This window comes from Alkalibacillus almallahensis (assembly GCF_011761495.1).
In the GTDB taxonomy this organism is placed as follows: Bacteria; Bacillota; Bacilli; order Bacillales; family Alkalibacillaceae; genus Alkalibacillus; species Alkalibacillus almallahensis.
This window is the reverse complement of the sequence record NZ_JAASRU010000003.1, coordinates 57,672-220,545: the sequence shown is the minus strand read 5'-3', so window position 1 is coordinate 220,545 and position 162,874 is coordinate 57,672. Positions and strand designations below refer to the sequence as shown.

Genomic DNA, 162,874 nt, shown 5'->3' with positions numbered 1-162,874 from the left:
ATTGCATCATAAATATAAGGATATACAAGGCCAAATGGCATAAGTAAGGAGTGCTCTTAAGAGAGCACCCCAACATTTGACTTAGAACCTTTTTTCAAATTTTAATTGGTCAAGTACAGAAAATAAGACCAATGTTTCACGTGAAACATTGGTGATTGATTTGAAGTGTGGTGATACATATGGAATTGCTTGGTCCTATTGTGAATGGGTTTGGCATCGTGGTTGGTACATTAATAGGTTTGTTTTTTAGTCGTATTCCAGAGCGTTTTAAAGAGACAGTCATGAGTGGGATTGGTCTAACCGTTATATTAATTGGCCTATCAATGAGCATGACATCAGATCGGATTGTAGTGATCTTGCTCAGCCTCTTAACGGGCGCTATTATTGGTGAATTATTTGATATTGATGAGAAATTGAATCGTTTAGGTGGCTTTATTGAGGCAAAATTTAAAAGTAACACTCAATCAGAATCTAAAATCGCAGAAGGGTTTGTGACAGCATCCCTAATATTTGTTATTGGAGCCTTAGCTGTGGTGGGCGCGCTTGATAGTGGTTTAAGAGGGGACCATGAGGTGTTATACACCAAGTCTTTTCTTGATGGTTTTGTGGCACTTGTATTAACGACCACTTTAGGTATAGGTGTCATCTTTGCAGCTATTCCAGTATTGCTCTATGAGGGTGGTATAGCTTTATTCGCAACGCAAATCGACCGCTTTGTCTCAGAATCATTTCTTGATTTATTTATTGAAGATATGACATCAACAGGAGGGCTGTTGATTGTGGCAATTGGTTTGAATTTAATTAAAGTAACTAATATCCGTGTAGCTAATTTATTACCTAGTCTTATTACAGTTGGTTTTATTTTGTATGCCTATACGCAAATTGAATTACTATTTTAATAGAAAACCCGTCTTAATCATGAATTTGATTGGACGGGTTTTGTTTGTGAATCTCTAATATGTCTTAGACGATAATTTAGTAAAGATAACGCTTGAGCTGTTGTTTTTGCTAATGCCATAACAATAGATAAACGGGTACTTTGAAGTACTTGTAATGGCATAATGCCGCCCACATTTACGATGCCTTTTATAGATAAATCGCCTACTGCAGGAATTGCTTGTTCAGTTGCCGCTCCAGGCAACATGGAACCATGCTCGACGATGATCGAGTTTTGAGACTCAATGGAGCCTAAAGCAGCATCTATGGCAATAATAAAGGGCTTTTCGAACGTTGCATGAATTGTATTTAATGTTTCTTCTAGATTCTTAGCATGAACAGGGTGATCAAGTGTGCCATAGATATTAAATTGATCGTGTTGCCGTTGGTGAATAAAGCTACCAGTTAAGGGTCCAAAACTATCCCCGGTTGATCGATCCGTCCCAATGCATAAAATAATAATCTCACAATTAGGGTGAGGAATCGCTTTTTGAATTTGATTCGTTAATTTCCAAGTAATATGTGGATCTTGGTAGTGCATAGAAAATAGATAATCGTCTTTTGAGTCTCGCATAGGCGTCACTCCTTCAGCATATGTATAAATAGTATATGGATAAGCTGTTGTTTTTATACGTAATATGAGGCGGAGGACGTGTATGGTTAAAGGTATTCAGTGGATTGGTTTAATTGTTGCAACTATGATTGGGGCAGGTTATGCATCGGGACGAGAGATTTGGGAATTTTTTGGGCATGAAAGTAGTTTAGCTATTGTGTTATTTGCAATTTTGTTTACTTTGAGTTGTCACGCCATACTTACTTTGAGTTATGAGCTTAATAGTGAAGATTATATGCCGCTATTAAAACGGTTGGTGGGTGAACGATGGGCAAAGTTTTATGACTGGAGCGTTTTATTATACTTATTTACAACGATATTTATTATGATATCAGGAAGTGGCGCGACAGTTGCGGTATTTGATTGGCCAACGATTGTTGGTGTGATCTGTATGGTGGTCGGCTTGCTAGTCATTATACCTAGAGGAATGGATGGCATTCTATCAATCAATCGTCTGTTACTACCTGTAATGATTGTTGCTTTAGGTGTAGTACTTATGCTATTTATTTGGCGAGAGGATGTTCCATTACTATATCATGACGTAACTGATCAGGGTAATTGGATGGCTTCTATTCCATTTACATCATTGAATGTGATACCATTAATTGCAGTGTTAGGGGCAATAGGAAAAAAGATTACAAGCTATTTAGAAATATATATTGCAAGTATCGGAAGTGGCCTAATTTTAGGTGTGTTATCTTATTTATACAATATTAGTTTAATTCAAGTGGCTGACCAATTATATTTTTACGACATACCATTATTTGCAATTCTCTATGGTTATCGAATTGAAATATTTTTTGGGATGACAGGGTTATTAGTATTTGCAATTTACACCACGGCACTCACTAGTTTATTTGGATTAATCGCTCGAATTCAATCACAGATTAATTATAGCAAAGGCAAATTAGGCGTCTTAATAATTGGACTGGCTTTACCTTTTACTTTTGTCGGGTTTTCGAATTTAATTAGTTATCTATACCCCCTTTACGGTGTTATAAACCTTTATGTCCTAGCAACATTGTTATTATTTCCTATTATTAAACGGGCGAAGCAGCACAAAATTTGATAAACTATAAATGTAAGGATGAACGGGAGGTAGGATGATGAATCAACCAGAGTATGAGTTACATGATTATGTAGAAATGAAAAAAGAGCATCCATGTGGCTCTAATGAATGGCAAATCATTCGCATGGGCATGGATATCCGCATTAAATGCCAAGGGTGCGGCCATAGTGTCATGGTCCCTCGGAAAAAATTCAATAAGAATGTAAAAAAAGTGATAAAAAATGAAGAAAAATCATAAATGTTTCACGTGAAACAATCGATCAATTATTGTGAAAATACAATTAACCTTTATTTTTAGAAAAACAAAGGTGCTAATGCCTTTGTTTTTTTGATTTTCGTAGCGGTTGTTTTTTTCTATATAAATCACTATAATTGGTATGACTAATCTTGAAATTGGGACCGGAAAATTGAAGGAGTGCAATAAAACATGTCATTAACAGCAGGGATTGTTGGTTTACCGAACGTTGGAAAATCAACATTATTTAATGCAATTACACAAGCTGGAGCAGTATCAGCGAATTATCCGTTTGCGACGATTGACCCAAACGTTGGAATCGTAGAAGTGCCAGATCAACGTTTGTTTAATTTATCAGAACTCGTACAACCTCAAAAAACAATTCCAACCGCTTTTGAATTTACAGACATCGCCGGCATTGTTGAAGGTGCAAGTAAAGGTGAGGGGCTTGGAAACCAGTTTTTATCGCATATTCGCCAAGTAGATGCGATTACTCACGTTGTACGTTGTTTTGCGGATGATGACATCACACACGTTTCAGGTCGTGTTGATCCAATCAGTGACATAGAGACGATTAATTTGGAACTGATCTTAGCAGACTTAGAAACCGTGATGAAACGTTATCCAAAAGTCGAAAAGCTTATGAAACAAAAGGATAAAGATGCACAATATGAATTTGAAGTGCTTGAAAAGTTAAAGGATGCGTTTGAGGCAGAGCAACCAGCTCGTGCGATCGAATTCACTAAAGAGCAAATGAAGTATGTAAAATCCCTTCATTTATTAACGATTAAACCTATTCTATATGTAGCCAATGTTGGTGAAGATGAATTACTAGAAGCTGATGAGAATGAAAAGGTACAACAGGTGAAAGAGTACGCGGCTAATGAAGGTGCTGGTGTAATCGTGGTTTGTGCCAAAGTTGAATCAGAAATCGCTGAATTAGAAGGCGAAGAAAAAGCTGAATTCCTAGATGAACTAGGGATCGAAGAAGCAGGGTTAGATCAATTAATTAAAGCGTCTTACGATATGTTAGGCCTAGCAACGTTCTTCACGGCGGGTGAGCAGGAAGTTCGTGCTTGGACGTTCAAGAATGGTATGACAGCACCACAAGCAGCTGGTGTGATTCACTCTGACTTTGAGCGTGGTTTTATCCGTGCGGAAACCGTTTCGTACGATGATTTGATGGAAGCTGGTTCGATGGCTAAGGCTAAAGAACAAGGCAATGTGCGCTTGGAAGGGAAAGAATACATTGTGAAAGACGGCGATGTGATTCATTTCCGATTTAACGTATAAGGACTTAATCAATGGTTGTCATTGTATTAGGTTTTTGTTATAATCTTATGATGTGAGTAATTGACAAGAAAAATTACTCCTTGCCCTATTTTTAAGGGCCGCTAAGTCCAAGAGGAGGTGAAGACGGATGAATAAATACGAAATCATGTACATCATCCGCCCAGACATGGAGGAAGAAGCTCGCCAAGCTGTTGTCGAGCGTTTCAACAAAGTCCTAACTGATAATGGTGCGGAGATCGAAAATGTAGATGAAATGGGTATGCGTCGTTTAGCTTATGAAATTAAAGACTATCGTGATGGTTATTACGTGGTTGTTCATTTCACAGGCGACTCGACAGCTATCGAAGAATTCGATCGTCAAGCGAAGTTCACTGATGACATTATTCGTCACATGGCAGTTCGCGACGAACAATAAGGAGTGTTTGATGTGTTAAATCGTACAGTATTAGTAGGTAGGTTAACGAAGGACCCTGAACTACGTTATACAGCGAATGGAGTTGCTGTTGCTAATTTCACATTAGCTGTAAACCGCCCTTTCTCTAACCAACAAGGTGAACGAGAAGCGGATTTTATTAATTGTGTTATTTGGCGCAAACAAGCGGAAAACCTAGCTAGCTACATGGGTAAAGGTAGTATGGTTGGGGTTGATGGACGTATTCAAACGCGCAGCTTTGACAATCAAGAAGGTAAACGAATCTTCATGACAGAAGTTGTAGCAGAAAGTGTTCAATTCCTTGAGTCAAAAAACAGCAACCAGGGTAAACAAGGTGGACAACCTGGAAACACATCAAACCAAGCGCAACAATCAAATCAAGGCGGCGGATATCAACCGCAGCAACAACAATCACAATCTAAAGAGCAGAATCCATTTGAAGATAGTGGTGAACCAGTCGATTTATCAGACGATGACTTACCATTTTAAAATTATGATTTAAAGGAGGTAGTCTCAAATGGCAGCACGTCGTGGACGCAAACGTCGTAAGGTTTGTTATTTCAAAGCTAACGGCATTACACACATTGATTATAAAGATGTTGATCTTCTAAAACGTTTCATTTCAGAGCGAGGTAAAATTTTACCTCGCCGTGTAACTGGAACGTCTGCCAAGTATCAACGTAAATTAACAGTCGCTATTAAGCGCGCTAGACAAATGGCATTATTGCCATACGTTAACGAATAATTCACCAAATGGTGTTGTAAATCATCGCATTTACAACACCATTTTATTTATTCTTCAACTACATAATTAGAACGTCATATTATGTCTGTTCATTAAGGGCTATTTCATATATGATAGATATAACTTTATCATAGTGGTTTGTTTTTACATTTTGAATCAATCATTGGTAAAATAGCTATATGCGACTAACAAATTGTAATGAACAAAATAATTGAGGTGCCAGCTATGACTGACAAACAAATCATTCAACATGCCGCCACATATGGTTTAACCTTCTTAGCGTTATTAATGGTCACATTTTTTGTGCCCATGATTAGTATTCTAACCATACTCTTATTACCGATTCCGATGATTATTTTTGCATCGAAGTACGGCTTTAAACCAGCTTTAATTCTGTGGCTGTTAGTATTGGCTATAGGTATGTTGCTAACATGGTTTACGATACCGTTCGCCCTGATTATGGGCCTAGGTGGTTTAATGATTGGTGTTGCTATTTATCAAGACCAACATCCGTACGAAGTGTTAGCCAAGGGAACGATCACTTTTGTGGTGACATTGGCTGTTGTCTATGCATCAACCCAGATGATCTTTAATATGGATTGGGTAGGACAGTTTGAAGCAGCCATGGAAGAATCAATAGATACAACAGTTTCAACTGTCGAAGACACTGGATTCGATGTCTCATCTGAAGATTTAGAGGTCGTTAGAGAAGGATACCAAGAACTCATTTATTTGTTACCAACGATGATGGTATTAATTGGCCTTTTCTTGGCTTTCGTTTCACAGTGGTTAAGTCATAAATGGATGAATCGTAAAGAAAAAGGGAAATACAAGTTTCCACCATTCAGGAATTTTTCATTGCCAACAAGTATTATATGGGTTTTCTTGTTAGGTATTATTATGTCATGGATTTATACCGACCCAGCTGATACGATGTACTTAGCAGCCACTAATCTTTACGCCTTACCAGGATTATTATTAGTATTGCAAGGATTATCATTTATCTTTTACTATACACATTATAAAAATTGGAATAAATCAATTCCGATTATTGCTGTGATTGTATTTGTACTGTTTCCGTATTTGCTCGTGTTTCCGCTACGAATGATTGGGATCATTGACTTAGGATTGCACTTACGGAAAAGACTTGAAGGGAACAAATAAGTGATGAACTTCATCTTAGGAGATGACGTGTTATGAATGATGTCAAAAAGTTAATCACAAATAGAACCATTTGGCTATTACACGCGTTAACGGTGGTCCTACTCGGTATTGTATTTTATTATCACTGGCTCGTGGGAACAGTTTTAACGGTTATTTTTGCCTTAATTATCGTTTCAGGATTAAGAACGGAAGACCGTTTGAAACGTAAAATTGAGCAATATATTTCAACCCTATCCTACCGAGTGAAAAAGGTTGGTGAAGAGGCATTATTGGAGATGCCTTTTGGAATCGTTTTATATAATGATGAGTACCAAATTGAGTGGGCCAATCCGTACATGAATGATTTTATGGAAGCGGACGATACTTTAATCGGAGAGAGCTTATCAGATTTATCTGATGACCTGATCAAAGCGATTAAAGATGAAGATGATGAACTACGTATAGAAATTGATGGCAAGATTTATCGTGCTGTCATTAAAAGAGAAGAAAAACTCGTTTATTTCTTCGATCGAACGATGTACGCTGAATTAGAAACACGTTATCAAAATGAAGAAACGGTTATATCGATTATTTATTTAGACAACTACGAAGAATTAACGCAAGCAATGGATGATACGTCGAAAAGCCGAATGAATTCACGAGTAACATCCATTTTAAATCGTTGGTCAAAAGAATATGGATTTTACTTGAAGCGAACGTCACAGGAACGTTTTCTTGCTGTGATGAATCGTGAAATTTTAGAGAAACTAGAATCAAGTAAGTTCGAGATATTAGATGATGTTCGTGAATTGATTTCTGACCAAAATGTTCCGTTAACCTTAAGTATTGGTATAGGAAGAGGGACAGCAGAATTACGTGAATTGGGTGACATGGCACAGTCAAGCTTAGACCTGGCCTTAGGTCGTGGCGGTGACCAAGTTGCGATTAAAGATGAGCACGGCAAAGTGAAATTCTTTGGTGGTAAAACTAACCCAATGGAGAAACGTACACGCGTCCGTGCTCGAGTTATTTCTCACGCTTTACGGGAATTGGTTAATGAAAGTGAGCAAGTATTAATTATGGGTCATAAAATGCCAGATATGGACTCGATCGGTTCATCGGTCGGTATTTTAAAACTGGCTCAACAAAATAATAAAGAAGGCTATGTTGTCTTTGATCGAGATGGCATGAATACAGGTGTTCAAAAGTTAATCGATGAAATAGATGAAGATGATTCATTAGCCGAACAATTCGTCTCACCAGATGAAGCGTTAGATATGGTAACGAAGAATACGCTTATTGTCGTTGTCGATACGCATAAACCGTCGATGGTGATGGAAGAAAAATTATTAAATCGAACAGAACATGTTGTGGTTATTGATCACCATAGACGTGCTGAAGAGTTCATTAATGATCCAACGCTCGTTTATATGGAACCTTATGCCTCATCAACTGCAGAGCTCGTAACTGAGTTGTTACAATATCAAGATGGACGGGTGAAGTTAAGTACACTTGAATCATCCGCTCTATTAGCTGGTATTATTGTCGATACGAAGTCGTTCACTTTACGTACAGGATCGAGAACGTTTGATGCAGCGTCATATTTAAGGTCGAAAGGGGCAGATACCGTTTTCGTCCAAAAACTGCTTAAAGAAGATCTAGACGTTTATGTGAAAAGAAGTGAACTGATTAAGAATGCGACGGTCTTTAAAGAAGGTGTTGCGATTGCTAAAGGTAATGAAGGCGAGAGTTATGGGCCAATTATTATTGCACAAGCAGCTGATACATTACTGACGATGGATGGGGTGCAAGCATCCTTTGTCATTTCCGAACGAAGTGACAATCAAATTGGTGTCAGTGCCCGTTCATTAGGGGATATTAACGTTCAGGTCTTAATGGAGAAAATGAACGGTGGTGGCCACTTAACGAATGCGGCAACCCAATTAGAAGACACGACAATCGAACAGGTTGAAGAACAATTACGAGATATCATCGATGACTATATGCAAGGAGGGAATTCGTCATGAAGGTAATTTTCACAAGTGACGTTAAAGGTAAAGGCAAAAAAGGTGAAGTAAAAGACGTAAACGAAGGTTATGCACGTAACTATTTATTGAAACACAATCTAGCAGTTGAAGCGACTAAAGGAAACCTTAAACAGCTAGAAGGCCAGAAGAAGAAACAAGAAGAAAAAGAACAAGAAGAACTAGATGAGGCTAAACATCTAAAAGATACACTTGCAGACTTAACCGTTGAATTATCCGCGAAATCTGGCGATAGCGGACGTTTATTTGGGTCTGTAACGAGTAAACACATTGCTGATGAATTAAAGCAAAACTATAATATCAAAATTGATAAACGTAAGATTGAACTGGATGAACCTATTCGCACATTAGGTTACACAAATGTTCCAGTCAAATTACATCCAGATGTAACAGGAACATTAAGGGTGCACGTCGCAGAGAAGTAAGGGAAGCACTCCGGTGAAGAGGAGGAACGAATGTGGCTGAAGATATGACAAACGATCGCACCCCGCCTCATAATATAGAAGCAGAACAAGCTGTTTTAGGGGCAATATTTCTAGAACCAAATGCTGTTGTGACTGCGAGTGAAATTATCTTACCTGAAGATTTTTATCGGGTGAGTCACAAGCGCGTGTTTGAAATGATGGTTCAGTTAATGGACAGGGGCGAGCCGATTGATTTAGTAACCGTGACAACCGAATTATCAAATGCCGATATGTTGAATGATATAGGCGGTGTCTCATACTTAACAGACATTGCCAACTCAGTTCCAACAGCAGCTAATATTGAATATTACGCTCAGATCGTAAAGGAAAAATCAACTTTACGACACATTATTTCATCTGCTACAGGAATAGTGACGAAGACTTTTGAAGAAAATGAAGCCGTCACTGAATTGCTTGATTATGCAGAACGATCAATTTTAGATATTTCGCAAGCTCAATCTTCAGGTAAATTCCGTAATATTAAAGATGTTTTAGTCAATGTTTATGATAATATTGAACAATTACATTACAATGATGAAGACGTGACAGGTGTTGCGACAGGCTTTAATGATTTAGATAATATCACATCTGGCTTTCAGAAAAATGACCTCGTGATTATCGCTGCCAGACCATCTGTAGGTAAGACGGCCTTTGCGTTGAATATTGCTCAGAACGTGGCAATCAATTCTCAAGAAAATGTCGCCTTATTTAGTTTGGAGATGGGTGGTGAACAACTTGTTAGCCGTATGTTATGTGCAGAAGGTAATATCGATGCCCAACGTCTCCGTACAGGTAAGCTTGAAGATGAAGACTGGGGTAAATTAACGATGGCCATGGGTAGTTTATCAAACGCTGGTATTTATATTGATGATACGCCAGGTATTAAGATTAATGAAATACGTTCAAAATGCCGCCGTCTTAAACAAGATCAAGGCCTAGGGATGATCATGATTGACTACTTACAGTTAATTCAAGGCTCACCCGGAGGTAGTGAGAGTCGTCAACAAGAAGTATCCGAAATCTCACGTTCACTTAAAGCGTTAGCCCTAGAGCTAGGCGTTCCTGTAATCGCATTGTCTCAGCTATCGCGTGGGGTTGAACAACGTCAAGATAAACGACCGATCATGTCTGACTTACGTGAATCAGGAAGTATTGAGCAGGACGCTGATATCGTCGGGTTCTTATACCGTGATGATTATTATGAAGAAGAAAGCGAAAAAGAGAATATTATTGAGATTATCATTGCTAAGCAACGTAATGGTCCTGTCGGCACAGTTGAACTTGCCTTTGTGAAAGAGTACAATAAGTTCGTTGACTTAGACAGGCGTTACAGTGACGCAGATATTCCACCAGCATAACCTACACGATTAAGATGTGTAGGTTTTTTTGGCTCCAATATATTTGTTGGGGTAGACACAATTCAGCTTGAGGTCTGATGGCGGCCGTTGGCGTCAGGCGATCCGCTTACGGTGGATGCTTGCCGCGGGCACGGCTCGAGCCTCCTCGGCCGAAAAGCATGGCCTGCGGGGTCTCGAGACGCGTGCTGTTCCCGCAGGCGTCACCACCTACGCTCCTCACCTGACGCCAACTTAGTGGTTTGATGAGACAAAAAAAGCACGCAAACTCCTTTTTGTTATCCTTGCTATATATCATCAAAATAAAGCAAAGGAACTACGTGCATTTGCAACATAAATATAAGGGTATAAAAGCCAAATGGCATAAATAAGAAGTACTCTTAAGAAAGTACCCCAACATTTGATTCGGAACTTAAATGCGTACATTACTAAAGTTCACAAAAGTTTTATTCGGATTTTGTTTCAATAGGTGTCTAGTTTATGATAATATAGCCGTGGATGAAAAAGATATCGGAATGTTTAGGAGGAATCAGCATGACGACAGCAGTGGTTGTAGGAACGCAATGGGGAGACGAAGGAAAGGGTAAAATTACAGATTTCTTAGCGAAACAAGCGGATATCGTCGCACGTTATCAAGGTGGCGATAACGCTGGGCATACGATTCAATTTAACGGAGATACGTACAAACTACACTTGATTCCATCAGGTGTGTTTAACCCCGATAAACTTTGTTTGTTGGGCAACGGGATGGTGATTAATCCAGAATCCTTGAATAAGGAAATGAACTACTTAAAGGAATTTGGGATTTCTTTAGATCATTTACGAATTAGTAACCGTGCTCACGTGATTATGCCGTATCATATTGAGCTAGATCGTTTGCAAGAAGCGGCTAAAGGAAAAGAATCTCAAATTGGTACGACTCAAAAAGGGATCGGTCCAGCCTATAGTGATAAGATTAATCGATCAGGGATTCGAATCGCAGATCTTATTGAACCTGATCAGCTTTATGAACGAGTTATGCGTGAAGTTGAAGAAAAGAACCATCTATTAACTAAACTGTATGATGCAGAACCACTGGATGCAGATGAGATTTTCCAAACTTACCGAGCTTATGGCGAACAATTGGCACCATTAGTAGAAGATACATCATTTATATTAGATGAAGCTTTAAATGAAGGACAAGATGTCTTGTTTGAAGGAGCACAGGGTGTCATGTTGGATATCGACAATGGTACTTATCCTTACGTGACCTCATCGAATACATCAGCTTCAGGTGTTGCAACAGGGAGTGGAATCGGTCCTAATAAGATTGATCGGATTATTGGTGTCTCTAAGGCGTACACTTCACGTGTAGGAGACGGTCCATTTCCAACAGAATTAGATGATGCGATCGGTGAACAAATCCGAGAAGTAGGCCGCGAATATGGTACGACAACAGGTCGTCCTCGCCGTGTGGGTTGGTTTGATGCGGTTGTCTTAAACCACGCTCGTCGGACAAGTGGTGTGACTGATTTATCGTTGAATTCATTAGACGTATTATCAGGACTAGATCAAGTGAAAATTTGTGTCGGTTATAATGTGAATGGTGAAACAATCAGGAGCTATCCAGCAACTCACCAAACGTTAACGTCATGTACGCCAGTTTATGAAACGTTGGAAGGCTGGCAGGAAGATTTATCGAATGTTCGTTCATTTGAAGATTTACCTGAAGCGGCACAACATTATATTGAGCGCATCGAAGCTTTAACTCAGACGCGTGTGGCGATCTTTTCAGTTGGACCAGACCGAGACCAGACGATTGTCCGTCACGCTCTTTTCCAATAACTTATTAAATAATCTCCCGATTTTGTTAAATAAGTTGTCGAAGTTATCTCATAAATAGAGCTATTAATTTAATAAATAATGAGCTCACATAAAGAACCCGCCTCCTCAACTGATATGAGGAGGCGGGAATTTTTATTAATTTTATAAAATAGCTTGTCAAAGAGAAAATGGCTGTGATAAGATTTAATCTGTCGGCAAAAGGTCCGGTAGTTCAGTTGGTTAGAATGCCTGCCTGTCACGCAGGAGGTCGCGGGTTCGAGTCCCGTCCGGACCGCCATTCTAATTATGTTTCACGTGAAAACAAGATCATCACCTAAGTCTGTGAGTAAAAAAACACTATTTAATAGAAAACATAGTGTTTGAAATAACAATATTTTATTATTATACGGCTCGGTAGCTCAGTCGGTAGAGCAACGGACTGAAAATCCGTGTGTCGGCGGTTCGATTCCGTCCCGAGCCACCATTTTTAACACAGTTCATTGACTGTGTCTTTTTATATCAAAAAACTGACAAAAAAATCCACTAATCAACAATTTAACTACCATTACATTGGTTGGAGTTCAAATTTATTCCAAGTTCTATACAATTTCATTACAAGTGTGTTAAAACGGTTTATTCTGGTAAAGAATTTATGGTACATTGTACACTGTCAGTTTAAATCTATCTAAATATAATAGAGTAAACATATAAATAACATAGGAACTTATTGGGGGAAAAGAAATTGGTTAACTTGAGGACGTTAATGTCTCATAGTAAGACACAAATCAGCAATCTCCTCAGTCAATCTTGGCTAAAGAAAACAATTGTAACATCTGTTTTAGGTACAGGATTGATCTTCGGAACGGTGCATGCTGATAGTGAAAACGTTAATCTATCAAATGTATACCACGTCTACATGGATGATAAACATATAGGAACGGTAGGAAATAAAGAAAATGTTCAAGATTTTATAGATGAACAAGAACAATCAGCTGAAAAATCTCATTCTGATGAAAATATTGACTTGGTGCCTTCTCAAGAGATTAAATTCGTTGAAGAATTTGTCTTCTCAGAGCCAGATGGTACAGATCAAGTAAAATCGACATTAGAAGAAGATTTATCATTTGCTGCATCAGCTATTGAATTAACAGTTGGTGATCAGGTGCTTGGTTATGTCAACAATTTAGATGAAGCCAATCAAGCTGTTAATCAAGTTATTGATGACGATTTACCAGATGATGTTGATCAAGATTTTGAACTATTAAAAGACAAATTCGATAAACAAGATAAATCAGCAAAAATCAGTCAATTACTACCAGAATCATCATTAGACACTGATTTATCTGATAACCCAGATAAAGAAAATCAAGAATTATACTTCCAACAATCAATTGAATTAGATGAAGGTTCTACGAAATTAGACGTCGGATTTACCGAAGATGTTTCATTTAAAGAAACAAAAGTAGAATCTCAACAATTACTTGAAGTTGAACAACTAGCTAAATTAATTGAACGAGGCGTTGAAACAGAGCAGTCTTATAAAGTTCAAGATGGTGAAACAATCTCAACTGTTGCTAGTAAACATGACTTAAGCACTGACGAATTAGTCAGCTTAAACTCAGATTTAGAAGAAGATAGTGTTATTCAAGTAGGGCAAAGCCTTGACGTAAAAGGAACGACTTCTCTAGTTGATGTTAGCTATTCGAAAGAAGTGACAGAAGAAGAAACGATTGAATATGAAGAAGTAACCGAAGAAACGGATTCGCTTTATGAAGGCGAATCAGAAGTAGAGCAAGAGGGATCTGATGGTAAGAAAGAAATCACATATCAGGTTAAAGTAGAGAATGGCAAGGAAGTCTCTAAAGAAAAAGTAGATGAAGAAGTCGTAGAAGAAGCTCAGGATAAAATTATTAAAGAAGGAACTAAAGTGATTCCTTCTCGTGGAACAGGGAACTTCGCTTGGCCTGCTGTAGGTGGTCATTTAACAAGTACTTATGGTCCACGCTGGGGTTCTCACCATAATGGAATCGATATTGCTGGTGTCAGTAACCGTACAATTAAAGCTGCTGATAACGGAACGGTTGTTGAAGCTGGTTATCATTCAGGTGGTCACGGTAATCGAGTTATTATCGACCATAATAACGGTTATCGTACATTGTATGCCCACTTATCATCAGTTGATGTTAATGTTGGTCAAACTGTTCAAAAAGGTCAATCTATTGGCCAAATGGGTACAACAGGACGTTCAACAGGGGTACATCTCCACTTAGAACTCAAGAAGAATGGTAGTTCCATTAATCCAGGACCTTATTTCAAATAAGTTTTGAACCTCTAGCTAAAAAATTAGCTAGAGGTTCTTTAAATAGGTCAAAAAAGTGTAACTAAAGTAAAATTAGGGAAATAGTAAGACAATTACACTAAATTAAGATAAAATAAGAAATAAATACGTTTAAGGATGGTGTCAGATGATGCGACATTTAGTTTTAGTTGTCGATGATGAAGAACCCATTGCAGATATATTAAAATTTAACTTAGAAAAAGAAGGTTATGATGTAATCTGTGCTTATGATGGAGATGAAGCAGTCAATTTAACGAAACAAGAAGAACCTGATTTAATCTTATTAGATATTATGTTACCTGAGAAAGATGGTATGGAAGTATGTCGGGAAATTCGTCAAGATTATCAAATTCCGATTATTATGCTGACAGCCAAAGACTCAGAAATCGATAAAGTGTTAGGCTTAGAATTAGGCGCTGACGATTACGTCACAAAACCGTTCAGTAATCGGGAACTCATTGCCCGTGTGAAAGCGAATTTAAGACGTCGTGGGACAGAAGGGCAAGAATTACCTCAAGGGTCGATTCCTAATATTAAGATCGGCGGCCTTGATATTAACCGAGAAAATTATTCCGTTACACGCTACGGTGAGCCAGTAGACTTAACTCACCGAGAGTTTGAACTCTTATTATACTTAGCTAAACATATAGGACAAGTGATGACACGTGAACATTTACTTGAAACCGTATGGGGTTACGACTATTACGGCGATGTCCGGACAGTGGATGTGACCGTTCGTCGATTACGTGAAAAAATAGAAGACAACCCGAGTAACCCAACATGGATTGTGACGCGACGAGGTGTGGGCTACTACCTACGAAATCCTGAGCAGGAGTAGATTGAATGAATAGGCTTAAAAGCTTCTTCAAATCGATTCAATTAAAATTTATTATTATTTATATTCTATTATTACTAATTGCTATTCAAGTGATTGGTGCCTATTTTGCTCGCCAACTTGAAACGCAATTATTAGATAATTTTACTGAATCGATTAACGACCGTGTAGAATTACTGAATTATAACTTAGAACAAGCTTTATCCGCTGAACGTGATGAGGATGAACCGTCACTTGAACAAGACGTTCAGTCGATTATTTATGACTTTGATTCAGAAGACATAACCAAAATCCAAGTCATTGATAGTAATAGTCGGGTATTAGGGACCACGAGCCAGTTTGGTCAAGAGAATGTTGGTAACCGTACGACTGAGCCCAGGATTCAACGAGCTCTCTCACCAGGAGGTAATCGAGAAGAAACCATTGTCTATAACTCTCAAATTGGGCACCGAACGCTTGTGATTTCCACGCCAATTGAAGCGGATGGCGAGATTGTCGGAGCTTTATCGCTTGAAGCTTCGATTGAAAGTGTTTATTCACAGCTCGATGATATTAACAGTATTTTTGCAAATGGTACGATGCTCGCGATTACAGTTTCTGCTTTATTAGGTGTATTAGTCGCCAGGACGATCACTCGACCCATTATGGAAATGCGGAAACAGGCGAAAGTAATGGCAACGGGTGACTATTCCAATCAAGTTGAAGTTCATGGTGAAGATGAAATTGGTCAATTAGCAGTTAGTTTTAATGAATTAAATGAGCAATTACACTTAGCACAGGCAACAACAGAAGAAGAACGGCGTAAGTTAAGTTCAGTCTTATCGAATATGACAGATGGAGTGATTGCAACAGATGATTATGGCGACATCATTCTAATGAATGAGCCCGCATCGAAATTGATCGGCAAAGAGTACATTGAAGTACAAGGACAACCCCTTCTTGATGTGCTCGGATTATATGATCATGTGGATCACTTAGATGAAATTAAGGAACTTAGTAGCACAATTATTGACTTTTCAGATGGAAATCAAGAATTATTACTTAAAGCGAATTTCTCAGTCTTCCAAGATGATGAGGAAGAAATGAATGGCTTCTTAACTGTATTAAGTGATGTCACGGAAGAAGAGAAGGTTGAACGTGAACGACGCGAATTTGTCGCGAATGTATCGCATGAGTTACGCACACCGCTAACGACGATGCGGAGTTATTTAGAAGCGTTAACTGATGGGAACACATGGCAAGATGAGCAGATTGCACCGAAGTTCTTGAATGTTGTTCAGAATGAGTCTGAACGAATGATTCGACTCGTGAATGACTTATTACAACTTTCAAAAATGGATAATAAGGATTACAGATTAGAGAAGAAGCGAACAGAATATATTGCGTTTATTGATCAAATTGTCGATCGATTTGAGATTAATTTAAGGCCAGGCCTTTCTATTGAACGCGGTCTGCCGAATAAACGTTATTATGTTTGGATGGACTCTGATAAAATTACACAAGTCCTCGATAATATCATTTCGAATGCGATGAAATATTCTCCTGAGGGCGGCCAAATTCAAGTCAAAGTTGAAGTCCAAAAGCACCATATTGTGACTAAAGTGACCGATGAAGGTGTCGGGATTCCTGATGAGAAGATTGATAAAATCTTTGATCGCTTCTATCGTGTTGATAAAGCTCGGACCCGTCAGTTAGGCGGAACTGGACTTGGTTTGGCTATAGCAAAAGAAATAATCGAAGCACACGATGGAACTATTCGTGCTGAAAGTCGTGAGAATCAAGGGACTACAATCTCATTCCGTCTACCGTTGATGCGTAAGAAGCGAGGGTGATGAAATATGGATTTAGAAAAGTTAAAATCAGCTGTTTTAGTCATCCTCGTTGCGACAAGTCTAGGGCTAACCTTTGCTTTATGGACATATCAACCTCAATACGAAGAAATGGATGAGATTACGTATTTAGAAGAGAATGAATTAGACGGTGAGCAGCAGACAATCAGTGAAGTTATGACGCCTGATCAAATTATTTTTAATAACAACAATACTTTCTCAAGATTAAAGAGTAAAACAGAGGAACAGCAGTTATTTCAGGATATGTCAGATTGGACATTTTCGAAATTAGATCAGTACCCATCGGAAGAAAATGGTGATGTTTGGACACCTAATGTTGAATTGGTGATGCCAGTCAGTGTTCCATATGAAGCGATTAATCAATTATTCGATGTTGATGATAGCACGAATCAACAGACTGGTTCATTTAATCGTGTTTTCTTTCAATTAACGCGAGGCTCAGAAGAACAAATTCGTGTGAGTTTCACCTCCGATCGTCATGATCAAGTGTTAAATGGATTGATCGAATCTGTAAGTGCTTATGATCATTTACAAGGCTATATCTATGATGACAATACAGCCTCAATGGAGAAAGTGGAACTTCACGAAGACCAGCCGAGGGACTATATTTATTTAACACGCGAAGACACAATAGCAACAGAGCATACGGTTTTGTTAAACGAATTAGACGAACAGCCGCTTAGAAATGTGTTATTTAGTAATCCGACATTGATTAGCCAACAAACTACAGGCGGAGATTATGAAAAAATATTAACAGACGGATCACGCTTATTAAGATTTAATAGCGCATTTAGTTCGGGTCATTATATTGAATATTTAAAACCAGCCACTGAAGAATTGAGCGATTTGAACTCAATGGAATTATTGACTAGAAGTATGAATCATACAAATGACTACTATGGGTGGACGAATAATTTTAACGCGAGTGAATTAAGCGAACAGAGCCAAACGATTCAATATCGCATGCATCAGAATGGGTATCCTGTTTTTGATGATAATCAATATGTGACGTTGCAGCAGATATGGGCTAATCAAGAGCTAGAGTCACTGTCACGCCCGTTGTTTAAACTCACGACACCGTTTCAGGATCGGGATAACGTGGAGCTTACGTCAGGCATATCGATCTATAACTACTTAGAAAGGAGCTCACAAGAGATATCTCTATCATTAGTCAGCGATATTAAGATGGGCTATGACTTGAGTGAAGAAGAAGGCTCGAGTAATGTGTTATTTTTAGAACCGAAGTGGTTTATTAAATATGCAGGGGATTGGCGTCCGTTTGGCTATTTTGAAGAACAAATCACCCTGCAGGAGGATGGATAAGCATGCAGTGGGGACAAATTAAATCATTGTTTATAATCAGCTTTCTCATCCTTAATGTGTTCTTAGGGCAACAATTATTTGAAAAAATCAGTGACACGGATCTGGAACGGTCATCGCAAGCGAGTTTTGAGGAACGTTTAGAAGCGCAAGAAATTGAGGTAGGAGAATTACCAGAATCAGGTAAAGAAGAGGTCTATATCTCATCGAATCGCTACGAATTCACAGAAGAAGACTTTAATAATATAGAAAACTCATTTAATAATCAAGAAATGGTGATTATGAATGATGATACGATCGTGAGTCAATTCAATGAACCTCTAGAACTTGATGGAGGGGATAATGATATTTTAGATCATGTGTATCGTGGTGAGGATTATGAGTTCTGGAAATCCTATAATAATCGATTAATCTTGTATTTCCAAAAACAGAACGATCGTCCCGTATTTTTCAATTATTCAGGTGTCTTAGCTGTACTCTTAAATGAAAATGGTGAAGTGACAAGCTACGCTCAAACCTTGTTAGGTGAACCGGAAGAAGAAAGCGAACCTCAAACGGTTCTTGATCCGATGAGCGTCATTAAAATATTGTATTCTGATGTATTAGAACGCCAAGATGAGATTACGGACATGAGTTTGGGGTATCATACGTTAGTGCCACTCGAAGAAGGGGAACAAATCTTTACCCCGACATGGAAAATCACGATTAATGATGAAGAAACACACTTTGTGAATGCAATTGAAGGACAAGTCATTCCTAGTGAGGAAGAGGAGTTTGTCGATTCCATCACCTATTTTGTAGACTATCAAGTAGAGGAACTGATTCGGAGTGAAACAGAATGAGCTTAGAATTTAGTGTTTTAGCATCAGGTAGTTCCGGGAATGCATTCTATATCGGAACAGAACAAACGAAATGGCTCGTTGATGCTGGGTTAAGTGGTAAGAAGATTGAAACATTGCTCGATGAAGTCGAGGTGAACCCAAATGACTTAGATGGTGTCTTAGTTACGCATGAACATAGTGACCATATAAAAGGGTTAGGCATCATGGCTAGGCGTTATAACTTGCCGATCTATGCTAATGAGAAGACATGGAGCGCCATGAATTCATCGATTGGCAAAGTCAGCCAAGAGCAGAAGTTCGAATTTGATATGGAAACCGTTCGAACCTTTGCGGATTTAGATGTCGAAAGTTTCGGTGTGTCTCATGATGCAGCAGATCCGATGTTTTATGTCTTTCACCATGAAGGAAAGAAAGTCGCTTTATTAACTGATACGGGTTATGTGTCAGAACGGATGAAGAAGACTGTAGAAAATGCTGATGCGATCCTGTTTGAAACGAACCATGATGTGGGTATGTTACAAATGGGTCGGTATCCGTGGAATGTGAAGCGGCGAATTCTCAGTGACTTAGGTCATGTCTCGAATGATGATGCCGCATGGGCGATGATGGATGTCATCGGCGATCAGACAAAGCAAATATTTTTAGGTCATTTAAGCCAAGATAACAATATGGTTGATTTGGCGCAGATGAGTGTTTCACAAACCTTAACCCAATACGACTATCCCATTGGAGACGGCTTGGACCTTGTCCCGACAAGTCCAATTAAGCCGACACCCTTGATTCGTTTATAACGTTGATAATTGATATTCACAACGTTGTAATAGATTAAAATCCCATAGCGAGGTGGTAAGATGAGTTATGATGATCAAAATGAGCATAACCAAACACCTAAGTCTAAGTCGAATAAATCCTGGCTTATAGGTGTAGTGGGTGCAGTTATTGGATCAATTATCATGTTTATTTTACTAACGTCATTCACAGATATGAATATGACGTTAGATGAGTCGAATGATACGAATAACACTGAGGAAACGGAGAACGCAAACTCAGAAGATTCACAAGGACAAAGTGGCAACAGTAATTCCGAAAATGTTAATGTCGATATTTCCACACAAACAACAGAAGTGGTCGATAGTGTATCGAATGCCATAGTTGGTGTTGTGAATATACAAGAACAGAATATTTTTGGTAGACAACAACAAGAATCTGGCCAAGGGTCTACAGGCTCAGGTGTTGTTTATAAAGAACAAGACGGCTCAGCTTATGTCGTGACCAATCATCATGTGATTGAAGGCGCTAGTTCAGTAGAGGTCGTCTTTCAAGATGAGACACAAGTAGAAGCCGAAGTTGTTGGAAGTGACATGTACACGGACTTAGCTGTTCTACGCATTGATAACGAACATGTCAGTGAAGTCATTGAGTTAGGTCAATCAGACTCCTTAGATGTGGGTGAACCTGTTGTTGCGATTGGTAACCCATTAGGTCTACAATTTGCAGGGTCTGTGACTAAAGGGGTTGTCAGCGGTAAAGACCGTTTAATTCCAGTTGACTTAAATGAAGATGGCACTAAAGATTGGCAAATGGAAGTCCTACAGACAGACGCAGCCATTAACCCTGGTAACTCAGGTGGTGCGCTCGTCAATATGAAAGGTCAACTTGTCGGGATTAACTCCATGAAAATCTCTTCTGCTCAGTTAGAAGGACTTGGTTTTGCGATCCCAATTGGTTCCGCGAAACCAATCATGGATGAGCTAGAAGCAGATGGAGCTGTCACGAGACCATACGTTGGTATTTCACCAATGTCATTAGCAGATGTGCCGAAATATCATTGGCAAAATACCTTAAACCTACCTGAAGATGTGCAAAAAGGTGTTGTGGTTGCATCTGTTGAGAATATGTCACCAGCAGCACAAGGTGGCTTAGAACAATATGATGTGATCGTTGAGATTGATGGACAATCAATCGAAAATGTCCTTCAGTTACGACAATATCTGTATAACGAAGCAGAAGCAGGACAAGACATTAACGTCACGTACTATCGTAACGGCGAACAACAAGAAACAACGATCTCACTCACATCACAAGAATTTTAAATGATGAATGAAGAACTTACTCACACTGTGGGTAAGTTCTTTTTAATATTCGGATATAGCCAGTTGTACACACTATTCACCGATTTATACACATCATGTGGGTGGAAAATAGTTTAATTCTCTATATATGGAGGAAGATAAGAATATCTCACTAAATATAGCACGAACATATGTTAATATGTGTGTAACTCTGTGGATAAATCCACTTATAGACAACATTACACAAGCTATAAAGAGTTTATGAACAAGTTATCAACAACACCTGTTAACAGTCTGAATAACTCCAAATCCGATAACATCAACGTTGCAAGAGATACACGACTTATGACATAGTGAAAGAGACATAGATTGAAAAACGAACATTTGTAATTGAAAGCGATGAAACAAACGTAAATATTAAAATGAAGTAAAGATGATTCAAAAGAATGCGCTCATGGAGGGATTTCATGCAGATTACCATCATATCCGTCGGCAAGTTAAAAGAGAAGTATCTAATCCAAGGCATCGACGAATACTTAAAACGACTAAGCAAATATGCCAAAGTTAAAATTGAAGAAGTACCAGACGAACAAGCACCTGATCAATTAAGTGAAGCGGAAGAAAAACAAGTCAAACAGAAGGAAGGAGAGAAGATATTCACAAAGTTATCCACAGATCAATACGTCATCACCTTAGATCTCGACGGCAAACAACTCACATCTGAACAATTCGCCCAAAAACTCGACGACCTAGCTACATACGGCAAAAGTAAAGTCGCCTTTGTGATTGGTGGCTCACTTGGGTTAAGTGACGACATTAAACAACGTAGTGACTTAGCGATTTCATTTAGTAAGATGACGTATCCTCATCAGTTGATGCGATTAATCTTGGTGGAGCAGGTTTATCGCGCGTTTAGGATTATGCGGGGGGAACCGTATCACAAATAGATGGAGATAGTATTAAATTTTTAAAAACATAGAAATCATTTTTAAAGAACAGAGTGTGATATGTGAAAAAGGTGATAATTATAACAATGATTTTCCTTCATATAAGCGCTTGTGATACTGGTCAATCTGTGCAAAATATAGCTAATAATTCAGATCAATCCATAGAAAAAAGTGTTTAAACTTATTTAGAAGTTAGTAAGGTTACAACCTAAAACATTTAAAAATTTCCAAGTCTTCATGTTTTAGTGTAATGTATAAGTGGGAAATTAAGTATATAACTTCATGATAAGGAGGAGTTTAGTTGAATTCGTTAGAGAAAGCACTTAAACATAAAGTAGGTCTTGGAACCGCGCCATTAGGGAATATGTTCAGAGATGTTCCAGAAGAGGAAGCGCAAAAAACCATACAAACCGCCTGGAATCAAGGAATTCGCTATTTTGATACTGCACCTTTTTATGGAGCAGGTTTAGCGGAAATGCGTTTAGGCGAGGCGTTATCAGCGTATAATCGTGATGATTATTTCATAGGGACGAAAGTTGGACGTTATATTACCGATGAAAAAGAAAATGCAGAAGGCTTATTTGAGGATGGTCGTCAAAATAAAGTCATAACGGATTATACAGAGGAAGCCACCATGAAATCTATTGAACAAAGTTTAGAACGGTTAAAAACCGATCACTTGGATATGGTCTTCGTTCATGATGTTTCCCCTGATTTTCATGGGGATGACTGGATCACAAAATTTGATGAGGCTAGAAATGGCGCCTTTCGTGTCTTAAGTCGCCTTCGTGAAGAAGGGGTAATCAAATCATGGGGACTTGGTGTTAATACAACTGAACCTATTGAACTAGCCATGGACTTAGAAGAAGCTCAACCTGATGTCTGCTTATCTGCCACACAATACACGCTTTTACAGCATGAGCATGCCTTAGAGCGCATGCTGCCAAAAGCTGAGGAAAAGGGTGTAGATATCATTGTAGGAAGTCCATTTAATTCGGGTGCGTTACTTGGAGGCGATCATTTTGATTATGCTAAAGCTGATCCTAATAGACTCCATCAAGTAAAGCAGTTAAAAGAAATTGCAGAAGATCATAATGTAAGCTTGAAAGCAGCAGGCTTACAATTTTCAACTGCTCATCCAGCAGTAAAAGCTGTTATTCCAGGTTCAACGCGTCCAGAGCACACTGCAGAAGATATAGAGATGATGAATCAAGACATCCCACAATCATTTTGGAATGAATTAGTGGACAAAGGGTTTATTTCTCAGCGAGCACCATTGCCTACTAAATAACGATGTTTTTCGAGAATAGTTAAGCACTTACCAAAAATCGGGTGCATTGATGAAGTATCAATGCACCCGATGTAAGTTAAAAAAAGGAGTTCTTTGAGATAACAGAGTTGAAGTGCAGAACTAGTGAATATTCCCTATTCGTCAACAGGATTTGTTTGAATCAAATAGCTTTGTTTATGTACCAAAAACAGATTTCTCTTTCGCTACTGTCTTGGTTATATTATTGGTCATTTATATCTTTAACACCCTGCATTGCCATCATGAGCAAGCCGAGTGTAATATAGAAGAATATTTCTGTTGCAAAAGATGCGTAACTTTCTGAACTTTGTTATACTATTATTATCCAAGTGAATAATGACGTTCAACTACTAGGGGTGCCTGTTAAGCGGGCTGAGAGGAAAGCTTTACTTTCCGACTCTTGGGACCTGATCTGGGTGATGCCAGCGTGGGGAAGTAGTCAACATACAATTGACAAACCGGGTCCCATTTATTAAGGGATCCGGTTTTTTGTTTTCATTTTCCCATTATTCATGAGAAGAGGAGGGGAATAGATGATGACCATGGTTGATTTGTTAGCTTTGAGAAGACTTAGAATATAGTTGCTTGTTTGGTAGGGGTGAATCTTACTTTCTAAAGCATGCTATAAACTGCATTATTACCATTTCACTTGGATGTTAAAGATGGTGGTAATTGAAGTGACCAACCGTTGTCATAAATGTATAAAACGTTGCTAGGGGCGCGAATATCATCGCTGAGATAAGGCAAAGCCTTAGTCCCTTTGAACCTGATTCGGGTCATGCCGACGAAGGGAAGCACTCAAAATTTCGAGTGGCTTCCTGTATACAAAATAAGGAGGCTATTTTTATGACGTTTACAGAAGAATTGAGAAGAGAAAACGATGATATATTTCAGGCGATTTTTGATCATCCGTTTGTTCGTGGACTTGGAGAAGGCGAGTTACCAGACGAAGCAGTTGCTCATTATGTGAAGGCGGACTATGAATATTTGAACACGTTCATGCAGCTATATGGAACGGCGGTATCTCAATCGAAAAAACGCGAGGATATTGCCTTTTTCCAGGCACAAATCGCTTTTGTACTTGGAGATGAGATCCATCCACACCGTAACTTGTGTAACTATATTGGTGTGCCATACGAAGAGCTTCAAGGCTTCCCGCTACCGCCTACGGCTGACCATTACCGTACGCATATGAAAAGTGTCGCGACGGAAGGGCTTCTCGGTAAAACAATCGCAGCCATGCTACCATGTCCGTGGACGTATCAGGAAATCGGCCAGGAACTGAAGAAAGAATTCTCTCCGGAGCCTGATCATCCTTTTTATGAATGGATTGAATTTTATGCTGATGATTCGATTACTTATACGACTGACTATTTGTTGAAGCGTCTAAATGAAGAAGCTGAAGCAGCCTCTTCTGAGGATCGCAAGCTTATGAAAGATGCTTTTAGAAAGAGTTGTCAGCTGGAATATGCTTTCTGGGAGATGTCTTATACGCTCGAAGGTTGGCCGGTTGCAGAAGGGGTGCTGAAATGAAGCCGTTTACAGCCCTTACAATTGCTGGTTCTGATTCTGGGGGAGGAGCTGGTATACAGGCAGATCTCAAAACATTTGAAGAATGGAAAGTGTATGGCATGTCTGTGCTCACCTCGCTAACAGCCCAGAATACGACAGGCGTTCAAGGTGTTCATCATGTTCCAGCGTCTTTTATTGAAACACAACTTACGGCCATAGAAGAAGACTTGCCTGTCGATGTCATCAAAACTGGAATGATAGCGACGAGAGAGACGGCGCAGGTGGTAGGGACATGGATCGCACGTCAGAATATCCCTTACGTGTGTGATCCGGTTATGGTGTCTACCAGTGGTCACCCGCTCATGGAAGAGGAGACGAGAGCAGCTTTATCTGAGTACCTGTTTCCTTATGCAACGGTCATCACACCGAATATACCTGAAGCGGAAACATTACTGGAGATGGAAATAAGTACAGAACGTGACATGGAAGAAGCAGCCCGGCGTTTGGTAGAAGAATTTGGAGCAGGTGGAGCACTTGTTAAAGGAGGTCATCTAGACGGGGAAGCGGTGGACGTATTATATGACGGAGAAGAAGTTAGAATGTATCGAGAGGATAAAGTTCTGACAGAGAATACGCATGGTACTGGTTGTACGTATGCTTCGGCGATTGCGGCCAATCTGGCGATGAAACGAACACTTTCGGGTGCTGTCGAACAGGCAAAGCCCTTCATCACTGAAGCTATCCGTTATTCTTTTGATATTGGATCCGGGAATGGTCCTACCAATCATTGGGCTCACAGAAAGGAGAGAGAACAATGAATCTTGAACAATTGAGGGAAGAACGCCCGCTCGTTCATCACATCACGAATGAGGTGGTCATGAACTTTACTGCGAATGGTCTGCTCGCATTCGGTGGCAGTCCTGTTATGTCTAAGGAAAAAGAAGAGATTGAAGAAATGGCCGGTATCGCGAATGCCATCGTACTGAATATTGGTACCGTCAGGAAAGAGGATTTAGAAACTATGATTAAAGCAGGAAAAACTGCAAATAAAGCAGGGGTTCTTGTGCTTCTAGATCCTGTTGGTGCGGGTGCAACTACTTTCAGGAAACAGGCGGTTCAAAGGATTATGAATGAAGTCGATATCTCTGTCGTGAAGGGGAATGCTGGAGAGATAGGTGCGCTTGCCGATATTCCTTTGAAGGTAAAAGGCGTGGATTCCGAAGAAGGTGGGGATGTAGAAGTCATTGCTTTAGAAGCGGCGAAGACTTTACAGACGATGGTTGTAGTGACTGGAGAGACAGATGTCATTAGTGATGGAAAAGACTTCTTCACGTCTTCGCACGGAACACCACTCCTCGGTTACATTACAGGCGCAGGGTGTCTGCTCGGATCTCTGATAGCCGCCTGCATTTCTATTGAGGAAGAGAAAATAGAAGCAGTACAGTTCGCTATTAATTTCTACAATAAAGCTGCCGAACGTGCTGAGAAGAAAGCGGGAGGCCCTGGGACATTTATTCCTCACCTGCTGGATGAATTGGGGGATACCGATGACTGACTATCTGCACACATATTTCATCATGGGGAGTCAGGATTGCAGGAAGGACCCGGAAATGGTGTTGCAACAGGCGATCCATGGTGGCATTACAGCCTTTCAATTCCGAGAAAAGGGTAAAAATGCGCTGAGTGGGCAGGCAAAGATAAAGCTTGGTCACCGTTTGCGAAGGATTTGTAAAGACTACGGCATCCCTTTCTTTGTAAATGATGATATTGAAATTGTTCGTGAATTGGAAGCAGACGGCGTTCATATTGGTCAGGACGACAGTGATATTAGGGAAATTCGGGAAATGTTTCCTGAGCTCCTAATAGGGCTATCCATTTCTACAACTGAAGAGCTTCATGTCAGTCGTTGGGATTTGGCTGACTACCTTGGTGTCGGTCCTGTGTTCAAAACTTCTTCAAAGGATGATGCGAAAGAAGTAATTGGCATCGAAGGTCTTCGTTTTATCCAAGAACAGGTGCCATTGCCTGTCGTCGCAATAGGGGGTATTGATGAATCGAATGCTCAGCATGTGAGACAGACAGGTGCAGGGGTAAGTGTGATTTCAGCTATTTCAAGGAGTGAACAGCCGAATGAAGCCGTTAAACGTTTGAAGAAATAGAGATGATATAGAGGATGTTCACTGGTGAAATTTTAACATGGCATTCAATTTGATTTTGATGCGGTTGATTTACTGAATTCATCCAAAACCAACGATATTGATATTAATAGAGAAAATTTCTTAGGCTCCATGTTATTTTCCCCTATTTGTAATATCGAAAGAGGAGACGAAATGGTACTTGTAGAAGAGGAAAGTAGTACGTTTATGAAATGATTGACCGTGAAGTTGTTGAGCCAATTCGAACTAACGTATGTGAAAACGTTAAAGGGAAATAATGCTAATCCTGGTCAGTTAAAATAGACTGGTGCAAGCTCGGTTTAATACCGGACTTGCACCAGTCAACTCACTAAAATACTACTGGGTTAATTTTTGAAGCTTAGTACAGTAAACATGTACTTCATCGTCATTACATTTTCAAAATTGGTTTAATGGTGTTTCCATTTGAGGAATCGGCAAATGCCTGGTTAATCTCCTCAGCAACCAAGTTCCCTTATGACAATGCCGTTGCTGAAACAACCTTCAAGGTAATCAGAATAGAGTTTGTAAAAGGTACCTATTTTATTGAACGATAAGACACTTGACCTTGAATTTTTTGATTGTGTGCACCGGTTCAATTATATCCTACCCATTAATCACTTAATTACTTATCACCTGTCGCGTTCAAGTTGAAAGACTCTAACGTTTTTGTCTAGTTTAGTGTTAATACACTAAACTATGTTAATATATGAGAAAAGTTATTCAATCTACTTTCTGCTTGGTTAGTTTTTCTCTAAAAGCAGGTGCTCAACTTCATAATGGACTTTTAGGAGGCTAGATCGTGAATCCCGAACGTGTAGAGGAATTGACCCAGAATATAAAAGAGATAAAGCATAACTTAGATGAAAAAACAGCAACTAAACTCGAATTGGACAAGTACATACGAAGCATTCAAAGGTTAGATTCATATTCTTCCGAATGTGAAGAATGCCAGAAGTATTCAGTAGAGTTAGAGAATCATTTTGAATATATGTTATCTAACGTTCATCAACTCACCAAAGAAGATTATAAAATTCATAATAAACAAACAAGGCAAGTGACTTCGCATTTACAACATACACATCAACTAACATCTGAAAACTTTTATATGATGGCATTTATATCTATTGGAAACGGTTTGGGTTTGCCATTGGGTTTGCTCCTTTTTGATAATCTTGTACTCGGAATGCTCATGGGGATGTGCATTGGTATAGCGATAGGAGCAGGGTTGGATGGAAATGCCAAGAAGAAAGGAAAACTAATTTAAATTATAGAAGGGCATTGACGTCAATACTTGCAATTAAATAAGATATTCGAAAGACCTTAACGATTTGTCTAGTATTTTGTCGATGACAGTATGTTGTCTCACTTAATTTGACAAATGAATTATTCAAATATGCTTTTACTATGGCATATTAAATACGACATTATATTTGGACACAACAATATCCCCAAAAGTTAGATTTTCGGTCTAACTTTTGGGGGGACAGTTCATGTGACAATGAACTCATCTTTCATAACTAGCGGTTCTTTATAAACAATTAGGTGCCACTGGATAAAACAGATTAAAAGAATTTAAAGTCTACTTCTGTATTTTCTTGTTCTTCATAGCCTTGCATATATTGAATTCTTCGTTGTGCTGATGCTTTGCTCACTTGTTCATCTGCATGATAGGAAGATCTTACAAGTGGTCCTGATTCACAATGGGTAAAACCTTTTTCCAATGCAATTTTCTTTAATTCCTCAAACTCATCCGGATGATAATAACGTTCGACATTTAAGTGTTTTTTGGTTGGCTGTAGATACTGTCCAATGGTTAGGATATTGACATCATGTGCCAATAAGTCATCCATTGCCTCAATAACTTCTTCCTTCGTTTCACCTAAGCCGACCATGATGCTGGATTTTGTTGGTGTCGTTGGAGCGATTTCTTTAACACGTTTTAAAAGTTGCAGTGATCTATCATAAGTAGCTTTTGCTCTAACACGTTTAGTCAAGCGGCGAACCGTTTCAATATTGTGGTTAAAAATATCCGGTTGACTGTCCATTAATGTATGGAGGCTCTCATAATCTCCCTTCATATCTGAAGGAAGTATTTCAATTGTACAAGCTGGATTTTGTTCGCGGATGGCACGAACAGTTTCAGCAAACACGGCTGCACCGCCATCGTTCAAGTCATCTCGTGCGACGGCTGTTACGACCACATGTTTTAACTCCATGACCTCAACGGAATCTGCAACTCGTTTTGGTTCTCCCCAGTCCAATTCATTCGGGAGACCTGTTTTGACAGCACAAAAGCCGCACCCGCGTGTACATGTATCCCCTAAGATAATAAAGGTAGCAGTTTTTCTTTCACTCCAGCATTCATAAATGTTCGGGCACTTTGCTTCTTCACAAACTGTGTTTAATCGGTTATCACGCATAAGATTTTTGAGCTTTTGATACGACTTATTAGTGTTGATCCTCGTTTTTAGCCACTCCGGTTTACGTATGTGCTCAGCTTGTTTGGCCACTTGTGACACGCTCCTTTGATAAATGAAAATTCCAGGCTTCTGATTTGTATTTTGTATTCGCCAGGTGAAAGACTTCTTCCCAATCCCTTTCTGAAAGTTCCAGCGGCCTGAACGTTATGTTTAAACCTGTTGAAAAGCCTTTTTTAAAAGCTGCAGTCATCGTCTCATATGTATGATGTTGATCCGTTAGTTGATTAATTGTGACTGCCTTATTCTGAAATGCTTTATGCTTTCGAGCCCTGCTTTCTTCAGTTTGAAAACGAAACAAATCAAATAACATATCTGTATTCATCGTTATTGGAATCGATCCATGTTGCATCAGCACACCGTTTTTCCGTGTCTGTGCATTTCCGGAGAGTTTTTTTCCATCAGCAACCATTTCATAATAAGTAGGCTCTTCAAAACAAATCGCTGATTGCCCTCTTGCAACCTGTTCATCCGGAATCGCATAGTCTGCCTCAATACCCAAGTTCTTGTATCCCTCTAAAACACCTTTTGATAAAATATAGTAAGCATCTTTCACTGATTGTGGAATACCTGGGTCCTGTTCTGAGATAACAAGACTATAAGTTAGCTCATGGTCATGCAGTACAGCGCTTCCGCCTGTCAGCCTGCGGACAAATTGGCAGCTGTGTTTGTTGACAGCACTAAAGTCAATCGTTTTTTCCGCCTTTTGAAAATGACCAATCGATAAACTAGGCTTTTCCCATCCATAAAACCGCAGTGTTGGTTGGATTCTACCTTCATGAAGCCAGTTAATCAAGCATTCATCAAGGGCCATATTAACGGCTGCATCATGATATCCCGTATCTAAAAATAACCATTCTCTTTCCATGGTATCACCTCCATTATAGTGTCCAATATAACCCTTATCTTTATAATAAGAAGATGGCTAACGAGAACGAATTACTTGGATTCTGAATTTCTCTTATACGCATCATAACATATAAAAATTTTCATTAAAGTAAATTATATACAATATATCTAAACTCTAATCGACCATTAATAGTGGCTTTTATATTGGCTCTGTTAAAGTTTAGTGTTGTTTTTCAAATGGTGTAGCACTGAGTTGTTGAATTGTGAGGAGCGAAGGTGGCGACTCCTGCAGGAACAGCACGAGTCTCGAGACCCCGCAGGCCAAGCTTTTCGGCCGAGGAGGCTCGAGCCGTGCCTGCGGAAAGCGTCCACCGGCAGCGGATCACAATATCAACAACGGACTTTAACAGAGCCTTTATATTAGAAAATGCCTGTTTGAATAGCGGAGCCATACTGAATGCCCCTAGCCCATTCACAGACAATTTAATAGCACTTCATTGAAATTATTTGAATTAAATAGCTTAGTCTTTCCGATTTCAGCTAATAAAATCCACGGATAATAACCCCTCTTTGAAAATAAAAAAACCACTCTGAAAATGGAGTGGTTTTGATACATGAAGACACTATGTATATTCCATCTCCACTTTCCTACGCTAGCATAATCCAGATCAGGTTATAAGGGATTAAGAAATAATTCTTATCTCAGCCTATTGGCACCCCTAGTGGGATATTTTTATTCTTTTATTTAAATCATATCTTAATTTTTTCATTTGTCAAACAAATACAAAAGTAAGTGTGTAGAATTGCTAGTACTTAATTGAACATTTTTATTATGGTCATATAGAGTTAAAAGTGCGTTTTATGTACATTCAGATTTTGCACTTATGACACATGTTGTCTTATTATGGTGATTATCCCTTTTGTGTTAATTAAAGACTGAACAGAACAAGAACGAATGCTATCTGGTTAAAATTATAGTAAAATAGGAATGAAATTTAGTTTTTAAACTAGGTACTTTTTCTTTCGATTATGTTCTCTTTAAGACATATGAAGAGTACTTGAGATTAAGACTTTTATATAATAAAGAATGAAGAAGGTATACACATGAAAAATAGTTGGAAAGTTTTTTCGAATGATATGACGAACATAATACGTAATTGGGTGGCGGCCATTTTGATTGGAGGTCTCATCATATTACCATCATTATATGCATGGTTTAATATCGAGGCTTCTTGGGATCCTTATGGGCAAACCGACGACATTCCAGTAGCTGTTGTCAATGAAGATGATGGGGGTCAGGTTAGAGACGAAAAAATTAACGTAGGTGCCAATCTTGTTAATGAACTAAAGAGTAACGATTCAATGAATTGGCAGTTTACAGACCGTGAAAAGGCAATGGAAAACCTGAAAAATGGTGATTATTTTGCGGTAATTGTTATTCCGGAAGATTTCTCTGATAAACTATCAACGGTTATTACAGACAATCCAGAAAAAAGCAACATGGATTATTATGTAAACGAAAAGATTAATGCCATATCCCCGAAGATAACAGATAAGGGTGCCAGTGCAATTGTGGAAGAAGTCAGTAGCAATTTTATCTCTACAGTAAATGGTGTTATTTTTGATAGATTTGACGAGCTAGGGGTAGAATTAGATCAAAACTTGCCAGATATTAAAAAGTTTGAAGACTATGTTTTTGAGATGGAAAAACAGCTTCCAGAAATTTATGATACGACTACAAAGGGGTTGCAAGATACGAAAGATGTGCAATCTATTATTAATAAAGCACAAGACATGATTCCAGAAGCTGAGCGGACAATGGATAATGGCCTTACGACAGTTAATGAAACAGAGGAATTATTATCGGATGCTGAAAATCGTTTGAATGAGTTAGCACCAAAAATTGGAGAAGACATGAAGAAAGCAAAAGGAACTGCTGAAGATATAAATGAGCTTCTGAAGGATGCTCAGAATGTGGATATCGATTTCAGTCAAGGTAAAGAATTGCAAGGAAGTATTGATCAATCATTAGACAATGCCATTACTCGTATCGATGATATAGAAGCGAATTTGAAACAGTTGAAGGAAATAAATGAAAACCAACAGAATAGTAACAACGAAACAGAGAATGCAAATGGGAATGGGGATGATTCATCTCAACAGGGGGACAATAATCAAAACAACAATAGCAATCAGAATCAGGTGATCGACGAAGCAATTAAAAGTTTGCAAACAATTCGAGAGGCTCTTCAAGAGGCACAGCAGAACGGGCAAAACATTACAGATTTTATTGACGATAAAGAAAAGCAAGTAAATTCTGTTATAACTGATTTAGAAGAATTGTCTGGAAATGCAGAAAACAGAATTGGGGAGTTTTTAACAGACTATAAAGAAAATATTGAACCAGTTGTCAAAGAGAAAATTAACAACGTACAACAAACACTATCTAATGCTAAGGAAATTTTATCCGAAGTTAACTCAACGATTCCAGAGGTGGAGAGAATCCTGTCAAACACAGAGAATCATATTAGTGAAGGGCAAGATAAGTTGAATACAATACTTGATGAGTATCCATATGTGAATACTAAAGTCAACAGTCTCGCTGACAGGATCCGTGAAATTCAGGGTGAAACAGATATCAATGAAATTATTGAGTTGTTACAGAATGATCCAGAGGCAGAAAGAAGTTTTTTTGAAGAACCAGTTCAACTAAGTAAGAATGAATTTTTTCCTATCCCGAATTATGGTTCAGCGATGACACCATTTTACACGGTTCTAGCTATATGGGTTGGTGGTCTTCTTCTAATATCGTTGTTGTCTGCAGATGTTCATGACAGAGTAGGTCTGACTGACAAGGCTCGTTATGTTGGTAAGTTGCTTACGTTCTTGACGATTGGACTACTGCAGACATTAATTGTTACGTTAGGTGATCACTTTATTTTGGGTGCATATATGGCACATCCGATTTGGTTTGTTATATTTGGCCTGTTGATTAGTATAGTATTTACCATAATTACTTTTACGTTGGTTTCACTTTTGGGTGATGTAGGAAAAGCAATGGTCATTGTCTTGCTTGTTTTGCAAATTGCGGGTGCAGGTGGTACATACCCAGTCGTATTACTACCTGAATTTTTCCAAGTAATTAACCCATTCCTTCCGTTCACATATGCCATTGATTTAATGCGTGAAGCCGTCGGGGGAATCATATGGAAAACAGCCATACACAATATAATCATTTTAAGTTCATTTGGCGTTGGTTTCTTTTTATTCGGTATCCTATCTAAAAGAGTGGTTAATAAACAGACTGATAAATTGATGAAAAAGTCTAGAGACGCAGGTTTATTCCATTAATAATTATAATAGTATATATGAGATCTCTGAATTATGGTGATTTGATAGTAGGCATGGGCCCATGCCTACTATCATTTTTAATACTCAAAGGAACGGACGATCATTTTTGTGTAACATTAAGCTATAACTCTCTTGTTTGAGAAGGAAAGGTCCACTAAGGTAACATAAAACGTGTGGTTGATGCAGTATGGGATTGCGGATCTCTATTAAGGTTATATAGCTCGTAAGAACTTCGGTTTCAGAGTACCGAGATGCTTTTCAGATTAACAACATTTCAGATGCTGTCAAAAAGATTAGTTACACTAGTTTTAACCAAATTTGTTACTTAGTTCGTCTCGTTTTTACGTTTTTCTTTCGTTAGCGGATGACGTGTGGGAAGATGAAACGTTTAAGCTCGATGCGTGATGGTCAATCAGTTTATAACGTCGTTTAATACGCCATGTTTAATGAATTTAATGGGCTATTTCCCTGAGACAGGGTCTATTCCGTGGCTCACGGTTGCTACGGTTTTGGTTGTCGTGTATTTAATCTTGTTATCGGATTGAGACATTTTTAGTGATTAACATGTTTGGTATCAGTGGTTTGACGAAAGGTCTGAAACTTTTATTTGAACGACAGCGTCTGGAAACGCTTGAGCAATTTGATAGAACGGGCTTTAGTTTCCCGAGTGATCATTCGACCGGGGTGATTACGTTTTATGGCTTCATGATTTATTTAACGGTGAACCTTATCATAAATAGTGGTGAACCGATGAGTTTCTCATTCTCAATATGGAAGTATTCAAATGCTAATCCAAATAGAAGGAGACTGTTCATGTGGTTCAAACAGTCTCCTTTTAGTATCATGATTGGATTTTTGCTCAAGTTACCTCATGCTGATTGCGTTATGAGTCGTTTTTGAAAAGTTTAAGACATCTATACTTGTATGCGTCATATGGCTTTCAAGACGACTCTTCCTCTGGTGGAATGAGGCTAATGATACGATCGCCTTCTTCTGCTGTTACTTCAGAATCGGGAGTGAAAAATTCTAGTTCTCCTGACTTCCTATGCACGAATAAACGGATTTCTCTTTCGCTTCTGTCTTCGTTATATTGTTGGTCATTATATTCCTTTGTGATCGGCGTTTTTTTAAATTCAAATCCATTTTCAATTGCTTCGGAAAGGGTTGTTAAGGAATATTCCTCATCAGATAAAACTCGCCCGCCTATTGTGGGTTTTAGATCTTTAACTGTTTCACCTTCTTCGACGCTTAATCGAAATACATTATGACGGCCATATTCAGGGATATATGTTGAACAGACCAGTGCATTGTAAGAATCGGAATCTGTCCCTGCAATGAGGTAATCAAATGGGGTCAGATCTATAGAGTGTTCAGTTTCTTCCGATAAGATCTCGCCATGATGATAAGGTAAGTCAGCTTCTTTTACTTTTTCTAATTTCTCAGAAGAAGATTCTACGATTTTAAAAGGAATTTTTAACTTTTGTAAAAACTGCCCAAATGATAACGAGAAAGGGTTACTGCCAACTAGCAACACGCCAGGTTGGTCATCTATAGAGAGGTCTAATTTCTTTGCTAGTGGCTCTAACGTAAAGCCATGGGCACATACCGTGAAAAAGACGAGTGCAAATGTTACAGGGGTGACAATGGTTGCATCTGTGTATCCTTCTTCTAATAAGATAGAAGCAAAATAACTTGATACGGTTAAAGCCACGATCCCTCGTGGTGCAATCCAACCCACTAATGCTTTTTCACTGAGAGATAAATCCGTTCGAATCGTGGAAAGCAATATAGATATTGGACGAACAAGAAATAACATTAACACGACAAATGCCAAGATTTCTGGCTGTAAGATATCTAATACCGTGTCCATCGTTAAAGATGCTGTTAACATCACAAAGATGGTTGATAATAGCAGAATCGAAATATTTTCCTTAAAATGGCGCATATCTTCAATCGACCGAACGCCAATGTTGGCTAAGGTCATTCCCATGACGGTGACGGCTAGAAGTCCAGACTCATGCTTAATTTCATCCGCAAGCGTAAAACAACTTATCACAATCGTAAACACAATGGGGGATTTAAGAAATTCAGGGATATAACCTTTTTTAAACATCCAACCAACGCCACGACCACACGCCCAGCCGAGAAGTCCAGCTAATAGAAACCCAACAAAAAAATCGAGTAATCTTGATGAATCCGCTGCGCCATTCGTTAACACGATGATGACTTCAAATGCTAAAACAGCTAGTAAGGCTCCTAAAGGGTCTACGATAATGCCTTCCCATTTCAATATTTTGGCTGGTCTTGGTTTTAACTTTGATTGACGTAATAACGGTAGAATAACGGTGGGCCCAGTAACGATAAATAAGGCGCCAATCACGAATGAGACAGCCCAACTTAACCCTGCGACATAATGGGCAGCTAGTGAACCTAAAATCCAACTTAATAAAGCGCCAATGGTGATCAAGCGAATAACAGGCCGACCTAGACCCTTTACTTCTTTTATATTTAAACTTAAACTACCCTCAAATAAAATGATGGCAACTGCAATAGAAATTAACGGTTTATATAAATCGCCAAATGTACCTTCAGGTTGGATGAGGTCAAAAATGGGTCCTGCCAATAAACCAACAACGGACATGACGACAATGGCGGGCATCTGAAAACGCCAAGAAATCCACTGTGACCCCATTCCTAATAAGATAATCATTATGATTTCAGCTAAAACAGATAGTGTCATATGGTATTGCTCCTCCTGCCGTATCTTGCCTAATCCTGTTTTAGATTTCCTGTATCGACTTCGTACTCTTTTTCACGACCAAGTTTGGTTGCTGTTTATGTAATGGCATCTTTATTTAGATCAATAATGGCAACCAAATCATTCTCATTAACGATCGCCTTCTTGGTGATTTACATATAGCTTTTGATAAGGGAAAAAATCTATACTTTGGAAAGTAAAATCTCTTGGAGAAATATAAAGTTGGCTACCACTTTAACGAATAGCGGGTGAATAAAATTTTATTGAGCAAAAGAGTAAATTGATTGAAGGATTTATAGCATTTATAAATAACTATAAAACAGGTGGGATGTTGAAATGAAATGGGAGAGTAATGATTCAAACGAAGAGTGGTTGTTGTTAGGCATGTTTTCGAACCCTCTTCACATTAATCAATTAGGTAAAGATTTGGCCATTTATTCGAGTGAATTGTTAATAAAATTTCACAACTATAATTCGCATCAACTGTATTATTGGAGGATCGTTGGTGCTGAAAATGATGATGGGGAGGATTTTCTTGAACTCTTTGAGCAGGAAGCCCCTTATCCGTTTAAATATGAACTAACAGAAGGACTTAACGGGGATCAAGATCATATTATAGTGTGCTCTAGTTTTACAACTGAACATGATTTAATTACAAGTATTCAAGGATATGGATTTGATAAAGATGGTAAGAAAGCTTTATCTACTATTGTGCTGAGGTTAGAACCTTCGTATGTCATAATTCACGCAGGGCCAGTTCTAAAAATCCAAGTGACTGATCAGGAGCCTGAAATGTTGGATGAAGAATTACATTTTTCTTCACTTAATTGAAAAATTGTTCCAGCAGGGTAATTTTTCAAAGATAAACAAGAACATCTTCAACTGTTTTCCTCAATTCTAGTGGCATATGAAGAGTGATTAGACTTGATAAGAATGCGGGTTTTTGGAAAGCGTTTGTGTCAATTTCTGCAGAAGTATCAAATCTTCATACCTATTTCAGGAGGTATTAGTTCTTTTCCCAAGCATAGTGTTTAGGCTCAGAATAATATAGTTTATGTTTTACTATATGAATGAGTTTAGGGAGGAGGCGCTATGTTGAACCAGCTTAACCTGTGTGATGTTTTAACCGCAAATTGTATTCTTACAGATCAAGAAGGAACGCCTTTAGATCCTTTATCACCAGGTTCGGTCAGTTGCAAAGAAATACCTCAGCAAAATGGCAGACAAGATGTCACTAAGACGTTACCAAGTGGTGAGGTCATAATCTTACAACAAGTGTCCGTTCAAATTAGTGGATTTTTTATCATTGAAATTACTGGACCTGGAACGACCTGTCGCAGCCAAGTTCTTCCGTTTTGTTTTAATGAAACTTATTTGTTGTGTGCGCCAGAGGGTACAGAGCTTGAATGTCATCTCACTCAATTTGATTGTCGTGCGCAACTAAACTGTCAAGATGGACTAGTAACCTCAGTAAATCTATTCTTAACGACTTGCCAAGATATACAAATGGTTACTGACACCGTCATTAATATTCCTGCAGAATGGTGTACACCGCGCCAAGAGCTTAACTTGAATCGTTGCTCGATGAAACTTCCAAATCAATGTCCAGAGATATTTCCTTCTACTACAATCTCTGAAGAATCCCAAGGCAATGTTAATGCTAATAAATCAACAAATGATACGTCCGTTTCTTCAAATCATATCTTACAAAATGAATTAGCTTGTTTATCGACAAGCAAGGTTTATGATTGGATTGTCAGCCCGAATACGTATCAACTGAATTTCAATGTAGACGATTTAGTGCTTGATTGTGATAACCCGCCTTGTGATGCGCATCTTTTTGTCCATGCGGCCTATGTATGTGAAGGTGATCTTCAAGGTCAAGTGCTTTGTGGTGACATACCTGTTGACGGCGCAGAAGTATCATTAAGTGCAGCCCCAGACATTGTGACATTCTCTCCTGAAACGACTTTGACAGATGCTAATGGCAATTTTGATACGAATCTCACTATTCCACCTGGAACCCCACCAACTTCCGTTACCATTACAGCTAATACGTTCGTTAGTGGTTTACCAATTACCACCTCACTAGATACGATTGTAGAGTGCCAGGGTCCTTGCCTTATTGAACTATTTACGACAGATGTCATTGAATGCGACGGATTTGTTGAAGGAAGAGTGATGTGTGGTGGCACACCAATTGAAGGCGCTACTATTCAGGTCACGTCAGATTCATCAGATGTCACTTTTGCTCATGACCAAATTATAACGGGTACTGATGGGAACTTCTTTGTAGGTGTGACGGTTGAACCTGGGACGTCATTACAGACCATTACAATTGATGCTTCAACCATAGTCGAAGGTCAGAACGTTTCGAGTTCTATTGATACCCAAATCGTTTGTCCTGATGACCTTTGTGTCTTAACACTAGACGTTCCAGCTAATATTAATTGTGAAGCGGTCATTACTGGTTCAATTGACTGTGATGGACCTATTAGTGGGGCTGACGTTACGTTAAGTAGTTTCCCAGATATTCTCACATTCAGTCCAAACCCTACACTGTCTCTGAACGGAAATTTCTCAACGACAGTGACGGTACAAGAGAATACGCCTTTGACATCAGTGTTGATTACGGCAACTACTATGGTGAACGGTGAAACTGTCTCGACACATGTCGGAACGGATGTAGAATGTCCTGCTCAAGAAGAATGTCCTTGTAAGTTCCGTATCGGTATTCAAGGTAATAGAGCCCCAGCAACTGTTAATATTACTCAACAAGGTGTCCCTTCAACCTTAGAAGGAACGATTAATGTGACGGCCGTTGAATGTTTTACGGCAGCACCTATGTGTAATCCTGCCGTTGATAACTTTAATATAACATTTAGATCTGGAGGCACCACGATTAATTTTGTTCAAGGAAGAAGGGTTCACATTGATTGCACAGCCAATACTGCTAGAGTACATGGAACCGCCATGGCTAGTGGAAATTTATTCGATGATATATTTGATGTAGAGATTATATTGACGCTGTTACCAGGTAACATGGGGACATGGCAAATTAATGCTCGTGATCTATTAGGGAATTCATTTAGCACGACGTTTACAGCACGTTTGAGTCCGATAACGTTTATTGGGGATTGTAACCAACGACCTTAGTGGCATTTCAGGACAAAAAAGAAATAATGATAAATCTTTGACGGCTTCACGTGACAGAGCAAGTCATAATAACATCACAACTAGCAACAATAATACACGCAATTGTTAATCTATAACGACTCAATCACTTTATCTCCTCTTCAGGAACGATGGCTTGAAGAGGCGTTTTTTTGTCTGATGTCCATCTTTTTCAGTCAATGTCATGCTTCCTCTTTCTTTGACAGTATGAAAAAATATACAATGATTAAAATGAATTTTTGAACGTTGCGATATCTTGGAAGCGTATTCGTCTAATGATATAGAACGTAAAATGGGGGACAGCTCATGCAAAAAACGACACTGATCTCAGTTTGGTATGAACTCTATAGTGATGAGCTCTATAGTTTCTTACTTTATAGAGTTGGAGAAGCGGATGTGGAGGATTTGTTGCAGGAAGTGTTTATTCGGGCTTATAAAGGTTTGGATTTCTTTAATGGCGACGCTAATCCGAAAACCTGGTTGTACAGTATTGCTCGGAACATTTCCATCGATGAAATCCGAAAAAGACAAAGACAGAAATGGAAAAGCATCATTCCATTCGAAACGAATCATGAACCCAAAACAGAGAGAACGCCAGAACATGAGCTTGAATTAGACGAAGAAAAACAAGTCGTTTATCAAGCGATCCAATCGCTTAAGCCTGCCTTTAGGGATGTGCTTATATTAAGAGGAATAAAAGAGTTAAGTGTTATAGAAACGACGGATGTTCTAAATTGGACAGAAAATAAAGTAAGGTCTACATATCACCGAGCCAAACAAAGCTTAGCACAAGAGATCGGAGGTGATCCGCGTGAACAATAAGAATCTTGATGAACTTTTAAAGTCCATGCCAAGTAAACAAATAGAACCTGGAAAGAGAGACGACATCCATCAAGCTATTATGGAAGATGCAGAAAAGCATGAGCGACAAAGTTGGTGGCAGCAAAACCGCCAATCTATTGTAGCAATCGGCGGTTCATTTGTGGTCATCTTTTTAGCTTTCATTATTTTCTTTTTTCCAAATATGGACGCCTTCTTTACAGGGGATGAAAAATCTGTTGAGATTCCTGAACTTGAAAAATTTGATCGAGCCTTTTATTTACCGACTTATGCCCCATTCGACATACATGATGTGGAGTACGATCATCTTTATTTAGGATCTCGAGAAATCCAAGATAGTGAAATTGTCTATACACAAGAGGATAATCCTGACTACTTGGTACCCGAAGTTGTCTATTATTCGCATACAGATCCAGTGAGGAAAATGGATGTTAGTTTTTCACATAAGTCTGAACACGTCTCATACGAAGAAATTGAAGATTATGATGAACGGGTGACGCTCGATAATGGGATTGAAGCTAAATATTATGAGACCCCAAGTGACCGACCAGGACAAATAATCGCTTGGGAGAGCGATGGTTTAATGATTCAACTCTCGATCCGATCGATAGAAGATCCTGTTCAACGTGATGAGATGATCAAAATTGCCAATTCATTTGAAAGGTATGAAGTAGGATCTGCAGATAAACATCCTTTTCTCCAAAACCAGATCAAACAATTTGAAGGTTTATCGTCATTAAGTGGAGAGAAAACAAAACAGATCCGAGAACTTTTAGAAAATGCGGTTTGGGACGGAACGAGTGATGTCGACATGCAATATCCACCGAACTACGTTTTAGACGACTATAGAATTTGGATTCATCCTCAACAAGATAGGATCGATGTAATTAACACGGACAATGGCGATTACGCGGAGTTAGATAAGGAAGAATCAGAAGAATTATATGAGTTGATAACAGGTGAAGCATTAGGTTCAAATTAATGAACAAATGGACTTAGTTGGCTTTAAGTCGATCATTCGGCACAATCGAATCTACAAAACAAATCCCGTACGACGTAAATGCTCGCGCGGGATTTGTTTTGTGTAGTAAGTACATTTTAATGTGAACCAAGATTTTTTCATGATCCGATTTTTGTTTTTGGCGTGTATGATTTTGCTGTTTGACTTTGTGTGATTCTTGCATGGGTTTACCAGATCATTGCTCTTAATCCAGATTCTTTTTAGGCTGTTGTTTATGCTTCCTGTCTTTGACCTCAGTAAATATGTTATCTTGCGTATTTGGTTGAGTTGCTGAGTTTCCATTCTGAGGATGAGGTTGATTTGATTCAATTAGCGATTTGAGCATCTGAATATCCTGTTTAGTAGCATATTGGTTATCAGTTTTTAGCATATATCCTAGCTGACCGTTCGGTTCTATAGTAGCCCATTGTATATCACTTATATGTTGGATATTTTGTTGTCTCATTCGCATTTCAAGCATATCAACTGATAGCCGTAGTTTTTTTAAATTGCTTTCATTAATTTGGCCGTTTTCGACTACTGTAAGTGATTTTCCATAAATAAACGTCTCAAGGACATCCGATTTCAAAACGACATACTCAACTAAGAGAAGTGTACCTACCATGAGAATTGTACTCACCATGGTAATCCAAATACTTCTGTCGCCAACAGGTTGAATAATCAATGAACCAATAGCGATCATCATGACAGTCTGGGCAACCGTAAGCTGTGATATGGATTTTCTTCCTGCTAACCGCAAAATCATTATTCCCCCTACGACGACGAGGACAGCCTTCCATATGAAATTGAAATCCAAAATCATCCCCCTCTTTTCAAAAGTTGCTTAATATATCTTGGGTTCATGCTTCCTGATTAAAATAAAAAATCAGATGTCCAATTTCTATTATTTATTGTGGTTGATATCCTTTACTTTATTCTCTACTGGTCAAAGGATAAGTACATGCAGAACGTCTTCATGACATAATCAAATTCAAAGAAACAATCCCGTATGACCATTAACGTCTTACGGGATTGCTTCATGGAGAATGAGCATGTTTATGTGAATTGGACTTTTTTCTTTAAAGTCTACATATCATGGTCTGTTTTTTGTTTTTGCCGTGTATGATTTTTCTGTTTTACCTTGTGTGAGCCTTGCATGGGTTTACCATACGGCTGTTTCGGACTCTTTGGTAAGTCTGGTTTTTCCTGCTGTTTTGGTCCTTTGGGTTTTCCACTCATTGATGATCTCCTCCTTGGTGATTTACATATAGTTTTTGACAAGGGTAAGGAATCTATACAGTGAACGGAATCACTAGCGAATGAAAATGATCAATAATGCAAAGGTTATATCATATCAATTACAATGAGCGAGTCGCATTTAATGGTTAAATAGAGATGTTAATGATGTGAAACGTTCAATGAATTAAATTTCGGTGGTACACATGATGATTCGACACATCGTTTATCTAAAGATGGTCAACCACTTTCAACATTCTTTGGCCAATCGTCATTTGGTACATATGCCGTTGCTCACGAGCGTAATGTTGTCAAAGTCGATCAAGATGTGGATCTAGCGTTATTAGGGCCTTTGGGATGTGGGATTCAAACAGGAGCAGGTAATGTTCTGAATTGCATTAAGCCAGAGTTCGGTTCGGCTATTACGATTTATGGAGCAGGAGCAGTTGGTTTAAGTGCAATCATGGCGGCTAAATTAGTTGGTTGTAAAAAGATTATTGCTGTTGATGTGCACGATTCACGACTGGAGCTAGCAAAAGAGCTTGGTGCAACACATACCTTAAATGGTTCAAAAGTTGATGTCTTAGAAGAGATTAAAGAATTAACTAACGGCGGCACGACTTATGCAGTGGAAACGACAGGTGTTCCGGAAGTTGTTCGCCAGAGTTTACAAGCATTACGTCCCCTAGGTGTATCGGCGATCGTGGGTGTGACGCCAGAAATGGATATCGACGTGCATAATGACTTAATGGCTGAAGGAAAAACAATGGTCGGGGTCATTGAAGGTGATTCAGTACCCAATGTCTTCATTCCAGATTTAGTTGAATACTACAAAGCAGGACAATTCCCGTTCGATAAACTGGTTAAATTCTATGACTTTGAAAACATTAACCAAGCCTTTGAAAACTCTAAAAATGGTGAGACAATTAAACCTATACTAAAAATCAACCGATAAAATAGAGGTGGACTTTACACCTTTCAAGCAGTTCATAGCTGTTTGGAAGGTGTATTTTTTTATGCGAGTGGGGAAGTGAGTTGTTATACAAATCAGAAAATTATCAAGTATTACAGTGAAAAAGATTGTTGAAATATGTTGTTAATACTTCGAGATAGAATTGGCTTATTGGAAAAATCTCGTCATAAACACTTAACGCGCCTGTAACCACAAAGCCTGTCACAACGTGTTATGATGTGGCTTGTAAGACATTAAAGGAGGGAAACACCCATGAAAAAACTAGTAGCTTCAATTGCTACAGGTGTTATTATTGCGGGCGCTACAGCAACTACAGCATCTGCAGCAGGTTATGAAGTAGAATCAGGCGATACGCTTTGGGGCATCGCAAAAGAAAATAGCACAACAGTAGAAAATATAGTTGATATAAACGATTTAGATACAACGACAATCTATCCTAGTCAAACGCTAGAGCTTGATAATTCCAATGCTGTTGAATCATATACAGTTGAGAGTGGCGATACATTATTCGCCATCGGTCAAGAACATGGTGTATCGGTAAATGAACTTAAGCAATGGAACGAGCTTAATTCAGATCTCATTATCGTTGGACAAGAACTTAATCTAGATGGTGCTAATGTACAACAAAGTACAAATGAATCAACGTCTGCATCAGCTGACAGTTCATCCAATGAATCTAGTCAATCTCAGGAAACAGCTGAACAAGACACATCAGATGACGTTCAACACACATCTAGCAACAATAATGAATCGTCAGAAGAACAGTCTTCTTCACAGAATGACCCAGAAGGACGAACAATCTCAGTATCAGCAACAGCCTATACAGCTGATTGCGCAGGATGCACAGGTGTGACAGCAACTGGCGTCGACCTAAATGCTAATCCAAACAAGAAAGTAATCGCTGTTGATCCAGACGTGATTCCATTAGGTACAAAAGTTCACGTTGAAGGCTATGGTACTGCTATTGCTGCAGATACTGGTGGCGCTATTAACGGCAACAAGATTGACGTACACGTACCAAACAAAAGTGAAGCATACGAGTGGGGCGTCCGCACAGTCGATGTAACAATCATTGAGTAATCACTCGATCTAACAATCGAAGAGAATAGTTAAGAGTTTTTAAGAAGCGCAGTACTTGCCAGGTAGAGTGGTAAAGGTACTGCGCTTTTTTTAATGGATAATAGTTAATTAAAAAAATATATTAATAAACCAAAGCTTTGAAAAAACAGACTATAGGTTGGTTATTAATTAAGCTTATTTCAGAAATTAATCAATAAAATAGAATTAAATTGTGCATTTTTCGTGCGGTTCATAACTGTTTGAAAGGGCTTGATTTTAAGTATTGATGTCTCTTTCATCGAAATTAGAACTGCTCTAAATTTCGATACATTAAGATTTTTCGATATCGATAAAATACAACGCATGGGGGTTCAATGTTTCTTATAATAGGGCCATTCTATTACCATTTCAATAGCATTTTATGTTGCTCAAATATTGAGCCTAAACTATCTTGTACTATTCTGTGTGTGTAAATATAACCAATTATGCATGATAGTATGTATGTTAATTTCGGATTAGTGCGTTTTATCGGACTATAACCTCGTGTTAAAATTTATTAAGTTAACATAATTGAACACTTGAAAGTTTATTACATATCTACATAATTTATTAATGAGAAAAACTAAGTTTGTTATGCTAAACTTTTATTATCTATCGTTTCTTTTGTAAATATACTTATTTAAATTTCGCTTCTTATTCAAGTGTACTTAAGAGATGGTTAGATTAAAGCAATTTAAATAATGTATTTACTCACAAGTAGTTATTTACAACAAGGAAGGTGCAATTGAATGCGATTTATTGGAAATAAAGAATCAATAGTTACTGAAATTTATGAGATCTTGGAAAATGAAGGCCTGATAGATAAAGGATATACTTTTTTTGATGCTTTTTCAGGTACGGGTTCAGTGTCAGATTATCTCAAAGATGCCTTTAACCTTAAAGCTAATGATCTACTTTCTTGGTGTTCCACTTACACTAGAGGAAGGATAATGGAGAATAAAGTGAATTTCAAAAACCTGGGATTTGATCCGTTTGAATTTTTAAATAGCAACGAAAATATTGTGGAAGGTTTTTTCTATAAAAATTATTCACCAGCAGCATCTGAAAGAATGTATTTTAATGAAAAAAATGCTGGCAGAATAGACTATTTTAGAATAACTATTGAAGATTGGTACAATGAAAAACTAATAGATTATAATGAGTATTGTTATTTATTAGCTTGTTTAATTGAATCTATTTCTACAGTAGCTAATACAGCTGGGGTTTATGGTGCGTTTCTGAAGAAGTGGGATCCTAGGGCTGTAAAAGATATTGAGTTTATTAAGATTGATTCGTTTAATAAAGATGTAAAGATGGAGTATGAATTTTTTAATTCAAAAGTAGAGGATATTATTGAAGACGTTGAATGTGACGTATTATATCTTGACCCTCCTTATACTCAAAACCAATACGGAACCCAATATCATTTATTAGAAACTTTGGTATTATACGATAACCCAACAATAAGTCCTGTTACTGGGTCAAGAAAAACAGCCCCAATGAGGTCAGATTGGTCAAAGAACTACAAGTCGCATATATTATTAGATAAAATATTAGCTAAAACTAAGGCTAAGTATATACTTCTTAGCTATAATAATGATGGATTTTTATCAAAACAATTTATTGAGGCCAGTTTAAAGAGGTATGGAAAAAAAGAGACTTATCAATGTAAAGAAATATCTTATAAAAAGTATAGTAACTGGAAAACAAAAAAGAAAAATGAACACTTTGAATATCTATACTTTATTGAAAAGAAAGATTTATCAGATGTTACTTATGAGTCACCGTTAAATTATACTGGTAGTAAATATAGATTAATAGATGAAATTAAAAAATTAATTCCAGATGAATCTGATAAATTTTTTGATTTATTTGGAGGTGGTTTTAACGTAGGTGTAAATATGAAACATGATAAAGTCATATACAATGATACTAATTGGATAATAAAAGATTTAGTTGAATCTTTTAAAAAGTATGATACTTATGATTATTTAATGTATATAAAAAGAATAGAAAAGAAATTCGGTCTAGAAATAGCCAACTCTGAAAGTTATATAAAAGCTAGAAATTATTATAATGAACTCCCGTTTAAAAAACGCGATCCTCGTCTTTTATTTACAATCATTCTATATGGTTTTCAACAACAAATAAGGTTTAATAGTAAATATGAATTTAATAATCCGGTAGGTATGAGGTGGTTTAATGATAAAGTACTCGAAAAAATGGTGAGCTTCTCTAGAGTTTTAAAAGATAGCCATTACGAGTTTTATTATAAGGATTATAAAGAATTAGAAAGTGAAATTGATAAATATTCATTTGTCTATATGGACCCTCCATACCTTTTTACAACTGGTGCTTATAATGATGGAAAAAGAGGTTTTAATGGATGGGATGTACAACAAGAACAAGAACTTATGAATTTCGCAGATAGAATCAACAGTAAAGGGACAAAATTCATGATTTCTTACGTTCTTGAACATAAAGGTGAAATTAATGATTATATGAAATCTTGGATAGAAAAGAATAATTATAAAATTATAGAATTAAAACCTATACCAGGCCGGAAAAGAAAAGAGGTTGTTATATTAAATTATGAGCTATTCTCAAAAGCCCCACTTCGTAGTGAAAAACAATTCCCAGAAAGGGGGCTACAAGTATGAAGATATTCTTACCGAAAATGTTCTACAAGATGTGTGTCAAAAAATAACAGGTGTATTTGATTATACCTTAGAGTTTGATAATGAGGGGTATAATAAAGGAAGGTTAGCAACTCTGCACTATAATGGTGCTAAACATTTTATTTCTTTTTCAGAGACTGGACAGATTAGTGGACGTAACTATTTTTTTCAAAGTATTACAACAGCCTTAGTATCTTTTTTCAAAGAAAGTAGTATGAATAAAGAGATTCACTTTTACTTTCTGGATCTAACAGGTAATGTAGAAACGAAGTACTACACTTTTTTGTACCGGGTTATGGCTACAGCTGGAGTTAGATTTTTAAACCCAGAGAAAATTTTAAATACAAAGATCAATAATTTCAATTCTATTGACGACTTAATAGCCGTAAAAGAACAAGTTAGGAATACTAACAGATCTAATAATTCTACTTACTTGATACAAGAACAAGAAGGAACTACAGAGATTTATGCAAAAACATATGGAGCAAACAAAAAAGAATCTGTACTAATAACCATGGCTGCATCAATTTTATCAGAGTATGTATATTTATTCGAAGTGAGTGAACAAGGTTTAAGATCTTTACCTAGACCTGATACTGAAGCTTTGAAAAAATTGCAGAATATAAAAATTATCACTACCGATATCACTATGGAAAGAAGAGAGTTTGAACAAAATAATAGTTTGAGGTCCCCTAAATTTATTTACAATTTACTTGATAGACTAGGACCCAAAAAATGCGCCTTGTGCGATTGTGAGATTCCACAACTAATTGAAGGAGCTCACATATGGCCAGTTGCAGATATCAAAAACACCTCTTTAACTTTTGATGAGAAATTAGAGTGTGCTACAGATGGGAATAATGGTATTTGGTTATGTGAGAATCATCACTCAATGTACGATCAGGGTATTCTTGCGATTTGCAAGGATGGGTCTGTTATGTATGACAATGACTTAAAAGATAGTGACAAGGGTTTTATATCCAAGGTCACGGAGGCTAGATCACTATCAAATTCAATTTCCAATTCGTACGTACTGGAATACTTAGAAAAAAGGTACCAAAATCAACACTTTTTAAATAAAACTTATGTTGAGTTGTAAATAAGGTTGTAGATTAAATTATTCAATGAAAACAAAAAGTTGTTTTTCATATATAACTTAATCTATATGTATTAAATGTTCTAAAAAATACCGATAATAGAAGCGTTTTATTATAATGTTAGTTCTTAAAGCTAGTGTATAATGAAACGCTTTTTATTATTTCAGTACTGCGAAAATGATAATAAGTGTTTGAAAGTGTAAATTTAGGTATTAATAACTACTATTCATTGTTTTTGAAGTCATTAATTTCATATAGCAGGTAACATGTTATAGATAAGTAGCTAGTTTTTATTAAAGAAACGTAAAGAATAAAAAGTAATAGGTGTTAATCTATCCAATAGTTTTCTTAATGAGTTAATCTATTGAGGCATAGTAAAAAACTTATTTTTCTATTTTTTGATATAATAAGCAATTTTGGTTTTACTGTAAACTAGAATTAGGCAATTTCCGTAAATATGATTAAACAGTTAAGCAGTACACTTTGAAAGACGGTGGTTTTAGAAAGAAAACCGTCATGGGTAATTTACGAGATCCCTGTATTTACCAGTTTGAAATTCTTGAATATTTTTCCACTGTATTCCTTGTCCTTATTAACAGCTCTAGTAATATCCATTTCAATTTCATACTTCAATTACAATTAAATGATATGTTGTTTTAAGGTTATCACTTCTAATTCATTCCCAAACTTATATGATATTAGCTTATACAAGGTCATCTAATATAGTGATAAAAATGTTTTGTTCATCTAGAAAATTAGGCTAAGTTTAAAGTAAACTACTGTTTTTGAGTGAAAAAGAACAAAATAAGTGTCTGTTTGAATAAAAACTTAATTTGTCATTTTAATTAATATAATTATAATTAAAATTGTGATTGATGCTGTGTATTCAAACTGAAAGGAGAAATGGACTTAAATAAATATGGTGTTAATTCGTTTGGATAAACAGAAGAGTAATAATAACATTTCATACACAACATTTTAATCCAGTAAAAAATTAAATTGCTGTTAAGATGATGTATTCAAATGCTTTAAACATTCACAAAATTATAGTTTTAACTAACAAAGGAGTTGTTACACATGGTTAAGGAAAATGTTTATCATGGAACAGATTGTTCCTGGTGCCTTGAAAAAATTGGTGGGAATGAAAAAGTGGCTTTATTGGAAAAAGAAATAATCGTGCATGAAACGTGTTATAACACTTTATATAAATATCTAGCAATAGACAGTTTATATCGAAAACTTAAAATGTAGTGTTAAGTATTCTATTTATGTATATCCCCCCTTGTAAAAGCCATATTCCATTTGTCAGTGCTTCAAAATAGTTATAATCCTTTTTTGAAAAGCGACATTCGACCAAAGGTTTAGTAGATATTAGAAAGGAACCAGGTTGATCTGTCGAAATGAATTAAAAAAGAGGCTAGTTATATCCGATAGGGGGGGAAACATTTTAATAACAAAACAGATTAAATCCATGTCATCAGCTACAAGGGTTTTACAAAAAATCTAATTTAATCTATGAATATGGTATTAGGATGTAATATCATTAAATTTTTGTAAAAGTTTGAGTAATATTTGATTATTCTGTATGATTGTTTTAAAGATATTCTTTCTCTAGGAGGACTATTTGATGGAAAAAACATTTTATTACTACAATTGCTTTATTACACATAATGATGATATTACCAATATTCATTTAAGTGAGATGTTAGATGACATAATTGTTAGGGACCCAGCACAGCGGTTGAAGAATGTTAAGCAAGGATACATATGTCTTATGAACATGAAGGATCCTAACACTAACAACAATGATTCCAATGATAGAAAATTAGTCTTTGGAAAATTCCGTGATAATAAACCTTTTTTGAGTACAGTTGGAACTGATCGTATAGATGAAATAGATGATGATGTTGTAGAAATCACATCTGTCTTTTATAGGAGGAATAGCAGGCTATTAATTGTGGAGTATAACCATCATGGTGCTAGACCAAATGCACTTCAAAATTACCTATCTTCATTCCTTCCTAATAATGAAGATGATAATTGGGCAGTTTATTTAGAGCCCATAGAATCTAACCTGGGCTTCCAAGATATACAAAATTCAAATGATATCAAGAGAGTTGACTTTAGAATTGACTTAACGAGTAGAACAAGAAATCTTTATTTAGAAGATTCTAATGAGAGTGTTATAGGTGATGTATTAAGTAACACTATAGAAACCCATAATAGTTTTGGAGCTAACGTTGCTTATGTAGGTTTTGGCAACGGAAGAAAGAAAAAAGATGTAATTGACCCAGTACAACTTGTGAATTTATTAAGAGGTCTCGATCTAGATGGAGATATCTTCGAGTCTGTTAAGGTGAAGTATACAAGTCCAATGACTGGAAGTGTAGAAGAAGTGGATGTGAAGGATGTAGGAGTTCTTAAAATAATAAGAGATGTTGAAGGTTCAGGATGGGAGAACATTACAGACTTCTTAGAAATAGAATTTTATCAGGAAGGAAGAGTTGGCGAGAATACTTATAACGAATATACTTATGAACCAGATGAGTTACCTGAACTAATTATTAACCATATAGATCAACATCCAAATTGATTTTAAGAAGGTGGCATCATAATGAGAAAAATTAAAATCACTAAAGATAAGGTTTTTTATTGGTTTGAAAATAGATCTATTATCTATCTTATTTCATTACTTTTTGCCTTCTTTTTTATAAATCATTATTTATATGTTTTTGATATTAAGCTTCATAGCGAAAAAGCTGAAATGTTTTTACAAAATGATGTTAGATCGGCTGTTGAAAATATGGAAAGTTCATTACTAACTATTGCAGCTATCTTCATTGGTATATATGTGACTGTGTTCACTTTATTAGGGAGTATAAAAGTGGATTCTGTATTTGCCTTTTTAAATGAGAAAACTTTTAAAAGGTTGATAATTTTTATTAGGAATGCCTTTATTGCTTCGTTTGTTTACTTACTTTTAATAATGGGACTAGAAGTTGTTTACTCAGATGATGAAATAATCCCGTTAAGGTATATTCTCTTGAATATGTTAATTGTTATTTATATGTTTTTAACTGCCTTGCGTCTTGGTATTATTCTATATATATCATTTGATAAAGATTTGGACGATTTACATAGCAATATACGGAAACATAGACAGAAGCGCAGAGAAGTAAAAGAACTTCAACTTAGAGTTGAAAAGTTTTTGGATGATTTTGAGAGAGAAAAGCAACAAGAAAAAAATAATCATATAAGCGAAGTGATTAGAAATAGAGAAGAAGAAAAACAACAAAAAAAAGATGATGAAAAATCTTTTGAGTAATAAAACACCTACACCACTTATAACAGACAAAAAATTTATTTCCAATCATTATACGATGTTATAAAGGGTTCTAGTTGTATTTTTCTCTTGCAAAATACAGGAACTACTTAGTATTAAACCATCCCTTATATAATAAGGAAAGTCACACTTTTTTGACATTAAACTTTTTAAACTTATTTAATTATACCATCAAAGTCTATTCCTCTGTAATTTGATTTTATACCATTAATAAAGTTTTGTATTATTTCTAACTGTTAAACGATGAGTCAATAGAATTCTACCTTCCTATCGTATAATGATAGCTAAACGATGGAATAAAATTTATTTTATTTAATTTAAATGGAAGTGAAAAGATATATTTTATGAGAGGCTTATAATATGTCATTTAATTTAGTCTTAATCAGACACGGGAATCAGAAGCAGACATACCACCAGTTAGACATGAAGGACAAGCAGATTACCCTTTAACGAACAGAGGACGTGAACAGATCAAAAAGCTTAGTGAATTCACTACAGGCAATTATTCTTTTGATCGTATTTATTCGAGTACATTGAAACGTGCGAAAGAATCAGCAGAAATCATTAATCATGATATGAATAGTGAATTAGTTGTCCTAGATGAGTTAATGGAAATGAGCAATGGAGTTCTAGCAGCTATGACTAAGGAAGAAGCGAAAATTAAGTATCCATTACCAAGGGATAGGAGAGCACACGAGTCTGTAGAAGAAGGAGAAAGCCTTATCGATTTTAAATATCGTATAGAGAACATACTCTCAAAAATAAAAGCTGAAGCTGAAAGAGAAGAGTTGGCGCAAATTTGCATCGTTGGGCATGGTGGAACCATTTCAATTATGATCCAATTGCTTTTACAGACACCTTCATTTAAACATGGGTTTATGAATAGTGATGCGGGAATTTCAGACCTTACTGTTCATAGTGACAGGGTAATAGTTAATTTCCTGAATCGTTAATTATAATCACTTGATATAATTATTAATCTATGAGGGAACGTACGTTCTTGTTTTGTGTGATATTATGCTATAATAGTCATAACAAAACTGTTCGAAAAGGAGAGGTTGGCTGATGGAATATGAATCAGATATTCTTATATACCAAACAGAAGATGGTCATACGAAGATCGATGTTAGATTAGAAGATGAAACGGTTTGGATGACACAGAAGGGGATTGCGGAGCTTTATCAAAAAGGTGTTAATACAATTAATGAGCATATTAAAAATATTTATGCTGATGGTGAATTGTCTGAATCAGCAACTATTCGGGAAAACCGAATAGTTCGATAGCGAGTGGAGCAACAAACGAATGATGATTTTGAGGCGTTTCTTGAAAGCCGAAATTTGAAGAAGTAGTCTGCTTAGTTATGGGTTGGACAACGAAGAAATGTAACGTTTTTTGTAATAATTTCTACAGGGCATATATTTTGTAAGTACTTTGTTCTCCAGAACACTGTATCTAATTATTTAAATTCATATGTTTGGGATTGGCTAGCTGAATCGGTTGGATAAATTGCACAAGGGACAGTTTGGGCCCTATTATAAAAAGAAATAGGTGGTACATATATCATGAATAAAAAATCTATCTTAACCTTTTTTCTAGTTTTTGCTGTTTTACAAGTAACAGAAGGGTTAAACTTAGGAAGTAATTGGCTCGTTACTACATTAGTTCAATTTGTAATTTGCTTTGTAATTTTTATTGTTTTTTCACTAATGTGGACAAGAATTACAAAGAAAAAATCTTAAGAAAATAAATAAAAAAGAAGATCGTTATCATTAATTAATGATAGCGATCTTCTTTGTATTCTAATTGGACAGGACTATTTTGAAGAACTATTAGAACGTATTGTGCTTTAGAATCACGTGTTTCATAACGATTTCTGCAGGGCATATATTTTGTAAGTATGTTCGTTCTAAGGAGGCCTCTAGATGCGCATCACTTCAATTGATTTTCAAGCCCTATCGCGAAAGTCTTTAGCTTTGATGTTAACTGGATTTGTCGCATTGTTCGTCTCGTTTTACATCTTTCTTTCACTGGCAGATGATGTATGGGAGGATGAGTCGTTTAAGCTCGATGCGATGGTTAATCAGTTTATTGTGTCGTTTAATACGCCTTGGTTAACAGATATGATGGGTTACATTACGGAAACGGGATCTGTTCCGTGGCTTACAGTTGCGACGATTTTGGTTGTTGCGTATTTAGTGCTGTTAACTGACAAAAGTTACTGGGTGGCGACTTTTTTAGTGATTAATATGTTAGGAATTAGCGGTTTGACGAAAGGATTGAAGTTATTATTTGAACGTCAGCGCCCGGAAACGCTTGAACAGTTTGATGGGACGGGTTTTAGTTTCCCTAGTGGCCATTCGACGGGAGCGATTACGTTTTATGGCTTTATGATCTATTTAATTGTCATTAGCAAGCTAAGCAAAGGGTGGAAGTGGGTAATTAATGGATTTCTTACGACATGGATCCTGTTAGTCGCCTTGAGTCGTGTGTTTGTTGGTGTGCATTATGTGACAGATATTATTGCTGGTTTAGCCATTGGGTTAGCGTGGTTACTCATATGTGTCACTGGTTTGGTGTTGTTGCGACGCCGCTAAATAAAAATTTCAGAAAAACATTATTTTTTCGTTTAATACCTTTTTAATCGTGGGTATAGGTTAGGCAGCTGGATGACGTATGCATAACCAAGTTATGAGGTGAATATGATAATTGCGATGATTCAGCACGATTTGCGATTAGGAGGGTAGCGATGCGATTTGCGGGTGTCGGGTTAGTAATGCTAGCTGCTATATGTTGGGGTATAACCGGCGGAATTGCCGATATATTAATGTCTAAAGGGTGGAGCCCATTAGTCATTTCGTTTTACCGAGGGGCAATCGGGGTTGTCTTTTTTGTTATATGGTTAATGTTTTATTTTAGGCGAAAATGGTTTATCTCACGCCGATTTTTTATCTGGTCGTTTTTAGCTGGTATTGGTGTGGCAGGTAATTTCACATTTTATTTCCTCAGTATTCAATCCTCAAGTATCGCAGTTGGTGCGACGCTCATGTATACCGCACCTATTTTCGTTCTATTAATTTCCTTTGTCTTAAAATTAGAACGTTCCACATGGTTTAAATGGGGTTGTATTGCCTCAGTTCTAGTCGGGATCGCTCTTCTCACAGGTGCCTACAATCCTAGTGCGATTTCCGTAAGTCTTATCGGTGTGTTAGCAGGGCTTGCCTCAGGTATTTCCTATGCTGTGTTTATTTTCGGTTTCAAAAATGCTGCCTCACTTGGAAAATCACCGATGACTCTAACGTTTGCTTTCCTCTCATTTTGTTTCGTTTTATTCTTTTTTATAGACCTTGAAGAAGCGGCAAATGTCGCCACTTCGAGTGATATTGGTTGGTTTCTGTTGTTAGGTGTTCTTGGCGCTGGTGTCTCATTTATCATCTATTTAGTCGGACTTCGTATGACAGCTCCCACAACAGCTTCGATGGTCGCAATGCTTGAACCTGTGACGGCTTCATTATTTGGTGTTCTTCTCCTGGGGGATCATTTAGGACTTATTCAACTTCTGGGTATGATGCTGATTTTAGTGACAGTGATGTTATTAAGTGTGAAGCAGTCAGATTAATAGTTAGGGTAAGCCTTTTTTAAAATAATAATGGATAAGTAGAACTTTTGATCCATTTATAACATCTTATACCTATGGATAGAGAGAAAAATCAAGCTTTTTAAATACTGAAGGCCTCAACATTTATCTCTATTCGAATAATATTTATTGATTATCAATAAATGAAGTGATAATCTTTTATATAGTATTTATTAAATGAGGTGTTTAGTATGAAAAAGCATTCTACATTAATTTTAAAACTGACTGTTACTCTGATCAGTTTGCCAGTATTGATTGTGTCAATACTAGGAGGTTACTGGTTAATGCAAAATCCAGTCAATCCAGATTTCGCACATATCCTTTATCCCATTTTGATTGGGGTTTTTGTTTCGGTCATACCATTTATTTTCGCCTTGATTCAGGCTATGAAATTATTAAATTATATTGACCATCATCAAGCATTTTCTGATAAGACGGTTTCAGCTCTTAATAAAATAAAATTATGTGCCATTGTAATTAGCGGAATTTATATATTAATATTACCTTTTGTTTATTGGTTAGCGGAAATAGATGATGCTCCAGGATTGATTTTAATTGGAATGGCTTTTGCCTTTGCAGCATTTGTTGTTGCAGTGTTTGCTGCGTTACTTCAAAAGCTACTAACGCAAGCCATTATGATTAAAACTGAAAATGATTTAACAGTCTGAGGTGAGTGATATGACAATCAGAATAAATATTGATGTTATGCTAGCTAAGAGGAAAATGAGCGTGACTGAGTTGTCTGAACAAGTCGGGATTACCATGGCTAACTTGTCCATCTTAAAAAATGGTAAAGCCAAGGCGATTAGATTTTCTACTTTAGAAAATATATGTAAAGCATTAAACTGTCAGCCAGGAGACATTATTGAGTACTTACCTGATGGCGATTCAGGTAACAGCACTCAAATTAACTAATTGTGTTACAGATCAATAGGTATAACGTAATGTAAAACGTTAATCATCGATTCAAACGGGTATAATAAGTATATGTAAGAATGAAATCTATCGTGATTATTACCACTACCGGCAACAGCTGAATTGTTAAAGTTATTATAAAGAAGATTCCAAACATGAACAACATGCGAATCTGGGGCAATATGAGCGGTAGTTTTTGGTTTTGCCAGCGATTTACAGCCTGTTAGCATTCCTCATTGCTACATTAACTTACATCGTTGACAACATGTTTATTCCTAGAGCTTCGTATGACAGCTCCTACAACAGCTTTTATAGTTGCGATGCTAGAGCCTGTCACAGCTTCACTATTCGGTGTTCTGCTTTTGGGCAATCATTTAGGCCTCGTTCAACTGCATGGGATGGTGCTAATCTTATCGACGGTGATGCTACTGAGTGTGAAGCAGTTAGATAAATGTGTTTAGTTCATTCATGCAAGCCCTGGAATTTTCTGCAGGGCTTTTAATAGCCCTATGACGATAATAGTTTATAGAAACCCGTTGCTTTTCCTTCAAAACCTAGATTCGTATAAAATTGGTGAGCATCAGCTCGTTCCCCGCGATTGCCACTATTTAATACGAGTCTACCTGCACCTTGTTGTTTTGCCCATTTTTCAGCTTCTTGGATTAACTCTTGGCCAATACCTTGTTTTCGGTAATGGGAATCCACGACTAACGCGACTATCCGTACATAATCGTCATTCTTTTCGTAATGATAACCTAAGATCATACCAATCATCCCCACAACCATGCCATGACGTTCAGCTACTTGCGTGTTATACATTGGGTTAGAATTGATTTTATTTAATCGATGTGCCATGTCTTGCTCGTTTGTAGGGTAACCTAATTCACCCATTAACTTAGTTATTGCAGATAAATCTGTCTGTTGAGCAGGTCTAATCATTTTCGTGCCTCCTTATTAGCTTAACTAACTGATTAAATAAAAATTGTAAGATGAAGTGTTGATACTATAATACTTAAAAATTTATCAAAATGAAACAAGAATTATCTTATCAGAATACCTTGTACTTTAGGCTTTTGACTTCCTGTTATCAATCATAGATGATAAGACTCATGAACTGCTTCATGAGTCTTATAAAAATGAAACATATTAGTTTGAATAAGGGGAAGATTAAGCGATGTCGTTTATTCATCGTTATCCATTTATGTCATTTTTTCTAATTGCCTTTGGTTGGAGTTGGTTGAGTAATTATGTTGGTTATTAACCATATGGCTTGTCTCAGTACACAGCGATTCAGTTTATTTTGTACCTTGTGACAGTTGTTGGTTTATCTTTGATCTTTACTTGGGTATATAATGGTAGTGGTGGTGTTATCTTATTGCCGATTTTGGCTCATGCAACTGCAAACCTTTCATCGTTTACAACGACCTCATGAAATGTGTCAGAAGCAGTGACATCAATCGCAAACATCTTACATCCAATGTCATTTGTGGTAGTTGGGTTGATCCTACTTGTGATTCAAAATCAATTTCGACCACGTAGATTGACTTAAAAAATGGCGATCTTTTTCAAATATACATCATTCATTCATCATAGCTTGAAATATTGCAGATCAATATCATAGAGGTCCGCCAATCAAAAGGAGATTTTAAACATGAACACAATGCGAATATGGGTCAATATGCGCGATAGCTTTTGGTTTTTACCAGCCATATATAGCCTGCTAGCGCTTATAGTCGTGACCTTTACCAACTCAATCGATAGTCTATACATTCCAACTATTAAAGACCAAATTTCATCGACCCTATTGGTTGGCAGTAGTACAGCTTCCAGTCTTTATAGCTCACTCATTACGGCAATCTTAACGATGACGACCATTAGTTTCTCTACGATTATGGTAGTGTTAACGACTTACTCAACTCAGTTCTCACCACGAACTTTACAAGACTTTATGAAGAGTCGTGTAACTCAACATGTATTAGGTGTATTTTCATTTGGATTTATTTATACGCTGATTAATCTTTTAATGCTAAGATCTGATGGACCTAAAGGAATGGTCGTACCATTTTCAACCGTATTAATTGCTATTATTTCACTTGGATTCTTTCTATTATTTATTCACCATGCATCACGTTATTTACAGGTGAACAATCTGATCGGTCAGATTCGCGAGGATGCATCTACACTAATTCATAATACATTTCGTGAGAAAAGTTACACTGAAGCAACCGAGTGGGACGAGGATGAAGTGAATGGGTGGAAACAGTATACCAGTCATATTGTGAGAGCGAATCAATCTGGTTATCTTCAAGGAATCGAAATAGAAGGGTTGCTCCAATTTGCTAAGCAACATGAATTATTACTCTCTTCAGTTTATCAAGTGGGTGATTATGTACAAAAAGGGGCACCAGCCTTTTATTACTGGAAGAAAAACGGAGAAGAAGCAGACGAGTCTGTAAAAGATTGCAATCGTTACACTCTAATTGGTAATGAACGCACAGACGTCCAAGATATTGAATTTTCGGTACAAAAACTTGTAGAAATAGCTGTGAAGGCGACTTCTCCAAGTATTAATGACCCTCATACAGCCGTTAACTGTATTAATCGAATAGGCTCATTTTTATCAGAGTTGGCTTCTGTCCATCAGCCGATTCGTTATTATGGAGATCAGGATGGGCATTTGCGTTTCATGATGGAACCGAAGAAATTCGAGGACTATCTATATAAGAGTTTCTACCAAATTCGTTTATACGGCAAGAAAGACTTAACGGTTATGGATGAAATGCTTCAAGCGCTTTATCGAATTGCGATTACGAACGAAGATCATATCAAGCGAGACACATGGACGTTTGCGAAATACGTTATGGAATCGACTGATATTGAGGAAATGCATGAACTTGATTATGAACGATTTTATCAAACATGTTGGAAAATAGCAGAAGTATGTGACGAAGAGCTTCCGGAGAATATGGATAAGTAAACTAAAAATAGAGAGATGGCCAGCGCCATCTCTCTATTTTTTTGCTAATTAACGTTTTACCATGCCATAAAATACATAACTAAAATCATTCGAGTAATCGTGATAAAGTTTGATTTCTTGGCGGAACATAGTTACGACTTCTAAAGCGTCTGAGACATTTGAATATTGTTGTTCTAATGATTTCAGGTTTGCTTCAAGAGGATTGTAATAACCCTCTGTCCAATCTTCTTTAGGTAAAACAAATGAAAATTGATAATCATAATGATGTTCGATGATTTGATTAATTTTGTTGGGAATCGTATCAATGTCAGGGTAATCTTCTTCCCAAAATGCTCTAATTTCAGATGACGGGTTGTCATGCAACCATGACACCTCACTGCAGATTAAATAGCCACCTGGTTTTAATAGAGACTTCCACTGTTCTAACCCTGTTTGAAAACCTGCAATATAAATTGAGCCCTCAGCCCAAATAAGATCGAATGATTCCGGTTGGAAGGCCATTTCGAACATGGACATATTAATAGTAGTGATTCGATTGTCTAAACCTTGACGCTTTGCTTTAGCCGTTAAGTCATCCAAAAATGGTTGATGCTGATCAATTGCTGTAATATGCGCATGAGGAAATTGTTTAGCTAGCTCCAACGTTTGGGCACCCTTTCCGCAACCGATATCGAGTATTTGGAGAGTGTTAAGCTTATTAAAGCTAACTAATGAAGCAGCCTTTTGAGTTGATTGTGTACTGCCAGGTGCTAAGCGTGTTAAGCCTTCAAATGCTTCGTAAAAATATTGTTCCATGGGTAGTGAATCTCCTTTTTCATTAAGTTATGAGTGAAGTATTCCTACCAGCTCTAAACAATTGCTACACATACAATAACCTCCTTTATGGTATGGCAATATTATTAGTTAGTCATCCAAGATTGTCAATGTTTTGCTTCGAAAGCATAAAGGTTACTTTACTTTAAAAGCAGACAATCATATTTTCGATTGATATTTCCCGGGAAATTTTTCGACAAGAAAAGCGTTCATTTAGTTAATTGATGTCGATTTGCAACCATTTTCGGAAAACACATTGAAATTCCTTAGCCTTATTGTTATCATTTTATAAAATGATAATGGAGTTGGTGACATGAAGGACAAAGCTGATTTAATGTTGCATCCTGTACGTATGCGGATTCTTCAAGAATTGTTTCTTAAGAAAGATACACCGATGACGATTGGTGATATTTTATATGCATTAGGTGATGTTTCACAGGCAACATTGTATCGTCACATGAATCTGTTACTCGAGGGAGATTTTATTAAAGTGGTCGATACTCGAAAAGTAAAAGGAACTCAAGAGCGTTTATTCGGATTGAATCAAGATTACTTACAGATTAACGAGACTGATATTGAAAATATTTCACAAGAAAATCATGTGCTTCATTTTTCATCTTTTCAGAGTTTCTTATTCGAACAGGCAACGTCGTATCTGCAAAATCAAACGCCAGATAACTATCAAGAAGACGGTTTTTCATATTGGATAACACCGCTCAATCTTTCGGATAAGGAGTTTGAAGAACTGAACCGATCGATGTATGAATTGATTAAACAATATGCTGATAATGAATTAACTCAAGATCGAACGACGAGAGTTTTTGGAGGTGCATTTATTCCTAAGAAATAATAATAAATAGGGAGGTGATTGTATCGGTGTGCAAGTTGAGTTAAGAGATGATGTAGTGTTGTTAAACATATCAGGATGGACATCATTGTTCACATTTCGAAAAACATTAACTATTCCTTATGAATCAATTGTAGATGTAGCTAAAACAGACTATCGATTACCTTTAACAGCCATAAGAAGAACTGGAATTAGAATGCCACATTATAAAGGAGGTCATTTTAATACGTCAGGGGAGAAGCACTTTGTTTCATTCCATGATGAAAATCGTGTGGTTGTCCTTCATTTGCAATCACACGAATTCGACAAAGTCGTTGTTGAAAGTAAAAACCCAGATCAATTAATTAAACATCTAATAGAACAGACACCTCAGTTAAATAATTAAAATTTTAATAGTTAGGTGTGAATGTTATGCAAAAAAAGAAATTATTATTATTTTGTCTTTGGCTTTATGGATTAAGTTTTACGCTTGGCGCATTAGTTTTTGGTATTATACTTGATGAAGGAAGTTCGCAAATCAGTGTCGCAAAACCTTTTTACATGCTACTACCTTTAGTGAGTGTGATTATTGTTGAAAAGGTTTTATATAAAAAGCCTTTTCTGAAGAAATTATTATTGCCATTCCGTCCTAATAAATGGTGGCTGTATGCAATGATGATTCCTTTATTCCTAATAGGATTCACGGTGATCGTTGCTTTAATTGTTCCAGGAACCTCGTTAGATTTGCAGATGACAAGTTACATAGAAGGTCATGCTTCTGTTCCTGATGCCTTGAGCGAACAATCAGTTTGGATTCTTTTAGTGCAAGGGTTTTTAGCGGGCATCACCATTAATGCTATATTTAGTGTTGGTGAAGAAGTTGGTTGGAGAGGCTTTTTATTAAAAGAGTTCGGGGACTTAGGTTTTTGGAAAGCTTCGTCTTTAATTGGTTTATTATGGGGAGTATGGCATGCACCACTTATTATTTTCGCAGGGCACAATTATCCAAGTGCTCCGATGTTAGGTGTTGTGATGATGACGGTATTTTGTATACTTCTAACGCCATTATTGTCTTATGTAACAATTAAAGCTCAATCCATTTGGCCAGCTGCTTTATTTCATGGTGTCGTGAATGGTACAACATCTATTGGTATGATGGTTGTTGCAGGAGGTCATTCGGAGTTGATTAATGGACTGACGGGAGTTTATGGGTTTGTCGTACTTATCATCGTGAATATTATATTATTTGTCAAAATACGAAACACTGTTGAAGCAGACTATCAGGAGCTTGTTCAGAGCTGGACTTAATTAAGAAAAAGATAGAGCGGTAGCGGTTTAATCGATTTAAATAACATTTTAATAAATTGTACAGCAAAAATTAACACGAGCCTCTTTTAACTAGAGGCTCGTGTTTTTATTAATCTTCTTCAGTTAACTCTGTTAAGTCAACTTCAAATTCTTTCGGTTCATCTTCGTTCACATAAAAAATAGTTGCTTTTTGAGTGTCGTCGTTAACTTCTTTGACGTAAACGTATTTGCCGTTGTAAACGACGTCTCGCATATTTGGATCATCTTTAATGTCTTTTGCTTGCATTAAGTTCATAAGTTATTCCTCCTTACCAAAATCCTTATTCTACCATTACCGAAATAGACTGCGTTCAAACATGTAATATCAAAAAGATTTATATTGCTTAAGCAAATATCTTGAATTAAAGATAATGTTGTATTATGGTAGTGAATGTGTGAAAAACATCACACCGTTTTATAAATTCTTGAACCAGGAAGGGGCAAGAGTTTTGGGGTTAATTAGTAAGTTGTTTGGTAAGAATAATGAAGAACAAGAAACAAAGGAGAATGATCAAATGTCAAACGTAAAATTAGCTGTTATTTTTTATAGTATGAGTGGCACAAACTACCAACTAGCTAAATGGGCAAAAGAAGGCGCAGAAGCACAAGGCGCTGAGGTTAGAGTACTTAAAGTTGAGGAATTAGCACCTCAATCAGCGATCGAAGAAAATGAAGCATGGAAGGCAACTGTTGAAGCAACATCTGACGTACCTGTAGCGACATCAGATGATATCGAATGGGCAGATGCTATGATCTTTAGTACCCCAACTCGTTTTGGTAACTTACCTGCTCAAATGAAACAGTTCCTAGATATGCAAGGCGCACTTTGGGCAACTGGTAAAACAGTTAATAAAGTGGTGAGTGGTATGAGTTCTGCCCAAAACCCTCACGGTGGCCAAGAAGCGACGATCTTGTCACTATATACGTCCATGATGCACTGGGGCGCGATTATCGCATCACCAGGTTATTCAGACGGCTCGATCTTTGCTGCTGGCGGTAACCCATATGGCACGAGCGTAACAATCGATCAAGATGGCAATATGACAGAAGATGCTGAAGAAGCTGTTAAACATCAGGCAAAACGTACTGTATCTGTTGCTGAAGGTGTTAAGCACATATAAATAACGAATGATTATAGAAGGTCTAACTTTTTGGGTTAGGCCTTCTTTTTTTGGGGAATGTCACTAACAGATGGATGGTTCGAGCTAAAATCACATTCATTAAGATATTGATATTTTGTTATATAGTGATAAAAAGGGTTTAAACAAGGAGATGAAGCAGGATGAAAGAGTTATCTTTTGAAACGACATTAAGTTGGTCAGGTGCAGACGAAAATGGAGAGGGTACGTTAAATATAGGGGAAGAATCGGTTGTCGTCTCTGGGCCAGAGAATATGGGTGGTAAAGGCGTTGGTGCTAGTCCAGAAGAACTGTTAGTCAGTGCCATTGCAACTTGTTATAGTGAAACGTTATCGAGTTTATTAACGAATGAGGGTTTAACGTTTCAGACCTTAGCAATACAGGCAGAAGGTATTGTATCAGAATTGCCTAAAGATAGCAGTTTTAAAAGAATTACGATTCATCCAACGATTATTGGCGCTGATGAAGAGCGTTATAATACGTATAAAGAAATTGCCTCAGATGCTCGGGATAAATGTTTTGTTGGCCAAGCGATTAAAGGAAATATGGAATACCTAGTCGGTAATGTTCACTTGGTTAATCAATTATTAGATCAGAATCAAATCGATGAATTGGTCGAAACGTTTTATCAGCGTTTAATAGACATTCCGGCTTTTCAATCATTATTTCAAGAACGAGATGTTGATGTAGAGAAATTAAAGGAACGTCAGAAGACATTCCTTGCTCAAGTGGCGGATGAAGGCGAAGATCAAGAGGCGCTTCTAGAGCAAGTCCAACAACGCCATACGTTTGATACGAACTCTGAACGAAGCCAAATGTGGTTAGACACGATGCGTGAGACGTTACATGATATGGAGCTTTCTCCTGAACTTAGTGATCGATTTATGAATAAAGTAAACGATTTGTTTAATCGCATGTAATGAAATAAGTTTTTAGAGAATTAAGACTAATTTCATGTTATAATTAGGCAACTAAAATAGACAGGAGGCTCGCCATGCTATTACCTGAACGGTTGTTGTTATTAGGAACAAAGCGTGAAAAAGGGACGATTCCTATGTCGGTAGCAACTCGGATGACTTATGGATTAGCAGGAGCAACATTAATGGAACTGGCTTTCCGCGAAAAGCTTGATATTAGTAAAAAGCAGCTGCATGTGGTCGATGCGGAACCAACAGGAATTTCGTATCTTGATGATGCTTTAAACGAAATCAATCGATCCAAGAAACCACGTAAAGCAAAGCACTGGGTGCAGAAGTTGGGTCGCAAACGGTTGCAGTTACAAATTTATGAGCGTTTAGTTGAAGAAGGTGTCGTTCGTGATGACACAGAGCAATTCTTAGGTATTTTCCCGATACGACGTTATCCAATCGAACAACCAGCGGTATTAGAAGAACTCATGAGTGAGGTAAGAGAAACAACGTTTACAGAGGACTTGGAACAGTTAGAGGATTCTCGTATCGTATCTTTGCTAGGACTCATTCATGTTTGCGAGTTACGGAAATTCTTGTTTGCAAAAGAAGATCAAAAAGAAGCGAAAAAACGCTTGAAAGCAATCATGGAAAGCGATGTGCTCGCACGGTCGGTTTCTGAAGCGGTGCAAGCCGTTGAAACAGCTGTGATGGGAGCTGTCGCAGGTGCGGCGGTTGCTTCGAGTTCTTCCTCATAATTGTACTAAGAAGCAGTTGAAGGAAATGATTATAGAAAAGTTCAGCAGTCTCTGAACAGTGAAGGCAAATTGATAAATAAAAAGAGTGGACAAAAATGAAGGTAATTGCAGACCGTCATAAAAGTTTTGAATTAGAAGAACTACTTGAAAAGCCACTGTTTGCACATCTTGCAACGGTGGAAAATGATTTACCTAAAGACACGCCTTGTTGGTTTCATTGGGAAGATGGGCACTTGTGGATCATAGGAACCCCATCTGATACGTTTCCTAATAGGATCAAACAACATCCAAAATGTTCGATTGGAATCATTGATTTTTATCCTTACACTGGCTTGGTATTGCATGCTGGTTTTAGAGGGACTGCAACAGTTGAACGCTTCGATGAAACCATTGCTAATAAGTTATTGTCACGTTATTTGGGACCAAACGAAACTGATTGGCCTCCACGCTTTAGACAGATAGATAGAAACAGTGTGTTGGTTAAGTTCAAGCCTGATACAGTGGTGGTTAGAGATCAATCTTATTCATTACCAAGCAACGGTGATGTTTACACATTTTAATGAACTAGAAAACAGGTAGATACGGTCTACCTGTTTTTATTTTGTTCAAATAAAATTTTAAAATTGTTTGACAATAAAGCGCTTACATAATATAGTGTGTGATGTATACATCATACATAGAGGTGGATGTTATGAGTAAATTTGATTTAAAACCAATTCAAAAAAACAAAACATCAAAAGAGTTAGTCTACGATGAATTAAAAAGTGCAATCTTACACGGAACAATTCCTAAAGATGAATTAATTACGGAGATATCGTTGTCCAAATCATTTGATGTCTCAAGAACACCAGTCCGAGAAAGTCTGGCGGAATTAACGAAAGAAGGATTATTAGAACATGAACAGAGGAAGGGGTTCAAAGTAAGGCATATTTCTGAAAATGAAAAAGAACAGATTATTTATTTAAGGAAATCAATGGAGAAAGAAGGCGTTCGGAAGTTAGCTCCGATTATTACTGAAGAACAAATTCAAGAGCTTGATGATATCTTATCTGAACAGGAAGATGCGGCTCAAAATGATGATCGGTTACGCAATATCGAGCTTGACCAAATGTTTCATAAAACAATACTAGAATTTGCTGAGCAAAATATGTTCAAAAAGATCTTTATCGATCTGCATAACTTAACGAGAGTGATTGGTCATGAAGCGTTGATGAAGCCGGGCCGTATGGAAGAAGTTATTAAAGAACACCGAGCTATATTAGAAGGTTTACAAGAACAAGATGAGCATATAGCTATGGACAAGCTAGACTATCACTTAAGCAATACAGAAACGGTTGTTAAAAATATTAAGTAACAACTAGGCATGGAGGTAGAAGTCATAATGTATCAATTCAACTTAAACTATCAAGGGGAAAAAACACCTGTCAATCTCTCGGAAGTGTATTGCATTGGCTACACAGGGCGTAATAAGGAAAAAACGTTAGAGCATATTAAAGAGCTTAAAGAGATGGGAATCCCTGAACCAAGCCAAGTCCCAGCGTTGTACCCGATTAGATTAACAAGCTTGAATCAACTAGGCCAAATGGATGTAATCGGTGGCAAATCAAGTGGAGAAGCTGAAATTGTATTGATTTTCGGTGACGAGACTTATATCACAGTTGGTAGTGACCATACCGATAGAGGTTTAGAGACAGTCGATATTAACAAGTCCAAGCAAGTTTGTGACAAACCATTCGCTAATGATGTTTGGAAATTATCAGACGTTCAAGATCATTGGGACCAACTAGAATTATCATCTGACATTTACGTAGATGGTGAATGGGTTCCTTATCAGCACCATGATTTAACAGCAATTATTCCATACGAAGAAATAAAAGATTACTTGAATCAAAATGATGTGCCTTTGCAGGGGTCGATAGTATTCGCAGGCACGGTTCCTTTACTGGATGGTTTTAAATTCGGAGAGAAATTCAAGATGCGCTTGAAAGATCCAGTTTTTAACAAACAGATTGAAACTGAATATACCATTAACCAAATTGCAGGTGAATCATAATGAACTTCTCAGTTTTTCAAATGGATATAGCCCCAGGGGATCCAGAGGCAAACAGACAGAATCTTGTTAAATGGATTGAACGTGATATTGAGGAAAATAGTCCAGACACAATTGTGATTCCCGAAATGTGGACGACAGCTTATACATTACCCGAATTAGAGGATATAGCTGATCAAGATGGTGAACCTACCATTCCATTCTTACAAGATTTAGCTCAAAAACACCATGTGAATATCGTGGGTGGATCTATAGCAAATAAAAAAGAAGGAGGGATTTATAACACGGCTGTGGTGATCAACCGTGAAGGTGACTTAGTTTATCAATATGATAAGGCGCACTTAGTGCCTATGTTAAATGAACATCATTATCTCACAGGGGGTGAGAAGGCAGCAGAGGTATTTGAATTAGATGGCGTCAAATTCGGTTTAATCATTTGTTATGATTTAAGATTTCCAGAACTGATTAGACCTTTAGCATTAGAAGGGGCTCAGGTACTATGTGTCGTGGCGGAATGGCCAGCTGCTCGTAGGAAACATTGGCGAAACTTACAAATTGCTAGAGCGATTGAAAATCAAATGTACGTTGTTTCGAGTAATCGAATCGGTGAATATGATGGTCAAGAATTTAGTGGCAATTCCATGGTTGTCGACCCGTGGGGAGATGTCTTGGCAGAAGGTAGCAATAGTCAGGAAGAAACGTTGAGCTTAAGACTAGAGTTAGAAAAGGTGAAAAAGGTAAGGCACGATGTTCCGATTTTCGATAGTCGGGTACCTGAAATTTATAAAAAAGATAGAGGAGTGTAGAAAATGAAGAAAGTACTTTTATTGTTATTATCAACAACTTTATTGATCATGGTTGCCTGCGGAAGCGGCGGTGAATCGGAATCTGGGTCTGGTGATGGAGAATCAACTAGTATTAAACTAGCGCATTCGGGTTCTGAATCGCATCAGTATCAAATAGCTGCCGAAAAGTTTAAAGAGCTAGTTGAGGAAAAAACTGATGGTAGCGTTACGATTGAAATTCATGGAAATGCGACATTAGGTAGTGAAGGTGAAGCAGTTGAACAAGTGATGGATGGTTCAGTGGGTATGACGACAGTCGCTGCGGATAGTTCATTTGCCAATACAGTTGAAGAAATGAATGTTTTTGGTATCCCTTACTTGTTTGAGAACGAGGAGCATGTTTATAGCGTTTTAGACGGTGAAATCGGACAAGATTTATTGGATAAAACTTCAGAGTATGACATGAAAGGGTTAGGCTACTGGGAAGTAGGATTCAGACATTTAACGAACAATAAACGTGAAATTAATCAGCCTGAAGATGTAGAGGGCTTGAAGATACGTGTTCAACCTTCAGACGTTTGGGAAGAGCATATGTCAGCTTTAGGTGCTGAACCGACACCAGTTGATTTCAATGAATTATACTCTGCATTAGACCAAGGTGTAGTGGATGGACAAGAGAACCCATTACCGACTATTGATTCGATGAAATTCTATGAAGTACAGGATCATGTTGCTTTAACGTCTCATACTTATTCACCAGCAATCGTGGTTATGAATCAAGGCGTATTTGATGGTCTAAGTGATGAGCAACAAACAGCAGTCCAAGAAGCTGTGACAGAAACAACAGAATATCACAGAGAGACATTAGCTGAAAAAGAAGATGAGATTAAACAAAAGCTTAAGGATAATGGTGTCACGATTACTGAACCAAATCGTGAAGCATTCCGTGAAGCAACACAAGATGTAAAAGAAGCTGTATCAGACAGAGTTCCTGAGGATCTAATTAACCGTATTGAAGAAGCTCGTAACTAATGAACTGAACTAGCTCCTACCAATTGAAAGCTAGGAGCTAGTTTCTTATCTTAATTGTTAATGAAATGAGGTGTTTCTATTGCTTAACAAAATAGATACCTTAATCTATCGACTTGTAGAAGTCATAGTTGCTATTACATTATCGACAACTGTGGTTGTGACGTTTCTACAAGTTTTGTTTCGCAAAGTCATCCAACAACCTTTGAGTTGGTCGCAAGAAGTCCTGATGATTTCGTTCGTTTATAGTATTCTGTTTGGTGCTGCATTGTTAATTTATAATAGTGGCCATCTGACAGTTGATTTATTTGAGGAAGCAAAAGGTATAACGATTAAAGTATTAAAAGTGTTGGAGTTTGTCTTAGTTGGATTTACGATTATCTTTTTGATTATTTATGGAATTCAACTGGTACAAGACAATTTAGAATCGGGTCAAACATTAGGGTTTTTAGACATTCAAAAAGCTTATGTTTATTTAGCTTTACCAGTCAGTGCCATCTTAATGTTTTACTTCCATGTTAGGAAGGTGTTCAAATGATTTGGCTTGTTGTATTATTATTTGCCCTTATACTACTTAGAATACCAATTGCTTTCTCGCTAATATTTGTATCGATTATAGGTATATTATTCAGTAGTCCAGATTTACTAATTAATGTACCTCGCAATGTGTTTAATGGGATTGACCAATTCACATTAGTCGCCATTCCATTGTTTGTTCTGGCTGGAGAGTTAATGACAAAAGGCGGCATTTCGAAACGCTTGATCAACTTCTCTAAAACAATTGTCGGTCCATTACCTGGTGGACTAGCAATGGTTGTGATTATAACTAGCGTTTTCTTTGCTGCATTAACAGGTACAGCCATAGCTGCAGCAGCAGCTATTGGTGGTATGATGATTCCGGAGATGAAGAAAGATGGTTATGATCTGCGGTTCTCATCAAGTCTAGTAGCATCAGCTGCAACGATTGGTCCTATTATACCGCCGAGTATTGTACTCATCTTGTACGGAGTAATGGCCAATGAATCTATCGGTGATTTATTCATTGCGGGTGTTATTCCTGGATTGCTAATGGGATTAGGGTTGATGGTCTATAGTTATTTCGTAGGTAAGAAGTATAACTATAGAGCCAGTGAGACTCGGGCTTCTTTAGGGGAAGTATTACATGGATTCAAACATGCTATTCTTGCGCTTATGATGCCTGTCATTATTATAGGCGGTATTGTTTCAGGTATGTTCACGGCAACAGAATCAGGTGTGATTGCGGTTGTGTATGCTGTGATTATCGGCATGTTTGTATACAGGGAAATTTCGCTTAAAGACCTAAAACCGATTTTATTACAAACGGCCAAAACAACGTCTGCTATTGTTTTCTTAATTGGCGGAGCATCTCTATTTATTTGGTTCTTATCATTTAACCAAATTCCACAACAATTAATCAGTGCATTAGGAGTTGTCGCAGACAATCCGATTTTATTATTACTATTAATTAATGTCATATTGCTATTGGCAGGAACCTTTATTGATACGATTAGTGCGGTTTCTATTTTTACACCATTATTATTGCCGCTCGTGGAACAAGCAGGTATAGACCCACTGCATTTTGGTATTATTTTGGCAGTCAACTTAACCATCGGTATGGTAACGCCACCACTGGGTGTATGTTTATTCGTGACATCATCCATTGCAGAAATTGGTGTGCCTAAGATGTTTAAGTTTCTCTTTCCACAAGTCGCGATATTAATCGTTGTCTTGTTGGTGATCACTTATATCCCAGATGTCATTTTGTTCCCGGTCGAGTTATTTAACAATTAGAGGTGTTGAGTGATGCGAAATCCTAAAGAAATGAGAGACTTGTTTCGTAAGAACGAGCGTGTGATGACAACGAGTGATTTGTGTCCACATTATTTACAAACGAATCTCATCTCATTACCTTATGAGTATGCGTTTGACTTCTTGTTGTTTTGCAAACGAAACCCGAAAGCTTGTCCATTAATCGAGGTGCTTGAACCTGGTCAAGTAGAGCCGGTTACAGCACCTGGTGCAGATATCAGAAGTGATGTGCCGAAATATCGTATCTATGAAAACGGTCATTTTTCAAAAGAAGTGCTTAACCTTCATGATGATTGGGACAAATCATTTGTGACGTTTTTGATAGGATGTAGTTTCACATTTGAAAAGGCTTTGGTAGAACAAGGGATTCAGTTATTGCATCAAGAGCAACAGAGGGTCATACCGATGTACCGAACGACGATCCCGTGTCAGTCTGCTGGAAGGTTTGCGGGGAACCTAGTTGTTAGTATGCGGCCTTTAAAACCAAGTGAAGTCGATCAAGCTGTTGATATTACGAGCAAATTTGAGACTTCGCACGGTTCGCCCGTTCATATTGGAGACCCCGCTGAGATAGGGATTGAAGATATTAATCACCCAGATTACGGAGAATCAGTAGATTTTGAAGATGACAGAGTGCCAGTGTTTTGGGCTTGTGGTGTGACACCTCAGAATGTATTAGAAAAAACGGGTATTTCAATATTCGTAAGTCATGCCCCAGGGCATATGTTTATTACAGATAGCGTCGAACAATATAGATAAGAAAGCCATTAATTTAAACTAGAACGCTTTTCTACTGAGAAGGTGTTCTAGTTTTTTTATGACCAGTAACCATTCTACCAGTTACTAATCACCGAAATGATAATAATCGCGAGAATGAGAATGATCATACAACCAGGACTGCCAAAGAATCCACGGTCAAACGTGTCATTTGGATTCTGGTTATCAAACATAACGAGCCTCCTAACTCAAGTTACCGTTTACTTTTATGTATTCATTATATATGATAAAGGAAATAGTTAGAAGTTTTTGAGATTAATTGGGGGGACTTTTTGTGGAAGTGTTTCAAGAATACCTTGAAAAAATCGATGATCCTAATCAAAAGGAACGAATGGAAACAGTGCTGAATTGGGTGAAGCAGACATTCCCGCAACTAGAACCAGTGGTCAAGTGGAATCAGCCAATGTTCCAAGATCATGGGACGTTTATTATCGCATTCAGTATGGCAAAACATCATATGTCTATCGCACCTGAACGTGTGGCGCTTGAGCAATTTCTTGATGAAATAAAAGAATCGGGTTATGAGACGACGAAAGAGTTGCTTAAAATCAAATGGAAAGAACAGGTTGATTATCAATTACTAGAGAAGATAATCACATTTAATATTGAGGATAAAAAACATTATACAAAGTTTTGGCGGTAGAACAGTTTATCTAGGACAAATTTTTTATGTTTTTTAGACATTTTCGTAAAAAGTGTCTATGTAACCAACACTCTACGAAGCTTTGATGATTGTCGCTGTGTGTGAACTTGTTATAATTAAAGTGTAAGGATTATTACAATTATGAAAGTTTTCATAAGGAGGAATTGTCCATGGGTAAACTACAAGACAAAGTGGCGTTTATTACAGGTGGTGCATCAGGTATTGGTGCTGAATCGGCGCGTTTATTTGCGAAAGAAGGGGCTAAAATCGTCATTGCTGATTTAGATGATGAGAAGGGTCAAGCTGTCGTGGATGAGTTAAAAGGAAATGGTACTGAAGCGGCATTTCATCAAGTGAATACAACGAAGGAAGATCAAGTTGTAGCAGCTTTTGACGATGCTGCGAAAGCATTTGGTCAAATTGATATCGTGTTTAACAATGCAGGTATTGGTTCACAAGGCCCATCACATGAACTAGACTACGACGATTGGCGTAAGACAGTCAGCGTCGATTTAGATGGCGTCTTTTTAGTAGCGCGTGAAGGTATTCGCAAAATGCGTGAAACAGGTGGCGGCACAATCGTGAATACAGCGTCTATGTACGGCCATATTGGTGCTCCACAAACAGCTGCTTACAATGCAGCAAAAGGTGGCGTCGTTAACCTTACTCGTTCATTAGGTGTTGAATATGCTGAAGAAAACATTCGCGTAAATGCTCTCTGTCCAGGCTTTATTGATACACCAATTTTACCGCCAGAGAGTCGCGAAACATTAGCAGAAGCAACTCCAGTTAAACGTCTCGGACAACCAGAAGAAATCGCTAAGTCAGTTTTATTCCTAGCAAGCGATGATTCTTCCTTCATGACAGGCGCCAGTTTAATCGTCGACGGTGGCGTGACAGCGCAATAAATGAGATTCAACCATTCCTCAGTATCATGGGGAATGGTTTTTAATTTAAAGAATTGTACCATTCTCGAACAGTCTTTTCGTTCTCATGATTAATAAATAGTTGCTCATTTTCAGTAGATACATAAAGAATAGGTTTGTGATCGCCTCTTAGAAATAGTCTTGCAGATCCGTATTGATCGACATGAAAATGGCCTTTTGCTAAGTTTTGAATCGCAAAACCATTTGTTCGAATCAATACCTCTGGCATGTCCTCGAGCAACCGCACTTCTTCGATATCTGATTGAGCCCATTCGACTCCATATAATCCAGAAACGGTGAACTGTTCTTCAGTGATGGTGACTTGATTTGGTTGAAATGACCAAATGGTGAGGCCTATAATACCAACGATAAACACGACAGCGATACTTCCCGTGATCCAGTAACCTCGCTTGCGTTTCGATTCAATTTCGTAACGTTGAATCCAAACAATCCCGATTAAACTGTATAACAATAATATGGAGAACCCAATTTCCATGCCATATGGTATAGGAAAAAAGCCGACAATGAACGTCGCGAGTAAAATGATGAAGGTATGTAATAAATAGCGTTTAATCGCATCCGTATATCCGTTCTGGATCAGTTGCTGTTGTTCTTCTTGTGAGCGATTCGCAAATCCATTGATTAGTGTGAAATCGTTTCGTTTATAAACGAGAAACGTTAAACCACCCATAATGATTAAGGTAAAGCCCATAGCGATACTATAAATAATTATACCTTGTGACACGGTCGACCACCTCTTAAGTTATTTTATTGAAAACCGACAATATCAAATGAACGTTCATTCCGATAATTATTTATTGCTCGTTTGATATAAGGAATCGTATTGTCTGGCAACTGATTGATAGGGTGCCATGATAGTTCATCACATTTGTGTGGCTCCATGTTTGTGATCTCGCCTTCCCAATTATCAGCCGTTAAGAAAAAGTCAATTCGCTCGTCATCTGACTGGCGATGCATCACCCCAACCATGGAAAAGTGGTCATAAGGAACTGTGACGCCACCTTCTTCTAACACTTCTCGTTGCGCAGCTTGAATGACGTCTTCGCCACCATCTAAATGCCCAGCTAGCACACTGTAGTTCCCATCTTGATAACCTGTGTTATAACGTCTTAGTAACAGCACGTGCCCATCCTGAATTAAAAATACATGAACAGCTGCAAGTAACGTAAAACGGTTTTTACTCATGAATATCACCTCTTACTACATTTTAACATGACGTTTTCATTAGGAATGGTAGAAAATGAAGGGGATTTTTGTGCCTAACTAGAATATCGCTTTATGTGGTAAAATATATTGTATTGAACTAAATAGGTATTCGACTACTGAAAACTTAGCGCGTAATAACAAACAAGTAAAGATAAGCGTATATTGTTAGTTAACGAACATGAGGGAGGAATAATGTTGGAATGGCTCGCGGTGCCGTTAATAGTTGCATTTTCTCTAATTTATTATGCCCATAAGAATAAATTGAATCATAAGCAGAAATTAAGGGAAATTGATTTGGAAGAGAAACAAATAGAGTTAGAAGTGCTGAAAGAAAAAAATGGTTCAAATACAGATAAAAAAGATGAATAAATAGATTCATAATGTGATCTTCAATTTAATAAGAGTACCATGTTCAAAGACAAAAACTTGGGCTATCCCAAGTTTTTTTGGTATGTAAATTGTATTGTTAGTTCTCTTTGCGAAAAAGATTGATAGTTGAACGGTATTTTAAGTTTTTTCTAGTTACCAGAACTACTTATTTACATGATGATTTAATACTCACTTCTCTTCAATAAACGCCCCTCTGTTAGTAAAATAGAGTTAGTCCCACAATCTGTGTACAAATTGAAGTTCTGTACCTAAAAAACCTAATTTATATATATCAGGCTTAGAAGTATTTTTCCAGAAATCATATCCATAATCCTGATTGAAATAATTTATAATAATCGTCATCACATTTCCGTGTGTTCCTATAATAATGCTCTTACCTTTGTGCTCATACAAGAGGTCTTTTATTATAGGTAAAGCTCTATGTTGTACATCTTTTACAGACTCCCCTCCAGTTAAAGAGTAATCATAGTTTTCATATGATTTTTTAATAGATTGCTTTCTTTCTACTTCTGGCAATTTATAAGAACCTTTTAACTTTCTTTCTTTTAATGCCTCAAATACTTTAATGTCAATATTTTTATTACTTGCGATACCTTCAATTGTTTGAATCGCCCTGGTATAAGGACTTGAAACAATTAAGTCGATCTCTTTGTCATTCATTATTTCAGCTAATCTTTTTGAATCTTCTTCCCCTTGTTAAGAAAGTTTTCTTGTTCGTTCTTGTCCAAATACAAAAGGTGATTCTGCATGTCTAACCATATAAATTATGGTTTCCATTCTTTTAACCCTCCTTTACTTCAAGCTATCTTTTTCCTTTTAAGTTCACTAAGATACTTGGAAAAAGTGATACGGTAAGTTCAGTAAAAGATATTAATAGTCCAATGACATTTGATGTTAAATTAGTGCTATATTCCAAATAAGGATGCTGATATTTCTATTAATGATAAAATATTCTCTCTAATAATAAAACATTATTATCCCACATAACGGCACATATTTATTGAATAAGGTACTTTAAATTATTTTACCGTATATTAATTATCGTATAATTCTATCAATAAATTTTACAATTTGGATTGCAAAAAGCATTAAATTTTTAGGTAACGTCTTTTTATTAAGCTCAAATAGGTTTAATGATTGTTCAATAGAGATTTATTATGATTCATAAGTTGTGAATATGCACCATCTAGCTATCTCTTGAAATTAGGCCTTTATAAAGATTGTATTAATCTATTGATATAGTATAATGGAACTCAAAAGATGTCGAATTATCTGAAATCTTAAAAGGTGGTGTATGGATGGTCAACAAGAAAATAGTTGCTTCTTTTACAGTGGGGGCTGCTTTTGCGTCTACTGTTGTATTTGCGAGTGAAGCGGAAGCCTCTACATACGAGGTGCAATCAGGTGACTCATTATGGAACATAGCGCGGGATTACAATGTTAGTGTACAAGTGTTAAAGGATATGAATGATCTAGACTCGAATATTATTCATCCTAATCAAACGCTAAAAACGAGTGAAGAGTCTTCTAATCAGTCAAATGACAATGATGTCGAATTGGTTACTGACTCACAGGATGATCAGGAAGAAGGTACTAGTTCTGCTCAACATCATACGGTTGAACGTGGTGATACGTTAGGTGCTATTTCGAGTCAATATGGTATCTCGCTTCGTGATCTAATGGATTGGAATGATTTAGAAACGACGCTAATTTATCCTGGTGATCAATTGAAGGTTAACGAATCAAGCAATCAAGGAAGCTCCTCGAATGAAAGTTCTGATCAAAATGAGTCAAATAATGATTCTAATGACAGTCAGTCTAGTAACAACGGTTCAGCAACGACTTATACGGTGAAGTCAGGTGATACACTTGGTCAGATTGCAGGAGAATATGGCGTCACGGTTGCCAACCTGAAATCTAGGAACAATCTATCGTCTCACCTCATCTATGTAGACCAAACATTAGATGTGAAAGGCGTGGATAGCCAACCATCTGAGAATACGAGCGAACAGGAGAAGCCTTCTAGTGTCGATTACAATGTTTCGAAGTTAGTTAATGTTGCGACTGATATGGAAGGTGTAGGCTATCAATGGGCAGGCAACAGTCCGAGTGGTTTTGATTGTAGCGGCTTTATTCAATATGCTTATAATCAAGCTGGTAAAGACCTTCAACGCCATTCGAGTGATGGTTATTATGACCGTTCGCATTATGTTGATGAACCTAAGATTGGTGATTTAGTTTTCTTTGAAGATACTTATAAGTCAGGTATTTCTCATGTTGGTATTTACTTAGGCGATAATGAGTTTATCCATGCTGGTTCTGGTGGCGTAGAGATTACAAGTTTAGACAATAGCTACTGGAGTAGGCATTTTGCGGATTTCAAACGTTTCTATTAAGGTGAAAACATATGACTAATAAAAAGGAAGCCATCATAAGAATGGCTTCCTTTTTTAATAGCTTTTATTTGTTTTTATTAACTGACGCATCATAAATGGAATTAACCGCTGCTTGTAGAGCGTCGTTGAATTGTTCTTTTGTTTGGTTGACGTTTAGTTCTGTTACAAGTGCGCGAGAGAAGCTTGCGATTAAACCGACATGGTCTTTAAGACGGTTGTTCGCTTCGTCGCGTGAATAACCACCTGATAGCGCAACAACACGCACGACGTTTGGATGATCGATTAGTTCTTTGTAATGGTTTGGTACTTCTGGGATTGTTAGCTTAAGCATCACGTATTGATCGTCATTAAGTGCGTTTAGATGTTTAAGAATTTCGTCTTTAAGAATCTCTTCGCTCTTCAATTTATCAGAACTATTAATGTCGACTTCAGGTTCGATAATTGGAACTAAGTCAGCTTCAATAATTTGTTTACCGACTTCGAATTGTTGGTCAACAACAGCTTTGATTGCTTCTTCATTTGGTTCATGAACGACAGAACGCATTTTCGTACCGAAGATATTGCGCTCATTGGCACGACGAAGTGTATCGTCTAAGTCATGAATTGGTTTCATGAGCTGTACGCCGTTCTCTTTGTCAGCTAGTCCTTTGTCGACTTTTAAGAAAGGAACGATGCCTTGGCTAGCTAGGTAGTCAGCTGTGTATTGACCTTCGATTTCGCGGTCCATTGTCTGTTCGAAAAGAATAGCACCAAGGATTTGCTCTGTGTTAAAAGCTGGTGATGTGATAATACGAGTACGCATTTGGTGTACTAAATCGAACATCTCATCTTCGTTTGAATATTGATCTTCTGTGACGCCATATCCTGCAAGTGCTTTAGGTGTACTGCCACCACTTTGGTCAAGTGCTGCAATAAACCCTTGCCCGTTTTTCATTTTGTCAAAATGCTTTTGATTCATGTTATTCACTCCTAAAATACATAATCTTGACTCACGTACTTTCATTTTAACATTGAATAGCTTGAAATGGTACGAGTAAGCTACGAACTTTCGGCATTTTTTCGTAATTTTATTGTATCATTGTTTGCTTTAGACAAAAAATAGCATGTTTCATAGTATTTGAATGGGATTAATCATCATTTCTTGTTATGATAATAAAGTAGTTATAATTTTATGACAATACAAGGTGTTTACTGAAGGGGGACGGGCGATTGATTACGTTTGAACATGTATCTAAGCAATTTGAAGATGGTACATTGGCTGTTGATGAAATGAACTTCTCTATTGAGAAGGGTGAATTTTTTGTTTTGATTGGTCCGAGTGGTTGTGGCAAAACAACCTCACTTAAAATGATGAATCGGCTTATTCCATTGACGGAGGGGACGATTTTTGTCGATGGGAAGCGAATCAGTGATTATGATATTAATGAACTTCGTTGGAATATGGGTTATGTTTTACAACAAATTGCACTATTCCCTCATATGACGATAGAAGAAAATATTTCAGTAGTCCCTGAGTTGAAGCAGTGGAATAAGGGTGATATCCAGTCTCGTGTAACGGAGTTATTACAGATGGTGGGATTACATCCTGAAACGTATCGCTATCGTTATCCCCATGAATTATCAGGTGGTGAACAACAACGTGTCGGGGTGATAAGAGCACTTGCGGCGGATCCTGATGTGATTTTAATGGATGAACCTTTTAGTGCGCTTGATCCCATCAGTCGAGAGAAGTTGCAAGATGACTTGATCGAGTTACGTAATCAAATTAATAAGACGATTATTTTCGTGACGCATGATATTGAGGAAGCAATGAAGTTGGGTGATCGAATTTGCCTGATGCAGGAAGGTCAAATGGTGCAATTAGGAACACCACATGAATTATTGACTAATCCAGAGAATGATTTTGTTAGGCAGTTTGTGGGAGCGCCAGAAGGGCTTGAAGTTGGCTTTGACTTGCGCAATATGATTGAACCTGTTGAGTTAAACGGCGAACCCTCTCATGTGATTGATGTGGATGCGACGTTAGAAGAAACGTTGAGCGCATTATCACAGGATGAGTCTATTTATGTACAAGACGAGCAAGATGTTATCGGTTTAGTTAATCGCCAACATATGATTGACTACGTGGCTTCATCCTTGAATGAAGGAGGAGAACGTCATGTCTGAATTGTGGAATGTATTTCAAAATAGGCAAGGTGAGTTGTGGCAGGCATTAATCGAACATATTCAAATTTCGCTTATTGCTTTGTTTTTCGCCGTGTTAATTGCGGTGCCACTAGGAATTTATTTAACACGAAAAGGGCGTATCGCTGAGCCGATTATTGGTGTAGCGGCCGTAGCGCAAACAGTGCCTTCATTAGCATTACTTGGTTTGTTTATTCCGTTGTTTGGCATTGGGAAAGTACCAGCTGTAATTGCTTTAGTTCTGTACGCATTATTACCGGTGTTGCGTAATACATATACCGGGATTTTGGAAGTGGATCGTTCATTAATAGAAGCGGCGACAGCCATGGGGATGAATACGAAGAAACGGCTAATGAAAGTCGAACTTCCTATTGCGTTACCCGTTATTATGGCTGGTATTCGTACTTCAATGGTTCTAATTGTTGGGACGACAACAATTGCGGCTTTAATTGGAGCAGGCGGTTTAGGTGACTTAATCTTGCTCGGGATTGATCGTAATGATACTGCGTTGATTGTTTTAGGAGCGATTCCAGCGGCGTTACTAGCTTTACTTTTCGATCGTTTATTACGCAAAATGGAAACTTTATCATTCAAACAGTCGATTATTACTATGATTGTGATTGTATTAATTTCGCTATTATTTATCGTCGTACCATATGTGACAGGCCAAGATGACGATACGATCGTGATTGGTGGTAAGCTTGGTACTGAACCAGAGATTTTAATTAATATGTACGAGTTATTAATTGAAGAAGATACTGATTTGAATGTTGAACTTGAAACAGGTTTAGGAAAAACATCATTTGTATTTAATGCTCTAGAAACGGGCAGTATTGATGTGTATCCAGAATTCACGGGTACGGCGTTGTCGCAGTTCTTAGATGAAACAGCTGAAAGTAATGACGCTCAAGTTGTTTATAATCAAGCACGTGCTGGTTTGTTAGAAGAGTATAATATGCACTTTTTAGAACCGATGGCGTTTAACAATACGTATACGCTGGCGACGACGCAAGAGTTTGCGGATGAATATAATTTAGAAACAATTTCTGATCTGCAATCGGTAGAAAATGAGATTGAAGCTGGGTTTACACTAGAATTTAGTGACCGACAAGATGGTTATCTCGGGATTCAAGATGTATATGGTTTAGAATTCCCTGATGTTACCACGATGGAGCCTCAACTTCGATATACAGCAATTGAAGAAGGCGATATCAATTTAATGGACGCGTATGCGACAGACGGCGAACTGCGACGTTATAACCTCGTCGTGTTAGAAGACGATCAAAACTTATTCCCGCCATATCAGGGAGCGCCGTTATTGCGTGCGGAAACACTGGACGAACATCCAGAATTAGAAGAAGTCTTAAATCAACTTGGAGGTAAGATTTCTGGTGATCAAATGCGAGAAATGAACTACCAAGTCGGAGCGGAAGGACGAGCAGCAGAAGAGGTTGCCCGCGAATATTTAGTTGAAGAAGGATTGTTAGATGAGTAAGGAGGTCGTGATATGAAACAATCAGTCCAAACGATTATTGATCAACTCGGATTAGAGCCTCACCCAGAAGGGGGCTTTTTCCGAGGGACGTATCAATCAGATTTGACGACAGATGCAAGTGGTGCGGATAGATCGTTATATACGAGCATTTATTTCTTATTGCGGTCACAAGACGTTTCTCATTTTCACCGCTTACAATCAGATGAACTCTGGTATTTTCATGGTGGAAGCCCACTGTATGTGTACACGATTAGTCCAGATGGCGAGTATCAAAAGCATAAACTCGGTTTGGATTTGGAGAATGGGGAAACGCCACAGTTATTAGTACCGAAACACACGATTTTCGGTTCGTCAGTCGTGGAAGATGATACGTATTCGCTTGTTGGCTGTATGGTCGCACCAGGGTTTGATTTTGCGGATTTTGAATTGTTTGATGAAGCGGATTTGTTGGAGCAGTATCCGGAGCATGAAGATGTGATTAAGTGGTTAACGCCGGACAATTAAAGATATGAAAAACACCAGAACGGTGCCTGATTAATGTATCGTTCTGGTGTTTTTATTAAGAAGACTGTATATTGATCAACTTTTACAAACAAATGTCTATTGTTATTCTATTTAATAGATAAAAAGCTTATCAGTTTTTCGGAAGCATACGTTTGATCATTCTAATTTGACCACGATGACTGATTTCATCCTCAAATACGTGGAACCACAGGAAGTAATTATTATAAGGAACTCCATTTTCCCATTTCTTTTCCTCGTATAACCAATCATCGTTTAACTCTTTGAAGCGTGTTAAAGTTTTCTCTCTGACTTTAGATAATTCATCAATATAATAATTGATAGTATTTTTATTAATTGTTTTTCTAGCATCATCACCAAGCACTAATGCAGACTTCCATTTTTTCAGTTCTGCTTCATTAATATCTCGGTTTTCAAAAGATATAACCTGATGTACAAATTCAATTGAGGCGATATGAAGCAAAAGCGAACCTATAGTATTGGAGCTTTCCTCTACCAAATAATCCAAATCTTTTTCACTAAGATCCTTTATTTCTTGCAATGTAACTGCTCTTGTATGCTCTAACATCGATGCAAGTTCACCAATCTTTGGAGAGAAGTCTCCAATGTTTTTAATCCGATAATCAATCATACAATTACCTCCCATCAAGTCTATATAAAGGTTATCAATAAATGGAAAAAAGTAAAGCCTGATATTTTATGGAAAATGATGTTATGATGTAGTTAGATTCTACTTCCAATACGAAACAATGAATCGACATTTCGAGCAAAAAATCAATCTTACTTTTAAATCAATAGTAACTATTATATAATAGATTGAGAGAGAGTATTACTATTAAATAAAAACTACAAGTATAGGAAGATTGACATGAGTGATGAACAAAATAATACAGACGTCATCCTAATTGGTGCAGGCATCATGAGTGCGACATTAGGCACAATGTTAAAAGAACTTGCGCCAGACTGGAATATTAGAGTGTTCGAACAATTGGATAAACCAGGTGATGAAAGCTCGAACGAATGGAATAATGCAGGAACAGGTCATGCAGCATTATGTGAGTTGAATTATACGAAGGAACAAGCTGATGGATCAGTTGATATTCAGAAGGCCATTAATATCAATGAGCAGTTCCAGGTGTCTAAGCAGTTCTGGTCTTATCTCGTTAATCGTCAGTTATTAGAAGATCCACAAGAATTTATAATGCCACTTCCCCATATGAGTATGGTGCGTGGTCGCGATAATATTGAATTCTTACGGAAACGTTATGAAAAAATGTCGAACCATCCATTGTTTGATACGATGGAGTTTTCTGAGGATCCAGAGCAATTAAAAGAATGGTTCCCACTTATCTTAAATGGTCGTCAAGATCAGGAACCAATGGCCGCGACGAAGATTGACGGTGGCACGGATGTAAATTTTGGTGCCTTAACGCGTAAGTTGTTTGATCATCTCACGGATCAGGGCGTTGATGTCCAATATAATCAGAACGTCGATGATCTGACTCAAAATGCGGATGGTTCTTGGGATGTGAAAGTTCGTCATCTAAGATCAGGTGATATCCAACATCATTATGCGAAATTCGTGTTTATTGGTGCAGGTGGCGGAAGTCTGCATTTATTACAAAAGTCTGGTATTCCTGAAAGTAAAGGGATTGGTGGTTTTCCTGTTAGTGGGTTGTTTATGGTTTGTAACAATCCAGATGTGATCGAAAAGCATCAGGCGAAAGTGTACGGGAAAGCCCCTGTTGGTGCGCCGCCTATGTCAGTGCCTCATCTTGATACACGTTATATTGATGGTAAGAAGACGTTGTTATTTGGTCCGTTTGCTGGATTCTCACCGCGCTTCTTAAAAACAGGTGCTTTAAGTGATTTAATGACATCCGTACGTCCAAGCAATATGTTTACGATGTTGTCAGCGGGTGCTAAGGAAATGGGCTTAACGAAATATTTAGTCTCCCAAGTGATGCAATCGAAAGAACAGCGCATGGAGACATTGAGGGAGTTTGTTCCTGAAGCGAAAAGTGAGGACTGGGACATTGTGGTAGCTGGTCAGCGCGTTCAGGTGATTAAAGACACTGAAGAAGGCGGCAAAGGTACACTCCAATTCGGAACAGAAGTCGTCAGTTCAAGTGATGGAACGATTTCAGCTTTATTAGGTGCATCACCTGGTGCTTCAACAGCCGTGAATGTCATGCTGGAAATTATGGAAAATTGTTTCCCAGATTACATGGATGAATGGAAACCTAAACTTCAAGAAATGATCCCGTCGTACGGTTCAGAGTTGCGCAATGATACAGAGTTGATTCGTCAAGTACATGAGACGACTGATGAGACACTTGGTTTAAGTGAAAAACCAGTTCATCAATAGTTAAACTCAAAATCCCCTTACGTATTGCCTGTGCGTAAGGGGTTTTTGTTTGAACTTTTCATTTATAAGATAAATCCGCTAATTTATGAGATAAATTGCTTTAGTTTTGATTTTAAATGGTGAAGCACTGAGTTGTTGAATTGTGAGAAGCGAAGGTGGCGACTCCTGCGGGAATAGCACGTGTCTCGAGACCCCGCAGGAAGTGCTTTTCTTCCGAGGAGGCTCGAGCCGTGCCCGCGGAAAGCGTCCACCGATAGCGGATCACAATTCAACAACGGACTTTAATAAAGCCAAAAATTTAGCGCGGTGGTCTATTAAAGTTACTGTTAACTAATGACAATAATATGGACGTAAGTTATAATAAAGTAGTTCTCAATCACCTTTCATCTAAGAAAGGGGTTTTTTTGTGATTACATTACATAATGTCAGCAAACAGTTCGAATCGTTCGAAGCGATAAAGAACGTCTCTTTAAGTATTAAATCAGGCGAAATCTATGGCATTATTGGCGCTAGCGGAGCAGGCAAATCGACATTAATTCGTATGATGAATTATATCGAAAAGCCAGACGAAGGTAGTGTGGTCATTGATGGTGAAGCGTTAGATCAAGTGAAGCATAAACGAATTCGTCACATCCGTCAGTCGTTAGCCATGGTCTTCCAAGGGTACAATCTCGTTGGAAACAAAACGGTTTACGACAATGTCGCTGTGCCGCTTGAATTGTCTAAAGTGCCTAGGCGAGATCGTGCGGAACGCGTATTAGAAAGTTTACGGTTTGTTGGTTTAGAAACATTAAAAAACCAATATCCTGGTCAGTTAAGTGGTGGGCAGAAGCAACGGGTGGCCATTGCACGCGCATTAGTAAATAATCCGAGTGTGCTCTTATGTGATGAACCGACATCCTCATTGGATCCGAATACAACCGCAGAAGTACTCGAGGTCTTGAAGCGGATTAATGAGCGATTAGGTGTCACTATTGTAATCGTCAGTCATGAGATGGAGGTTATTAAAAGTCTTTGTCAACGTGTCACGGTAATGGCAGATGGTAAAGTATACGACACAGTTGAGAATAACCCAACAGGCGTACACCATATGGAGCATAGTGCAGAAGGATTTGTAAAACGGCTACGTTCAGGTGGTGACGCAAATGATTCCTGATGTTTTAGTCGAGTATCAAAGCGAAATTTGGGTTTCCATTGGCGAAACCTTTGTTTTGGTAGGGTTTGCGATTTTAGCGGCCCTATTAGTAGGTCTTCCAATCGGAACATTTCTATTTCTGTGTCGTAAAGGCCAGCTGCTCGAAAATCAGTTTGTGTTCTCATCACTTAATTTAATTGTAAATCTAATTCGCTCTTTTCCGTTTCTATTACTGGTCATATTTATAATTCCATTCACACGATTTGTTATGGGAACGGCAATTGGAACGGTAGCTGCGACTTTACCCATGATGATTATTGCGATGGCACATTATTCCCGTCTAGTGGAGCAGTCACTGCTTGATGTGCCAAAGGGTGTCATGGAAGCGGCCGTATCGATGGGTGCGTCAATTAAGGATATCATTTTTAAATTTCTATATGTTGAAGCAAGGTCAGCACTTGTATTAAGTATGACGACATCGACGATCAGCTTTATATCATATTCAACGATTATGGGTGTTGTTGGTGGTGGCGGTATTGGTGATTTCGCCATTCGTTATGGCTACCAACAATTTCGCACTGATTTGATGATTTATGTCATTATTATTATTTTAGTATTCGTTCAATTCATCCAATACGCTGGCATTACGTTAGCTCGAAAAATTGATAAACGATAAAGGGGAGTTTCTAATGAAAAAATGGTTATTAATCATGATGGTTACCCTTGTGACAGTATTAGTTGCATGTGGTGGCAGTGATGATGGTGAAAATGCAGAGGAATCAACGGATGAGTCCTCAGAAGAATCAAATGAAAGTGAAAGCAGTAGCAGTGAAGGTGAGACACAAACATTGCGTGTGGCAGCTGTTGAATCACCTATGACAGATGTTGTTGAGATTGCAAAAGAAAACTTAGCTGAAGAAAATATTGAAGTTGAAGTTGTTGAAATGGGTGACTATATTCAGCCGAACGAAGCACTTGCGAATGAAGAAATTGATGCTAACTTTTCTCAGCACGTTCCGTTTATGAAACAATATAATAACAATCAAGACGCTAATTTAACTGAAGTTCAACCGATTTATTTCGCGAATTTTGGTCTTTATGCGAAAGAATATGATAGTCTAGAAGCTCTTCCGGATGATGCGACGATTGGGATTGCGAATGATCCATCCAATATTGATCGTTCCCTTCGATTATTAGCAGCTCATGACCTGATCGAAATGAAGGATACAGACAGTGAACAATATGGATTAGATGATGTTAAAGAAGATTCACATAACTACAGCTTTGAGCAAGCAGGTATTGCGGCTTTAGCTCGTTTGTATGAAGATGTTGATGGGGTTATCTTGAACCCAACGCATGCTGGCAATATTGACTTAACACCAGCAGATGACGCTCTAGTAACGGAAACAGAAGATAGTAAATTCGCGATTACATTAGTTGCGCGTGAAGATAATGCTGACTCAGAACTTATTCAACAATTAGCTGAGGCGATGACGAATGAAGAAGTGCGTGAATTCTTAGAATCTCGTGAAGGTGGCGCATCAGTTCCAGCATTTTAATATAATCATGCTTAAAGGTCCCTCTAGCATATAGTGATGCTAGAGGGATTTTTTTGTTTTCAAAAATGGTGACATCACATTTGCATTATTTTCTGCAATGCCCATTCAATTCTGGGTCATCAAATTTGAAAATCTTATATTAAAAAAGGAGCGATGAGTATGCAATATGAAGTAGCAACAATGGTTTATGGGGACGTGACAGGTGACGGCGTGTTTGACGTTGTAATCGTGTGGGGCTGGCATAAGACTAATACACCCTATTGGGAGGGGTTAACTCTTGATGTTCAAAATGGAGTTACAGGTGAGATAGCTCGGCAGCCTCTCAGTCAACCTGAGGGTTATGATCCAAGTATTTGGCTTGGCGATGTAACAGGTGATGGTGTCGATGATATTGTATTAACGATTCAAACAGGAGGCAGTGGTGCCACAATTAATGCTTATGTTTTTCAATATGAGCCTCAGCGCCTAGCAACGTTATTTGATAGTGAACAATTTCAGAATCAATACGCTTATCAAGTTAACTATCAGGATCAATATCTTGTGCATGTTTTAAGTCAGAGTAACCAAGAGCTTTATAGTATAGATTTATCGTTGCGACCTAGTGAGTATTTAGATGAGATTTATGATCAAGAGGGTGTACTGCTTGAGCCGATTGATGGATGGGTCAATCCAATGAGTGGGCTGTATCCAGTCGATTTTGATGGCGATGGTGTGTACGAACTAATGATTCTCCAACGAATTGCTGGTCGTTATAATGCTGATGCGATTGGTTATGTTCAAACCGTCCTAGCTTGGCAGAACAATTATTTTGAACTTAATCAACAATATGTAGAAGTATTTGGTCAATCGAATGCTTAATTCACTGCAAATCTTTAATCCTTTAATGTTTCACCTCAAGACATTCCATAAAGCGAATTTTCGAAAAAATCATTAAATCTTGAATAATTCTAAGCAATCGAAACAATATCGTAGCATTTATTAAGTTCCTAACTCTTAGTTTGGCTCATCACGAATAAGCTTGTTGAATGATGATTAATCAAGCTTAAACCTGTTTGATAAAAAATGGTGTGCTCGTTATGATTAATTATGGAAACAATCGTTAACCAAAAATTGAAAGGAGTCGTTACCATTAACACTCAAACAGCTACTTTGAACCCGGCAGATACACTGGTGCTTGAGAAGCCAAGTGTTGAAGATGGGTCAGCTATGTGGGAACTTGTTAACAACTCGTCTTTAGATCAGAACTCAGCATACAAATACATTATGATGTGTGAACACTTCGCTGAGACATGTGTCGTAGCGAAGGAAGAAGGCAAAGTGGTAGGCTTTGTCACCGCATTTATACCTCCAGAAAGGCAAGATGTCGTGTTCGTTTGGCAAATTGGCGTCGATTCATCACAGCGTGGAAAAGGACTGGCGTCGAAAATATTAAACGAACTGTTTGATCGTGATGCTTGCCGTGATGTCCGCTATTTAGAAGCCACGGTTACTCCAACTAATGAAGCATCCCAAGCTTTATTTAAGAAATTCGCAAAAGAACATGATACGACTTGTGAAGTATCAGAATGCTTTCCAAAAGAATTATTCCCGAGCGATGAACATGAAGCGGAATTAAGCTTTTTGATCGGGCCAATCGAAAAATAAGCTAACTTTGATCGTTCGTTCGGTGAAATATTATATATACCAATATACCCGCAGGGGTAATTTTAGGGGGATTTGATTGTGACACGTACAGATATGAACATTTTTGAAAAATACGAATCAGAGGTGCGCAGTTATTGCCGTAGTTTTCCGACGGTTTTTCATGAAGCTAAAGGTTCTAAAATGTGGGATGAACAAGGAAGAGAATATATTGACTTTTTCTCAGGTGCTGGTGCATTGAATTACGGTCATAATGATGAGCATATGAAAGATGCTTTGATTGATTACATTAAACAAGACGGCATTACACATTCATTGGATAAAGCAACGACTGCAAAAGGTCAATTTATTGAAGCATTTAATGACATCATTTTAAAGCCGCGTAAAATGGATTATAAGATGATGTTCCCAGGTCCGACTGGTACAAATGCTGTAGAGAGTGCCTTAAAACTAGCACGTAAGGTAACAGGCCGCACTGATGTCATTAGTTTTACGAACGGTTTTCACGGTATGACAATTGGTTCACTGTCAGTGACAGGTAATGCGATGAAGCGTAAAGGTGCAGGTGTGCCACTTGAGCACGCTGTAACAATGCCATATGATCGTTTCATAAGTGAAGACTTAGAGACATTAGAATATTTAGAGCGTTTCTTAGAAAACGGTGGTAGTGGCGTTGATATTCCAGCGGCGATGATCGTCGAAACAGTGCAAGGTGAAGGCGGTATTAACGCAGCGCGCTTTAAATGGTTGAAGAAATTAGATGAGATTTGTAAACGTTGGGATATTCTCTTAATCGTTGATGATATTCAAGCAGGAATTGGGCGTACAGGCACATTCTTCAGTTTTGAAGAAGCAGGAATTGACCCTGATATTGTCTGCTTATCGAAATCATTAAGTGGTTACGGCTTACCACTAGCGATTATGTTAAGCAAGCCTGAACTTGATATTTGGCAACCTGGTGAACACAATGGAACTTTCCGTGGTAATAATCATGCGTTTGTGACAGCAACAGCCGCACTTGATTATTGGAAAGATGACCAATTCGAAGCATCGATTAAACAAAAGGTTGATGTGACACATGAATTCTTACATCGCCTTGTTAAAGAATATCCAGAATTAAAAGGGACGGTAAAAGGTCGAGGCTTAATGGTTGGTATTGCATGCGAAGATGAAGGCATGGCAGAAAAAGTGGCAGCTAAAGCCTTTGAACTCGGACTAATCATGGAGACAGCTGGTGCGAATGATGAAGTATTTAAGTTATTCCCAGCCATGACAATTAGTGAAGATGAATTGAAGCAGGGTCTAGCGATTATTGAAGAAAGCGTGAAGACGCTAGTGAAAGAACCTGTATTAAATTAAATCATAGACCTGTATTAAACTAAATATTAGAGTAAAGTCTGACGTACAACTAAATGGTTGCGTCAGACTTTTTTTATGGTTTGTTGAAACCAGGTATCCCAGGACTTCTGATTTAAATGGTGAAGACGATCGGATGAAAGTGGCATGGTATTAGAAGAGATGCCAGCACCACCTATTGCTATTTCCAGTTCTGGATCATGATGAATAAATTCCTCGAGTCCCTCTTTTAATTTACTGAGTTGCTCATCATCAGGGTACGTAAGAGAAGTCACGATTAATTTAATGTCATTTGACTCAAGCACATGTGTGACATGGTCTAATGGTGTATTTGCCCCTAAGTAAAGTACTTCCATCCCTTGTTTTCGTAAAAATAAACTGAACATAAGTAAGCCAATATGATGGAGTTCGTGTTCAGGTGTAAAAGCAAGGGCTTTTGGTAGTGAATGATCAATAGGCAATATTCGTAAAAATTCTGTACATCGTTGCATGATGAATTCAGAAGCAAAATGTTCTTGAGCAACGGACAATGCGCCTTTCTCCCATTCATCTCCGATCCGATGTAAAATCGGCACAAAGATATGATGGAGGACATCTTCATAATCGTATTGAGAAAAAGCAAGGTTGATGGTGTCATTAGCTTCTTTTGTATTGAACTGTGTTAGATGGTTATAAAGCTTGTAAATCGTATCAGAATATTGACTGTTTTGAGTGTTATAAACAGGCGTTATCTCACCATCTTGTTCTTCCCATAACCTTACTGCATCACTAATTTTATATTTTTCAAATTCGGTTTTATATTTAAGCCATTTTAACAACTGTACATCTTCGTCACTGTATATTCGATGCCCACCTTCACTTCTAGAAGGTGAGACAATATGATAACGGTTTTCCCAGGCACGAATGGTGACTGTTTGGATTCCAGTTAACTCTGCTACTTTTTTAATGGAGTACATAATTTCTCACCTCATATTTATTATACATAAATTATACAACATAAGGCAAAATAAATATCTGATGAGGTGTATTTAATATTTGGAACGCGTATGACATTAGGGATTATATCAATCCTATATTTAATTTGTGACCTTAAATACCTTTTTTATAATGATTGCAGATCAAGTCTCTGCTGAGGTCAAGATATGGATGAATTCTTTCAATATCCTTGCTGTAAGCCCCCAAATCACTCGATTTTGGTAATAATAAAAATGTTCTTCAATTTGAAAAGTTTGTTTCGTATAATGTGACTGATTTGGCACATCGCTTATTGGAAACGCCTCGTCGGGTTCGATCGCCATGTTCATATAATGAATAGTTGGCTCGTTTTGTAAAAAGAAGTGAAGAGGAACAGTAAAAACATCGTCAACTTCACCAGGATTAAGCTCAAATGATGACTCAGACGTATTTGTTAATAGGCCAACATAAACATGTACGGTTAATCCAAAGGGTGTCTGTATCCAGCCGAGTGATTGGGTATAAAGAAGCCTATCTTGGTCAACTCCCAGTTCTTCATTAAGTTCACGTAAAGCAGCCTCATTCGTGTTGTCATCATCTTCATCTACTCGTCCCCCAGGAAAGCAAATCTCACCTGGTTGAGTTCTCATGGTTTTGGAACGGACTTCAAAGAGTATATGCAAACCATCATTTTTTTCAATAAGTGGCAAAATGACAGCTGACTCACGTGGTTTATGTGGACCTAATGATGTGGGTTGGTGATGTTTTAGAATATGATGAATATTGTCTGCTTGCATGACAATCCCCTTTCTTCCTGTTACTTCTAGCATAACGGATTCATAATTAGTTTGCATGAATTTTGATATGAAATCAGATGGTGTCGAATTACTTAACAAATTATCGAATGAGTGAGAATTTCACCGTTGAATGATGTTGACAATAGTTGAGCGATGTCAGGTTGGGTTGTTTAAAATTTTTCTTTATGTTAAGGTTTTGAACGTATGTCGCTAGTATACCATCAAAATATTGGTCAAGGATTCCCTAGTATGTGAACAGTGCAATTATTTATAAAAGAAATGTTTTATAACATTAATTAGGGGTATATCAATATGTATATCATACTTGAAGTGACATATTAGGTAATCCATTGACACCAGACGAAATTTAATAAGGAGGAGAGTTTATGTCAGCGAAACCAAAAGGAATTACATCCTTTAGTAAAGCTGTCAAAACACCAACATTTTTAATTTCAATCACAATAGGTTTGTTATTTGTTTTGGCAGGGTCATTTTTACCTGATTTTGATACTTATATTACTGCTGCTTATGAATGGATCATCGAATATCTTGGTTGGTCATTCATTTTAGGCGCGAGTGCTTTTATTATTGTGACCGTATTCCTAATTTTAAGTCCATTAGGTGAAATTAAGTTGGGTGAAGATGAGGAAAAGCCGATGTATTCAACACCAGCGTGGTTTGCAATGCTATTCAGTGCTGGTATGGGTATTGGTTTACTTTTCTGGGGTGCATCTGAACCGATTAATCACTATGATTGGCCGGCAAGCGGCGGTGAAGGTGGTACAGCTGCAGCACTTCATGATGCGCTTCAATATTCATTCTTCCATTGGGGCTTACATCCATGGGCGATTTATGCAGTTGTAGCATTATCACTAGCGTATTTCTCTTACCGTAAAAACTTACCGATGCTATTGAGCTCAGCGCTAGAGCCATTAATTGGTCGTGACAACTTAAATGGTTTTTGGGGTAATACAGTTAATATTATCGGTGTGTTCTCAACACTATTCGGTATTTCGACATCACTCGGTTTAGGTGTTATGCAAATCGGTGGTGGTTTTGAACGCTTATTTGGTATTCCAAATGAAACAGGTCTTTGGATGGTTATTATTGCAGTTGTGACAACATTAGCCATTCTTTCAACGACTACAGGTATAGATAAAGGGATTAAGTGGTTAAGTCAGGCTAACTTAGGTGTTGCCGGCATGCTACTAGTGTTCGTCTTTATCTTAGGTCCAACATTATTCATTTTGGAAGCAATGACACATAGTACGGGTGGTTATTTACAAAACCTATTCTCTATGTCATTCGGAATTGATGCAGCCGGAGAAGGTGCAGATGGCTGGTATGATGCTTGGACGATTTTCTACTGGGCATGGTGGATTGCTTGGGCACCATTCGTAGGTTCCTTTATTGCCCGTGTCTCTAGAGGTCGTACAATTCGTAGCTTTGCAATTGGTGTTATGTTAGTACCAACGGCTGTCAGTATTTTCTGGTTCAGTGTCTTTGGTGGTACAGCACTATATAACGAGCACTTTACAAATAATAGTATTATGGATGCCGTCATGGAAGATGAGGCACAAGGGTTCTTTGCAATGCTAGAAGGCTTCCCTTTCTCGTCAGTGTTAATCGTGATTGCGATGATCTCGTTAACGGTATTCTTTATTACGTCATCTGACTCCGGTACGTATGTCATTGGTATGTTAACGTCTAAGGGTAACATGAACCCACCAATCGGCTTACGTATTACTTGGGGTATTATTGAAGGTTTATTCGCTGCTGTACTATTAGCAGCAGGCGGACTCGAAGCCTTACAAACAGCCTCCTTAATTGGTGGCTTCCCATTCATGATTATCATGTTCCTGATGATGTACAGCTTGATATATGCCCTGTATCAAGAACTCGATGATGGTTCATTACCACGTGAACGTCAACGTATTTATCAAGCACTTGAAGACCTTAGTGACGAAAATAAAGTTGCTGATGACGTCATTACAGATGAATACGAGCAAAACAATAATTAATTGAATCTAACACTTTAACCTCTCAGCTATTGCTGGGAGGTTAATTTTATTGGTTAGACTTTTAGGATATGTATCAGGGTTCTTGATTAAAAAGCGAAATAGAACGATTAGAAATGAAAGATCATGGTGGTTTGTTATATAATAGAAATGAGTTCAAGATTATTTATTGATCACGGTAGATTTTTGTCGATTAACCATATACACTATGACTAGAGATTGACAGCAATAAAGGAAGGTATGAGCGCATTTATGAATATTTTAATTACGGGAGCGACTGGATTTTTAGGGACACAATTAACACAGAAACTCGTTAATGATCGTCACCATGTCTATTTATTAGTTCGTAACCGACAAAAACTCGAACCCCTCTATCAATCACTTACAGATGAACAACAAGAGTTAGTACACGTCGTCGAAGGGGATTTGTTACAAGAAGAGCTTGGTATAACACCTGAAAAGAAAGCAACTTTACTTGGACAAATCGATGCGCTATATCATACAGCAGCTTATTTATCATTTGATGAGGCGGAGCGAGACCTTGTATTTGATATAAATTTACATGGAACTAAACGAGCATTGGCTTTTGCGAAATCGATTGGGGTCAAGACGTTCATCCATGTGAGTACGGCCTATACTCTAGGTGAGGCAACAACAGGTTATGAAACGCTTCATCCAACAGACGGAGCTTTCGTCAATACGTATGAAGAAAGTAAGTGTTTTGCTGAGCATGAAGTGATGGCAGAACAAGACAATCTTAAGACAATGATTGTAAGACCCGCTATTATTATTGGCAATTCTCAATCAGGCGAAGCTGATACAACGTTTGGTTTATATGGCATTTTACGAACCGTCTATTTATTGAAAAAGCGAGCTCAACGGAAATCAGATGACCATATTTTCCACTTGTTAATAGAAGAAGACACTGTTTCAAATTTGGTACCGGTCGATTTTGTCATCGGGGTACTCTATGCGAGTCTAACGCATGGCCAAGCAGGAACGATTTATCATGCGACAAACCCCAATCCCCCGACAAATGGTGAAATATTCACAGCCATTAAAGAGGGCATGGATTTTGATCAAGTTAAGATTGTGTCTTATGACGAAAAAGATGAATTGTCAGAAGAAGAGCAACGTCTTAATCAACCGTTAGAAGTGTTTAAGCAATATTTAAACCGATCAATCACATTTGATCGTACGAATGTTAAAGCCTTATTAAATCAGACGAATCAAAAGGATTTAAATATGGATCATGACATGTTACTGCGAATTGTTGATGGATTTTTAGAAGATCTATAAAGCTAAGACACGTTTGTATTTCATTTTTGGAGGAGAAATGAAATGGAATTTCAAAAACAGCAAGGATCAAAACCCCTATATCAACAGATTGAATCCTGGATGACTGCACAAATTGAGAATGGAACATGGGAAGGTGGCGATCGCTTACCACCAGAACAATTCTTGGCTAAAGAGATGGATGTTAGTCGTGGTACCTTAAGAAAAGCAATCCAAAAATTAATGAAGCATGGATTGTTAGAGCAAAAGCAGGGTAGTGGGACTTATGTTAGGCAACAAAAGATCTCTTATCCCTTTGCGCAAGAACTGATTTCCTTTGCTGAAGCTATGGAAATGAAAGATTATAATTTTGATACAGACATTATTACACAAAAAATTGTTCAACCATCAGAATGGGTGCAAAACTATCTTAATATTAGTCTGTATGATTTAGTGTTTTATATAAAACGTGTGAGAAGAATTGACGGTGAGCCAGCATTGATCATAGAAAGTTGGATTGCAGTTGATCGCTGTCCTGGAATTGAACGAGCTAACTTCAATCAAGATGGGTTGTTTAAATCAATTGAAATGTTTTCAAGCTCGCCAATCTCATATGGTGTGCGTAAATTTGCGGCGAAATCTCTAAATGCTGAAGAAGCGAAATTACTGCATTTAACGATGGGTGATCCAGCGCTTCATTTAAGTCAGCAAACCTTTAATTCATACGATATTCCTTTAGAATGCTCGCAAATCGTACTAAGATCTGATCAATATGAATTAACATCTGTTTTAAAACGTTAAAAAAGGTCACCTCATCTAAGTTAATTAGACGAGGTGACCTTTTTGTTATGAAGAATGGTTTTGGTTTTTACGTTGTTGGCGTTTTTGGCCGCCTTGTTTATTGTGTTGCTTATTGCGGTTTTGGTTATAGTTGCGGTTACGGTTGCCGCCTTTGTAACCTTGACCACCACGATTACGGTTATTTTGTTGACCTTTAGCTTTTTTCGCGCGTAATGGTTCAACAGCTGTTAAATTAACCGGTGTTTGGCTTGGTTCTTTTGTTAGAAGTTTAATTGCTGATGATACAATTTCAACGGCTTCCTCTTCTGATAATAGGCGTTTTGCTGCTTCTTGGTAGCTTTCGCCTTCATTAGCCCAGATCGCCTGGCGCAACTGTTCAACTGCACCTTCTTGTAATCCTTCTAATACAGCCTCATAAGATGGGATAGGCTTTTTGTCAATCTGACGCTTAATTAACTTTTCGATTGATTTCAAATGATCTATTTCGCGAGGTGTGACGAATGTATAAGCATTCCCCTTCTCACCTGCACGTCCTGTACGTCCTATACGGTGAACGTAACTCTCAGGATCTTGTGGTAAATCAAAGTTATAAACGTGTGTGACACCTGAAATATCTAAACCACGAGCAGCAACATCTGTTGCCACTAAAATGTCAGTCGCTTGTTCTTTAAAACGACGAATGACTTTTTCACGCTTAGATTGCTGAATATCCCCATGAATTCCCTCAGCTGAATAACCGCGTTTCATTAGGCCTTCAACGAGTTCATCAACACGTTTCTTCGTACGACCGAAGACGATCGCTAGTTCAGGTGATTCAATGTCTAATGAACGGCATAGGACATCAAACTTTTGGTTTTCTTTCACGTCATAATAAAATTGGTCGATATGGTCGACGGTTAACTCTTTTGATTTCACGCGCACAATCTCGGGTTGTTGCATGAATTTCTCAGCTAGTAGTTGAATACGTTTTGGCATCGTGGCTGAGAATAACAATGTCTGGTGCTCAGCTGGGATCTCCGCCAAAATCGCTTCGATATCTTCGATGAAGCCCATATTAAGCATTTCATCTGCTTCGTCAAGAACAGCAGTATGAATGTTTTGCAACTTAATCGTTTTACGTCGAATATGGTCAAGTAGACGACCAGGCGTTGCAGCAATGATTTGCGGACGACGTTTTAATGCTTTAATTTGACGGTTAATATCTTGACCACCATAAACAGGTACTGTTTTAACGCCTTTGTTTTGACCAATACGGTTTAGCTCTTCACCTACTTGGATCGCTAATTCACGAGTTGGTGCAATAACAATCCCTTGAATGTTCGAGTTGTTAGGGTCAATTTTTTGGAGCATTGGTACACCAAATGCTGCTGTTTTACCCGTACCGGTTTGGGCTTGCCCAATTAAATCCTTTCCTGCGATTGCGGTTGGAATCGCTTCTGCTTGAATAGGTGTTGTTGTTTCAAACCCCATATTCTCGATGGCTTTAAGCACATCGCTTTCAATGTTCAATTCACTAAATGTTTTCAAACTTGTTCCTCCTAAAAATGATTCTTTCAAATTTTATCTTTAACAATAATGTTGATGTCATTTACCATATAGCTTTGTTAATGAGCTAATAATATTTTGTTTATTTAATATTCATTTTATCCGTATACATAAAAAAAGTAGCCCATTGTAAATGAGGAAAAAAAGTGCCTTCCACCATTTATTAGTAGCCACGTAACTTTTCTTCATATCAATAGTTGTTAAGACGATTAATTATAACCCGTATTATGGAAAAAGTCAATTAGGTATGAAATGTACCCCATCGTTACCACCAACTTCACTGCTGATATGAAATATTTTTGGTATAATAGCGTTAAATTATCCTAAAGGAGATTACATATGTTACAAGTTAATTATTCAGGCGATTTATCTGACGTTCTAACGGAAAGTAAATGGCAAGGGCTCGAATCCATTCATTATAATTTATACGAAAAACAAGGGAAGGGGAATGACTTTTTAGGTTGGCTAGACTGGCCAAGTCGTTCAACAGATGATTGGATTAATCATATTCAACAAACAGCTGAACAAATTCGACAGCAAGCGGACGTGCTGATTGTCATTGGAATTGGTGGTTCTTACTTAGGGGCGAAAGCAGTAATTGAAGCATTAAGTCCTTATTTTAATAAAGATCAAGAGTTTGAAGTGATTTTTGCTGGTCAACATGTGAGTGGTGCTTATCTTAAACAACTGATGGCATATGTTGAAGATCGTGATGTTGCGTTAAATGTTATTTCTAAATCAGGCACAACAACTGAACCAGCCTTAGCGTTTCGCTTCTTACAGCAGTATATGGAAGAGCGTTACGGTGATGAAGCATCAGAAAGAATTTACGTCACGACAGATGCGAATAAAGGCGCTTTATTGGATTTGGCGACTCAAAAAGGTTATCAGCGTTTCGTTGTTCCAGATGATGTAGGCGGTCGCTATTCCGTCATGACAGCCGTAGGATTACTTCCGATTGCAGCTGCTGGATTCGATATTCGGTTACTACTTGAAGGTGGCCAAGCAGCGGAAGTTGAATTAAGTGAATTTAGTCAGGATAATCCAGCTTTACAATATGCAGCTTTACGTCATCACTTATATGAAGAAGGCTATACGAACGAAGTACTCGCAACATTCGAACCAGCCTTAGCATATGTACAAGAGTGGTGGAAACAACTCTTTGGTGAAAGTGAAGGGAAAGAACATAAAGGTATTTTCCCTGTATCTGTCACGTATACAACTGATCTACATTCCTTAGGACAATATATCCAAGACGGGAAGCGCAACTTATTTGAAACGTTTATGATTGTTGATGAAGTCGATGAGGATCTTCAAGTTTTCGAAAAAGAAAATGACGCTGATCAACTCAATTATTTAGCAGGAACATCGCTTCATGAGTTTAATTTAGTGGCTTATCAAGGTACGTCACAAGCGCATTTATCAGGTGGTGTGCCACAAGTGACTATTCGCATACCTGAATTAGATGAGTATCACTTAGGCTACTTGCTTTATTTCTATATGTTGTCATGTGCCTTTAGTGCTTATCAGTTAGAGATTAATCCGTTTGATCAACCTGGTGTCGAAGCGTATAAGACAAATATTTTTAAACTGCTAAAGAAACCAGGATTTGAATCGTAAATTTATAAATCTAAAACGAGTGATGCAGCGCCAAGCATGCCTGCATCATTTTCATACTGTGCTGTTTTGACTTCGATAGGGTTGAGTAAGTGCTGATCAAGGTGTTCGTGCAAATAGTCGAACCACAAGCTCGCCGATTCGGATACCCCACCACCAATCACAACAGTATCCATATCAAAGATAGCTTGTAAGGAACTGATGACAACAGCTAAGTCACTCGTATATGCTTTGACTAAAGCTTCAGCCTGCTCGTCATGTTGAATATTTTCGAAGAACGTTTCAGGTGTATAAGGTAATCCAGCTTCATCAATGCGACGCTTGAGTGCTGTTCCAGATACATATTGCTCAGCGCAACCTTTACGCCCGCATGGACATGGATGCCCGTGTGGATAAAGGATCATATGTCCAATTTCAGCAGCGCCGCCATGAGGGCCACCACTAACGACGCAATTGTCTAAAATAACACCACCACCTAATCCTGTGCCGAGTGTTAAACAAACTGAGCGTTCTGAAGATTTAGCGGCACCTAATGTTGCCTCTGCTAACGCAGCAACATTGGCATCATTATCAACAGCTACAGGACGATTGGTGGCTGCTTCGAGTTGTGATTTCACCTCTGTGTTCGACCAACCAGGTAGTAGATCAGTGGCATAAACGACACGACCACGCTTGGAGTCAACAAAACCATGGGTACCAATGCCAATTCGTTCGATTTCGGGATGATTATGTAATAAGGTTAAAATCTCGCGTTCTAATGTTTCGTATAGTGGGAATGATGTTGGAACTTTCGTATCGAGGTGAACATTAAACTGTTCATCAATGATACCAAAGCGGATTTTCGTTCCACCAATATCAACGCCGAGTACTTTCATGAGTCAGACCTCCTGTGGCTACTGTAAGAGTAATGTTTGCGGTTTCATTGCGATTATTATAACACCTTTTTCTTGATTGTAGAATAGTCTTAACAATGGAGAAGTGGTGCGCAGATATTAATGATTATAAGGGTCTCACGATCAATCATGATTGTATTTTTTCGTAAATTGTAAGAAAATCTTTAAGAAAATAAACATAAATTAATGTTAAACTATAAGGTAGAGTTAAATTCGTTGAAAAGGAAGTTCGGGATGACGGAAGCCAATATAACGAGAATTCAATTAGATGATAAAGAAGTTGTCTTAATCGGTACAGCTCATGTGTCTAAACAGAGCGCCGAACAAGTCAAAGACGTAATCGAAGCTGAGCAACCTGATTCAGTTTGTGTGGAACTCGATGAACAGCGTTATGAATCTGTTCGTGAGGGAAACAAGTGGAAGAATATGAATATTTTCAAAGTTGTTAAAGAGAAGAAGTCAACGCTATTATTAATGAATATGATGATTTCTTCATTCCAAAATCGTGTTGCAAAACAATTCGGCATTAATCCAGGGCAAGAAATGGTGCAAGGAATTGATTCGGCTGAAGAAATAGGAGCTGAACTTGTTTTAGCAGACCGTAATATTCAAACGACATTTGCAAGGGTATGGCGTAGTATCGGCTTTTCTGGTCGTGCGAAATTAATGATGTCGGTGTTTTATAGCATTTTTAACCGTGAGACGATCTCAGAAGAAGAGCTTGAGAAAATGAAGCAACAAGATATGCTGAATTCAGTCATGCAAGAATTTACTGAGGCATTTCCGCGTTTGAAAAAGCCATTAATTGATGAGCGAGATCAATATTTAGCTGAAAAGATTAAGCAAGCACCTGGTGAAAAGGTGGTGGCTGTCTTAGGGGCAGCACACGTACCTGGTGTGAAGCGGGAAATTCATCGTGAGCAGAGCTTGGAGCAACTAACAACGATTCCGCCAAAATCCAAAGTGCCTAAAATAATTGGCTGGGCGATTCCGATTGTCATTGTGTCGATTATTTTGTATACATTGATGAACAATCCTGAAGCGGCGTATCAACAGACGATAAGCTGGATTATTTGGAATGGTTCGCTTTCGGCGATTGGAGCAGCTGTTGCTTTGGGTCATCCGTTAACAGTCATAACTGCCTTCTTAGTCGCACCGTTGAGTTCTTTAAATCCAATGCTTGCAGCAGGATGGTTTGCAGGATTGATGCAGACATGGATTCGGAAACCGAATGTCTCACATTTTGAGAATTTATCAGAAGACGTACAGTCATTAAAAGGCTTTTGGCAAAACAAAGTCACTCGGATTTTACTGATTGTGGTGTTAACGAATATCGGTAGTTCACTCGGTACGTTTATCGGTGGCGCTGATGTGATTCGCGTTTTCTTTGAAAATTTATAAATTAATCTGAAACATGTCGTTACCGTTACGGCATGTTTTTTATTGGAAAATTTTTAATACAACCTACTATTAATCTGTGATTTTGTTATGATAGAAATTGGTTAAATAGGAACTAGTTTGTGAAGGAGATTGAAATGAAGCACAATTCTAAACGAACGATTATTAAAATGGGAGTTTTCATCGGCGTCATAGTCACAGTCGCCTTTCTAGTAGGAGCTTTAATTTTACAGTCACGAATCACAACTTTCCAAGAAGATCAAGCGAATACAGCTTTTAATAGTGTCAGAACGGCAATGGAAACGTCACAAGAGTCTACTCAGACAATTGAACACATGATTGAACAGCGACTTTATACATCGTCTAAGGGAATTATGACCGATTTAAGAGGACGCAGTATTGATGAAATCCCACAAGACGAACTTAGAGACATTGCAGAATATTGGGGAGTGAAAGAGATCTCCTTATGGGAACGAAATGAAAATGATATCACGGTGACACAATCGACCGACAACTCACAGATCGATCTATCCGCTCGTGATTGGGGTTATTGGTATCAGGCGTTTGATCAGTTGATGTCTGGGGAAACCGTGACCATTGATGAAGGGTATGCAAGAGAAAACTTTTGGGTAGGCCCGATTTCACAAGCGGAGTTATTTGAGGGACTCTACTATAAGTTTGCTTATTATTATGATGGCTCGACGGATTACATGGTCAATGCTTATATAGAAGATGAAGATATATATAGAATGACGTTTGAGTCTGGACCGTCTGAAATGATTTCGCACTTAGAAGCAAATTATGATGTGATTGAAGAGATTGCGGTTCTTAATGGCCCTGCATGGTTGGCTGGTGATGATCATGAGGTGATTGAACCATCAACGGATATTCCGGTTTTATATGGTCATTTAACACTTGATGTCACGGAAGATGAATCGAATGTTGAAGCGGCTATGAAAGAGGATGTCAGGCAATCGTTTGATTTTGAACATGAAGGTGCATCTTATCGTAAGTTATATCAGCCGCTAGACCAAGATCGTGTGATGGTTATGGCACTCAATCTTGATAGTGAAAAGCAATTTACGGCTCGATTTTTATGGTTATATGTCGTAACAGGCGTGCTTACATTACTATTAGTGTTGTTTGCACTTCGCTCGGCTGCAAAGAAAATGAAATAATTCTATAGCAAACCTGGATGAAATCGTCAATAGTTTTAGCTTGAATGATTGGCTTTTATCCCTTACGATATACAAAGTAACTAGGTTTGAAATGAGGTATAAACATGAAACCATCAATCTATGGTTTAACACAAGAACAATTACAGAATTGGTTGGTCGAAAACGGTGAGAAACGTTTCCGCGCTGATCAAGTTTGGGATTGGTTATATAGAAAGCGCGTTAAGTCGTTTGATGAGATGAAAAACGTAAACCAGGCTACAATTGATTTATTAAGTGAACACTATCAAATTCAGTCGCTAAATGAAACAATCAAACAAGAATCAGTCGATGGCACGGTTAAGTTTTTATTTGAATTACCAGACGGCAATCACATTGAAACAGTCTTAATGCGTTTTGATTATGGTTTATCTGTTTGTGTGACGACTCAGGTCGGTTGTAATATTGGTTGTTCATTCTGCGCTAGTGGTATTTTACGGAAGAACCGTGACTTATCAAGTGGAGAAATCGTTGAGCAAATCATGAACGTCCAACATGACTTAGATGCACGTGGAGACGGCGAACGCGTCAGTCATATTGTTGTGATGGGAATCGGCGAGCCGTTTGATAACTATGACAACACGCTTGACTTTATTAAAGTTGTTAACGATCAAAAAGGTCTATCGATCGGTGCGCGTCATATTACGATTTCGACAAGTGGAATCGTACCGAAAATGTATGACTTTGCGGATGAAGGCTTGCAAGTCAACTTAGCGTTATCTCTGCATGCGCCGAATAATGAACTACGGACGAGCGTAATGAAGATTAATCGTGCCTATCCAGTTGAACAATTAATGGATGCGGTGGATTATTACTTGGAGCAGACAAATCGTCGGATTACGTTTGAATATATTCTGCTACACGATGTGAACGATCAGCGTGAGCAAGCTCTTGAGTTAGTGGAATTGCTCAAAGATAAACGCCACTTATCTTATGTGAACTTAATTCCGTATAATCCGGTTGCGGACCATCCTTATGAGCGCAGCAGTAAGCAAAATATCTTAACTTTCTATGAGACGTTACTTGAAAACAATATTAATTGTGGCGTCCGTGTTGAGCAGGGCAGTGACATTGATGCAGCCTGCGGACAGTTAAGAAGTAAGCAGATGAACAAAAAGCAAAAAGAGAAAACCAATGCCTAAATAACGAAAGCACCCAGCCGCCGCTGGGTGCTTTTTTAGTGACTTCTTTATAACTTTAGGTAGTTTGGACATCACTTGATCAATTTATTGCCTATTTCTATCTTTTAATTGATTCATAACATCAAGGTCGCTCATTTCACACCACATTTCTTTAATCAAACTGTATTCAAATCTAATAATCATCATACCTGTTTCTTTTACACGCTGGTCAGAGGAAGGAATATCTTCCCATCCACCTTTGTAAGTCATGTGTCCTGTATATCTCACAGCCACCTTATGATCCTCTTCCAAATAATCGTCAATGCTCCAAACGTCATTTGTGAACACTGTTCTAAACCATTTCATGAAATCGTTAATAAACTCATCATGTCCATTGAAGTCATGATTTGGAACATGACTTACAAAGTCAGGTGCAGTAATCTCTTTTAATGTATTGATATCACCTTTCGTGAAAACTTCACTAAACCATCTTTCAACCACTCGTTTCTTGTCCATTCAATCTCTCCCCATTTCCTCATAATAATTATTTATTATTAAGTTAATCTATCCGTTAATTGAATAGAAGTTATAACTTTATGCAGTAAAATTCAGATCATCTAATTATGTCATAAGTTTTGATATTTGGGGTTAAATTCCTTGTAATGATAGAAGCGTTTATTGTGTTATCAATTAGTATGTGTTTAAGAAATCGAATATCAACAACAATCTTTAACAGAGCTTAAAAATAAAACCTTACCTAAGATAAAAGGTAAGGCCAATCTATTCTTGGTGATGGTGATTTTCAGGAGGTGGGAAACATTCAAAGATTTTGCCGTTTCTAATACCTTCTACAAGTTGTTCTAACCAGTGAAAATAGGCTTTGGAATTTTCTAATTGATCATAAATTTCCCGAGCTTCTTCACGGATTTCTTCAGATACGCCTTCATCATTCATCACATCTTCTAAAATGGGTTGAGACTCAGCAATTGCACTTAAGTTAAGTGTGTATTCACGCTCTAACTTTTTCGTGAAAAATTTATTGAAGAAATTAAAGAAATTCTTCTCAGCCACAAACGTCTGTTTACGTGATCCGCGTCTAAATGATTGTTTGACAATATCGTATTCTTGCAGTTTCTTAACGCCTGTGCTCATACTCGGCTTACTCATTTGTAATTTTTCACGCATTTCATCTAGTGTCATACTATCTTCAAAATACATGGTTCCATAGAGGTTTCCGATACTTCGAGTGACACCGTACAAATCCATTGTTTCACCAATTGATTCAATGACAAAGTCTTTAGCTTGATCAACTGATTGTTGTGCTTTTTTATCGGATTGTGCCATGAAAGACCTCCTAATCATTCCATTAAGTTTATTAAGTACATATTTATCTTATTTAACTATACCATATTTTTGTAAATAAACAAGCTAAAAAGATACCATTTGATCAGTTCAAGTGTTGATTTGTTGACATTTAAAAATGGGTCATATAAAATGAAAGAAAATTAGCAATATTATGATAATGTGTTCCAAGAGTAACATATAATAAATTATACAACTTGATAGGGGAGGAGGGATTTTATGTCTGGTCATCAGCCGTCGAAGAAAGATATTGATGATCATAAAGGCTTAGCAATTGTCGCTTATATTATCTTCTTCATTCCACTAATCGCAGCAAAAGAATCTTATTATGCGATGTACCATGCGAATCAAGGATTATTGTTACTCATTACAGCTATTATTATAAACATCATCGGCTCAGCGATTCCGATCATTGGCTGGTTATTTATCTTGCCACTCGGAAATTTATTTGTCTTTGTGCTATGGGTGATTGGTATTTTGAACGCGGCCAAAGAAGAGGTCAAACCATTACCGCTAATTGGACAGTATGAAATAATTAAACCACCTGAATCAGAAGAAAACGTCTCTAACGAATAGTTAGAGACGTTTTTCTTATAGCTTTAAGTTAATTTTAAAATCAAAATCTGGATGTTTATAAAGCACTTCGAAACGATCATCATCTTCTAAATTGGCTTCTAAATCAACTGGTGCGAACAAGAAGAAATTGTTGTCAAACTCGATGTCCGCGCCGTAATAGTAACTAAGCCATACCAGTTTTGAACAATAAATCGCTTCGTTCGGATCATTTAGTGGGACTTGTGTTGTGAATGAGAATTCGGGTACGGATTCACCATTATTTAAATTAGTTGTATAAGCATTTAAGTATTCTTTGGCGTATGCTGCAGCGGCCTCTCCAACTTCAGGGTCTTTTGGACGAGCGTGCATGACTTGTGTGTGTACGGACAAGAAATTATTCGCTGGTGATTTCCGTACTTGTGGGTGTGACGTCACCGATTCGATAATGTGACGATCATCCACAACAATGGCTGAATGGCCGATATAGCCCGGTGGATAAACATCGCCAAAATTATCACTTGCGACTAAAATATCACCTGGGCGAAAGTCATTAGGACGTCTTGTCGTAACAGGTAGACTAAGGGTTTGACGAGAGCCATCTTTAGCTTTCGTGACAATCGTTAAGTCATGGATGCTTGAAGGATCGCGTGTATTTTGAGGATTCACGGTCGTCATGTACTGGTTATTCAAATACAACTCAGCTTCATTCAATAGTTCACCATCTAATTGCAGCTCGGAATATGGATGAAATTCTGACATAAGTAACACCTCGTGAAATTTGGGTTACTGTATCATATCCTTTTAGAGGATGAGTTGTGCATCGTTAGTGTAAAATATTTGGTATTCGTTGATGATATTGATACAACGATATGTGTAATTCCTGTTGTTTGTTTAAGGTTGCGTAAAATATATCTTCGAATTTAATGGCTCTTAACTGCAATTGATTCATGAGCCATGTTTGGTCAACACCCACTTCAACTAAAGTTTGCTCATATATTCTGCCTTCAACAATAACAGGTAAGGCAATTTGGGCTGGTTGATTCGTAATGGACAGATCTTCACGTGTAACAGGACTATCAGCTGAAGTCTTTAAGACACTTAGGTGACCACTAGGTTCAATGACGGCAGTTTGCACAGTACTAATATCGAAAACATCTTTTTCTCGTAATAACTGTAGCACGTTATCGATTGAATAACCGATTCGTTTCATATTTCGTTTTAACAATTGGCCATTTTGGACAACCACTGTTGGTTCAAATGTAATGAGGCGGCCGAACTTGCGAAAACGTAATTTTAATGCCGTGATCGCTTTCTGTAAAAAGGCAACAGCGACGATTGCTACAGCTGTATAAATATGACTAATGGATGGATCAGCTAGATCGGCCCCAACAATGGACCCTAGCGATATAATAATTAGAACGTCAAATACGGGCATTTCGCCAATCGTTCGTTTACCCATAAAGAGCGTCATCAGTAACAATAAAGGTAAAATCGTGACAACACGACCGATGACAACGAGTGACTGTTGTAAAGTTTCCATCATAGTTGATTCTCCTGTTTAAATTTGATAATAATTAGATCTATTATTATCTGAAGTTATTGAATAAAAAAAATGTAATGCTTATGGTTGTAAAAAATGTAGTATTTTGTAGTATAATTATTTTGAACCATTTTTAAACATTATTTATAAAAAGGGGAGAGTTCACGTGAAAAAAGTATTGAAGTGGGGCGCTATTATACTCGTTGCAATCATTGTTATTGGTGCATTTATGAGTGATTCTGAGGAAGATACTGCTGATAGTACAGCAGAAGATCAAACAGAAGGTACTAATTCTGATCAAGAGTCAAATGATGAATCATCTGACTCAGAAGGTTCAAATGAATCAGAAGAATCTAGCTCAGAAGGTGAAAACACTACACAAGTGGGTATTGGAGAACCTGCAGCCATTGCGGATGTTTCCTTTACTGTGAACGGTGTAGAGGAAGTAAGTGAAATTGATGATGGTAATGAGTTCACAGAACCTGCTACAACAAGTGGTAAATTTGTTATTGTTGATGTGACAATTGGAAATGATAAAAGTGAAAGTATTACAATCGACAGTTCATTTTTCAAACTATTCTCAAGTGATGGTGTAGAATATGAACCAGCTTCTGATGGAAATGTTATGATGAACATGGCTGATGAGGATAACTTCTTCTTAGAGCAAGTTAATCCTGGGTTAGAAAAGTCCGGTAAGGTTGTATTTGAAGTTGGTGGAGACCTAGATGTTGCATCTTCAACATTACAAGGTCAAACTGGTTTCTGGGGAACAGAAAAAGTAGAAATCGCTTTACAATAAGGTGAAAAAAGTTGGACCTCATCTATAAATGAGGTCCAACTTTTTTATTAAGATAATGACATTTGAGTAGGTCTCAGGGCGAGGAGCGTAGGTGGAGACCCCGTAGGCCATGCTTTTTGGCTGAGGAGGATCGAACCGTGACCGCGGCAAGCATCCACCGTAAGCGGGTTGCCTGACGCCAACGGATGCCATCCAAACCCTGCCCTGAATTTTCTCCCTATCTCAACAAATATTTTAGAGCTAAAAAAACGGACGTCAATTTAGACGTCCGTTTATCTTTAAGCTCTCAACCATTTCCAAATTTCTTGTGGTGTTGCATTTTTGCCGTAAATTAAAATACCGACTTTAAAGATCTTACCAGCGAGTTTCATAAATAACCAGATGCTGACGATTAAGATCGCCAGGCTAATTATGATTTCAACCCATGGCCATTGATCGATTAAGGCTAGTCGTATGAGTAGAACAGCAGGTGATGTGAACGGAATAAATGTTCCGATTTGCGCTGCTAAGCCGTTTGGATCGGCAAGAATTGGTCCGATTAATACGACTGGCAAGAACGGAAGCATCATCACCATACCTTGGAAGTTGCTGCCTGAGCTCGCATCTTCTAAGGTTGCCCCTAAGCCAACAAATAATGACGCGAATAATAGATAACCTAAAATCGCGATCAAGACAAATAACAGCAATTGAGGTGTTAAGAGATATTCCATAATTGGAATGTCATCCACTAAATATAAGGATAATGGAATAATAAACACCATCCATGCCGTCACTTGAATGAGGCCAAGTGCGAAATATCCGATGATCTTACCTTGCATGAGTTCATTAGGTGTCACGGAAGATAGCACGATTTCGGCGACTTTTTCTTTCTTCTCTTGTGAAGCGCTTTGGAAAATCATCATGCCTGTAATGACAATTGAGAATAAGACAATTCCTCCGAATAAAGCAGGAACACCATTTTCAAATGGATCCTCAGCAAATGGTGATGAACTCATTTCAACTGATTCTGATCCTGCGCTTGCTTCAGCGACTTGGAATTGAATGGGACTAGATACTAATGCCATTTGTTCTTCGTTTAAGTCTGCCTGTTGGATTTGCATTTGTTTAATCGGTTGTTCTAGTGTTTGGAGTTGGGTCATGAATTGATTGCTGACCTCATCACCTGTGACATAAGAAACGACACCATTTTGCAGAGTTTCTTCATTTAACTGAATGAAAGCATCTTCACTATCAATAGTTGATTGAGCTTCATTTAGGCTTTGGTCAGTTTCTTCAAGGTTCCATGATAGAAACGACTGTTCTTCAGCGATTGATTCAAGCATGGAATAAGCACCGATTGAATCATTAACGTAAACTGTTGTGCCACTTTCCTCATCGCCACCGTCATCCATCAAAAGGTTAGGGACGGTCGCGAAGAAGATAAAGATTAAAGGCGTTAAAAATAACGAAATTAAGAATGATTTACTTTTGAGATTACGTTTCATTTCCCATTTACCGACTTTTAAACTATTGCGCATCTAAAACACCTTCCTTTTCTGCAATTGAACGACCTAAAGCAACATCAACGAATATTTCGTGTAGTGAAATACGATCGACAGAGATTTCTTGGACATCTAAATCTTTCGGGATATTGCTTAACCAATCAGGTAAAGTCGCGCTTGGTTCTAGATATAAAACAGATGTATCCCCATCTTGTTCCACCCGGGTTACCTCAGGTATGGCTTCGAGTGTTTGAACGTCATTCTCGCCATAAATCATACACTTGAAGTTCGCATACTCTGCTTTGACATCTTTCATCTTGCCGTAGATCACTTGTTGACCTTTATTAATTAAAAATAAGCGGTCACACATTTCTTCAACAAGATTCATTTGGTGTGAGCTGAGTAATATGGCTGTGCCGTTTTCAGCAAGCTCACGGATTTCACGTTTGAACACATCTTGGCTTAATGGATCTAGACCAGAGAATGGTTCATCTAAGATTAGTAGTTCTGGTTCGTGAATAATTGAACCAATAAACTGAACTTTTTGCCCCATCCCTTTGGATAATTCATCGACTACAACATTTTCTTTCCCTTCAAGGTCAAACTTCTTCAAATAAGTCAGCGCGCGTTCTTTCGCTTTGTCGAGTGGATAATCTTTTAACTCGGCGAAATAAAGTAAGATATCCATGACTTTGACATTTTTGTATAAACCGCGTTCTTCCGGTAAATAACCGACTTTATGGCGTGGGATTGTGTTACCGTTATGATTATGAAAAATAACCTCACCTTCATCTGGGTACATAATCCCCATAATGTTACGGATAGTCGTTGATTTTCCTGCTCCGTTAGGCCCTAAAATCGCCATGATTTCACCTTTTTGAACGGAAAAAGAAATGTCATGTAGGACTTGGGTGTCTTTAAATGATTTTTGCAAGTTTTGCACAGTTAAAACTGATTCCATAAGATTCTCCCCCTTTTTATATGGTTAGCATGAAAGCTAAGGTGTCTTCCAAGCTAAGTGATTCCTTTTTAAACCATGACTGATCATGTTGATTTAAATATTGTTCGAATGATGCTGGCTGATCTGTAATAATCGATTGTTCGTGTCGTTTTACTTCACCAGGTAGTGTCTCATTAGGTAGTTCTCCAGTTAGCCAGTATTGGGTGTATGTTTGAGCTAAGCTGTCTTTATCTTCTTGAGCGATTAATTGCCCCTCTTTCATCACAGCGATAATATCGGCTAATTTACGAATATCTTCAATGTGATGTGTAGCGATGATTAATGTGCGCTCTCCATCTTCCATCCATTCACTAAGCACATCAAATAGTATATGGCGTGAGGCAAGGTCGATATGAGCACTGGGTTCATCTAAAATCATGATCGGTGTGCCACGTGAAATGGTAAGGGCTAAAGCTAATTTTTGTTGCATACCAGGTGACATGGAATGAAACTTCTTAGATAATGGAATGTTCCAATCATGAACAAGACGATGAAATAATTCGTCATCCCAGTTCGGATAAAGGTCAGCGATTAACTCACGTAATTGATGCCCGTTAAATGGCCCAAAGCCAAGTTTGTCTTGAGGTAAGTAAGCCATTTCTTTTTTCCAATTCTCAGATTGTGTGATGTTTGTATCAAGGACTTGGATTTCGCCTGACGTCGGTTTGACAAGACTCATGATGGATTTCAGCAAGGTGCTTTTACCAGAACCGTTATGACCAACGAAAGCAGTGACCAGACCAGACTCAATCGCGACATCCAGTGGTCCTAACGTGAAGTCATCGCGTACTTTTTCTAATTGATGCGTTTCAATTGTGGCATTCATCTCTCTCCCTCCTTACGTAAAATGGTTTGGATGATATCCTGAATTTCGGCATTCGTATAATTATGCTGATAGGCTATATCAATCGCTTGTTCAAAAGCTTTAGTAACCGTATCGTGTTTGATTTCCTTTTTAAAAGAAGCTTGAATATTAGCGACGAAAGTTCCTTTGCCTTGTGATGTTTTAATAAAGCCTTCATTTTCTAAGTTTTGATAAGAACGGCGTGTTGTGATGACGCTGACTTCTAAATCCTTTGATAAAGCACGAATGGACGGGAGCGATGTACCAGCTTCTAATTGCCCACTAGCGATCAGTGCTTTAATCTGATGTTCGATTTGATGATAGATGGGTTCTCGTGATTGTTCGGATAATTTAATCGGTAGCTGCACATCAACAACTCCCTTCGTTAAATGTCAAAGTCGACTTGTTTCATCTTGTTCATGGCGTAATTAATCCACAATTTATTAGAGATAATCGCTATAAACGTGGCAATCACAATAGATATAAGTGGCCAACGATTTGCTAGATCAATTGATAAGTTCATGACCCCGTCATCATAAAAGATATAAGAGGGCAAAATCGCTACTGTAATCGTAATAATAAGACCGATTGTAATAGCTACAAGCTTTGTGTTCGTGATATGACGGTCGCCGAGGTCACTAGCTGGAAATAAAGCGCCGACACTCAGACCATAGCTCACCCAGATTGCTGTGAAGGCTATAAAACCACTTGTCGAAAGAACTTGTTGTAATTCTGGAATAAAGGTGAAACCAATAAATAATAGAATTAGGACTGGAATCGCATTAAGGTAAAATATAATAAACCGACTGCGTACGAGTACATTGTTAGCAATGGGTAGCTTATGAAGCATAAAAAAGATGGGTGATGCGTAAGTTTCTGCGCTGATTTTCTGATATTGGAATGAGCGCGGTACTAGCCATCCGTAAATGAGTCCGAACATAGCGAGATAGAAAAAATCCAACCCTATGCCACCACCTTCTAACACACCGTCCATTATGCCGAATGAAAACATTAATAATCCGTAAGTAAGCAGGCATTGCAAAAATATTCGTTTAAACCATTCGATTTTCCACTCGAATAAGGCCAGGCGCGTTGCTTCTTTCCACATGATCATAACCTCACTCTCACTGTTATACTGTGTATATCTTTATAAACAGTATAACGGTGAGGCCAAAAAATGTAAACAGATTTCTTTAAACTTTATTAGATTTATAATACGATAGGCTTTGTGACAATAGGGAGAGGTGTTCAATATGTCAGAACAGAAAACTAATTTAAGATTGCTACTTATGTTGGGTGCTTTTACAGCGCTCGTTCCACTGACAATTGATTTATATCTACCCGCTTTTCCGGAAATGTCTGGTGATTTAGGAACGACAGCTTCCTTAATTCAGTTAAGCTTAACAACATCACTATTCGGAATTGCGTTCGGACAGTTAACGGTAGGAGCCTTGAGCGATATATTTGGACGAAAGAAACCATTAATTATTTCCATTTCAATCTACGTGATCGCGTCGATTGTATGTGCGATCGCACCTAATGTTTGGGTGCTTGTGGTCGCTCGATTTGTCCAAGGCTTTTCAGGTGCTGGAGGAATCGTAATTTCGCGTTCCATTATTCGTGATTTATATTCTGGTAAACAATTAACGAAGATGTTCTCGCTACTTGTATTAGTGATGGGGCTTGCTCCTATACTGGCACCTATGCTAGGTGGGCAAATCTTGCTTTTCACAGGTTGGCGTGGATTATTTACCATTCTATCAATCGTTGGGATCATCTTAACGTTTATAGCCGTCTTTCGTTTGCGAGAATCATTACCACAAGAAGAACGTTCAAGTGGTGGGTTGAAATCGACGGTACAAATGTTCACCGCGCTTATTAAGCATCGACGTTACATGGGATTCGCACTGATTCAAGGCTTTGCATCAGCTGCCATGTTTTCCTATATATCTGGTTCGTCATTTATATTGCAAGATATATTCAACTTGTCTCCACAAGTTTACGCGATGTTATTTGGCATGAATGCGGTCGGATTTATTTCGATGAGCCAGGTTGTTGGTCGATATTCAGGTGTATTTTCTGAAGAGAAACTATTAGCAGCAGGCTTTGTCGTTGCGATCACAGGTGGGTCGACATTAGTCACGGCATCCTTAATTGACGGTGGCTTAGTCATGGTTGCGATTGGATTTTTCTGTTTGACCTCAAGTACAGGTTTAATCAATCCTACCAGTCTATCGTTAGCCATGCAGACGCAGGATAAAAATGCAGGTAGCGCCTCAGCATTACTAGGTTTATTTCAATTCGTTTTCGGAGGGTTAGCAGCTCCATTGGTCGGTTTATTCGGAACCGATGTGATTTTACCGTTAGCGACAATCGTCTTAACGAGCCAAATCTTCCTCGTTGTGAGTTATCTCGCATTTGTTAAGCAATCGAAAACAGCATAATGTTTTAAGAGCCACAGTTTAATAGCTGTGGTTTTTCTAAAGCTATTTTGTTTTGAATATTTCAATTTTTCTGATAAAATAGAAGTTAAGCTTGAGCGGTGCAGTCTGTCGTCATACAACTTATTGAAAGCGCATACATTTAAAAGTGGACAACCATCGAGCGATCTTAAATGTTAAAGGGAGGAATAGGTTATGACGTATGCATTTCCGAATACGGATGGTGCAGTGATTCATTTCAAATCACGCTATGGAAATTTTATTGGTGGAGAATGGAAAGAACCGGTTAACGGACAATATTTTGAGAATGTGACGCCTGTTACAGGTAAGACTTTTTGTGAAATACCCGCTTCAACAAAAGAAGATGTTGAATTAGCCTTAGATGCAGCACATGCTGCAAAAGAGTCGTGGGGAAGCACGTCTGTAGCCGAACGAGCGAATACTCTCAACAAGATTGCCGATCGTATTGAAGAGAATTTAGAAATGTTAGCGGTAGCTGAAACTTGGGATAATGGAAAAGCAGTCAGAGAGACGCTTAACGCTGATCTACCTCTCGCAGTCGATCACTTCCGTTATTTCGCCGGAGCTATTCGTGCGCAAGAAGGCTCGATAGGCGAAATTAACGAAGATACCGTGGCTTACCATTTTCATGAGCCAATAGGTGTTGTTGGACAGATTATTCCGTGGAACTTCCCGATTTTAATGGCGACATGGAAGCTAGCGCCAGCCTTAGCAACAGGAAATTGTGTTGTGTTGAAGCCAGCAGAGCAGACTCCTGCATCGATTCTATTATTGATGGAGCTGATTGAAGATTTATTACCAGCTGGTGTATTAAACGTAGTGAACGGCTTTGGCCTTGATACTGGTAAACCGCTGGCATCGAGTGATCGTGTCGGAAAAGTTGCATTTACAGGGGAAACGACGACGGGTCGGATGATTATGCAATATGCGTCGCAAAATATTATTCCTGTCACATTAGAGCTCGGTGGTAAATCGCCGAATATCTTCTTTAAAGATGTAATGGATGAAGACGACGACTTTTTAGATAAAGCGATTGAAGGGTTAGTGATGTTCGCCTTAAACCAAGGGGAAGTCTGTACATGTCCATCGCGTGCGCTTATTCATGAAGATATTTATGATGAATTCATGGAACGAGCACTTAAGCGGGTGAAAGAGATCGCAACTGGCAACCCACTTGATCCGAATACAGCGATGGGTGCTCAGGCTTCAAGTGAGCAGATGGAGAAGATTCTGTCGTACTTAGACATTGGTAAACAAGAAGGTGCGGAATGCTTAGTTGGAGGCGGGCAGAACAAGAAAGACGGCGATTTTGCGGATGGTTATTATGTGGAACCAACTGTCTTTAAAGGCGATAATAGTATGCGTATTTTCCAAGAAGAAATCTTTGGTCCTGTGTTAGCGGTGACAACGTTTAAGACAGATGAGGAAGCACTAGAGATTGCTAATGATACGTTGTATGGCTTAGGGGCAGGTGTGTGGACGCGTAATATTAATACGGCTTATCGTTTTGGACGCGGCATTCAAGCAGGTCGTGTATGGACGAACTGTTATCATGATTATCCAGCGCACGCTGCGTTTGGTGGTTATAAGATGTCAGGTATTGGCCGTGAGAATCATAAGATGATGTTAGAGCATTATCAACAGACGAAGAACTTACTCGTCAGTTATACACCACAGAAGTTAGGATTCTTCTAAAATTGAGCAGAAAGGGGGTATAACGATGGTCGAACGTGTCACAGCGACAGATGCTGCGCTTGATTTGATTGAAAGTATTAAAGCCGAGCACGGGGATGTGATGTTTCATCAGTCAGGCGGATGTTGTGATGGCAGTTCACCGATGTGCTACCCTGATGGTGACCTCATGATTGGGGATCAAGATGTCTATTTAGGCGAAATCGGTGATGCACCATTTTATATGCATAAAAGCCAATATGATTATTGGAAGCATACACAGCTCATTATCGATGTCGTCGATGGACGTGGCGGTATGTTTTCGCTCGAAGGCCGCCATGGAAAACGCTTCTTGACGAGGTCACGCGCATTTACCGATGAAGAATACCAAATGCTTAAAACATGAAAAAACGCCGATGACTGATATCAAACCAGTCATCGGCGTTTTTACTGCCTTTTGATAGATTGTTAAACAATCTCCCGATATTGTTTAACAATTCAATTCAATTGTTTAATTATCTTCCGAAAGTGTTAAATAATTGGTTCAGATTGTTAGACAATGTCTAGACATTGTCTAACAATCTGATTGGCTAAGGCTAAGCCCACCACATTTCCCCGATGGATTCTTTAACCATTAGAGGTTGAAGGGTATCAACAGCTTTAGCAAAACCTTCATCAATCGACATCAAGCCGTCTTCGTGTTCAATGCTCACAACATAATCGTAATCCATCAGGCGAAGCATGCTGATCATGTCTGCCCATGTTTTAGCATCGTGACCGAAGCCAACTGTTCGGAAGTACCAGGCGCGGTCCTTCATTTGCGAATAATCAGTCATGTCGGTTAAGCCATTACGGTTCATATTGCCTTGATCAATAATCGTGTCTTTTGCATGGAAATGGTGAATCGCATTCTCGCGACCTAAAATTTTAATCGATTCAACGGGATCAATGCCTTGCCACCACATGTGAGAAGGGTCTAAGTTGGCACCAATGGCTGGACCACATGCGTCACGTAATTTCAGCATATTATGTGGCGTATGTACTGAGAAACCGCCATGTAATTCTAGACCAATTTTGACACCGTAAGATTCAGCTAAATCATTTTTCTCTTTCCAATAAGGGATTAATTTCTCTTCCCATTGCCATTTTAAAACCTCTTGGAAGTCGTGTGGCCAAGGGGACACAGGCCAATTTGGATATAAAGCTCCTTCATGGTCACCTGGGCACCCTGAAAACGTATTGACGACAGGTACGTCAAGTTTAGCCGCTAATTTAATGGTTTTCGTTAATAGCTCATCATTCGGTTCTGATACTTGCTTTTGTGGATGCAAGGGGTTCCCATGACAACTCAAAGCACTAATCGTTAAATTATATTGATCGACTTTAGCTCTAAATGATTGTAGCGCATCATCACTCTCAAGTAGCTCATCAATAGGACAGTGGGCATCTCCTGGAAACCCGCCAGTCCCTAACTCAACAGCATCTAACCCTCGATCAGACACATACTTTAACATGTCATCTAGCTCTAAATGCGACAATAAGACAGTAAACACACCTAATTTCATATAAAAACCTCCTAAAATTATTTTCAGAAAATACAAACATGTAATCCTTTACATTATCAACATAAAGAAAAATTCATGAATAATCAATAGTTTAAAAAGAATTTTGAAAAATAGTTGACAGAAAATTACGGTTATTATAGCATATTAATTGAAAACGATTACACAGATGGAGTAGTTAAAAACATGGCAAACATCAATGAAGTAGCAAAAAAAGCTGGCGTGTCTGTCGCGACGGTATCAAGAGTGCTCAATAGTCCTAATGTGGTCACTCCGAAAACGAAAGCGAAAGTCGAAGATGCCATAAATAAATTAAATTATGAACCGAGCATGTTAGGGAGGAATTTAAGAAATTCCGAAAGTCGATTATTGCTCGTATTAGTTCCATCGATTTCGAACCCTTTCTACATTGATATTATTAAAGGGATCGAACAATCCGCATTAGATCAAAATTATAATATTTTATTATGCGAAACGGATTCTAATCCAGAACGTGAAGAGATTTATTTTGATTTAGTCCGTAAAAAGATGGCAGATGGCATTATATCGATGGACCCAGCGGTTAACATTGACACGTTAAAAGAACTTTCTAAGCAGTATGCCATCATACAATGCAGTGAATATTCGGAGGAAAGCGATATTCCGTATGTCACGATTGATAACGAGGAAGCAGCTTATCGAGCGGTTAAACATTTAATCAAATTAGGTCATCAAGAGGTTGCGTTGTTTAATTCGAATGAAAAATATCTTTATGCTAGAGAGCGTAAACAAGGCTATATGCGAGCTCTTCAAGAATATGGACTACCAATTCATGATGAATTTATCATCATGACGGATCAATTAAATTTCGATAGTGGAATTGAAGCAACGAAAAGGATTATGAACTTAAAAGATCGGCCAACTGCTATATTTTCAGTATCGGATTTGCTTGCAGTTGGCGCATTAAAGGAAATGAATCGTACCGGGGTTAAAGTGCCAGAAGAAATGGCGATTATCGGCTTTGATAATATTGAGTTCTCAAACATGACTTATCCAACGCTAACCACGATTGCGCAGCCGATGTATCAATTAGGGACAGTTGCGGCTAATATGTTAATTGAAAAAGTTAATGGCGGAGAAGTTTCTAATACAATCTTAAATCACGAATTATTAATACGAGAATCAACTTGATTAAAACTTGAGGTTAATGCTCTGTTATTAACAGCATAGACTTAATAACAGAGCATTGCTCTTAAGTGTAAATGAAATCGATTACATTTGAGACTTTGAAATTTTAAATCATTCTAAGGGGGATTAAGCTTTGAAGAAACTGTTGTCGTTTTTGATGGTGTTGGTTGTCATTAGTGTTTTAACTGCCTGTGGTAGTGAGTCTGAAGGAGAAGGATCTGGATCTGATTCAGGTGGTGATGAAGATACGTATACAATCGGTATCTCACTTCCTTCTGCAACGCACGGTTGGATGGGTGCATTAATTGATAATGCCGAAACAAAAGCACAAGAAATTCAGGAAAACCAGAACGTTGAGTATGTGATGACGAATGCTGAGGATCCAAACCAACAAGCGAATGATGTGGATGACTTAATTTCACAAGATGTTGACGCTATTGTGATGTTACCAATTGAATCGGCCGCGTTGTCTCCGGTTGGTCAAAAAATAAAAGATGAAGGTATTCCATTAGTCATTGTAGACCGCGAATTAGAGAATGACGCAGCTGATGTTGTTGTTAAGGGTGATAATGAAGGTATTGGTGAAAACGCAGGTGAATATTTCACGAATCAACTTGATGAAGGTAGTAAAGTTGTTGAAATCACAGGACCACCAAGTTCCGTAACAGAACAACGTGGTGCTGGTTTTGATGAAGCAATGCAAGCAGCAGATGGCATTGAAGTGGTAGCATCACAGAGTGGTGATTTCTCCACTGAAACTTCTCTATCCGTTATGCAAAATATTTTGCAAGCCGAAGAACAAATTGATGCTGTTTTCACGCAAGATGATGGTATGGCATTAGGCGTTGTGCAAGCTATTAAAGAAGCAGAGCGTGATGATATCCAATTCGTAACAGGCGCTGGTGGGTCTAAAGAAGTTTTTGAAAGTATTCAAGATGGTGGCTTAATTTCAGCGACATTCTTGTATTCGCCAACGATGGTTGAAGATGGGGTTGAGATCGCATCACAGCTAGCGCAAGGAGAAGAACCTGAAGAGGATATGGTCATTAAAGAAGCAACGAAGATCACTGAAGAAAATGTAGGCGAATTCTACGATCCTGATTCGAAATTTTAGGTTAGTAAAGAAGGATGCAATGGCTCATGAAGCCATTGTATCTCTTCTTTTTTCTAAAAAGCTCTGTTAAAGTTCGGCGGCGATTTTCAAATGACATAGCACAAAGTTGTTGAATTGTGAGAAGCGAAGGTGGCGACTCCAGTGGGAACAGCACGTGTCTCGAGACCCCGCAGGCCATGCTTTTTGGTCGAGGAGGCTCGAGCCGTGCCCACGGAAAGCGTCCACCGAGAGCGGATCACAATATCAACAACGGACTTTAACAAGGCTCTCTAAAAAGAGGTGACTAAAATGGCTTTATTGGAAATGCAAAATATTAATAAATCATTTAATCAAGTGCCCGTTTTACATGATGTCCATTTAGAAGTAGATCAAGGTGAAATCCACGCTCTTTTAGGTGAAAATGGTGCTGGTAAGTCAACCTTAATGAACATTTTAGGCGGCATTCATCAACCCGACTCGGGCACGATTAAAGTGAATGGTCAATCTGTTCAAATGACAACACCTAAAGTTTCACAGCACCATGGCATTAGTTTTATTCACCAAGAACTGAATCTCGTCTCGGATTTAAAAGTTTACGAGAATATGTTCTTAGGCCAGGAGTTGCGAAAACCCTATGGATTTCTCGATGTAAAAGAAATGTGCCGACAGACAGAAGAAATTCTAACGAAGCTAGGCGTCCATATCGACCCACAGGCTGAGGTACGAGACTTAGGGACATCTTATAAACAAATGATTGAAATTTCACGTGCCTTGTTACATAAATCAAACATTATCATTATGGATGAGCCCACGACAGCTCTGTCAGATAGTGAAGTGGAGCGATTGTTTGAACTCATGCGTCAATTGAAACAGGACGGAATATCAATCATCTATATCTCTCACAAACTGAAGGAAGTTAAATCAATTTGTGATCGTATGACGGTTCTTCGCGATGGTTACGTTGTTCACACAGGACCATTAGAAGGACAGTCGTTAGATCAAATAACAACCTATATGGTAGGTAAATCAGTTTCAGAAGATCGGCTAGTCAGTCATGCTCACACAGATGAAGTTGTTTTATCGGTCGATCACTTAACCTTAGAAGGCTTTTATCATGACGTTAGTTTTCGAATTAAACGTGGTGAAATTGTTGGCTTTACAGGATTAGCTGGGGATGGACGTACAGAACTGTTTGAAAGTTTATTTGGCTACCGACAGAATTTTCAAGGTGATGTACAGATTAACGGGCAATCTGTACATTTGAATCACCCTAAAAAAGCAGTTCGTGCTGGACTTGGTTATGTTCCGAAAGACCGAAAAGAAAATGCGATTATTCAAGACATGGATGTGGTGCAGAATATGAGCATTTCTTCTTTAGGTCATTTTGAAAAGAATGGATTTATTAATCATAAGATCGAGCATAAAACATTCATGAATTATAAAGATCAACTTAATATCAAAGCGAATAATCCTAAGGAAAATATTGATAAGCTAAGCGGTGGTAATCAACAAAAAGTAATGATTGCCAGGTGGCTTGAGCTTAATACAGATATTATTATTTTCGATAATCCAACACAAGGGATTGATGTTGGGGCTAAACAAGAAATCTATCAACATATTATTCAATTAGCTGAGCAAGGGAAAGCGGTCATTATATTGTCATCTGAAGCACCGGAAATGATGAAAGTATGTCACCACGTGTATGTCATGTATCAAGGTGAGATCGTCGGTTCATTTGATGGGTCGGAAGCAACTGAGGACAATATATTGAGTTATGCTACGGGCTCTAAGAAGGAGGCTGTTTCAGTTGGGTGAACCAAAAATAAATGATCAACATATAGAAGAATCGCAACCTAATCGTTTTAAACGTTTTATGAAGTGGTTGTGGACGGATTACAGTGTCATTATTGCTTTTTTAATCATGTTCGTGGTTGCTGCGTTTATGAGTCCGAGATTCTTGGAACTTGGTAATCTACTAAACATTGTGATGCAAGTGTCGATTATCGGGATCATTGCTTTAGGGATGACGGTCATCATGCTGTCTGGAGGTCTTGATTTATCCGTTGGTTCTGTTTTGGCTTTAGTCGGTGTCTTAACGATTATGGCTTTGAATGCGACGGGAAGTATTACGATGGCGTTATTAGCTGCCCTACTTGCTGGTCCTATGGTCGGCTTGTTAAATGGACTTATGATTGCAAAAGGACGTATTGCCTCGTTCATTGCCACGCTCGGAATGATGGCTGGGGCCCGTTCCATTGCACTTTATTTAGCTGACGGGGGCAGTATGTCAGGCGAAGTTATGGCATTTGCCAATATTTCGAATAGTGATTTAGGAATGATTGATGTTCCCATCATTATTTTCATCGTGATGACGGCGTTAGTTTATATCTTAATGCATAAAACTCGATTTGGTCGTTATGTGTATGCGATTGGTAGTAATGAAAAATCGGCGCGTTTATCAGCGATCAATGTTGAGAAAATGAAACTGGCAATCTATAGCTTAGGTGGTCTGATGGTAAGTGTGGCTGCGATTATTGAAACATCGCGATTAAACTCGATTTCATCTTCTAGTTCAGGTCAACTGTATGAACTTGATGCCATCGCCGCGGTTATTATTGGTGGTACACGTATGACAGGTGGTCGCGGGAAAGTGATTGGTACGTTCTTTGGTGTGTTAATCTTAGGTATTCTTAATAACATGATGAACTTAATGAATGTGTCGCCTCACTTACAAGGATTTGTCAAAGGGTTAATCATTATTATTGCTGTTGTATTCCAAAAACGTGAATAGAGAGGGAGTGACTAACTATGAAAGTAGGCATTATTGGATGTGGATCAATTACGAAGTTCCGTCATGCTCCGGAGTACTATGAGAATCCATATGTAACCAACATCGTGTTTTATGATCGTAACCCAGAACGATCAGAAGCTTTAGCTGAGTTGTTTGATGGGCAAGTGGCAAACTCTGTAGAAGATTTATTCGAAGATGAATCCATCGTTGCGATTAGTGATTGTTCCTCGAATGACTCTCATCATGTGTTTTCGACACAAGCTCTATTGAGTGGTAAACATGTGCTGACTGAAAAACCGATCGCATTATCTGTAGAAGAAGCGGAAAAAATTATTGATGCGCAAAAACAGTCGGGTAAATTGCTAATGGTTGATCATAATCAACGTTTCACACGCGCTCATCAAAAGGCGAAAGAATTGATAGCGAGTGGTGAGTTAGGTAGTGTGTTAACGTTTAAGACGAATTTTGGCCATGGTGGACCGGAAAGTTGGGGCGTGAATAAGAGTAATTCAACTTGGTTTTTCAAAAAGGACCGTTCAGGCTATGGTGTGGTTGCGGATTTAGGGATTCATAAATTGGACTTAATGCATTATTTACTTGACGATCAAATCACTCAAGTAAGCGCTTTTCAAGGAGCTTTAGATAAAATCGATGAAAACGGTGAGCCAATCGAGGTGCCAGATAATATTGTTTGTAATTTGCGTACCGCTGGTGGACGTTTAGGTACAGCTTCGTTCTCATGGACATATTATGGTGAGGAAGATAATAGTTCCACACTATATGGTGAAAAAGGTATTATGAAAATCTATCATGATGATGAGCATCAATTAGAGGTGCTGACTCATGATGGTGAGCGTGTACGCTACGAATTAGAAGCGATTCAAACAAATGATAACCAGACGAACACAGGTGTGATTGATTCATTTGTCGATAGCATTCGTGGTGAAGAGGATTTAGTTGTCACAGGTCAGGATGCGCTCGACTCTTTGAAAGTGGTCGTGTCACTGATTGAATCGGCAAAATCAGGTTACGTGAAGGATGTCTTTTAATTTTTGAAATAAGTCCGGTCAATTATTTGATTAATAAATGAAGTTATCTCAAAAGTTATAGAGATTATTTAATAAATGAGAAGGGCGCGACTAGAAAATAGTTCGCGCTCTTTTTTATTGGTGTTTTTGAAGAATTGAGATCAATGCATGTATTGATCTCAATTCTTCGGTTAGTAATTTCAAAAAAACCCGAATTTATTTAAAAAGTTCGGGTATTTTGAAATAAGTCAGAACAAGATGAAAAAATTTTCAAAACTTAATTGACAATTGAATCGCGTGTTTGTATGATTGTGATTATCATTTAAAACTAAATAAATTAATCATATTAGTCTTCTTATCTAGAGAGGCGGAGGGACTGGCCCTACGAAACCTCGGCAGCGGATCTGTTAAACGTGCAGATACTGTGCCAATTCCAGCGAATACGACATGTATTTGATAGATGAGAAGAGAAGGCTCGGCTATTAATGTATGTCATAATAAACGAACCCCTCTCTTCTTATCTGTCTTCAGATAAGAAGAGAGGGGTTTTTTGTGATGGAAGGAGTTTTGGCCATGATTGAATTTAATAATGTCTCAAAAGTTTATGAACATGAAGGGCAACATTTAACAGCTGTTAAAGAGGCTAATCTTCAGGTCGAACGTGGTGAAATTTTTGGTGTGATTGGCTTTAGTGGGGCTGGAAAGAGTACCCTCGTAAGACTGGCTAATCAGTTAGAAAAGCCGACGTCTGGTGAAGTGTTAGTCGATGGGTATGACATGACTAATTTATCAGCTAAGGATTTGCGTAGCGTGCGCCGCCAAATTAGTATGATCTTTCAACATTTTAACTTGCTAGAATCAAAGACAGTTTATCATAATGTGGCATTTCCACTCATATTAGCGGGAGAATCCAAATCGACGATTAAGGAACGTGTTGAAGAAATATTAGATTTTGTTGGTTTAAAAGATCGTGCTAATTACTACGCAGATCAGCTTTCAGGTGGTCAAAAACAGCGGATAGGAATTGCCAGGGCTCTGGCGACATCGCCGAATATTTTACTTTGTGATGAAGCGACTTCTGCATTGGACCCTGAAACGACGCAGTCTATATTAGCCCTACTGAAGCGTATTCGTGATGAGTATAATATGACTATTTTAATGATCACGCATGAAATGGATGTCATAAAAGACATATGTGACCGTGTTGCCGTAATGGAAGATGGTGAAATTATTGAACAAGGTGCCATTTTTGACTTATTTACCAACCCGAAACATCCGACAACAAGAAAATTCGTTGAAAGTGTTATGAAGGCAGATATTCCGAACTCAATATTGACTGATATCGAAACTCATAATGATTCACGACATATTTACCGCGTAACATTCCTCCGTAGTCGAGCGGGTGAACCGGTATTATCGCGTGTAGCCAAGAAGTTTAATGTTGAAGTGAATATTTTGTACGGACAAATTTTAGAAATTCAAGACACGCCGTTTGGGAACTTGATTGTGGAGTTGCAAGGTGATGATGATGAGGTGTTGAAGTCACTTAACTACATAAAGGAAACCGTGTCTGTAGAGAGGGTGTTAGTTGATGCAAGTTAATTTGCTAGAGTTTTGGCCAATGATTTTAGAAGCGACGCAGGAAACGTTGATTATGGTGTTGATATCACTCGTGCTCGCAACATTAATTGGGTTACCACTTGGGATTGCTTTGGTTGTAACACGTGAAGATGGACTGATGGAAAATCGTTTTGCTTTCAAAATGATTAATGCAGTGGTTAATACCTTTCGCTCAATTCCATTTATTATTTTACTCGTTGCGATACTGCCATTTACACGATTAATCATTGGTACAACGATCGGAACAGGAGCGGCAATCGTGCCACTTGTATTATTTTCTGGACCTTATATCGCTCGATTAGTTGAAAGTAGCCTGCTCGATGTGAATCAAGGGGTTATTGAAGCGGCTCAATCAATGGGAGCGACGAATTGGCAAATCATCTATCGTGTTTTTATACCGGAGTCATTAAGTACGATTGTTCTGAACTTAACCATTGCTTCAATTGGTTTGGTAGGGGCCTCGGCAATGGCAGGTTTCGTTGGAGGTGGCGGTCTTGGTGATCTAGCCATTTCTTACGGTTATCAACGATTCGAAACAGATATTATGATCGCGACTGTCGTACTGCTGGTCGTGATTGTGCAAGTGTTCCAAGCAATAGGCAATCGTTTATCTAAGCGATTGAAACGTTTATAAATTTAAAAATAGAGAGGGAGTTTCAAAATGAGTAAAAACATTAAAATAACATTAGGTGTATTATTGATTACGATTATTTTAGCAGGATGTGGGTCTGAAGATGAAACAATCAAGGTAGGCTTAAACGGTTCTGGAGTCCCTTTATGGGAAGAAATAGCTGAGATTGTCGAGGAAGAAGAAGGTGTCGAAGTTGAGCTTGTTGAGTTCTCCGATTATGTTAGACCGAATCAGGCGTTAGCGAATGGTGATATCGATATTAATGCTTTTCAGACGGTATCATATTTTGATGAATTTATTAAAGAACATGATTTAGACTTAGAGCCTGTTGCGACAACTTACATAGCTCCTATGGGAATCTATTCGGAGAAACATGAATCAGTTGAGGATATTCCAGAAGGTGGTACAGTTGCCTTACCGAAAGAAGAAACCAATATGGGGCGTGCGTTATTGTTACTTGAAGAAGCTGGGGTGATCGCGCTTGAAGAAGGTTTTAATGGTTATGGTGACCTAGATAAAGTGGTCGAGAACCCTAAAAATATTGAATTTGAGCCGATCGTTGCTGCACAGACACCTCGAGTCCTGCCCGATGTTGATGTGTCATTAATTAATAACGGTGTAGCGCGTGAAGCCGGTTTTCAACCGAATGAAGACTCGATTTTTATAGAAGGTGATACGGCAACACCATATATTAATATTATTGCGGCACGTGAAGATAATGCTGATCGTGAAATTATTCAGCGAATTGGAGAAATTCATCAACAAGAACGCGTTCATGAATTAGTTGTAGATTTGTATGACAATGCATTGATTCCAGTTTCAGCTAGTTTAGAGGAAATTGGTTGGTAATAAGGTAGAGGCTGAGACAAAAGTTAATATTGCAAAATAAAACCCTAACGATTTAATTGAAAAAATTAAATCGTTAGGGTTTTATGCTATGATGACGCCCCATCAAAATACTTCGCTTGGTTCTATGTGACATAAGCTCAACATCGGCTATGCTGAAGCAATCGCCGTGTTTCCTTTACCGGGGCACGGTTCGAGCCAGGCAACTCCATCGAATCACCAGTAATTTCGAAGAGGTATTCTTTGTTCGTCATTAGTTCAAGTGTAATTTCTTTCAAGGGTATTCTAATTTCCTCATTACATATTAACACAAATTCAAATGTTGCTTCTCCTTTTAAGTCAAAGACTTCTTGATCAATATAGTCTTTTCTAAGTGTGTCTTCTTTTTGTATTTTTGAACCATCAGCATTACTTATACCGTCTGTAATTTTATCAATGCTGATTTCTATTAACTAAAATCATGCTATTCTTATTTGGTTCCATAGAATTATCCGTACAAGCCGATAAAAACATAACTACCAAAAATGAAATTGATAAAAGTAACGATTTCTTCATAAATTCTCAACCCCTTATCAAATTAATAATTTGATAATTTATTCTTGGGTATCATTATCACTTTGATATTCAAGAATATCCCCAGGCTGACAATCCAAAACCTTACAAATAGTATCTAAAGTTGATAATCGAATCGCTTTTGCTTTTCCATTTTTCAAAATAGAAATATTAGCCATAGTGATTCCAACTTTTTCAGATAGTTCTGTTACACTCATTTTTCTTTTTGCTAACATCACATCAATATTAATTTTAATTGCCATATTTTTCACCTCAAACCGTTAAATCATTTTCTGATTTTATTTCTATGGCATTTTTAAACAACTTTTGAAGAACGGCAGAAAAAACTGCAATCACAAATGAAGCAAAGATAATTGTAAATCCTGCAAGTGCTATTCCAGGGTGTAAGGAATTTTGTGATATAAGAAAAATACTACCTATTACATATAAAATGCTAATGGCATTCGCACAGTATATTATATTCTTTAAAGCATTTACTGAAAACTTCGAGAAAGCATTGTTTTTATCAATGTTGTTTAAAAGTCTTAAAGTCTGATATAAAGCAAAGAAAAACGGTATTGCAGTTACATACAAACCAATTAATACAGGATATTGCAAATAAGCATACTCTGGATACATATCTGCGGTATAATTTGCTAACCAAGGTAACAAAAATATACACAAAGCAAGTACCGTAATCCCAATAAGAAAAACAACTACCTTTAAAAAGAGCGTTGATCCCCGTTTCATTAAAAAGCACCCCACTTATTTATCGTTATTATTACCCTAATACACATTTTATTGTTTTGCAATAAATTATTATTAATAATTAATAGATTATTGTTGTTTTACCAATGTATTTTTAAAAAAACACATCTCTTTTTAGACAGAGATGCTTCGATAAATATTCAGGGGGTGTTTATCAAATTTCACCATCCAATAATTCGATTTAAGCATCCATTGTTTTCAAACTCTAAAAAAGTAATTCCACTATATATTCCGAAAACCCTTAACAAATAAGAAAAAAGAACTAAAAATATCAGGAAAAAGGTTTTAAAAAGTTTGAAGGGGGTATAGATTATACATAAATTATACGAAGGTGAGTGGTCAAAATGTACCAGGTAGATGTGATAGACCGAAAAAAGGGTATTATCAAAATTGAATGGATAGGAAATGTTTCAGTGGAAGATATTCAAAAAGCTAATACTGACATTGAACAGGCGGTTAAACAATTAAACCCAGATCAATTCGATGTCATGGTTAATATGAGAGGTGTTAAGGTTTTCGTACAAGACGCTCAAAAAGAGTTAGTTAAGCACCAGCAATGGTTATTAGACATTGGGATGAATCGAGCGGCTGTTATTGTAGAGGGAAGTATAGCCAAGATGCAGTTAAATCGTACTGCAAAGGAATCCAACCATAATAATGAATTTCATTTTGAATCAGACGATGATGCCCTGTCATTCTTGCAAGCGAATTAAACTATACAAACATAATACAAAACCACGAGCGTCGACTGAATAGGTCGCGCTCTTTTTTGTGTGAAATCAAATCAGTTGATTTCACAAGCCTCTATCCTTAATAATAAGGGGTGAATCGATGTCAGAGGAGGCATGTTTTATGAAGGTAGATATTTGGTCGGACGTGGTTTGTCCGTTCTGTTATATAGGAAAGCGCCGATTCGAGCAAGCGCTAGAGCAATTTGAAAATCAAGATGACGTGTCAGTTGCATTTAAGAGTTTCCAATTAGATCCAAACGCTAAACCAGGTCAGTACCAAGATATTCATGAAATGTTAGCGACGAAGTATGATGTTCCGTATGAACAAGGTCGTGAAATGAATCAACAAATGGCTCAACAAGCACAAGAGGTTGGACTAACATTTAATATGGATCAGATTATTCCAACGAATACGTTGAACGCGCAGCGCTTGATTCAGTTTGCGAAACAAGAAGGTAAAGGCAACGCCCTCAATGATTCACTCATGCAGGCGTATTTTACAGAGGGTTTAGATATGAATGATGAAGAAGTTTTAGCCGATCGCGCTGAATTAGTTGGTTTAGACCGTGAAGAAGCGCTGAATGCCTTACAATCAGGTGCTTATCGCTCTAATGTAAACCGAGATATTCAAGAAGCAGGCGATATTGGGGTTCAAGGTGTTCCTTTCTTCGTTTTCAATGAAAAATATGCCGTAAGCGGCGCTCAACCTGTGGAGACATTTGTCGAAGTACTTGAAAAAGTATATGAAGAAGAAAAACAAGAACCGAAACTTCAAATGATGCACACACCATCGAAAACCGAATATTGTGATGACGACAATTGTCAGTAAATATTGTGAAGGCCCGAGTTCATCGGGTCTTTTTTAATATGTTTAAAGTTGCAAATAACTCAAAGGTTCATACCCTGTTTCATTTATTTTTTTAGCAATTAATTGATAACCTTTGCGGTTAGGGTGTACCCCACCAAAAGACAGTACGCGGCGGCCCCTAATCGAAAAGGGCGTTAAAACGTCAACATAGCGAACGAGTGGTGATTCCATCGATTGTAAGATAGCATTAAATCGATTGATCCAAAAGGCGCTATAAGGTAAGTGGGGAAACGGGTTGTATAACCCAATTATCCGAATGAAATAAGGTGAAGGGTGATAATATTTAATGAAGTGAAGCGTCCAAATGATTTCAATCAAATTTTTATAAAAAGTTTCTTCTGCCCGCTCAAAAATAACGGGATTAAACGTATTTAAAAAATGATCGTGAGCCTCTAGTAAATCGTTACTACCAATCGTGATCGTAATGATATTAGCTGGAGCTAATCGTTTATGGATAGCGGGATCATGTAACATGTATTTTAATTCGCAACTCATCATGCCACGACGTGCAAACACCTCTGTTCGAACAGGCTGTTTCAGCACATTGGTGATGGCATTACTATATGAATGAATAAAACCGCGATGAAAAAACGCTCCAGTCCCGAGTGTTAATGAATCGCCTAATGGTCGGTAATAAATAGTCCCTTCCAAATTAAAAACCACCCTTCGTATCGCCTTATTACATAAGATGCAAGTAAAGGCGAATACGTATGGGTGGTTGTGAAGATTAGTAGAAGAAAGGGAAGAAAATTCGATTCAAGAAGCGGAACGGAAAGCGATGACGTCTAAATCGTCTAAACCGTCTCGGATAACGGCGTGGTCCGCCATATCCTTGACCGTATCCTTGACCGTATCCTTGGCCGTATCCAGGACCGCCGTAGCCTTGCCCGTAACCACCATTAAATCGCTCTTGTTCCATATCGCCCCATGGCATGATTAAGACGACACTTTGATCATCCACTTCATCAACAATGCCGTCGAACAATTGACCATCCTGTGTTTCAAGATGAACAAAATGCATCTGATGTTGGCTGCAAAGGTTGTGAAGCTCTTCTTCATTTGATTTCATGTATGGGTTCATGTAATCCCTCCTTAAGTTGTCACTAATACGATATGCAAAACCAGGTCAAATGTGTAACTAGGACATTTGTCACAAATTAGACAAATGTAGTTTAAGCTGAGGGCTGGGAAGGGTAATTCATGAATATAAAGCTAATTAAAGGAGGTTTAATCATGGCTGATGAGAAAAAAGAGTATGTTGAAAAACATGAAGAACCAAGTCGCACAGGAGCAACCGCGATTAAATCAGTAACCGCAATTATTATTACGCTATTAATCTTAGGTTTCTTAGTCTTCTATGTCTTCCCAATGTTCGGTGGTGGCGCTAGCCAGGACCTTGATGGAAGTCATGTAGAAATGAGCTTGAATGAAAACGCAAGCAATGTGATTTATTTAGATGCATCATAAAAGAAAACACGCTGACTTAAAGAGTCAGCGTGTTTTTTAATGAAGCTGCAAATGTAAAGTGATGGTCTTCCTGTTTAAAAACATCCATATTTACTCGTTTACAAGCTTCCATTAATGCTTCGTTTTCTGTTGGGACATGTAAATAAATCGTTGTGAAGGTGTTATAGGTTAAATGCAGAAGTTCTTCTAACACGATTTGTATTAAGGTGGTTGAATAATAGAGGTTATTCAAATACGGGCCGACTACCCATGCCTCATAGTCCCCCTCTTCATAAAGCAACCCCGTAAATCCTATGGAATCCTTGTTTAAATAGATCATCATAGCACAATGGTGGAAATGATTTTGATAGGATTCGATAGCCTTTTCTAGGTCTTTAACATTAGATAAAAACGGGTAACCATTTTTTCTTGATGAATCATTTGTATTGATATGGATGATGTCATCAATCGTGTTAAAGTCGTTTGGTCCTGCAGGCCTGATGCTTAATGGTCCCATAAAGTAACCTCCTACAAAAAGAGTAGTTAAATAATACCATATAACTAGAAATTATGCAGTTAATAGATACTAATATTACCAAAATTAAATTATTTAATTCCTATAATCCGTTCAAAATCAATCAAATAAAGTTTGAAATGGAAAAGATCTTTCATTAAGAAGGAAAATAAGCCTTTACAAACGAATGATATAACTAGAAAAGATCTAAGAAATGAGGGGTAAGATGTCGAAATTAGAATCGTTGGGTCAAGATGTCACGCTAATAGATGTATATGATTTAAATTTATCTAACCGGACAGGGAGTTATATCATTCAAGACGAAGCATTAACGGTGATAGAAACGAGCGCTAGTCCATCAGTCCCATTCTTAATTGAAGGGTTAGAAGCGATTGGCGAAGCGCCTGAAAATGTTAAACATATTATTGTCACGCATGTTCATTTAGATCATGCGGGAGGAGTAGGGTTGTTGCTTCAAAGTTGTCCGAACGCGACAGTACATGTTCATCCGCGGGGAAAACGGCATTTAGCTGATCCTACTAAACTTGTTCAAGGAGCCAGGGCCGTATACGGTGAGCAATTTGATGAACTGTTTGATCCAGTTCTGCCTGTCCCTGAAGATCAGTTAGTTGAGCAGGAAGATGGGAGTGAACTGACAATTGGTTCACGGACACTCACGTTTTACGATACACCAGGTCATGCCAAACATCATCTGTCGATTCATGATTCGAAGGCGAATGCGATTTATACGGGAGATACGATCGGCGTTTATTATCCGCATTTATTACCTTATGGTGAAACCTTTGTCTTACCGTCGACATCTCCTAATCAATTTGACCCAGAAGCCATGTTAGAATCGCTAAGACGAATCGAAGCGCTTGAAGTAGATGCGATTCATTTTGGCCATTTTGGACGTTCGAGTGAGCCACAAGTCGTTTACGAGCTAATGCGGGATTGGTTGCCGATATTTTTGGAGCTGAGTAAAGAAGCGATGAAACGAGAACCAGATCATCAAGTTGAAGCTGTACATCAGGCTTTATTTGATCGTGTTGCAGCGCATTTAGACGGTCTTGGTGTAGCACGAGAAGATGAGGTGTACCAATTGCTTGAGATGGATATGAGTGTTTGCGCGCTTGGTTTAGTGGATTATTTAAAGAAAACCTAAATGGGTCCGAATCTCCTGTTAAAAAATAGCAGGAGATTTTTTATGTGATTTAAAGTTTTTTGATTGACGAAACAAGGGTGTAGCAAATATAGTAATCTATGTAATTATAATTCCGATTAAATTTATCAGAAAAAGGTGGTTTTAAAATTGGCAACAAAAGTACAGCCGGTTGATGAAGTAAAAGACCCTGTTACTGTCAAAGAAGACGAGACAGGTTTAAATAAACCACAAATGAAGCTAATTATCGCTGCGTTAATTATAGCAGCAGGGTTAATGATTCATTTGATGGTCTCTTATAGTGGCGTGCAAGCCTTATTATTAGTGATTGGTCTCTTGTTAGGCTATACACTATTTCATGCGCGCTTTGGTTTTACGTCAGCTTTCCGTCGGGTAATGTCGGTCGGTAATGGTAAGGCAATGCGTTCGCATATGGTGATGTTAGCGGTGGCTGTGACCTTATTTGCACCGATTCTAGCATTTGGTATTTCATTTTTTGATATATCAGTGTCGGGGTATGTTGCCCCTGTTGGTGTGAGTTTACTAGTGGGTGCCTTTTTATTTGGAATTGGCATGCAGTTAGGTGGTGGCTGTGCATCAGGTACGCTTTATGCCGTGGGTGGCGGTCGTACGGTAATGCTTGTGACATTACTATTCTTTATTGTAGGTTCAACGATTGGAGCGGCTCACTTGCCGTTCTGGACAGAGGATTTACCAGCTTACCAACCTGTATCGCTCGCTGAAACGACTGGTTTCGGCTATGGTGGCGCGTGGTTGTTATCGATTGCGATTTTTGGGTTTATCGCTTGGTTGACGCTTGTCATTGAACGTCGTCGTAAAGCACCAAAAATGGCGACAGTTCCATCAACGAAAGGGTGGAAACGCCTGTTCCGTGGCTCTTGGCCATTATTCGCAGCAGCGATTGCGTTAGCTGTCTTAAACGCACTTACACTTATGACACGTGGTTCACCGTGGGGTGTCACGTCAGCATTTGCTCTTTGGGGGTCGAAAGCAGCAGACTTTATTGGCTTTGATGTCGCAAGTTGGGCTTATTGGTCAGGTGAGAGTGCTCAAGCGTTAGAAGCATCGATTTTAACGGATTCAACAACAGTGCTTAACTTTGGTGTGATAATAGGTGCGTTTATCGCATCAGCAGCAGGTGGCTTGTTTAAATTTACTCGCCTAACGAAAGGGAATGTTTCGGCTGCTGTGATCGGTGGTTTATTCATGGGTTATGGTGCTCGTTTAGCCTTTGGTTGTAATATTGGGGCTTACTTTGGTGGTATTGCATCATTTAGTCTGCATGGTTATATCTGGGGTATTCTAGCTCTAGCGGGAACATTCTTGGCCCTGTATCTACGGCCACTCTTCGGTTTATCCGTACCCAAATCAAAAGATTCATTCTGTTAAAAAAATCCCTCATGTGCTTAAACTCGCACATGAGGGATTATTTATGGATTGGAATAGTGAACCAAAAGGTATTGCGATTGCCGTGACTTGTGACGCCGATCTTACCTTGATGGCGTTCAATGATCTCTTTAGCGATGGCTAACCCAAGACCGTTTCCGCCTGATTCACGAGATCTTGAAGGGTCCAGTCGATAAAAACGCTCAAAAATCTTTTCGCGTTCTTCTTCAGGGATAGCATTGCTCTCACTTGTAATCCTTACGGTGTAATGATCGTCTTCAGGAAAGCCTTCAACCGTAACAGGTGTGACGTGATCATGATAATTCAAAGCGTTATCGAGTAAATTGTTTATAACTTGTTGGATACCCTCAGGTTGGATGTCGGCATGTTGTGCGACGACATCAACTGATAACGGAATATAATACTGGTTAAAACGCCATTCAAATAAAGCTGTGCTTTGATGAATAATCTCGGCTATATCAACATTTGCATCATAATTAAAGGATTGAGTTGAGATATAATCAAGTGTTTTTAATTGATCGACTTGTTCAATTAAGTCTTTTAACCGTTGCGATTCTAAATATAACGCATGGAGTGTATCTTGATTAGCTTCTAAATCGCCCGATTGCATCGCGTATAAATAGCCGTTCAAATTCGAAACGGGTGTCCGTAATTCGTGCGATAGATCCGAAATCATTTTATTACGAACGTCATCATGTTGTTTGAGTTGATTAATCAGACGATTGTATTGCTCGATTAATTCGCCGACTTCATTATTCGCTTGATAATGAACTTTTTCAGGTTCTTGACCAGCTCTAAGCGTTTGGGTTGATTGGATTAAATCGCGAATCGGACGTGTCATGTTACGTGTTAAGTAATAATGGAGCAAGCCACCAATCACAATCGCTAAGACCGTAAAAGCAATCAAATATTCAAGTAATAGCGCTTCAAAACGTGCCTGGGTTTCTGAATCGATTCCATTCATGGAGTCGACTAAGAAACAAGCCGTTTCGTATATGGCCCAACTGCTAAGTCCAATAGCAAGTGTGATCATTAGGATATTAATGAATGTGAGTTGAAATAACAGACCTTTAATAAACCGGTTGTTGCGGAACAAACTTATACCCCATTCCTCTGACGGTTTGGATATGCTGTGGGTGAGCGTGATCGTTAATTTTTTCGCGTAGTTTCTTGATATGGGCATCAATCGTTCGGTCAAATACGACAGTTTCGTCGTTAGGGTATAAATGACCCAACAACTCTTCACGCGAGAAAACGGTGTTTGGATTCTGCATAAACAAGTAAAGCAGGTTGAATTCGTGCTTGGTTAATGAAATGGGATTGCCATTTTGTAGTACTTCCCTTTTACGGACTTTGATCGTTAACCCGTCGTATGCGATTTTTTGGCAAAATCGCCCTGTTCGACGCAAAACGGCTTCGACATGGGCGATTAGCTCATCTGGGTTAAACGGCTTAGTGATATAATCATCTGCACCCATTCGAAGCAGATTTATTTTATCTTGGACCTGAATCTTGGCGGAAAGAGCAATGATCGAGATTTCTTCTTGTTCTTGCTCTCTGACCCATTCGCAAAACGCTTCGCCACTTAATTTAGGTAACATTAAATCTAAGATGACTAAGCAGGGTTGATGTGTGGTGAACATGGTCTGAGCTTCTATACCGTCAGCTGCTTCGACCACATCATAGCCTGCTTTTTCTAAATAAGTGTGAATTAATTGGCGAATCATTTGGTCGTCATCCACGACTAATATCGTTTGTTTCATAGAACTCCACCTCTACCACTTATTATATTAGAATGGTAGAGCCTAATCCATTTTTTCGTACTCTTGGACCATCATGTCGTAATTCATAGCACCAAATGCTTTGTGCTGAATAATACCTTCAGAATCTACCATATAAGTTGATGGAATCGGGATGATTTCATAAGCTGTCGCAACTTGGTCTTCACGGTCGAGTAAAATAGGGAACGACAAGCCAAATTCTTCAGTAAAATCTGAGACATCTGAGATTGAGTTTTCTGATTCCGTTAAGTTCACAGCTAAAATTTTAATATCCGTATTCTCATGGAATTTTTGCATATCAGGCATTTCAGCTCGGCATGGTGGACACCATGTTGCCCAGAAGTTAATCATCACGCGTTGACCACGGAAATCTGATAAACGTACCACACTGCCATCAAGTGTTTCGAGTTCGAAATTAGGTGCCTGACTACCTATTTCTAATCCTGTTTCTAGTTCTTCAGGGTTCCCACCATCAGCTTCACCGCTGACCATGTAATCTTCTGATTCACTCGAATTCGAAGATTCTTCATTTGTCGTCTCATCTTCAATGACAAAATCATAGACAGCCCAACCGAACATGGCTAAGATCGCAACAATTAAAATAATTCGTTTCATGAATAGACTCACCTTTCTTTAACCTAAATTAGAAAACCAAGTATCGTTAACTAAATCGAGTAAAAATGTTGATAATCTTGTCATCTGACCAGTAAAAAGCAATAGACCCATGATCACCATAATGACACCGCCGATTTTCATAATCATGTTGCTATAACGCACAATCCAACGTGCTCGGCCGATGAAGAATGTCAGAATTAAAAACGGTAAAGCGAATCCAATGACATAGAAAATCGTATAAAGTGTCCCTTGTGAAGGGTTACTAGCTGCGACAACTAAGATCGTGGCAAAGATCGGTCCGATACATGGCGTCCAACCCGCAGCGAAACCCATGCCAACAAAGACAGTCCCGAGATAGCCTGCTGGTTTGGTCGCAAATCGTAACCGTTTTTCTTTCATCAGTGTTGTAAAATTGAGCCAGCCTCCGACGACTAGTCCCATAAAGATAATGAAAATACCCGCGATTTGTTGGATGAATTGGCCTGATTCCCCTGATAAGAAGCTTTGAATCCAATCGCCAATCATGGATACACCAACGCCAAGTGAAATGAAGATCAGTGAGACACCGAATAAAAACAAAATCGCGTGGCTAAAAAGTTTGGTTCGAATGCGAGCGTCGTGTTGCCCTTCTAGATCTTTCACACTGACCCCAGTAATATAGGAAAGATAAGCCGGGAATAGCGGTAAGGTACACGGTGATAAAAACGATAACATCCCCGCGCCAACAGCTAGCCAAATATTTAAATCTGCGACATCAATCATGACGTGACACCTTCTTTCGCGTTGTATGGATGATTAAACTGATTCCAGCGATTAGAACGACCGCGACAAACCAAGGAGCGAGTAAAAATGAGAATGTTGTCGTAAATGGGGCCCAAAACTGCATGATTAGGTGCCCGGCGCTCCATAAACTGATTAATAACCCAGTGAGTAAACCAGGTTTCAAATGCTGGTCGACTATAATTAAAGTTATGACAACCACCACTAAAATAATTAAGTTGTAGATCGCGAATGTATTCTCAAAAACGATTAAATCACTCGTATTATAAGCAAACGACGCAAACAATAGCGAATATACAAAGCCATAGAGCTGGTTGTTCAAATCAATGGATTCCTTGTATGTTTTACGAATCAGTAAAATAAAAGCGATAATTACGCCAAAATATAAAGCATTAGCAGAACTAGGGTACGCTAAAACAGCGATAGGATCTTGAAGAAATAACGGGAGCTGAAAGACAACTTTGCCAACCCATGTTAATAAGATGATATTGAGGACAATCCCAGCAATATCTTCGAGTTTTGCGACGTGTTGTGTGGCAAATAGTCGGTAAACGATCAGTCCGACTAGCCAACTACCTAGTAACATAAGGATATCGATAATTGCTGCTGTGGTTGCCACGGTGTTCCCTCCTCTAATGACTGCATGTTACATAAGAAATATGAAAGTTTGATGAAAGTGAAAAAAGATATTTCGTTTAATTTAGAGAGACCATGTTACGATTGAGGGAGCAGAGGAGGGTTTCACGATGACTGAAGATACGCCACAGTTATATTTAGATGCGGATGTTATGGAACGAAATTTAGATCGACTAGCGACGTTTGCTAAAGAAAATGGGTTGAATTTCAGACCACATGTCAAAACGCATAAAAGTAAACAGATTGCACGAAAGCAAATGGACGCTGGTGCTGTTGGTGTAACGGTTGCGACTTTAGATGAAGCGGAAGTGATGATTGATGCTGGGATTCCATCCGTGATGATTGCTTATCCAATCACAAAGGCTGAAAAAATAGCTCGTTTAAAGACTTTAGCTGAACGAGCGCATATCATCGTTAGTATTGACACGACAGTCGGAGCTGATCTTTTAAGCGGAGCATTTTCAGAAGAATCAGTGGATGTCTGGCTGAAAGTGAATTCAGGCCTTAACCGTTGTGGGGTTGAACCAGGTGAAGAAGCAGTAGAGTTGGCGCATTATGTGACGAAGCTTCCAGGGTTAAATTTGACGGGAATTTATACGCATGCGGGTCATGCTTATGGTGCCACATCAGAAGACGAACGAATGGCAATAGCGAAACAGGAAGCGGAAAGTGTCGTCACAAGTGCTGAACGTTGTGAAGAAGATGGTATCACGATTCCAAATCGTAGTGTAGGGACGACACCGACCGTTTTTGATGCAGGTGTATATGATGGCGTCACGGATATCAGACCTGGGAATGCCGTATTTTATGACATGGTTCAAGTTGGCTTAGGTGTCGCAAAGCCTGAGGATTGTGCTGTGACGGTCAAAGCAACCGTTGTCTCAAAGCACATGAACCGAATCGTGATTGATGCAGGGAGTAAGGCGTTATCACTTGAAAAAGGCGCTCACGGTAATGAATCAGTTGTTGGCTTTGGCTGTGTCGTTGAACACCCTGAACTCACTATTGAAAAATTATCTGAAGAACACGGCGTCATCCCGATTGATGCTGATACTGATTGTCCATTAGCGATTAATGACACGATTCACATCATTCCTAATCATGCCTGTGTGACGGTCAATTTATTTGATTCATATGTTGTGTCGACAGGTGAAATTTGGTCGGTCGATGCGCGAGGTGGGTCGAAATAATGACGACTCGTCGTTTTCTGTCCACCTATTTCAAAGGAATAAATATTAAAGCAGCCTCGCATATTAAAGGCGAGGAGGCGATGGTTTATGAGCGAAAAAGAAAAATCAACACGAGAAGGTCGGCCAGAAATGATGGACCACGGCGTCATTGTAAGACCTAAAGGAGAAGAGTGGCATGTGTACTTAGTGGATCAAGAAGACGAGGTAGAAACCTTCGATAACAAGGGAGAAGCGTTAAAACGAGCGGATGACATCTCAGATGAGCACGAATCATTTGTTCAATTGCTCGATGAAAACGGCGATGTGGATAATAATTTAACTTATGATGATGTGCAATAAAAAAGCAGTGGCTCCGTTGCCACTGCTTTTACATATTTATTGATGGTATGAAGCGGCGATCTGACCTGCAACTTCAGCATTGTGATAGACAAGTGCTAGATTAGTTTCTAGACTTTTCCCGTCAGTGAGTGATTTCACTTTGCTTAGGATGTATGGTGTCACATCTTTACCTGTCACATTCTCAGCTTTAGCGTCGCTTAAAGCTTGTTCGATCACGCTTTCGATTTGATCGAATGGAATCTCTGATGCTTCAGGTACAGGGTTCGCGATCACAGCACCACCCTCTAAACCAAGCTGCCACTTCGTTTGTAATGTTTTCGCCACGTCTTCAGGATTGTCAATTTGGAAGTCGACACCAAATTCACTTTCGCGTGAATAGAACGATGGAAAGGTGTTTGTCTTGTAACCAACAACTGGTACACCATGTGTTTCTAAGTATTCAAGTGTACGACCAATATCTAGAATCGATTTCGCTCCAGCACAGACGACTGCGACGTTAGTTTGAGCTAATTCTTTTAGGTCAGCTGAAACGTCCCACGTATATTCACCTTCACGGTGGACACCACCAATACCGCCTGTCGCGAAGACACGAACACCTGCTAAGTTAGCTGCAATCATCGTTCCAGCTACGGTTGTTGCTCCAATTTCTTTCTTCGCAATGACATGACCAAAGTCACGACGGCTCACTTTATGAATGCCTTCCTCTGTCGCAAATGTATAGAGCTCTTCTTCTGTTAAACCAATCTTAATTTGCCCATCCATTAGGCCAATTGTGGCAGGTACAGCACCTTGCTCGCAAATGATATTTTCAACTTTTTTCGCCATATCCATATTTTCTGGGTAGGGTAATCCGTGTGAAATGATGGTTGATTCGAGTGCCACGACTGGTTTTCCATTTTCTAAAGCGTCACGCACTTCTTCTGTATAAGATAAAAATTGTTCCATCTTAATTCAACTCCTTTAATTTTGTATAGACCGTTTCGACGGATAAATCTTCTGCACAAGACTGTTCTGACTCTAAGGTGACAGTCGCGCAACCAAGTCCAAAACGACAAGATTCACTGAGTGACATTTGTTGTGTTGCTCCGTAAATCACACCTGAAGTAAAGGCATCACCAGCCCCTGTGACATCCTTAACATCTACGGGTAATGCTTCGATAAAACCTGATTCCTCTTGGTTATAGTAATAAATACCTTTAGCGCCTAAGGTTAAGACAACCTGTTGGACACCTTGGTCAAGCAACTTCTGGCAAGCTACCGCGTAATCTTGTTCTTGATTAATCGTGACACCTGATAAGGTTTCAGCTTCCTCTTGATTAGGCAAGATTGTGTGTACGCCTATTAGATCTTTGGGTAGTTTTTCAGCCTTAATCGAAGATACTGGGTCAACAAAAACCGTTAATTGCTGTTTAGCTGATTGTTCAATGACTTCTTGTAAGGCATCAGCAGCAATATTCGTATCAAGAAAAATCGCATTGGCTTGTTTTATATGGGACCATTTTTGCTGAATAAGCTGTTTCGTTAACGCATCATAAATCGCCATGTCAGCCATTGAGACAACGAGTTCACCCCTAGGATCAAGGAAAGCACTGTATGTTCCTGTTCGCTCTTGAGATAAGGTCATCATCATTTGCGTATCAATGCCAAGCTTGAAAGATGAATCACGCAACCATTCGCCTTCTTTGTCCTGTCCGACAACAGTGGTCAAGCCAGGTCTTAGGTTTAAGCGGGCTAAGTTTTCGGCAACATTACGAGCGACACCACCTAATGATTCCTCGGTTTTTACAGGGTTTGATGACTGTAGCCGTACTGCTTGTAACGCGTGGGCTTTACGATCAACATTAGCACCCCCGACACAAGCAATCGTTTGTTCATCATTAAGGACATAGGCACGTCCTTTAATGCGCCCGGCTTCAATCAGCCGCTTAATATAATTGGCAACAGCTGGACGTGATAGCCCAATCTGATCAGCAAGTTCCTGTTGGGTAATGTATGGATTGAATCGTATGATTTGTAGAATCTGTTCCTCTTTATCCATGGACTCACCTCCTAAAAAATGAAAGCGTTTCACCATCTATAACAAAAGTTTAAAACATAAACATTTGTTTGTAAAGTGAAAAATATTTTAATAGTTATAATTATAATTAGAGAAAGTGATTATAAGGCCCTAAAATTCATTTGAGTTGAAGTAAGCGTACTAAGGTTGCCTTTAATAATTACTCTAGTTGCCATTTTTTTGATAAGTTTTCTTGGCTTCAAACTAGGGTTGTTGTATTGAAGTTTGTTTATATTAAAATGGGTATAACTAATTATTCAGATGATGGCCAACTTTTGCAGGTAAAAGCAAACTTTTGTCGAATTAAAGATGTATAAACATGAAACCGCTTAAATAATCATAAAATGTATTAGCGTTCACATGATAACTATTGATATGATGGAACAAAGGAGCTTCGTTTAGGAGGCGTTTCTGATGTTCATCATTAACGAAATGGTCATCTTAATTGTCGTATTTGGCTTCGCGGCTTTGGTGACATACGTTTTGAAAGATGTTGTCCAAAGTAAGAAGAGTGGTTACTCCTATCTATTGATTGTGATCGCCGTATTCATTTATGTGATTATTGGTTTCGTTGTATTTGAACTACTATTAAATTAAGGGGGAGATTGGATGGAGTACAGCATTTCATTAGGTACGTATTTCTGGCTATTTGTACCAATGCTACTAGTCGTTGTTCTATCGTTCATTTCATGGGTGAAAGGACGTGACAAATCATAATGGGTACAGCTACTTTAACGACGTTTATTATTTATCTCGTTGGGATGTTGGTGCTTGGTATCATTGGTTATCGTTTAACGAATAATCTATCAGACTACTTCTTGGGTGGCCGTAAGTTAGGCCCAGGTGTAGCCGCATTGAGTGCTGGTGCATCGGATATGAGTAGTTGGCTGATTCTCGGTTTACCAGGGGCCATTTATTTAGGTGGTTTTGGAAGTGCATGGCTTGCTGTTGGTTTAACCATTGGAGCATATTTGAACTGGCAGTTTATCGCGAAACGTTTGCGTATTTATACTGAAGTGTCTAATGATGCGATCACATTGCCAGACTTTCTAGAGAAGCGTTTTCGTGATAACTCACGTTTATTACGTAGTGCTTCAGCAGCTGTTATTTTGATTTTCTTCACGGTTTATGTAGCTTCCGGTTTAGTCGGTGGCGCTGTCTTATTCAGCAATACATTTGGGTATGACTATATGGTCGCGTTACTCATTGGTGGATTAGTCATTATCGCTTATACGTTCTTAGGTGGCTTTATTGCGGTAAGTTGGACGGACTTCATTCAAGGAATTCTCATGTTCTTAGCCTTAATTGTCTTACCTTTTGTCGCCATTTCCGAATTAGGTGGCTGGAGTGAAACAATAAGAGTTGTAGGTGAATTATCAGAAGGAAGCCACTTGAATATGATTCAGGGCGTAAGTACGCTTGCTATTATTTCCTCACTTGCTTGGGGGCTGGGTTACTTCGGTCAACCTCATATTCTAGCACGTTTCATGGCGATTCGGACGCATAAAGATGTGCCAACCGCACGTTTAATCGGTATGAGTTGGATGGTCTTCTCATTATTTGGTGCGATTTTTGTGGGGATTGCAGGTTTTGCTTATATTGGAACAGAAGCAGTGCAATCAGAATTAGCTAATCGTGGAATTGAAGCATCAATGGATGGCAGTATGTTGATGCTAGCTAATGAAGAAGCAGTCTTTATTGCCATGACTCAACTATTAACGCATCCTGTTGTGGCAGGTGTGCTACTAGCAGCGATTTTAGCGGCTATTATGAGTACGGTTGACTCCCAGTTACTTGTGTCATCATCAGCTGTGGCTGAAGACTTTTATAAAGGCTTCTTCCGCAAAAATGCCTCTAATAAAGAGTTAATCTGGGTCGCGCGTATCTCAGTTATTGTGATCGCGTTAATTGCCTTAATTATCGCGAGTGACGACGAAAGCCGCGTACTCGATCTCGTGGCGAACGCCTGGGCCGGATTCGGTGCTTCGTTCGGTCCAATTGTGGTCCTCAGTTTATTCTGGAAACGCTTAACGCGTAACGGCGCCTTAGCTGGTATTATTGTCGGCGCGGTGACTGTCTTAACTTGGGATCAATTCGATCCGTTTGATGGCTTGTATTCGTTAGTGCCAGGATTCTTGTTTGCGACGATTGTAGCTGTTGGTATTAGCTTAATAGGTCGTGGACCGTCACAAGAAATTCAAGATGAATTTGACAAGACGAAAGAAATGTCTAAATCATAAAGATAAGTAACGACAGATATCCTTCCTGCTTTTAAAGTGGGGAGGATTTTTTGTGTCTAAAGGCTGATGGCGCTGAATGCGGGAGAGTTGGTATGATGATAAACGTCATTCACAACAAGAAAGGATCGAGACATCATGATGGCAAAAGGGCATCAAGCCATGGGGTTAACCTGGGGAGTGGCTGCGATTACATTTGAGAGATGGTTACCGCTCGAGTTAAATGGCGTACCTGAGACGTTATTATTTTTAGCGGTCGTTTTAATAGGCGCTTTATTACCCGACGTTGACTCCAAACAATCAAAATTAGGACGTTATGTGTATCCGATTTTCGCTGGAGTGCTAGCTTTAATCGTTATAGGGGCCATCTGGCGTCCTGAGATGTTAAGCGTTTTTACAGAACAACGTACGAGTTTTTTATTAATCGGAATGGGACTCATTTTACTTATGTTAACGTCACACCGAACGTGGACGCATTCTTTAGTTTTTGTGGTTCTCGTAGGTGTTGCCTTAACGATGCTACAAACATCTTTTGGTATATCAGAAACGCTGCAATACGGATTTTTAATCGGTGTTGTATCGCATATTTTCGGTGACTTCTTAACGAAGCAAGGCGTGCCACTACTTTATCCACTTAGTCAGAAGAAGTTCAAGTTTATCTTGTCTTTTAGAACCGGATCGCTAGTTGAAAACGTCGTTGTTGTCGGGTTAGTAGGGTTGTGTGTTTGGATGTTAGCTAGTTCTGTGATGCCGTTTTACTGAAACTTGGAACATTTGATTAAATGATATTCTGTTCCTCATTCGAAAAAGTCATCAATGAACAATAAGCGATGAAGTAAGATGGGATTAAAAGCGCCCATATAACAAACACCCACCAAAATGATATATTAAAGAGCAAAGGAAGCAACATAGGAATTGGGACGAATGATCCGGCCACCCCAAATCGTCTATGCGTTTCCTTTGATATAAATTGTGTGCCATCACAGTAAGGGCAAGTCAAGCGTGTGTCTAATACAAATGCACGTTTCATTGTGTCCTTAAAAGTCCATGTTTCGAAACAGCGTTGGCAAGTTGGCAAGTTGGCATGGGTGGTCAACTCCTTAACCTAAACGTTCGTTATTCTGACAAGGATTTTATAATGTTTAATTTAGCTTAATTAACAGTGTTACATAAAGTTATAAATGTATAAACAATAATCTTGATTTTAATTTTTAATTTGCTTTACGAACACACATATGCCATTTGGTCTGTGTGTTTTTTTATATGGTAAAATAATAGTTAGTTTTGAATAGAACGAGGGATACGATGAAACAAACAGGATTAGTGTTAGAAGGTGGCGGCAGTCGCGGGGTTTATTCGGCTGGCGTGTTGCGTTATATGATGGAGCAGGATTGGTATTTACCGTATACGATTGGCGTATCAGCAGGGGCTTGTAATGGCTCGTCTTATGTGGCGAGGCAGTTGGATCGGAACCGGCAAGTGAATATTGATTTTGTTGATCATCCGGATTATTTGTCGCTTCGGAATTTGGTTCGAAAACGGCAATTGTTCGGAATGGATTTTTTGTTTGATACGTTGCCGAATGAATTGGCGCCGTTTGATTATCAGACGTTTGATCAGGCGACAGAAGATTTTGTTGTCGGTGTGACGGATTGTATGACGGGTGAAGCGTTGTATTACCAGAAGTCGGATTATCCTGATGATATGGTCACGTTGCTGAGAGCATCGAGTTCTCTACCGTTAGTCGCGCCTGTCGTTGAGTTTGAAGGACGTTATTTAATGGATGGTGGAATTGCGGATCCGATTCCACTGACACAATCGGAGCGTGATGGGAATACGAAACATGTCATTGTGCTTACAAAGGAACGAGGATACTATAAAAAACCGCAATCCTTTCGTAGATGGATCAGGCGAAAGTATCGGGATTACCCTGGGTTACTTGAAGCGTTGGACCGCAGGCATCATGTCTATAATGAAACGCTCGATTATATTTATGAACAGGAAGCAAAGGGCAATGTATTTGTGATTAGTCCGTCACGTGCACCAGATGTTGGCAGGGTCGAGCGAAATAAACAAAAGTTAACGGCGCTTTATAATCAAGGTTATCATGATGTGGAGTACTTGGCGTCGTCGTTAAGAGAATTTTTAGATCAATAAAAAAGCTGGATGAGTGCGCTCATCCAGCTTTTCGTTTAATCGATATCAATAATGATTTTGCCTTTAGCATGATGGGTTTCGCTTAATGCATGGGCGTCGCGAATGCCTTGTTCAGATAGAGGGTATTGATGACCAACGATTGGCTTAATTTTCTCCTCTTCAAGCAGTTTTGCGATTGCGCGCATTTGTTCACCAACAGGTTCTAACCAAACAAAGCCTGCTTTGACCCCGTGTGCTTCAGCTTGTTCTTGGTCAGGTGGTGCTGCGACAGAAGCGAGTAGACCGCCATCCTTTAACACTTTATAGCTACGTTCTTGAATCTCGCCGCCAAGTGTATCAAGTACGAAATCGACATCTTCTAATTCGTCGTCGAAGTCTTGTTTTTTATAGTCAATGACTTTATCAGCACCGAGTGAATAAAGGAATTCAACGTTGTGTGTGCTTGCGGTTGTGACGACTTTTGCGCCTGTTACTTTGGCTAGTTGAATCGCCATCGTACCAACGCCGCCAGCACCAGCGTGAATGAGGACTTTGTCACCTGGTTGAATGTCAGCGAAATCGTATAGACATTGCCAAGCTGTCATCGTTGTAAGGGGTACACCTGCAGCTTCTTGGTAAGTGAGGTTTTCAGGAATATGCGCAAGTAAATGAGCATCGACTGGTGTGTATTCCGCGTACGTTCCTTGATCCGTTAGTTCTGGGCGCGCAAAGACACGGTCGCCAATTTCGAAATCAGTCACATCGTCTGCCACTTCATCAACGACACCTGCTGTATCCCAACCTAAAATCACAGGAAATTCGAATGGGACCATATCTTGTAAATAGCCTGCACGAAGCTTCCAGTCTATCGGGTTAATAGAAGTTGCGTGCTGTTTGACGATGACCTGACCTGAAGCTGGTCTCGGTTTTTCAATATTTTCTTCAATGAGCTGTTCCTGCCCACCGTAATTGTGTATTCGAACGGCTTTCATAGGGCCGTACCCTCCTTGTTATGCTTAATAAGTTACCTTGCAATTGTATGTGAAATCGATGCTTTAGCCAAATGATGTGCTTGAGAAGGGGTGTTCCTCCTTATGACGACGGGGTCGCCGATATATTGCGGCAAGTCGCTGATATATTTAATATGGCGCTGTTATATTTTGTGAGGCGCCGATATAAATCAGAACTCGTCGGTAAATCTCTCAGGGCGCTGATCAAGCAAAAATAACGGCTACTATTTTGGATAAGTGGCTGATATACATAAACGGCGCTGATAAATTTTCATCCTAAATAATTTTCAGAATTATTCACTAAAAATTCTGATCAATTTATGCTATGATGCTTGGAAAAGGAGTGATTCGATGCATCATCATCAACATACGATTCATAAACACAGTCACCACACAGTTTGGGATAATAGTATCGAGCCGATTCAATCGGTGAAACCGGGAGAAAGTGTGCATTTTGAGGTTCATGATGCATCTGGTGGTCAATTGTCAGCGAAATCGACGGCTCAAGATGTCGCGAATATGGATTTCAGCAAGGTGAATCCTGTGACAGGGCCAATTTACATTGAAGGTGCTGAGCCAGGTGATACGTTAGAAGTTGAGATTGAGCATTTCGGGACGATGAGTTGGGGATGGACGGCGGTTATCCCAGGTTTCGGTTTGTTAAGCGATCAATTTCCAGATCCTCATTTGAAAATATGGGATTTAAGTGGCCAGCAAACGGCTCAGTTTACAGATGGCATTGAAATTCCGACGAAGCCGTTTCCTGGGACGATTGGTGTGGCACTGCCTGAAACGGGTCCGCATAGTTTAGTGCCACCGCGTCACAATGGTGGCAATATGGATATTCGTCATTTAACGAAGGGCACGCGATTATTACTACCAGTCTGGGTAGCAGGTGCTTTATTTTCAGTCGGTGACACTCATGCTGCGCAAGGGGACGGAGAAGTGTGTGGCACCGCGATTGAGGCCCCGATGGAAATTCAACTTAAGTTCAAGCTCCATAAAGGAAAATCCATTCAAGAACCTCGCTTTATCACGCCTGGTCCGCTAACGACCGATTTGGATGAGCAAGGGTACTACGTGACAACGGGCCATAGCGATGATTTAATGACAGCTTCGAAAAAAGCAGTTGAATACATGATCGAACATCTTGGGGAAACATATGGCTTGAGCGATGTTGATGCTTACACATTATCGAGTGTAGCTGTTGACTTGAAGATTAGTGAAATCGTCGATGTGCCGAATTACCTTGTGTCCGCTTATTTACCGCAGAAAGTTTTTAAATAGAGAATTATGTGCATCTCCTTAGTCGTGTGATTAGGGAGGTGTCATTTTTTATCGGCGCGATTTTAGGGATTATCATCGACTGTGCACAACTTTCCATCGAGTTCGGGTGAAATATCATCGACAAGGAGGATTTACCATCAACTATTCACAACTTACCATCGAGTCTGATTGAAATACCATCGCCAATGCACCTTTTTCCATCGATAATCCACAACTATCAGTGTACATAAAGAAATTAAAAGTCCGCCACTGTGCATAACTGGCTAGTTTTCCACTGTTAGTTTGTGGAAAACTTCACACTATACACAAGAAAGTGTGTACAAATGTGCATAAGTGAGCGTTTACATAGTGTTTTCCACAAAAAATAAAAGTTTATCCCGAATTTATACACAAATTAAGTGGATTTTTCCCAAGTCTATACACAGTTTTCCACTATTTATCCACTAAAATGGTGTTGACTTTAACGTTACGTGAGGGATTATGCTTCTAGTGAAGGAGTTGGTCAGATTGAAAGTACAGGACGTTGCAGAATTAGTCGGGATTAGTGTGCGCACGCTTCATCATTATGATGAGATTGGCTTGTTAACGCCTGAAAAGGATCCGGATACAGGCTACCGTGATTATCATGATGAGGATTTAACGGTGCTTCAGCATATTTTATTTTTTAAGACATTAGGCTTTTCATTACAAGATATTAAGGAAATCATCCACAATCCAGATTATGACCAACTCGAAGCTTTGAAGCTCCACCGAAAAATGTTGATCGACAAACGGGATCAACTCGATCAAATGTTACAGACGGTGGATGAAACGATTCGTGCACAAGAAGGGGGTGTACCTATGGCGAATGATGATAAATTTAAGGGATTTGATTTCAGTCACAATCCTTACGAAGCTGAGGCGCGTGAACGTTGGGGTGATGCGAAAGTTGATGAAGCTCAAGCAAATGCGATGCAGATGGGTGAAGATCAGCAGGAGCAGATGAATGAGATTTACCGTGAATTAGCTGCGATCAGACATGAAGATCCAGCCTCTAAACTAGCGCAGGATGGGATTAAAGAATGGTATGACTTTTTGAATCATCATTTTGCAACTTATACTCCAGACATGTTTAAAGGTCTAGGGATGATGTATGTGCAAGATGAACGTTTTCAAAAGAACATCGACCAGTTCGGTGATGGTTTAGCGCAGTTTATGAGCGAGGCAATGGCCGTTTTTGCTGATCGTCAGAAATCAGAAGCATAAACGTCGAGCGCCCTTCATATCATGGTGGGAAACGATATGATGGAGGGTGTTTATGGAAAGATGTCGCTATTGTGAGAAGAAGGCGGTTGCTAAATGCGGGTCGTGTCGCAAGCCGTTATGTGCGCGCTGTCGTATGAAAGAAAATGAGTTGTCGTATTGTAATCAAGATTGTGCGAAGGTGAGTTAAGACGAGTGGCTACGGCTGCTCGTCTTTTTTAGTCAATCTATCATTTTTGTCTTATAAACACTCGATTATAACAACTAAATGTGGTAGGATTAATAAAAATGTTTAATCATTGTTAGTTGTTTGAAGGGAGATAGAGACAAAATGGTAGATTATGATGCGCAATATTATCCATATGGGTCACGCCGAAATGTGGTCTACGGGAGAAATGGGATGGTCGCAACGTCTCAGCCGTTAGCAGCAGAGGTTGGGCGCGATATATTAAAACAAGGTGGTAACGCGATTGATGCAGCGATTGCGACAGCGGCTGCACTTACGGTTCTAGAGCCGACATCGAATGGAATCGGCTCCGATGCGTTTGCGCTTGTTTGGGTTGATGGTAAGATTCACGGTCTAAACGCAAGTGGTTATGCACCGCAAAATATATCTGTCGATCAGTTAAAAGAAGCGGGTTATGATGAGATACCGACTTTTGGCAAAGTGCCTGTGACTGTACCAGGAACACCAGCTGCGTGGGCAGAATTATCGGAGAAGTTCGGGAAATTGCCATTAACAGATGTGATGGAGCCTGCGATTACATATGCTGAACAGGGTTATCCGTTATCGCCGACTTTAGCGTTTCATTGGAAGGCGGCGTATAATAAGTTTACGAAAACGTTCCAAGATGATATTTATAAACATTGGTTTGAAACCTTCGCACCTGATGGACGAGCGCCAGAAGCAGGAGACATGTGGTCGTCACAAGGTCACGCCGATACTTTGCGCAAAATTGCTGAAACAAAAGCTGAATCCTTTTATCGCGGGGAATTAGCGGATCAAATCGATGACTTTTTCAAGCAGCATGATGGTTATTTGACGAAAGAAGATCTCGCTGGCTATAAACCAGAGTGGGTCGATCCGATTAAAGTGAATTATCGTGGTTATGACTTGTGGGAAATTCCGCCGAATGGCCAAGGGTTAATCGCGTTAATTGCGCTTAATATGCTAAAAGGCTATGATTTTAATGAAAAAGACAGTGTTGATACGTATCACAAACAAATCGAAGCGATGAAGCTTGCGTTTTCAGACGGGTTAGAATATATTACGCAACAAGATCACATGAATGTGTCTGTTGAGGATCTACTATCTGATGAGTATGCGGAACAACGCCGTGCAATGATAGGTGATGAAGCGTTACAGCCTGAAGCGGGTGAACCGCCGCGTGGTGGAACGGTTTATTTATCAACGGCTGATAGCGAAGGCAACATGGTCTCGTTTATTCAGAGTAATTATATGGGCTTCGGATCAGGTGTCGTCATTCCTGGAACAGGCATTGCGATGCAAAATCGGGGGCATACCTTCTCGCTTGATGAAAATCATACCAATGTGCTTAAGCCAGGTAAGCAGACCTTCCATACGATCATTCCAGGCTTTTTATCAAAAGGGGATCAACCAGTCGGGCCATTTGGTGTGATGGGTGGTTTCATGCAACCTCAGGGTCACGCGCAGGTGGTCATGAATACAGTCGATTTTCATTTGAACCCACAAGCAGCACTCGATGCACCGAGGTGGCAGTGGGCAGAAGGGAAGACGGTTAAAGTTGAGCCGACATTCCCAGATCATATTGCCCAAGCGCTTCAGCGAAAAGGACATCAGATTCAGAAAACGCTCTATCCATATGAGTTCGGACGCGGTCAAATTATTTGGCGCGATCCAGAAACAGGTGTCTTAGCAGGTGGAACGGAACCACGAACAGATGGTGACGTCGCTGCATGGTAAAGAAAAAACAGGCTGAGCAGTCAGCCTGTTTTTGAATGATTATAATTTGAGACCTGTGCGACTTTTGAAGCGACGCAAGAGAATATGACTTTCGACGCGGGTAATGCCTTCTAATGCGTAAAGCTCTTCGTTGATAAATTTCTCTAATGCCTGAAAGTCTTCGACAAGGACATGGGTATGCAAGGTGCTTGGCCCCGTCATTTGATAACAGCTTGCCACATTGGGATGGTCGGCTAGTTTTTCTGCGACATAAACGAGTGAGTTTGGCTCACAGTCGACGTTAAAGAAAGCGGAAACTCCTTTACCGACTTTCTCTGAGTTGATCACGACGCTGAATTTTTCGATAATCCCAGCTTCTTGCATTTGATTAATCCGATCGCGAACGGCAACACGAGATAAGCCAAGCTCTTTGGCTAAGTCAACATAGGACATGCGACCATTGTCACTAAGTATATTTAAAATTTTAAAATCAGTATCGGTTAATTTCATTATAGCACCACGCTTTAGTTAAGATTACTTATTTTAATTATAAAAGAAACGTCGCAATATGTCATACTATAGTCCAATGAATAATAATTCTGTCATTTTTGAATTTAGAAAGGGGAGACAAGAGTGGGATTTGCTTTACAAAAAGATATCTTCATCAGCTTTTTTAGGGCTGGGATGTTAGGATATGGCGGTGGACCAGCGACAATTCCACTCGTTCATAAAGAGGTTGTCGACACTTATGGCTGGCTCAGTGATGAAGAATTCTCAGATATTCTAGCGATTGGTAATTCGCTACCAGGACCAATTATGACCAAAATGGCTGGTTATATCGGTTACCGTATCGGTGGCTATGTCGGACTTACGACAGCTCTAGCTGCGACCGTATTACCAACTGTTTTGATTATGATTGCGCTGATCAGTGTGTTGATTAATTACCGTGATTCTCCTGTTGTGCAGGGGATGACCAACGCGATTGCACCAGTTGTTGGTGTGATGTTATTTATGTTGGCATATAATTTCTTACGCCGTTCGCAGGGTGACTTAGGTTGGCCTGTGGTCATAGGCTTAAGTGTTGTCAGTTTAATAGCATTTGAACTGATTGGACTGCATCCTGCGATTTTAATTGCAGCTCTAATTATTTATGCGTTAGTTAAGAAGTCCCCGTCATCTAAGGCGAAAGAAGGTGACGCGTCATGATCGAGTATTGGCACTTATTTTTAGCATTTTTAATCCCTGGGGTGGTCGGTTATGGTGGCGGCCCTGCCTCCATTCCGCTTATCGAATACGAAGTCGTCCAGCGCTATGGATGGATGACAACGCCTGAATTCGGTGAAGTGTTGGCACTCGGCAATGCGTTACCAGGCCCGATCGCGACGAAGATGGCCGGCTATATCGGTTATGAAGTCGGAGGCGTTTTCGGTGCGATCGTTGCCATTACTGCAACGGTTCTTCCGTCACTCGTGGCGATGATTATTTTGCTGAAATTACTCATGCGATTTAAAAACTCGCCGAAAGTGAAGCGGATGACGACTTTAATCAGGCCTGCCATTGCTATTTTACTAGGTGTATTAGCCTTTCAATTTTTTACTACGTCATATGAAGGCGCAGGGCTCGTGCAAACCATGATATTAATTGCCCTCAGCTTCTTTGCTCTTGAACGCTGGCATATTCACCCCGCGTTTGTGATCCTTGGCGCTTTATCATATGGCGCAATCTTCTTATCATGATTTTGAATGAAAAGCGAGATTCTTATTTTAAGGATCTCGCTTTTTTGTGTTGTAGTAACTCCCTCAGGAAATGATCCTAACTCGCTGATAATCAGCACTCACTCGCTGGAAAAACGGCTTAACTCGATGGTAAGCTGCTTTCGCCCGATGATAAATAGTAAACCCCGATGATAAACAGCACTCACTCGATGGAAAACATCCAGCTCCCGATGGTAATTCACCCCAACTCGATGATAAATCATAAATTGATTCACCACTTCATACCAAATATGAAGAATAGGTAAGTAATTGAATGGATTTAAGTGCATATAGCTATTCATTAACTTATAAATAGCTATATTCCGTTTGATGCTTAAATTTCCCTAAAAATCAGTAAATTTAAGAAGCGAACCATTATGCAACCGCTTACAATAGCGTCGGGAGCGCTTTTTGCATAGAAGATTTAATTTTGGAGAATGCATTAGCATTTGATAGGAATTAAAAGAATTTAAAAGAATGAGCTTTTTGACTTGAAATAACCGATAAATGTGATACTATATAGTAGGAAATCATGCTAAATGATAATTTTTACTGGAAAGGGGTAGATGAAGATGACAACATCTTTAATTCTTGTTTCAACGATTGTGTTTTTCTTTTTAGCGACTGTATATTTTGTGGATAGTGTCATGAATCGCATCAAGAAGAAGAAATCCGATCTACGCCTAGACCCAGCTCATAGTGAACATGAAATGGATCTAGCACACCGCTAAACGAGTTAGATAGAGAACCTATTTCATACTATTCAAATAGATGAAGCAACTGCCACCGGTTAGTCTAAGCACTAACCGGTTTATTTTTTGCTCAAAAAAAACACAACTGCGAGCAGTTGTGTATCATTTATCATAGAAGTCGCCGATATATTTTATGTAACGGCGCCATTTCAATAATAACGGCGCGATTCTAAATTTAACGGCGCAATACCAAATTTATCGACGCCATCTGGAATATATCGGCATTCGCTGATATATATCGGCGCTCGCCGATAAAATATGGGCCGGGCCCGCCCATAATTCATCAGCGAACCACAATCACGTAATACCAACGCTCACGCTGATTCATCACGTCGAAAATCCTTCACATGCTTCTTCCGTTTAAACATCGATAACCGCACATTCGTTGCGATCAAAACGCCGCTAACAACGACGACACCACCTGCGACTTGAGCGAGGCTGACGTTTTCACCTAGGAAAATCATTGCACCAATCGTCGTGAACACGGGCAGCAAGTTTAAAAATACACTCGACAAGGACGGCCCCAGATTTTGCACAGCTGCATTCCAGAAGTAAAGCGCAATCACAGATGGGAAGATTCCGAGATACAGTAAACCTAGTAGACTCGATCCGTTAAACCAGTCCATACTCGGCGTCACAAATAGCCATTCCACCGCAACCACGGGAATCATGACGAGTGCGCCTAGACCAATCATCGCGAACATCGCTCCGTAAATTGGATATTTGTGATTGTGTTGTTTTAAGAATAATGAATAGAATGCCCAGACGATCATGGCTAGTAGCATCGTCAGGTCACCTGGGTTAATCTGCAAAGCTAACAAACGTTCGAGCGAGCCCTCAATCAGAACCCAAACCGCGCCTACAAAGGACAAGCCAACACCTGCCAATTGTCGTGCTGATAAGCGTTCCTTTAAAAAGATATAACCGACAATCAGCGCGAAAACAGGAGTCGTCGCTTCCACGATTCCAGCATTCGTCGAGGTCGTATAATTCAACGATAAATAAATTAGAACATTAAACGTTGTAATACCAGTTAGCGCAAAGCCTAATAATGGCTTCCAATCACGGCGAAAGACATCGTAATTTTGGCGAAATTGCCTTAAGCCAAAGGGCATAATCACAAGAAAAGCAATCACATTTCGTATGAAAGCCACCGTAATAGGAGGCAAATCGGATACAGCCTTTCCGACGATTAAATTCCCTGAAAACATCATCACGACTAGGATGAGAAAGACATAATACTTAGCCATTTAGTCAACTCCTCTCTACTGAACGCGTGTCGTATAAGGTTTGATCGCAAAAAACACACGTTGATAAATCGGACTTTGAATAAAGGTAAAAATAAACGTAAACACGAAAACGGGTCCGCCTAGCACGAGTCCTAATACAAGCACGCCTGTCTCAACATAAATCCGTATGCGTTGAATGGATTTCCCGGTCATATCGGAGATCGACAGCATAAAACCATCCCGTGGGCCGAGGCCAATTTGGGCAGCTGAATAGGTACCGCCGCCGATCCCCATCGCAACAATAGCCAGTAACATAATCGCAATATCCCCAACTAAAAGACCTGAAGTTGGAAACCACTCTAAATATAAAAACATATCAACGAAAACGCCGACGAGGAACGTATTTAGAAATGTACCTATGTTGATGTATTCCCGTCTGGCGAACAAGGTGAATAAGATAATAGTAAGCCCGATGATCACCGTCCAAGTCCCGACTGATAACCCGAATAAATCATAGAATGCAATCGTCAGCACATCCCACGGGTGAATGCCGAGATACTGAACTTGAATCGCCAAAGCAATCCCATATGAAAAGATCAATAAACCAATGAAGAAAATGGAGAACTTTTTCAAAATCATAGCCGAAGCCTTCCTTTATGTTGAAATCTTAAGTTGCTATTGTTATAAATTCGGTGAGACCCTTTATAGCAAAATGTAGTCATTCAAATAGCACGTGATTTCTATTGTATCAGATTTCGTGATAAAATTTTGACTAGAATACTAGAAAGGTGGCTTCAAAATATGAGTGAGATTAAACATGCGATTCAAGATTATTATCCTCAAGATTTAGCCCATTGCTTTGGCTGTGGTCGAAATAACGAATTAGGTCATGGCTTTAGAACAGGCTGGAACGGGACAGAAACCTTAACCATTTATCAACCACCTGAAGAATATACCGCGATTCCAGGGTATGTCTACGGTGGATTAATCGCATCACTTATTGACTGTCACGGGACAGGATCAGCTTCATTAGCGCTTCATCGTAAAAATGGCCATGAACCAGAAGATGGCGTGGAGCCACCACGATTTGTGACAGCTGAGCTGAATGTGAAATATTTAAAGCCAACGCCACAAAACACGGAACTGCATGTGACAGGTGAGGTTGAAGAGGTTCATCCGAAGAAATTCAATGTGCATACCGTCGTTTATGCGGATGGTGAAGCGGTAGCGAAGGGGATCGTTGTCGCTGCTGTCATGCCAGACAACTTCGGACAATCATAAGATGAGGTGATAGCCGATGACTATCGCAATTATTGTATTTAGCATTATCGCGGTCGTCTTAATCACATTTTATGGAATCGACTGTTTGCGCGGGATTTCACGTAATTATTTCAGTATGTTTAGCACGATGTTCACCTTAGCGGTCATCGCCTATTTTTTAACAGAAAGTATGCAAGAAGAGGGGTGGGCTCTAAATGGCCAATCGATGGTCTTGTTTGTCGTTGCAATCGGGCTCTTACTCCTTGATTATAACTTACAGCATAAAAAGAAAGCGTGACTCGATCGAGTGCTGATCGGGTTACGCTTTTTCAATGCGATCTGTTGATTGAAGCGAAGCTAAGTCACCAGCTCCAATTCCGAACATGACCATCTGTAATTCGAGTTCCTTCACTTTCATCCATTCGACCACATGTTCAGGCGATTCAACTGCTTCGGTTAAAATTTTACGCGCAAAGCCGACGTGATCTGCGCCTAATGCTAATGCTTTCGCTGCATCTAATCCATCGCGAATACCACCGCTAGCAATTAACATGTCATGAGGTAAATCTCTCCGGATCTCGGTCAGACATCTCGCTGTCGGATTCCCCCAGCCTACAAAAGCCTCAGCCGCTTGTTTTTTAATCGGATCTTGTGAGCGAAGCTTTTCAACCTGACTCCAAGATGTCCCACCAGACCCAGCCACATCAATAAAAGCAATGCCTGCATCACGTAGTTTTCGAGCGTTCTCCGCGTCGATCCCGAAACCAACTTCTTTAGCGCCGACTGGAATATCTAATGCTTTCGTTAATTCGGCAATCTTTTGAAGTAAGCCAGAGAAATTCGTATCGCCACCTGACTGAATCACTTCTTGAATCGAATTCAAATGAAGCACTAAAGCATCAGCCTCAGTTAAATCGATGATACGCTTAACTTGATCAACTGTGACGCCATAATTCAATTGGACAGCGCCTAAATTGGCAATAATCGGAATGGACGGAGCATATGAGCGTAACTGGAATGAGGATAAAAAGTCTTTTTTCTCTAAAATCACACGTGTCGATCCTAAGGCTAACGCCCAACCTCGCTCTTCAGCAGCAATGGCTAAGTTACGATTAATCGTTTCAGCCATTTCCGCACCACCTGTCATTGAGCTAATTAAAAACGGCGTGCTCATACCTTTATCAAACATAGAGGTCTTATAGTTAATTTCCTCAAAATTTAGCTCAGGTAAAGCATTATGCCGAAACTGATAAGCATCAAAACCATTAGATGCATTACCTAAAGATTCCTCAGACAGGCTATATTGGATATGTTCACTTTTACGTTTATGAATGTTATCTGTCATGGTTATGCCTCCCTGTTGATGATGGCTTCAGCAACTAATCGACCAGATCTCGTGACAATCGGCGTCCCACCACCAGGATGAGTGGAGCCACCGACGAACCATAATCCGTTGATTTCTTTAGCTTGATTTGGTAAACGGAAAAAAGCCTGACGAAATGAATTAGAGCTTGCTCCATAAATAGCCCCTTGATAAGCACCCGTTTGCTCGTGTAAATCTTGTGGAGTCATCACTTCTAAATACTCAATATAGTCGCGAATGTTTGTTAATCCGTTTGCTTCTAATTGGTCGAGTAGAAACGTCGTATAAGTCTCGCGTAATGTCTCCCAGTCATAATCATGGATTCGGCTTGGTGCGTTAACAAGCACGAAGAGGTTACTGTGGTTAGCACTCGGTACGACTGATAGGTCATTATAGCCACTATAACAAATGTAAATCGTCGGGTCGCTAATTACATCTTGCGCTTGAAATAGATGCTCGAATTCCTGTTCATACGATTCTGGGAAGAAGACTTGGTGATGTTGCATCCACTCGTAGCGATGATTTAACCCAAGTAATAAAGCAAAACCAGATAGCGAAGGTTCTGTCTTTTTCACATGTTCTGTCTGATTTGGGAAAAAGCGATCGTAAACCGTTAGAGCGTCCATATTAGCAATCACTTGATCCGCATAGACGTGTTCATCACCGATTTCTACGCCGATCGCGCGATTATTCTCTGTCATTATATGGGTTACTTCTGTATTATAACTGAAACGGACGCCTAATTCTTCTGCTAATTGTTGCATCGCTTCAACTATTTGATACGTACCACCTTTGATCCCATAGATCCCTAAGCCAGCTTCGATATAAGCCATCATGCCGTAAATGGCTGGTGCCTGGTAAGGTGATGAACCTACATAAGTGGCATAACGACCTAATAAGCTTAAAGTGAAAGGATGGTTAAAATATTTCTTTAACCAGTCATGATAAGTCGTGAACGGTTTGATCTTCATAAACTGTCGCAACAAGGTTATATCAAGCTTATCTTGCCACCGATCCATCAATCGATTCAGAAACTGATTCTCAGCGATCTCATAGAATTGCTGACTGTCCGATAAGAATGCCGGGTAATTCTGAGCATCGTGTACGCTAAATTGAGCAATGGCTTCCTGGATTCCTTTAATATCTGATGAGAATGGAACTTGGGTGCCGTCATGAAACATGTTAAGCGTGCCATCTTTAATCGGGTAAAACTCGACATAGTCTGCTAAATCACGTCCACATAACGTAAACACTTCTTCAAACATATGCTTCAATGTAATCGTGCTGGGGCCCAGGTCGAAATGGTACCCATTTATATTCCGTTGTTGCAGTTTTCCGCCGGGTTCTTGATTCTTTTCAAGGACTTGAACGTCATAACCTTCATTGGCTAAGACAATGGCAGACGACAGGCCGCCTAAGCCAGCACCCATAATAACGATTTGTTTCATAAATAGCGCCGTCCTTTCCAAACGTAGCCATGCTTACGGACTGATTTCCAAGCCGATTGTACTAGTAGCATGATTAGCAAAGCTGCACTGACAGAAATGAGTAACCCGTGCCAAGGTTTTACGCCGCTCCAAACGTCAATCAATCCTTTCGTGATCGCAGCTAATACTAGACTAATAAGTGATAATAGGTGTAATCCAGAGATCCATAAAGTCACGACAGGAATAAGATATAACATGGTATAAAGACAAATAAGGGCGAACATGAGTAAGTAATTGCGATTGAGTCCAGTAAAGATGTTCTTCATATAGCCTTGCCAAACGTCACTTGCATCATGATACATCCGCATCCAAACGTAATCGTCAATTTTTAAGAGTTGAGCCGGTGCTTCTGCATCTTTTACCCGCTTCATCAGGGCCATATCATCGACCATAGCATCCTTGATTGCTTCATGACCGCCAATCTGATCATAGGTCTTGCGATTAATGGCAACAAAGCCGCCGTGTGCTGCAGCAAATCGTGCATCAGATGACTGTTTGATTTGTCGCACAGGTAAATGACAAAGAATCACAAACTGCATCATCGTGACTAGCAATCGTTCTAGTTGTGTTTTAACAATTTGTTTTGGAAAGCCAGAAATCATTCCACGTTTCTGCTTAGCTAAGTGTGGTTCTAATGCGGCGATGGCCTCCTGATCAAGACGTACATCAGCATCAAGGTATAAAAGCCAATCTCCTTGTGCTTGCTCGCTCAATTGATGGCAAGCAAACACTTTACCTTTCCAATCTTCAGGTAATGACGCCCCTTGCCAGTAAGACAAACGGGGATACTGTTGTTGTAAGCTTTCAAGAATTGAAGCGGTATTGTCAGTAGAATGATCATCTAGGATAAGCACTTCTATCGGTTGAACAGTTTGTGCCATGATCGATTCTACACATGCTCTGATATTTCCCTCTTCGTTTCGTGCTGGAATGAGAATTGAAATGGAAGTAGTTATATCTTCATCAGCCTTAAGACCACCCATTTTCGGGAAAAAGTACATATTTTGTAGCACAAATAAGAGTTGGAGAGCTAATGCCATCACAACAATCATCAACACTATTTCCATGACAACACCTCCAATTCATACATCATGATCATCGTTTTCTGCGACCAATCAATGGTTGATAAGGCAAATGAAACGGGGCATCAGGATTCTCGATAAGACGTTGAACTTGTGATTCTCGCTGTTCATTTAATAACTGTTCGAAATGCATTGTCATTTCGTCTTGTCCCATCGTTGGGCCGATCATCGTCGCCTCACCAATATCAACAGCAGCCATCATTTTCGGATAATCGTACGTGTAATAATGAAAGGTAAACGGCTTAACTGCCACTTGATCAAATTGTTTTAAAATATGCCCGAGCCCTCTTTGAAAATAAATATACCTCTCAGGATGCTGGATTCCACCTTGAGGGAACAACCAGACTTTTTTACCTGCTAACATCAATTCTTGGGTATAAGATAACGCTTTGATCACATCACGAGGTCGATGACGATTAACGGAATAGGCGCCTAATTTTCGGAAAAACGGATATTCTTTTAACCCTGACTCATTCATCATGATATAGTGATCATCGTTTGAAAATCGCTGCGTCATTTGGAAAATAAGCAGGCCATCCCACCATGAACTATGATTCGCGATGTATAAAGTGGGCACGTCCAGATGATCATCTATTTCTCCGCTGACTCCCACTGTTTCAAAATATCTCGGGATAAGATGATGCTTTTGATAACGATAGAACAACCATCTAAACCCTCGGCGTTTATCGGGTTCGATCATAACGATACCACCCTTCTGATAAGGCGAGAGCTATCAGGATCATAACCCATAAGCTCGTTAATCCCTCTTTAAGACTTAATAATCCAAAAAAGAGAATAATAAATTGAAATAATCGGACGCCTCGTTGTTGATCTCGATTAGCTATAGCCTTTTGCGGAACCAATAAGCTCACTCCAAAGGCTAATAAAAACCATGCGATAAAGTTAGTGATGGGAATGCCGAAATATAACCCGCTATGTTCCCACTCCCAGAAATCTAACACGGTTGCGGCAGGGTCTAGTATCGCATCGATCACAATCACCCAAAAACCAACTTGTAGCGAGCGAATCCAACGATTGTAGCTCCTAGACAGAAAGAGACTGACATAAATGACGCCGATCCATGCAAAGCCAAGGGTCACAGGAACACCAAACACTAAAAATCCGAGCGTGTCCGTGTATTCATAAGTTCCAAATGGAAAGCCAGTCGCTACGCCAATCACTTCGACTAAATATGTTATCAATCCAATAGCAGCTGCTGCGTAGAAGTTTCGAAGTCTCAAGTCATAAAGCGCCACAGTCGACAGGGCAAACAAGAATAGGAAGATGCTATTAGACACATTCAACCACTCAGGCACTTCCCAAAAGAACATCAGTACAAAGCCAATATTCATCCAAACAATAAATGCTATATAAGACCATTGCTTCATTATAAAATCCTCTCTAACTATTCATGACTTGTAGAAATAGATTGGCTTTTCGATCTGAGTTAACGACTGCACGTTGGTCAAAAACACGGTAATCACGTTCTCTCACGACTTCGATAATTTCACGGTAATAAGCAGAAGCTAACCGAATAGCGAGCGCACTGTCCTTTGGATAAGTTTCAATTGCTGTTAATCCTTCTTCAAACCAAGCGTCAGCACGTGCAATTAAGTCCTCGATGACATGCACCAGTTCCTCGTTTATTATTTGCTGTTCAAAATCATAAAGGGCGTAACCATGCTCGTCTAATAGATCACGGGGGATATAACGGCGATTTAAACTTTGATCCTCGCCCACGTCACGAATAATATTTACAATTTGCATGCCTTTACCTAGAGCAATCCCTGCCTGTTTTACATCTTGTGTCGGCTCATCATGTAAAACGGGAAGCAGCATTTCACCAACTGACCCAGCAACTTGATAGCAGTAACCTTCTAATTCATCAAAAGTATCGTAATGGGTCTTAACATAATCTTGTCGTTGGCCGGCGAATTGCGTATAAAAAGGTTCTTTCGTAACAGGAAAATGAGTAAATAAAAAACGTAAGGCTGGCCAAATAAAATGTCCTTCTGCTTCATCCAGATGCGTGAAGTGGTCTTCTAATTCGTCTAATGAATAAGGTGATTTTTCGGGCTCATCCACTGCGTCATCAATCATGCGGCAAAATGAATAAATGATGTAGACCGCTTCTCTTCGTGGTGAGGGTAAATGTTTGAATGCGTGATAAAAGCTCGAAGACCCTTTTTTCATCATCTGTTCACAAGCATTGGCAAAATCCTGATTCACTATCATTTGATCATCTCCTTCTTCTCCTCAAAATGATTGTCTAACAGTCGTGCACCTTGCATGACAATCGGAATTCCACCACCAGGATGGACAGAGGCACCAACGGTAAATAGACCGTGGATTTTCGAATGCATCACTTGAGGACGGAATGCCCCTGATTGTTGTAAATGTGGGGCAATGCCAAAACTTCCGCCTTGGAAGAGACCACTGATTTCAGCGTCTTGAGGTGTCCGGATTTTCTTCCATTCAATGGCTTCACTTAATCCAGGGAAACCTAATGCTTCAACTTGTAAAATCGCCTGTTCAACGACATGATGTTTCGCCGCTTCCCAATCAATCTCGTTGTTAGAAGGGACAGGAATTAAGAAGTATAAGACGCTTTTATTCGGAGGAGCTGCTTCATGATCTAATGCGACAGGATTAAAGACGTAGGTTGAAAATCGATTTGATAGGGATTTAGTTTCAAATACCTCTTTCATATGCTTTTCAAACTCATTCGGTAAGAAAAATTGATGCGCCTCTCGCTCGGGATAACGCTTATTAACACCTAGATAGACGAGTAAGCAGCCAGAAGATGGTTGATAATCACGCTTTGATTGTGTTGACTTCGAATCGAGTAACTGATTTAAATGCGGATACTCTCCATTAAAAATCACCTGGTCATAAGCATGCGTTTCACCATTTACTTGCACACCACTGACTCGGTCGTCTTCAACCACAATTCTTTCAACGTTTGTCCCTGTTTGAATTTGCACACCCCGATCAACTAACGCCTGTTCTAATAAAGGAATCAGTGAATGATAGCCGCCTTTTAAATACCAAATACCAAATGCATGTTCACTATAGGAAATCAAGCCGTATAAAGCTGGAACACGATAAGGTGATCCACCAATATATAAACTCTGTAGCATATAAGCCTGTTTAACCTTCTCATTCTTGAAATAACGGGATAAAAACGTCGACAACGACTGATACGACTGTGATTTCATGATGAACTTCATGTTCTCTAACGTTAAAAAATCTCGCATTCTATGAAAGCTACGTGATAGAAACGCATCATAACCAAAATGATAGATGGTTTCCATATCGA

Annotated in this window: 163 protein-coding genes, 2 tRNA genes, 2 pseudogenes and 4 riboswitches (1 of these 171 running past the window's edge); of the genes and pseudogenes, 115 read left to right on the top strand and 52 right to left on the bottom strand. The window is 38.8% G+C overall.

Going from position 1 to position 162,874, the window contains the following annotated elements; genetic code table 11:
- Positions 1–179 precede the first annotated feature (179 nt).
- Positions 180–899: a DUF554 domain-containing protein gene (locus FHR85_RS04545; protein ID WP_167261518.1), complete on the top strand. Its 720-nt coding sequence runs from the start codon at positions 180–182 to the stop codon at positions 897–899.
- 17 nt (positions 900–916) lie between these two features.
- Here the strand turns inward: FHR85_RS04545 and yyaC are convergent, their stop codons facing one another.
- On the bottom strand, positions 917–1,510 hold the full coding sequence (gene yyaC / locus FHR85_RS04540) for a spore protease YyaC (protein WP_167261516.1): 594 nt from the start codon (positions 1,508–1,510) through the stop codon (positions 917–919).
- A gap of 82 nt (positions 1,511–1,592) precedes the next feature.
- Between yyaC and FHR85_RS04535 the strand changes: the two genes are divergently transcribed.
- From FHR85_RS04535 to FHR85_RS14345, 27 genes are all read left to right on the top strand, one after another.
- Positions 1,593–2,618 carry a YkvI family membrane protein gene (locus FHR85_RS04535; protein WP_167261514.1) on the top strand — a complete coding sequence of 342 codons (1,026 nt, stop codon included), beginning with the start codon at positions 1,593–1,595 and terminating at the stop codon, positions 2,616–2,618.
- Positions 2,619–2,655: 37 nt separating this feature from the next.
- A complete protein-coding gene (locus FHR85_RS04530) occupies positions 2,656–2,856 on the top strand; it encodes a DUF951 domain-containing protein (protein WP_167261512.1) in 201 nt (66 codons plus the stop codon).
- Between the two features lie 189 nt (positions 2,857–3,045).
- Entirely contained in the window at positions 3,046–4,146 is a 1,101-nt protein-coding gene (ychF, locus tag FHR85_RS04525) for a redox-regulated ATPase YchF (RefSeq protein WP_167261510.1), read from the top strand.
- Between the two features lie 127 nt (positions 4,147–4,273).
- A complete protein-coding gene (gene rpsF / locus FHR85_RS04520; protein ID WP_167261508.1) occupies positions 4,274–4,561 on the top strand; it encodes a 30S ribosomal protein S6 in 288 nt (95 codons plus the stop codon).
- 12 nt (positions 4,562–4,573) lie between these two features.
- Positions 4,574–5,068 (top strand): single-stranded DNA-binding protein, encoded by a 495-nt coding sequence (ssb, locus tag FHR85_RS04515; protein ID WP_167261506.1) that lies wholly within the window; start codon positions 4,574–4,576, stop codon positions 5,066–5,068.
- A gap of 28 nt (positions 5,069–5,096) precedes the next feature.
- Entirely contained in the window at positions 5,097–5,324 is a 228-nt protein-coding gene (gene rpsR / locus FHR85_RS04510) for a 30S ribosomal protein S18 (RefSeq protein WP_167261504.1), read from the top strand.
- A 225-nt stretch (positions 5,325–5,549) separates the two neighbouring features.
- On the top strand, positions 5,550–6,488 hold the full coding sequence (locus FHR85_RS04505; protein ID WP_167261502.1) for a YybS family protein: 939 nt from the start codon (positions 5,550–5,552) through the stop codon (positions 6,486–6,488).
- 32 nt (positions 6,489–6,520) lie between these two features.
- Positions 6,521–8,494, top strand: coding sequence for a DHH family phosphoesterase (locus FHR85_RS04500; RefSeq protein ID WP_167261500.1), 1,974 nt, complete (start codon positions 6,521–6,523; stop codon positions 8,492–8,494).
- The gene (rplI, locus tag FHR85_RS04495) at positions 8,491–8,937 is read left to right on the top strand and encodes a 50S ribosomal protein L9 (RefSeq protein WP_167261498.1); all 447 of its coding nucleotides are present in this window, start codon (positions 8,491–8,493) and stop codon (positions 8,935–8,937) included. The genes FHR85_RS04500 and rplI overlap by 4 nt, the downstream gene beginning before the upstream one ends.
- Before the next feature lie 44 nt (positions 8,938–8,981).
- Positions 8,982–10,334, top strand: coding sequence for a replicative DNA helicase (gene dnaB / locus FHR85_RS04490; protein ID WP_167261560.1), 1,353 nt, complete (start codon positions 8,982–8,984; stop codon positions 10,332–10,334).
- Between the two features lie 531 nt (positions 10,335–10,865).
- Complete coding sequence (locus tag FHR85_RS04485) at positions 10,866–12,155, top strand: adenylosuccinate synthase (RefSeq protein WP_167261496.1); 1,290 nt, start codon at positions 10,866–10,868, stop codon at positions 12,153–12,155.
- Between the two features lie 200 nt (positions 12,156–12,355).
- Positions 12,356–12,432 (top strand) — tRNA-Asp (locus FHR85_RS04480).
- A gap of 110 nt (positions 12,433–12,542) precedes the next feature.
- Positions 12,543–12,618 (top strand) — tRNA-Phe (locus FHR85_RS04475).
- 279 nt (positions 12,619–12,897) lie between these two features.
- On the top strand, positions 12,898–14,454 hold the full coding sequence (locus tag FHR85_RS04470) for a LysM peptidoglycan-binding domain-containing M23 family metallopeptidase (RefSeq protein ID WP_167261494.1): 1,557 nt from the start codon (positions 12,898–12,900) through the stop codon (positions 14,452–14,454).
- A gap of 148 nt (positions 14,455–14,602) precedes the next feature.
- The gene (gene yycF, locus FHR85_RS04465) at positions 14,603–15,310 is read left to right on the top strand and encodes a response regulator YycF (protein ID WP_167261558.1); all 708 of its coding nucleotides are present in this window, start codon (positions 14,603–14,605) and stop codon (positions 15,308–15,310) included.
- A 5-nt stretch (positions 15,311–15,315) separates the two neighbouring features.
- Positions 15,316–17,139 carry a cell wall metabolism sensor histidine kinase WalK gene (gene walK, locus FHR85_RS04460; RefSeq protein WP_167261492.1) on the top strand — a complete coding sequence of 608 codons (1,824 nt, stop codon included), beginning with the start codon at positions 15,316–15,318 and terminating at the stop codon, positions 17,137–17,139.
- Between the two features lie 6 nt (positions 17,140–17,145).
- Positions 17,146–18,480 carry a YycH family regulatory protein gene (locus FHR85_RS04455; RefSeq protein WP_167261490.1) on the top strand — a complete coding sequence of 445 codons (1,335 nt, stop codon included), beginning with the start codon at positions 17,146–17,148 and terminating at the stop codon, positions 18,478–18,480.
- 2 nt (positions 18,481–18,482) lie between these two features.
- The gene (locus FHR85_RS04450; RefSeq protein ID WP_167261488.1) at positions 18,483–19,319 is read left to right on the top strand and encodes a two-component system regulatory protein YycI; all 837 of its coding nucleotides are present in this window, start codon (positions 18,483–18,485) and stop codon (positions 19,317–19,319) included.
- The gene (locus tag FHR85_RS04445; RefSeq protein ID WP_167261486.1) at positions 19,316–20,110 is read left to right on the top strand and encodes an MBL fold metallo-hydrolase; all 795 of its coding nucleotides are present in this window, start codon (positions 19,316–19,318) and stop codon (positions 20,108–20,110) included. Before FHR85_RS04450 ends, FHR85_RS04445 begins: the two co-directional genes overlap by 4 nt.
- Positions 20,111–20,170: 60 nt before the next feature.
- Positions 20,171–21,412, top strand: coding sequence for a S1C family serine protease (locus tag FHR85_RS04440; protein ID WP_167261484.1), 1,242 nt, complete (start codon positions 20,171–20,173; stop codon positions 21,410–21,412).
- 446 nt (positions 21,413–21,858) lie between these two features.
- Complete coding sequence (gene rlmH / locus FHR85_RS04435; protein WP_167261482.1) at positions 21,859–22,338, top strand: 23S rRNA (pseudouridine(1915)-N(3))-methyltransferase RlmH; 480 nt, start codon at positions 21,859–21,861, stop codon at positions 22,336–22,338.
- A gap of 301 nt (positions 22,339–22,639) precedes the next feature.
- A complete protein-coding gene (locus tag FHR85_RS04430) occupies positions 22,640–23,629 on the top strand; it encodes an aldo/keto reductase (protein WP_167261480.1) in 990 nt (329 codons plus the stop codon).
- A gap of 360 nt (positions 23,630–23,989) precedes the next feature.
- Positions 23,990–24,098, top strand: a riboswitch (TPP riboswitch).
- A gap of 253 nt (positions 24,099–24,351) precedes the next feature.
- A riboswitch (TPP riboswitch) is annotated at positions 24,352–24,457 on the top strand.
- 36 nt (positions 24,458–24,493) lie between these two features.
- Positions 24,494–25,180, top strand: coding sequence for a thiaminase II (tenA, locus tag FHR85_RS04425; protein ID WP_167261479.1), 687 nt, complete (start codon positions 24,494–24,496; stop codon positions 25,178–25,180).
- Complete coding sequence (thiD, locus tag FHR85_RS04420) at positions 25,177–25,977, top strand: bifunctional hydroxymethylpyrimidine kinase/phosphomethylpyrimidine kinase (RefSeq protein WP_167261478.1); 801 nt, start codon at positions 25,177–25,179, stop codon at positions 25,975–25,977. The genes tenA and thiD overlap by 4 nt, the downstream gene beginning before the upstream one ends.
- Positions 25,974–26,714: a hydroxyethylthiazole kinase gene (gene thiM / locus FHR85_RS04415; RefSeq protein ID WP_167261477.1), complete on the top strand. Its 741-nt coding sequence runs from the start codon at positions 25,974–25,976 to the stop codon at positions 26,712–26,714. Before thiD ends, thiM begins: the two co-directional genes overlap by 4 nt.
- Complete coding sequence (thiE, locus tag FHR85_RS04410; RefSeq protein WP_243864153.1) at positions 26,689–27,318, top strand: thiamine phosphate synthase; 630 nt, start codon at positions 26,689–26,691, stop codon at positions 27,316–27,318. The genes thiM and thiE overlap by 26 nt, the downstream gene beginning before the upstream one ends.
- Positions 27,319–28,135: 817 nt before the next feature.
- The gene (locus FHR85_RS14345) at positions 28,136–28,600 is read left to right on the top strand and encodes a hypothetical protein (protein ID WP_243864152.1); all 465 of its coding nucleotides are present in this window, start codon (positions 28,136–28,138) and stop codon (positions 28,598–28,600) included.
- Positions 28,601–28,898: 298 nt separating this feature from the next.
- Here the strand turns inward: FHR85_RS14345 and lipA are convergent, their stop codons facing one another.
- Positions 28,899–29,846: a lipoyl synthase gene (gene lipA, locus FHR85_RS04400; protein WP_167261475.1), complete on the bottom strand. Its 948-nt coding sequence runs from the start codon at positions 29,844–29,846 to the stop codon at positions 28,899–28,901.
- Entirely contained in the window at positions 29,830–30,681 is an 852-nt protein-coding gene (locus FHR85_RS04395; RefSeq protein ID WP_167261471.1) for a lipoate--protein ligase family protein, read from the bottom strand. Before FHR85_RS04395 ends, lipA begins: the two co-directional genes overlap by 17 nt.
- A 609-nt stretch (positions 30,682–31,290) precedes the next feature.
- Positions 31,291–31,393, bottom strand: a riboswitch (TPP riboswitch).
- A gap of 373 nt (positions 31,394–31,766) precedes the next feature.
- Between FHR85_RS04395 and FHR85_RS04390 the strand changes: the two genes are divergently transcribed.
- Positions 31,767–34,013, top strand: coding sequence for a YhgE/Pip domain-containing protein (locus FHR85_RS04390; protein ID WP_167261469.1), 2,247 nt, complete (start codon positions 31,767–31,769; stop codon positions 34,011–34,013).
- Between the two features lie 940 nt (positions 34,014–34,953).
- On the opposite strand, the gene FHR85_RS04385 is transcribed toward FHR85_RS04390, so the two are convergent.
- Complete coding sequence (locus tag FHR85_RS04385) at positions 34,954–36,753, bottom strand: cation:proton antiporter (RefSeq protein ID WP_167261467.1); 1,800 nt, start codon at positions 36,751–36,753, stop codon at positions 34,954–34,956.
- 354 nt (positions 36,754–37,107) lie between these two features.
- Here FHR85_RS04385 and FHR85_RS04380 point away from each other — a divergent pair, with 354 nt between their 5' ends.
- The 4 genes from FHR85_RS04380 (at position 37,108) to FHR85_RS14545 (ending at position 41,767) form a co-directional block, all read left to right on the top strand.
- Positions 37,108–37,602 carry a hypothetical protein gene (locus FHR85_RS04380; RefSeq protein WP_167261465.1) on the top strand — a complete coding sequence of 165 codons (495 nt, stop codon included), beginning with the start codon at positions 37,108–37,110 and terminating at the stop codon, positions 37,600–37,602.
- A 264-nt stretch (positions 37,603–37,866) separates the two neighbouring features.
- Positions 37,867–39,927 (top strand): BMQ_0737 family morphogenetic spore coat protein, encoded by a 2,061-nt coding sequence (locus tag FHR85_RS14295; RefSeq protein WP_208379600.1) that lies wholly within the window; start codon positions 37,867–37,869, stop codon positions 39,925–39,927.
- Between the two features lie 324 nt (positions 39,928–40,251).
- The gene (locus FHR85_RS04370) at positions 40,252–40,767 is read left to right on the top strand and encodes an RNA polymerase sigma factor (protein ID WP_167261463.1); all 516 of its coding nucleotides are present in this window, start codon (positions 40,252–40,254) and stop codon (positions 40,765–40,767) included.
- Positions 40,757–41,767, top strand: coding sequence for a DUF4367 domain-containing protein (locus FHR85_RS14545; protein ID WP_167261461.1), 1,011 nt, complete (start codon positions 40,757–40,759; stop codon positions 41,765–41,767). Before FHR85_RS04370 ends, FHR85_RS14545 begins: the two co-directional genes overlap by 11 nt.
- Positions 41,768–41,990: 223 nt before the next feature.
- On the opposite strand, the gene FHR85_RS04360 is transcribed toward FHR85_RS14545, so the two are convergent.
- Positions 41,991–42,551 (bottom strand): DUF421 domain-containing protein, encoded by a 561-nt coding sequence (locus FHR85_RS04360; protein WP_243864151.1) that lies wholly within the window; start codon positions 42,549–42,551, stop codon positions 41,991–41,993.
- 320 nt (positions 42,552–42,871) lie between these two features.
- Positions 42,872–43,024 (bottom strand): small acid-soluble spore protein P, encoded by a 153-nt coding sequence (locus FHR85_RS04355; protein WP_167261459.1) that lies wholly within the window; start codon positions 43,022–43,024, stop codon positions 42,872–42,874.
- Between the two features lie 166 nt (positions 43,025–43,190).
- Here FHR85_RS04355 and FHR85_RS04350 point away from each other — a divergent pair.
- The 13 genes and pseudogenes from FHR85_RS04350 to FHR85_RS04290 form a co-directional block, all read left to right on the top strand.
- Positions 43,191–43,976, top strand: a pseudogene (locus FHR85_RS04350) (NAD(P)-dependent alcohol dehydrogenase); the annotation flags it as partial.
- 270 nt (positions 43,977–44,246) lie between these two features.
- Positions 44,247–45,074 carry a 3D domain-containing protein gene (locus tag FHR85_RS04345; RefSeq protein WP_167261458.1) on the top strand — a complete coding sequence of 276 codons (828 nt, stop codon included), beginning with the start codon at positions 44,247–44,249 and terminating at the stop codon, positions 45,072–45,074.
- Between the two features lie 767 nt (positions 45,075–45,841).
- Positions 45,842–47,752, top strand: coding sequence for a DNA adenine methylase (locus tag FHR85_RS04340; protein ID WP_167261457.1), 1,911 nt, complete (start codon positions 45,842–45,844; stop codon positions 47,750–47,752).
- Positions 47,685–48,869 carry an HNH endonuclease signature motif containing protein gene (locus FHR85_RS04335; protein WP_167261456.1) on the top strand — a complete coding sequence of 395 codons (1,185 nt, stop codon included), beginning with the start codon at positions 47,685–47,687 and terminating at the stop codon, positions 48,867–48,869. Before FHR85_RS04340 ends, FHR85_RS04335 begins: the two co-directional genes overlap by 68 nt.
- A gap of 1,625 nt (positions 48,870–50,494) precedes the next feature.
- The gene (locus FHR85_RS04330; RefSeq protein ID WP_167261455.1) at positions 50,495–51,460 is read left to right on the top strand and encodes a DUF6731 family protein; all 966 of its coding nucleotides are present in this window, start codon (positions 50,495–50,497) and stop codon (positions 51,458–51,460) included.
- Positions 51,461–51,481: 21 nt separating this feature from the next.
- Positions 51,482–52,192, top strand: a complete 711-nt coding sequence (locus FHR85_RS04325; RefSeq protein ID WP_167261453.1) for a hypothetical protein — start codon at positions 51,482–51,484, stop codon at positions 52,190–52,192.
- Between the two features lie 425 nt (positions 52,193–52,617).
- Complete coding sequence (locus FHR85_RS04320) at positions 52,618–53,163, top strand: histidine phosphatase family protein (protein ID WP_167261552.1); 546 nt, start codon at positions 52,618–52,620, stop codon at positions 53,161–53,163.
- Positions 53,164–53,275: 112 nt separating this feature from the next.
- Positions 53,276–53,494 carry a virulence RhuM family protein gene (locus FHR85_RS04315; RefSeq protein WP_243864150.1) on the top strand — a complete coding sequence of 73 codons (219 nt, stop codon included), beginning with the start codon at positions 53,276–53,278 and terminating at the stop codon, positions 53,492–53,494.
- Between the two features lie 639 nt (positions 53,495–54,133).
- Positions 54,134–54,805 carry a phosphatase PAP2 family protein gene (locus FHR85_RS04310; RefSeq protein ID WP_167261451.1) on the top strand — a complete coding sequence of 224 codons (672 nt, stop codon included), beginning with the start codon at positions 54,134–54,136 and terminating at the stop codon, positions 54,803–54,805.
- Between the two features lie 152 nt (positions 54,806–54,957).
- A complete protein-coding gene (locus FHR85_RS04305) occupies positions 54,958–55,827 on the top strand; it encodes a DMT family transporter (protein WP_167261449.1) in 870 nt (289 codons plus the stop codon).
- 209 nt (positions 55,828–56,036) lie between these two features.
- Complete coding sequence (locus FHR85_RS04300; RefSeq protein ID WP_167261447.1) at positions 56,037–56,513, top strand: DUF2975 domain-containing protein; 477 nt, start codon at positions 56,037–56,039, stop codon at positions 56,511–56,513.
- Positions 56,514–56,523: 10 nt separating this feature from the next.
- Positions 56,524–56,760, top strand: coding sequence for a helix-turn-helix domain-containing protein (locus tag FHR85_RS04295; protein ID WP_167261445.1), 237 nt, complete (start codon positions 56,524–56,526; stop codon positions 56,758–56,760).
- A 257-nt stretch (positions 56,761–57,017) separates the two neighbouring features.
- Complete coding sequence (locus FHR85_RS04290) at positions 57,018–57,221, top strand: EamA family transporter (RefSeq protein ID WP_279588346.1); 204 nt, start codon at positions 57,018–57,020, stop codon at positions 57,219–57,221.
- 46 nt (positions 57,222–57,267) lie between these two features.
- Here the strand turns inward: FHR85_RS04290 and FHR85_RS04285 are convergent, their stop codons facing one another.
- Positions 57,268–57,699 carry a GNAT family N-acetyltransferase gene (locus tag FHR85_RS04285; protein ID WP_243864149.1) on the bottom strand — a complete coding sequence of 144 codons (432 nt, stop codon included), beginning with the start codon at positions 57,697–57,699 and terminating at the stop codon, positions 57,268–57,270.
- 712 nt (positions 57,700–58,411) lie between these two features.
- Here FHR85_RS04285 and FHR85_RS04280 point away from each other — a divergent pair.
- Complete coding sequence (locus FHR85_RS04280; protein WP_167261441.1) at positions 58,412–59,737, top strand: DUF2254 domain-containing protein; 1,326 nt, start codon at positions 58,412–58,414, stop codon at positions 59,735–59,737.
- A gap of 48 nt (positions 59,738–59,785) precedes the next feature.
- Here the strand turns inward: FHR85_RS04280 and FHR85_RS04275 are convergent, their stop codons facing one another.
- Positions 59,786–60,532: a class I SAM-dependent methyltransferase gene (locus FHR85_RS04275; RefSeq protein WP_167261439.1), complete on the bottom strand. Its 747-nt coding sequence runs from the start codon at positions 60,530–60,532 to the stop codon at positions 59,786–59,788.
- A gap of 331 nt (positions 60,533–60,863) precedes the next feature.
- Between FHR85_RS04275 and FHR85_RS04270 the strand changes: the two genes are divergently transcribed.
- Genes FHR85_RS04270 through FHR85_RS04260 form a run of 3 tightly spaced genes read left to right on the top strand, consistent with a single transcriptional unit; the run spans position 60,864 to position 62,684 of the window.
- Positions 60,864–61,400, top strand: a complete 537-nt coding sequence (locus tag FHR85_RS04270) for a helix-turn-helix domain-containing protein (protein WP_167261437.1) — start codon at positions 60,864–60,866, stop codon at positions 61,398–61,400.
- A 28-nt stretch (positions 61,401–61,428) separates the two neighbouring features.
- The gene (locus FHR85_RS04265; protein WP_167261435.1) at positions 61,429–61,782 is read left to right on the top strand and encodes a hypothetical protein; all 354 of its coding nucleotides are present in this window, start codon (positions 61,429–61,431) and stop codon (positions 61,780–61,782) included.
- Between the two features lie 26 nt (positions 61,783–61,808).
- Positions 61,809–62,684, top strand: coding sequence for a CPBP family intramembrane glutamic endopeptidase (locus FHR85_RS04260; RefSeq protein WP_167261433.1), 876 nt, complete (start codon positions 61,809–61,811; stop codon positions 62,682–62,684).
- Positions 62,685–62,793: 109 nt separating this feature from the next.
- Here the strand turns inward: FHR85_RS04260 and FHR85_RS04255 are convergent, their stop codons facing one another.
- Positions 62,794–62,979 (bottom strand): small, acid-soluble spore protein, H family, encoded by a 186-nt coding sequence (locus FHR85_RS04255; protein ID WP_167261431.1) that lies wholly within the window; start codon positions 62,977–62,979, stop codon positions 62,794–62,796.
- A 259-nt stretch (positions 62,980–63,238) separates the two neighbouring features.
- On the opposite strand from FHR85_RS04255, the gene wrbA reads away from it, so the two are divergent.
- The 13 genes from wrbA to FHR85_RS04190 all read left to right on the top strand — a co-directional run bounded on the left by wrbA (position 63,239) and on the right by FHR85_RS04190 (position 73,550).
- On the top strand, positions 63,239–63,844 hold the full coding sequence (wrbA, locus tag FHR85_RS04250) for an NAD(P)H:quinone oxidoreductase (protein ID WP_167261547.1): 606 nt from the start codon (positions 63,239–63,241) through the stop codon (positions 63,842–63,844).
- Between the two features lie 161 nt (positions 63,845–64,005).
- Entirely contained in the window at positions 64,006–64,782 is a 777-nt protein-coding gene (locus FHR85_RS04245; protein WP_167261429.1) for an OsmC family protein, read from the top strand.
- 74 nt (positions 64,783–64,856) lie between these two features.
- The gene (locus FHR85_RS04240) at positions 64,857–65,528 is read left to right on the top strand and encodes a GOLPH3/VPS74 family protein (RefSeq protein WP_167261427.1); all 672 of its coding nucleotides are present in this window, start codon (positions 64,857–64,859) and stop codon (positions 65,526–65,528) included.
- 95 nt (positions 65,529–65,623) lie between these two features.
- Positions 65,624–66,088: a pyridoxamine 5'-phosphate oxidase family protein gene (locus FHR85_RS04235; RefSeq protein ID WP_167261425.1), complete on the top strand. Its 465-nt coding sequence runs from the start codon at positions 65,624–65,626 to the stop codon at positions 66,086–66,088.
- A 131-nt stretch (positions 66,089–66,219) separates the two neighbouring features.
- A complete protein-coding gene (locus FHR85_RS04230) occupies positions 66,220–66,882 on the top strand; it encodes a GntR family transcriptional regulator (RefSeq protein WP_167261423.1) in 663 nt (220 codons plus the stop codon).
- A gap of 27 nt (positions 66,883–66,909) precedes the next feature.
- Positions 66,910–67,581 (top strand): DUF2848 family protein, encoded by a 672-nt coding sequence (locus FHR85_RS04225; protein WP_167261421.1) that lies wholly within the window; start codon positions 66,910–66,912, stop codon positions 67,579–67,581.
- Complete coding sequence (locus tag FHR85_RS04220; RefSeq protein WP_167261419.1) at positions 67,581–68,384, top strand: carbon-nitrogen family hydrolase; 804 nt, start codon at positions 67,581–67,583, stop codon at positions 68,382–68,384. The genes FHR85_RS04225 and FHR85_RS04220 overlap by 1 nt, the downstream gene beginning before the upstream one ends.
- A gap of 3 nt (positions 68,385–68,387) precedes the next feature.
- Positions 68,388–69,395 (top strand): DctP family TRAP transporter solute-binding subunit, encoded by a 1,008-nt coding sequence (locus FHR85_RS04215; RefSeq protein WP_167261417.1) that lies wholly within the window; start codon positions 68,388–68,390, stop codon positions 69,393–69,395.
- Between the two features lie 79 nt (positions 69,396–69,474).
- Positions 69,475–69,930: a TRAP transporter small permease gene (locus FHR85_RS04210; protein WP_167261415.1), complete on the top strand. Its 456-nt coding sequence runs from the start codon at positions 69,475–69,477 to the stop codon at positions 69,928–69,930.
- A complete protein-coding gene (locus tag FHR85_RS04205) occupies positions 69,927–71,204 on the top strand; it encodes a TRAP transporter large permease (protein ID WP_167261413.1) in 1,278 nt (425 codons plus the stop codon). Before FHR85_RS04210 ends, FHR85_RS04205 begins: the two co-directional genes overlap by 4 nt.
- Positions 71,205–71,216: 12 nt before the next feature.
- Positions 71,217–71,981, top strand: a complete 765-nt coding sequence (locus tag FHR85_RS04200) for a putative hydro-lyase (protein ID WP_167261411.1) — start codon at positions 71,217–71,219, stop codon at positions 71,979–71,981.
- 292 nt (positions 71,982–72,273) lie between these two features.
- Positions 72,274–72,642: a DUF1801 domain-containing protein gene (locus tag FHR85_RS04195; RefSeq protein WP_167261409.1), complete on the top strand. Its 369-nt coding sequence runs from the start codon at positions 72,274–72,276 to the stop codon at positions 72,640–72,642.
- A gap of 170 nt (positions 72,643–72,812) precedes the next feature.
- The gene (locus FHR85_RS04190; RefSeq protein WP_167261407.1) at positions 72,813–73,550 is read left to right on the top strand and encodes an SDR family NAD(P)-dependent oxidoreductase; all 738 of its coding nucleotides are present in this window, start codon (positions 72,813–72,815) and stop codon (positions 73,548–73,550) included.
- Between the two features lie 40 nt (positions 73,551–73,590).
- Here FHR85_RS04190 and FHR85_RS04185 read toward each other — a convergent pair whose 3' ends face one another.
- Both FHR85_RS04185 and FHR85_RS04180 read right to left on the bottom strand, forming a co-directional pair.
- Positions 73,591–74,313, bottom strand: coding sequence for a DUF3784 domain-containing protein (locus FHR85_RS04185; RefSeq protein WP_167261405.1), 723 nt, complete (start codon positions 74,311–74,313; stop codon positions 73,591–73,593).
- Positions 74,314–74,336: 23 nt separating this feature from the next.
- The gene (locus tag FHR85_RS04180; RefSeq protein ID WP_167261403.1) at positions 74,337–74,774 is read right to left on the bottom strand and encodes an NUDIX hydrolase; all 438 of its coding nucleotides are present in this window, start codon (positions 74,772–74,774) and stop codon (positions 74,337–74,339) included.
- A 216-nt stretch (positions 74,775–74,990) separates the two neighbouring features.
- Here FHR85_RS04180 and FHR85_RS04175 point away from each other — a divergent pair, with 216 nt between their 5' ends.
- Positions 74,991–75,164 (top strand): hypothetical protein, encoded by a 174-nt coding sequence (locus FHR85_RS04175; RefSeq protein WP_167261401.1) that lies wholly within the window; start codon positions 74,991–74,993, stop codon positions 75,162–75,164.
- A 231-nt stretch (positions 75,165–75,395) separates the two neighbouring features.
- Here FHR85_RS04175 and FHR85_RS04170 read toward each other — a convergent pair.
- Positions 75,396–75,869, bottom strand: a pseudogene (locus FHR85_RS04170) (histidine phosphatase family protein); the annotation flags it as partial.
- Between the two features lie 614 nt (positions 75,870–76,483).
- On the opposite strand from FHR85_RS04170, the gene FHR85_RS04165 reads away from it, so the two are divergent.
- The gene (locus FHR85_RS04165) at positions 76,484–77,581 is read left to right on the top strand and encodes a C40 family peptidase (protein WP_167261399.1); all 1,098 of its coding nucleotides are present in this window, start codon (positions 76,484–76,486) and stop codon (positions 77,579–77,581) included.
- 64 nt (positions 77,582–77,645) lie between these two features.
- Here FHR85_RS04165 and FHR85_RS04160 read toward each other — a convergent pair whose 3' ends face one another.
- Entirely contained in the window at positions 77,646–78,539 is an 894-nt protein-coding gene (locus tag FHR85_RS04160; RefSeq protein WP_167261397.1) for a fructose bisphosphate aldolase, read from the bottom strand.
- A 251-nt stretch (positions 78,540–78,790) separates the two neighbouring features.
- Here FHR85_RS04160 and FHR85_RS04155 point away from each other — a divergent pair, with 251 nt between their 5' ends.
- Genes FHR85_RS04155 through FHR85_RS04145 form a run of 3 tightly spaced genes read left to right on the top strand, consistent with a single transcriptional unit; the run spans position 78,791 to position 81,764 of the window.
- Positions 78,791–79,747: an ABC transporter ATP-binding protein gene (locus FHR85_RS04155; RefSeq protein ID WP_167261395.1), complete on the top strand. Its 957-nt coding sequence runs from the start codon at positions 78,791–78,793 to the stop codon at positions 79,745–79,747.
- The gene (locus FHR85_RS04150; RefSeq protein WP_167261393.1) at positions 79,740–81,260 is read left to right on the top strand and encodes an ABC transporter permease/substrate-binding protein; all 1,521 of its coding nucleotides are present in this window, start codon (positions 79,740–79,742) and stop codon (positions 81,258–81,260) included. The genes FHR85_RS04155 and FHR85_RS04150 overlap by 8 nt, the downstream gene beginning before the upstream one ends.
- A gap of 12 nt (positions 81,261–81,272) precedes the next feature.
- Positions 81,273–81,764: a cupin domain-containing protein gene (locus FHR85_RS04145; protein ID WP_167261391.1), complete on the top strand. Its 492-nt coding sequence runs from the start codon at positions 81,273–81,275 to the stop codon at positions 81,762–81,764.
- A gap of 130 nt (positions 81,765–81,894) precedes the next feature.
- On the opposite strand, the gene FHR85_RS04140 is transcribed toward FHR85_RS04145, so the two are convergent.
- Positions 81,895–82,413 carry a DinB family protein gene (locus FHR85_RS04140; protein ID WP_167261389.1) on the bottom strand — a complete coding sequence of 173 codons (519 nt, stop codon included), beginning with the start codon at positions 82,411–82,413 and terminating at the stop codon, positions 81,895–81,897.
- Between the two features lie 231 nt (positions 82,414–82,644).
- On the opposite strand from FHR85_RS04140, the gene FHR85_RS04135 reads away from it, so the two are divergent.
- The 8 genes from FHR85_RS04135 to ectB all read left to right on the top strand — a co-directional run bounded on the left by FHR85_RS04135 (position 82,645) and on the right by ectB (position 89,844).
- Complete coding sequence (locus FHR85_RS04135) at positions 82,645–84,150, top strand: malate:quinone oxidoreductase (RefSeq protein WP_341770928.1); 1,506 nt, start codon at positions 82,645–82,647, stop codon at positions 84,148–84,150.
- Between the two features lie 139 nt (positions 84,151–84,289).
- A complete protein-coding gene (locus FHR85_RS14600) occupies positions 84,290–84,484 on the top strand; it encodes a hypothetical protein (RefSeq protein WP_424923976.1) in 195 nt (64 codons plus the stop codon).
- A 72-nt stretch (positions 84,485–84,556) separates the two neighbouring features.
- Positions 84,557–85,306: an ATP-binding cassette domain-containing protein gene (locus FHR85_RS04130; protein ID WP_167261385.1), complete on the top strand. Its 750-nt coding sequence runs from the start codon at positions 84,557–84,559 to the stop codon at positions 85,304–85,306.
- Positions 85,299–85,961 carry an ABC transporter permease subunit gene (locus FHR85_RS04125; protein ID WP_167261545.1) on the top strand — a complete coding sequence of 221 codons (663 nt, stop codon included), beginning with the start codon at positions 85,299–85,301 and terminating at the stop codon, positions 85,959–85,961. Before FHR85_RS04130 ends, FHR85_RS04125 begins: the two co-directional genes overlap by 8 nt.
- Positions 85,962–85,974: 13 nt before the next feature.
- Positions 85,975–86,844: a MetQ/NlpA family ABC transporter substrate-binding protein gene (locus tag FHR85_RS04120; protein ID WP_167261383.1), complete on the top strand. Its 870-nt coding sequence runs from the start codon at positions 85,975–85,977 to the stop codon at positions 86,842–86,844.
- 159 nt (positions 86,845–87,003) lie between these two features.
- The gene (locus FHR85_RS04115) at positions 87,004–87,702 is read left to right on the top strand and encodes a PliI family lysozyme inhibitor of I-type lysozyme (RefSeq protein WP_243864147.1); all 699 of its coding nucleotides are present in this window, start codon (positions 87,004–87,006) and stop codon (positions 87,700–87,702) included.
- A gap of 228 nt (positions 87,703–87,930) precedes the next feature.
- Positions 87,931–88,488: a diaminobutyrate acetyltransferase gene (gene ectA / locus FHR85_RS04110; RefSeq protein ID WP_167261379.1), complete on the top strand. Its 558-nt coding sequence runs from the start codon at positions 87,931–87,933 to the stop codon at positions 88,486–88,488.
- Between the two features lie 78 nt (positions 88,489–88,566).
- The gene (gene ectB, locus FHR85_RS04105) at positions 88,567–89,844 is read left to right on the top strand and encodes a diaminobutyrate--2-oxoglutarate transaminase (RefSeq protein WP_341770927.1); all 1,278 of its coding nucleotides are present in this window, start codon (positions 88,567–88,569) and stop codon (positions 89,842–89,844) included.
- 62 nt (positions 89,845–89,906) lie between these two features.
- Here ectB and FHR85_RS04100 read toward each other — a convergent pair whose 3' ends face one another.
- Entirely contained in the window at positions 89,907–90,797 is an 891-nt protein-coding gene (locus FHR85_RS04100) for a MerR family transcriptional regulator (RefSeq protein ID WP_167261377.1), read from the bottom strand.
- Between the two features lie 162 nt (positions 90,798–90,959).
- On the bottom strand, positions 90,960–91,592 hold the full coding sequence (locus tag FHR85_RS04095; RefSeq protein ID WP_167261375.1) for an NUDIX hydrolase: 633 nt from the start codon (positions 91,590–91,592) through the stop codon (positions 90,960–90,962).
- A gap of 386 nt (positions 91,593–91,978) precedes the next feature.
- Here FHR85_RS04095 and FHR85_RS04090 point away from each other — a divergent pair, with 386 nt between their 5' ends.
- The 3 genes from FHR85_RS04090 to FHR85_RS04080 all read left to right on the top strand — a co-directional run bounded on the left by FHR85_RS04090 (position 91,979) and on the right by FHR85_RS04080 (position 95,686).
- Positions 91,979–93,613 carry a BCCT family transporter gene (locus tag FHR85_RS04090; protein ID WP_167261373.1) on the top strand — a complete coding sequence of 545 codons (1,635 nt, stop codon included), beginning with the start codon at positions 91,979–91,981 and terminating at the stop codon, positions 93,611–93,613.
- Positions 93,614–93,862: 249 nt separating this feature from the next.
- Positions 93,863–94,909: an SDR family oxidoreductase gene (locus FHR85_RS04085; protein ID WP_167261371.1), complete on the top strand. Its 1,047-nt coding sequence runs from the start codon at positions 93,863–93,865 to the stop codon at positions 94,907–94,909.
- A gap of 42 nt (positions 94,910–94,951) precedes the next feature.
- Positions 94,952–95,686, top strand: a complete 735-nt coding sequence (locus tag FHR85_RS04080) for a GntR family transcriptional regulator (protein ID WP_167261369.1) — start codon at positions 94,952–94,954, stop codon at positions 95,684–95,686.
- Between the two features lie 45 nt (positions 95,687–95,731).
- Here the strand turns inward: FHR85_RS04080 and cshA are convergent, their stop codons facing one another.
- Positions 95,732–97,213, bottom strand: coding sequence for a degradosome RNA helicase CshA (cshA, locus tag FHR85_RS04075; RefSeq protein ID WP_279588345.1), 1,482 nt, complete (start codon positions 97,211–97,213; stop codon positions 95,732–95,734).
- Between the two features lie 357 nt (positions 97,214–97,570).
- Between cshA and FHR85_RS04070 the strand changes: the two genes are divergently transcribed.
- Entirely contained in the window at positions 97,571–98,851 is a 1,281-nt protein-coding gene (locus tag FHR85_RS04070) for a glucose-6-phosphate isomerase (protein WP_167261367.1), read from the top strand.
- Positions 98,852–98,853: 2 nt separating this feature from the next.
- Here the strand turns inward: FHR85_RS04070 and FHR85_RS04065 are convergent, their stop codons facing one another.
- On the bottom strand, positions 98,854–99,723 hold the full coding sequence (locus FHR85_RS04065; protein ID WP_167261365.1) for an ROK family protein: 870 nt from the start codon (positions 99,721–99,723) through the stop codon (positions 98,854–98,856).
- 252 nt (positions 99,724–99,975) lie between these two features.
- Here FHR85_RS04065 and FHR85_RS04060 point away from each other — a divergent pair, with 252 nt between their 5' ends.
- From FHR85_RS04060 to rlmN, 3 genes are all read left to right on the top strand, one after another.
- The gene (locus FHR85_RS04060) at positions 99,976–101,142 is read left to right on the top strand and encodes a TraB/GumN family protein (protein ID WP_167261363.1); all 1,167 of its coding nucleotides are present in this window, start codon (positions 99,976–99,978) and stop codon (positions 101,140–101,142) included.
- A 134-nt stretch (positions 101,143–101,276) separates the two neighbouring features.
- Positions 101,277–102,317, top strand: a complete 1,041-nt coding sequence (locus FHR85_RS04055; protein WP_167261361.1) for a hypothetical protein — start codon at positions 101,277–101,279, stop codon at positions 102,315–102,317.
- 104 nt (positions 102,318–102,421) lie between these two features.
- Positions 102,422–103,495 carry a dual-specificity RNA methyltransferase RlmN gene (gene rlmN, locus FHR85_RS04050; RefSeq protein ID WP_167261359.1) on the top strand — a complete coding sequence of 358 codons (1,074 nt, stop codon included), beginning with the start codon at positions 102,422–102,424 and terminating at the stop codon, positions 103,493–103,495.
- Positions 103,496–103,579: 84 nt separating this feature from the next.
- On the opposite strand, the gene FHR85_RS04045 is transcribed toward rlmN, so the two are convergent.
- Positions 103,580–103,990, bottom strand: coding sequence for an ester cyclase (locus FHR85_RS04045; RefSeq protein ID WP_167261357.1), 411 nt, complete (start codon positions 103,988–103,990; stop codon positions 103,580–103,582).
- Positions 103,991–104,254: 264 nt separating this feature from the next.
- The gene (gene cudC / locus FHR85_RS04040; protein ID WP_167261355.1) at positions 104,255–104,818 is read right to left on the bottom strand and encodes a choline uptake/conversion transcriptional regulator CudC; all 564 of its coding nucleotides are present in this window, start codon (positions 104,816–104,818) and stop codon (positions 104,255–104,257) included.
- 237 nt (positions 104,819–105,055) lie between these two features.
- Between cudC and FHR85_RS04035 the strand changes: the two genes are divergently transcribed.
- Positions 105,056–105,412: a hypothetical protein gene (locus FHR85_RS04035; protein WP_167261353.1), complete on the top strand. Its 357-nt coding sequence runs from the start codon at positions 105,056–105,058 to the stop codon at positions 105,410–105,412.
- A 15-nt stretch (positions 105,413–105,427) separates the two neighbouring features.
- On the opposite strand, the gene FHR85_RS04030 is transcribed toward FHR85_RS04035, so the two are convergent.
- Positions 105,428–106,150 (bottom strand): C40 family peptidase, encoded by a 723-nt coding sequence (locus FHR85_RS04030; protein WP_167261351.1) that lies wholly within the window; start codon positions 106,148–106,150, stop codon positions 105,428–105,430.
- Positions 106,151–106,214: 64 nt separating this feature from the next.
- Positions 106,215–106,934 carry a DUF421 domain-containing protein gene (locus tag FHR85_RS04025; RefSeq protein WP_424923975.1) on the bottom strand — a complete coding sequence of 240 codons (720 nt, stop codon included), beginning with the start codon at positions 106,932–106,934 and terminating at the stop codon, positions 106,215–106,217.
- 163 nt (positions 106,935–107,097) lie between these two features.
- On the opposite strand from FHR85_RS04025, the gene FHR85_RS04020 reads away from it, so the two are divergent.
- Complete coding sequence (locus tag FHR85_RS04020) at positions 107,098–107,730, top strand: DUF4352 domain-containing protein (protein ID WP_341770926.1); 633 nt, start codon at positions 107,098–107,100, stop codon at positions 107,728–107,730.
- Positions 107,731–108,008: 278 nt separating this feature from the next.
- Here the strand turns inward: FHR85_RS04020 and FHR85_RS04015 are convergent, their stop codons facing one another.
- Genes FHR85_RS04015 through FHR85_RS03995 form a run of 5 tightly spaced genes read right to left on the bottom strand, consistent with a single transcriptional unit; the run spans position 108,009 to position 112,163 of the window.
- Positions 108,009–109,247, bottom strand: coding sequence for an ABC transporter permease (locus FHR85_RS04015; RefSeq protein ID WP_167261349.1), 1,239 nt, complete (start codon positions 109,245–109,247; stop codon positions 108,009–108,011).
- A complete protein-coding gene (locus FHR85_RS04010) occupies positions 109,237–110,172 on the bottom strand; it encodes an ABC transporter ATP-binding protein (RefSeq protein ID WP_167261347.1) in 936 nt (311 codons plus the stop codon). The genes FHR85_RS04015 and FHR85_RS04010 overlap by 11 nt, the downstream gene beginning before the upstream one ends.
- Positions 110,173–110,188: 16 nt before the next feature.
- Positions 110,189–111,037 carry an ATP-binding cassette domain-containing protein gene (locus FHR85_RS04005; RefSeq protein WP_167261344.1) on the bottom strand — a complete coding sequence of 283 codons (849 nt, stop codon included), beginning with the start codon at positions 111,035–111,037 and terminating at the stop codon, positions 110,189–110,191.
- The gene (locus FHR85_RS04000) at positions 111,034–111,423 is read right to left on the bottom strand and encodes a GntR family transcriptional regulator (protein ID WP_167261341.1); all 390 of its coding nucleotides are present in this window, start codon (positions 111,421–111,423) and stop codon (positions 111,034–111,036) included. The genes FHR85_RS04005 and FHR85_RS04000 overlap by 4 nt, the downstream gene beginning before the upstream one ends.
- 17 nt (positions 111,424–111,440) lie before the next feature.
- Positions 111,441–112,163, bottom strand: coding sequence for a hypothetical protein (locus FHR85_RS03995; protein ID WP_167261339.1), 723 nt, complete (start codon positions 112,161–112,163; stop codon positions 111,441–111,443).
- A 145-nt stretch (positions 112,164–112,308) separates the two neighbouring features.
- Here FHR85_RS03995 and FHR85_RS03990 point away from each other — a divergent pair, with 145 nt between their 5' ends.
- From FHR85_RS03990 to FHR85_RS03980, 3 genes are all read left to right on the top strand, one after another.
- Positions 112,309–113,499 carry a multidrug effflux MFS transporter gene (locus FHR85_RS03990; RefSeq protein ID WP_167261337.1) on the top strand — a complete coding sequence of 397 codons (1,191 nt, stop codon included), beginning with the start codon at positions 112,309–112,311 and terminating at the stop codon, positions 113,497–113,499.
- A 192-nt stretch (positions 113,500–113,691) separates the two neighbouring features.
- Positions 113,692–115,212 carry an acetaldehyde dehydrogenase ExaC gene (exaC, locus tag FHR85_RS03985; protein ID WP_167261335.1) on the top strand — a complete coding sequence of 507 codons (1,521 nt, stop codon included), beginning with the start codon at positions 113,692–113,694 and terminating at the stop codon, positions 115,210–115,212.
- 25 nt (positions 115,213–115,237) lie between these two features.
- Complete coding sequence (locus FHR85_RS03980) at positions 115,238–115,594, top strand: DUF779 domain-containing protein (protein WP_167261333.1); 357 nt, start codon at positions 115,238–115,240, stop codon at positions 115,592–115,594.
- Between the two features lie 190 nt (positions 115,595–115,784).
- Here FHR85_RS03980 and FHR85_RS03975 read toward each other — a convergent pair whose 3' ends face one another.
- Positions 115,785–116,753 (bottom strand): sugar phosphate isomerase/epimerase family protein, encoded by a 969-nt coding sequence (locus FHR85_RS03975; RefSeq protein ID WP_167261331.1) that lies wholly within the window; start codon positions 116,751–116,753, stop codon positions 115,785–115,787.
- Between the two features lie 183 nt (positions 116,754–116,936).
- Here FHR85_RS03975 and FHR85_RS03970 point away from each other — a divergent pair, with 183 nt between their 5' ends.
- The 8 genes from FHR85_RS03970 to FHR85_RS03935 all read left to right on the top strand — a co-directional run bounded on the left by FHR85_RS03970 (position 116,937) and on the right by FHR85_RS03935 (position 125,929).
- The gene (locus tag FHR85_RS03970) at positions 116,937–117,920 is read left to right on the top strand and encodes a LacI family DNA-binding transcriptional regulator (RefSeq protein ID WP_167261329.1); all 984 of its coding nucleotides are present in this window, start codon (positions 116,937–116,939) and stop codon (positions 117,918–117,920) included.
- A gap of 130 nt (positions 117,921–118,050) precedes the next feature.
- A complete protein-coding gene (locus FHR85_RS03965) occupies positions 118,051–119,031 on the top strand; it encodes a substrate-binding domain-containing protein (RefSeq protein WP_167261327.1) in 981 nt (326 codons plus the stop codon).
- 288 nt (positions 119,032–119,319) lie between these two features.
- A complete protein-coding gene (locus tag FHR85_RS03960) occupies positions 119,320–120,825 on the top strand; it encodes a sugar ABC transporter ATP-binding protein (RefSeq protein ID WP_167261325.1) in 1,506 nt (501 codons plus the stop codon).
- A complete protein-coding gene (locus tag FHR85_RS03955) occupies positions 120,818–121,801 on the top strand; it encodes an ABC transporter permease (protein ID WP_243864146.1) in 984 nt (327 codons plus the stop codon). The genes FHR85_RS03960 and FHR85_RS03955 overlap by 8 nt, the downstream gene beginning before the upstream one ends.
- A gap of 17 nt (positions 121,802–121,818) precedes the next feature.
- A complete protein-coding gene (locus tag FHR85_RS03950; protein ID WP_167261321.1) occupies positions 121,819–122,850 on the top strand; it encodes a Gfo/Idh/MocA family protein in 1,032 nt (343 codons plus the stop codon).
- 331 nt (positions 122,851–123,181) lie between these two features.
- Positions 123,182–123,296, top strand: a riboswitch (SAM riboswitch).
- A gap of 106 nt (positions 123,297–123,402) precedes the next feature.
- Positions 123,403–124,431: a methionine ABC transporter ATP-binding protein gene (locus FHR85_RS03945; RefSeq protein ID WP_167261535.1), complete on the top strand. Its 1,029-nt coding sequence runs from the start codon at positions 123,403–123,405 to the stop codon at positions 124,429–124,431.
- Positions 124,421–125,083 carry a methionine ABC transporter permease gene (locus FHR85_RS03940; RefSeq protein WP_167261319.1) on the top strand — a complete coding sequence of 221 codons (663 nt, stop codon included), beginning with the start codon at positions 124,421–124,423 and terminating at the stop codon, positions 125,081–125,083. Before FHR85_RS03945 ends, FHR85_RS03940 begins: the two co-directional genes overlap by 11 nt.
- Positions 125,084–125,110: 27 nt before the next feature.
- Entirely contained in the window at positions 125,111–125,929 is an 819-nt protein-coding gene (locus FHR85_RS03935) for a MetQ/NlpA family ABC transporter substrate-binding protein (RefSeq protein ID WP_167261317.1), read from the top strand.
- A 590-nt stretch (positions 125,930–126,519) separates the two neighbouring features.
- On the opposite strand, the gene FHR85_RS03930 is transcribed toward FHR85_RS03935, so the two are convergent.
- Both FHR85_RS03930 and FHR85_RS03925 read right to left on the bottom strand, forming a co-directional pair.
- On the bottom strand, positions 126,520–126,741 hold the full coding sequence (locus tag FHR85_RS03930) for a helix-turn-helix domain-containing protein (protein WP_167261315.1): 222 nt from the start codon (positions 126,739–126,741) through the stop codon (positions 126,520–126,522).
- A gap of 10 nt (positions 126,742–126,751) precedes the next feature.
- On the bottom strand, positions 126,752–127,228 hold the full coding sequence (locus FHR85_RS03925; protein ID WP_167261313.1) for a DUF2975 domain-containing protein: 477 nt from the start codon (positions 127,226–127,228) through the stop codon (positions 126,752–126,754).
- A gap of 362 nt (positions 127,229–127,590) precedes the next feature.
- Here FHR85_RS03925 and FHR85_RS03920 point away from each other — a divergent pair, with 362 nt between their 5' ends.
- Both FHR85_RS03920 and FHR85_RS03915 read left to right on the top strand, forming a co-directional pair.
- Positions 127,591–127,959, top strand: coding sequence for an STAS/SEC14 domain-containing protein (locus tag FHR85_RS03920; RefSeq protein ID WP_167261311.1), 369 nt, complete (start codon positions 127,591–127,593; stop codon positions 127,957–127,959).
- Between the two features lie 139 nt (positions 127,960–128,098).
- Positions 128,099–128,806 (top strand): DsbA family oxidoreductase, encoded by a 708-nt coding sequence (locus FHR85_RS03915; protein ID WP_167261309.1) that lies wholly within the window; start codon positions 128,099–128,101, stop codon positions 128,804–128,806.
- Positions 128,807–128,848: 42 nt separating this feature from the next.
- Here FHR85_RS03915 and FHR85_RS03910 read toward each other — a convergent pair whose 3' ends face one another.
- Together FHR85_RS03910 and FHR85_RS03905 are read right to left on the bottom strand one after the other, a co-directional pair.
- A complete protein-coding gene (locus FHR85_RS03910; RefSeq protein ID WP_167261307.1) occupies positions 128,849–129,496 on the bottom strand; it encodes a GDSL-type esterase/lipase family protein in 648 nt (215 codons plus the stop codon).
- Between the two features lie 76 nt (positions 129,497–129,572).
- Positions 129,573–129,926, bottom strand: coding sequence for a hypothetical protein (locus FHR85_RS03905; protein ID WP_167261132.1), 354 nt, complete (start codon positions 129,924–129,926; stop codon positions 129,573–129,575).
- A 152-nt stretch (positions 129,927–130,078) separates the two neighbouring features.
- Here FHR85_RS03905 and FHR85_RS03900 point away from each other — a divergent pair, with 152 nt between their 5' ends.
- Positions 130,079–130,312, top strand: coding sequence for a hypothetical protein (locus FHR85_RS03900; protein WP_167261130.1), 234 nt, complete (start codon positions 130,079–130,081; stop codon positions 130,310–130,312).
- 16 nt (positions 130,313–130,328) lie between these two features.
- On the opposite strand, the gene FHR85_RS03895 is transcribed toward FHR85_RS03900, so the two are convergent.
- Positions 130,329–130,808 (bottom strand): hypothetical protein, encoded by a 480-nt coding sequence (locus FHR85_RS03895; RefSeq protein ID WP_167261305.1) that lies wholly within the window; start codon positions 130,806–130,808, stop codon positions 130,329–130,331.
- Positions 130,809–131,031: 223 nt separating this feature from the next.
- On the opposite strand from FHR85_RS03895, the gene FHR85_RS03890 reads away from it, so the two are divergent.
- Positions 131,032–131,970, top strand: a complete 939-nt coding sequence (locus FHR85_RS03890) for an MBL fold metallo-hydrolase (protein WP_167261302.1) — start codon at positions 131,032–131,034, stop codon at positions 131,968–131,970.
- Between the two features lie 147 nt (positions 131,971–132,117).
- Entirely contained in the window at positions 132,118–133,377 is a 1,260-nt protein-coding gene (locus FHR85_RS03885) for a YeeE/YedE family protein (protein WP_167261300.1), read from the top strand.
- 37 nt (positions 133,378–133,414) lie between these two features.
- Here the strand turns inward: FHR85_RS03885 and FHR85_RS03880 are convergent, their stop codons facing one another.
- From FHR85_RS03880 to FHR85_RS03860, 5 genes are read right to left on the bottom strand one after another with little or no spacing between them, the layout of a single operon-like run.
- Positions 133,415–134,491, bottom strand: coding sequence for a sensor histidine kinase (locus FHR85_RS03880; protein WP_167261298.1), 1,077 nt, complete (start codon positions 134,489–134,491; stop codon positions 133,415–133,417).
- Positions 134,466–135,158 carry a response regulator transcription factor gene (locus FHR85_RS03875; RefSeq protein WP_167261296.1) on the bottom strand — a complete coding sequence of 231 codons (693 nt, stop codon included), beginning with the start codon at positions 135,156–135,158 and terminating at the stop codon, positions 134,466–134,468. Before FHR85_RS03875 ends, FHR85_RS03880 begins: the two co-directional genes overlap by 26 nt.
- Positions 135,159–135,200: 42 nt before the next feature.
- Positions 135,201–135,791, bottom strand: a complete 591-nt coding sequence (locus FHR85_RS03870) for a redoxin domain-containing protein (protein ID WP_167261294.1) — start codon at positions 135,789–135,791, stop codon at positions 135,201–135,203.
- An 18-nt stretch (positions 135,792–135,809) separates the two neighbouring features.
- Positions 135,810–136,553, bottom strand: a complete 744-nt coding sequence (locus FHR85_RS03865; protein ID WP_167261292.1) for a cytochrome c biogenesis CcdA family protein — start codon at positions 136,551–136,553, stop codon at positions 135,810–135,812.
- Complete coding sequence (locus FHR85_RS03860; protein WP_167261290.1) at positions 136,546–137,190, bottom strand: hypothetical protein; 645 nt, start codon at positions 137,188–137,190, stop codon at positions 136,546–136,548. Before FHR85_RS03860 ends, FHR85_RS03865 begins: the two co-directional genes overlap by 8 nt.
- A 127-nt stretch (positions 137,191–137,317) precedes the next feature.
- Here FHR85_RS03860 and FHR85_RS03855 point away from each other — a divergent pair, with 127 nt between their 5' ends.
- Positions 137,318–138,397, top strand: a complete 1,080-nt coding sequence (locus FHR85_RS03855) for an alanine racemase (protein WP_167261288.1) — start codon at positions 137,318–137,320, stop codon at positions 138,395–138,397.
- Positions 138,398–138,484: 87 nt separating this feature from the next.
- Positions 138,485–138,736 carry a hypothetical protein gene (locus tag FHR85_RS03850; protein WP_167261286.1) on the top strand — a complete coding sequence of 84 codons (252 nt, stop codon included), beginning with the start codon at positions 138,485–138,487 and terminating at the stop codon, positions 138,734–138,736.
- A gap of 36 nt (positions 138,737–138,772) precedes the next feature.
- Here FHR85_RS03850 and FHR85_RS03845 read toward each other — a convergent pair whose 3' ends face one another.
- Positions 138,773–139,681 carry a pseudouridine-5'-phosphate glycosidase gene (locus FHR85_RS03845; protein WP_167261284.1) on the bottom strand — a complete coding sequence of 303 codons (909 nt, stop codon included), beginning with the start codon at positions 139,679–139,681 and terminating at the stop codon, positions 138,773–138,775.
- A gap of 1 nt (position 139,682) precedes the next feature.
- Complete coding sequence (locus FHR85_RS03840) at positions 139,683–140,774, bottom strand: carbohydrate kinase (protein WP_167261282.1); 1,092 nt, start codon at positions 140,772–140,774, stop codon at positions 139,683–139,685.
- Positions 140,775–141,206: 432 nt separating this feature from the next.
- Between FHR85_RS03840 and FHR85_RS03835 the strand changes: the two genes are divergently transcribed.
- From FHR85_RS03835 to FHR85_RS03825, 3 genes are all read left to right on the top strand, one after another.
- Complete coding sequence (locus FHR85_RS03835; RefSeq protein ID WP_167261280.1) at positions 141,207–141,389, top strand: hypothetical protein; 183 nt, start codon at positions 141,207–141,209, stop codon at positions 141,387–141,389.
- Positions 141,390–141,508: 119 nt separating this feature from the next.
- Complete coding sequence (gene putP / locus FHR85_RS03830; RefSeq protein WP_167261278.1) at positions 141,509–143,032, top strand: sodium/proline symporter PutP; 1,524 nt, start codon at positions 141,509–141,511, stop codon at positions 143,030–143,032.
- 135 nt (positions 143,033–143,167) lie between these two features.
- Complete coding sequence (locus tag FHR85_RS03825) at positions 143,168–143,791, top strand: metal-dependent hydrolase (RefSeq protein WP_167261276.1); 624 nt, start codon at positions 143,168–143,170, stop codon at positions 143,789–143,791.
- A 16-nt stretch (positions 143,792–143,807) separates the two neighbouring features.
- Here the strand turns inward: FHR85_RS03825 and FHR85_RS03820 are convergent, their stop codons facing one another.
- Positions 143,808–144,107 carry a TIGR04104 family putative zinc finger protein gene (locus FHR85_RS03820; protein WP_167261533.1) on the bottom strand — a complete coding sequence of 100 codons (300 nt, stop codon included), beginning with the start codon at positions 144,105–144,107 and terminating at the stop codon, positions 143,808–143,810.
- A gap of 227 nt (positions 144,108–144,334) precedes the next feature.
- On the opposite strand from FHR85_RS03820, the gene FHR85_RS03815 reads away from it, so the two are divergent.
- The gene (locus FHR85_RS03815; protein ID WP_167261274.1) at positions 144,335–145,186 is read left to right on the top strand and encodes a patatin-like phospholipase family protein; all 852 of its coding nucleotides are present in this window, start codon (positions 144,335–144,337) and stop codon (positions 145,184–145,186) included.
- A 35-nt stretch (positions 145,187–145,221) separates the two neighbouring features.
- Here the strand turns inward: FHR85_RS03815 and FHR85_RS03810 are convergent, their stop codons facing one another.
- Positions 145,222–146,157: an NADP-dependent oxidoreductase gene (locus tag FHR85_RS03810; RefSeq protein ID WP_167261272.1), complete on the bottom strand. Its 936-nt coding sequence runs from the start codon at positions 146,155–146,157 to the stop codon at positions 145,222–145,224.
- Positions 146,158–146,526: 369 nt separating this feature from the next.
- Here FHR85_RS03810 and FHR85_RS03805 point away from each other — a divergent pair, with 369 nt between their 5' ends.
- From FHR85_RS03805 to ggt, 3 genes are all read left to right on the top strand, one after another.
- Positions 146,527–147,462, top strand: coding sequence for an acetamidase/formamidase family protein (locus FHR85_RS03805; RefSeq protein ID WP_167261270.1), 936 nt, complete (start codon positions 146,527–146,529; stop codon positions 147,460–147,462).
- A gap of 480 nt (positions 147,463–147,942) precedes the next feature.
- Entirely contained in the window at positions 147,943–148,707 is a 765-nt protein-coding gene (locus tag FHR85_RS03800) for a MerR family transcriptional regulator (RefSeq protein ID WP_167261268.1), read from the top strand.
- Positions 148,708–149,035: 328 nt separating this feature from the next.
- Positions 149,036–150,649, top strand: coding sequence for a gamma-glutamyltransferase (gene ggt, locus FHR85_RS03795; protein ID WP_167261266.1), 1,614 nt, complete (start codon positions 149,036–149,038; stop codon positions 150,647–150,649).
- Positions 150,650–150,688: 39 nt separating this feature from the next.
- Here ggt and FHR85_RS03790 read toward each other — a convergent pair whose 3' ends face one another.
- Complete coding sequence (locus FHR85_RS03790; RefSeq protein ID WP_167261264.1) at positions 150,689–151,138, bottom strand: Lrp/AsnC family transcriptional regulator; 450 nt, start codon at positions 151,136–151,138, stop codon at positions 150,689–150,691.
- Between the two features lie 123 nt (positions 151,139–151,261).
- On the opposite strand from FHR85_RS03790, the gene FHR85_RS03785 reads away from it, so the two are divergent.
- The 3 genes from FHR85_RS03785 to FHR85_RS03775 all read left to right on the top strand — a co-directional run bounded on the left by FHR85_RS03785 (position 151,262) and on the right by FHR85_RS03775 (position 153,113).
- A complete protein-coding gene (locus tag FHR85_RS03785; protein ID WP_167261262.1) occupies positions 151,262–151,834 on the top strand; it encodes a chromate transporter in 573 nt (190 codons plus the stop codon).
- Positions 151,831–152,364 (top strand): chromate transporter, encoded by a 534-nt coding sequence (locus tag FHR85_RS03780; protein WP_167261260.1) that lies wholly within the window; start codon positions 151,831–151,833, stop codon positions 152,362–152,364. Before FHR85_RS03785 ends, FHR85_RS03780 begins: the two co-directional genes overlap by 4 nt.
- A gap of 590 nt (positions 152,365–152,954) precedes the next feature.
- Complete coding sequence (locus FHR85_RS03775) at positions 152,955–153,113, top strand: hypothetical protein (RefSeq protein WP_167261257.1); 159 nt, start codon at positions 152,955–152,957, stop codon at positions 153,111–153,113.
- A 335-nt stretch (positions 153,114–153,448) separates the two neighbouring features.
- Here FHR85_RS03775 and FHR85_RS03770 read toward each other — a convergent pair whose 3' ends face one another.
- Both FHR85_RS03770 and FHR85_RS03765 read right to left on the bottom strand, forming a co-directional pair.
- Positions 153,449–154,384: a DMT family transporter gene (locus FHR85_RS03770; RefSeq protein WP_167261255.1), complete on the bottom strand. Its 936-nt coding sequence runs from the start codon at positions 154,382–154,384 to the stop codon at positions 153,449–153,451.
- Positions 154,385–154,399: 15 nt separating this feature from the next.
- Positions 154,400–155,002 carry a YczE/YyaS/YitT family protein gene (locus tag FHR85_RS03765; protein WP_167261254.1) on the bottom strand — a complete coding sequence of 201 codons (603 nt, stop codon included), beginning with the start codon at positions 155,000–155,002 and terminating at the stop codon, positions 154,400–154,402.
- 162 nt (positions 155,003–155,164) lie between these two features.
- Between FHR85_RS03765 and FHR85_RS03760 the strand changes: the two genes are divergently transcribed.
- Both FHR85_RS03760 and FHR85_RS03755 read left to right on the top strand, forming a co-directional pair.
- Positions 155,165–155,644: a PaaI family thioesterase gene (locus FHR85_RS03760; RefSeq protein ID WP_167261253.1), complete on the top strand. Its 480-nt coding sequence runs from the start codon at positions 155,165–155,167 to the stop codon at positions 155,642–155,644.
- 16 nt (positions 155,645–155,660) lie between these two features.
- Positions 155,661–155,921, top strand: a complete 261-nt coding sequence (locus tag FHR85_RS03755; RefSeq protein ID WP_167261251.1) for a hypothetical protein — start codon at positions 155,661–155,663, stop codon at positions 155,919–155,921.
- A 21-nt stretch (positions 155,922–155,942) separates the two neighbouring features.
- Here the strand turns inward: FHR85_RS03755 and fni are convergent, their stop codons facing one another.
- The 7 genes in view from fni to FHR85_RS03720 are tightly spaced (at most 28 nt apart) and all read right to left on the bottom strand, a layout consistent with a single transcriptional unit that may run on beyond the window.
- Positions 155,943–156,968: a type 2 isopentenyl-diphosphate Delta-isomerase gene (fni, locus tag FHR85_RS03750; protein WP_167261249.1), complete on the bottom strand. Its 1,026-nt coding sequence runs from the start codon at positions 156,966–156,968 to the stop codon at positions 155,943–155,945.
- A gap of 2 nt (positions 156,969–156,970) precedes the next feature.
- On the bottom strand, positions 156,971–158,434 hold the full coding sequence (locus tag FHR85_RS03745) for a phytoene desaturase family protein (protein ID WP_167261247.1): 1,464 nt from the start codon (positions 158,432–158,434) through the stop codon (positions 156,971–156,973).
- The gene (locus FHR85_RS03740; RefSeq protein ID WP_167261245.1) at positions 158,431–159,540 is read right to left on the bottom strand and encodes a glycosyltransferase family 2 protein; all 1,110 of its coding nucleotides are present in this window, start codon (positions 159,538–159,540) and stop codon (positions 158,431–158,433) included. Before FHR85_RS03740 ends, FHR85_RS03745 begins: the two co-directional genes overlap by 4 nt.
- 28 nt (positions 159,541–159,568) lie before the next feature.
- A complete protein-coding gene (locus FHR85_RS03735; protein ID WP_167261243.1) occupies positions 159,569–160,255 on the bottom strand; it encodes a lysophospholipid acyltransferase family protein in 687 nt (228 codons plus the stop codon).
- Complete coding sequence (locus FHR85_RS03730) at positions 160,239–160,943, bottom strand: carotenoid biosynthesis protein (RefSeq protein ID WP_167261241.1); 705 nt, start codon at positions 160,941–160,943, stop codon at positions 160,239–160,241. Before FHR85_RS03730 ends, FHR85_RS03735 begins: the two co-directional genes overlap by 17 nt.
- Before the next feature lie 13 nt (positions 160,944–160,956).
- A complete protein-coding gene (locus FHR85_RS03725; protein WP_208379597.1) occupies positions 160,957–161,790 on the bottom strand; it encodes a phytoene/squalene synthase family protein in 834 nt (277 codons plus the stop codon).
- Positions 161,787–162,874: the 3' portion of a phytoene desaturase family protein gene (locus FHR85_RS03720; protein ID WP_167261239.1), read on the bottom strand. It continues 370 nt past the right edge of the window; only the last 1,088 of its 1,458 coding nucleotides appear in the window; its start codon lies off the right edge, out of view — the gene reads right to left on this strand; the stop codon is at positions 161,787–161,789. The genes FHR85_RS03725 and FHR85_RS03720 overlap by 4 nt, the downstream gene beginning before the upstream one ends.

Excerpts from the sequence above, each read along its gene's own strand:
- FHR85_RS04095 (WP_167261375.1), bottom strand. The coding sequence starts at position 91,592 with ATGCAAGCAGACAATATTCATCATATTCTAAAACATCACCAACCCACA.
- FHR85_RS03775 (WP_167261257.1), top strand. The coding sequence starts at position 152,955 with ATGACAACATCTTTAATTCTTGTTTCAACGATTGTGTTTTTCTTTTTA.
- FHR85_RS03800 (WP_167261268.1), top strand. The coding sequence starts at position 147,943 with ATGCTTCTAGTGAAGGAGTTGGTCAGATTGAAAGTACAGGACGTTGCA.
- exaC (WP_167261335.1), top strand. The coding sequence starts at position 113,692 with ATGACGTATGCATTTCCGAATACGGATGGTGCAGTGATTCATTTCAAA.
- FHR85_RS04285 (WP_243864149.1), bottom strand. The coding sequence starts at position 57,699 with ATGATTAGACCTGCTCAACAGACAGATTTATCTGCAATAACTAAGTTA.
- rpsF (WP_167261508.1), top strand. The coding sequence starts at position 4,274 with ATGAATAAATACGAAATCATGTACATCATCCGCCCAGACATGGAGGAA.
- ggt (WP_167261266.1), top strand. The coding sequence starts at position 149,036 with ATGGTAGATTATGATGCGCAATATTATCCATATGGGTCACGCCGAAAT.
- FHR85_RS04030 (WP_167261351.1), bottom strand. The coding sequence starts at position 106,150 with ATGTCAGAATTTCATCCATATTCCGAGCTGCAATTAGATGGTGAACTA.
- tenA (WP_167261479.1), top strand. The coding sequence starts at position 24,494 with ATGACGTTTACAGAAGAATTGAGAAGAGAAAACGATGATATATTTCAG.
- FHR85_RS04005 (WP_167261344.1), bottom strand. The coding sequence starts at position 111,037 with ATGAATGCCACAATTGAAACGCATCAATTAGAAAAAGTACGCGATGAC.
- FHR85_RS03900 (WP_167261130.1), top strand. The coding sequence starts at position 130,079 with ATGGCTGATGAGAAAAAAGAGTATGTTGAAAAACATGAAGAACCAAGT.
- FHR85_RS04055 (WP_167261361.1), top strand. The coding sequence starts at position 101,277 with ATGAAGCACAATTCTAAACGAACGATTATTAAAATGGGAGTTTTCATC.
- yycF (WP_167261558.1), top strand. The coding sequence starts at position 14,603 with ATGCGACATTTAGTTTTAGTTGTCGATGATGAAGAACCCATTGCAGAT.
- FHR85_RS03805 (WP_167261270.1), top strand. The coding sequence starts at position 146,527 with ATGCATCATCATCAACATACGATTCATAAACACAGTCACCACACAGTT.
- FHR85_RS03840 (WP_167261282.1), bottom strand. The coding sequence starts at position 140,774 with ATGGATAAAGAGGAACAGATTCTACAAATCATACGATTCAATCCATAC.
- FHR85_RS04390 (WP_167261469.1), top strand. The coding sequence starts at position 31,767 with ATGAAAAATAGTTGGAAAGTTTTTTCGAATGATATGACGAACATAATA.
- FHR85_RS03810 (WP_167261272.1), bottom strand. The coding sequence starts at position 146,157 with ATGAAAGCCGTTCGAATACACAATTACGGTGGGCAGGAACAGCTCATT.
- FHR85_RS04220 (WP_167261419.1), top strand. The coding sequence starts at position 67,581 with ATGAACTTCTCAGTTTTTCAAATGGATATAGCCCCAGGGGATCCAGAG.
- FHR85_RS04325 (WP_167261453.1), top strand. The coding sequence starts at position 51,482 with ATGAGAAAAATTAAAATCACTAAAGATAAGGTTTTTTATTGGTTTGAA.
- FHR85_RS04470 (WP_167261494.1), top strand. The coding sequence starts at position 12,898 with ATGTCTCATAGTAAGACACAAATCAGCAATCTCCTCAGTCAATCTTGG.
- FHR85_RS04200 (WP_167261411.1), top strand. The coding sequence starts at position 71,217 with ATGCGAAATCCTAAAGAAATGAGAGACTTGTTTCGTAAGAACGAGCGT.
- FHR85_RS03770 (WP_167261255.1), bottom strand. The coding sequence starts at position 154,384 with ATGGCTAAGTATTATGTCTTTCTCATCCTAGTCGTGATGATGTTTTCA.
- FHR85_RS03870 (WP_167261294.1), bottom strand. The coding sequence starts at position 135,791 with ATGAAACGAATTATTTTAATTGTTGCGATCTTAGCCATGTTCGGTTGG.
- FHR85_RS03865 (WP_167261292.1), bottom strand. The coding sequence starts at position 136,553 with ATGATTGATGTCGCAGATTTAAATATTTGGCTAGCTGTTGGCGCGGGG.
- FHR85_RS04380 (WP_167261465.1), top strand. The coding sequence starts at position 37,108 with ATGAAATGGGAGAGTAATGATTCAAACGAAGAGTGGTTGTTGTTAGGC.
- FHR85_RS04010 (WP_167261347.1), bottom strand. The coding sequence starts at position 110,172 with ATGGAATCAGTTTTAACTGTGCAAAACTTGCAAAAATCATTTAAAGAC.
- FHR85_RS04115 (WP_243864147.1), top strand. The coding sequence starts at position 87,004 with ATGCAATATGAAGTAGCAACAATGGTTTATGGGGACGTGACAGGTGAC.
- FHR85_RS04340 (WP_167261457.1), top strand. The coding sequence starts at position 45,842 with ATGCGATTTATTGGAAATAAAGAATCAATAGTTACTGAAATTTATGAG.
- FHR85_RS04065 (WP_167261365.1), bottom strand. The coding sequence starts at position 99,723 with ATGAAAGTACTCGGCGTTGATATTGGTGGAACGAAAATCCGCTTTGGT.
- rplI (WP_167261498.1), top strand. The coding sequence starts at position 8,491 with ATGAAGGTAATTTTCACAAGTGACGTTAAAGGTAAAGGCAAAAAAGGT.
- FHR85_RS04280 (WP_167261441.1), top strand. The coding sequence starts at position 58,412 with ATGAACACAATGCGAATATGGGTCAATATGCGCGATAGCTTTTGGTTT.
- rlmH (WP_167261482.1), top strand. The coding sequence starts at position 21,859 with ATGCAGATTACCATCATATCCGTCGGCAAGTTAAAAGAGAAGTATCTA.
- FHR85_RS04120 (WP_167261383.1), top strand. The coding sequence starts at position 85,975 with ATGAAAAAATGGTTATTAATCATGATGGTTACCCTTGTGACAGTATTA.
- FHR85_RS04235 (WP_167261425.1), top strand. The coding sequence starts at position 65,624 with ATGAAGGTAATTGCAGACCGTCATAAAAGTTTTGAATTAGAAGAACTA.
- FHR85_RS04190 (WP_167261407.1), top strand. The coding sequence starts at position 72,813 with ATGGGTAAACTACAAGACAAAGTGGCGTTTATTACAGGTGGTGCATCA.
- FHR85_RS04270 (WP_167261437.1), top strand. The coding sequence starts at position 60,864 with ATGAAGGACAAAGCTGATTTAATGTTGCATCCTGTACGTATGCGGATT.
- FHR85_RS03990 (WP_167261337.1), top strand. The coding sequence starts at position 112,309 with ATGTCAGAACAGAAAACTAATTTAAGATTGCTACTTATGTTGGGTGCT.
- FHR85_RS04335 (WP_167261456.1), top strand. The coding sequence starts at position 47,685 with ATGAGCTATTCTCAAAAGCCCCACTTCGTAGTGAAAAACAATTCCCAG.
- FHR85_RS04225 (WP_167261421.1), top strand. The coding sequence starts at position 66,910 with ATGTATCAATTCAACTTAAACTATCAAGGGGAAAAAACACCTGTCAAT.
- putP (WP_167261278.1), top strand. The coding sequence starts at position 141,509 with ATGGGTACAGCTACTTTAACGACGTTTATTATTTATCTCGTTGGGATG.
- FHR85_RS04035 (WP_167261353.1), top strand. The coding sequence starts at position 105,056 with ATGTCTGGTCATCAGCCGTCGAAGAAAGATATTGATGATCATAAAGGC.
- FHR85_RS04260 (WP_167261433.1), top strand. The coding sequence starts at position 61,809 with ATGCAAAAAAAGAAATTATTATTATTTTGTCTTTGGCTTTATGGATTA.
- FHR85_RS04355 (WP_167261459.1), bottom strand. The coding sequence starts at position 43,024 with ATGAGTGGAAAACCCAAAGGACCAAAACAGCAGGAAAAACCAGACTTA.
- FHR85_RS04370 (WP_167261463.1), top strand. The coding sequence starts at position 40,252 with ATGCAAAAAACGACACTGATCTCAGTTTGGTATGAACTCTATAGTGAT.
- FHR85_RS04450 (WP_167261488.1), top strand. The coding sequence starts at position 18,483 with ATGCAGTGGGGACAAATTAAATCATTGTTTATAATCAGCTTTCTCATC.
- FHR85_RS04180 (WP_167261403.1), bottom strand. The coding sequence starts at position 74,774 with ATGAGTAAAAACCGTTTTACGTTACTTGCAGCTGTTCATGTATTTTTA.
- FHR85_RS03905 (WP_167261132.1), bottom strand. The coding sequence starts at position 129,926 with ATGAACCCATACATGAAATCAAATGAAGAAGAGCTTCACAACCTTTGC.
- FHR85_RS03945 (WP_167261535.1), top strand. The coding sequence starts at position 123,403 with ATGATTGAATTTAATAATGTCTCAAAAGTTTATGAACATGAAGGGCAA.
- FHR85_RS03755 (WP_167261251.1), top strand. The coding sequence starts at position 155,661 with ATGACTATCGCAATTATTGTATTTAGCATTATCGCGGTCGTCTTAATC.
- FHR85_RS04305 (WP_167261449.1), top strand. The coding sequence starts at position 54,958 with ATGCGATTTGCGGGTGTCGGGTTAGTAATGCTAGCTGCTATATGTTGG.
- FHR85_RS03895 (WP_167261305.1), bottom strand. The coding sequence starts at position 130,808 with ATGGGACCATTAAGCATCAGGCCTGCAGGACCAAACGACTTTAACACG.
- FHR85_RS04230 (WP_167261423.1), top strand. The coding sequence starts at position 66,220 with ATGAGTAAATTTGATTTAAAACCAATTCAAAAAAACAAAACATCAAAA.
- dnaB (WP_167261560.1), top strand. The coding sequence starts at position 8,982 with ATGACAAACGATCGCACCCCGCCTCATAATATAGAAGCAGAACAAGCT.
- FHR85_RS04310 (WP_167261451.1), top strand. The coding sequence starts at position 54,134 with ATGCGCATCACTTCAATTGATTTTCAAGCCCTATCGCGAAAGTCTTTA.
- FHR85_RS04165 (WP_167261399.1), top strand. The coding sequence starts at position 76,484 with ATGGTCAACAAGAAAATAGTTGCTTCTTTTACAGTGGGGGCTGCTTTT.
- FHR85_RS04215 (WP_167261417.1), top strand. The coding sequence starts at position 68,388 with ATGAAGAAAGTACTTTTATTGTTATTATCAACAACTTTATTGATCATG.
- FHR85_RS03725 (WP_208379597.1), bottom strand. The coding sequence starts at position 161,790 with ATGATAGTGAATCAGGATTTTGCCAATGCTTGTGAACAGATGATGAAA.
- FHR85_RS04440 (WP_167261484.1), top strand. The coding sequence starts at position 20,171 with ATGAGTTATGATGATCAAAATGAGCATAACCAAACACCTAAGTCTAAG.
- FHR85_RS04140 (WP_167261389.1), bottom strand. The coding sequence starts at position 82,413 with ATGATTGATTATCGGATTAAAAACATTGGAGACTTCTCTCCAAAGATT.
- FHR85_RS03730 (WP_167261241.1), bottom strand. The coding sequence starts at position 160,943 with ATGAAGCAATGGTCTTATATAGCATTTATTGTTTGGATGAATATTGGC.
- FHR85_RS03780 (WP_167261260.1), top strand. The coding sequence starts at position 151,831 with ATGATCGAGTATTGGCACTTATTTTTAGCATTTTTAATCCCTGGGGTG.
- FHR85_RS04295 (WP_167261445.1), top strand. The coding sequence starts at position 56,524 with ATGACAATCAGAATAAATATTGATGTTATGCTAGCTAAGAGGAAAATG.
- FHR85_RS03835 (WP_167261280.1), top strand. The coding sequence starts at position 141,207 with ATGTTCATCATTAACGAAATGGTCATCTTAATTGTCGTATTTGGCTTC.
- FHR85_RS04255 (WP_167261431.1), bottom strand. The coding sequence starts at position 62,979 with ATGAACTTAATGCAAGCAAAAGACATTAAAGATGATCCAAATATGCGA.
- cudC (WP_167261355.1), bottom strand. The coding sequence starts at position 104,818 with ATGGCACAATCCGATAAAAAAGCACAACAATCAGTTGATCAAGCTAAA.
- FHR85_RS04445 (WP_167261486.1), top strand. The coding sequence starts at position 19,316 with ATGAGCTTAGAATTTAGTGTTTTAGCATCAGGTAGTTCCGGGAATGCA.
- FHR85_RS04205 (WP_167261413.1), top strand. The coding sequence starts at position 69,927 with ATGATTTGGCTTGTTGTATTATTATTTGCCCTTATACTACTTAGAATA.
- FHR85_RS03825 (WP_167261276.1), top strand. The coding sequence starts at position 143,168 with ATGATGGCAAAAGGGCATCAAGCCATGGGGTTAACCTGGGGAGTGGCT.
- FHR85_RS03855 (WP_167261288.1), top strand. The coding sequence starts at position 137,318 with ATGACTGAAGATACGCCACAGTTATATTTAGATGCGGATGTTATGGAA.
- thiM (WP_167261477.1), top strand. The coding sequence starts at position 25,974 with ATGAATCTTGAACAATTGAGGGAAGAACGCCCGCTCGTTCATCACATC.
- FHR85_RS03745 (WP_167261247.1), bottom strand. The coding sequence starts at position 158,434 with ATGAAACAAATCGTTATTATGGGTGCTGGCTTAGGCGGCCTGTCGTCT.
- FHR85_RS04060 (WP_167261363.1), top strand. The coding sequence starts at position 99,976 with ATGACGGAAGCCAATATAACGAGAATTCAATTAGATGATAAAGAAGTT.
- ychF (WP_167261510.1), top strand. The coding sequence starts at position 3,046 with ATGTCATTAACAGCAGGGATTGTTGGTTTACCGAACGTTGGAAAATCA.
- FHR85_RS04245 (WP_167261429.1), top strand. The coding sequence starts at position 64,006 with ATGAAAGAGTTATCTTTTGAAACGACATTAAGTTGGTCAGGTGCAGAC.
- thiD (WP_167261478.1), top strand. The coding sequence starts at position 25,177 with ATGAAGCCGTTTACAGCCCTTACAATTGCTGGTTCTGATTCTGGGGGA.
- rlmN (WP_167261359.1), top strand. The coding sequence starts at position 102,422 with ATGAAACCATCAATCTATGGTTTAACACAAGAACAATTACAGAATTGG.
- FHR85_RS03925 (WP_167261313.1), bottom strand. The coding sequence starts at position 127,228 with ATGAAACGGGGATCAACGCTCTTTTTAAAGGTAGTTGTTTTTCTTATT.
- FHR85_RS03950 (WP_167261321.1), top strand. The coding sequence starts at position 121,819 with ATGAAAGTAGGCATTATTGGATGTGGATCAATTACGAAGTTCCGTCAT.
- FHR85_RS04100 (WP_167261377.1), bottom strand. The coding sequence starts at position 90,797 with ATGTACTCCATTAAAAAAGTAGCAGAGTTAACTGGAATCCAAACAGTC.
- FHR85_RS04240 (WP_167261427.1), top strand. The coding sequence starts at position 64,857 with ATGCTATTACCTGAACGGTTGTTGTTATTAGGAACAAAGCGTGAAAAA.
- FHR85_RS03765 (WP_167261254.1), bottom strand. The coding sequence starts at position 155,002 with ATGATTTTGAAAAAGTTCTCCATTTTCTTCATTGGTTTATTGATCTTT.
- wrbA (WP_167261547.1), top strand. The coding sequence starts at position 63,239 with ATGTCAAACGTAAAATTAGCTGTTATTTTTTATAGTATGAGTGGCACA.
- FHR85_RS04160 (WP_167261397.1), bottom strand. The coding sequence starts at position 78,539 with ATGAATCAAAAGCATTTTGACAAAATGAAAAACGGGCAAGGGTTTATT.
- FHR85_RS04080 (WP_167261369.1), top strand. The coding sequence starts at position 94,952 with ATGGAATTTCAAAAACAGCAAGGATCAAAACCCCTATATCAACAGATT.
- rpsR (WP_167261504.1), top strand. The coding sequence starts at position 5,097 with ATGGCAGCACGTCGTGGACGCAAACGTCGTAAGGTTTGTTATTTCAAA.
- FHR85_RS03845 (WP_167261284.1), bottom strand. The coding sequence starts at position 139,681 with ATGGAACAATTTTTATCTTATACAGAAGAAGTGCGTGACGCTTTAGAA.
- thiE (WP_243864153.1), top strand. The coding sequence starts at position 26,689 with ATGAATTGGGGGATACCGATGACTGACTATCTGCACACATATTTCATC.
- FHR85_RS04145 (WP_167261391.1), top strand. The coding sequence starts at position 81,273 with ATGAAACAATCAGTCCAAACGATTATTGATCAACTCGGATTAGAGCCT.
- FHR85_RS04345 (WP_167261458.1), top strand. The coding sequence starts at position 44,247 with ATGAAAAAACTAGTAGCTTCAATTGCTACAGGTGTTATTATTGCGGGC.
- FHR85_RS03980 (WP_167261333.1), top strand. The coding sequence starts at position 115,238 with ATGGTCGAACGTGTCACAGCGACAGATGCTGCGCTTGATTTGATTGAA.
- FHR85_RS04530 (WP_167261512.1), top strand. The coding sequence starts at position 2,656 with ATGAATCAACCAGAGTATGAGTTACATGATTATGTAGAAATGAAAAAA.
- ectA (WP_167261379.1), top strand. The coding sequence starts at position 87,931 with ATGGAAACAATCGTTAACCAAAAATTGAAAGGAGTCGTTACCATTAAC.
- FHR85_RS03850 (WP_167261286.1), top strand. The coding sequence starts at position 138,485 with ATGAGCGAAAAAGAAAAATCAACACGAGAAGGTCGGCCAGAAATGATG.
- FHR85_RS04315 (WP_243864150.1), top strand. The coding sequence starts at position 53,276 with ATGGAATATGAATCAGATATTCTTATATACCAAACAGAAGATGGTCAT.
- FHR85_RS04545 (WP_167261518.1), top strand. The coding sequence starts at position 180 with ATGGAATTGCTTGGTCCTATTGTGAATGGGTTTGGCATCGTGGTTGGT.
- FHR85_RS03875 (WP_167261296.1), bottom strand. The coding sequence starts at position 135,158 with ATGAAACAAACGATATTAGTCGTGGATGACGACCAAATGATTCGCCAA.
- walK (WP_167261492.1), top strand. The coding sequence starts at position 15,316 with ATGAATAGGCTTAAAAGCTTCTTCAAATCGATTCAATTAAAATTTATT.
- FHR85_RS03740 (WP_167261245.1), bottom strand. The coding sequence starts at position 159,540 with ATGGAAATAGTGTTGATGATTGTTGTGATGGCATTAGCTCTCCAACTC.
- FHR85_RS04085 (WP_167261371.1), top strand. The coding sequence starts at position 93,863 with ATGAATATTTTAATTACGGGAGCGACTGGATTTTTAGGGACACAATTA.
- FHR85_RS04045 (WP_167261357.1), bottom strand. The coding sequence starts at position 103,990 with ATGGACAAGAAACGAGTGGTTGAAAGATGGTTTAGTGAAGTTTTCACG.
- FHR85_RS04395 (WP_167261471.1), bottom strand. The coding sequence starts at position 30,681 with ATGGAAAGAGAATGGTTATTTTTAGATACGGGATATCATGATGCAGCC.
- FHR85_RS03975 (WP_167261331.1), bottom strand. The coding sequence starts at position 116,753 with ATGAAATTAGGTGTGTTTACTGTCTTATTGTCGCATTTAGAGCTAGAT.
- FHR85_RS04500 (WP_167261500.1), top strand. The coding sequence starts at position 6,521 with ATGAATGATGTCAAAAAGTTAATCACAAATAGAACCATTTGGCTATTA.
- FHR85_RS04275 (WP_167261439.1), bottom strand. The coding sequence starts at position 60,532 with ATGGAACAATATTTTTACGAAGCATTTGAAGGCTTAACACGCTTAGCA.
- FHR85_RS03960 (WP_167261325.1), top strand. The coding sequence starts at position 119,320 with ATGGCTTTATTGGAAATGCAAAATATTAATAAATCATTTAATCAAGTG.
- fni (WP_167261249.1), bottom strand. The coding sequence starts at position 156,968 with ATGACAGATAACATTCATAAACGTAAAAGTGAACATATCCAATATAGC.
- FHR85_RS04535 (WP_167261514.1), top strand. The coding sequence starts at position 1,593 with ATGGTTAAAGGTATTCAGTGGATTGGTTTAATTGTTGCAACTATGATT.
- FHR85_RS03920 (WP_167261311.1), top strand. The coding sequence starts at position 127,591 with ATGTACCAGGTAGATGTGATAGACCGAAAAAAGGGTATTATCAAAATT.
- FHR85_RS03970 (WP_167261329.1), top strand. The coding sequence starts at position 116,937 with ATGGCAAACATCAATGAAGTAGCAAAAAAAGCTGGCGTGTCTGTCGCG.
- FHR85_RS03890 (WP_167261302.1), top strand. The coding sequence starts at position 131,032 with ATGTCGAAATTAGAATCGTTGGGTCAAGATGTCACGCTAATAGATGTA.
- FHR85_RS03995 (WP_167261339.1), bottom strand. The coding sequence starts at position 112,163 with ATGTGGAAAGAAGCAACGCGCCTGGCCTTATTCGAGTGGAAAATCGAA.
- FHR85_RS04090 (WP_167261373.1), top strand. The coding sequence starts at position 91,979 with ATGTCAGCGAAACCAAAAGGAATTACATCCTTTAGTAAAGCTGTCAAA.
- FHR85_RS03735 (WP_167261243.1), bottom strand. The coding sequence starts at position 160,255 with ATGATCGAACCCGATAAACGCCGAGGGTTTAGATGGTTGTTCTATCGT.
- FHR85_RS03760 (WP_167261253.1), top strand. The coding sequence starts at position 155,165 with ATGAGTGAGATTAAACATGCGATTCAAGATTATTATCCTCAAGATTTA.
- FHR85_RS03930 (WP_167261315.1), bottom strand. The coding sequence starts at position 126,741 with ATGGCAATTAAAATTAATATTGATGTGATGTTAGCAAAAAGAAAAATG.
- FHR85_RS03935 (WP_167261317.1), top strand. The coding sequence starts at position 125,111 with ATGAGTAAAAACATTAAAATAACATTAGGTGTATTATTGATTACGATT.
- FHR85_RS04150 (WP_167261393.1), top strand. The coding sequence starts at position 79,740 with ATGTCTGAATTGTGGAATGTATTTCAAAATAGGCAAGGTGAGTTGTGG.
- FHR85_RS04300 (WP_167261447.1), top strand. The coding sequence starts at position 56,037 with ATGAAAAAGCATTCTACATTAATTTTAAAACTGACTGTTACTCTGATC.
- FHR85_RS03815 (WP_167261274.1), top strand. The coding sequence starts at position 144,335 with ATGAAACAAACAGGATTAGTGTTAGAAGGTGGCGGCAGTCGCGGGGTT.
- FHR85_RS03915 (WP_167261309.1), top strand. The coding sequence starts at position 128,099 with ATGAAGGTAGATATTTGGTCGGACGTGGTTTGTCCGTTCTGTTATATA.
- FHR85_RS04385 (WP_167261467.1), bottom strand. The coding sequence starts at position 36,753 with ATGACACTATCTGTTTTAGCTGAAATCATAATGATTATCTTATTAGGA.
- FHR85_RS04070 (WP_167261367.1), top strand. The coding sequence starts at position 97,571 with ATGTTACAAGTTAATTATTCAGGCGATTTATCTGACGTTCTAACGGAA.
- FHR85_RS03940 (WP_167261319.1), top strand. The coding sequence starts at position 124,421 with ATGCAAGTTAATTTGCTAGAGTTTTGGCCAATGATTTTAGAAGCGACG.
- yyaC (WP_167261516.1), bottom strand. The coding sequence starts at position 1,510 with ATGCGAGACTCAAAAGACGATTATCTATTTTCTATGCACTACCAAGAT.
- FHR85_RS03790 (WP_167261264.1), bottom strand. The coding sequence starts at position 151,138 with ATGAAATTAACCGATACTGATTTTAAAATTTTAAATATACTTAGTGAC.
- FHR85_RS04330 (WP_167261455.1), top strand. The coding sequence starts at position 50,495 with ATGGAAAAAACATTTTATTACTACAATTGCTTTATTACACATAATGAT.
- FHR85_RS04455 (WP_167261490.1), top strand. The coding sequence starts at position 17,146 with ATGGATTTAGAAAAGTTAAAATCAGCTGTTTTAGTCATCCTCGTTGCG.
- FHR85_RS04015 (WP_167261349.1), bottom strand. The coding sequence starts at position 109,247 with ATGCGCAATAGTTTAAAAGTCGGTAAATGGGAAATGAAACGTAATCTC.
- FHR85_RS04025 (WP_424923975.1), bottom strand. The coding sequence starts at position 106,934 with ATGATGGAAACTTTACAACAGTCACTCGTTGTCATCGGTCGTGTTGTC.
- FHR85_RS04505 (WP_167261502.1), top strand. The coding sequence starts at position 5,550 with ATGACTGACAAACAAATCATTCAACATGCCGCCACATATGGTTTAACC.
- FHR85_RS04485 (WP_167261496.1), top strand. The coding sequence starts at position 10,866 with ATGACGACAGCAGTGGTTGTAGGAACGCAATGGGGAGACGAAGGAAAG.
- FHR85_RS04360 (WP_243864151.1), bottom strand. The coding sequence starts at position 42,551 with ATGATTTTGCGGTTAGCAGGAAGAAAATCCATATCACAGCTTACGGTT.